Source organism: Amycolatopsis taiwanensis DSM 45107 (assembly GCF_000519205.1).
GTDB classification, from domain to species: domain Bacteria; phylum Actinomycetota; class Actinomycetes; order Mycobacteriales; family Pseudonocardiaceae; genus Amycolatopsis_E; species Amycolatopsis_E taiwanensis.
On record NZ_JAFB01000013.1, the window covers coordinates 54,605 to 269,716 of the forward strand.

The following is a 215,112-nucleotide window of genomic DNA, read 5'->3' on the forward strand; positions in this document are numbered from 1 at the left end:
ACCACTTCATCGACAGTCCACATTGGCCTCCGAGCGGGCCGTAGCCGAACTGGTGGTGCGCGGCTTACGGCTGCGCACCACCAGGAGCGCTTGATGCGGTCAACGGTAGTCGTCTGGATTGGCGTCTTTCTTGTCGCCGAAGTAGGCGTCGGCGAAGAAGGCGCTGCATTGTGGCCGGCTGCCGTCGATATCGGTGAATCCGTAGTGTTTGGCCAGTTGCCCGGAGGACAGCGATTGCCCGGCCCAGCGGCGTACGTCGGGATCGGCGGCCAGAGCGACGACGGCGCGGCCGATGTAGCGGGGCGTCTCGGAGATGGCGAACCACGGGTCGTCGGCGACCGCGTCGCGCCAGTTCTCCTCGGTGACGCCGCGGCCCTCCAACATCGCCTCGGACCGCAGGTACCCGGGGGTCAGCGAGACCGAACTGACGCCGTGCGGTGACAGTTCTTCGTCGAGCGTTTTGCCCAGGCGTGTGATGGCGACTTTGACGATGTCGAAGAACATGGAGCCGCGGTAGCGGGCGTTGAACATGTCGTCGCCGTCGGTGATCTCGCAGACCAGGCCGCGGCCGCGGCGGACGAGCAGCGGCAGGATGGTGTGCAGGGTGATCAGGTGTGTCTCCAGGCCGTTGCGCAACGCGCGGAGGCCGTTGTCGAGGTCGTGTTCCCAGAGCGGTTTGGCCCACTCGATCCACTGGTCGGCGCCCCAGGTGTCGTTGACGAGGACGTCCAGCCGGCCATCCTGCTCCGCGGTGATGCGTGCGGCGAGCTTGGCCACGTCGCCGGGATCGGTGTGGTCACAGCGCACCGCGATGCCCCGGCCGCCGGCCTTGGTGACCAGTTCCGCGGTGTCCTCGATCGTCTCGGCGCGTCCGATGGGACTGCGCGAGTCCCGGGTGGTACGCCCGGTGACGTAGACGGTGGCCCCGGCGGCGCCGAGTTCGACGGCCATGCCACGGCCCGCGCCGCGGGTCGCGCCGGTCACCAGCGCCACAGCGCCACTTAGCTGGTTGTCCACAGTGCTCATTAGTGCTCCTTGGGGTCAAGCGGATGTTCTGGGCGGGCCCAGCCCGCCAGTACGGCATCGAGGTCGGCGAGCAGTCGGGCACGCAGGCCCCCGACAGGGGCAGCCGACCACCGCAGGGTGGTTCCGTTCACCAGCGCGGCCAGGACGCGGGCGGCGACCGGAGCGGGCGGAGCACCGGGCAACTCGCCGGTGTCCACGGCGCGAATCAGCAGCGATTCGAGGCGTGCCTCGACCGCTGCGTGCAACTCGGCCAGCCGGGCCCGCAGGGTCTCGTCGGCCAAGTCGGCTCCGAGCTGGGCGAGGTTGTTGGCGGCTGCTTCCGGATCGTCCAGTGGCGCGGCCTGGTTGACCGTCTCGTTCCGGATCGCCGCCACCGGGTCAGCGGCCTCCCCGGCCGCGGCCGGCGAGCGTGCCGCCTCGATGGCCGCATCGAACAGCGCGACCAGGAGCCCATGCTTCGAGCCGAAGCGATGGACCACCGAGCCGGCGCTTACCCCGGCCCGCGCGGCCACATCGGCCAGCGTGAACCGGGGGCCGAGCTGGGCGATGGCCGCCCCTGCTGCGGCCAGCAACTGCTCGTCAGTGATCTTCCTCGGTCGAGCCACGCGGGTTATTAAACCATCATTCAATAATGACGAACACGGCGCCGCCGAGTCAGGCTTGTATCTCCCCCGATGGGAGATGTGAGGGTGGTGGCATGGATGGCGATCCCTGGTTCTCGATCGGCGAGCTGGCCCGGCGGACCGGGCTGACGGTCAAGGCCGTCCGGTTCTACTCCGACCGCGGCATCGTGACCCCGTCTCGCCGCACCTCGTCCGGTCACCGTCGTTACGGCATCGACGCGCTCGCGCGCCTGGATCTCGTCCGTACCCTGCGCGAGCTGGGACTGGACCTGGCCACGATCCGGAGGGTCGTCGACAGCGAAGCCGCGCTGTCCGACGTCGCCGAGACGCACGCCGCGGCGTTGGAGGTGCAGATCCGCGTGCTGCGGCTGCGTCATGCGGTGCTGACGGCGGTGGCCAGACGCGGATCCACTCCCGAGGAGATGACTGTCATGCACCAGTTGGCCACCCTGACCCGGGACGAACGCCACCGCCTGATCGGTGACTTCCTCGCCGCCACCTTCCACGGGCTCGATCACCCCGCATACGCCGGGATCGCCCGCACGATGACGCCCGAACTGCCCGACAATCCCGCCGCCGGCCAGATCGAGGCCTGGGTGGAGCTGGCCGAGTTGGCTCAGGATCCGGATTTCCGCGCCGTGATGCGGCGCATCGCCGAGGAACACGACGCCGCGCGGGCCGACACTGGCCTGCACCGCGACCTGGTCGCGGACATCCGCGACACGGTCGCGCCCGCCCTGAACTCCGGTATCGACCCGAGCTCGCCGGAGGCCGCGCCCTTCGTGGCTTCCCTCACGTCCCGGCACGGCTCCGAGCAGCTGCTGACCTGGCTGGACATCGTCGACGACGCCCGCCGGGAGCGGTACTTCGAGCTGCTCGCCGTGATCAACGGCTGGGCGGCCCCGGAACCTTCGGCCCCGGCACTGAACTGGCTTGCCCAAGCCCTGCGGGCTTCGGAGCAGCGCTGCATGCCCTGATCATCACACAGTGATCCTTGCGCCAGTAGGAGATCTTGACCTGCGCCTGACGGTGGGCTCTACTGATCAGACCGGCGTTCTGGGGTTGGAGTGGCATGAAGATCCGAGGTCACGCCGCTGCGCTGGCAGCGCTGCTGGCGGCGCTGCTCGTCCCGGCATGTTCGGCGGGTTCCACCGCCTCCGTGAGCCAGGGCCCGGACACGCTCGCCGTGGGTTTCTCCGCCGAGCCGGCGAACCTCGACTTCACCCGCACCGACGGCGCGGCCATCCCGCAGGCCTTGCTGTACAACGTTTACGAGGGCCTGGTCAAGCTCGACGCCAACGGTCGGATCGTGCCGTTGCTGGCCGAGTCGTGGACCGTCACCGACGGGGTGAGCTACGACTTCCGGCTCCGGCCGGGCGTGAAGTTCAGCAACGGCGCGCCGTTCACCTCCGCCGACGTCAAGTTCTCCATCGAGCGGGTCGCCACGGACTGGACCATCTCGCTGAAGTCCAAAATGGACGTCGTGGACCACGTCGAGGTGGTCGACCCGCTGCGGGTGCGGGTAGTGCTCAAGCGGCCCAGCAACGGGTGGCTGTTCGACATGACTTCCCGCGTTGGCGCGATGTTCAGCCCGACCGGCGTTGCCGATCTCGCCAACACGGCCATCGGCACCGGGCCGTACCTTGTCGCGCAGCGGCGGCCCGGCGATTCCCTCGTGCTGCGACGGAATCCGGGCTACTGGGGAAGCCCGCCCGCCTACGCCACCGTGGTGCTGAAGTACATCAAGGACTCGACCGCGCTCAACAACGCCTTGCTGAGCAACGGGATCGACGTGATCTCGCAGATCGCCGCGCCCGACTCGGTGCCGCAGTTCGAAAACGACAACCGGTTCAACGTCCTGGAGGGCACCACGAACAGCGAAGTCGTGTTGTCGTTCAACGGCGCCAAGGCTCCCTTCGACGACGTGCGTGTGCGCCAGGCGCTGACGCTGGCGATCGACCGGCGGGCCGTGCTCGCCACCGCGTGGGCGAACCGCGGCACGCTGATCGGCAGCATGGTCCCGCCAACCGACCCGTGGTACGAGGACCTTTCGAACTTCTATCCCTACGATCCGGCGCGGGCCAGGGCCTTACTCGACCAGACGGGGCAACGGAACCTGTCGCTCCGGCTGAGGATCCCGAACCTGTCGTACGCGGTTTCCGCCGCGCAGGTGGTCCAATCGGACCTGGCGGACATCGGCGTGCAGGTGACCATCGAGCCGCTGGACTTCCCCGCGGTCTGGCTCAAGCAGGTGTTCACCGAACACGATTTCGATCTGTCCATCGTCGCGCACGTCGAGGCGCGGGACATCACGACGTTCGGAAATCCGCGCTACTACTGGGGTTATGACAACCCGAGCGTGCGGCAACTGCTGTCCGCCGCCGATTCGGGCACGCCGCAGGAGCAGATCACCGACATGCAAGCGGTGGCCCGGACGATCACCGCGGAGGCCGCGGCGGACTGGTTGTTCCTGGCGCCCAACATCGTGATCGCGAAGAAGAAGGTGACCGGCCTGGCACCCAACCAGGTCAGCGAGTCCTTCGACCTCACCGGTCTCGGCCGGGCGGGCGGGTCCTGATGATCGGCGTGGTTTTCCCGATTCTGCGCCGGGCCGCGATTCTCGTGGCCGGCCTGTTCGTCGCGTCGATCGTGGTGTTCGCGTTCATGACCGTGCTGCCCGGCGACCCGGCGCAGGTAGCGCTCGGTATCAACGCCACGCCCGAACTGCTGGCCGAGACCAGGCACGCCTTCGGGCTCGACCGGCCACTGCCCACCCAGTACCTGAGCTGGCTGGGTGGCGTCCTGCACGGCGACTTCGGCCAGTCCTACGTGACCGGTCAGGCGATCGGCCCGCAGTTGGTCGACCGGCTGGGCGTGACGCTGTGGCTGGTCGGCGCCGGCATGGTGGTGGCGCTCGTGGTCGCCGTGCCGTTCGGCACGCTGGCCGCGGCGTGGCACCGCCGTGCCGGTGGCGCGGTGATCTCCGGCCTGTCCCAGCTGGGGATCGCGGTGCCGGCGTTTCTGGCCGGAGTCCTGCTGGTGCAGGTGTTCGCGGTCCAGTTGCGCTGGTTGCCCTCCGGCGGCTGGACACCGCCCGATGTGGATGCGGGCGAGTTCCTGCGCGGTCTGGTTCTGCCGGCGCTTTCGCTGGGCCTGGTGCAGGGGGCGGTGCTCACCCGGTTCGTCCGGTCGGCCGTGCTGGACACGCTCGGCCAGGACTACCTGCGCACCGCCCGGTCGAAGGGCCTGCGTCCGTTTCCGGCGCTGGTGCGGCACGGGCTGCGCAACGCGTCCGTGCCCGTGGTCACCGTGCTCGGCCTGCAGTTGACCACGTTGCTGATCGGCGCCGTAGTGGTGGAGCGGGTGTTCGTACTGCCGGGGCTGGGCAGCATGCTGCTGGACGCCGTCTCGTCGCGTGACCTGTCGACCGTGCAGGACATCGTGCTGGTGCTGGTGGTCGCCGTGCTGCTGGTGAACTTCCTGGTGGACGTGCTCTACGTCGTCATCGACCCGCGGTTGCGGGCGGAGCGGAGGGCGCGCGGATGAAAAACCTCAGGATCGGCGCCGTGCTGGTCGGACTCGTCGTGCTCGTCGCACTGGTCTCGTTCGTGTGGACCCCGCACGACCCGCTGAAGGTCAACGCCGCGGTGCGGCTGCTCGGGCCGACGCGCGAGTACTGGCTGGGCACCGACAAGTTCGGCCGGGATGTGTTGAGCCAGATCATGGTCGGCGCGCGGACCACGCTCTACGTCGGCGTGATCGCGGTCGGCATCGCGGCGGTGATCGGCACGCCGCTGGGCATCCTGGCCGGCATGACGAAGAAATGGGTCGGCGAACTCGTCATGCGGGTGAACGACCTGGCGCTGGCGTTTCCCGCGCTGCTGCTGGCGATCATGTTCGGTGCGGTGTACGGCGCGAGCACGGTGACCGCGATGATCGCGATCGGCATCGCGACCATTCCGTCGTTCGCCCGGATCGCCCGGTCGGCCACGCTGCAGGTGATGAGCACCGAGTACGTGCTCGCCGCCCGCGCGGCCGGCCGGTCGCGCCGCTACACCGCGCGCCGGCACGTGGTGCCCAACATCGCGGGGCTGGTGATCGTGCAGAGTTCGGTGTCCTTCGCGATCGCCGTGCTCGCCGAGGCCGCGCTGTCCTTCCTCGGTTTCGGCACTCGCCCGCCGACCCCGTCGTGGGGGCGGATGTTGCAGGAATCGCAGGAACTGCTGACGGTGCAGCCACGGCTGGCCCTCGTGCCGGGGCTGGCCATCGCCGTCGCCGTGCTGGGCTTCAACCTGCTCGGCGACGGGCTTCGCGACGTCTTCGATCCGCGACTGGAGGGCCGATGACACCCCTTGTGTCAACCCGCGGCAATCAAGGTGATCACCACGCGCGCCCCGTCGACACGATCGCGGTCGCGCGCAAAGCCGCGAAGGAACAGCGATGACGGTCCTGGTGGAAGAGCTTTCCGTTTTCGCGGGTGATCGGCCGCTGGTGCGGGAGGTGTCCTTCGAGGTCGGCGAGGGGGAGCGGGTCGGGCTGATCGGCGAGTCCGGTTCCGGCAAGTCGCTGACCGCGCTGGCGGTCATGGGACTGCTTCCGGAGGAGCTGACGGCGACCGGCTCGGTGCGCCTGCACGGCAACGAGCTGCTCGGCGCGTCCGAGCGCGTGCTGTCCGGATTGCGTGGTGACCGGATGTCGATGGTGTTCCAGGAGCCGATGACCGCGCTGAACCCGTTGATGCGCGTGGGTCGTCAAGTCGCCGAATCGATAAAGCTGCATACCCGCATTTCCTGGCGCGCGGCCCGGGACAGGGCGGTTGAGCTGCTCGAATCGGTCCAGCTGTCCGGCGTTGCCCGCGCCTACCCGCATCAGCTCTCCGGCGGGCAACGCCAGCGGGTACTGCTCGCGATGGCGCTGGCCAACGATCCGGGGTTCCTGATCTGCGACGAGCCGACCACGGCGCTCGACGTGACCGTGCAGGCACAGGTGCTGGAACTCATCGTGGCCGGCATCGCCCGCCGCTCGGCCGGGTTGCTGTTCATCACGCACGATCTCGCCGTCGTGGCCCGGGTCTGCGAACGCCTGCTGGTGATGCACGACGGCCGGATCGTCGAGCAGGGCACGACCCGTGAGGTGCTCACCGAGCCGCGGCACGAGTACACCCGTGGGCTACTGGCCGCCTCGGACCTGGAGGCTGCATGATCGATAATCGCGAAGCCCTGATCATGCGAGCCGACCGGGTTGGGCCCCCGCTGTGGCACGCTTTTCCGCCACAACAGGAAAGGGTGTCCCGCAAGACACTGGAGGCCGCGTGAAAGGCGTGAACAGCGTGATCGGGGTGCACGAAGTGCACCGGCGCTACCCGCGGGTTCATGCGCTGCGTGGAATCTCGTTCGAGGTGCACGCGGGGCAGCGCTTCGGCATCGTCGGCGAGTCCGGCTCCGGAAAGTCCACAATGGTCAGATTGCTGGCGGCGCTGGACCGCCCGAGCGCGGGCGAGATCTTCTTTCAGGGCAAGCGGATCGACGACCTGCCGGAGCGGCGGCTGGACTTCCTGCGGGCCGAGCTCCAGGTCGTGTTCCAGGATCCGATGGGTTCGCTGGATCCGCGGATGCGGGTGCGCGACATCGTCAGTGAACCGCTCGGGCGCACGGATTTCGCTCGGGCCGAAGAGTTGCTGGCGGCGGTCGGCCTGCCGCCGGAGGCCGGCGAGCGCTACCCGCACCAGTTCTCCGGCGGGCAACGGCAGCGCATCTCGATCGCCCGGGCGCTCGCGCCGCGACCCAGCGTGCTGGTGGCCGACGAACCGGTCAGCGCGCTGGATGTCTCGGTGCGCAAGCAGATTTTGGACCTGCTCGCCGAACTGGTCGAACGGTTCGAGCTGACCCTCGTTTTCGTGTCGCACGATCTCGCCGTGGTGCGCAGGATCTGTGACACGGTCGCCGTCATGCGCCGCGGGGAACTGGTGGAACTGGGCCCGGTGGAGAAGGTCTATCGCGAACCCGAGCACCCCTACACCCGGGAGTTGATCGCGGCGGCACCGAACCTGCGTGCGGAAATCGCTCGCCTGAAGGGACGGACCTGACTTGATCGCCGGTGCAGCGCCCCGTCGACACGATCGCGGTCGCGCGCGAACTCGCGGCAGAAAGGGAGCACGATGAGCGGGAAGCCGGAGGAACGAGCATGAACTACGAGAAGATGTTCCGGCTGGACGGCCGGCGCGCGGTGGTGCTCGGCGCGGGCAGCGGCATCGGCCGGGTGGCGGCCAAGGCGCTTGCCGCGCAGGGCGCCGAGGTCGTCTGCGCGGATCGGGACCTCGCCGCCGCCGAGGAGACCGCGGCCGGCTCCGCCTACCGGATCGACCTGCTCGAACCGGGCGCGGCCGAACGCGCGGCGAGCGAACTCGGCGAGGTGGACGTCGTGGTGCTCACCGCGGGCATGAACGTGCGCAAGCGGCTGCTCGACTACCGCCGGGAAGAGTTCGACCAGGTGATCGCGCTGAACCTCGGTGCGGCGTTCGACGTGGTGCGGGCGTTCGGCGCGGGTATGGTCGAACGAGGCAGGGGCAGCATCATCGGCTTCTCGTCGATTCGCGGGAGCACGACCGAACCCGGTCAGGGGCCGTACGCGGCGACGAAGGCGGGGCTGATCCAGCTGCTGCGCACGGCCGCCGCGGAGTTCGGCCCGGCGGGTGTGCGGGTGAACGCGATCGCGCCCGGTGTGGTGGAAACCCCGCTCACCGAGCAGATCAAGAAGGTCCCGGAGTGGTACGCGGCGTACGCGGCCAAAAGCGCGCTCGGGCGGTGGGCCCGCGCCGACGAGCTCGCCGGCGCCGTGGTCTACCTCGCGTCGGACGCCGCGAGCTTCGTGACCGGCGCGGTACTCGCCGTGGACGGCGGGTGGACGGCCGTGGACGGCAGGTACCTGCCACCCGAATGACGGCTCGGGAGTTGAGCACGCGGACACGGAAGGGAGTCGATGGTGTTCCGCTTGAGCGCCAAGGACCTGCTGGCGGAGTACCGGAAGGCAACGCTGTCGCCGGTGGAGGTGACCGAGGCGGTGCTCGCCCGTATCGACGCGCTCGAGCCGGACCTGCATGCGCTCTACGCCTTTGACCCGGAGCAGGCGCGTTCGGCGGCGAAGGCGTCGGAGCAGCGGTGGCGGTCCGGCACGGCCGGCGCGCTGGAGGGAATCCCGCTGACGCTGAAGGAGAACATCGCGACCCGGGGTGTTCCGGTCCCGCTCGGCACGGCCGCGACCGAACTCCAGCCGGCGCCGGTGGACGCGCCCGCCGCCGCGCGGGCACGTGAGGCGGGTGCGGTCCTGCTGGCCAAGACGACCATGCCCGACTACGGCATGCTCACGTCGGGTCTGTCCAGTTTCCACACGGCGACCCGCAATCCCTGGGACACCGCCCGCACGCCGGGCGGGTCGAGCGCGGGCGCCGCCGCGGCGGCCGCCGCCGGGTACGGGCCGTTGCACGTCGGTACCGACATCGGCGGTTCGATCCGGTTGCCCGCGGGCTGGTGCGGCCTGGTCGGGCTCAAACCGAGTTTCGGCCGCGTGCCGGTGGATCCGCCGTACCCCGGCCGCGTGGTCGGTCCCTTGACCAGGACGGTGGCGGACGCGGCGTTGCTGATGACCGTGCTGTCCGCGCCCGACGAGCGGGATCACCTGAGCCTGCCGCCGGCCCGGATTCCGTGGTCGGAACTGGATATCGACCCAAGCGGCCTGCGTATCGGCCTTCACCTGGAGTCCGGGGTGGGCCTGGACGTCGAGCCGGACATCCGGGCCGCCGTCGTCGAGGCGGCCGGACTGTTCGAGGCGGCCGGGGCGAGCGTCGAGGAGGTCCGACCGTTTCTGACCCGCGAGATGCTGGACGGGCTGGACACCTTCTGGCGCGTGCGGTTCTGGACCGAGATCTCGGCCATGCCGGCCCAGCGGCGGGCGAAGATCCTGCCCTACATCGCGGAATGGGCCGAAGGCGGCGCCACCGCCACCGGCGCCGAGACCTACCGCGGCTTCGCGCAGATGGATGCGATGAGCACGGCCGCGCTGCGGGCCGGTAGCCCCTTCGACTTCGTGATCTCCCCGGTCTGCCCGGTGTCCGCGCCGCCGGCCGGCTGGGCGTCGCCGACCAACGACCCGCGGCGGCCGTTCGAGCACATCGGGTTCACCGTGCCCTACAACATGTCCGGTCAACCCGCCGTTTCGGTCAATTGTGGTTACACACGCGACGGTCAGCCAATCGGCCTCCAGATCGCCGGGCGGCGTTTCGAGGATCTGCAAGTGCTGCGTCTTGCTGCGGCTTTCGAAGAAATTCGCCCGGCGCAACGCGCTCTTCGACTGTGATCATCTCCCCGTTGGTGAGACCATCGGGGCATGCGCATGGTCTACACCGGAGCGGATGAAGAGGACTTCCTCGACGCTCGAGGACGACTGCTCATCGAACTGGACGCGTGGTCGCAGATGCGTCAGCGCCTGGTCGATCCGGTGGTCGTCGGAGCCATGCTCGACTACCGGTTCGAGCGTGACGGCCTACTCGGGCGGTGGACCCGCGAGGTGCTGCGGGGCGCGCTGCTGACCTGGTTCCCGCGAAAGGTCGTGCTGCTGCATCCGGACACCAAGTCGGTGGTCGACGCCGTCGAGGCGCTGCTGGACTTCTTCGAGGACGCCGACCTTCTGGACGACCGCACCGAGCCACTGCCGCTGCTGCGGTCCTACCTGGCGGAGATCGCGGGCGAGTTCGACGCGGCGATGCGCGAGCCGGCCAACTTCGGCCTGGCCAAGTTCTGGGCGGTCGCGATGGCCGAGCACGGCGTCGACCCGCTTGACGAACTGGCCGCCCAGCGGTTCGTCGAGCGGGTGCAGCGCGGTGAACTGGCGGTCGACAAGACCCTGCTCCACGAGATCGCCTACCGCCACTACGAGGGCGACCCCGGCGCCGAGCCGGTCGAGACCACGCCGGTCTTCGTGCTGGCCCCCGACGACCGGCTCGCGGCCGACGCGGAGAGCACCCTGGTGGTCCGGCGGTTGCGGCGGTTCGTCGACTGGCTCGGCCAGGGACGGACGCTGGCCGAGGTGCGGAACCTGCCCGATCTGGTGGGGGCCGCGAAGAAGGCGGGCGTGGTGCGCGTCTTCCGGGGAATGCTGGTGCCGGTCAAACGGGGCGCACCGCTGCTCGCGGACCCGTTGGCCTTGTGGCGGGCCGCCCTGTCGTACCTGCTGGACGACCCGTGGGCGTTCGAGGTGGCCGACGAGCTGGTGACCGAGCCGGGGAGCATCCCGATGCTGGTCGAGTTGCTGGGCGGGGGCAGCGAGGCCATCCTGCGGACCGTGCGGCGGTTGATCGATTTCGGGCTCGTCGAGATGTTCCCCGCCCGCGAGGAGCACTACCAGGACCTGCTCGACTTCGCCGGGGTCGACTCGGTGGAAGAGGTGCCGGAGGAGGAGCGGCAGGTGGTGCGGCTGCGTCCGCTGGGCGTCCGTGCCATGTACGACGCGCGGGTCTTCAACGGCGGCGAGGCGCTGACCCTGGATGATCTCGCGGTCGAGACCGCCGAGGTGCTGTTGTGCCGGCTCGCGCCGCTGCCGAGCGAGGTCTTCGACGAGGGCGCACGGCTTTGGCTGCGGGAGCGCGAACCCGGGCAGGCGATTGCCGAACTGTCCGAACTCGCGCGGCGCACCGACGACTTCGAGCACCGCATGCTGGCCTTCGAGCTGCTCGCCGAAGGCGGCGACACGGGTATCGCGGCCATCAGGGACCTGCGCGACCACTCGGCCGCGGGTCCCGCGGCGCTGGCCTGGCTGCTGGACGCGGGCCTGATCGAGCCGAGCGAGGTCACCGGCCGCGAGCGGACCTACAGCATGGTCGACGTGCTGGCGGCGGGCATCCGGTCGGCGGGCCGGAAAAGGGCACTTGAGGAGTTCGCCGCGCAGCCGCGCCCGGCGCAGCTGCTCTTCCTCGCGGACGCGACCATCTGCGGTAACCCGCGCACGCGCGAGGTACTGGAGTGCATGGTCGTCGCCCACCCGGATCGCATGGTGTCGAACGCGGCCCGCAAGGCGCTCGACTGGCTCCAGGGTCCAGACCGGTAGAGACTGCGTGGCGGTGCGGGTTGGGCAGCAGCGAAGCGGGGATCTGAGACGGTCGGGAATTTCTGGTCCTGGAACGGGTTACCTGCTCACCGGAGAGCCCGCGAACTCGGCGTTGGCCGCACTTTGCCATTCTTCGCCGGGAAACGATCATTCTGCCTTACCCTGTCGGGCATGAGCCCGCGGACGCTGATCGCAATGGTCTCGATGTTACTGGTGGCCGCGCTGTCCGGCTGCTCGTCGGGCCCGACCCCGGCCTGGCCCGGGTCCGCACCGGCCTCGGAGGCGGCTCCCGGAATGCTGGTGGTTTCTCTTCGAGACGACGTCACGGCGGCGCAGCGGCAGTCAGTCGAGGCCAAGCTGCGGACGCTGCCAGGAGTCCGCGCCATCGCCTTTGAATCGCGTGATGCGGCCTATGAGAGGTTACGGAAGGAACTCCCGGACTGGGATGGTCGCCCGGCCGACGTGCACGCCTCGTACCAGGTCGCCCTTACCGACGGGCGGGCCGCCGACAGCGTCCGCGGCGAGGTGGTGGGGATGCCGGGTGTCGACTCGGTGACCGCACGGCCATCACCGTCCCCCACGCGCTGAGGCCGCCGGCGACGCGGCCAGCCGCTAGCCGAGCGTCTCGGCCAGGGACAGGATTCGCCGGGCACCCTCGACGTGCAGGTTTTCGATCATCCGGCCGTCGACGGTGGCCACGCCCTTCCCGGCGGCCTTGGCCTCGTCGAACGCGGCGATGATCCGGCGTGCCTGCTCGATCTCCTCCGGCGACGGCGAGAACAGCCGGTTGCACGGCTCGATCTGCGCGGGGTGGATGAGGGTCTTGCCGTCGAACCCGAATTCGCGGCCCTGCCGGCATTCCGCCTCGAATCCGGCGAGGTCCTGCACGTCGTTGTAGACGCCGTCCAGGATCGCCTTGCCGGTCGCGCGAGCGGCGAGCAGGCACAAGGACAGCCCACCGAGCAGCGGAGCGCGGCCGGGCACGAACTCCGCGTGCAATTCCTTGGCCAGGTCATTGGTTCCCATGACGAGCACGGTCAGCCGTTCGCTCGCGTCCGCGATCTCTTCGGCATGCAACATCGCGATCGGGGTCTCGACCATCGCCCAGATCTTGGTTTTCCCGGGTGCGCCGCCCAGTTCCAGCGCGCGCTCGATGCTGCGCACCTCGGCCGCCGAGTTCACCTTCGGCACCAGAACCGCGTCGGGCCCGGCCTGCGCGGCGGCGCGAAGGTCGGCGTCGTGCCATTCGGTGTCGAGACCGTTGACGCGGATGGCGACCTCGCGCGAGCCGTAGGTCCCGGCCGCGGCGCACACGCGGTCCCGTGCCGCCACCTTCGCGTCGGGGGCGACGGCGTCCTCCAGATCGAGGATCAGCGCGTCGGCCGGCAGGGTCTTGGCCTTCTCCAGCGCGCGTTCGTTCGCGCCGGGCATGTACAGGACCGAGCGTCGAGGAATCAAGACGTCTCCTTAACCGCGTCATAAGCCTTGGCCAGTTCAGGGTCACGGGCGGCCAGCGCGTCGGCGAGTTCGGCGACCACCTTGCACTGCTTCACGGAAGCGTCGTCCTGCATCTTCCCGTCGATCATCACGGCGCCGGTGCCGTCGCCCATTTCGCGGATCACGCGCCGCGCCCACGCGACGTCCTCGGGCGAGGGGGAGAAGACCTTCCTGGCGATCTCGATCTGCACCGGGTGGAGGGTCCACGCCCCCACACAGCCGAGCAGGAACGCGTTGCGGAACTGGTCCTCGCAGGCCACCACGTCGCGGATATCGCCGAACGGGCCGTAGTAGGGCAGGATGCCGTTCGCTGCGCAGGCGTCGACCATGCGCGCGACCGTGTAGTGCCACAGGTCCTGCTGATAGGTGGTGCGGCCGGCATGCAGATCGTCGCCGGCCGGGTCGCTTCGCACCAGGTAACCGGGGTGCCCGCCGCCGACCCGCGTGGTCTTCATCCGGCGGCTCGCCGCCAGGTCGGCCGGGCCGAGCGAGATCCCCTGCATCCGCGGGCTCGCCCCGGCGATCTCCTCGACGTTCGCCACCCCGCTCGCGGTCTCCAGGATCGCGTGCACGAGCAGGGGGCGCCGCAGTCCGGCACGCGCCTCCAGTTGTGCGAGCAGCCGGTCGACGTAATGGATGTCCTGCGCGCCGTCCACCTTGGGCACCATGATCACGTCGAGCCGGTCGCCGACCTCGGTGACCAGGGTGATCAGGTCGTCGAGCGCCCACGGCGAGTCGAGGCTGTTGATCCGCGTCCACAGCTGGGCGGCGCCGAAGTCGGTGTTCTTGGCCAGCGCCACCAGCCCCTGCCGGGCGGCGACCTTGCGGTCGGCACGCACCGCGTCTTCGAGGTTGCCGAGCAGCACGTCGGCCTTGGACGCCAGGTCGGGCAGCTTGGCGGTCATCTTCTCGTTGCCGGGATCAAAGAAGTGGATCATCCGGGAGGGCCGCACCGGAATCTCCCGCACCGGATCCGGTGCGCCGACCGCGAGTGGCGCGAAGAAGTCCTTCGGCGAGCGCATGGATACCTCCTCTCTCATCCAGAACGTGTTCGGGCAGCCAGGCCGTGACTTTGGTCGTCGGCTGCCGGTTTACCACGATGGCGACCTGCCTCCCCGCCCACGTGCAGCGTTGTGCTGTGTCACCAAGCGTGCTCATCTCGCGTTTCGAATAGCTCTTCTCACTATCCGTGTGGCAGGTCCCGGGCCCGGGCCGTGAACCCTAACTCGCAACCTACGGGAACCGCTGCGGTGAAGCTCACCTCCCAAAAGCGTGGAGTTGGCGGGTTTTACCGAAATCAAGCCTCTGGGTGAGGGCGGCTTCGGCCGGGTGGTGCTGGCGCGGCATGACGCGTCGGGCACCCCGGTCGCGATCAAATACCTGTTTCAGCAGCACCTGGCGGACCCGGCGCGGCTGGCCGAGTTCCGCCGGGAAGCACAGGTGCTGCAACGGGTCGCGAGCGCGCACATCAGCCGTCTGTACGAGTTCGTGGAAACTCCGGAGGGCGCGGCGATCGTGATGGAGGCCGTACGCGGCATCTCGCTCCGCGAGGTGCTCCGGGTCGACGGCAGGCTCGCCCCGGAGTCAGCGTTGGCCGTGCTGAAGGGTTCTCTGCTCGGGCTCGCCGATGCGCACCGGGTCGGCATCGTCCACCGCGACTACAAGCCGGACAACGTGCTCGTCGGTCCGGACCGGGAGAGCAAGCTGGTGGACTTCGGCATCGCCGTGCTGGCCGGGGAGGCCGGCACGCCGGTCGGCACGCCCGCCTTCATGGCGCCGGAACAGTGGCAGGGCGGCCCCGCCACCGCCGCGACGGACGTCTATGCGGCCACCTGCGTGTTCTTCCTCAGCGTCACCGGCGCCCGGCCGTATGGCGGTGACGTCCCAACGCTGCGCGAGTGCCACGAACACGCTCCGGTCCCCGTCGAGCAGGTACCCGAGCCGGTACGGGCCCTCGTGGCGCGCGGGATGGCGAAGAACCCGGCCGGACGGCCGCCGGGCGCGGCGGAGTTCGTCGATGAACTGGAGGCCGCGGCGGTCCATGCTTACGGCGACGACTGGGAGGACCGCGGGCTACGGACGCTGGCCCAGCGCGCCAGCGTGCTGCTCGCCCTCACCCCGCTCGCCTTGCTGGGCGCGGGAACCGCCCTCGCGCCCGGCATCTCGGCCGGGCTGGGCGCGTCGGTCGGCACCGGTGCTTCGGTGGGTGCGTCCGTTGGCACGGGGGCGTCGGCGGGTGCGTCCGTTGGTACGGGGGCATCAGTGGGCGCGTCAGTCGGGACGGGTGCTTCGGTTGGTGCGTCGGTCAGCACTGGGGCGTCGGTTGGTGCGTCGGTCGGCACCGGCGTCGCCGTCGGTACCGGCACCGTCGGCGCGGGTGCTTCGGTCGCAACGGGCGCCACCGTCGGCGCGACGCTCGGTGCCAAGGTCGCGACGATCATCGTGGCGGCCATCGTCGCCGCAGGCGTGATCGCCGTGGTGGTGACCAACAGCGGCCCGGACGACCCGCCGCCGTTCGCCGCGCCGACCACCACGCCGCGGACCAACGCACCGGCGAGTCCAATGGCCGTGAACATCGGGACCCGGACCCAGAGTTCCGCGAGCCCCGGCTTCGACGTCAACGCCCAGTACGCCTACGTGTCCGGCCTCAGCGACCCCGCAGTACAGCAACGGGTGAACGCCGCGTTGATGGCGCCGCTCGACGACTGGATCTCATACGTGCGCGACGGCGTGACCGGCCCCGAGCCTGGCGGCGGAATTCCGGTTGTGCACAACGAAGTCCGGATCGACCGCCAGGACGCGAAGGTGCTGTCCGTGCGTTACTTGCTCACCGTCGATTCCGTCCAGTTCGGCAACCATGGCGCTGCCACGATCAAGACGGTCAATGTCGACCTCGCGAAGGGCATCGAGGCGACCGCCGGCGACGTGTTCGCCCTGCGCGACCAGTCGGCCATGACCAGGCTGGAACAGCGGATCCTGGCGCACGCGCCGGACGGATACTGTGACGGGAGCCCGCCGATCGACGCCCAGCGCTCCCTCGAACCGGACGACCTCCAGCCGTATACGCCCGGTGGTTCGCCGGTGCTGCAGATCGAATTCACCGCAGACGGCGTGGAATTCGGTATCGTCGCGTCCGCCCTGGGGTATCCGATGGCCTGCGATTACCGGGAGTTCACCGTCCCTTACCGGGAAGTGTCCGACCTGATGACACCCGAGGGCCGGGAGCTGCTGCCGGGGTAAGTCTGTCCATTGTGGACACCGGAGGGATGACTACTCCGTTCGGTGGTTGGGAAACCCTGTGTGCAGAGCCGCTCAGCTTGCCCTCACCCGTTCGGCGGCGGGGTCGGGCTGAAGTCCGGTGACCGCTTATCGACCGGTCACCGACCGTTGGGCGCCGCCGATCGCAGGCCCGCGGCATACCCGGCGACCTGGCTGGCCGCCCCTGGTAATCAGTTCATGTGCCTCTTTTCACGAGGTGCGACGCAGGGGTAGGTAGGGCGCGAACAAGGAGGCGGACTCGTGGCGGCAACCCCAGGGCAAACCGGCGACGCGGTGGTGACGCGTCGTTCCTTCCCGACTCGTGTGGTGCCGCCCGTCGAACTCCCGGCGAGCACCTCGTTCCTGGCCGGCGAGGCGGCCACGCGACTCGGCTGGAACGGCGTGGTGCTGCCCGAGGTGACCATGCTGGGCCGGAAGGTGTGCGTGGTCGCGAAGCTCCGTACCGACGTGCACGCCGAGCGGATCGCGGTGGGCTTCGGCCCGGTGACCGACCGCGCCACCGTCGCGACCTGGACCTGGCCCGAGTTCGCGGTGCTGGCTCCGGAGCCGGCCGCGGAGATCGTCGGTGTGCTCGCGGTCGCGCGACACTGGCGCACCGCGATGGCTTCCGCCGTGCCCTTCGCCCGTTATGGCGATGCCGCGCTGGTGTTGCCCGCCTCGGCCGTGATGAGCCGTGACTACGTGGACAACTGCCTGCCCCGCGCGCGCGACTGCGGGATCGCCATCGTCTCGGCCGACGAGGACGCGGTGGTCACGCGGGATCTCGAAGGCGAGTCCGAGCGGCTCACGCTGCCGGAGGACGCGGTGTCCCGGTGGATGAACGAGATGGTGTACGAGCAACTGCTCGCGTCCTACGACCTGCCGGTGGCCTGATCACGCCGATCAGGCGGTGTTTCAAAGCGCACGCGAGGCCTCCGGCGCGCGTGCCCGTGGTCACCCCGGGCGGAAACAGGGACTTACCAGGCACGCTCTAACCCGTGGTGACCGGGCCGAGAACCCGGTCCACATAGGGGTTTGTGAAAACGCCCGCCGGATCGACCTCGGCGCGCACCCGCCGGAAGTCGTCGAAGCGCGGGTAGAGCTTGGCCAGTGCGGCGGCGTCCAGGTCGTGCATCTTGCCCCAGTGCGGCCGGCCGCCCACCTCGGCGACGATCGCGGCGAAGGAGGCGAAGTACTCGCGGTAGGGCATTCCGACGAACTGGTGGATGGCCAGGTACGCCGAGTCCCGGCCGTGCGCGGTGGACAGCCAGATGTCGTCGGCCGCGGCGACCCGCACCTCCACCGGGAAGGCCACCGGGTTCTCCAGCCGCGGCACCAACGCGCGCAGTTCGCGGAACACATGGGGCAGCGTCTCGCGCGGGATCGCGTACTCGGATTCGACGAAGCGGACTCCGCGATGCGTCACGAAAACCCGGTGGGACAGGTCGCTGTACTCCCGGGCCGAAAGCACGGCCGAGGCGAACCGGCCGAGCGGCTGGACCAAACGCGGCACGGCGCGACCCAGCCGGCACAGGGCGCCGAACGCGACGTTCTCCATGATCTCGTATTCGAAGAACTGCTTGGCCCGGCTCAACGGCCGGCGCGTGGTTCCGGCCGGTTCCCGGTTGTTTCGTTTGACCAGCGCGTTTTTGCCGTACGGGAACCAGTAGAACTCGAAATGATCGTTCTGTGCGGCGGACTCGTCGAACCCTTCCAGCACCTGTTCCAGCGGCTCCGGCCGTTCCTGGGCCGACACCACGAACGACGGTTCACACCGCAGCGTCACGTGTGAGATGACGCCGAGTGCGCCGAGGCCGACGCGGGCCGCCTGGAACAGGTCGGGCCGGACCTCCGCCGAGCAGGTGACCGTGGAGCCGTCGGCGAGCACGAGTTCGAGCCGTTCGATCTGCGTCGAGAGGCCGCCGAAGCGGGCCCCGGTGCCGTGTGTGCCGGTCGAGACCGCGCCCGCAATCGTTTGCGCGTCGATGTCGCCGAGGTTGGTCATGGCCAGGCCGAGCGCGTCGAGTTCGGCGTTGAGCCGGTGGAGGGGGGTGCCCGAGCGCACCGTGACCAGGTTGGCGTCGATGTCCACCGATTCGATGCCGGTCCAGTGGGTGAGGTCGAGCGCGTCCGAGTCGGCGACCGCGATCGGCGTGAACGAGTGGCCGCTGCCCCGGGCCCGCACCCGGCGGCCCGCCTTGGCCGCGCCGGCCACCACTTCGGCCAGTTCGGCGACGCTGCGGGGCGTGTGCACCCGCCGCGGGTCGGCGCTCGCCGTGCCCGCCCAGTTGGTCCATCCGCTCATGGTTCGTTCGCACCCCGTCGACGTAGGAGGGCTGTTTCAAAACGCGACCAGCACAGTAAGTGAATGATATTCGCGTTTGCTCGGGCCTTGCCGTACCGTACCCCGTATGACCACGTCAAACGCCTACGATCTGGCGACGAAGGATCTTGATCCGCCGCTCGCCGTGATCGACCTGGCGGCGTTTGACGCCAACGCCGAGGACCTCCTGCGGCGGGCGGCAGGCCGGCCGATCCGCGTGGCCAGCAAGTCCGTGCGGTGCCGTCACCTGCTGGAACGGGTGCTCGCCCTACCCGGTTTCCGTGGGTTGATGTGCTATTCGCTGCCCGAGGCGCTGTGGCACGCCGAACTCGGCACCAGCGACGACATCCTGGTGGCCTATCCGAGCGTGGACTACGGCGCGCTGCGCGCTCTGGCGGCCGACGAGCGGGCTCGCGAGTCGATCACCATCATGATCGATTCGACCGATCATCTGGACGCCGTGGACGCCGCGGCCGGCCACGACCACCCCGAGATCCGCGTCTGCCTGGAAGTCGACGCCTCCTGGCGGCCGATGCGGGCGCTGCACGTCGGCACCCGGCGGTCTCCGGTGTTCACCGCGCGACAGGCCGCCGACCTGACCCGGAAAGTCATGGCGCGCAAGGGTTTCCGGCTGGTCGGCCTGATGGCCTACGAGGGGCAGATCGCCGGGGTTCCGGACCGCACCGGCCGGTTCACCGATCGCGCCGTGCGCTGGATGCAGCAACGTTCGGCCGCCGAACTGGCGCAGCGCCGGGCCGAGGCGGTGCGCCGGGTGCGGGCGATCGCCGACCTGGAGTTCGTCAACGGCGGAGGCTCGGGCAGCGTCGAGATCACCCGGGCCGAGTCCGCGGTGACCGAGATCGCCGCCGGTTCCGCGTTGATCGGATCCACGCTCTTCGACGGCTACACGCGGTTCCGGCCGCAGCCCGCCGCGTTCTTCGCGCTGCCGGTTGTCCACAAGCCCACCCGCGACATCGCCACCCTGTTCGCCGGCGGCTACCTCGCCTCTGGGCCGCCGTCGGCGTCCCGGCTGCCGTCCCCCTGCCTGCCGGCGGGACTGCGGCTGGTCAACCTCGAGGGAGCCGGTGAGGTACAAACCCCGGTCACCGGAAAACCAGCCCGTGACCTGCGGATCGGCGATCGGGTGTGGTTCCGTCACGCGAAGGCGGGGGAACTGGCCGAGCGGTTCGACGACTACCACATCGTGGTCGACAACCGGGTCGAACGGACGGTCCCGACCTACCGCGGCGAGGCACGCAACTTCGGCTGACCGCGCGGTATTCGCACGCCGCGCACCTGACGCTGCGCGGCGCGCGAACTATCGGCGCGTGAGCCAGACCGACTCTCCATCACCCGCCGGCATCGCGCGGGAATGGCCGCGTCCTGCTCATAGCGCGCGCATGGTCGCTCCGGGCCTTACCGGATCGTCACAGATTGGCGCGCAGAGCCGCCGCGAACTGTCGTCCCGGCTCCGGGTCGACGTCGAAGCGCTCGGCGTAACCTTCGTGGATTTCCTCCCACTGCTTGTGTGCTTCTTCTTCGGAGAGGTCCTCGCCCGCGAGAAGAGAGTCGAGCCGGAAGAGGTAGGTCTGCCAACCGGTCGCAGTCTGGGCCGAGAGCCGGCGGTCGTCGATGACGTGGGTAAAGACCAACCGGCAGCCGCCTTCGTGCTCGGACAGCTCGAAGCGTTGCAGTTGGCCGGCGTAGGTCCAAGCGAGGAGATGCGGCGGATCGACCTCGGTCACCTCGAGGGTCGCGCCGCCGGCCTCGAAGGTCTCACCCGTCGCCGGTGTCCAGTCGACGACTGCCGGAAACCAGCGGGCAAGTTCTGCCGGCTCGCTGACCGCCCGCCACACGCGCTCGACCGGGAAAGCAAGAGTGCGTTCGAAGCGCAGTGCCAGGCGACCGTCGATCGTTTCCAGGGTTCCGTCGAGCACGGGTTCTCCTTCGGGTGTCGTTTCCGGGGTTGGGTCGATCATGGGTTCTCCTTCAAATGTTGTTCGAGGGCGTCGAGGTGTCTCGACCAGAACACGCGGTAGGGCGCCAGCCACTGGTCGACCTCGGCGAGCGGTCCCGGGCGCAGCGCGTACAGACGCTGCCTGCCGTCCGCGCGAACCACGACCAGTCCGGCCTCGCGCAACACCTTGAGGTGCTTGGACACGCCGGGCTGGCTGAGCTCGAGGCGACTCACCAGCTCTCCGGCGGGCGATTCGCCCGCACGCAGCAGATCGAGAATCTGTCTGCGGTGCGGCTCGGCCAAGGCGGCGTAAGTGCTCACCAGGCCACCATCCCTTCTCTTGGCTTGTGCACTCCGGAATTTATATTACCAAGTGGAAATATGACAACCATGACCAACAACCACGGCGGCGATGGCAGCCGGCCGCAGTTATCGGAGTTCTGGGCGGATCACTCGCCGAGCCGGTTGGCCAGGTAACCCTTGACCAGGGATTTGGTCTCGACGACGACCTCCGGGTCGCCCTGGGGGTCGCGGGCGAAGGCGAACTTCAGCAAGGCGTCCGCGGCCTCGATCGCCACGGCCATCACCAGCGACAGGCGGTCGCCCGGGTTTGCCACGTAGTGGCGCACCAGTTCCGCCAGCGAGTCGGCGATGACGCGGTTGTTGTCGCGGCTCTCGTCGAGGAGCTGCCGGTCGACGACGTCACCGAAGTGCACCCTGGAAAAACCCGGCACCGACCGGTGCATGTGGAGATAGATGTCGAGCACGGAATCGACCACGTCCCACCAGTGCCCAGGATCTTCCCTCGCGAGCCGCTCACCGACCTCGGTCAGAAATCGGTCGACGTTACGCTGCGTGAGCGCTCGCACGACCGCGCGCTTGTCCGGAAAGAACTGATAAAGGGACCCGACGGCGACTCCCGCCCGCTTGGCGATCAGGGTCGTGGTCAACGCGTCATAGCCGATTTCGTCGATCAGTTGGGCGCTCGCGTCCAGCATCAACTCGACCCGTTTGGCGCTGCGCTGCTGCACGGGCTGTCGCCGTAGCGGGGTAGTCGCCTGAGGATCGGACACGCAGGTCTCCTTCGAGTGCTCTGATCTGCGACTTTAGCGCGCCGAAACGCTTCCGTACGGGTGAGGCAACGAGCTATTGTATGAGAAATTTTCACGTTTTTGCTGGAAGGAGATCGGCCAGCAGTGACGAATTCGATCTTTCCGCCGGAGTTCCTCTGGGGCGTGGCGACCTCGGCGTTCCAGATCGAGGGTGCCATCCGGGAGGACGGCCGGGGCTCCTCCATCTGGGACACGTTCGGGACATCCGCGGAAATCGCCTGCGATCATTACCATCGGTATCACGAGGACGTCACCCTGATGGCGGAACTGGGCGTCGGGGCGTACCGGATGTCGGTGGCCTGGCCGAGAATCCAGCCGGACGGACGCGGGGCGCCCAACCCTCGGGGAATTGCCTTTTATGACCGGTTGCTCGACGCGGTGTGCGCCGCCGGAATCGCTCCGGTCGTCACGGTCTACCACTGGGATACGCCGCAGGCGCTCGAAGATGCCGGCGGCTGGCTGGCCCGGGACACCGCGGAGCGCTTCGCCGAGTACGCCGCGATCCTCGGCGCGCATTTCGCGGACCGGGTGAAAATGTGGATTCCGATCAACGAGCCGATGGTCACCACCATTTACGGTTACGCGATCGGCGAATACGCTCCGGGCAAGACGCTGCTGCTCGATGCCATACCCACCGCACATCACCAGAATCTCGCGCACGGCCTGGCCGTGCAGGCGCTGCGCGCGGCGGGCGCCCGCAGCATCGGCACGGCCAACCACCATGCGCCGATCTGGCCTGCCAGCGACAGCGCCGCCGATCGCGCCGCCGGGGTGTGGCTCGACGCCCTGCTGAACCGGCTTTTCGCGGATCCCGTTCTGCTCGGCGAATACCCGCGAGAAATCGCCCCGCACCTGCCCGAGGGCCACGCAGAAGATTTGCCGGTCATCGCCCAGCCGCTCGATTTCTACGGTGTCAATTTCTACGAACCGCAGGGCGCCGCCGCGCCGGGGCCGGGTAACCCGCTGCCCTTCGAACTCCGCGAGATCGACGGATTTCCCAAGACCACCAACGGTTCCGTAATCGTGCCGGATGCCATGCGCGAGTTGCTCGTCGGTTTCCGGGAGCGTTACCGGGAAAAGTTGCCGCCGATCTACATCACCGAAAACGGTTGCAGCTTCGACGGCATAAACGACGCCGAACGGATCGATTTCCTCGATCGGCACCTGCATGCGATGCGCTCGGCGATGGACGCGGGAGTGGACGTGCGCGGCTATTTCGTCTGGTCGCTGCTGGACAATTTCGAATGGTCCCAGGGCTATCGTCCGCGTTTCGGGCTGGTGCACGTCGACTACGCGACCCAGCGGCGCACGCCCAAGGATTCCTTCACCTGGTATCAGAAACTGGTCAAACCATGAGGGGCGCGCGCAAGGCCGCGAGGGAACAGCAGTGAAGCCGGCGGCGCTTCCGGAGGCGCTGGCCGAACCGACCGTACGGGTCCGCCCCGGTTGGACGTCCCTGCTGTTCTTCGCGAACATCGGCCTGTGGCTGGCGATCTACGCGCCGATCCAGGTGCTGCTGCCCGAGCAGGCCGAACTGCTCGACGCGGCGCACAAGGAGGTGGTGTTCGGCCTGGTCACCGGCGTCGGCGCGGTGGTGTCGCTGGTGGTGAACCCACTGGTCGGGCTCGCCTCGGACCGGACCCGGTCCCGGTTCGGCCGCCGCCACCCGTGGACGCTCGCCGGTGCGATCATCGGCGCGGCCGGACTGGCGGTGCTGGCGATGGCCGGCAACGTCGCGGTGATGACCGCCGGCTGGTGCCTGGTCCAGGCCGGGCTCAACGGCATGCTCGCCACGCTGACCTCGACGGTTCCCGACCGGGTTCCGGTGGCCCAGCGCGCGTGGATCGGTGGGCTGGTCGGGATCAGCCAGATGCTCGGCACGGTGGTGGGCGCGGTGCTGGTGACCGTGCTGATCACCGAACTGCCCGGAGGTTATCTGGCCTGCGCGGTCGTCGTCGTGGTGGGCGCCGTCCTGTTCGTGCTGCGCACGCCGGACCTGCCGCTGCCGCGGGACTGGCCGGTCGAGCGGTGGCGGGCGGCGCTGGCCCAGTTGTGGATCTCGCCGCGCCGGCAGCCGGACTTCGCCTGGGCCTGGGGCTGCCACTTCATGATTAATCTGGGCAACGCGCTGGGCACGTTCTACCTGCTGTTCTTCCTCAAGGACGCGGTGCACTATCCCGATCCGGACACCGGTCTGTTGATCATGATGGGCCTGTACGGGGCAGCATTGGTGGTCGGCGGCCTCGGCGTCGGGTACCTGTCGGATTCTTCCGGGCGCCGCAAGCCGTTCGTGCTGCTCTCCGTGGCCGTGATGGCGCTGGCCGCGCTGCTGTTGACACTGTGGCAGACCTGGCCCGCCGCACTCGCCGCGTCCCCGCTGCTCGGGCTGGGTTTCGGGGCCTACTGGGCGGTCGCGCTGGCGATCCTCACCCAGGTGCTGCCGACGGCCGCGGACCGGGCGAAGGACCTTGGCGTGGTCAACATCGCGAACCTGTTGCCGCAGGTCATCGCGCCGCTGCTGGCCACGGTGATCCTCGCCGACCTGGGCGGCTACCCGGCGCTCTTCGGCGCGTCGGCGATCGCCACGCTGGCCGCGGGCGGCTTGATCCTGGGTGTGCGCAAAGTCCGCTGAGCGCGCGGAAGCGAGCGAGTGGGGAGATCTCGACTTCTTGGGCCCGCGGGCCGATGCCGGTCGGGGGAGGGGAGTGCAACGGCACCGGCCCGCGGAGATCGGGGGCCGCCGGGCGGGGGTGCCCGCAAGGTGCCATCGGCGACTTCGCGGGCGGCGCTGCGATCAAGCTAACGGATGGATTGTGGGGTTCGCCAGGAAGTTCGGTGCCTCGTAAGCGATTAATCGCCGAACGGTCGCTAGCGTGCGCCCTGCGGCACCAGCGCGTGACGGCCGGTCGTCTCGGAAGCCGTCTTGGTGCTGCGCGACTGGCTCGGCACCGACGAGTTCTTCCGGCGCCACGGCCGGCGCAGCGGCTGCTGCGGGGCGAGACCGCCGGCCACCAGATGCTCGTGCGCCACCTGCCACACCGAGCAGGGCGCCTTGCAGCGGTGCCACCGGGTCGAGCAGGTCGGGCAGTCGCCGCGCTCGTCCGGTTCGTGGGCCGACAACATCGCCCGCCAGCCCTCGGTGAGCCGGGGCAGCTCGGAACGGGCTACCGAAACCAGCGACTGGGCGTCGGCGCGGTCGGCCAGGTCGGCGAGCATGTCAAGGCGTTCCCATACCGCATTGCGGAGGACCTGCCCAAGGATCTGATCCACGAGAAACTCACCTTTCCGTCAGTTTCGCAGCTTCATTGAGCGCCGCCCGCAGCTGGCCGAGCTGGCCGGCCGTCAGACGCGCTGTTTCCCCGGGCGGCCCCACCAGTACCACCTGGTTGTCCTGGACTAGGACGGTCACGCAGCGTTCCCGGTTGATCATGTCGCCGCACTGCACGCGCCAGACCAGTTGGCCGCTCTCGTAGCGGCGCACCTGCGCGGCGCGGGGATCGGTGATCGCCGGCATCGAGCTCCGGGCCGCTGAGCGGGCCATCGCCTCACGCCCCGGCACCGGCCGCAGGTGTCCGGTGCGGGTCACCGGAATCGAGTCCACGAACTCCACCGCGTTCAACTCCGCTCTAGTTCGGTTCGGGCTTGCCGTCGTGTCCGTTGGTTGCTCTGTGTAGTCGCGGGCTGTGCTCGCTCGCTCACGGAGAACTCCAGAACCAGATTGCGATGAACCAAGCGGGAAGAGAAGAAGAACGGGCCCCACAGCGCCGACCGGCGCGGGTTCCACGGTAAACGGTCGAGGAATTTCGGCTCGGCCGATCAGGCTCGGCAAAACGATGGTTAGCGCGGTTCAATAGTCATGCCTACGCTGCGAATCAACCACCGACGGGACGGTGAAGGGGCGCAAATGGACGCCAACAATGCTGTGGATGCTCGCCAGGGTCACCCGGTCAACCAGGAAGTCTGGGAAAAACGGGAGATGCGGGAAGCCCTGGCCGCGCGGGAGATCAGTGCGGTCTACCGCAACCTCCGCAAGGAGGGCATCTCACAGCGGCAGATAGCCGCGATGACCGGACAGTCCCAGTCGGAGGTGTCGGAGATCCTCAAGGGCCGGCAGGTCATGGCCTATGACGTGCTGGCGAGGATCGCCGATGGTCTCGGCGTGCCGCGGGGCTACATGGGTCTCGCCTACGACGAGGTCACCGAGATCCAGGTCGTCGGCGCCGCCGACGAGCAGCAGGCTGAGGAGGACGAGTCCGTGAAGCGGCGGAACTTCCTCGCGCATGCCGCCCAGGTGACGATGGGGGCGGCGGTCTTCGGATCGTCCCCGCAGTCCTGGTCGGCGAGCCCCGCGAGGACGCCGGCACCGGGCCACATCGGGATGACCGACGTGCGCCAGGTGGAGGCCGCGACCAGGGCGTTGCGCGCGCTCGACTACCAGTACGGCGGCGGATTCTGCCGCGACGCCGTGGTGGCCCAGTTGTCCTGGGGGCAGCAGATGCTGGATTCCTCGGCCACCTCACCGGTCAGATCGCGACTGTTCGTCGCGCTGGCGGACCTGCACAGCCTCGCCGGCTGGACGTCCTTCGACACGGGCCTGATGGACTCCGCGCGCGGGCATTTCGCGAACGCGCTGGAGTTGGCCAAACAGGGCGACAACAACCCGCTCGTGGCCAACATCCTGTACCGGATGGGCCGGGTGTACCTGCACCAGGAAGCGCCGAACGACGCGTTGAAGCTGTTCCAGCTGGGGCAGATCGCCGCGCAGGAGTCCGGTTCGGAACTGGCGATCGCGGTGCTCGCGGCCAACCAGGCGTGGGCCTACGCGATGATGGAGAACGAGGACCAGGCGCTCAAGCTGCTGGGCCTGGCCAAGGACGAGTTCGCCCGGGCGAACGTGGCCGAGGCCGAGGACTGGGTCAAGTTCTTCAACGAGACCGACGTCTACGCCATGATCGGCACGGTGCACACGGTGCTGGCGCGCCGGGTGGACTCGAACCATACGAAGTACGCGATTCCGGCGCTGAGCAGGGCGATCGACTCCTATGGCGACGACATGCAGCGCAGCAAGACGTTCATGTTGAGCGAGCTGGCGACGAACCACCTGCTCGACGGGGACATCGACCACGGCGCGCGGATCGGCCGTGCCGCGCTGGAGTCCTCCGAGGGGCTCAAGTCGGCGCGGATCAAGGACCGCATGCGCCCGCTGCGGGAGGAAGCCGACCGGCGGAAGAACAACCCGGACGCTCGTGAACTGAGCGAACGGCTGAACGCGTTCTTCGCCGCATAAGCGAGTCGAACACCGAGGTTCCAGCCTATGACCGTTGCCACGCCCAAACGGCCCGATGGCCGGTTCACCAGGGAAAAACTGGATTGGGTCATGGCCTCCACGGCGGCGTTGCTTGGCCTCGACCACCGGGGCGCGCGCCTGCTGCGGTTCACCAACAACGCGGTGTATGCGCTGGCCAGCGCCCCGGTCGTACTGCGGATCGTCGGGTCGTACGCGCTGCGGCACCGGGTCGCGAAGGTGGTCGCGGTGGCCCGGCATTTCGAACGGCACCGGGTTCCGGCGATCCGCCTGTTACCCGGTGTCGACCAACCCATCCAGGTGGGCGAGCACGTGGTCACCGCCTGGTTGCGCGTCGAGGGCGAGGGCCGGCGGCCCACCGCGCAGGATCTCGGGCGCCTGCTCCGGCGGGTGCACGCCCTGCCGGCGCCGGAGGGCGTCGGCGAGTGGGCGCCGCTGGCCGACGTGCGGGCCAGGGTGGCCGACGCCGAGGAGATCGATCCCCGTGACCGGCGGTTCCTGCTCCGGCGATGTGCCGAGGTCGAGGCCGCTCTCGGCGAGTTGACGTTTCCGCTGAGGCGCACGCTGGTCCATGGCGACGCGCATCCGGGCAACCTGATCGGCTCGGCGCGCGGCCCGGTGCTGTGCGACTTCGACTCGGCGTGCCTCGGTCCGCCGGAGTGGGATCTGACGCCCCTGGCCGTCGGCCGTGATCGCTTCGGCGACCCGGCCGGCCGCTACCGGATGCTGGCCGACACCTACGGCTTCGACGTGACCACGTGGGAGGGCTTCCCCGTGCTCAGGGCGGCGCGGGAGCTCAAGCTGACCACGAGCGTGCTGCCCATCCTGCGCAGCCACCCGCAGGTTCGCGCCGAGCTTCGCCGCAGGCTGGAAGACCTGCGCGTGGGCCGGATGCTGGTCCCCTGGTCGCGTTACAGCTAGCCGGCAATTGTCATGAAGCCGTGACGTTCGCCGACCAGTCGTGACCGCTCGTCGCTTCGCGTGCACGTGCATGCGTAGGGAATTCGGCGGAGGTGATGGCTCCGGTTGGCCTAACCTTGACCCATTCAGCCCGGCCTCACACAGCGTCAGGTGACCGGGGAGCGGGTCAGCACGACGGCCAATCCGAACGCCAGGCCCATCGTGACGAGTTCCAGGGTCGCCCAGGACGCCAGCGCCGTCCGCTCGTGCCGGACGATCCGGGGCATCAGCCGCCAGCGCAGGTTGGCGCCGAGCACGGCGATCGCTCCCAGACAGGCCACCTTCAGCAGCACCAACCACCCGTACCGCGTGGTGAACAGGCCGGCCCGGAAGCCGATGGTCGGGTCGAGCAGGATCTCGACGCACGCGTTGAACAGGCCGGTCACGCCGGCCAGCACCAGGCACAACGTGGCCAGCTTCGAGAACCTGGGCATCGCGTGGGCGAGCAGTGTCCGGTTGGCGGCGAGCAGCACGGCCATCGCGCCGAGGCCGCCGGTCCAGGCCACCGCGCTCATCACGTGGAGCTCGATCGAGACCATCGTGTAGTCGTGGTAGCTCGAGTCCGCCGCATGCCCGGTGACCGGCAGGGGAAGGAGGGTGAGCAGGCCGAGCCCGGCCCGCACCTCGGCCGGCACCTTCTCGCCGTGTCGCAGCGCCATGATCCCGAGAACGGCAAGCACCAGCGCGAGCACCGCGACGATCACCAGCGCCTTGCCCGCGCCGACCTGGACCACGTACGCCCAGACATCGGCCAGGCCGATCCGGTCCGCCTGTGGCCGGAACTCGGCGGTCTGCAGCACCAGGCTGACCAGCGCCGTTACCGACCACAGCACGGCGCACGCCACGGCGGCGGGCCGCGTTCTGGCCAGCACCGGTTCGGTGAGCTTCGGCCGGTCGAAGCCGACCAGCACCGGGAGCAGGGCGAGCCCGATCGTGGCCACCGCCGAGAGGTCGAGCAGCACCCGGACGAGTGGGATGGCGACCGAGACCACCTCGCCGGGCTCGGCTACGCCCGGCACCGGCGCGGTCGCGGTGAGCGCCACGCCGATCAGGACACCGGCTATCGCCGCGGTGACCGCGGCGACGACCGTCGAGTAGCCGACGCGCGAGGTGGTCTCGGCCCGGGTCACGGGGTCCGCCCCCGGCCCATCCGCAGTGCCACGGTCAACCCGATCGCCAGCAGGACGACCGCGCCCATGACCCACGCCCACACCGGCACCCCGCCCGAACCGCTGGACGAGGCCGCGCCGGTGGGGGCGCCGGCGGCGCCGCCGGTGGCGGCCGGCGTGCCGTTGCCGGCCTTGGTGAGGGTGAAGGTGTACTGGCCCTGCACCGGATGCCCGTCAGCGGAGAGGATCCGGTAGCCGACCGTGTACACCCCGGCCGGGCCGAGCGGGCGCACGGGAGCGCTGACCATGTTCCCGTCGATCGACACGCTTCCTTCGGCCCACTGCGTGCCGTTCGGCCCGGTGACCGCGATCTGGTTGAGGTCACCGCCCTGCACCGGCGCGTTGAAGGTGAGCGTGATCTTCGCCGGCCCGGTCTCCATCGACGCGTCTTTCACCGGGTCGGTGGAGAGGAGCACGTCGTGCGCCAATGCCGGGGTGGCCAAGCCGAGCATGGCCAGTGCGGCGAGCGCCACCGTCACGAGGATCTTGCGTAACATTCTGATTCCTGCCTTCCCGCGCAGTGCGGCGATCAGCCGCACTGCCGCGGTTTGGAGTTCTACGCGTTCACTTTGCCGCTTTACGGCCACGGACCAGCGCGCCCGCGCCGAACCCGACACCGAGTGCGCCGACGAGCAGGCCGGCTCCGCCGAGCCAGCGGGCGGTGTCGTCGGTCGCCGGACCCGGCTCGCCTCCCTCGGCTGCTGCGGGCGTGCTGGCGTCGTGCGCGGAGCTGTCGTGCGCGGCGCCCGCGGTCGAGGCCGCGGCGAGACGGATCGTCGGCGCGGGGTTCTCCGGCTCGGCACCACCCGGCGTGCTCGACTGGTTCCAGTTCACCACCTTGTCGTTGTCGTAGGTCTGGATCGCGGGCAGCTCCAGGGTGTCTACATTGGCCGGCAGGTTGCTGGCGGTGATCTCGAACTCCTGGAACTGCTGGGTACCCTTGGCGAGCCCGCCACCGGGTTGCGCGGTCCAGACGATCTTGGTGACGGGGTCGGTGATCTCGAGGTTCTTACCGTCGCGCACCGGCGTGGGCAGGTGCGTCTTGGTCACCTCGGCGGTCCAGCCCGGTACCGGCCGGTACCGCACCGAGTTGATCCCGTATTCCGGCTTGAAGTCGACCTCGACCTTCACGGTTCCGGCGTCGGCCTCCTCGTTGGGCACACGCAGGACGATGGTCCCGGAACCGCCCTGCTGGGGCTGGTTCCCGTAGCTGTTGGCGGTGACATGGGCCGAGGCGACACCGGTACCCAGTAGCCCGGTGACGCCGATCGCGCCGATCAGCACGGACGCGCGCAGAATGCTCTTCTTGGACATGTTTCGGTTGCTCCTGAAAATGAGTCGGGGCCCGGTGCGTCTGACCGGGTGTGGGTGAGGGGGCCTTTCAGGAGCGCGCGGGCGGGCCGCGCCGGCCGTGCACCCGGCGCAGCAGCACGGACAGCAGCGGGGTGTCGCCAGGGGAGCGGACGGGCACGCCGGCCGCCCCGGGCGGCACCGGCGCCGGGCGCCACACCACCGGCAGGATGAGAAGCAGGCCCGCCGCCGCGGCGAGCAGCATCGATTCGGCGTGGGCCAGCAGGAACGCCGTCACCGAGGTGGCCGCGGCGTGGGTGAGGATCATGCCGGCCGAAGGCGTCAGGTGGTCCATCAGCCCGCCCAGCACGAGATGCATCCCGAGTTGAGCGGTGGCGAGGACGGTGAGGACGCCGAGCGGCCCCTTCGTCTTTTCCGCGAGCGCGGCGCCGATCCAGCCGAGGAGTCCGGTCAGGACGAGCGTGAGGGAAGTGTCCGGCAGACCGCCGCCGGCGAGTGTGTGCGCGGTTATCGCCAAACCTGCATTACTGAAAGTGAGCAGAACGCCACGCATACGGTGCAATGCGTGGCGCTGTTTCTGGCGTCTGCTCACGTCCGACAGCTTAGTGAGCGTGCCTGATCACAGCGTTACTGTGTCATACCAAACATTGAACAGATTTTGTAAGAACGGTTATCTTCCCTGGTCAGAGTGGGTTTGACGGTCGTTTTTGGTCACGTTGATCGTAGGTGAGTGCTTGCTCAAACGCCCGGTTTGCGAAACGGTGTCCGGACAGTAACGAAAACTTGCCGGGAAGTCGGGGACGGCAGATGAACCTGTTCGAGTACGTTGCCGATCGCTGGAGTCGGCTCTCGCTGCAGGCGTGGTTGCACGTCAGCGAGGTCGTCCAGGCCACGATTGTGGCCGCGGTGATCGGTGTGGTGATCGGGGTCGCGGTGTATCGGAGCCCGTTCGGCTCCGCCGTGGCCACCGCGCTGGCCAGCACGATTCTGACCATTCCGTCGTTCGCGCTGATCGGGCTGCTGATCCCGCTGGTCGGGCTCGGTGTGGCGCCGTCGGTGATCCCACTCGTGCTCTACGCGCTGTTGCCGATCGTGCGCAACACCATCGTGGGGTTGAACGGCGTCGATCCGGCCGTGACCGACGCCGCGAGAGGTATCGGGATGAGCCGGTTCGCCGTGCTCAGCCGGGTCGAGTTGCGGCTGGCCTGGCCCGCCATCCTGACCGGGATGCGGGTGGCCACCCAGATGCTGATGGGCATCGCCGTGATCGCGGCCTACGCCAAGGGACCTGGCCTCGGTTCCGAGGTGTTCTCCGGGTTGACCAGAGCGGGTAGTGCCAACTCCATCGAGCAGGCGCTGACCGGCACGCTCGGCGTGGTCATCCTGGCGTTGATCCTCGACGCCATCTATGTCCTCATCGCCCGATTCACCAGCCCGAGGGGTGCGCGTGTCTGAAACGATCGAAACCAGTGTCAGCGCTGAGACCAGCGACGCCGTATCGGGTGCGGAGATCCAGCTGGAGCACGTGACCAAGCGCTATCCAGGGTCGCGGGAAGCCGCGGTGGACGACGTCACGATGACGATCCCCGCCGGCAAGATCGTGATCCTGGTCGGCCCGTCCGGCTGCGGCAAGACCACCACGATGCGGATGATCAACCGGCTGATCGAGCCCACGTCCGGCCGGATCACCATCGACGGCGAGGACACCCGCCGGCTCAACTCCGACCTGCTGCGGCGCAAGATCGGCTACTCGATCCAGCAGGCCGGGCTGTTCCCGCACTTCACGGTCGCGCAGAACATCGCGGTGGTGCCCGGGCTGCTGGGCTGGGACCACAAGCGCATCGACGAGCGGGTCGAGGAGATGCTGGACCTGGTCGGCCTCGACCCGAAGCTCTTCCACGACCGCTATCCCCGCCAGCTCTCCGGCGGGCAGCAGCAACGCGTCGGGGTCGCGCGGGCGCTCGCCGCCGACCCGCCGGTCCTGCTGATGGACGAGCCGTTCGGCGCGGTCGACCCGATCACCCGCGGAAACCTGCAGGATGAGTTGCTGCGCCTGCAAAGCGAGCTGCACAAGACGATCGTGTTCGTCACGCACGACTTCGACGAGGCGGTCAAGCTCGGCGACAAGATCGCGGTGCTCGGCGACAAGTCGTCGATCCTCCAGTACGACACGCCCGAGTCGATCCTGGCCAATCCCGCCGACGACACGGTGGCCGGCTTCGTGGGCGCCGGCGCGTCGCTCAAGCAGCTCACGCTGCTGCGGGTGCGGGACGTCGAACTCAGGACCGACGCGGTGACCGCGCACCTCGGGGAATCGCCCGCCGAGGTCAGCCAGCGGCTGAGCGAGGCGCGGGGAAACTACGCGCTGGTGCTCGACCACCGCAACCGTCCCCTCCGCTGGGTCCACCAGCGCAACCTCCGCACCGCGACCTCGCTCGAAACGGCGGGTAAGCCGCTCGGCGACCTGGTCAGCCTGCAGTCGACCCTGCAGGACGCGCTCGAGGCGATGCTCGTGGAGGGCGGAGCCGTGCCGGTGACCGGGCCGCGCGGCGAGTACGCCGGCATGATCGAGTTGGACACCGTGATGGCGACGGTGCAGCGGTTGCGCGAGGAGCACGCCTGATGAGCACCGCTGCAGAGCAGAGCGCGATCGCGCCCGGCCTCTCCACCGGATCCGGCCAGCGCCGCGCCGACCGGGCCAGGTTGCTCGGCCAGCCGGTGGCCGTGGTCATCCTCGTCGGCGGCGTGCTGACCTGGGCCTTGACCAGGGCAAATGACGCGACCGAGGCAGAGACCCTGAACTGGCCGACGCTGCTGGCCAGCACCTGGGAACACGTGGTGATCACCATCGCGGTGGCCGCGATCGTGGTCGCCGTCGCCGTGCCGCTCGGGATGATGCTCACCCGGCGCTGGGCCCGGCCGGCCGCGCCGGTGTTCCTGATCATCGCGAACATCGGCCAGGCCGCGCCCGCGCTCGGCATGATCGTGCTGTTCTTCCTGTGGACCGAATGGTCGGGCCTCTGGTGCGCGGTGCTGCCGATCGCCTTCTATTCGCTGCTACCGGTGTTGCGGAACACGATCGTCGGCATCAACGCGGTCGACCCGGCGCTCATCGACGCCGGCCGCGGGATCGGGATGTCGTCGACCGGCGTGCTGTTCCGCGTCGAGCTGCCGTTGGCCGTGCCGATGATCCTGGCCGGGCTGCGCACGTCGCTCGTGCTGGCGGTGGGGACCGCGACGCTGGCGTTCTTCGTCGACGGCGGCGGGCTCGGCTCGCTCATCGACACTGGTTACAAGCTCAACCGGGTGCCCGTGCTGGTGACCGGCGCCGTGCTCGCGGTCGGGCTCGCGCTGCTGATCGACTGGGTGGGGGCGCTGCTGGAGAAGGTCTTCGGGCCGAGGGGACTGCGATGAGGAAACTTCTGGTGACGGTCATGGCGGCGGTGCTGGGCACCTCCCTGACCGCGTGCGGGCTGAACGTCAACGCCGCGCTGCCCTACGACGTGAAGCCGGGTTCGATCCGTCCGGTGCCGAGCCTGGAAGGGGTGCCCGTGACGGTGGGGTCGAAGGACTTCACCGAGAACATCATCCTCGGCTACATGGCCGAGTTGGCGCTTTCCGCGGCGGGCGCGAAGGTCACGGACCTGACCAACATCAACGGGTCGAACAGCGCGCGGCAGGCGCTGGTGGCCGGGCAGACGGACGTCAGCTGGGACTACACCGGCACCGCCTGGCTTTCGTATTTCGGCCACGACAAGCCGATTCCGGAAGAACATGCGCAGTTCGACGCCGTCCGGAACGAGGACCTCAAGGAGAACGGGGTCGACTGGCTCGACTACTCGCCGGTCAACGACACCTACGCCTTCGCGACCACGCAAGCGTATGCACAGGCCCACAACCTGCGGTCCAATTCGGACATGACCAACTTCCTGAAGCAGCACCCGGAGGAAGCGGTGTTCTGCCTGGAGACGGAGTTCTCCTCCCGGCAGGACGGCTTCCCCGGGGTGCAGAAGGAATACGGCTTCCCGGCCACGACGGTGAAGACGTTCGGCACCGGCGCGATCTACGCGGCCGTCGCGAACGGCACGTGCAACTTCGGCGAGGTCTTCACCACCGACGGCCGGATCGGCGGCCTGCACCTGCGCGTGCTGAACGACGACAAGCAGTTCTTCCCGCAGTACAACGCCTCGGTGATGGTCAAGAAGGCGTTCCTGGACCAGCATCCGGCGCTGGCCGACGTGCTGGTGCCGGTGGGCAAGGCGCTGGACAACGACCAGATGGTCGAGCTGTGCAAGCAGGTCGACGTCGACGGCAAGGACGCCGGAGAAGTGGCCCGCGACTGGATGATCTCCAAGGGGTTCATTTCCTGAAGTGGCTTGGGTAGCGGTGCAAGTGGACGGCCCACCGCAAGCGGCTGACGCCGCTTATAAAGAGACGCTTCTGGCGGGCGGGATGCGCTAGAGGCCCAGGCGGCGCAGGACCTGGTTTTCGAGGCGTTCGAGTTCCGCGCCGACCGCCTGGTGCGCGGCCCGGCGGCGGGAGGCGGGCATCCGTTCGGCCGCGTGCACGGCCGCGGTCAGCTGCTCCAGCGTGGCCTGCGACTCCGTCGCGAACTCGGTGTCTTCCCTGGTCGCCTTCGTGGACTTCTGCAACTCCGCGAGCGCCGCGGAAATGCCGGCGATGCGCGCCAGCAGGCCGGCGCCGCGGCCGGTGAACTCGGGCAGCGCCTCGACCGGAACACCGAGCCGGCGCGCCTGGTAGCGGTCGTAGGCCTCGCGCACCGCGCCCGCCGCCTTGACCGCCAACGGTGCCACCGCGGGAGCCACGGCCGGGATCACGATCTTGGCCACCGCGACGGCGTTGCGGGCCTTCTTCGGCGTCAGCCCCTTTTCGTCCGCCTTCTTCCTCGCCATGAGTAGAACTTACTGGGCCGGGTGACCGCGAGCACGCCGACGGGTCTGGGACACAGCTGCGGACTTTCCGTCAGAGGGTGCTTCTAAAGTATGAGCATGGACCCAGAGGTGCTGCTTGACGCGGGCGCGGTGAGCCGTTGCCGCCGTCGGGTGCATCTCGATCACGATCCGGAGATGCGCGAGACGGCGCTCGCGCCCCCCGACCCGGCCGCGGAGCTGCGGATCGCCGACGCCGCGGCCCATCGCGAGACGATCCGGCAACGGCTGGCCGGCGCGTTGTCGGATGCGACCGGGGACGGCCCGGGCTGGGTCAACGTCCCCGCCGACCTGCCGCCCGCCGACCGGGCCCGGCTCACCGAACAGGCGCTGGCGGACGGTGCCTCCCACGTCTGGGGCGGCGTGCTGCCGGTGGACCACGCCGGGCACCGGCGCGGTGGCGCCGAACTGCTGGTCCGCACGGAGCACGGCTACCTGCCGGTGCTCGTGGTGCGGCACCGGATCACCGATCCGGGCACGGGCGCGCTCACCACGGACCCGCTGGACCTCGACCCGGCGCACGCGGTCGTCGACCAGACCCGCAAGGTCCGCTCGCACGCGCGTGACCAGTTCCGGCTGGCCCACGTGTACCGGATGCTGCAGCCGCTGGGCCTGGCCGCCCCGGCGGCCATGGGCGGCGTGATCGGGCTGGACGCGGACGTGGTGCTCTGGTACGACCTGGCAGCGCCGAACTGGCCGGGCGGCCGCACCGCACTGGACGAGTACGACGCGCGGTTCGAAGACCGGCTGGCCGTCGCGCACTCCGCCGCGACCGGCGGGCCCGCGCTCGCCGAGCCGTCGCGGGTCCTGGAGTGCCGTTACTGCCCGTGGTGGCCGACCTGCGAGGCGGAGCTGACCGCGTCGCGGGACGTGAGCCTGGTGATCCGCGGTGACGACGCGGTCGAACTGCGCCGCGCCGGAATATCCACTGTGGACAAGCTGGCCGCGCTCGATCCGGCCGACGCGCCGCCGATCCCGTGGCAGCCGGGCGTGTTCCTCGACGCGGTCGCGCTGGCCCGCGCGTGGCAGGCGAACCTGTCCGTGGTGCGCAAGGTGCCCGACGTGGGAGTGCCGCGCGCCGACGTCGAGGTAGACGTGGACATGGAAAGTTTCGGCGAGTCCGGCGCGTATCTGTGGGGTTGCCTGCTGTCGGGCGCGGATATCGGGATGGAGCGGGGCTACCGCTCGTTCGTCACCTGGGATCCCCTGCCCACCGCGGACGAGGCGCGCTCGTTCGCCGAGTTCTGGGCCTGGTTGAGCGAAGTTCGCGCCCGCGCCGCCGCAGCCGGGCTGACCTTCCGCGCCTACTGCTACAACGCGATGGCGGAGAACCGCTGGCTGTTCGGCTCCGCCGCACGGTTCGCCGATCTCGTGGGCGTGCCCAGCCGCGCGGAGATCCGGTCCTTTGTGGACTCCGAGCAGTGGGTGGATCTCTTCCGCAGCGTCTCCGACCAGTTCCTGTGCACCCGCGGCAAGGGCCTGAAGGTGGTCGCGCCGGTCGCCGGGTTCACCTGGCGTGATCCGGAAGCCGGTGGCGAGGCGTCGATGCGCTGGTACCGCGCGGCGGTCGGCCTGGACGGTCAGGTGCCGGAGGTGGCCCAGCGTGAGCGCCTCCTCCGCTACAACGAGGACGACGTGCGCGCTACCCGTGCCCTGCGGGTGTGGATGTCCGGCCCGGCCAACGCCATCCCGTACCTTGGCGACCTCTGAGCAACTGCCTCAGCGATAGATCTCGCGCCGGTGGACGACCGCGACGACGAGCACGACCAGCACCCGGTCGCGGATCTCGTAGACGACGCGGTAATCACCGGTGCGCACCCGCCATTCGCCCTCGCCGCCGGCGAGCTTCTTCGCTCCGGCGGGGCGAGGATCATCGGCCAGTAGTTCGATCGCCGCGCAACCAGCGGGAACGTCCCGCTGCGTCAGCGAGGGGCCATGCGGAGTGCGCCGTCGAGGCGGATGACCTCGCCGTTGAGGTAGTCGTGCTCGACGATGTCGACGGCGAGCTGGGCGTACTCGTCCGGGCGGCCCAGCCGCTTCGGGAACGGAACGCCCGCCGCGAGCCCGGCCCGGAACTCCTCGCTGATCGTGGCCAGCATCGGGGTGTCGATGATCCCGGGCGCGATGGTGACCACCCGGATGCCCTGCGAGGCGAGATCCCGTGCGGCCGGCAGGGTCAGCCCGACCACGCCGCCCTTGGACGCTGAGTAGGCCACCTGTCCGATCTGCCCGTCGAAGGCCGCCACCGAGGCAGTGTTGATCACCACGCCGCGGGCGTCGTCGGCCAGTGGATCGGTCTTCGCGATCGCCTCCGCGGCCAGCGTGAGCACGTTGAAGGTGCCGACCAGGTTGATCTCGACGACCTTGCGGAACAGGTCGAGGTCGTGGCGGCCCCGCTTGGACAGGATCCGCGCGGACGGTCCGATGCCCGCGCAGTTCACCACGACGCGCAGCGGCACGCCCGTGCTGGCGGCCTGGTCGACGGCCGAGGCCACCTGTTCAGGGTCGGTCACGTCGGCTTCGACGTAGGTCACGCCGGATACCTGCGGAGCCTTCCCGATGGCCGCCGCGAGGTCGACAGCGAACACCCGCGCACCCTTCGCGGCGAGCGCTTGTGCCGTCGCTGCGCCCAATCCCGAGGCGCCACCGGTGACGATCGCCGCAGTGTCCGTGATCCGCATTCCGACCCCTTCTCCGCAGTGTTACTTCAGAACGTGTGCGGGTAGCCAGGCCGTGGCATCCATTGTCGGCTGCCGGTAGACGGCGATGGCGGTCTGCCGCTCGAACCACAGGTTAACGCTCGTTCGCATGTTCGCCGGGTGTGCCCCATCACTGCTCAGGATCGCGGGTCGGGCAGGAAGTTGGCGGCCACGACGATGCCCGCGACCGTCACCGCCTGCACGCCGGTGACCAGCACGAGGGCGTACTCCACGTCGCCGCCGGCGGACAGCGTGGTGAACAGCGTGCCGAGAACCGCGACGCCGAGCGCCAGGCAGGTCTGCTGGGTGGTGGTCAGCACTCCACTGCCGACACCCGCGCTTTCGCTCGGCACCCGCGAAAGAACGACCCGGAAGATCGTCGGGCCGGTCAGGCCCTGGCCAAGCCCGGCCACCAGGGTGCCTGGCACGAGGTCGAGAACGTCCAGCCGGGGCCAGGCCGCCAGTACCGTGATGATCAGCACCAGCAGGCCGAGCAACTGCACGGCCGAGCCGAGGACCACGACCCGGTGACCGATCCGCGCGACCAGCCGGCTGCTGGCCAGCGAGGTCACCAGGAAGCCCAGCGCCAGCGGCGTGAGCGCGAACCCCGAGGAGAACGGGTCGAGGTGCAGCCCGTCCTGCAGGGTGAGCGCGTAGACGAACATGAAACCGCCGAAGCCGGTGAAGAAGGTGGCCCCGATGCTTAGGCCACGGCGCATGCTCGGCAGGCGCAGCACGGACATCGGCAGCAACGGCACACCGCCGTCGGCCTCCATCCGCCGTTCCACGGCGACGAACGCGGCCGCCGCGAAGGGGAACAGGCCCAGCAGCACCCAGCACCAGGCCGGCCAGCCCAGCGCCCGGCCTTCCAACAACGGGATCAGCAGGGTGAGCAGGGTGACGCCGAGCAGCGCGGTGCCCCGGCGGTCCACGCCCAGCGGGTGGTCGGAACTCGTCTCGGGCAGCGTTCGGCGCGCCAGAGCCCACCCGAGCACCCCGAGCGGCACGTTGACCAGGAAAATCGGCCGCCAGCCGCTGCCGGCGATGTCGGCGGACACCAGCACGCCGCCGAGCAACTGACCGATCACCATGGCAAGGCCGGCGGTCGCGCCGTAGTAGCCGAGGGTCCGCGAGCGATGTTCGCCGGAGGTGGTGGCCTGGATGATCGACAGCACCTGGGGCACGATCAGCGCGGCGGCCGCGCCCTGGGCGACCCGCGCGAGCACCAGTACGGTCACGTTCGGGGCCAGTCCGCAGATCAGCGAGGTCAGGGTGAACGCGGCGAGCCCGGTGCTGAACAGCCGCCGCCGGCCGAACGCGTCGCCCAGCCGTCCGCCCACGACCAGGAGCAGGGCGAAGGCGATGCCGTAACCGGCGACGACCCATTCGAGGGCGGCGGTCGAGGCGTGCAGGTCCGCGTTGATGGTGGGGAGCGCGACGTTGACGATGAACAGGTCGATGGGGGCCAGCGCGGCGCCGAGCAGCAAGGTCGCCAGACCGGCCGGTCTCAGCGTCGGCGGCACGGTCTCCAGTTCGGTGGTGATCGCCATGGACACCAAGATCCGCCGGTGCGGAAACTGGTACCAGGAGTCTGCTTATCGGGGTATCAGCACTACCTGGTAACAGGTTGGGGCCCGTGCGACAGTGGGCGAATGACTGCCGCCGCGTCGAAGCCGAAGGACGCCATTCGCCGACGGGAGCTGGCCGCGTTCCTGCGCAGCCGCCGCGAGCGCATCACACCCGAGCAGGTCGGCCTGCCCAGCGGCGGGCGGCGGCGGACGCCGGGCCTGCGCCGGGAGGAGGTCGCGCAGCTGGCCGGGGTAGGGGTCACCTGGTACACGTGGCTGGAGCAGGGGCGTGACATCAACGCCTCCGCACAGGTGCTCGAGGCGGTCTCGGCCACGCTGCGGCTCGACCCGCACGAGCGCGCGCATCTGTTCACCCTCGCCGGGGTGCTCAAGCCCAAGGCGGAACAGGAGGGCACGGCGGTCTCGCCCGGCCTCAGGTCGATCCTCACCAAGCTGGAGCCCTACCCGGCGGCCGTGCACAACGCCCGCACCGACATCCTCGCCTACAACCGCGTCTACGACTGGTTGTTCGACGTCAGCCGCCTTCCCTTCGAAGAGCGCAATGCGCTGCTGCAGTGCTTCACCAATCCGGAGTGGCAGGCACGCATCCAGAACTGGACGGACGGGGTCCCCCGGTCGGTGGCGCAGTTCCGTGCCTCAATGGCCGAGCACATCGGAGAGCCGAGCTGGAAGTCGCTGGTCAAGCGGCTGCGCCAGGAATCACCGGCGTTCGAGGTGCTGTGGCGTCGCCACGATGTGCAGCCGTTGAACAACCACACCAAGCGGTTCCTGCACCCCGAGGCCGGCCGGCTCTGCTTCGACTACACGCAACTGTGGCTCGGCCGGCGCTCAGACGTGCGGCTGACCACTTATACGCCGGCCGACGCCGAGACCGAGGCCAAGTTACTGGCCCGGTGGGGCCGCGGATGACGCGACCGGTGCGGACACGGTGTCCGGCCGCATGGCTTTGAGGAAGGCCTCGACAAGGGCGTCGGCGTATTCCGGAGTGAGCGGGCCGGAGCGGAACAGCCAGCGCTGGTAGAGGGGTGCGTACAGCAGTTCCAGTGCCAGGTCGAGGTCGGCGTCCGCAGCGAGTTGCCCGGCCTGTTGCGCGCTGCGCAGCCGGGCCTTCTTGGCCGCGTCCACCGGACCCTTCAGCTTCTCGTGATACTGGGCGGCCAGGGTGGGGTCGTTGATGATCTCGGTGTTGAGCGCGCGGATCGGTCCCTCGAAAGCGGGGTCTGCGAACTCGGCCACCGTCGCCCGCATCACCACCTTGAGATCGGCCTCCAGGTCGCCGGTGTCGGGCAGCACCATGCTCTGCTCCGGCCCGGACTCGCTCAGCGCCAGGAAGGCGTCGAAGATCACCGCGCCCTTGGAGGGCCACCAGCGGTAAATGGTCTGCTTTCCAACACCGGCCCGGGCCGCGATGGCCTCGATGGTGAGCTTGGCGTACCCGATCTCGGAGACCAGTTCGCGGGCGGCGGTGAGGATGGCCTGCCGGGAGCGCTCGCTGCGGCGGGCGGGGTTGGGCTGCTTGGCCATGTCGCGGATCATACCACCATAAGAGACGAGACGTTCCGTCTTGACTAGCGTCGATGCGAGACGTAACGTCTTGTCTCGTTAGGGAGAACTCAAGCAGCAGGAGGTGGAGCCCATGAGCCGGGTGTGGTTCATTACGGGCGCATCGCGCGGTCTGGGCCGGGCGTTCGCGGAGGCGGCGCTGCAGGCGGGCGACCGGGTCGTCGGGGCCGCGCGGAACGTCGAGCCGCTCGCCGACCTCGCCGGGAAGCACCCCGGCCGGCTGGTACGGCTACCGCTCGACGTCAGCGACCGCGCGGCCGTGTTCGCGACCGTGGACCGGGCAGCGGCGGCCTTCGGCAGGCTCGACATCGTGCTCAACAACGCCGGCGGCCTGCTGTTGGGCATGGTGGAGGAGGCGACGGAAGAACAGATCAGGGCCCACTTCGACGTCAACTTCTTCGGCGCGATCTGGGTCACCCAGGCCGTGCTCCCGCACCTGCGCACCCAGGGCGGCGGCCGCATCCTGCAGGTCACGACGATGGGCACCGGCGGCGGTTTTCCGATGGTCGGCCTGTACGCGGCCGGCAAGTCGGCGCTGGATTCGCTTTCCGAAGCCGTGGCGATGGAGGCCGAGCAGTTCGGCGTCAAGCTCACCATCGTCCAGATGGGCGGCTACGACACCGGCCTGTTCACCACGGGCACCACGGCGACGACGCCCGACCCGCACTACCAGGAACTGCGCGACAAGCTGATCGAAATGTGGGGCGAGGACGCCGGTCCCGCCCCGAGCACGGCCGCGCCCGTGCTCATGGAGCTGGTCGACCTGCCGGAGCCGCCCCGGCGCCTCATCGTCGGCGGCGCGTCCTACGACATCGTGCAGCAGGCCCTCCAGGACCGTACGGCGGAATATCGCGCCTGGGAGCACCTCAGCCGCAAGGCACCCGGATAACGCTCACGCAGGACCAGCGTCGCGGCGCCCAGGATCACCGCCGTGGTCCTGAGGACGTGGTACGCATCCCGGCCAGGACCGCGACTTCGTCCCTGCCGTAAAGGACGCCCATACCTGCGGATACGGTGACGGGCGTAACGCAACTGTCGTTTCTCGACCGACGCGTGTGACGCGGGCCTGTCGTACTTTGCAGGTGTGTGGCGGTTTCTGAGCGTTCGGGACGTGGTGATGGCGTTCGTGCCGATGGTGTTCGTGCTGGCCTCGACCACTACCGCCGAGCACTTCCAGGCCTGGAAACAGCCGCTCGACCCGCTGGGCTATCTCTGGCTCGTGGCCGCGGCGGCGCCCCTGGTGCTGTCCCGGAGATTCCCACTCTCCGTGTTCGGCGTTGTCACGGCGCTCACCTGGGCCTATTACTGGTCGCCCTATCCAGGCGGTCCGGCGGTGCTGCTGCCGACCATCGCGCTGTTCCAGGTGACCCGGCTGCGCGGCCCGTTACTGGCGGCGCTCGCCGGCAGCGGGGCGCTGCTGGCCGTGGTGATCGTCTACCTGGTCCGTGGCCACATGGTGTTCGACACGCGCGTCGCGCTCTCCGTGGTGTGGCTGACGGCCGTGATCGGCATCGGTACGGCGGTGCGCAACCGGGGCTCGGCCATCCGCGCCGCCCGTGAGCAGGCCGCCGAACGGCAGCACCGGCTCGCCGAGCGGGAACGGTTGCGGATCGCTCGCGAGGTGCACGACGTGGTGGCGCACAGCCTGGCCATGATCAACGTGCAGGCCGGAGTGGCCGCACACGTCGCCGACCGGCGACCCGAGCAGGCCGTCGAGGCGCTGCGCGCGATCAAGGAAGCCAGCGCCGCCGCGCTCGCCGACCTGCGCGCGACCGTGGCCGTGCTGCGCGCCGGCCAGGGGCTCGGGCCCGCGCCGAGCCTGCGCCAGCTCGACGAGTTGCTGGAGCACACGAAGGCGACCGGCCTGCAGGTCCTGGTGCACGGCTCACCCGGCGAACTGCCCGCTCCGGTGGACGGGGCGGCCTACCGCATCCTGCAGGAGTCCCTGACCAATGTGGTGCGGCATGCGAACCAGGCGACGACGGTGAACGTCTATTTCGAACGAACCGGAGCGGACCTGGAGCTCGTGGTGCGAGACGACGGGCGCGGGGCCATCGAGCCGAAGCCCGGGCACGGCCTGCGCGGCATGGGCGAGCGGGCGGCGGCCCTCGGCGGCCGGCTCGACGCCCGGGTCGTCGACGGTGGTTTCGAGATCCGCACCCGGCTGCCGGTCTCCCCGGACGGGGAAGCATCGCTGGCCGCGGGGGCGATCGGTCCAGCATGACCAGCCCCATGTCAAGTCGCGGCTCCCAGGTCGATCAGAGAGCGCGCCGCCGCCAGGCCCTGTCTTGCGGGGGTTCGACTCCCGCACCCCAACTGGGGGCAAGCCCCCAGACCCCCTCACTATCGGGGCGGCAGAACGCCATTATCGAGGACGTGACCCGAGTTTGTGAGGAGCGCCCTGTCGAGACGATCGCGGTCACGCGCAGACTCGCGGAGAAACAAGCATGAGCAGTGAACGAGTGGGCGTGAGCAGCGAATCGGCGGAAAGGGAAAATGCAGCGGTGAATATCAGGGTGGTGCTCGCCGACGACCAGACCCTGGTGCGGGGCGGCTTCCGGGTGCTGCTGGAGACCGAGGACGGCTTCGAGGTGTGCGGCGAGGCGTCCGACGGCGCGGAGGCGGTGCGGTTGGCCCGCGACAGCAGGCCGGACGTGGTGGTGATGGACATCCGGATGCCCGGCATGGACGGGTTGGAGGCCACCCGGCGGATCACCGCGGACCCCGACCTGACCGACGTGCGCGTGCTGGTGCTGACCACCTTCGACATCGACGAGTACGTCTACGAAGCGTTACGGGCGGGGGCCAGCGGGTTCCTGCTCAAGGACATCGAGCCGGTCGAGCTGCTGCGAGCGCTGCGCGTGGTCGCTGACGGCGAGGCGCTGCTGGCACCCACGGTGACCCGGCGGCTGATCACCGAGTTCGTCGGACGCCCGGAGAACCGGCGCGTGGACGCCGGGGCGATCCAGCAGATCACCGACCGGGAGCGCGAGGTGCTGGCCCTGGTAGCGGGCGGGCTGTCGAACGACGAGATCGCCGCGCATCTGGTCATCTCCACGGCCACGGCGCGCACGCACGTCAGCCGCATCATGACGAAGGTCGGCGCGCGCGACCGCGCCCAACTCGTCGTCCTCGCCTACGAGTCCGGTCTGGTCAGTCCGGGTTCAGCGGGAGCGTAGCCGGGCGATCAGCCGCACGACGAACACGCCCGCACACACGGTGACGATGGAGATCTGCAGCCACATCGTGGCCTCCCTTCGCGCGGATCTCCCCATACTCCAACGCTTGCTCAAGACCCAAGATGGGCACTCACGGTAAACCGGAATCAATTCGTAGGGCGTGTGACCGGCGGAGTAGGTTGGCCGCCCCGCCCGATCTCACCCGTTCGGTGTGACCCGGCGGCTGCGCCGCGGCGCGTCCAGGCGGCCGCTGAGCTGGCCACCGAGCTGACCACTGAGCGTCCCGCTGGCCCCGCCGGTTCCATTGGTCCCGCCAGTTCCGCCGGTCCCGCCGGTCCCGTTGGGCGCGCGGTGCCGGCCCACCGCGCGGGTGACGATCGTCTGATCGGGGTCGGCGGCCCGGCCGCGCGGCGTTCTGGGCAGCTCCGCGGTTTCCGCCTCGGTCACCGGCACCGGCTTCGGAGCCGGCCTCGGGTTCGGCCTGGGCTCCAGACGCTGAGCGCCAGGGCGGGGAGCCGGCTCCCGACTCGGCTTGGCAGTTGGCGGCGGAGCCAGCTTCGGGTCGGGCTTGGGAACGGGGCCAGGGGCTCGATCGCGATGGGGATGGGACAGCCGCCGGGCGAGCGCGTGGCTGGGCCGTTCCACGAACCGGTAGCTCAACTCGACCACGCCGAACACCACGGCGATCGCGATGATGGCCGCGATGGGGAACGGCATGATCGGGCGCAGCAGCTGGAGCACCACGAACGACACCAGCATGTGCAGCAAATAGAGCGAGTAGCTGCGTTCCGACATCGCGGTCCAGAACGGCCACTGCCGCAGCTTCGGCTCGGCGAAGTAGCCCATCATGAAGAACAGCACCGCGACCGCTAGCGACAGGTTGTAGGAGGTGTCGATCCGCCCGAGGCCGACGATGTCCGCCAGCACGTACAGCGACCAGGCCACCCCGGCGAACACGCCGCCTGTCCACAGTGGAATCTTCTGCTTGGTGGTGGCCCAGATGATCTGGCCGATGATCATCGCGGGCAGGTACGACACGTTGACCGCGAACAGCGAGTACGAGGCGCCGAGCTGGCCGCGGCTCATCATCACCACGAAGATGAAGGTCAGCTCCAGCGCGATGGCGAGCCAGACCCACCGGCGCAGCACCGGCAGTATCGCGAGCAGCAGCAGGTAGAAGATGACCTCGACGATCATCGTCCAGGCCACCGGCACCAGCACCACCTGCGGGAAGACCAGATAGTTGACCAGTGCGGTGTTGGTGAACAGGGTCAGCGGGTTCAGTTCCTGGGACTGCCCGGTCGACGGCGGATGCAGGTTCGTCACCAGCATCAGCGCGGTCAGCAGCACCACGAACAACATCGGCGCGTACACCCGGATACCGCGGTTGATGGCGAACCGGAGCCCTTGTTTGAGCGCGATCGGCGTCACCACGTATCCGCTGACCAGGAAGAAGAACGGGACCGCGATCTGGCCGATGCCCTGCTTGGACATGTGCATCGGATCAGTGGTGAGCGCCTCGATGAAGTCGAGGTACGGTGCGTTCTCGCCCTTGGCGATCACCCAGGGATGCACGATGTGGCTGTAGAAGACCAGTAACGCGCCCAGCCCGCGGCCGATATCAATGAAGGAGATGCGGTTCTTCTCCGGCGATTTCGGGCGCGAACCCGATTTCGTTGTCAGGGCTCGACTTCGGGGCCTACCGGCCGGAGCCTTGTCGCGATCGGGCTGGCTTCGGCCTCGTGAGGGTTGAGTGGTTGGTTTGGCCGCGGCCATGACATCGCGTGATTTTTTCGCAGCAGAAGGTGACGGCTCAACCAGCGTGATCAACCCCCCTCCAACCGCGAAGCGCCCTGTGCAGCGTAGCGTTTATCGGTTTGCGGCCTCTACGTGATGGGCTTGGTAGTGGGGGAGCACCGCTGGATCCGTACCTTACGTCCCGCTTTGCCCGCGATCCTGCTGTGCCACGGGCTCCAGGCGATCACGATCGGCGTGCTCGCGCTGATGGCGCCATATGTCCAGAACACCGCCGAGTCCTTCCTCGGCTGACCTTAGCTTGAACGTGCTGGTGGGAGCGGGAGGTTCAGTCCCGCCCCCGCTCGGTGCAGATACCGGCTTAGTTGCCGTCCGGGCCGGCCAGCACGACGAAGGCCGGGGCTTGATCCGCCACTCGCGTCAGGCTTCTTCGGGTGAGAGCCAGAGGGTGAGGAAGCCCTTCTCGTCGCGGCGGGCGTCGGCGATCAAGTCCTGGTCGTCCCGATCGGCCGGGGAAACCGAGCCGTCGTCGGCCACCGCGGCCGGCTGGTAGCCCAGCTTGCGGTAGCCGGCGAGCACGTCGAACGGGTCGTCGCCGAGCTCCTCGATCGCGTCCGGGCAGAACTCGCACACCACGTGCGGGTGGTCCCGCTGCAGGATCTCGATGAGCCCGGCCAGGGCACGGTGATCACGCCCCTGCAGATCCACCTTGACCAGCGTGACCGGCTGTGCGGACACCTCGGGCAACTCGTCGAGCCGGACCGCGGGAACCGCGATTCCCGGACCGCCGGCGCTCACCCGGTTGTCGCCGCTGTTGTCCGGCGACGCGTGGGCCAGGCGCACCTCACCCGGCGCGTCCCACGCCGCCGCTTCGATCACCGTGGTCAGGCGCAAAGCCTCGGCCGGCAGGTTCACCGCCAGGTTCCGGCGCAGGAACTCGGCGTTGACCGGATCGGCCTCGACCGCCACCACCCGGGTCAGCTCCGGGCAGGACCGCAGCAGCCGCAGCGAGTGATAGCCCACGTGGGCGCCGATGTCGAGGAAGGCACCGGGCTTGCGGCCGGCGAGCTCCGCCATCAGCCGGGCCTCGCTGTCCTCCCACGAGCGGTGGTAGGCGATCCACGGCAACATCACCTCGTCGACCGGCATCAAGAGCGCGCCGACGTCGCAGGGCACCACGTCCGCATCCTTGGGCACGGGCACGTGCGCGAGCCGGGCCGCCTGACGGAAAGCGCTTACTTCCCGGGCCACCTGCTGGATGGCCTCCTCGTCGGAGTCCAGCCGCTGGTCCCGTGACGCGAACATCTCGTGCATCTCGCGCATCGACGTCGTGGTCGAATCGAGCCCGGTCTCCAGCCGGCGGGAGAACTCGAGCCCGGCCTCCAGCCCGCGGGACAACCTGGCCACGTCGGCTTCCAGGTTTCGCAGCGCAAGTTCCGTGCCGGGAGCGGAGTGCCGCAACTCGTCGACGGTCGCCTTCAGCGCATCCAACTGGTCCGCGAACCGCCGGCTCTGCTCGGCCGCGCGGTGTGCCTCGGTGGCACCCGCTTCCAGTGCTTCGATCCGGGACAGCAGGCGCCCGACCGTGTCCTCGACCCCACCGAACAGCGCGCCCATCACCCGGCGTTGGTGCACGTCGTAGTGGTCGATGGTGCGCAGCACGATCTTGCGCATCGCCGGCGCGAGCGGGAGACGCGCCGGAGCGCCGGCCTCCGGACGCCAGTGCAACGCCTGGCCGGCCCGGTGCATCGGGGCCAGCGGGTGCTCCGGCGAGGCCGCCGCGGCCGGGTCGGCCTGTCGCGTCTGCCAGGTCCGGTGCGCGGCTTCCAGTTCCCGGCGCAGCCACGCCGCAGTGGCCTCCATCGACCGCGTGCGCAGGATGTGCTTGCGGGCGGCCTGCCCGCGCCGCGCCGCCTCCGCTGGGTCGTCGGCCACCTGGCGCATCGCCTCGGCCGCCGCGTCGAGATCCGGGTCCGCCCAGACCGCGTCTGCGTCGTAGGGCCCACAGCCCTTGCCCACCGGGACCATGGAGTACGGGATCGGCCAGCCGGTGGAGGCATCGAGAAACTCGGCCGTACCCGAATATCCGGTGGAGATCACCGGCATCGCCCGCGCCATCGCCTCGGCCACGGTCAGTCCGAAACCTTCACTGCGGTGCAACGACACGTAGCAGGCGCTGCGCTCGTAGAGATCATGCAGCTCGCCCACGGACAGGTAGCGCTCGATCAGCTCGATCCGGTCGTCCGCGGCGACGGCCGCGCGCAGCCGTTCCGCCGACACCGGATGCGCCTTCGCGTTGATCGTCTTGATGGTCAGCCGGACGTCGTCGCGCCCGGGGAAGGCACGCTGGAAGGCGGTGACCGTGCCCCATGGGTTCTTGCGCTCGGCAACGCTGTTGAAGTCGAAGGCGAACAGGAACCGGATCGGCCCACCGCGTTCCCGCGCCGACGCCGATGGCTCGCCGGGATCGCGGACCGGCACCGGGACGGTCTTGACCGGAACCGGCGAATGGGCGGCGAAGGCGGTGCGGCAGAAGTCGCTCACCGTCCACACCTCGTCCAGCATGCCGAAGGCTTCGTGCTGCCACTCCGGGAAGTCCTCCAGTTCCCAAGCCCACAGACCGATGCGATAGCGCTGGTGGCCTACCTCCGGGTGGTTGGTCAGGATCGTCCTGGTCTGGTCCGCGTTCACCACGAGCAAGCTGATCGGATAGCGCGGCGAGCCGACCGTGTCCGGGCGGTCCAGGCCGGTGCGGTTGGTCACCGCCTTCTCTTCCAGCACCGACGTGACCGGCACCCCACCGGCCTGGATCGCGTCGTGCACGATCCGGCCCATCTCGCCGACACCGAGCTCCGCCGTGAGGTACCCGAGCAGGTTCACGCCGAACTCGTCACTCGGTGGCTCCAGCGCGGCCGGCTCCGTCGGCAGCGCCCATTCCGACAACCCGGCCTCGGCCACCCCTGATCGGGCACACCAGCTCCGGAAGCTCTCCGCGTCCTCCCTCGACGGGTGCGGGAACGCCATCCGCAGGTCGACCCGGGATTCCCAGAGCGACATGGTCAGCCGGTTGAGCCCGGCGGCGGCCTGGGCCTGGTCCGCGGGCGAAGCAAGCCACTCGCGCAGGGCCTTGCCCCCGTCGGCGCCGTAGGCGTGCGGCGGCGGTTCGGTGTTCTCGCGGTCGGCCTTGATCCAGCTGTCCCGGAAGATCCGGCGGGCCGACTCCGGAATCGGGCTGCCGTCGGCGAATTTCGCGAAACCGTAGGGAATGGCATCCAGTGTCTGGGCATACCCGGCGTCGCGCAGTGCCGCACCGTATTCGTCGCAGAGCGCGCGCAATTCCGGATTATCGGACAGGCGCACCCGCGGTTTGCGCGCGTAATGGGTGCTCAGCAGCCAGGGCTGCTCGGGACGGTAACCGCTGAAATGGAAGAACCGAAGCCGCGCGCCGCCCGCGGTGAGCACGCCGTTCTCGTCGCGCTCGATGGTCCGTTCGTGCAGGTTCCAGTACGCGACGTTGAACCCGGGATCGGTCATGACGTGATGCCGGAACAGTGCCGGAACCTGGTCGACCCAGCGCTGGTCGGTGAACAGTTGCCGCTCCGGCGCGACGATCGCGCCGTGCCTCAGCCGCTGTGCCCAGAAATCGAGGAAGCCCTCGGAACCGGGACCGACGCCGATGAAGCCGAGGTTGAAGATCCCGGCGCCCATGATGACCGCGTCGTCGGGTTCCATCCCGTCCTCGGGCAACGGCGAAAGTACGTGCGGGGTCAGCACGATCCCGTGCGCGGCGGCCAGTTCCGCGATTTCTGGCATCGGTGCGAAGACTCGGATGTCCGGGTCGAGATAGATGGTCACCTCGTGGTCGGCGCGCAGCTCGCGCAGCAGGTACGGCTTGACCGAGGTGGCCAGTTCGGTCACCGAGTAGGCGGTGGCCATCCGCAGGTAGTCGTCTTCGGAAATACCGAACGCCGCCGGCCCGATGACTTTGCAGCCCGCTCGCTCGAGGCCTTCGTCGGTGGCGTCCTCGACCTGGTCCCACGGCGCGTCGATCACCGCGATCACGAAGCTGTGATCGGGGTGGTGGGCCAGGTACGAAGTGGCGAGGACCTTCGCGGCGGGAACGTAGTTGCGCGCCACGATGGTGCACGCGATGACTTGCTTGGGGTCAGCCATTGGCGGGGAGCACCTTGAGTTGAGCGGAGAGGATGGTCGAAAAGTCCGTTTCGCTGGCCTGCAGGTTCTTCCCGGTGACCTCGATGCGCACGACCTTGTTGTCGTGCGCGTAGTGGCCGCGGACCTGCGCCAGCTGGCCGTCCCCGGAGTCGAACGCGCTCGCGTGGACACCGTTCGGGACGTCGCCGAAGCGGCGGGCACCGTTGGTGACCTGGATGTCCAACAGGTCGCTGGCGGCGTTCTTCGCGGCCGCCGGGCTGTTCGCCTGGACGACCAGGACGATGACCCGGTTGCCGTCGGCGAGATTCTTGACGACGATCTTGACCGGGCCGGCGCCCGCGTTGGAATAGGTCGACAACTCCTCGGCGGTCAGGAAGTTCAACGCCGGAATGTCGTTGAACGTCGTGATGTTCCGCAGGTCTTCCGTCTGGCCGGGGAAGTCGGCGATGGCCAGCGGGTCGGGCGCCTTCTGGCCGGTCGACTGCTGGCTGGTGTCCGACGCGACCGGTGGTTGGCCACCGCCGTCGCCCCCGCTGCCGCGACCCCACAACAGGAACGCGCCGACCGCGACGCCGACGAGCACCACCACGGCCCCGACGATGGCCGCGATCTTCGCGCCGTTCCCCTTGCTCGGCTTCTCGTCGAACGATTCCGGCCCCTGCTGGACCCAGCCCGGCTCCCCGCTCGACGGGCCCAGCGGCGGAAGCTCGCCGCCACCCCACGGCGGCGCCTGATCGGGCATGTTCCACCCCGGCTGGAAGCCGCCGGCCTGTGGGAATCCGCCCGCCGGCGAGGGCGGGTACTGCGGCTGCACGTACTGGGTTCTGTCGCCGCCAGGCGGCTGCGACTGCCAGGAGGGCGGCACGGCCTGGGTGCGGTCGGCGTCCGGCTGCTGCTGCGGCATGCCCTGCGGCGGGCTGACCGGCATGCCCTGCGGCGGGCTGACCGGCATGCCCTGCGGTGGGCTGATCGGCGGGATGACCTGCGTCGCGTCCGGGGCCGCGCCCGTGCCCGCGTTCTCGGTCTCGGGAGTCTGCGCATCGGGCTGCCCGACGGCGGACGACAGCACCTGATCGCGCCGTACCCGGTAGTCATCCGCGGAGAGTCGGCCGGACGCGAGTTCTTCGTCCAGCTGGCGCAGCTCCTCCTGCCAAGACACCAGACGCCCCCTTATCTTTTGGCTTGGCGGCGTGCGACATGCCACCGCGACTCGAGGTCAGTAGCGACTCGCACATTGTGCACGGCATCGGCGCTTCGCGGGTGTGCGGGTCGAATTGTTGCCCACGCGTTCCTTCATCGTGGTCAGCTCGGCGGCAGCGCCGCCGCGACCGAGTCACGGACCTGCACCAACCGCGTGTGCAAGCTGGCCGGCTTGCCGCCCGGCGGCTGGGACACCCCGATCCCGATCGCGAGCGCGCCGGAGGAGTACCACAGCGCGGTCACCCGGCCGGCCGCGTTGCTGCCGGTATAAGCGGTACCCGCATCGCCCGGGCCGATCGGGTCCGCCTTGAATCCGGCACCGGTGAGCCCTTCGCGCAGCTCCTGGACGAGTTTGGTCGCATCGTTCGCGGACGCGGTCGGGATGGCCAACATCAGGTAGCCGTCGTTGACGTTCACGGTGTCCGAGGACGCCCGGTAGACGATCTCCTGAGCGCCACTGGCCCGGATCTTCGACGCGTCCGCGTCGCTGATGATCTGCAACTGCACGGCCTTGTCGATCGGCATCGTCGAGTTGTTGGGGTTCGCGGTGCCCGGCAACGCCGGCAGCTTGCCTTCCACGTCGAGCTGCGGTTTGACCGGGCTGGTCGGAGCCGCCGCATTGGTGTTCGTGCCGGTGCTGCGTGCGCTGAAGAACCAGGTCGCACCGGCCATCAGGCTCAGTACCACGAACACGCCGACGCCGAGGGACAGCCAGGTGCGGCCGCGTCCCCGGGGCCCGGCGGAGATGGGCGCGCTGGGCTGGCGCTCCACGCCGGAGTAATGCCGTGGCACGGACGGGGTGAGGCTGGGCAGGTTCGTGGGCAGGACCGCCCGGGTGATCACCGTCGGCGCTTCCGACAGGTGGGGATAGACCATCGAGTCGGTCGGTTTCTCGTCGGCCGGGCTCGGCGCGCTGGTCGGGCGGTCGGAGGTGAGCAGGTCCGCCGAGATCCGGGTCGTCGTCTCCGCCGGCGTCTCGGCTTGCGCCGGGGTTTCCGGTGGTGGCCCGGGTTGCGACTGCCGGCTTTGCCCGGTCGGGGATTCGACCGGGTGGACACCTTGCCCGGTCGGGGACCCGCCCGGGTCGGCAGCCTGCTCGGCCGGGTTGGCGGTTTGCTCGGCCGGGGGTTGGACCGGGTTGGCGGTTTGCTCGGCTGGGTTCGCGTTGTGCTCGGCCGGGTTGGCAGCCTGCTCGGCCGGGTCGGCGGGTCGCTCGGCTGGGGGTTGGATCGGGTTGGCGCTTTGCCAGTGGGGTTGGGTAGCGGTGGGAACGAGCGGCGCGGCCAGCGGGGACGTGATACCGCCGCCGGAGGCGGCCGCCAGCAACTCGTCGCGCTGCTTGCGGTGCTCGTGTCGGGTGATCGTGCCGCTGGCCAGCTCGGCGTCGAGGCGGCGCAACTCCTCCTGCCAACTCATCCGGGCTCCTCGGGTCGTTCACGTAGCGTCGGCCAAGGTACCGGCGCCGGCCCACGGTTACCGTATCGCTAACAGTTCGCCCTTGTGGGCGGACGTACAGTGGAAACATGAGGAAGGTCGAGCAGGTCAGTCCCGAGCAGGCATTGCCTGGCCGTGCGGAGCCCCTGCCGGTCCCGGAACGGCATGCCGTGTTCACCGATCGCCGGATTCAGCCGCCGTTCCCGGCCGGTCTGCAGACCGCGGTGTTCGGCCTCGGCTGCTTCTGGGGCGCGGAGCGGCTGTTCTGGCAGACGCCCGGCGTCTACTCCACGGCGGTCGGTTACGCGGGCGGCTACACGCCGAATCCGACCTATGAGGAGGTGTGCACTGGCCGCACCGGTCACGCCGAGGCCGTGCTCGTCGTGTTCGACCCGGCGCAGGTGTCCTACGCGACGCTGCTCAAGGTCTTCTGGGAGGGCCACGACCCGACGCAGGGCATGCGCCAGGGCAACGACGTGGGCACCCAGTACCGGTCGGCGATCTACTACTCGGACGACGCGCAGCGAGCCGAGGCCGAGGCGTCCCGGACATCGTTCGCGACGGCACTCGCCTCCGCCGGCTACGGCGCCGTCACCACGGAAATCGCGCCGCTGCGGGACTTCTACTACGCCGAGGACTACCACCAGCAGTACCTGCACAAGGTCCCGAACGGCTACTGCGGACTCGGCGGTACCGGCGTAAGCTGCCCCGTCGGCCTCGGCGTCCACGAATAACCCCGGCGTGTCCCCGCTCCAGGCCCCCGACTTCCCGCTCCAGGCCCACGAGTTCCGGGTTCAGGGGCCTGAATTCCGGGTTCGAGCAGCTGAGTTCCCGGTTCAGTCGCGCGAGTTCCGGCTTTAGTGGCCCGAGTTGCGGGTTTGAGCCGCTGAGTTCCCGGTTCGTTCGCGCGAGTTCCGGGTTTAGCCCGCGCTGAGTTGTTGGTTCAGTGACGTGAGTTCAGCATTCGCGCCACCTGGCAACGCGCTAGTCCTCGTCCGTGGGGTGAGAAGCCCACGTTTTGTACAACTTGTTGCATTGCGGAACTGCCCGTTGGGGATGCCTGATCGTTGGAAGCCCGCGGACGACGGGCTTTCGCCAACATCGTTGCGGTACCTGGCGAATTGACTTGATCGTCGCTCGCCGCAGCGTCACAGTGGTCGGCATGCTGCTCCGCGCCGCCAGACCAGACGAGGCGACCGTCCTAAGTGAACTCGCGCTGCGGTCCAAGGCCCACTGGGGCTACGACGATGCCTTCCTGGAGGCATGCCGGGCTGAATTGACCCTGCGGCCGGCTGATCTGGCCGAGCAGAGAGCGACTGTGGCGCAAGTCGGCGACCGGGTGGTCGGCTTCTACACCCTGGCCGGCCAGGCGCCCGAGGGTGAACTTGCCTGCCTCTTCGTCGAGCCAGGCCACATCGGCACCGGTGTTGGCCGCCGGTTGTGGCAGCACGCCGTGGACACCGCCCGTGCTCTCGACTTCGAGCGGTTCACCCTCGACGCCGATCCGTTCGCCGAGACCTTCTACCGAAAGATGGGCGCAGTCCGGATCGGCGTCACACCCTCCGATTCCATCCCTGGCCGGCTGCTTCCGCAGATGGCCTACCACCTCGCCTGAGCGATATCGCCTCACCGGGCCTTGCCCGCGACACGCGAAAGACACGGTCAACGTATTGACCCCAGACCGGTTTCAGGCGGCGAGTTCGTGCTGTGCCGGTCTCCAGCCGTTCGATCGCGGTGATCAGGCGTCGGGCGTTCTCGGGACTGCCCAGCAGGTAGACCGTTTCCTTGAGCGGCCGGTAGTCGTCCAGCGACACGACGCGGTCGCCGCGTTTGGCGGCCATGTCAGTCTTCGGTGGGAGCAGGTACGGGGCCCAAAAATCCGTGACGAACTGGGCCTGGTCGTCCCCAGCCAGCACGTCCACCCAGGGGAACTGCTCGATCAGCGTTTGTGCTGCCACCTCCGGCGAGAGGTGGACCAACACGTTTCTCAAGGCCCGCGCAGCCGACATGGAACCTTCCGAAGCGGACTGCATCCGGTCCTCTCGCGTCAACAGCAGCGCCGCACCGTCCCGTCGCTGGACGCGCACGTCGCCCTCGTCGGCAAGGGCCCCGCAGATTGCCCTGCATGGTTATCGACCTTGGGCAGGGAGAGAAGTAGACAGTCTATTAGCTATTTGCCAGAGACTTGGTCAAGGCGCTGGCCAACGAAAAGCGTTTGATGATCTTGGAGTGGTTGCGTGACCCCGAGCGGCACTTCCCACCGCAGCGCGACGGCGATCTGGTCCGTGACGGAGTCTGCTCGCTGTACATCGCCGACAAGCTCGGGGTGAGTCAACCGACCTGCGGCGAGCACATGAAGATCCTCGGCCAGGTTGGCCTGGTCCACGGCAAGAAGGTCAAGCAATGGGTGTTCTACCAGCGTGATGAGGACCGCGTCGCGGAGGCCAAGGAGTTGTTGAGCGGTGACTGGTGATCCACAGATCAAGGGTGTGGCGCCGGCGCTTGACCGCTATGAGCGCCTGGTGGCGGATCTGGAGGCGGCCGGGGCGCGCTACCGGCTGATCGACCACGCGCCAGAGGGGCGCACCGACCTGGTCAGTGCGCTGCGCGGGCATGATGTCGCGCTGGCCGCCAAGTGCCTGATCGTCATGGTCAAGGCCGGCAAGAAGCAAACCCGATATGTGCTCGCGGTGGTGCGTGGTGACGCGCGGGTGGATGTGCAGGCGGTCCGGGCGCTGGTGGGCGGGACCTACGTGGCCTTCGCGGGCAAGGACAAGGCCGAGGAATTGGCCGGCAGCGTGAGCGGGACTGTGCTGCCGTTCAGCTACCACCCCCGTCTGGAGCTCATCGCGGATCCGGCGCTACTCCAGACGCCGGAGCTGTTTTTCAACGCCGCGCGACTGGACCGCTCGATCGCATTGGCCACCGACGACTACGCCCGGCTGGCTGCGCCTCGGGTAGCACCCATCACCGCCATACCCTGACCACCCCATGATCGAGAAAGCTGGACTCGTCGCCACTGGCGACTGACCGCGTCCACGTCGACAACCGACCCGACAGCCACGGCAAATCAGGAGAACAGTTGTGAAGGACTCACTACAGCCAGGACTGAGCGCGCGGCTGGAGTACGTCGTGCCAGCCGAACGCACGGTGCCGTACCTGCTGCCCGAATCGGACGAGTTCGCCGCCCTGCCCGCCGTATTGGCCACCGGCTTCCTCGTCGGCATCGTGGAATGGACCTGCATACGAGCTTTGGCGGGCCACCTGGACGAGGGCAAGCAGACCCTCGGAGTTCACGTCGACCTCAGCCATGAGGCGCCCACGCCCGTCGGGAGCCAGCTGACCGTTGAGGCCGAGCTGAGCAACGTAGAAGGCAGGCAGCTCACTTTCACCGTGCACGCGTTCGACGATGCCGCCACCATTTGCCAAGGCATCCACCGTCGTGCGGTCATTGACACCGAACGCTTCCTCGCACGGCTGCGCAGACGGGCCACAAGGTGACTCCCGCCACCAGAACCCGCTACCGGGGTCATCGGCTGTGCGCACGAGGACACCGCCGCCGTGCAGGCCACTCCCGACATCGACAATTCCTGCAGTCGGATCACGTCGAATCTGTAACGGCTGCCGTGTACGCGCCAACGTCACCTGTCAGGATTCCGTGATATCGGCGCGACAGTTGAATTCGAACAGCGCACTCCCTCGGGCCTTTGCCATCTCAGGGTGAACGCCGGGATCATTTGCCGTAGTGATAACGGCAGGCGGCGATCCGGATCTCGTCCTCGGCGATCTTGTAGACCAAGCGGTGCTCGTCGGTGATACGGCGGGACCAGTAGCCCTGGAACCCGTGCTCGAGGGGTTCGGGCTTGCCGATCCCTTCGTTTCCGTTGGGCCCGATGTCCCGAATCAGCTCGTTGATGCGCTTGAGGACTTTCCGGTCCTGGGCCTGCCACCAGCTGTAGTCGGCCCAAGCAAGCTCGTCCCAGACGGGTTTCATTCGGCGAGTTCGTGCGGTGTCACGCTGCCGGTCTCCAGCCGTTCGATCGCGGTGATCAGGCGCCGGGCGTTCTCGGGACTGCCCAGCAGGTAGACCGTCTCCTTGAGCGACTGGTAGTCGTCCAGCGACACGATTACAACCGGTTCGTGCCCGGTGTGCGTGATGACGACCTCCTCCCGGTCGTTGACCACCGAATCCAGGGTCTCGGCGTACTTCGCACTAGACTCCGAGTAGCTCATCGTCTTCATTGCCACCTCCCACCTCTTGTACGGAATTTTGTACGTCTTGCCCGTGGGGTTAACAAGGTGGGTTGCTCAGCTCACGATTGGTAGGCGGTGGCTTGGAGGGTGAACAGGTCGGCGTAGTGGCCGTCCAGTGCCATCAGTTCCTCGTGGGTGCCCTGCTCGGCGAGCTTTCCCTGGTCGAGGAACAGGATCTTCTGGGCCTGGCGGACGGTGGAAAACCGGTGCGAGATGTACAGCGTGGTGCGCCCGTGGGCCAGTGCCCGGAGCCGGCTGAACAGGTCGTGCTCGGCCTGAGCGTCCAGGGCCGAGGTCGGCTCGTCGAGGATCAGGATGGGCGCGTCGCGGAGGAAGGCGCGGGCCAGTGCGATCTTCTGCCATTCCCCGCCGGACAGGCTGACGCCCTGGTCGAACCAGCGGCCGAGCGGGCTGTCGTAGCCCTTCGGCAGCTGTGCGATGCGCTCGGCGGCGCCCGCCCGGTCCGCGGCGTCGGAGATCCGCGCCCGGTCCTCGAGATGTTCGAGCTGGCCGAGACCGATGTTCTCCGCCGCCGTTCCCTGATAGGTGACGTAGTCCTGGAACATCGCGCTGATCCGGGCTCGCAGCTCGCCGGGGTCGAACTCGCGGATGTCCACGCCGTCGAGCAGGATGCGGCCGGCGGTCGGGTCGTACAGCCGGCACAGCAGCTTGATCAGGGTCGACTTGCCGGCGCCATTGCGGCCCACCACGGCCACCGTCTCGCCCGGCCGGATCTCGAAGCTGACACCGTCCAGGGCGCTTTCGTCGGAGCCGGGATAGCCGAACGAGACATCCTGGAACTCGACGTGCCCGCGCAGGGGTTGCGGTAGTGCCCGGGGTTCGGGCGGAGCCGTGATCCGTGGTTTCGTGCCCAGGAACTGGTAGAGCGTGTCGAGGTAGAGGTTGTTCTCGTACATTCCCGAGAATCCGGTGAACAGCCCGGTGACCGATGACTGCACGGCCGTCGCCGCGCTCGTGTACAGGGCGAGGTCGCCGATGGTGAGCCGGCCGGCCACCGCTTCCAGCGCGATGTAGAGCGCGATGCCGGAGCCGGCGAGCGTGGACAGCAGGCTCCAGGCCGTGCCGACCAGGTTCCGCGTCATGGTCAGCCGGCGTTCCCGCGCGTAATAGGTCTGGCCCAGCCTGCGGAACCGGTCGACCAGGTAGGGGCCGAGGCCGAAGAGCTTGGTCTCCTTCGCGTAGGTGTCGACGGTGACCAGTTGCGACAGGTAGTCCATCCGCCGCCGGATCGGCGAGACGAACAGCGTCAGCATGAAGGCGCGCGAGGAGTACCGCGACTGGGAGATGAACGCGGGAACCGGCGCCAGCAGGGCGATCACGGCCAGCAGGGGGCTGATCGACACCAGCAGCCCGACCATGCTGGCGAAGGTGATGCCCGTCCGGGCGAGGCCGAGCGCCGAGGTCAGCATGGACACCGGGCGCGCCGGTGCTTCCTGCGACGCCTGGCGGAGCAGATCGTAGGACTTGGAGTCCTCGAAGAACGACAGGTCCATCCGGCTCGCATGCGACATCACCTGATGCCGGATGGTCAGCGTCATTCGCTCCTGCAGCATCTGCTGGGCGAGGTTGGTCAGCGCGGTGCTGATCGCGGTGAAGGTGAAGACACCGAGCTGGCAGGCGGTGATCTTGACGATCTGCTCGACCGAGCCGTGGCCCTGCACGGCCGCCACGACCGCGTCGAGCAACAGTTTGGCGAGGTAGGCGGTGAGGGTCGGCATCAGTCCACTGACCACAGTGGACAGTACGACGACGATCGTCATCGGTGGGCTGGCCTGCCAGGTCAGGCGGGCCACCCTGGGCAGTCCGCGCACGGTGCCGACGATGGCGGTGCGCAGCCGGTGCAGCCGCGCGCGGAGGTCCTTCGGTTCGTCGGACGGTTTCGGGTCGGGGATCTCGATCGGTCCGGTGAGTCCGCTGTCCGGCACCGTGCTGGCCGCCTGCTTGAGCCGTCTCCGCAGCCCGGGCGGCGGGCCGCCGTGCATCATTTGGCGACCACCGCGCCGTTGAGGAACACATCGACCAGTTCCGGGACCGCCGGCGCGTGCTGGTTGTCCCGGGTTCGGCTGAACAGCAGGGAAAGGAAGACCGCGCCGAGTTGTTCGGGGGGCAGGCGCAGGCGGTCGCGTTCGGGTTCGAAGAGTGCGGCGATGGCCTCGGCCATGGTCTGGAACGACTGCTGCCGGCCGCTGTTGCCGGGCTGGTGCTCGGCGCGCCGGCCCAACTGGCGGCCGGAGGCTTGCAGGGCTGCCGCGATCGCGCCGATCCGCGCCAGGTGGGCGGACAGTGCTTCCGCGGCCTCGGTCAGCCGATCGGCGAGTGGCTGGTCGAGCGGGATCTCCGCGATCATCGCAAGGGCGTTGTCGGGACGCAGCACCTCGGCCAGACAGGCGTCGATCAGCTCGTTCTTGTCCTTGAACGCGCGGAAGATCGTGCCCTCACCGATGCCGGCGGTGCGTGCGATCTGTGCGGTGGTCACCGCGGCGCCGTGCTCGACGACGAGCGGCAGGACGGCTCGGGTGATCATCTTGCGGCGCTCGTCCGGGCTCATACCGGGGGCCCGCCGCTTCGGCTGGGAATCAGTCACTTGCTCAGTGTGCGGAGTGAGCGCTCACTCCGTCAAGTGGGTAACGAGAGGAAGGGGCGTTTACTACGGATGTTCCGTAGTAAACGCCCCTTCCTCGTTATTCAGGAACGTGCGCGGGTAGACAGGCCGTGGCATCCGTTGTCGGCGTTCGGCCGATCACGGGGGCGGCTTGGCTCGCCCGCCCCCGTGCAGTGTCGCTGTCCGTCGCCACGGGTTCCTATCGCACGTTGTGCATGGCGTTCCGTACAACTTGTCAGTAGGTGAGCGCCAGTCCCGGGTCGGCCAGGAGCGCGCCGACGTCGGCGAGGAACTCCGAGCCCTGCTGGCCGTCCACCAGGCGGTGGTCGAAGCTCAACGCGAGCTGCAGCACCTTCCGGACCTGGATCTGGCCGTCCACCACCCACGGGGTGTCGCGGATCGTGCCGAACGCGAGGATCGCCGACTCGCCGGGGTTGATGATCGGCGTGCCGGTGTCCACGCCGAACACGCCGACGTTGGTGATCGTGATCGTTCCGTTCAGCATGTCCGCCGGCGGGGTCTTACCCTCGCGAGCGGTCGTGGTCAGCTGGTCCAGGGCGCGGGCCAGCTCCAGCAGGGACATCGCGTCGGCGTCGCGGATCTTCGGCACCACGAGCCCGCGCGGGGTCGCCGCGGCGATCCCGAGGTGCACGTAGTCCTTGAAGACGATCTCGCCGGCGTCGGCGTCCCAGGTGGCGTTCACCTCGGGAGTTCGTTTCACCGCAAGGCACAACGCCTTGGCCGCGAAAGCGAGCGGGGTCAGCTTGACCCCCGCGAAGTCCGGGTGACGCTTGAGCTTCTCCCGCAACTCCATCATCGGCGTCACGTCCACGGTGAGGAACTCCGTGACGTGGGGTGCGGTGAACGCGCTTTGCGTGACCGCCTGAGCCGTCGCCTTCCGCACGCTCTTGATCGGCACCCGGCGTTCCCGGCCTCCGGCCGGCGCCGCGGCCACCGGTGCGGCCGCCCGCTCCACGTCCGCCCGGGTGATCACGCCGCCTTCGGCCGACCCGGCCACCGTGCGCAGGTCGACCCCGAGTTCCTTAGCGAGCTTGCGCACCGGCGGCTTGGCCAGTGGCACGTAACCGCCCGCGGGTTCCTCGACCGGTTTGCGCACCGGCGGCTTGTCCACCGGCACGTGGTGACCGGCCGCGGGTTCCTCGACGGGAGCGCGGGGCGTGGGGGCGGTCGTCGCCAGGCCGTTCAGGCGCTCGCTTCCGGCCGTGGTCTCCACCGCGTTCCGGCGCGGCCGCCGGCGGGTCGAAACCGCCTTCGAGCCGTAGCCGACGAGGGGCTTCATCTCCTCCTCGGCCGGCGGCTCGGCGTCAGCGGAGGAAGCCGCGCCGGTGGGGTTGACGTCGATGGTGAGGATCGGGGCGCCCACCTCGACGGTCTCCCCGGGCTCGGCCAGCAACTCGGTGACCACGCCCGCCCACGGGATGGGCAGTTCGACCGCGGCCTTCGCCGTCTCCACCTCGACGACGATCTGGTTCACCTGAACCTCGTCGCCGGGCTGCACACGCCAGTCGAGGATCTCGGCCTCGGTCAGGCCTTCCGCCGTGTCGGCGAGCAGGAATCGCTTGAGTTCGGGCACGCTCACCACCCCAGCGCGCGGTCGACGGTGTAGAGCACCCGGTCCAGGTCGGGCAGGTAGTGATGCTCCACTTTGGTCGGTGGGTAGGGCGTGTCGAACCCGGTCACCCGCAGCACCGGTGCTTCCAGCGAGTAGAAGCATTCCTGCTGCACCCGTGCCGCGATCTCGGACGCCAGCGAGGACGTCCGCGGCGCTTCGCTGACCATGACGAGCCGCCCGGTGCGGCGCACCGACTCGAACACCGGCGCCAGGTCCAGCGGGGCGAGCGAGCGCAGGTCGATCACCTCGAGCGAGCGACCCTCCTCCTCGGCCGCGGCCGCCGCGTCCAGGCAGACCTTGACCGAGGGCCCGTAGGACACCAGCGTGGCGTGCGTACCGGAGCGCAGGACACGCGAAGCGAACAGCGGGCCCGGCGCCTTCTCGGTGTCCACTTCGGACTTCGCGTGCGCGGAGTGGTACAGCCGCTTCGGTTCGAAGAACAGCACCGGGTCGTCGCAGGCGATGGCCTGCTGGATCATCCAGTACGCGTCGCCCGGGTTGGCGCAGGACACCACCTTGAGCCCGGGGATGTGCGTGAACAGCGACTCGGGCGATTCCGAGTGGTGCTCGACCGCGCCGATGCCCCCGCCGAAGGGCACCCGCACCACCACCGGCACCTTGATCCGGCCCTGCGACCGGTAGTGCAGCTTGGCCAGTTGGCTGTTGATCTGGTCGAAGCCCGGGAAGACGAACCCGTCGAACTGGATCTCGCACACCGGCCGGAATCCGCGTACGGCCAGGCCGACGGCGGTGCCGATGATGCCGGACTCGGCCAGCGGCGTGTCCAGCACGCGCTGTTCACCGAAGTCCTTCTGCAGTCCGTCGGTGATCCGGAAGACGCCACCGAGCTTGCCCACGTCCTCACCGAGGATGATGACCTTGGGGTCGGCCTCCATGGCCGCCCGCAGCCCGAGGTTGAGCGCCTTGCCGATCGTCATGGCCTGCACGGCCGATCGCGGGTCCACTGTGGATTTCACCGGAGCGGCCATCAGCGCTCACCCGCCGTGGCAAAGCCGTCCAGGTAGGCCAGGTACTCCTCGCGCTGCGCGTCCAGTTCCGGCGACGGCTCCGCGTAGACCTGGGAGAAGACCCGTTCGGGCGGAGGTTCCGGCATGTTGAAGCAGAAGTCGCGCAGTTGGGCGGCGAACTCGTCGGCCTCGGCCTGGATCTGCTCGAAGAACGACCCCTCGGCGAAGCCGTTTCGGGCCAGGTGTGCGCGGACGCGCTCGATCGGGTCCTTCAGCTTCCACGCCTCCAACTCGTCGGAGAGCCGGTAGCGGGTCGGGTCGTCGGTGGTGGTGTGCGCGTCCATGCGGTAGGTGAACGCCTCGATCAGCACGGGGCCGTTGCCGTGCCGGCATTCCTCCAGTGCCCAACGCGTGACCGCGAGGCAGGCCAGCACATCGTTGCCGTCCACCCGGATGCCCGGGAAGCCGTAACCCCGGGCGCGTTGGTACAGAGGCAGGCGTGACTGGCGCTCCGTCGGTTCGGAGATCGCCCACTGGTTGTTCTGGCAGAAGAACACGAGCGGCGCGTCGTAAACCGCGGCCCAGACGAAGCCCTCGTGTACGTCGCCCTGGCTCGTGGCGCCGTCGCCGAAGTAGACGATCGTGGCCTCGTCGTGCTCCGCCGGCCTGCCGTCGGTGTCGGTGTTGCCCACCTTGCCCTCGAACCGCTGGCCCATGGCGTAGCCGGCGGCGTTGAGCACCTGGTTGCCGATCACGATGGTGTACGGGTGGAAGCCGTGGGCTCGGAAGTCCCAGCCGCTGTGGTCGGTGCAGCGGAAGATGCCGAGCAGCTCACGGAAGTCGACGCCCCGGGTGAACGCCACCCCGTGCTCGCGGTAGCTCGGGAAGGCCATGTCCTGCGGCTTCAGCGCCCGGCCCGAGCCGATCTGTGCCGCCTCCTGGCCCAGCAGCGGCACCCAGATGCCGAGCTGGCCCTGGCGCTGCATCGCGTTGCACTCGCGGTCGGCGCGCCGGACGAGCACCATGTCACGGTAGAGCCCGCGAAGCGCTTCGGCGTCGATGTCCTCGACATAACGGTCGAACCGCGGCGAGCCGACTCGCTCGCCTTCGGGGGTGAGCAGCTGAGTCAGCTCAGCGCCACCTTCGGTCGTAGCTCGCAAACCGGCGATCACCTGCTCCCGGGACGGCTGGGCGGCCTGCGCGGCTGGTCCTTCTCCGGGATCCGGGTGCGTCCACTGTTCTGGGGACGACATGCGCGTGCTCTCCTTGGTGTCCGTGCCGCTGGGCTGCTTGTGGCGGCCAGCGGCGGTTCGTCCGGCGGCCACCCCCGCGTCGGGTCTCCAAGCGCGCGGGTTGCCATCGGCCTTGACGGCTCTTACGCCGCCATCCTGACATGAACCCATGGGCGAAGGTCAGTATCCGAGGCGGATTCGTTGTCCGAAAAGCAGGCATGAGCTGGGCAAATGCTAGGACGACCGAGTGTGGGCCCACCGAAAGTCGGGATTGCCGACCCTGGGTGACCAGCCGCTGAGCGGCCGCGCGGAACTGTGACTGGTGGGTCAGCTGTGACAAGTGATGTCGGTCACATGATCGTTTGTGGTGGGGCGCACCCAGGGTGGCAGGATGGGCTGGTGGAGCAGATAAGCGTGCACGAAACCGTCTCCCGGCTCTGGCGCGAGGAAGTCCTGCCGAGCCTGTCCGACCTGGTGCGGATCCCCGCACTGTCCCAGGCATTCGATGCCCAGTGGGCCACCAACGGCCACCTGGACGCGGCGGTGGAACACGTCCGCGGCTGGATCGCCGGACGGAACCTGCCCGGCGCCACCCTGGACGTGGTGCGGCTCGACGGGCTCAGCCCGGTGCTGCTGGTCGACGTCCCCGCGAGCCCCGGCGCAGAGGACGCCGACACCGTGCTGCTCTACGGCCACCTCGACAAGCAGCCGCCGGTCGGCGGCTGGTCGGAAGGCCTGGGCCCGTGGACGCCCGTCATCCGCGACGGGCGGCTCTACGGCCGTGGCTCGGCCGACGACGGGTACTCCGGTTACGCGGCGGTGACGGCGCTGGAGGCGGTCCACGCGGCCGGCGGGCAGCACGCCCGGGCGGTGATCCTGCTGGAGACCGGCGAGGAGTCGGGGAGCCCGGACCTGCCCCGTTACCTCGAGCATCTCGAGGAACGGCTCGGGCGGGTGTCGTTCGTGGTCTGCCTGGACTCCGGTGGCAACGACTACGAGCGGCTCTGGCAGACCACCAGCCTGCGTGGTCTGGTCCAGGTGCACGTCACGGTGCGCGTGCTCGAATCGGCGCAGCATTCCGGCCTGGCGAGCGGGATCGTGCCCAGCTCGTTCCGCATCCTGCGCCGGTTGCTGGACCGCATCGAGGACGCCGAAACCGGTCAGATCACGCTTGCCGAGATGAACGTGGACATCCCGGCCAACCGGCGGGCGGAGGTCGAGGCCGCGGTGCGCTCGGCCCCGGGCGCGATCGCCTCGACCTTCCCGCTGGTGGCGGGCATGCGACCGGTCACGGAGGACGAGGAGGAGCTGCTGCTCAACAACGGCTGGCGGCCGACCCTGTCGGTGATCGGCGCCGCCGGCCTGCCCGAGCCCGCGAACGCCGGCAACGTGCTGCGCGACGCCACGACACTCGCGTTGAGCTTCCGGCTTCCGCCCACCGCCGACTCCGCGGCCGCGCTCGCCGCCGTGGAGAAGGCGCTCACCACTGACGTCCCGTACTCGGCGCAGGTGACCTTGTCGGGCGTGGAGCACGCGGACGGCTGGAACGCCCCGGAGTCCGCGCCGTGGCTGTCGGCCGCGCTGGAAAAGGTGAGCGACGAGATCTTCGCCGCGCCTTCCGGCAGCATCGGCCTTGGCGGTTCGATCCCGTTCATGGTGCAACTGGCCAGGAAGTACCCCGAGGCGCAGTTCCTGGTCACCGGCGCGCTCGGGCCGGACTCGAACGCGCACGTGCCGGACGAGTGGCTGCACCTCGACCACGCCGGGCGGGTCACCGAGGCCGTCGCGCACATCCTGGACGCGCACGCACGCCGATAGGTTTACCAGCGGCGTGGGCTGCTTGCTGAGAGGCACGCAGCTTGCGCCGCTACTCGCACCGTTACGGAAGCCGCTTCGAAACTCCTCGCCAACGCCCGAAAAATCCATAGTGGACGCCTGTGTGGCCGGCCTGACGATCATGCCGTAACCATGCTGTTACTGCCTTCAGGGGTATCCACCGGGCGTCCGGATGGCAATATGCGTGTTCTCGTACAGAACTACCCAACAGGGAGTGATGAACGTGGCCCGTGGAACACAGTTGAAAGCGCTTACTCTGCTTCCTGCCTTCGCACTCGCCGGGCTGACCATGGCCTGCGGTGCCGGTGGCAACGGTTCCGGTGGTGGGTCGACCGCCGCTCCCGCGGGCAGTAGTAGCGCCGCGCCCGTCTCGATTCCGGCACAGACCAAGGACGACAAGCTCGCCGCGATGGTTCCCGCGTCGGTGGCCGCGGACGGCAAGATAATCGTCGGCCAGGACCAGAGCTACCCGCCGAACGAGTTCGTCGACCCCAGCGGAAAGGCGGTCGGCTTCGACGTCGACCTGGGCAATGCGATCGGCCAGAAGCTGGGCCTGACCATGGAGTACCAGAACGCCGACTTCGGCGGCATCCTGGCGGGCCTGGCAGCGAGCAAGTACGAACTCGCGATGTCGTCCTTCACGATCAACTCGGAGCGCACGCAGACCGTGGACATGGTGTCCTACTACAGCGCGGGCACCTCCCTCGGTGTGCTGAAGGGCAACCCGAAGCACATCACCCTGGACACGTTGTGCGGCAAGAACCTGGCCGTACAGAAGGGCACCACCCAGGTCGACGACGCGACGAACCGGTCGGATGCCTGCAACAGCAACGGCCAGCCCTCCATCAACATCCAGCAGTTCCAGGCCCAGACCGACGTGAACCTGCAGCTGACCACCAACCGCAGCGACGCGATGCTCGCCGACTCGCCGGTGGTCGACTACGCCGTGACACAGACCGACGGTCAGGTGGAGGTAGTCGGCCAGCCTTACGACACCGCGCCGTACGGCATCGCGATCAAGAAGGGCGACGGCACCTTCGCGCAGGCGGTCCAGGCAGCGGTGCAGGCGCTGATCGACGACGGGACCTACGCCAAGATCATCGCCAAGTGGCACCTGAACCCAGGCGGCGCGGTCACGAAGTCGGAAATCAACCCGACCGTGGGCTGACCACATGAGCGCCACGGGCGAGGAGACCACGACAGAGCAGGTGGAGATCCGGGCGGTCCCGGTCCGGCACTACGGGCGGTGGATCGCGGGCGCGATCATCCTGGTGATCGCGGTGATCGTGGTGCGCAGCATCGCCACGAACGAAAACATGCAGTGGAACGTGGTCGGCGACTACCTGTTCAACGGCCGGATCCTGCACGGCCTGCAGAACACGCTGATCCTCACCGGGGTCTCGATGGTGATCGGGGTGATCGGCGGCATCCTGCTCGCGGTGATGCGGCTGTCGCCGAACCCCCTCACCTCGGGCACGGCGGGCATCTACATCTGGCTGTTCCGCGGCACGCCGCTGATCACCCAGCTGATCATCTGGAACTATCTGGCGCTGTTCTACCCGCGGCTGGGCATCGGGATCCCGTTCGGCCCGACCTTCGTGAGCGCGGACACCAACCACCTGATCACGCCGCTGGCCGCCGCACTGCTGGGGCTGGGCCTGAACGAGGCCGCGTACATGGCTGAAATCGTGCGCAGCGGCATCCTGTCGGTGGACGAGGGGCAACTCGAAGCGGCGAGCGCACTGGGCATGTCGCGTGGCAAGACGCTGCGGCGGATCATCCTGCCGCAGGCCATGCGGGTGATCATCCCGCCGACCGGCAACGAGACGATCTCCATGCTCAAGACCACCTCGCTGGTGGTCGTCATCGGCTACTTCGAGCTGATGCTCTCGGCGGAGGAGATCTACGCGCAGAACTACAAGATCGCGCCGCTGCTGATCGTGGCCGCGCTGTGGTACCTGTTCCTGACCTCGATCCTCACGCTGATCCAGCAACAGATCGAGAGACGGTTCTCGCGAGGGTCGTCGCGTTCGGTGCCTCAGAAAACCTGGGCCGCGCGCCTGCTCGGCTTCAGGTTCGGTTCGCGGTCGGAAGGGCAAGTGCGATGACACCCTTGGTCCAGGGCCAGGGAATCCACAAGCGGTTCGGCCGTCTGGAGGTGCTCAAAGGCATCGACTTCGAGGTCATGCCGCAGGAGGTCGCCTGCGTCATCGGGCCGTCCGGCTCGGGCAAGTCGACGTTGCTGCGGTGCATCAACCACCTGGAAAAGATCGACGCCGGGCGGCTGTTCGTGGATGGCCAGCTCATCGGGTACCGGCAGCGCGGAGAGAAGCTCTACGAGTTGCGCGAGCGGGAGATCGCCGGCCAGCGCCGGGACATCGGCATGGTGTTCCAGCGGTTCAACCTGTTCCCGCACATGACGGCGCTGGAAAACGTGATGGAGGCGCCGGTCCAGGTGCGGCGGGAGAACCGGGACTCGGTCCGGCAACGGTCTCGCGAACTGCTCGACCGGGTCGGCTTGGCGGACAAGGAAAAGGCCTATCCCGCGCAGCTTTCCGGCGGCCAGCAGCAGCGGGTGGCGATCGCGCGGGCGCTGGCGATGCAACCGAAGCTGATGCTTTTTGACGAGCCGACCTCGGCGCTGGACCCCGAACTGGTCGGTGACGTGCTCGGCGTGATGCGCCAGCTCGCGCAGGACGGCATGACCATGATCGTGGTGACGCACGAGATGCAGTTCGCCCGTGAAGTCGCCGACAAGGTGCTGTTCATGGACGGCGGCGTCGTGGTCGAGGAGGGGACGCCGGAACAGGTCGTCGGGAACCCGAGCCACGAGCGCACCCGTTCCTTCCTCGCCCGCGTGCTCAACCCGAACGCCTGAGAGTCCACATTGGACGCGGGCTCAGGTGACGGCTCGGTAGTAGTAGAACATCGGCTCGGTCGCCCCGGGCTCGGTGTTGGTGAAGCCGTGCGATTCGTAGAAGCGACGCGTGTCGATGTCGTCGCCGTCGACGTTGATTTCGAGTTCCTCCGCACCGCGTTCGCGCGCCAGGCGGCACGCGGCTTCGAGCAGGAAATGTCCGAACCTTTGTCCGCGCCGGTCAGGCCGCACATAGAGCTCGTCCAGCAGCGCCGACGGCCCCTTGTGCCAGACGTTCGGCCGGAAGGAGAGCACCGCGACCCCGACCGCCGGCTCACCGGCGAGCAGCACGACGACCTGGTCACCTGGGATGAGTTCCCGCAGCCGTTCGGTGAGCGCAGCCGTCCCCGGTGTCGGCGAATCGAATTCGCGATTGAAGGCGTCCAGCAACTCGGCCGCGACGGCGGCATCGGACGCCACCGCCTGCCGTACCGGGCGTTCGTGTCCGGTTACCACCATGTCGCCAGCTTTCCCGCCCGACCGGCGGCTCGCAATGCAATTCGGTCGCGGCATTGGAGGCTCAGGCAGGCCCGGGCTGTTTCAGGTCGTAGGTCGAGGGCGCGACCCGGACCAGCCGGTCGTTCGCGTTGAGGGCGTTTCGCAGGCCCTCGCGGGTGATCGGCTTGTCCAGCCGGGCCCGGATCTCGTCCAGGTGCAATGGCCCGCCCTGGGCCTCGATCAGCCGGGCAGCCTGGTTCGCACTCGATCGGGGCGGCCCCGGGTAAGGCTCGATGTCCCAGCTGGCCAGCGCGAACGTGCTGGGCGCGGCCCGGATGAACCGGCCGTCGGCGTTGAGCCGGTTGTACAGCGGTCCCCGGCTGAACCTCCGGGACAGCCGGGGCAGGATCTCGTCGAGGTGCAGCGGCGCACCCTGACGTTCCAGCAGGTCGGCCACCAGATCGGTCGCGCTGGGGCCGCGCGAACTCCGTTTTGCCGGCGAGATGCGGTCCTTCACCCGGTGCAGGGTGTGCCGGGGCTGACGCAGTTCGACCGGGGAAACCCGGTAACCGCAGCGGCCGAGCCAGGCGACGAGTTCGGTGTCGGTCATGGTGAAACCGGCGGCCGCGAGCACTCCCGCCGGGGTGCGGCCGCCCAGTTCCTGCACGGCCGACCTGGTGGCGGTCACGGCGGAGGGCAGATCCGGTACCGCGACCCAGCCGTCGGCGACTTCGAAAATACCGCCGAAGTGCGCGAGCACCCGCCAGGCGGCGACATTCGGCGTGATCACCGGATAATCCAGCTCGGGATGGTCGGCGAGCAGACGATCGAACGGGACAACGGGCACTATTTCCGCGCGCAGCCGATCGCACCAGGCCCGTAGCGGTCCGTCCCGGGCGATCGCCCGGCGCACCCGGCCGGAGAATGCGGCTTCGATTTCCTGTCGTTGTTCCGCAGTGGCGGGTAAGTACTGACCGGACCAGCGGTAGGCGGCGCCTTCGTCCGCCCACAATCGGCGCCGCAGGGTGGCCAGTTCGCCGTAAGTCACCGCACCGGTGACCGCTTTCAACTCCGCGAGGGCCTCCACGTCATCGACGATAGCGCGATAGTTATTGAGAACGTGAGGAAGAGCACGTTTGGTGACACAGCACAACGGTGCCTTGTGGGGCTTGCCCGCACGCCCCCGACTGGGGCAAGCCCCACAGACCGCTCTGTCTTTGGTGGCTCCGCCCCACGCCCCTGACTGGGGGCAAGCCCCAGACGCTCTGTCTTGTGATGGCTCCGCCCCCACACCCCCGACTGGGGGCAAGCCCCCAGACCCCCTGCACGTGAGCGGGGAGGCAGGCCGCTGTCGTGGTCGACCGGCAGCCGACGAGGCGAAGTCACGGCCTGTCTGCCCGAACACGTTCCGAACAACGCTGCGCGGCAGGCAATGGAACTTCTCGCCTTTACGAACCGTCCCAGTAAAGTCGGCACGCTATTCGAGCCGTAAGCGGAGGAGAGACGCCAATGGCAGTGGACGAAGCGGGGCCGGCCAGGCGTGCGCTGCCGTTGGATCCGTTCTCCGGAATACCGCACACGCGATATCACCTGGCCGCGGCGGAGCTGCTGAAACCGTTCCTGGAACAGGAGACCGGGGTACTGCAGCGCTGGCGGAACAGGCAGGTCACCAACGCGCCGATCGTCGAGGTGGAAAACGCCTACATCACCGGCCGGCTCGATCTGCGGGGCGCGGATCTGGATTACCTGTTCCGGTTCGAGAACTGCCGGTTCGAGTTCCCGCCCGACGTGCGTGAGGCGAAGCTGCTGGGGTTGGTGTTCCGGCGTTGCTGGCTGCCCGGGCTGAAGGCGCGGAACCTGCGCAGCCGCAATGACGTGCGGTTGATCGGATGCACGGTCGAGGTGCCGGAGATCGCCGACGGTGAGACCGCGGTGCAGCGGGCCAGCCGCCGGGATCGGGGTCTGCCGGACGCGGCGATCAACCTCACCGACGCCGTGGTGGAGGGGTCGGTGGTGCTGACCCGCACCGAGGTCAACCACCCGAAGGGCAGGGCGATCCAGGCCGACCGGCTGCTGATCACCGGTGCGCTGCTGGCCTATCGCCTGCGAGCACTCGGCGAGGTGCGCCTGCCGGGCATGCGGGTCGGCGGTAACGTCAACTTTTCCGGCGCCCGGCTGGAGAATCCCGCGCGGTTCGCGCTGGACGGTACCGGGGCTCAGATCGGCGGCAGCCTGCTGTGCGAGGTGGACACCTTCGGCAGCACCGATCGGCATCAGCCGTTCGTCGCCCGCGGGGAGTTGCACCTGCCGAGCGCGCGGGTGGAGGGCGACATCGTGTTCCGCGGTGCGAACCTGCGCGGACCCAAACGTGGGCAGACCGACCTGGACGGCGACCCGTACCTGGACCCGTGGGCGGCGTTGGTGGCGGACCGGCTGCGCGTGGACGGCAACCTCGAACTGTCCGACGGCCTGGCGGTGACCGGGACCCTGCGCATGATCAACACACGGGTCGGTGGCACGCTGCGCCTGGCGCGGGCCTGGGTGAACGTGCCCCGCGGCAAGGGGCAGCCGTTCTACGACCGGGCCCTGCACCTGGACGGCAGCGAGATCAATGGCGACATCGAGGCTACGTACCTGCGGGTGCCGTCCGGGCAGTTGCGGATGAAGGACGTGACTGTCGGCGGCAACGTGCTCGCGAACCGGGTGCAGTTGCTGCACGCGGGGCGGGACGTGCTGTCCGCTCGGAGGATGAAGGTGGCCGGGAACTTCGATCTGACCGAGTCCGTGGTCAAGGGCACGTTGCGGCTACAGGGGATCGAGGTCGGCGGCAGCATCGAACTCGACGGCGCCGAGGTCACCAAGCCCACCGAGCGCGAGCACACGAGCTTCTCCGTCGATCTGCGTTCGGCCAGGGTGGGACGGGACATCAGCCTCAAACAGTCACCGGCTCGCGCCTTCCACGTCGACGGCGGGGTGAACATGGACGGCGCCGTCGCGGCCCGGCGAGTCGATCTGGCCGGTGCGGAGCTGGAATCGCTTGCGCAGCACCGGGTCGCGCTCGACGCGAGTGATGTCCGGGCGGACGAGTTCCTGTTGACACCGGGAAAGGAACCGGTCGGGCAGGTCGTGCTGCGTCACGCGCATTGCCAGATGCTCGACGACAACTCGCTGCTGTGGTCGGCGAATGGCGGTCTGGACCTGGAAGACTTCCGTTACGACGTGTTCAAGCGGCCCATCGCCATCTCCGACGACCGGGCCGTGCTGGAGCGCATCACCTTGCTCCGCAAGGCCATGCGCCGCTACCGCCCCGGGCCCTACGACCAGCTCGCGGCGATGCTGCGCCGTAGCGGCAACGAAGAACACGCGGCCACGGTTCTGTTCAAGAAGCAGCAGTACCGCTACGAGGCGCTGGCCAGTGGGCGGCTGGCGCTCGCCCCGGGCGTGCGCGTGTGGAGTTGGCTGCAGCGCGCGATGGTCGGGTACGGCTACCGTCCGGTGCGGGCGCTGGGCTGGCTGGTCGGCCTGCTCGTGGTCGGCAGCCTCTGGTTCGGTCTCGGCACCGACGACTGCACCACCTCCGGCGAGCCGGGTTATTACATGGTGCATGGTCCGCGGTGCACCATCGACCAGCAGGACAGCGGCCTGGAATGGAGTCCGGTGCTGTACACGGCGGATCTGCTGGTTCCGATCGTCGATTTCGGGAACAAGGGCCGCTGGTACATGCACGGCGCGGACAAATGGGTCAGCGGCGCCTTCGTCGCCGCCGGCTGGGTCCTCGCCACCACCGTCGCCGCCGGCGCCGGCCGCCTGATCCGCCGCAACGGCGTCTCCTGACCCCCACCCAACGTCCGGGCGTTACCGGGCCAGCGGGCGCCGGCGGGTCGCCTTCTACGACACCCACCGCCCTTCCCAATGCCCGAGCACGATGCGCGAAGCGCGAGCCCCCCGCAGCACAGCAACTTGCCCACAAATCGAAAGCCGAGCATGGACCCACAACCCGCGAGCACAGGACGGCAACTCGCCCAACACAACGGGATACGAACAAAAATCGCGGGGGGTCCAGGGGGCTTGCCCCCTGGCCGGGGTCTGGGGCTGGGCCCCCAGTGTGATGTCGAGGAGCCACCCGCGAAGCGCAGAATGCGCGAGCAGCGTGCGCCAGCTCCGAGAGCGGACGACGGGATTCGAACCCGCGACCCTCACCTTGGCAAGGTGATGCGCTACCAGCTGCGCTACGTCCGCCTGGCTCCAGTGAACCGGAGCGAAAGAGAGTCTATACCCATCGCGTTCGGTGGCTTGCGGCCACCCACTAGGAGGGAACTGTGTCACTCCGGAAGTACAGGGGGTGACGACGGGCTCTCGGCTCCGTATGGTGGCCACATTCAACCGAACGGGGGGAGGAGGTCCGGCCCGGATGACGGAGGAACCTGCGGTGCCGCAACAACGTGCGGCTTCGGCCGACGATCAGGCACTGTTGGCACGTCTCCGAGCCGGTGAGGACAAGGCGTTCAGCGAGCTTTTCGAGCTGCACGCGGCGGGCGTCCGGCGTCTTGCCCGCGGGCTCGCGGCCGAGGAGTCCGAGGCCGAGGACATCACCGCGGAAACGTTTTTTCGGGTGTTGCAGGCCTTGCGCCGGGGCTCGGGGCCCAAGGACCACATTCGCGCGTACCTGTTGACCGTTGCCCGCCGGGTTTCGTGGGAATGGCGTGGCGCCCGCCGGGATGTGCCGGTCACCGATGACGAGTTGACCAGCCGGGCGGGCGCGGGCGCGGACGCGCATGCGGGCACGGCGGAGCGGAACCTGATCGCGACCGCCTTCACCAGCCTGCCCGAGCGGTGGCGAGTCGTGCTGTGGCAGACCGAGGTCGAGGGCGAGCAGCCCGCCGTGGTGGCGCCGTACTTCGGGTTGAGCGCCAACGCGACCGCGGCACTGGCGCGGCGGGCCCGCCAGGGGTTGCGTGCCGCGTATCTGCAGGCACACCTGGCCATGAACCAGGCGTCCGATGTCGGCTGCCGGGGGGTGATCGACAAACTGGGCGGGTACACCGCCGGCAGCGTGACCGGGGCGGAGGCTCGCCGGATCCGCACCCATCTACGCGGCTGTGCTTCCTGCCGCGCCATGCATGCGGAACTGCGGGACGTTTGCTCGTCGCTGCGCTCGCACGCGGGTGCGCTGGCGATGCTGGTGCCGGCGACGGCCGCCGCCGCTGCCACTGCCGCGGCGAAGTCGGGTTCCGGCCTGTTCGCGGTGTTGAAGGGCATGCTCGTCTCGAAGCTCAAGGTGGGGATCGCGCTGGCCTCGACGGCCGCGGCGGGGGTGGTCGGGTTCACCGTGGGGCCCGCGCTGGTCAACTCGGCGTCGCATCCGGTCAGCCTGCCGGGCGGGGTGGAACTGAAGATCGCGGCCCCGTCGTCGTCGTTGTCCGGTGGCTCTCCGAGCGCGACCATGCCGCTCGTGCAGGCGGCGCCGGAGTCCACGGTATCGCCCGAGCGGACCGTCGATTCCAGTTCCACCAGCCGCCGGCCGCCTGTGAAGGCATCGCCGGCGCCCAAGATTTCCTCGCCGTCCTCGGCGGCGGATGTCCCGCCCAGGTCGCGCTCCACCCCGGCCGAGGGGAGCGAGGGCGAGTCGCGCATCGACATCAGCACCGGGTCGTCGGCCCCGTACTCCGCCTCGTCCGGCCGGTCCCACGCCCCGGGGCACACCCGGACGCACGTCGACCCCGGTTCCCGCGGCTGGCCGATCTGGCTGTGGCTGGGGCCGCCCGGGGACTGGCCGAACCACGGCGGCCCCATCCTGCGTTCCGGCGGCGATGGTCGAGGCTGGTGATCATCTGCCCCGCTGGATCTCGCGCGGCTGGCCTTCGTCGCGCTACCGTTGACCCCGGCTCATGAACGATCGAGCGGAAGGCTTTGGGCATGAACCGGGCGGTGCGCGGCGGCGACGAGCGTGAGTGGGTCATCCGGGCACAGATGGAGTGGCGCCGCCCGGCCACCGTGGAGGACTTCGAACACGATGTCGCGGGCAGTCCCGTGCCCGGGATCGCGATGCTCACGGTGACTCTGGTGCTCGTCCTCGTTTTGGTGCTCTGGCTGCCCGACGGGGTGGTCGTGCCGCCGTGGGTGATCTACGGCCTGCTGTTGATCATCGTGTTCTTCCCGTTGCGCTGGGTGCTGAACCGCCCGTGGAAGGTGGTCGCCGAGACGGAGGGCGATCTGGTGGGGGAGCAGCCGCCGGAGCGCTGGGTCGGGATCGTGTCGGGCATGTTCCGGGTGCGTCGCGAGGTCCAGGATGTCGCGAAGTCGATCCAGAAGCACTCGCTGCCCGACTTCGACGGTCCCCTGCATCCGGTGGAGTGATCGATGCCCGAGTTACCCGAGGTCGAAGCGCTCGCCCATCACCTGCGTGAACACGCGGTCGGGCGGACGGTGACACGCGTCGACGTGGCTTCGCCTTCGGTGCTCAAGACGTTCAGCCCGCAGTGGACGATCCTGCATGGCCAGGAGGTGGTCGGGGCGGGCCGCCATGGCAAGCACCTCGACCTCATGGTCGCGGACCCGGACGGCGCGGGTGCGGTGCACCTGGTGATCCATCTGGCGCGGGCCGGCTGGCTTCGCTGGTCGGATTCGCTGTCCCCGGTTCCGCCGAAACCGGGCCGTGGGCCGCTCGCCCTGCGGGTGCACCTCTCGGCATCCCGCGCGGGTGGCGACAAGAGCGACGCCGGCCCGGGCTTCGACCTCACCGAGGCCGGCACGAAGAAGGGCCTGGCGGTGTGGATCGTGCGCGATCCCCGGGAAGTGGCCGGCATCGCGCGGCTGGGCCCGGACGCGCTCGAAGTGGACCGCGAACGCCTCGGGAAGCTGTTCGCCGGGCGCACCGAGCGGCTCAAAACGGCGCTCACCGACCAGTCGTTGATCGCCGGCATCGGAAACGCCTACTCGGACGAAATCATGCACACCGCGAAGCTCTCGCCGTATGCCACGCCCGGAAAACTCCCGGGAGAGGCACTGGACCGGCTGGCGGCCGCGATGCACGACGTGCTGACCGCGGCGGTGGACCGTTCCGTCGGACAGGACGCGGCGCGGCTGAAGGGCGAGAAGCGTTCCGGCCTGCGGGTGCACGGGCGGGCCGGCCTGCCGTGCCCGGTTTGCGGTGATACCGTGCGCGAAATTTCCTTCGCCGACAAGTCTTTCCAGTACTGCCCGACCTGTCAGACCGGCGGCAAGCCGCTCGCCGACCGACGGCTTTCCCGCCTGTTGAAGTAGCCCGGAGCCCGGCGGGGCGGAGCACCACCTACCGCACGGTAAGCACGACTACACAGAAAGTGGGCCGGAAGGGTTGCACCCCACGCACCAAGCGCAGAGCATTGACGCCGTGGCCGGGTTGCCGATCGCGCAGATCATCCCTTGGACAGTCGTGGGCTTGCTGTTGATCGCCCTGATCGTCGTCCTCGCCCGCTCGCGAAAGCCCAGCAGCTTCGTGGACGACGCGGTGCTGGAAGCCGTCTACCACATGTCGAAGGCCACTCCGGACCTGCGGCGGGGCTTCGACCAGAGCTCCGCGGACCGGATCACCTCCCAACTGCTCGAACTGCTCAAGTGCGTCGCGATCGGCATCACGGACGCCGAAGGCACGCTGGTGTCCTGGGACGGCGAGGCCAACGACCACTACGTCGACCTGACCTCCGCGATCTATTTGGCCATCCGCAAACTCCGCCGCGAGGTCGTCGCGCACGACGACGTGCCGTGCGACCACCGCAGCACCTGCAAGATGCGGACCGCGGTGATCGTGCCGCTGATCGTGGACGGCGAGATCGAGGCGGTGCTCATCGTCGTGGGCCGCACCCGTGGCAAGCGGCTGATCCAGATGGCCGACGCGGTCGCCCAGTTCGTGTGCACCCAGTTCGAGCTGGCCCGGCTCGACGAGTCGAAGAGCCAGCTCCAGCAGGCCGAGATCAAGGCGTTGCGGGCGCAGATCTCGCCGCACTTCATCTACAACGCGCTCAACACGATCTCATCGCTGATCCGGACCGACCCGGAGGAGGCACGCGAGTTGCTGCAGGAGTTCGCGGACTTCACGCGGTACTCCTTCCGCACCTCCGGCATGTTCACGTCGCTGGCCGACGAACTGCGCAACATCGACCGCTACCTGACCATCGAGCGCGCCCGCTTCGGGGGCCGCCTGGAAGTCCGGCTCAAGATCGCGCCCGAGGTGCTGTCGGTGGTCGTGCCGTTCCTGATCATCCAGCCGCTGGTGGAAAACGCCGTCCAGCACGGCCTGGCGAACAAGCCCAGCGGCGGGATGGTCACCGTGACCGCGCAGGACTACGGCACCGAGGCGCTGATCAGCGTGGAGGACGACGGCATCGGCATGGACCCGGCCCGCCTGGCCGACCTACGCAACTCGCACCGCACCGGCGCGCACGTCGGGCTCGGCAACATCAACGCCCGGATGCGGCAGCTCTTCGGCGACGAGTACGCGCTGATGGTCGAGACCGCACCCGGTGCCGGGATGAAGGTGACCCTGCGGGTGCCGAAGTTCGCGCCCGGCGTGCGCACCGAGTTGCCCGACTACTCGGCCGCGGTGCCGCCGCAGAAGGCGCGCACCAACGGGTCGTCGCCCGCCCCCGCCCACCGCGCCGGCTAGCGACTGTTCGGTGGACGGCCCACAGCAAGCGGCTCCACTGCTTGGGAAACGCTGGCCGAGCCCGCCGGCCGTCACGTCTTCAGCGGGGCGGGCCTAACCTGGCGTCATGGACGTCAAGAGTGTCACCAGCAAGATTCCGCGGATCGGTGACCGGGGTGACCGCACGGACATCGTCTCGGTGGTCAAGTTACACGGCGTGATCACGCCGACGCCGTCGCCATTCACCCGGGGGGTGATCAACCTCGCCGCCGTCGAATCCGCCCTGACCAGGGCGTTTGGCCACGACCGGCTCAAAGCGGTGGCCCTGCTGGTCAACTCGCCGGGTGGCGCACCTACGCAGTCCGGGCTGGTCGCGGAACGGATCCGCCAGCTGGCCGCCAAGAAACCCGGCGTCGAAGTGCTCGCCTTCTGCGAGGACGTGGCGGCGTCCGGCGGGTACTGGCTCGCGTGCGCCGCCGACGAGATCTACGCGCACCGGACCTCCGTGGTCGGCTCGATCGGCGTGATCAGCGGGGGGTTCGGGTTCGCCGGACTGCTGGAGCGATTCGGCATCGAGCGGCGGCTGCACACCGCGGGTGAGAACAAGGCGCGGCTCGACCCGTTCACCCCGGAGAAGCCGGAAGACGTCGAGTGGCTCAAGAAGATGCACGCCCAACTGCACGAGCTGTTCGTGGACTGGGTGAAGGAGCGGCGCGGTGACCGGCTTGCCGGGACCGAGGAGCTGTTCACCGGCGACGTCTGGCTGGGCGGCCGGGCCATGGACCTCGGCCTGGTCGACGGCATTGGGAGCCTTCGCGAGGTGATCGCGCAGCGTTATCCGGACGCGCAGATCTCCGTTGCGGAGCCCAAGAAGCCGTTGCTGGCCAGGCTGGGGATCGGCGCGCCGGCGGCGGCCAGTGCGATGTTGGACGCGGTGACGCAGCGCGCCGCGTGGTCACGCTTCGGTCTGTGAGCGGGGCGCCAGACCCGTCGCCCGGCAGCGGTATGGACATCTTGCTAATTGGCGAGAAAGATGCGAACCACTGTGAGTGCGCACAACGACAACCGACGGCTCATCGTCCTGGCGGTCGACGATGAGCCACATGGTCTGAACCTGCTCGTTGACGGATTGCGGAACAACCCCCGCATCGCCAAGGTGTTCCGGGCGGTCGACGCGGCCGAAGCGCTGCGCCTGCTGGCCGCCGAGGACCCGGAACTGCGGCAGCGCAAGGAACTCGGGCTGCCGGTGATCGACGCGGTTTTCGCCGATCTCCAGATGCCCGGCCTGTCCGGCATGGAGATGGCGCGGGTGTTCTCCGCCCTGAACCCTGCGCCGGTCCTGGTGTTCGTCACCGGCCATGCGCACGAAGCGGTCAACGCCTTCGATCTCGGCGCGGTCGACTACCTGCTCAAGCCGTGCGACCAGAGCAGGCTGGACCGCGCCATCGACCGCGTGCTGGAGAAGCTGCGCTCGGCGCCGGCCCCGGCCGACGTGGCCGCCACGCCGGCCCAACCGGACGAGGACGAGGTGATCCCGGTCGAACTGGCCGGGACCACCAAGCTGGTGCCCCGCTCGACCGTCCGCTGGGTGGAGGCCCAGGGCGACTACGCCCGGCTGTTCACCGACGACGGCAACAGTCACCTCGTCCGCATCCCGCTCACCCAGCTCGAGGAGCGCTGGGCGAAGGCCGGGTTCGTGCGGATCCACCGGTCGTTCCTGGTCGCCCTGAACCTGATCACCGAGTTGCGCATGGGTCAGGGCGGTTACCAGGTGGTGATCGGCAACGGGGACAAGCTCCTTCCGGTCTCACGGCGCCATACCCGTGAGCTCAAGGACCGTCTCACCGGCCGATGAACGAGGACTTTCGCTTCGCCGGCGGGTTCGGAGAGCGGGACCCGGCGCTGCAGAAGAGCGGGCATGTGCCCGCGCCGGTGGAGTCGATCCCGCCCGCGCCGCCGGCGGAGCCTGCGTCGCAGCCCGCGAAGCCCCCGAAACGGCAGCGGGTGGTGCTGGCCGACCCACGCTCCCGGTCGCGGCCGGTCCTGCGCGCCCGGGTCGAGCTGGAGGAGCAGACCAGCTGGGGCGAGGCGCTGATCAAGGATCTGGTCAAGCGCCAGCTGCGCACCGCGGTGCTGCTGGGTCTGGTGATGCTGGTCCTGCTCGGTTCGCTGCCGCTGGCCTTCTACTTCTCGCCGACCTTCGCCCAGCTCAAGGTGATCGGGATACCGTTGGCCTGGCTGCTGCTCGGCGTCCTGCCGTTCCCGCTGCTGCTCGTGGCCGGTCTGGTCCACAACCGGCTCGCCGAGGCTCACGAGCGCGAGTTCGTCGACCTGATCGACAACTGATCGGCCCACTTGCCTGCCCTGAGACAATCACTCGGTGCAGTTGAACCCGTGGGCGTTGACCGCAGTCGTGCTGGTCGCTGTCCCGGCCTACTACCTGGGTAGCCGTGCGTCCCGGTTCGCCAGCTCCACACAGGACTTCCTGGTCGCACGACGAACGGTGCGCTCACGGCGCAACGCGGCCGCGATCTCCGGTGAGTTCCTCTCTGCCGCGTCGTTCCTCGGTGTCGCCGGGATCGTGTTGAAGGAGGGCGCCGACGGCCTGTGGTACCCGATCGGCTTCACCGCGGGCTACCTGGCGCTCATGCTGTTCGTCGCCGCGCCGTTGCGGCGCTCCGGCGCCTACACCGTGCCGGACTTTCTCCAGGCGCGGCTCGGGTCGGTGGTGTTGCGCCGGTTCGCGACCACGTTCATGGTCTGCATCGGCGTGCTCTATCTCGTGCCGCAGCTGCAGGGCGCCGGCCTGGTGGTGAGCACGGTGCTGCCCGTGCCGGTCTGGGTCGGCGCGGCGGGCATGACCGTGCTCGTGGCGGTCAACGTGATCGGCGGTGGCATGCGCGCGATCACGCTGGTGCAGGCATTTCAGTACTGGGTGAAGCTGTTCGCCATCGCGGTCCCGGCGTTCGCGCTGTGCGTGGTGTTCCTCAGCACCGGCCGGCCCGGTCCGGCCGGTGCGCTCGACTCCCCAGCACCTCCGGTGTTCGCCGAGGAGACCACGGTGGACCTGCAAACCGACGTGACGCTCAGGGTGACCACGCTGACCCCGGTCTGGGTGCAGGAGCCGGGCGCCAAGACCGAGCATCTGGAGGCATGGGCGGCCGGCACCACCACACACCTGCACCGCGGCGCCAGGCTGACCTTCTCGGCCGGCACCCCGGCTCCGGTGGCCGACGGGCCCGCGAACAACACCGACTGGCTGCGCCCCGGCTCGGGTGGTCTGCCGGACATGCTGCGGACCTACTCGCTGATCATGGCGCTGGTCTTCGGCACGATGGGCCTGCCGCACGTGCTCGTGCGCTATTACACGAACCCCGACGGTAAGGCGGCCCGGCGGACCACCGCGCACGTGCTGCTGTTGCTCGGCCTGTTCTACCTGTTCCCGATCGTGCTGGGCGCGATGGCCCGGATGTACGTGCCGAGATTGCTGGTCACCAACCAGACCGACGCCGCGCTGGTGTGGCTGCCGACCACCATGTTGCCCGGGCTGGCCGGCCAACTGGTGGGCGCGGTGATCATGGCGGGTGTGTTCTCCGCGCTCGTGTCGACCTCGTCGGGCCTGCTGGTGGGCATCGCCGGGTTGCTGTCCACGGAGGTGTTCCGGGGCCGGACCTCGCATTTCCGCACGGCCGCCGCCGTCGCGGCGCTGATGGCGGTGGCGATCGCGATGGTCCTGCGGCCGACCGACCTTGCCACCAGCGTCGGGATGTCCTTCGCGCTGGCCGCCTCGACCTTCTCGCCGCTGCTGGTGCTCGGGGTGTGGTGGCGCGGGCTCACCTGGCCGGGCGCGCTGGCCGGCATGGTCATCGGCGGCGGGCTGGTGATCGTCGCGTTGTGCAGCTACGCCCTCAACGGTTACGGGGGACGCCACCTGTCCTGGTTCACCGTCCAGCCGGCGCTGATCACCGTGCCGATCGCGTTCGTGGTCACCATCCTGATGAGCCTGGCCACCCGCGGGGGCCGGCCGGCGGATGTGAACGCGTTCATGCTGCGCCTGCACGCGCCCGACCCGCTCGGGTTCACGCGTGATCGCACCCCGGCCCGGTTCGGGCAGGTGGCCGGGCGTCCGCGCGCCGGTCGCGGTCGGCACCGAAAGTAGTCGCGCCGTTATTCTCCGCCCATACACCCATTCGGCGGTATTGACTGGGTGACTTTATAACATCTTGAGAAAGTTCGGATTGAGAACCGGCTAAATATAGCTGACTCAGAGCAAAACAGACACCGAACGATGGGCCGGTCGTGGACTTATTCACTCGAATGGACGAGCAACTTCCAGAGCGTTTAACGGCAAGATCTACGCGCATCCCCGAGACGGTAATGAGGGAGGGCTATTCAAAGTCCGGGTTCGTGCTTCGGCGAGTGGAAGACGCGCCGCCGGAGGCTTCGCGAACGCGGCTGCGGGCCGCCGGAGGTGGTTGGCCGAGTGTGCGTCGCCAAGTCGCGGTCCGTAGACGCGTTCGTCGATCGCACGTTTTGAATCACACAGAGGAGAGATCATGCATTTGGAGGTTGTCCGGTGAACGGTGCCGACCACGACGTCGCACCAGGGTCGAGTCCTGAAAGCGACGACGGCGCGACGGAGGAGACTCCGGCGACCGGCGGGGCCGCGACAGAGACGACTCCGGGTACCGATTGGGAGCAAATTCAGGGGAGCGCAGACTTCGCCGACTTGCGGCGGAGGCTCCGGGTCTTCGTCTTCCCGATGACTGTCCTCTTTCTCGTGTGGTACCTGCTGTACGTCCTGCTTGCGGACTACGCCCACGGCTTCATGTCCACGAAGCTCTTCGGCAACATCAATGTCGGGCTGATCTTCGGCCTGCTGCAGTTCGTGTCAACGTTCTTGATCACCTGGCTCTATGTCCGGTACGCAAGCCGGAAGCTCGACCCGGTGTCCGACAAGATCCGTGGTGAGATCGAGGGGGAGTCCGAGTGATCAACCTGGCCGCGGGCGTCGAGGGCAGTAACCCGACGCTCAACATCGCCATCTTCGCGATCTTCGTGGCGATCACGCTGGTGATCGTCTTCTGGGCGAGCCGCAATACCAAGACCGCTTCGGACTACTACGCGGCCGGCCGCGCTTTCACCGGCCCGCAGAACGGCATCGCCATTTCCGGCGACTATCTGTCCGCGGCGTCGTTCCTCGGCATCGCGGGCGCGATCGCGGTCAACGGCTACGACGGGTTCCTTTACTCGATCGGGTTCCTCGTCGCCTGGCTGGTCGCCCTGCTGCTGGTCGCGGAGCTGCTCCGCAACACCGGCAAGTTCACCATGGGCGACGTGCTCGCGTTCCGGATGAAGCAGCGTCCGATCCGGGCCGCGGCCGCCATCTCCACCCTGGTGGTCTCGTTCTTCTACCTGCTCGCCCAGATGACGGGCGCCGGTGGTCTGGTCAACCTGCTGCTCGGTGTCAGCGGCGACGTCGGCCAGGACATCGTCATCGCGGTCGTCGGCGTGATCATGGTGCTGTACGTCCTGATCGGTGGGATGAAGGGCACCACCTGGGTGCAGATCATCAAGGCCGCGCTGCTCATCGTCGGCGCGCTGGCGATGACGCTGTGGGTGCTCGGCAAGCACGGCTTCAACTTCTCCAGCCTTCTGCAGCACGCGGTCGACAACGGCGGCAAGAACGGTGAGTCGCTGCTCGGACCGGGCAAGCAGTACGGCAAGAGCGGCACGAGCAAGCTCGACTTCCTGTCGCTGGGCATTGCGCTGGTGCTGGGCACCGCGGGCCTGCCGCACGTGCTGATGCGCTTCTACACGGTGCCGACTGCGCGCGACGCCCGGCGATCCGTGGTGTGGGCCATCGTGCTGATCGGTGTGTTCTACCTGTTCACCCTGGTGCTCGGGTTCGGCGCCGGCGCGCTGGTCGGCCCGGACAAGATCAACAAGGCGCCGGGCACCGTCAACTCCGCGGCCCCGTTGCTCGCGCTGGAGCTCGGTGGCCCGGTGCTGCTCGGGTTCATCGCGGCGGTCGCGTTCGCCACCATCCTGGCCGTGGTCGCCGGCCTGACGATCACGGCGTCGGCGTCGTTCGCGCACGACGTGTACGCCAACGTGATCAAGAAGGGCGCGGTCGACAGCAAGAACGCCGAGGTGCGGGTCGCCCGGATCACCGCGCTGGTCATCGGCGCGGTCGCGATCGTCGGTGGCATCCTGGCCAAGAGCCAGAACGTGGCCTTCCTGGTGGCGCTGGCGTTCGCGGTCGCGGCCTCGGCGAACCTGCCGACCATCCTGTACTCGCTGTTCTGGAAGCGGTTCAACACCCGGGGCGCGCTGTTCAGCATCTACGGTGGCCTGATCGTCACCATCGTGCTGATCGTGTTCTCGCCCGCGGTGTCCGGTGACAAGACGTCGATGATCAAGGGCGTCGACTTCCACTGGTTCCCGCTGTCGAACCCGGGCCTGATCTCCATTCCGGTTTCGTTCTTCCTCGGCTGGCTGGGCACGGTCATGTCTAAGGAGCGCACCGCGAAGTACGCGGAGATGGAGGTGCGCGCCCTCACCGGCGCCCACGCCGAAAAGGCAAGCGCGCACTAAAGCGATGCCGTTCGGCCCTCGTCGCGAGGCCACCTCGGCCGGCAGCCCCTGCCGGAGGAGGTGGCCTCGCAGTGTTATTCGGAACATGTTCGGGTAGCCAGGCCGTGACATGGGTTGTCGGCTGCCGGTCGTTCACGCAGGCGGCCTGCCTCCCCGCCCATGTGCAGCGTCGTTGTTCGTCGCCACAGGCGCCGATCTCGCGTTTGCATGGTGGTCCCGCCTTTATGGGCGTTGAATGCGGCCAAGTGCGAGGATGTAGGCGTGAATCCGGGAGAACTGCCTACCGCGTCCGTGTCCGAACTGCCGACCGAGGGCCTCACTCTGCTCGATGTGCGGGAACAAGACGAGTGGGCCGCGGGCCACGCCCCCGGGGCCATCCACATCCCGCTCGGCGAGCTGCCCGCCCGGGTCGGCGAGCTCGGCGAACTGCCCGACGACAAGCCCGTCTACGTCGTCTGCCGGTCGGGCGGCCGCTCGGCCAGGGCCGCCGCGTGGCTGAACTCGAGCGGCTGGGAGGCGGTCAACGTGGCCGGTGGGATGAAGTCGTGGCACTCCGAAGGCCGCCCCGTCGTCGGTGAACACCCCGGCATCGCCCCGGCGATCATCTGAGGGCTTCGGCACGAACATGGCTGGTCATGGTCCGCGACGGTCGCTTCCGCGTATGCGCTGGGTGGCCTCACCGCCTCCCGGCGCGTATCGGCCCCACCGGCGACGGCAGCCGGAGCGGTACCTGGGCCCGCCCGCGTACCCGGCCCCGCCCCGCTGGGGTTTTCCGAACCTGACCTGGCGGGAGCCGACGAACGTGCCCGGCACCGCGTCCAGCTTTCCGACGCCGCTCGAGCGCGCGCGGTTGCTCGCCCGGAACGCGATCACCGTGCTGTGGTTTCTCGCCGGCCTGGCGACGGTCGCTTCCGCCGCGGAGTTCTGGCGGTACGCGCTGCTGGTGATCAGCCGGGACACCGCGCTCAGCAGCGGTGTCGTGGGCATGTCCGACACCCTGGAGATGACCTCCTCGCTGCTCACCGCCGTGTTCGGGTTGATGGCGCTGGGCTCGGTGTTGTGGTGGCTGCTCGTGATCCGGTACGCCGCGGCGGAGGAGAACGGCCACGTGCCACCGCGGTCCTCCCGGGAGGTGGTCATCGGCGCCCTGGTGCCCGGGATCAACCTGGTGCTGGCCGGTTCGATCCTCGCCGAGCTCGAACACGTGGTGCTGCGCCGTCCCCCGGACCGGCGCCCCCGGCCCTCGCGCCTGGTGCTGGCCTGGTGGGCCGCGTGGCTGGTGAACGGGCTGGCCATGGTGCTGGTCATCGGGGCGCGGTTTTTCGACAGCATCCAAGCGCAGGCCAACGCCGTGCTGCTCACCGGTGTCCTGAGCGCCTCCGCCGCGCTACTGGCCGGGCTGACCGCTGTGGTCGTGCACCGGCTGACGAGCCTGATCGCCCCGGTTCCGCTGCGCCGCCTGCGCCGGCGCAGGGTCGTTTCGGTCCGCGGCGCCCCGCTGCCCCAGCTCCGGCCGGACCGGCCCGCCGGCGCCGCACGCTGAATCTTCGGCGAACTGCGCGCCGGACCTTCGGCCGGGTTTTCGGCGGCGGCAGCGCGTGCCGCCGAGTCTGCTGCTCCGCAGTTCCGCTGACACCGGCCCGCCGGGCCTCAGGCCGACACCGGCAGGGTGCGCAGGCCGCGGATCACGAACTCGGGGCGCCGCTGCGGCTCGCCGGCCAGGCAGAGCCTGGGCAGTTGGGCGAGCAGAGCACGCAGTGCCGCGGCGATTTCGACGCGGGCCAGTGGCGCCCCGACGCAGTAATGGATTCCCCCGCCGAACCCGAGGTGGGGGTTGGGTGAACGCCCGACGTCGAGCGTTTCGGGCGCGTCGAACACCGCCGGGTCGTGGGCCGCGGCGCCGAGCAGGGCGGCGATCTTCTCGCCCCGCGCCACGCGGAAACCGGCGATCTCCACGTCCTCGGTCGCGGTCCGCTCGAACAGTTGCAGCGGCGAGTCGTACCGGATCAGCTCCTCGACCGCGGTCTCCACCAGTCCCGGATCGTCACGCAGCCGCTGCCACTGACCGGGATTTCGCAGCAGCGCCCACACGCCGTTGCCGATCACGTTCACCGTCGCTTCGTGCCCGGCCATGAGTAGCAACACGGCCGTCGCCACCACCTCGTCCGCGGACAGGCCGTCCTCCGTGCCGCTCGCGGCCACCAGGTCGGTCACCATGTCATCGCCCGGATTCCGGCGCCTGTCGTCGGCCAGCTCGCGCAGGTAGGCCACGAACTCGGCGGCGGCGCGCTCGGCGGCGTCCTGTTGCGCGGCGGGCAGGCCGTACTCGTACATCTTCACGATCGTGTTGCTCCACGGGACCAGCTTCGGCCGGTCGGCCTCGGGGACCCCGAGCAGTTCGGCGATCACTGCCACCGGCAACGGCTGCGCGAGGTGTTCGAGCAGGTCCGCGGGTCGACCGTCGGCGATCACTGCGGCGATTTCGGCGACCATCGTCTCGGCAAGCCGTTCGACCGTCGGTCGCAACCGCGCCACGTGGCCGCGCGCGAACGCCGCCGAGATCGTCCGTCGGAGCCGGGTGTGCGCGGGCGGTTCGCTCTCCAGCAGGGAGTTGCGGTGCAGCAAGTTGAATGAGACGAACCGCTCGGCCGGGGTCGCGTCGGTCCAGATCCGGCCGAGCCCGCGATGCCGCAACACCGCCGAAGCCGCGTTGTGCGAGACGGCGATCGGCAGGCCCAGCCCATCGTGCTGGTGCACCTCACCCGCCACGCGCAGCCGAGCGAACTCCGGGTACGGGTCGGCGAGGAAATCCGGATCACGTGGATCGAACATGCGCCAGACGATAACCGGAAGAGCCCCATCCGTGGAGTGCGCGAGGAGAAGTCACGGCCTGGCTGCCCGCGCACGTTCGGTATCGGAGGGGACGCTGTTCAAAACGCGAGATGACCGCTCAAGGCAACGCCCAGCGATGCTGCACGTGGGCGGGGAGGCAGGCCGCCCATCGTGGTCGACCGGCAGCCGACGAGGAGAAGTCACGGCCTGGCTGCCCGCGCACGTTCCCAATGACACTGAGTATTCTCCAGCCATGGGAAAGGCCGCGCGCAAGAAGAACAAGGCGCCGAAGGTCCGGGACGTGTTCGTGGCACAGCCGTTCGAAGGGCTCGCCGCCGAGCCCGAGCTGATCGCGATGCGCGAGTTCGTCCCGTCGGCGACCGCGAGACTGTCCATCGCGGACAGCCCGGATCTCCTCGTCACGCTGGGCACGGTGCTGCCGATGGCCGCGGCCGCGTTCGTCCGCTCCGACGGTGAGATCTTCCTCGGGCTGCAGGTCCAGACCCGCTCCTCCGACGTCAGCCGCGACCTCGGCCGGTCGCTGCGCTGGGCGTTGCAGGCCAAGGAGGGCGACGTGCTCTCCGTTCCCGACACCACCAGCCCGCCCGCCGAGGGCGGCGGCGAGCGGCTGCAGGACCTGCTGGTTCCCGACGCCGAACTCGACGTGAACCTGCACCGGGACTTCTCCTGGTGGCTGCCCGAGGACACCGAACCAACGGGCGAGGTCAAGCTCTCGCTGGACCGCGCGAACGAGGCGATCATGCCCACCGAACGGCTGGGACCCGGCTCGTACTGGGTGCTGGCCGGCGAGAAGGCGCACCTGCGCTGGGTTCGTTCCGAGCCGGAGAACCGGCTGCTGCAGGCTTTGGCCCGCCTGTCCGCGGCGGGCGAGCTCGGACTCGGCGAGGGCTCCCGTTACGCCGGTTCGTTCCGGGCACACGGGTTGCTGGTGCCGGTGTGGGACCTCGACCCGGACGCGCACGCGCGCGAGTGGGCCGAGCCGGCCAAGCAGCTCGGCGTGCGCCTGGACGCCGCGCTGGCGTCGCTGGACGACGAGCCGTTGAACGCGACCGAGCGCCGGGCGCGTGACGGCCTGATCGGGCGGCAGCTCACGCTTCGATGATCCTGCACATCTGTTCCGCCACTGAGTGGACGGGCCAGGAGTATCGCGCGCCTTCGCTGGAAACCGACGGGTTCATTCACTGTTCCGATCCCGGCACTGTGCACCTGCCAGCCAACTCGCTGTACGCCGGCCGGATCGATCTTGTGCTGCTGGAGATCGATCCGGCCAGGCTGGACGTGCCGATGCGCTGGGAGCCCGGGGTTCCGCCACACCCCGCCGGTATCTGGTTTCCGCACGTCTACGGCCCGATCAACGCGGACGCCGTGGTGGCCGTGCACGATTTCCTGCCCGCGTCCGACGGTGCCTTCCGGCCACCGGACAGTGTCGCGAGACCGTAACGGAGTGCACGATTTCGTAACGGGTCGTGGACGGTCGGTAACTCGAACGATCCCGCTGCCGACTTACTGACACCGGGCATGGTCGCTGGCGGCGCGGGGCGAATTCGCCAGTGAAGGCAACCGGAGGGGGCCGGCATGCGTGATTTCGGTGAGGGAGAAGTACATACGGCGGAGGGAGACCTCGCGGTGACGACCACCGTGCGCGCCACCGCGACCCGGCCGCCGCCGACCACGTCGGCCGAACTCGCCGATTTCGGCGAGTTCGTGCAGGCCAGCTTGCCCGGCCTCCTGCGCTACGGGCACGCGCTCACCGGCAACCCGCACGATGCGGCGGACCTGGTGCAGGGCGTGCTCGAGAAGATCGGTGCGCGCTGGTCACGGGTGCGGCGCAAGACCGGCGACCCGCTGGCCTATGTCCGCAGGTCGATGGCGAACGCGCACATCTCGCGGTGGCGTCGGACCCGCCGCGAGAGCCTGGTCGCCGACCTCCCCGACGCCGCCATCGTGGTGGACGACGACCCGTTCGAGCACGAGCCGTTGTGGCAGGCACTGCGGGACCTCCCGCCGAAACAGCGCGCCGTGATCGTGCTGCGTTACTACGAAGGACTGTCGGAAATGGAGATAGCGCAGACGCTCGGGGTCAGCCAGGGCACGGTGAAGAGCCAGGCCAGCAAGGCGATCGCGAGTCTGCGCAGAAAGATGGGCGAAGGCAGGGGTGAGAGTTGACCGCCGACGACGAAGAACTGGGCCGCGAACTGCGACGGTTGTTCGATGACGCGCGGCTCGACGTGCTTCCCCGCGAAGGCGCGGAGGAGGCCCTGGTGGCCGGGGCGCGGCGGGTTCGCCGTCGCCGGGCCGCGCTGACCACGGCCGGTGGCGCCCTGAGCGCGGTCGTGCTCGTGGTGGGCAGCCTGCTGGCCGGCAGCCTGCGGCCGGATTCCACGCAGACCGCGTCTCCCGCCGGCCCGGGGCCCGAACCGAGTACGACGAGCTCGGTGGAGCCCCCGGTCCCGTCGGCCCCGCCGATGCCGAACGTGACCAGGTCGCCGGTCGCGCAGCGCACTTCTACGACGCCTGATCCGCCGCAAGGGTCGTTGTCGGCAACCACGGTCCCCGGGCGCGACACGTCGCGGCCCGGCCAGGTTTCGGCGTTGCCGGGTTCCGTGCTCGGACCCACCGGGTACGGTCTTCTTCAGCTCGGCATGTCTTTCCAGACCGCGAAAGCGACCGGGATGCTCGCCGGCGCGAGCACGCCACCGACGACTTGCACCACGTACACGCTCAAAGAAGGTTCGTACGCGGTCTCCACCGTGTACATCTCGCCGGCGGACGGGATCGTGCGGTTCACCGCAGGCGGGGCGCATACCCCGCAGGGCATCGAGGTCGGCTCGACGATGGCGCAACTGCAGGTCGCCTACCCCGGACTTTCGAAGAGCTCGGTGGCATACGAAGCATCGACCGGGTCGGGCGGGAGCTACGTGTTCTACGTCGACGGCCACGGACTGGTGACGTCCATGGAACTCATCGGCCCCGCCCTCACCTGCTGAGCGGTTACAGCGCCCCGCCCGCGACCGGCGGCATGGTGGGGTCGCCGGCGGGAGCGGGGGCGGCCTGGCGGGCCAGGAAGTTCTCCACGTCGAACAGGTTGCCGCTGGCCCGCCGGACGACGTTCAGCAGCGTGGACATCGCGGAGACCTCCTCGACCTGCTCCTTGAGGAACCACTGCATGAACTGCTCGCCCTGGTAGTCCTCCTCGGCGCGGGCGGTCTTGGCCAGGGCCTTGATGTCCGCGGTGACCGTCTTCTCCTGTTCCACCGCCAGTTCGACGAGTTCGGAAGCCTCGGCGAAGTCGTTGCGGATCTCGCCGCTGCTCGGAATCTCCACGCGGTGGTCGGTGTCGATCAGGTAGCGCACGAGCGCGAGCGCATGATTGCGTTCCTCGACCGCCTGCTGGTAGAAGCGCTTGGCAAGTTCCGGCAGGTCCTCGCTGTCGAACCAGACCGCCAGCGCCAGGTACTGCTGCGAAGCGGTGAACTCGTTCTGCACCTGCTGTTGCAGCAGTTCGTGGAACTTGGACCGCGGTTCCTTCGTCCTGGTCGCCATGAGGGTCACGATAGGCGCCCACCCAAGGCTTTTCCACTTGTGCGCGGGCCGCCCAGATCGACTTGACCAGGGCTTTTGCTTGAAAGCGGGGGGTATCTTCAGCCGAGCGGGTCACGCACGATCGGGCAGGACATGCATCGCGGCCCGCCCCGCCCGGAACCGAGTTCGGAGCCCGCGATCGGCAGCACCTCGATTCCCGCGTCGGCCAGCCGCGCGTTGGTTTCCAGGTTGCGCTCGTAGCCCACGACGACCCCGGGTGCGAGTGCGAGCGTGTTGTTACCGTCGTCCCACTGCTCGCGCTCGGCGGTCACCGGATCGAGGCCGGTGTCGATCACGCGTAGCTTCTCGATGCCCATCGCTTCCGCGGCCGCCTGCAGGAACGGCTCCGGGCCGTCGACGCGCAGCGACCCGTCGTCGTTGGGCCGCAGCGGGTAGGCCACCAGGGAATCGCGCGCGAGGGGATACATCACGACCGCGTCCCGGTCGACCATCGTGCACACCGTGTCCAGGTGCATGGTGGCGCGTGTCTGCGCGATCGGCACCGCGAGCACGGTGTGGGCGAGACCGTCGGCGAACACCGAACGGGCGAGCGACTCCGCGCCGGCCGGGGTGGTGCGCTCGCCGACGCCCACGGCCAGCACGCCGGGAGCCAGCAGCATGACGTCGCCGCCTTCGACCGGCGCCGAGTGGGCGCCGTAGGCGCGAGCGGCATGCCGGAATCGCGGGTGGTAGGCGTAGATCAGGTCCAGCAGCGCGGTTTCGCGGCGGCGGGCGGGCATGGCCAGCGACGAGATCGCCACGCGGTCGCCGATCCACACCGAGGAATCGCGGGTGAACAGCAGGTTCGGCAGCGGGTCGACGGCGAAGTCGTGCGGGTGGTGCATCCTGCGCACCAACGAGGCACCCGCGTTCAGTTCGGGCAGCTCCTCGAAGGTGACCCCGGACATGAGTGCCTCGGTCAGCGTCGCCGCGTCCACAGTGGACAGATGGATGCGCAGGGCGTCGGCGAGGGCCTCGCCGAGCCGCTTGGCGTCGAGGGCGGCCTGCACACCCGCCGCATGTGCCCGCGTGTCGGCAAGTGTCTCGCGCAGCACGTCGACCAGCAGCAACACCTCCACACCCCGGGCGCGCAGCACCTCGGCGAACGCGTCGTGCTCCTCCTGAGCCCGGTCCACCCACGGGATCGAGTCGAACAGGAGCTGGTCGTTGTTGCGCGGGGTGAGGCGTTTGAGCTCGTTACCGGGCCGGTGCAGCAGCACCGAACGCAGTCGTCCGACCTCGCTGTCTACTCGGGGAGTCACGTGTCCCATCTAAGACGCGCGATCGCGAACGTGTCTACGGCAGCCAGGAGACGTGCCCACGCAGCAGCGAGTAGCCGACGAAGGAGACCACGTCGAGCAGCGTGTGCGCGACGATCAGCGGCCAGAGCCGGTTCGTCCGCTGCCAGACGCGGCCGAACACCAGACCCATGATCAGGTTGCCGACGAACCCGCCGAACCCCTGGTAGAGGTGGTACGAGCCGCGCAGCACGGCGGCGCCGAGCAGGCCCGTGTTCTCCCGCATGCCGAGTTGCCGCAGCCTGGTCAGCAGGTAGCCGATGACCAGCACCTCCTCGGCGAAGGCGTTGCCGGCCGCGGAGACGACGAGCGCCACCGGTCGCCACCAGGTGTCGGTCAAGGTGGATGGTTGGACGGCGAGGCTGAAGCCGAGCTTCCAGCTGGCGAAGTACAGCGCCAGGCCGGGAATGCCGATCAGCGCGGCCAGCCCGGCGCCCCACAAGACGTCCCGGGCCGGGCGCGTGCGGTCCAGGCCGACCGCAGACAGCCGGATACCGCCGCGCACCAGCAGGTACGCGCCCAGCGCGCCCCAGGCGAACAACTGCACCGCCGACAGCAACTGCGCGAGCAGATCGAGCAGGCTGGTCACCGCCTGCGGAACGTTCAGCGCGACGTGCTGGGAGTTCAACGGCTCTGGCTGGAGGAGCGAGTTGATCAGGGAGAGCAGGCTGCGCGCACCGGAGAGGCCCAGCGTGACCGAGAAGACGATCCACAACTCGATCTTGAGCGCCCGGCGCTCGGGTTCGCTGGTGACCGGTTCGGGCACCGCGGGGCGCTCGGGTCGCAGCCATTCACGGGCCAGTGACGTCACTCTCGCACGCTACCGTTTCGAGCCATGAACATCGCTACCGCCGACCGCGTCGACCGCGGACGTCTGCTCGACTTCCTCCGCACCCGTCACCGGACGATCCTGCTCACCACCCGCGCGGACGGTACCCCCCAGCTTTCCCCGGTCACCAGCGGCCTCGACACCGAGGGCCGGCTCGTGGTGTCCACCTACCCGCAGCGGGCGAAGGTTCGTAATGTGCGGCGCAGTCCCGCCGTGTCGGCCTGCGTGCTCTCCGACGATTGGAACGGGCCGTGGGTGCAGATCGACGGGCAGGCCGAGGTCCTCGACCTGCCGGAGGCGGTGGAGCCGTTGGTGGAGTACTACCGGTGCATCTCGGGTGAGCATCCGGACTGGGACGAATACCGGGACGCGATGCGGCGCCAGGGCAAGAGCCTGATCCGGGTCACCATCACCCGCTGGGGCCCCATCGCGACCGGCGGGTTCCCGCCCGAGCTGGCCGCCGATTCCTGACCACGGGAATTCGCCGTGATCCCGGGGCGAATCCGGCCAACCGGCGCAAGGGTCAGGTGTACGAGGAACGAACAGATTTGTCCGTTTGTCGTACGCTACTAGCGTGTCCTCTGTGTCAAGCGCTGTGGAACTCACGCCACCCGGCCCCCGCGGAATTCCTCCCCTGTTCGCACGGCTCGTAGACGACTCGGCTCTGTTCCCTCCTGGGGACGTTGCCATGCCGGAAGCGTTACGCGCCCACTTCGCAGCCAGAGCCGGGGAGCACTCGGGACTGCTCGGCGTGTTTCTCTGCCAGGCGTCGCGGCTGCCCGAACTGATCACCGAGTTGATCAAGGTGAAGCCCAGGGAGCCGCTCCCGCTGTCGCTGATCATCGACACCGGGCTGGGCGGGGTACCCAAGGCGATCTCGATCGTGGAGTCGCGCAGCGAGCTGCTGTCGCTGCGCATGGTCGAGATGCCGGCACCTTCCGACGTAGACGAGGTGTGGCTGGAGCGGGTGTCGGAATTCGTGCCCGAGGACGTGATCCGGGTGGTCGAGCCGCGGCGGGGGGTCGGCTGGCTCGACGGCGTGCGCAAGGTGATCGAGCACGGCAGCTGGCCCAAGATCCGGTGCGGTGGGCTCTCCAGCGAGAACTTCCCCAGTGTGGACGAGCTGGCGGACTTCCTGGCCGTGGTCAGCGGTTCCCCCGGTGCCTCCTTCAAGGCGACGAACAGCCTGCACCGGGCCGTGCGGCACCAGGAGGACAAGACCGGCTTCGTGCATCACGGCTTCCTCAACCTGCTGGTGGCGGCGGCTCGGAGCCTGTCGGGCGGGGAAGTGCGAGAAGCGCTGTCGTCGACCGATGCGCAGGCGCTGGCGGACGAGGCGCGCGGGTTCTCCGAACAGGCCGCCAAGGCGGTCCGGTCCTTGTTCGCCTCCTACGCGTCGGCCGACTTCGCCGCCCCGGTCGCCGACCTGAAGGAGCTCGACCTGCTGTGACCGGGTCGCGGTCGGACGCGGCACCATGACCACCGAAGGGTCGCTGACGCTGGAGCGCGGCCTCGCGCTCCTGCAGGCCGTGGCCGACGCGGGCGGCGAAGCGGCGACCATTTCGGAGCTGGCGGAGAAGATCGGTGCCAGCCGGGCGGCCGTCTACCGGCTGCTGGGCCCGCTCGCCGCGCGCGGGCTGGTGCGGCGGGACGGCAGCAAGGTCCGGCTGGGGGCCGGGGTGCTGCGGCTGGCCGAGCGCGTGCTGCCGCAGGTTCGGGAGGTGGCGCGTCCCGTGCTGCGTGAACTCGCCGAACAGGTCGGCGCGACCGCGCACCTGTCCGTCGCCGCGGGCGACGAGCTGGAGTCGATCGCCGTGGCGGAGCCGTCGTCGACCGACGCCCACGTGGCCTACCGGGTCGGTTCGCGGCATCCGGTCTCCTCGGGCGCGGCGGGGATGGCCCTGCGGTTGCGGCCGGGCGGCCGGGGCTGGGTCGTGGCGCGCGGCGAGGTGCAGCGGGGGACCATCGGCCTGGCGGCGCCGGTGCGTGGCGTGCCCGAGTTACGGGCCAGCATCGGCGTGATCGCGCTGGGTCCGCTCGACGAGGAGAAGGTCGGTCCGCGAGTGCTCGAGGCCGCTACCAGACTCGCCGAGTTGTTGCGCTGAACGTGAGCATGAGTGACCCGTTACTGTCGAAAAACGGTACGAACGGGCCACTCATGGCAAGTTTCAGCCTCCGGCGATGGCCTGCCACACCGCGAACGCGGTGAACCCGGCGAAGGTGAACCCGGCGATCCGCTGCACCAGCTTCGGGCGGATCCGGCTGCGCACCTTGCGGCCGATGACCACGGCCACCGCGCCGACCGCGATCAGCGCGAGGAAGGCGCCGACGCCGACGGCCACGGGGTGACCGTAGCGGGCGGTGAGCCCGGCCGTGGCCAGTTGGGAGGCGTCGCCCCACTCGGCGGCGAAGAGCACCCCGAAAGAGGTAGCCGCCGAGCGGAGGAATGACACCGGGGTGGGGCCGGTGCGAGCCGCGTCCTCCCCGGTTTCGTCCGGCGCCGAGAACCCCTCGCGCAGGAGCATGAACGCACCGACGCCGAACAGGACCGCCACGAATGCGGCGACCAGGTTTTGCGGCAGGAGGGTCAGCGCGTGTCCGGCCAGTACGGCGATCACGCACTGCACCGCGAACGCGATGGTGACGCCGGCGAACACCGGCCAGGCCCGGTACCGGGTGGTCAGCACGAGCGTGGCGACCAGCGTCTTGTCCGGCAGCTCAACGGCCAGGACCAGGACGAATGCGCTGGCCAACGCCAGTAGTGCGGTCGACATGAGCGGCAAATCCCCTTTCGTGACAACGATAAGGGATCGCTGCTCCAACAGCCAGGTGATGGGAATTGCGAATTGTTTTGTTCGGTGTATTACGACAATTTCTTCGGCGTGGCTTAATTTGCTTTCCGGGTAGCCTGCGTAGTGCTAGTCGAGCAGTTCCTTCAGCATTGTCGCACCCTTGCGGGCAAGCCAGGTTTCGAAGGTCATCAGGCCGGGGTGTAGCCGGCGGAGTTCTTCGATATCGAAGCCGGGAAGTTCGACGCCCGCGTTTATGATCTCGTAGCCCCGGGCGAAGCGTTCGTTGATCGCACGGAGTTCCTCGATCGGCCGCTGCAGGTAGGGGACGTTGCGCCCGGTCGCCTTGCTGATCGCCGCGGCGGCTTGCGGCGGAGTGAGGACGTCGCCCACGAGGTCGAGCGTTTTTCCGCGGTAGGTTTGCGGGTCGGCGAGGGCCAGTGCGGTGAACGCGGCGATGTCGTCCAATGCGATGAACTGCTGCTTGACGTGGGGAGCCGCGGCGGTCCGTAGTGCGCCGTGGGAGACGCCGACCGTGTCCGACTGGCTGTGGTAGTTCTCCATGAACGAGCTCGGTCGCAGGATCGTCGCCGATATTCCCAGGCGGTGAATGTGCTGTTCGACCTCCCATTTCTGGGGTTGCATACCGTCGGCTCCGATCGCCGAGCTGTAAACCAGGTGTGTGACGCCGTGCTCGCGGACAGCGTCGGCGATCTCCTTCCCCGCACTGGCCTCGTCCTGACCGGGGCTGAGCGGTCCGGGGTGGACGCTGAACACCCCGTAGGTGCCGCGGACGGAACGGTCGATCGTGTCCTTGTCGGCGAGGGTTCCTTCGATCACCTCCGCTCCCGCGGCGGCGAGTGCGCGAGCTTTTTCGCCGGTGGCGTCGCGCGTGAGGATCCGGATCCGCCAGCCGTCGGCGAGCAGCCGGGCAGCGACCGCGCCGCCCTGCTGGCCGGTCGCGCCGGCGACGAGCACAAGCCTGTCCATACGAATTCCCTTCGACTCAAGCGGAACGACCGCTCCGATTTCGGCGACGATACGGAACGATCGCCCCGGTTGTCAACGGTGGTCCGGCGGGACCAAGGTCCCGTCAAGATCAGGACCACGGGACCTGACGCCTGGACTCGCGCGAAGGGAGTCTGGTGGCGTGGATGTGCTCCAGTTGGCGCGGTGGCAGTTCGGAATCACCACCGTCTACCACTTCCTGATGGTTCCGCTGACGATCGGGCTGTCCGTGCTGGTCGCGGGCATGCAGACCGCCTGGGTACGGACCGGCAACGATCGCTACTACAAGATGACGAAGTTCTGGGGAAAACTCCTGCTGGTCAACTTCGCGATGGGCGTGGTGACCGGAATCGTGCAGGAGTTCCAGTTCGGGATGAACTGGAACTCCTATTCCCGGTTCGTCGGGGACGTCTTCGGGGCGCCACTGGCGATGGAGGGCCTGGTCGCGTTCTTCGTCGAGTCGACCTTCCTGGGGTTGTGGATATTCGGCTGGGACCGCTTGTCGAAGAAGGCACATCTGGCGTGTGCGTGGGCGTTTTCGCTGGCCACGATGGCCTCGGCGTATTTCATCCTGGCGGCCAACTCATGGATGCAACATCCGGTCGGGGTCGAGTTGGTGGACGGCCGCCCGACCATGAAGTCGATCTGGGCGGTGCTGACGAACAGCACCGCGCTCGCCGCCATCCCGCACACCATCGCCGGCGCCTTCTCGGTGGCCGCGGCGTTCCTGGTGGGCATCGGCGGATGGCACCTGTGGCGCAGGCGCGACGAGCACCGGGGCGTGTGGCGGGCATCGCTGCGCCTCGGCGGGTGGACCGGCGTGGTGGCGTTCGTCGTGCTCCTCGTCACCGGCGACATGCAGGGCAAGCTGATGTTCGAGCAGCAGCCGATGAAAATGGCGGCGGCCGAAGCACTGTGCCACACCGAGCAACCCGCCAGTTTCTCGATCATCGCGATCGGCGACGTGGGCTCGCAGAACTGCGAAGACGTCAAAACGTTCAACGTTCCGGCGCTGCTTTCCTTCCTGGCGCACAATGACTTTTCCACGCAGGTGCAGGGCGTGGAGGATCTGATCACGCAATACCAGGAGAAATACGGCACCAACTATCCGGACGACCCGGCACTGGGCGAGTTGGCCGGCAAGCCGATCGACTACACGCCGAGCCTTCCGGTGACCTACTGGGGCTTCCGGCTCATGATCGGTCTCGGCGCGATTTCGGCGGGAATCGGGGTGCTGGCGCTCTGGCTGACCAGGCGTGACCGGATTCCGGACTCGAAGTGGTTCCCGCGCATGGTGCTGCTGGGGATGGCCACCCCGTTCCTCGCCAACAGCGCGGGCTGGATCTTCACCGAAATGGGCCGCCAGCCGTTCGTGGTGGTGCCCAACCCGACCGGGGTGGACGGCGTGTGGATGTTCACCGCGGAAGCCGTCTCGCGAATCAGCGCGGGCGAGGTGTGGGTCTCGCTGATCACGTTGACCACCGTCTACGCCGCCCTCGCCATCGTCGAGGTGTTCCTGATGAACAAGTACGTGCGCGGCGGTATCGCCGGGGTGCTTCCCCCGGAGAAACCCAAGCAGGACGCCGAGTCCGGCGAGACCTCGGACGACGACGCGCTCACCTTCGCCTACTAGGAATCGTGATGACCGAATCGACCCCAGCCCCCCACCCTCCCGGGGGGCGACCCCTCGGCCAGTCTACCGGCGGGGACGGGTTTGCCGGGCTGTGCACAGAAATCTGTGGACAACTTGGACCACTGTGGACAACTCGACGTGGGAACGTCGTCGAGGGTAATGAACGTCAGGGGTACGTGCTATGAGCCTGGAGATTCTCTGGTTCTGCATTGTCGCGCTGTTCTTCACGGGGTATCTGTTCCTGGAAGGCTTCGACTTCGGCGTCGGCATGCTGCTGCCGGTCCTTGGCCGCAACGACACCGAACGTCGCGTCCTGATCAACACGATCGGGCCGGTGTGGGACGGCAACGAGGTGTGGTTGATCGTCGGCGGCGGCGCGATGTTCGCGGCCTTCCCCGGCTGGTACGCCTCCCTGTTCTCCGGCGCATACGTGCCGCTGCTGGTCCTGCTGGTGGCGCTCATCGGGCGCGGAGTCGCATTCGAATACCGCGGCAAGGTCGACTCGCCACGCTGGCGCCGCACCTGGGACCGGGTGATCATCATCGGGTCCTGGGTCGCCACGCTGGGCGTCGGGATGGTCATCGCCACCACGGTCCTCGGGCTTCCGCTCGACGCGCACGGAAACCGGGTCGGGTCGCCGTTCGAGGCCTTCCGCTGGGACACCATGCTCGGCTCGCTGGGTGTCGCCGGATTCGCGCTGGTGCACGGAGCTGCCTTCCTCAGCCTCAAGACGGCCGGTGAACTCCGGGAACGCGCGCGGCTGCTCGCCATCCGCATCATGCCCGTCGCGATGCTGCCGATAGTTGCCCTGCTCCTCCTCGTCCAGCTGCGCGAGGGTTCACTGTGGACACTGGTGATGCTGGCGGTGACCGCCGTCGCGGCCGTGGTCGCCTGGCTCAAGCTGCTCGCGAACCGGGACGGGCAGGCGTTCGCCGCACTCGCCCTCGTGGTTGTGGGCGCCGTGGTGGTGCTGTTCGGTTCGCTCTACCCCAACGTCCTTCCATCTACTTTGGACGCGGCGAACTCGTTGACCGTCGAAGGCGTCTCGTCCAGCCCGTACACCCTCAAGGTGATGACCTGGGTGGCCGCCTTCGGGGCGCCGGCCGTGCTGGTCTACCAGAGCTGGACGTACTGGGTCTTCCGTAAGCGGATCAGCGTGCGGAACATCCCGCCGGTGCACACACCATGAGCCTTCCCGGACGCTCCACCCCTCCCGCAGAAGTGTCCACAACGGACACGTTGCGTCCGGGAAAGGGTCCGCTCGGCGCGCTGCCCGCCCTCTCCTCGGCGGCGCGCCGGGCGCTCGCCCTGGCCGGCGCGCTCGCGCTGGTCAACGCGGCGGCACTGGTGGCGCAGGCGTTCCTGCTCGCGTCGGCCTGCGCCATGGTCGTCGATCGGCAAGGCCTTCCCGCCGCCCAGCTCGCCGCACTGCTCGGCGTGGTGCTCGGCCGAGCCCTCGTCGCGTGGGCGACGCGGGTGGTCGCCGCGCGCGCGGCGGCCGGCGCCAAGGAAGAGCTGCGCGCCAAGGCCGTCGACCACGCGTTGCGGGTCGGTCCCGAATGGATCGCAGTGCGCGGTCCCGGTGAGTTGACCGCGTTGACCACCAAGGGCCTCGACGCCCTCGACGCCTACTTCACCAACTACCTTCCGGCACTGGTGACCGCCGCGGTGGTCCCGCTCGGCGCGGGCGCGGCCGTGCTGTTCACCGACTGGCCGTCCGCCGTGATCATCGCGCTGACCGTCCCGCTGCTACCGGTGTTCGCGATCCTGGTCGGCAAGTACACCGCCGACCGGTCCGCTGCCGCGGCCGACGCCGTGCACAAGCTGTCCGGCCAATTGCTCGAACTGGTCCGTGCGCTCCCGGTACTCGCCGCGTTCCGCCGTGCGGAGGCCCAGGCCGAGACGGTGCGCCGGGTGTCGGACCGGCACCGGCACGCGACGATGAAGACCCTGCGCGTCGCGTTCTCTTCGGCGTTCGTGCTGGAACTGGTGGCGATGCTCTCCGTCGCCCTCATCGCGGTGGTGATCGGGGTTCGGCTGGTGTCGGGCGAGCTTCCGCTGGCGATCGGCCTCGGCGTGCTGATCCTGGCGCCCGAGTGCTACCAGCCGCTGCGCTCGGTCGGCGCGGCGTTCCACGCCAGCGAGGACGGGGTGGAGGCGGTTCGCCGCGTCACCGAGGTACTGGCGGAGCCGGTCATGGCCGGGGGCTCGATGGTGGCGGACCGCGGCGAGGTGCGCGTGCGTGACCTGCGCGTCGCGCGGCGCGGTGGGTTCGCCCCGGACGGCGAATCGTTCTCGGTGCGTCCCGGCGAACTGGCCTGGCTGGCCTCGCCCAGTGGTGCGGGCAAATCGACCACCCTGGCCGTCCTGCTCGGTTTCGTGCGGCCGGCGTCGGGCGTGGTCACGGTGAACGGAACCCCGCTGGATCACCTCGACATGTCGACTTGGCGTCAAAATGTCGCGTGGGTTCCGCAGTCACCGGCGTTCGCCGGCGGCACCATCCGGGCCGAACTCGAACTCGCCCTCGCCGACCGTGCGGCGGGCCCGCTGCCCGGCGAGATCGAAGACGTCCTGGCCTCGGTGAACCTCGCGGGCCTGGAATGCGCGCGGGTGGATCGCCTGTCGCTGGGACAGCGCCAGCGCGTCGCGGTGGCCAGGGCCCTGCTACGGGTGCGACACGGCGCCTGGCTCCTGCTGCTCGACGAGCCGACCGCGCACCTCGACGCCGCCAACGCCGAACTGGTCATGTCCGCCGTGACCGCGGCCTGCGAAAGCGGCGCCGCGGTGGCCATCGCCGCGCACGAGCGCGCCGGCGGGCGGGTGGACGGTTTCCCGCCCCTCAGCGTCGAGCGCAATGACGGTGAGGAAACCGAGGAAGCATCGAGGACCGCGCACCACGCGTGGAAGCTGGTCGACCGGCGGTTGGTCCTGGGGTCGCTCGTGGGGGCGGCGGCATTGCTGTCCGGGTTGGCGCTGACCGCGACGTCCGGGTGGCTGATCGCGAAGGCATCGCAGCAGCCGCCGATCCTCACGCTCACGGTCGCGATCGTCGGCGTGCGGGCGTTCGGCCTCTCCCGCGCCGGACTTCGCTACGCCGAGCGGTTGATGACCCACGACGCTGCCTTCCGGATCGCCGGACGGCTGCGGGTCGCACTGTGGCGGGCACTGGTGCGGTTGGGCCCGGCGCGGGCCGCGAGCCTGAGCCGGGGCGAGGGACAGCGACGGTTGGTCGCCGACGTCGACACCGTGCGCGACCTGCTGCCCCGGGTGCTCACCCCGCCCATCCTGGCGGGCGTGGTGCTGCTCGGCGCGGTCGTCGTGCAGACGGTCCTGCTGCCCTCGGCCGGGCTCGTGCTCGCCGCCGCGGTCATGCTCGCCGCGCTCGGCGGACCGTGGCTCGCGTTGCGGGTGGAGCGGCGCGCCACCTCGGTGCTGACCACGGGGCAGCGGGAAGTAGCCGCGAAGGTGCTCGGGCTCTTCACCGCGGCGGGCGAGCTGATCGCCTTCGGCGCACACCGTCACCGCCGTGCGGAACTCACCGCGGCCGACGCCCGGCTTGCCCGGCAGGCACGGCGGCAGGCGCTCGGCTCCGGTGCCGCCGACGCACTGATCACGCTGTGCACCGGCGTCGCCGCCGTGATCAGCACCTGGCTGGCGGCGTCGAACGGCCAGCTCGACCCGATCCTCACCCCCGTCCTCGCACTGGTGCCGCTCGCGCTCGCCGAGGTGCTCGCGCTGCTGCCTCCGGTCGCTCAACACTGGGACACGCTCCGCCTCGCCCGGAACCGGCTCGCCGAACTCACCCGGACGCCGGGCAAGCCGGCCGAAGTCGCTCGGCCCCGCACACCGCTTCCGACGATCGAGTTGAAGGGCGACATCGGCTGGCCCGGCGGGAAAACCGTGCTGCACGGGGTGGATCTGCACATCCCGAGGGGTCGCTGGGTCGCCGTGGTCGGAGCGTCGGGGGCAGGGAAATCGACGCTGCTCGCGGCGTTGCTGGGTTTCGTCGACGCGCGCGGCGATCGCGCCGGAAGGATCGCCTGGGCACCGCAGGACCCGCACCTGGTGTCGACGACGGTCGCCGAGAACCTGCGGCTCGCCGACCCGCGCGCGAGCGAGGAGCAACTGGCCGAGGCGCTGCGGATGGCCTGCCTCCCGGACCTCGCTCTCGACACCGTCCTCGGCAGTGGCGGCAGCGGACTGTCCGGTGGGCAGGCGCAGCGCCTGGCGCTGGCCCGCGCGTTGATCGCCGCGCCACAAGCCGAACTGGTCCTGCTCGACGAGTCGACGGCGCATCTCGACGAGCCCACCGCCGACAAGCTCAGGGCCAACCTCCGGACGGCGCTCACCGGCCGCACGGTCGTGCATGTCACGCACCAGGCAAGGGAAGCCGACGACGCCGACCTGGTCGTGGAGGTGGGCGACGGACGCGTTCGCGTACGGGAAGGCGTCTACTCTTGATACTGCTCATGGAACCGACCCTCGCCGCGCAGGCGCTTTCCGCCGCCACCGACATCACGACCGCCGCGCTCTCGGGTGACGAGCCCGACGCGGTGCTGACGACGGTCGTGCGGAAGGCCGCCGAGCTCGCCAGGGCCGACCTCGGCCTGGTGATGGTGCGAGCCGACGACGGATGTGTCTCGGTGGAGGCGGCCCACGGCGCCTACGAGGGCGACCTGCGTGGCCTGACCCTGCCCGCCGAGTCGTCCGCCGGGCGCGTGGCGCGGGGCGGGGAGACGGTGGTCGCGGACGATTTCACCGCCGACCCGCGCACCGCCCCGTACGTGCCCGACGAGTTGAGCGGGTTCGGTCCGTTCGCCGCCGCGCCGTTCGGTGCCGGTGGTCGGGTGCTCGGCTCGCTCGCCGTCTACCGGGTCTGGGCGGCCGAGCCGTTCTCGCCCGCGACGGTGGAGGTGCTGACCGCCTTCGCCGCGCAGGTCGGCGTGGTACTGGCCCTGGCCGAGGGCGCGACCGCGCGCCACCGCGTCACCCTGTACCAGGAGCGGGAGCGGATCGCACGCGAGCTGCACGACGTCATCGTGCAGCGGTTGTACGCGGCGGGTATGCAGCTCGACCGGGTACGCCGGCGGATGCGCAAACGGTTCGCCGGAACCGACGCCGCCCGGCTCGGCGAGGCGATCGACCAACTCGACCAGACCATCGACGAGATCCGGGCCACCGTGCGCGAGCTGCGCTCCCCGGAGCCCGAGCCCGAGCCCGAGTTCACGCCGCACACGGACCTCGCCGAGTCCGCGCGCGGCGAGGTGCGGATCGCCGGGGAACTGCTGGGATTCCCGCCCACGCTCGAGCTGTCCGGCGAGTTCGCCGACGTGGCCACCGAATGCGCGGACCACATCCGCGCCGCGTTGCGGGAAGCACTGTCCAATGTGGTCAGGCATTCCGGGGCCAGCGAGGTGCGAGTGAGCCTGCAGCGCGAAGGCGGGCAGGTGCGGTTACGCGTACGGGACAACGGTTCCGGGGTGCCACAGGGCGTGGCCACCCGCGGTTTGCGGCATCTTGCCGAACGGGCCGAGAGCGCCGGTGGGAAGTTCTATCTGAACTCCTCGCCGAGCCTGGGCACGCTGGTCGCGTTCGACCTGCCGGTGGATGACGGCCCCCCTGGCGCCCCGTGCCACGAGGCTGATTCCTTCGGCGAGACGAAGGTCGACGGTGGCCCCTGAACGTCCGTGGACGGTTGTGGACGCCACGCTCGATGAGAGCAGGACAGTTCTGCCGCTCGACGAGTCAACCCGCTCGGGCCTGCTTCACGCGCTCGCGCACCTGTCCCCGAACCAGGCCCAGTTGGCCGGCCCGGACGGTTCGGTTGACTTGCCCGAACCGGTGTACCACGTCCTGCGGAAGATCGTTGAGGACCTGGCCCACGGACGAGCGCTGGTCGCACACACGGTTGACCCGCAGCTCACCACCGGGCAGGCCGCCGACCTGCTGGGCGTAACCCGCGTAACCCTCGTCAAGATGCTCCGAGGACGGGGAGATCCCGCACACGCGCGCTGGCCGTCACCGCCGTGTGCAACTCGCCGACGTTGTGGCCTACAAGAAACGGGTGCGCCACGAACGGGAGACGGCAATCGATGTCGTCGTGTTCGAGTCGGCGTACGACGGCACAGCCGACGTGCCGCGAACTCTCCCCGCTGGCGACGAGTGAGCGGTTGGCGCGGTCCAGTCCACCACCGGGAGTCGGTACGGGCGGCGCAATCCTCGCGAGCGACGGCTAGGGACTTCCTGGTCGAAGCGCCTTGGCTGCGCGGCAGAAAAGGCCACCTCACATAAGCACGTCTCCGCACCAAGGGCGAGCCGCCCTCGCCGAGTGAGACGCAAGGGTGATGGCGCGGCGGGCGCCTCGAGAGTGCGATCGCCTCGGCGAGTGTGACCGGGGAGACTTTGACTTGCTAGTAATTTCAGTCGAGACTGAAATTACTAGCAAAGACTCGCATGGAAGGTGGCGGCGATGACTCCGCGTCCCGAGCAGGTGATGTTCAACAGCCTTGGCACCAGGTGCGCCGGTGATCTGTACCTACCCGAGGCGGACGGCCCCGTTCCCGGCCTGGTGCTGGGGCACAGCGGGGTGATGGTCAAGGAGGCGCTGGCCGTGTTCGCGCCGTACTTCGTGCGCGCCGGGTTCGCCGTGCTGGCGATCGACTACCGCACGGTCGGTGGCAGCGAGGGTGAACCTCGGGGCCAGGACTACCCGCAGCGGCAGGTGGAGGACTTCCGCAGCGGGATCTCCTACCTGCAGAGCCGGCCGGAGGTGGACGCGGCCCGGATCGGGCTGTGGGGGGTCAGCGTCGGGGGCTCGGTCGCGGTTCAGGCCGCCGTGCTCGACCGGCGCGCGAAGTGTGTCGTGGTGCAGAGCCCGAGCGTGTGGAACGGGTGGCGCTACCTGGAGCGGTTGGTTGGCCGCTCCGGTGTGCATGCGATGCGGGAAAGCCTGGACGAGGACTGGCAACGCCGCTACGAGGGTGAGGCCAGCGCCCGGGTCCCGCACCTGACGCTGGAGGGGGAGAACGTGGCGGAAGCGCCGGACCTGGCCGCCGAGATGTTTCCCAGCTATCGCAACGAGAAGACGCACGACTCCACCGAGCACCTGCTCACTTTCGCGCCCGAGGACCTCATCCACCGACTGGCCCCGACCCCGCTGTTGATGATCGCCAACGGTGGCTGGGACCCGTACCACATGCTCGAGGAGGCGCAGAGCGCGTTCGCCAAGGCCGGTGAGCCGAAACGGCTGGAGGTGCTGCCCTACGACGTCCTCGGCCTCTACACCGGTCCGGGTCTGGAGGAGGCGATGGCGCTGGCGGTGGGCTGGTTCGACCGCTATCTGCGCAGGACCCGGCTGGCCACCGCCACCCCGACGCCCACCCTTGAGTCGGTGGCTGCCATGACACAGTGACAGCCCGGACCAGTCAGCCGAGGAGGAAGCGTGATGTCCAGTCAGGACAACCAGGATGAGGTGCTGCGGTGGATCGAGCGAGTGGCCACGTTCTGTGTGGAGGAGTGGGCGCTCTCGCCGATCACCGGGCGGATCCTCGGCCTGCTGATGATCTGTGACCCACCCGAGCGCTCCGCCGGCCAGATCGCCGAGACGATCCAGGCCAGCCGCGCCTCGCTCACCTCGAACATGCGCTTCCTCACCACCATCGGGCTTATCCGCAAGGTCCGGGTGCCGGGTGACCGCACCACGTACTACCGCATCGAGGACGACGCCTGGCACAAGGTCATCCAGCGCAAACTCGACAGCCTCGGCGCCTTCGGGGACGTCGCCGACGAGGGCATGCAACTCGCCGGCGGCGAAGGCCCCCGCACCGAACGAATCCGTGCCGCGCAGCAGGCGCTGACCTGGCTGCGCGACATCGCCGCGCGCAATCCCCTGAAAACGTAAGGACTTTTCGTGCAACGCCTGCGACTCGACCTGGACCCGCTCCGGGAAACCCTGCTGCTGACCCTCTACGCCAGGGCCCTGGACGCCAAGCTCGGGCACCCGATCCTCGGCGACACCCACTCCGCGGAGATCGCCGACGCGATCGACTACGACTTCGCCAAGCTCAAAATCAAGCCCAGCCTCATTTGTGGCACCGCCCTACGCGCCAAGAAACTCGACGACACGGTCCGGGCGTTCGTTGCAGACCACCCCGACGCCGTTGTGCTCGATCTCGGATGCGGACTCGACACGCGCATGCTTCGCTGTGACCCACCCGCCGGCGTCGACTGGTACGACGTCGACTTCCCCGACATCGTCGACTTACGGCCCCAGTTCCTCCCGGACCGGTCGCTGCGCATAGGCGCCGACCTGACCGAACCGGGCTGGCTCGACCCGCTGCCCCGCGACCGGCCAGCCATGATCGTCGCGGAGGGCCTGCTGCCCTTCCTGCCCGGCGACACCTTCCAGCGGATGACCCGGCAACTGACCACGCATTTCGACACCGGCGAACTCGCTCTCAACGGCTACACCCGGTTCGCCGCCTGGTCGATGAAATACCACCCGACGATCAAAGCCATCGGTATCACGGCCGCCCAGGGCTTCGACGACGCACACGAGCCCGAGACGTGGGGCGCCGCCCTCACCCTGGCCGAGGAGAAATTACTCGTCCGTGCCCCGGAAGTGGCCGACTTTCCCCAGCCACTGCGCGCGGCCACCCGGCTCATGAGCCGCAGCACCGCCATGTCCCGGCAAGGTACCCGCATACTCCGCTACCGGTTCTGAATCCGGGTAGCACCACCGAAAAGGCCGGGTCATCGCCCTTCGCTTGCGGCACGACGACCGTGCACGGAATTCTTGACCTCGTCCTATGTAGAGGTTCCAGACTGGTCGGCATGAGTGATATCGAGGAGATCAAGCAGATCATTGCTGATGTCGAGCGCGGGTTCAATACCAACGATGCTGCGTTGATGAACAAGCACCTGGCGCCTGACGCCGCCGTCGTCAACGTCGTGGGGGCTCGGCTGGCCGGGTTGGCGGAGATCATGGCGTCCAGCGAGCAGGGGTTGGCGGGACCGTTGCGGGACCAGTATGCGCGATACGTCGTGCGGGATGTGCGCTTCGTGCGGCCGGACGTGGCGTTGGCGTACAAGGAGGCGTATGCGATCACCGCGGACGGCGGGCCCATCGACTCCGACCACACGATGTGTGCGCTGTACGTGCTGGTCAAGGACGACGGCCGCTGGTTGATCACGGCAAGGCAGAACACGTTGGTGCCCAGATAGGACATCCTCGGCGGGGTGGTCAAACGGTTCCGGAAAGGCGGGCCAGTTGGTCCCGTGCTGCGCCGGCGATGTCCGCGGGCACACCGAGTTCGCCGAGCATGGCCGCCGCCGCGGCCATCTCGTGCGTGCGGCGAACCGCGTGGCGGTAGGTTCCCGTCGTCAGCCGGTCCACAGTGGATTCGGCTGCCGCGGTCAATTCGGCCACGATCACCCCGCGCAACCAGCCCTCGCAGCCCGCCGCCCGTGCGGCCGTCAGCGCCTCGACCACGGCCGACGACATGCCCTTGAAGAACACGCTGCGGAGCAGCTTGCGTTCGGCGGCAAGCCCGGCGTCGCCGCCCATCACCTCGACGGACGCGCCGAGCGGGCCGAGCAGGTCCGCGGTGGCGGCGGCCGCGACCCCGCTGGCCAGCATCGGCACCTTGAGCCCACGCCCGGGAACCGGTGCCATGATCGCGATATCGGTGAAGGGCACGTCGTGCCCGGCGGCGATCTCGGCAAGCTTCCGTTTCATGCCGGGTGAGGCGGTGTTCAGGTCGGCCCACACGGCCCCCGCGCGCAGTCCGGCGAGCCCGGCACGCAGGGCGTCTTCCGCGGCCGACGCGCTGTTCACGCTGAGCACGAGGTCCGCGCCGGTTGCCGCGTCCGCCTCGGACGAACAGTCACCGGGCAGTTCCGGGTCGTAGCCGCGCACCGTGGCACCTGCCGCGCGGAGGTCGTGTGCCAGCGCGCCGCCGGCCTCACCGAGCCCGAGTACGGCTATAGTGACGGTCTTTCCGGGCATGAGTGACCCTCCTGACGCGGTCGGCCTACAATCGAGTAGACGATGTTAGCGACAAAATTGTCAACAATGAGGCGGGCGGGAGCGGTGTTGACGGAGGATTCGGCCGAGCGGGCCGGCACGGGAGCGCCGGTGGTGGCCGCCATCAGGGCCGCGATCATCCACGGTGACTTCGCGCCCAACCAGCGGCTGGTCGAGGCCGATCTTTCCGCGCAGTTCTCGGCGAGCCGGGCGAGCGTGCGCGCGGCGCTGATCGAACTCGCGAACGAGGGCCTGGTCGAGCGGGTGCAGAACCGGGGCGCCCGGGTACGGTCGATCTCGATCGAGGAGGCCGTGGAGATCTCCGAAGTCCGCATGGTGCTGGAGTCGCTGTGCGCGCGGAAGGCGGCCGAACGGATCACCGCCCAGCAGGTGCGCGACCTCAAGGCGATCGGCCGGGCGATGCGCCGGGCGGTCGGCAGCTCGGACGTGGTCGGTTACTCGGAACTCAACGAACAGCTGCACCGCCGGATCCGCGAGATCGGCGGGCAGCACACCGCCGCGCAGGTGCTGGAGCGGCTGCGGGCACAAAGCGTGCGGCACCAGTTCCGGCTCGCCATGCGCCCGGGTCGGCCCGCGGTGTCCCTGCCGCAGCACCTGGCGATCATCGACGCGATCTCCGCGCACGAGCCCGAGCTCGCCGAACAAGCCACGCGTGCGCACTTGGCCAGCGTGATCGAGGCGCTCGTCGAATCGGCCGAGACAAAACAGCGGGGGTAGCGCACTTACTTTCCGCGCCGGGCGACCCACGCGGCCACCTGTGTTCTCCGCTGCATCCCCAGTTTGGCGAGCACCGAGGTCACGTAGTTCTTCACGGTTTTCTCGGCGAGGAACAGCTGTTCGGCGATCTCCCGGTTGGACAGTCCGTCACCGATCAGTTGCAGTACGCTGCGTTCCCGCTCGGTGAGGTGGGCCAGCGCGTCGTCGTGCGGGTGGCGGAACTTGTCGAGTATTCGCGCGGTGGTGAGCGGGTCCAGCAGGGACCGGCCGGCGGCCACCTCCCGCACCGCGTTGACCACGTCCTGGCCACGCACCTGCTTCAGCAGGTAGCCGGAGGCACCCGCCATGATCGCGCCGACCATGGCCTCCTCGTCGTCGAAGGCGGTGAGCACGAGGCATTTCGGCGCGTTCGGCTTCGACCGCAGCTCGCGGCACAGCGTCACACCGTCCCCCTCGCCGAGACGCACGTCCACCACGGCCACGTCCGGCTCGACGTGCATCGCCACCGCCAGTGCCTCGTCCGCGCTGCTCGCCTCGGCGACGACCTCGATATCGGGTTCGTCGCTGAGGAGTTCCCGAAGTCCCCGGCGCACGACTTCGTGGTCGTCAACGAGCAGCACCTGAATAGCCATACCCCGAGGTTACGTGGCGGTTGTCCGCCGGTTCGCAGCCTCTGCCCGGACGAATCCTCCGGGCCGGCTGCCGTTCCGCCGACAGCGCCTTGGCCTCGGCCGGCGCCGGGCCGCCGAACCGAACAACCCGGTGACCTGGCGGCCGGCGGTGCCGTCGTTTCCGCGATCTGGAAACCGGACAGAATCCCGGTGGCAAATGTCCGGAATGGGGCAAGCAGCCGAATCGGAAAACGCTTTCAGCGGACAGTGGCGGCGCGGTTACCCGCGGCTGTCGGAAGTCACAAAGCCCGGATGCTCCATAAGGTGCCGTTGATGTCATGCGGTATCACTGTTGCCATGTCGCCGATCCCCGAGCTACAGCAACGGCAGATCGATCGCTGGTGCGAGCGGCGCGTCCCAGCGAGTAAACGCGGGGAGCTCACGGTGATGTCCCGCTGGCGCGGGCGCATGGTGACGTTGGTCGAAAAGCGCGCGGAGCCCCCCGACGGCGGAGGGCCCGCACAGGTCACCGAACATGCTTTCGCGCAGTTGCGTTACGGCACGGACGGGTTGTGGACCCTTTACTACTGGGTGGACGGCCTCGCGCGCTGGCGCCAGTATCCGGCGAGCCTGCCGGAGAATTCCCCGGTGCCGCTGCTGCAGGACATCGACCGCAGCACCGACGACGGCTACTTCCACACCTGGCTCAGCGCGCGGTAAGAACGCCAGGGGCTGCACCCCCGGAGGGGGCAGCGGGGTAGCACCCCCAGCGGACACCGGTGTCGGTGGGCGGTGCCACTATGAGCGCCATGACCGAACTGTCCCAGTCGGGATCGACGGAGGAGATCGCGCCGGAGAGCATGACCGGCCTGCTCGAAGAGGTCCTGCGAGAGTTCGCCGAGCCGGCCCCGGACGCCGATCCGCTGCACGTCGAGCTCCTCACCTCCGAGATCCTGGGCGAGTGGTGGGATGCCGGTGACGACCTCGCCGACGAGCTCGTCGCGTACGCCACCGCCGCGCCCGAACCGGACCTCCTGGCCGCGCCGCTGGCCGCGCTGCGGGCGCTGGCCACCACCACCGAGCAGCGGGAAGCCGCGGGGCTGGCGCTGGAGAAGCTGGGGCTCACCGAGCCGGCCTGGGCGGCGGGCCTTGGCCAGGTGACCGTGGGCGAATGCTGGCAGACGGCCGACGTCTACGGCGACGAAAGCTCGGTGCTGTGCGTGTTCGGCACCGGCGAGTCGGAGCACGGCCTGCTGGTTTCCATCAGCTACGCGAGGTTCGGCGGCTGGGCGGACGAAGCCGCGATCATCTCATCGCCCGCCGAAGTCGTCTCCGAGCTGCGCACGCAGGCCGCCGACAGCGAGGACCTGGTCACCTTCGAACGGATCACGCCGGCCCGCGCGCACCGGCTGCTCGAGGACGCCTTCGCCGGCACCGAGCGGCAGGACGAGCCGGAGATCACCGACGACTACGTCCGCTTCCGTGCGCTCGCGCTGGCCCGTACGCGGGCCCTGCCCGAGCCCGAGCCGGCGGAGGCGCCGAGCGGCCTGTCGCCGGAAGCGGGAGCCGCGGTCATCGACGAGTTCTTCCGCGACACCGATGCCGAGGACACCGAGGCCGCCCGGGCATGCGTCCTGCGGCTCATCGAGTTCGGCGTCGCACACGACCCGCGGCGCCCGCTGCGGGTCGGTCCGGCCAAGTTGGTGTCCTTTGTGGACGCCGTCGACGACGGCGAGATCGAGCTGACCGACGAGCAGGACGAGGCCATCGCGGACGTCCTGCCGGCCTGGGCGCGGTGGGGCGCGAGCCGCGATGGCCTGCCGGAGCAGGCCGTCGAACTGCTGCTCGAAGCTGTCGATGAGCGGTTGTACGAGCGGACTCTGGACGGCGAGTCCTCCGTCTACCTCGCCGACGTCGAGGACCTTGACGAGGCCAATCTCCCGGACCTGCTGGCCCGCCGCCAGTTCGCCGTTCCGTCGGTGTACACCGAGATCGGCGACGAGGAGGTCGAACTCGACCCGAGCGACCCCGTGCAGCGCCGCCTGCTCGTCATCGGTGAGTACCCCGAGTTCCAGGATTCGCTCGCCGAGGACGGTTCGGACGACGACGCCTTCCGGGTGATCACTGCCTACGCCACCGTCGTGGACCAGCTCTGGGACAACGAGCCGCCGGAGGTCTGGCAGGCCGCGCAGCGGCTGGCGGACCAGGGGCTGGAGCGGCACGAGGTGCTGGACACGCTGGCCGGGGTGCTCGAAGAGCTGCTCGAGCCGAGCGAGGGCGAGGACGAGGACCTGGAATTCGACGTCGACGAATACTTGAACGCGGTCGACGACCTGGGCCAGAATGCGTGAATCGATCTTGGGTTCGAAACTTTAGTGGCTGACCGGCTGGTCCGGTATCACGTCGTGGTGCCGGCCCCGCCGCTCGTTGAGCACGTCGTTGAAATCGAGGACGAAGGCGCCGAACGCCATCGCCAGCAGTACCGCGATGCCCAGCACCGCCCCGATCCACGTGATGATGATCTCGAACATCGGCGTGCCTCCTTCCCTGGTGAGGATGAACTTTCCAATCACAAGGGTGAGCGCTGCGCGCGTGTGACGGTATCGGCCAACCGGTTACAGCGGAGCGCCCCGGCATCAGCCATTCGGCCGACCGCTGAACCTGCGGTGTTATTCAGAATGTGTATGCGTAGTCGGACCGTGACTTCGGGTGCCGTCCGCGTTTTCTAGAGCTTGCGTAGGCGGACGCGGTTGATGGCGTGGTCGGCGTCCTTGCGCAGGACGAGGGTGGCACGCGGACGCGTCGGCTTGATGTTCTCCACCAGGTTCGGTTCGTTGATCGTGCGCCACAGGTGCCGGGCCTCGGCGCGCGCCTCGTCGTCGGGCAGTCCGGCGAAGTGGTGGAAGTGCGAGGCCGGGTCGGCGAACGCGGTCTGCCGCAGCTCGAGAAACCGTTCGATGTACCAGCGTTCGATGTCCGCGGTGTGCGCGTCGACGTAGATCGAGAAGTCGAACAGATCGGAAACGGTCAGCCGCGGGCCGGGCTGCAGGACGTTCAGACCCTCGATGATCAGGATGTCCGGCCGCCGGACCACCTGCTCCTCGCCCGGCACGATGTCGTAGGCCAGATGCGAGTAGACCGGGGCGCTGACCTCTTCCGCGCCGGACTTCACCTCGGTGACGAACCGCAACAGCGCCCGGCGGTCGTAGCTTTCCGGGAAGCCCTTCCGGTGCATGATGCCGCGCCGGACGAGCTCGTCCCGGGGGTAGAGGAACCCGTCGGTGGTCACCAGATCTACTCGCGGATGATCCGGCCACCGGGCGAGCAGGGTCCGCAGCAGCCGCGCGGTGGTCGACTTGCCGACCGCGACGCTGCCGGCGATGCCGATGACGAACGGGACCTTCGTGCCCCGGGCATCCTCGCCGAGGAACGTCGTGGTCGCCTCGTAGAGCCGCTGGCGGGCCGCGACCTGCAGGTTGATCAACCGCGACAGCGGCAGGTACACATCCGCCACCTCGGCCAGATCGACCTTTTCGCCGAGCCCGCGAAGCCGCAGCAGTTCGGCCGCGGTGAGCGGCAGGGGCGTGTTGCGCCGGAGTTCCCGCCATTGCTCTCGATCCAGCTCGACGTAGGGACTGACCTGGAGAACCCGTGGCATTCCCACTCTCCTCGCCCTTCGCTGGGTCGACGTCTACATGGTGAGATAACGCTCCTCTAACCGTAGGGCTTGTGGGACCACACGAACACGGCCTGTGAGTTACTGCACTGGGACTGTTTCGACACGCGTTGCGTGACGGTACGGGCAGCGGAACCAGCCGCGCCCTAGGCGCCGCCGAAGACCTCGGTCCAGGCGGCGGCGACCTGGCGCGCGCAGGTTTGCGGGGACACCCCGCCGACGCCGGTGCCGAGACCGGGCATCGCGATGGTGGCCACCTCGCGACGAATTTCGACGCCGTGTTCCAGCCGCCCGTCCCGCCACAGCCGGAACACCGCCCGGGCCGCGAGGTACGGGTGGACCGTGTCGGCCGGCAGGCGCTCCCCGGCTTCACGCATGGTCGGCGCGCTGATCAGCCACGCCGGCGTGGGCTCGCCGGTCGGCACCACGAGCGCCTGTCCGATCGGCAATTCGCCGCCGTGATAGGCGAGCACAGCGCTGCGTACGTTCTGCTCGACACCCGGAAACGCAAGCGCGTACACGGAGTCGATGCCGCCGCGCATCCAGCCGTAGGAGTTCGCCGGGCTTACCACCGCGTCGGCGGACACGTCGAGCACCGAGCCGTGGTGCACGCGCAGGCTGCCGTGCACGGCGTCCGCCACGGACTGCCAGGCCATGGCCAGCGGCTCGTCGACCGCGCACAGCACCAGGGTGGGGCAGGGGGGCACGACCTGGCCGCCGGTCCCGTGGTGGGTGGCGTACGTGTCCGAGTCGGCCGTCACGGCTACAACCATGCCAAAAAACGGTATCGGACGTAACCGTGGTATCCACGTAATGCCTGAACAGAGCAGCGTGTCGCCTGCCCCGAACGAGTACGGGCCTGCACAGTTACGCTGGTCACGTGTCGAAGATCGCATACTTCGGTCCTGAAGGGACGTTCACCGAACAGGCGGCGCGGCTGCTGGCAGGCGATGCCGAGCTGATTCCCGTTGAGACGATCCCGCTCGCCCTTTCGGCCGTGCGTAAGGGAGAAGTCGACGCCGCCTGCGTGCCGGTGGAGAACTCGGTGGAGGGCGCGGTGCCCGCGACGCTCGACGGGCTTGCCGAGCAGGAGCCGTTGGTCGCGTCCGCGGAGGCCTTGCTGCCGGTGCGGTTCAGCGTGCTGACCCGGCCGGACGCCGGTGAGATCCAGACCGTGGCCAGCCACCCGCATGCCCTCGCGCAGGTCCGGCTCTGGCTGGAGGCCAACCTGCCGGGCGCGCGCCCGGTGGCCGCCTCGTCGACGGCGGCGGCCGCGGTGGCCGTGCTGGCCGGCGAGTTCGACGCGGCGGTGACTGCGCCGGTAGCGGCAGAGCACTACCCGCTGCGGGTCATGGCCACCGAGGTGGCCGACGTGCAGGACGCGCGCACGCGATTCCTGCTGGTTCGCCAGCCGCAGCACCCGCTGCCCGAGCCGACCGGCGCCGACCGCACGTCGATCGTCGCGGCCGCGGCCAACCGCACCGGAGCGCTCGCGGAGTTGCTGAGCGAGCTGGCCAGCCGGGGCATCAACCTGACCCGGCTGGACGCGCGCCCGGCGCGGTCCAACTTCGGCGAGTACCGGTTCTTCATCGACTTCGAGGGCCACATCGCCGAGCCGAGGATCGGCGACGCGCTGGCCGCTCTGCGCCGCCGGTGCCGGAACGTGCGCTTCCTCGGCTCGCACCCGCGGGCGGACGGCGTGCGGTCGACGATCGAGCCCGCCGCCGGCAACGACGACTTCGTGGAAGCCACGGACTGGGTCGCTGCTGTGCGTGCCGGAAAAACGGCCTAGCCGGCGCGCAAGAGCCCGTACTCTCAATGCGCACACCGACGGAAAGACCAGGGGAGCGCGGGTGAAGCTGTATCTGATCCGGCACGCCGAGAGCGAGGCCAACGTCCGCCGTGTTCTGGACACCGCCCTGCCCGGGCCGCCGCTGACCGAGCGCGGCCGGCAGCAGGCGCAGGCGCTCGCGGACCGGCTCCGCGACGAGCCGCTGGCCGCGGTGTACGCCTCATACGCCACTCGCGCCCAGCAGACCGCCGAACCGCTGGCGGAGGCCTTTGCGCTGGAGGTGCAGTCCATCGAAGGAGTGCACGAGGTCGGTGTGGGCGCCCTCGAGGGACTTGGTGACCCGGATTCGAACCGGACCTATACGAACATCACGCGCGCCTGGACCCGGGGTGATCTCAACCTCGCGATGCCGGGCGGTGGCGAGAGCGGCGAGCGGCTGCGGGCGCGGTTCACCACGGCCGTCGCCGAGTTGCGGGCCAAGCACGAGGCGGCCGGCGAGGACGCCGTCGTGGCGCTGGTCAGCCACGGCGGCGCGATCCGGTTGAACGCGGAATGGCTGTCCGACAACGTGCGACCGGAGGTCGCCGACCAGGGGCTGCTCCCGAACACCGGGATCGTCGTGCTGGAGAGCCTGCCGCGGGGTGGCTGGACCTGCCTGAGCTGGGCCGGCGCACCCATGTAGCGTCCGGCCGAGGTCAGCCGAACGGCGACCGCTCGCCGGTCACGTCGTACTCCATCACGTGGCCGGCGCGGATGGCGATTCCCGTATCCGGAGCGGCAGCGACTTTTCGCCATGCGTCAAGGTGTGCCTTGGACTCCCACCGCTCGAAGTTGTTCACCCGCGCGGGGTCGAGCGGATCGGCAGAGATGGCCAGGTCGAGGCAGCCGGGTGCGTCGCGTCCCCGGCGCAGCAGATCCTGATGGGCGGCGACGAAGGTATCGCGAGCCTTGGGGTCGACTTCCAGGTAACCGGCGATGATCAACATCGACGGAACTCCTTCCTCCACTGGTTGGCGATGTCTGCTCGTGGAGACCGCCGGCGCCCGGAAAACTTATCTGTGAATGGCGCCAGACAGAAGTTCACCGCTTCTGGTCCAGAATTGAAAGTTCATCCCAAGCTGGGCAACCGAGGGTACGGATGGACGTCTCCCGGGTAGTGCTCAACCAGCACAGGGAGGCGAGAATGGTGCAGAACAGGATTTCCCGGATCGGCCTGGCGGTGGCCGCGGCCGCGGTGGCCGCCGTGGCGTCGGCGTGCAACCAGGGCACGAACAATGCTCAAGCCCCGGCGAGCGAGACCCCGGCCACGAACGTGACCGCTCCGAGCAGCTCGGCTACGGACTCGCCCACTCCGTCCGCGATGCCCGGCGCGTCCGGTGGTGACGCCGCGGCGAACCCCGCGCCGGATGCCAACGGTTTCTGCAAGTCGGCCGACCTGAGGCTGTCCCTCGGGCGTGGCGAGGGGGCCGCGGGGACCGCGTACCGTCCGCTGGTCTTCACCAACGTGAGCGACCACCAGTGCGTCATCCAGGGCTTCCCCGGTGTCTCCTACGTCGGTGGTGACGACGGTCATCAGGTCGGCGCCGCCGCCGAGCGGCAGGGCACCAAGGGCGCGCCGATCACCCTCCACAAGGGCGAGTCCGCCTTCGCCACCGTCGGGTTCGTCACCATCGAGAACTTCGACCCGGCGGCCTGCCAGCCGCAGCCCGTGCGAGGCCTACGCGTGTACCCGCCGCAGGAGACCGCGTCGATGTACCTCGACCTGCCGACCACCGGTTGCGCCAGTGACAAGATTCCGGGCCACCAGCTCAGCGTGAAGACGATCGAGAAGGGCACCGGGGAGAACTGAGCTCGCCGACCTCAATGAGAGCGCTCGGCTCCGCGGTGTTGATCGTGCGCCGGTTCCGCCGAGAGCGAGAACCGGCGCAACGCCGGCACGGCGAACCCGGCCAGCGCGATCTGGAGGAACCCGGATACCGCGAAGGTCGCGCCGGCGCTGCCGAGCAACCGGGTGAGCCCACCGCCGAGCAGCGCGCCGACCGGGATCGCACCCCACACGACGGTCCGCCACGCGCCGAGCACGCGGCCGAGCAGTTCACCGGGCACCAGCGCATGACGGGCGGTTGCGAGGACCACGTTCACCGCCACCACCGACCCCGCGAACACCCCGAACAGCACGGCGGCCACCACCGGCTGCCGGAACAGGCCCATCCCGGCGAAGGCCAGGCCACAGACCCCGATTCCGCCGATGAGTACCGGCTTGCGGCCGGTGAGCGTGACCAGCCGGGGCGCGAGCGCGGCCCCGGCCAGGCCGCCGATCCCGCCGACGAAGGCGAACAGGCCGAAGGTCGCGTTGCTCAGCTGCAGGTCGTCCAGGGCGTAGAGGACGAGTTGCGCCTGGGCGAGTTCGCCGGTCAGCGCCGTCAGCCCGCCGATGATCACGAGCCGTCGCAGCAACGGGGCACGGGCCAGCCAGTTGAGGCCGTCGACGAGATCGGCGCGCAGCTTCGTCGGTGCGGCGCCCTCGTTCGGCCGGTAACGGCCGGTCAGGCCGAGCAACAGCACGGCGGCGACCACGAAGCCGGCCGAGTTCAGCAGGAACGGGAAGGCCGCGAACAGCGCGAAGGTCGCGCTGCCGACCGGGCCGCCGAGGAAGACCTGGCCCAGTATCTCGGCGGCCTGGAACTTGCTGTTCGCGCTCTCCAGGCGGTCCTGCCCGGCGACCGCGGGAATCAGCGCGTTTCCGGCGCTTTCCGCGATCGTCTCCGCGGTGCCGAGCAGCATGGCCGCCACGTACACCAGCCAGATCGAGATACTGCCGGTCCACACCCCGATCGTGGTCAGGCCGATCACCACGCTGCGCCCGACGTTGGCCAGCAGCATCGCCCGCCGCCGGTCGACCCGGTCCACCAGCGCCCCGGCGAGCAAACCGAAGAGCAGCCAGGGGGCGAACTGCGTGGCCGACAGCGCCCCGATCTGCACCGGATCGTGCGTCAGCGTGGTCGCCAGGAGCGGAAAGGCCACCTTTCCGATGCCGTCGGCGAGATTGCCGATCGCGCTGGAGGACAACAACCACTCGAGCCGCCGGTCACGGGGGGAACTCGTCCGAACGGCCATCGTCGCGCCACCCCTCAGGTCGTGCTCCTCGGACCCGGACCGGGCCGCGAAAACGCTGCTGCCCGTACGCGATCGTGGCATAACGACAAGTGACAGCGTTAGCAACTATTGGCGTAAAGTGCCGAACGGATCACCGAGTGCTACTCCAGCTGGAGGGCGTTCAAGCGTCCGTGTTCGTGCTCCGGTGTCCGGTGAGCGGAAGACGCGCCGCCGGAGGCTCGCGAACGCGGCCGCGGGCCGCTGGAGGAGGTTTCACCGCCAGGTGCGTCAGCCCCAGCCGAGTTCATGAAGGCGCGCGTCGTCGATACCGAAATGGTGTGCGATCTCGTGCACCACGGTGATCAGCACCTCTTCGACGACCTGGTCCTCGCTGTCGCACATCTGGAGAATGGGCCGCCGGTAGATGGAGATCCGGTCGGGCAGCACCCCGCCGTAATCGGAGGTCCGCTCGGTCAGCGCGATGCCGTGGTACAGACCGAGAATGTCGGGTGCCTCGTCGTTGTGGTCCTCCACCAGGACGACCACGTTGTCCATCGCCTGGCTGAACTCGGCGGGCACCTCGTCGAGTGCGTCGGCCACCAGCTCCTCGAAACGTGCCGCGGACATCTCCACGGGCATGGTCAACCGCCCGGCTGCGCCGGTGGCTGGCCCCCATCCGGCGGCTGGCCTCCCTCCGGCGGGGCATCCTGGGCGTTTTGGCGGATGCTTCCGGTGATCGCCTGCAGCCCGCTGTTGTCCTCCAGCTTCGCGCCGACCTTGCAGTTGACCTGCGTGGAGCCGGCATCCCAGCTTTCCTGCTGCACCGTGTCCCAGGCCAGGATCAGCTTCTGCTTGCCGAGATCGACGCCGCCGGCGTAGGACTGGACATCCTTGTTGCACTCGGTGTCCAGCCACGTCGACTGGTCATTGCGGTTCGGGAAGCCGCCGTTGAAGTGGTCTTTCAGGTCGACCGTCGCGACGATCTCGTACGCGTGCGCCTGGGCGCAGTCGATCGGGTTGCCGACCGTCTTGCCGGCGAGCGCGAGGCAGGTGCCCGGCTCCCAGACCGCGGACTGCGATACGTCGGCCGCCTTGCCCGTGGTCGGCTGCAGCTCGCCGCCGGGCGCGGCCCACTCGAGCACACAGCGCATTTCCCGGTCGCCGTCGGACCACTGGTCATTGGTGGGGCGCAGCGCGCTGACCGCGAACTTGCCGAACGGGTCGAGTGGCTTGCCCAGATACTTCTGCGCGTCGTCCGTGCACTTCTCGAGCGCGAGATCGCGCCACTGGTCCACGGTCGGCGACGGGGTGCCCGGCCCGTACCGATCTGCGATGTTGACCACACCCGTTACCTCGTACAGATGCGGTTGGTCGCACGAGACAAGGTGGATGTCCGAAGCGTCCGGCTGGGCCCAGAACAGGCAACTGCCGGGTGCGGAGTTGAACGCCGCCTTGGCTTCCGGGGACTCGTCGACGTGCCCGCCGCCGGTCACGGTCCCGCCCCAGGAGAACGCCACGTTCAACGAAAGCGCTGCGACCGCGCCAACGAAAACACCCACCATAACCAGCCGGGTGCGCAGCGTGTTCCGTTCGACTTTGTCCGCAGGCATCGGTGTCAATAATGCATGCGTTGTGACCCCTTGGCACCTCTTGGGTGGCTAATGTAGGCAGCGATGAGCGAAGAACACCCGCCGACGCCACCGCCGGCGCAGCCACCAGAGGAGCCGGAGCAGCCCAAGACCGGCTCGATGCGGTTCCAGGACGCCGAGTCCACCCGGCCTCGCAAGCCGACGGTGGCCGAGGCGCGGGCGCGGCGCGAGCGCGAAGCCGAACTCGAACGGCAGAAGGCCGCTCGCGCGGAGGCCGAACAGAAGGCGGCCACCCGCCGGAAGGTCCTCATCGGCAGCGGGGTCACCGTCGGGCTCGTCGGCGTGGTCGCCACCTGGTACCTGGCCACACCCAGCCAGGTCGAGGCGGTGTGCACGGACGAATCCGGCACCATTGTCCAGGACAACTACTGCGACGAGAGCTACATCACCAGCCAGCACGGCTACTACAACCCCACCACCGGGTTGTGGGTCGTGCCGCTGGTCACCGGAGGCTTTGGCCAGTACCGCTACAACTACGGCGGCACGGGATCGGTCGGCTCGCACGTGCTGGGCGGCAGCTACACCGCGCCGTCGGGCAACACCACGGTCAAGACCAAGTCGGGCGCGACCGTGCAGCGCGGCGGGTTCGGGATCAGTGGCGAAAGCGGAAGCGGAGGCTCGTAGGTGCGACGGGGACGGCACGCCCCCAGGCGGAACTGGCAGCAGATAGTCGAAGAACAGGGCCTGGTGTACGGCGAGCCCGCTCGGGACGCATCGGGGCAAGCACGGCCGTACTGGGACGAGTCTGTGCACTACGTGCTCGAGATGGACGAGGTCCTCGCGCTGGAGGCCGACGTCGAACTGCTGCACTCGATGTGCCTGGAAGCGGTGGACAACGTCGTGCTGACCGAGCGCTACGCGGATTTCGGCATCCCGGAATGGGTGTGGCCGCACATCGCCGAGTCGTGGAAGCGGCGTGACCCGCATCTCTACGGCCGCTTCGACCTTCGCTACGACGGCAACGGCCCGGCCAAGCTGCTCGAATACAACGCGGACACGCCGACCTCCCTGCTGGAGGCGTCGGTGTTGCAGTGGCACTGGAAGACCGACGTGTTCGAAGAGGACGATCAGTGGAACTCGATTCACGAGCGGCTGGTCGAGCGCTGGCAGGAGATCCGCGGCCAGCTGCCCTCCGCCGAACTGCACTTCTCCTGGTCCGGCGCCGAACCCACCGGTGAGGACCACATCACCACGTCGTACCTGCAGGAGACCGCCGCGGAGGCGGGCCTGGACACCGTCGGCCTGGCGATCGAGGAGATCGGCTGGGATCCGCTGCTGACCCGGTTCGTGGACCTTGAAGAGGCGCCGCTGCGCACGCTGGTCAAGCTCTACCCGTGGGAGTGGGTGGTGACCGACGAGTTCGGCCGCCACGCCGCCGAGTCGCTCCCGGAGACGCTGTGGATCGAGCCGCTGTGGAAGATGCTGCTGTCCAACAAGACGCTGCTGGCGGTCCTGTGGGAGAACTATCCGGGACATCCGAACCTGCTGCCCGCCTTCACCGACGAGCCGAGCATCCTGACCGAGTACGTGCGGAAGCCGAAGCTGGGCCGTGAGGGTGCGAACGTGCAGATCGTGGCGCCCGGGTACGAAACCGAGACGCCCGGGGTGTACGGCGCCGAGGGCTTCGTCTACCAGGCGTTCGACCCGCTGCCGGAGTTCGACGGGTTCCGTCCGGCGCTGGGCGCGTGGATCGTCGGCGACAACGCGGCGGGCCTGGGCATCCGGGAGACGGCCGGATTGGTCACCGACGACGGCGCGGCCTTCGTCCCCCACCGCATCCCCCAGCCCTGACCCCGCGCGACCTTTCCGCGCCGCCACCCGCGTCCCCGCCCCAGACACGCGAGTCCCCGCTTCAGCCGGGCGTGTCCCCGCCCCAGACACGCGAGTTCCGGCTTCAGGCACGTGAGTTCCGGCTTCGGGCTCGCGAGTTCCTGTTTCGGGCTCGCGAGTTCCTGTTTCGGGCTCGCGAGTTCCCGTTTCAGCTCGTCTTTTGGCGGTCGCGGGGACGCTGAGTCGGAATCAGCGTCGGCCGGCGTACGGGAATCGTGTTCGCCGGTCTCGTGGCTCTTGTGCGGTTTCGCCGGTGGGCCGAGCATTTCGGCGGATTCGGCGTCCAGTCCACCGCTGAAGCGGATACTGCAGTCTTGGCGGCGGATGATGTCCAGCCGCAGTGGGCCGACCTATCGGTCCGCAGCTTTTGCTTACACACCACGACAAACGCGGTCACGCTGCAGCGGGAACCTGCCACAACCGCGAAGCGGGAGCCTACTCGCGACATGCCATCATTTGATCATTTTTAGCCGTACGTTCAACAATAATTCTGGTGAATCTGGAGCTCGTAGCCGGTCAGAAGGGCGCTGTCCGCGAGTGGGGCAGCACTTCCCGAAAACCGCGTGTTGGTCGAATCGCGGCCTCGCGTTCGATCCGCGGGCCGAGTTCGACGAGGTTCCGTCCGGCCGGCGACAACGTGGCGGTGGCAACCGTGACGATGTCTTCACCCGGACTCGCGTCTGTTCCTTGCGATGGGCAGTACGCTCTCGGTTCGCAGATCGATTGCTCACTAGTCACGGGGAGAAAACACGTGAACACACTTGCGCTGTCCGAGACCTTCGGCAGTGACCTGGTCAGAGGGATCGGTGCGATCCTGCTCTACGGGGTCGTCGGGCTTTTCCTGATGTTCATCGGCTTCTACGCGATCGACCTGACCACGCCTGGCAAGCTGTCCCAACTCGTGCACCGCGGACTGCCCAACGCGGTGCTCGTGACCGCGTCGGGGCTGCTGTCCATGGCCTTCATCATCGTGGTCGCGATCTTCAACTCGGCCAGCGATCTCACCGGGGGCCTGATCACGTCGCTCGTCTACGGCCTGCTCGGCATCATCGTGCAGGTGGTGGCGGTGCGCCTGTTGGAGTGGGCGACCCGGATCGACGTCGGGCGCACCATCGAGCAGGAGAGTTTCCAGCCGGTCAGCGTCGTGGTCGCCGCCGCGCACCTGGCGCTGGGGCTCGTCGTGGCAGTCGCGATCTCCTAGCGCCACGCGGGCGTGGCCCGGTCAGGAGTTCAGGTAGGCCAGGACCGCCAGCACGCGCCGGTTGTCGCTTGTGGACAGTTGTAGGTCGAGCTTGGCGAAGATGTTGTTGGTGTGCTTGGCAACCGCCTTCTCCGTGACGAACAACTTCGTGGCGATGGCCGCGTTGGAACGGCCTTCCGCCATCAGGCCGAGCACCTCGCGCTCCCGTGGCGTCAGCCGACGCATCGGCGCGTTGCGGGCGTTGCTGGCCAGCAGTTGTGAGACGACCTCGGGATCCATCGCGGTCCCACCCTCGGCCACCTGCCGCACCGCGTTTACGAACCGCGTCACGTCGGACACGCGGTCCTTGAGCAGGTAGCCGACCGCGCCGTTGCCGTCGGACACCAGTTCCCGCGCGTAGAGCTGCTCGACGTACTGCGACAGCACGAGCACCGGCAGCCCGGGCACCTGCCGCCGCGCCTCGATGGCGGCGCGCAGGCCCTCGTCGGTGAACGTCGGCGGAAGCCGGACGTCGACCACGGCCACGTCCGGCTTGTGCTCCACCATCGCCCGCAACAGCTCCGGCCCGTTGTCGACCGCCTCGATGACGTCGAACCCGTTGGCCGTGAGCAGCCGGATCAGGCCATCTCGGAGGAGGGCGAGGTCTTCGCCAAGGACAACACGCACGGCAGCTCCATCGTCACGATCGTCGGCCCGCCGACGGGGCTCGCCAGCACCAAGGTCCCGTCGAATGCTGCCAGTCGCCGTTCCACGCCGTGCAGCCCACCGCCGGGGTTCTGCGTGGCACCGCCGCGGCCGTCGTCGCCGACCATCGCGCCCAGCCGGCCGTCGGTGTAGGTCAGGCGGACCCAGGCCGAGCTCGCGGCGCTGTGCTTCGCGGCATTGGTCAGAGCCTCGGCGACGGCGAAATACACCGCGGACTCGACTGGAGCCGGCGCGCGGCCGGGCAGGTCGACGCTGACCTCGACCGGCAGCGGGCTGGCCAACGCCAACGCCCGCACGGCCCCGTCCAGGCCACGATCCGCCAGCACCGGCGGGTGGATGCCGCGCACGAGATCGCGCAGCTCGGACAGCGCCAGGCCGGTGGCTTTCCGGGCCTCGGCGAGCAGTTCTCCGGCGGCGTCCGGGTTGGACGCCAGCAACGTCTCGGCCATGCCCAGGCTCATGCCCAGCGACACGAGCCGCGCCTGGGCGCCGTCGTGCAGGTCACGCTCGATGCGACGCAACTCGACCGCCTGCGCGTCGACGGTCTCGGCGCGCGACTCGGTGAGCTGCGCGACCCGCAGCGCCAACCGCTGCTTCTCGTCCGGCGCGAGGAACGTCCTGGTCAGCCGGGTGTAAGCACGCATGAGGGCCGGCGTGGTCCACCAGAACAGGCCGAACCAGACGGGCGCGAGCAGGCACATCGCAAACGATCCGGCGAAGTCCACCGTGAACCATGGTCCAAACGGCGTGCGGAACACATCCGGCGGCGTGAGGGTGAACAGCAGCGGGTAGCTGAGGTAGAACACGCTCGCCGCCAGCATGGTGAACGGCAGGATGGACAGCGTCAGCCCGGCGGTCGAGTTGACCAGCGCCCACTGCAGGTCACGGTAGGTCGCGCGGTCCTTCGCGACGGTCGCGAACCGGGTTGCCAGGCTGCCCTCCGGTATCGGCCGGTAGGGGCGTTCGATCTCCACGCCCATCTTCTCGGCCGACCACTGCCGGTGCCAGTTGGCCAGGCCGCGCAGCCAGCCCACGGTGATCAGCGTCAATGGCACACCGACGAATACCGTGACCAGCGAACCGGCAGCGACCACGCAAATCCACACCCCGATGCCGACTATCGACATCACGAACAACAACGCGCCCCACCCGGTCAGCCGAATACGGCCACGCAACCCATCCATGACAACCTCTCTCGCCTATCGGTGTTTCGATTGTGGCCGGTCCGGTGCGGTCGTGTCGGTGGTACTGGTACCACTATCGATTCGGGTTCTGGCCCCCGTGATTCGCGCGCGCCGACGGAACACAGTAGCCCCATGACGACTTTTGTTCCGTTGGACGAGAAGCCGGCGACCGAGGTCCGGTGGCACCGGTTGCTGATGCTGTTCACGATCGCGATGGCGGTACTGGCCGTGGTGTCGGTCGGCGGGTTGCTGTGGGACCACCGGATTCTGGACGGGGTGCCGATCTGGTTGAAACCGTTCAAGTTCGCGGTGTCGTTCGCGCTCTACGGCTACACGCTGGCGTGGCTGCTGACGATGGTCAGCCGCGGCAGACGCATCGCGTCGGCCACGGGCTCGGTGATCGCGATCTCCGGGTTCCTGGAGTTCGCGTTGATCGTGCTGCAGGTGGTGCGCGGCCAGGCCAGCCATTTCAACATCAGCACATCGTTCAACGCGATGGTCTACAACGCCATGGGGGCGCTCGCGGACATCGTGTTCGTGGCGACGTTCGTCCTGGCCTGCCTGCTGGCCTTCAAACACACGGACGACCGGGCGCGCCGCTGGTCGCTGCGGTTCGGATTGGTGACCTCGCTGGTCGGCATGGGACTGGCGACGCTGATGCTGACGAACGATTCCGGGACGCCGGCGATGGTGGGCGGACATAGCGTGGGCGTGGCCGACGGCGGTCGCGCGATGCCGATCACCGGGTGGAATCTGGACGGCGGGGACCTGCGGATTCCGCATTTCGTGGGGCTGCATGGGTTGCAGGCGCTGCCGTTGCTGGCACTGCTGTTGACGTGGCTGGCACGGCGGTATCCGGTGCTGCGGGACGAGGGTGTGCGGGTGCGGTTGCTAGTGGTCGGCACGGTCGCGTATGCGGGGCTGATTGCATTGGTGCTGTGGCAGGCGTTGCGGGGACAGTCGATCGCGCACCCAGACCAGCAAACGCTGGCGACGTTCGGCCTGATCGTGGTGTGGTCGGTGGTCGGGGCGGGCACAGTAGTGCATCGGGCGAAGACCCGGTACGAATTGGCTGGACGACAGGGGCAGCGCCCGGGCGACGGTGCGGTTTGTCCGGCCGCAGGAATCGAGAGCTTGCCCGGCCAAGGTTAATTTTCGAACCTAGGGTCGATACATAGCTAATTTTATGTGGCAGGACCGACACAAACAGTCACAAGGCGCTGCCCCGCTGGTGGGCAGCGCCTCTGGCGGGTAGCTCCACCGGCCTCTTCTGCCGTCTCAGTTCAGACCTGAAGTTCATCGGCCAGAGGGTTCGCGCCGCTAGGCCCGGGCCCGGGTGTGCTCTAGGCTCGAGGGCGTGCGCCTGCTGAGGACACCCGAAGACCGGTTCGTCGACCTGCCCGACTTCGACTTCCCGACGCACTACGCGGACCTCGACGACCCGAGATGCGGCATCGTCCGGATCGCCTACGTCGAGGCCGGTCCGCCGGACGGGCCGGTGGTGCTGCTTCTGCACGGCGAGCCGAGCTGGTCGTACCTCTACCGCAAGCTGCTCGGCGTGCTCGCCGCGGCCGGGCTCCGCGCGATCGCGCCGGATCTGGTGGGCTTCGGCCGGTCGGACAAGCCGGCCGAGGTCGCCGACCACACCTACGCCCGCCACGTCGAGTGGATGCGCGCGCTCGCCTTCGACGCGCTTGACCTGCGCGAGGTGACCCTCCTCGGCCAGGACTGGGGCGGGCTGATCGGGTTGCGGATGGTCGCCGAGAACCCGGACCGGTTCGCCCGCGTGGTCGCGGCGAACACCGGGCTCCCCACGGGTGACGAGGAGATGCCCGCGTCGTGGTGGGCGTTTCACGACGCGGTGCAAAAGGCGCCGGTGCTCGACATCGCCCGGTTCGTGCAGTCTGGCTGCCGGACGCGGCTGCCGGACGAGGTCCGCGCCGCCTACGACGCGCCGTTCCCCAACGAGATGTACAAGGCGGGTCCACGGGCCATGCCGGGTCTGGTCCCGGTCACCCCGGACGGGCCGGGCAGTGAGGACAACCGTCGTGCCTGGGCCGTGCTGTCCGAACTGGACATTCCGGTGCTGTGTGCGTTCTCCGACGGCGACCCGATCACCGGGCCGATGGCACCGGTGCTGCAGCGCCGGCTGCCGGGCGCGGCCGGCCTGGACCACCCCACCATTCGCGGGGCGGGCCACTTCCTGCAGGAGGACGCGGGAGAGGAGTTGGCTCGCGTCGTCGCCGGCTTCGTCCGCGGTGGCTAGGCAGGCGTGCCGGCCACGAGACCGTCGATCTGGCCCATCGCCAGGCGCATGCCTTCCTCCATGCCCATCTTCACCAGCCGTTCGAGATCTTCCGCGCTGTCGAACTCGGACACCGTGGTCATCCGTGTGCCCGCGCCTGCCGCCTCGAGGGTCACGACGCAGCGAGTGGTCGGCATCGTGGTGGCCGGCTCGTCGTTTTCATCGGCGAAGCCGTCCTCGAACTCCAGCCGGTGCGGCGCGTCGATGGCGGTGATCCGCCACCATCCGCGGGCCTTCTCGCCCTCCGGCCCGGTCATGTAGTACCGGCAGTGGCCGCTCACCTCGAAGTCGTGCCGTTCGAAGGTGGCCGGCCAGGCCGGTGGTCCCCACCAGCGCTCCAGCTGGCGCGGGTCCTGCCACACCTGCCAGATGCGCTCGACCGGTGCGTCGAATTCCGCGACGAAGGTCAGGGTGAGTGTGGACGGGTCCTTGTGGACACTGATCACTGGCATTTTTCCTCCTCCGACAGGATTTCCTCGATACTTGATACCCGGTGACGCCAGATCTGCTCGTACGCATCGAGCAAGCGGGCGGCCTTGCGGAGTACCTCCGGATTGCCGTGCACGACCTGCTCCCTTCCGCGTCGCTCCTTCACCACGAGCGTGGCCCGTTCGAGCACCGCGACGTGCTTCTGCACTGCCGCGAAGCTCATGTCGTACCGGCGTGCGAGCGACGAAACCGACTGCTCCTGTCGCATCACCTGCACGACGATGTCCCGGCGGGTCGCGTCCGCAAGGCTGTGGAAGATGCGGTCCGCCTCGGCGTCACTGAGCTGACTTACAACCATTTGGTTGTAGGTTAGCCGCGAGGGCGGCCCAACGCAAACGGCACCGCACCCGAAGGTGCGGTGCCGTTTCGGAGAGTCGGGGCTAGCTGGTGCTGCCGTCCGGGTTGATGACGGAGAAGCCCGTGTAGGGCGTCAGCACCTCGGGAATCCGGATCGACCCGTCGGCCTGCTGGTTGTTCTCCACGATCGCGACCAGGGTGCGGCCGATCGGAAGGCCGGAGGCGTTCAGCGAAGCGACCGCGGCGCGTTTGCCGTCCTTGCCCTTGGCGCGGATGCCGGCGCGCCGTGTCTGGAACGTGCCGGTGTCCGAGGCGCTGGAGATCTCCCGGTAGGTCCCCTGGCTCGGCAGCCACACCTCGACGTCATAGGTGATCTGGGCGGCGAACCCGATGTCCCCGGCCGCGAGCTTCACCACCCGGTAGGGCAACCCGAGCCTGCGCATCGGCTCCTCCGCGTGGCTCACGATCTCTTCCAGCGCCTCGCGCGACTTCCCGGCGTCCACGAACTGGACCAGTTCGACCTTCGAGAACTCGTGCTGGCGGATCAGGCCGCGGGTGTCGCGGCCGTAGGAACCGGCCTCGGAGCGGAAACACGGCGTGTGCGCGGTGTAGCGCAAGGGCAGCTCATCCAGGTCGAGGATCTCGCCCGCATGCAGGTTGACCAGCGGGACCTCGGCGGTCGGGATGAGGAACAGCTCGCGGTCGGCGACGCCCGTGCGGAACAGGTCCTCCTCGAACTTCGGCAGCTGGCCGGTGCCGGTCATCGTCTGGCGGGTCACCAGCGACGGCAGGGAGAACTCGGTGTAGCCGTGCTCGCGGGTGTGGACGTCGAGGAAGAACTGGGCCAGCGCGCGCTGCAGCCGCGCGCCCGCGCCCTTGAACACCGCGAAGCGCGGGCCCGACAGCTTGGTGGCACGGGTCAGGTCGAGGAAGCCGGCCCGCTCGCCAAGGTCGACGTGGTCGGCCGGCTCGAAGTCGAACTCGGGCGGGGTGCCCCAGGAGCGGACCAGTTCGGCGAACTCCTCGGTGGCGCCGTCGGGCAACTCGTCGAGCGGCAGGTTCGGCACGCTCAGCAGGAAGTCGTTGAGCTCGGCCTCGACCTGGCGCTGCTCCTCCTCCAACTCGCCGATCCGCGTCTTGAGCTCGCGCGCCTGCTCGCGCATCGGCGCGATGTCCTCCCCGCGCCGGGCGGCGGCCTGCACCTCGGCGGCGGTCTTCTTGGCCTGCGCGCGTGCCTGGTCGCCCTCGCTGATCACCTCGGATCGCCTGCTGACCAGCTTGCCGAGTCGGTCGGTGTCCAGAATGTACCCACGACGACGCAGCTTCGCGGCGGCGTCGAGTTCCGGGTCGAGCAACAGGCGAGGGTCATGCATGGATCGAGCGTAGCCACCTGCTCGATTGGTTTTCCGGGCGCCCGCCCCCTTCCGGTGACACCCACCCGTCGCCCACCACCCGTGCGTGGCGGCTACGTTTCGGGGTGGCTGACCCGGACTCTGGTGGAGTGGTGTGCGTGAAGGGCCGATTTCTCGTGCCGCTGGTGGCTCTCCTGCTCGGTGGTTGCACCGTCGCCGTGACCGGCACCCCGCTGTCGGCAACCTCGACCGACCCGTGCTCGCTGCTCACCGACACCGAGGCGGCGAGCCTCGGGCTGCGTGGCCCGGGCAACCCCAACCCGGCGCAACCGCAGCTGGCCACCCCGCCGAGCTGCACGTGGTCGTCGGCGAACCCCGACGCCACCTACGACGGCACCCTGCAGGCGTTCTACAGCACCGACATATCGATCGAGAAGCACTACCTGACCGCTCCGGCCGGCGTCGAGCGGCTCGGCGGGGTGGCCTGGAACCGGTACCTCAGCCCCGTCGGTGACTTCATCTGCGACCTCGCGGTGAAAATTTCGGACACCTCGTTCGTCGCGCTGTCGAGTCAGAGCCTGGCGAACCCCGCGAAGGCATGTGACCTCGCCGAACAGGCCGCGCCGGTGGTGGCCGGGCACCTCCCCCTACCGCGCGGGGAGCGTTAGCCGGCGCGACCACCGGCCGGGTCCGGTAAGGCCGGGGGCCGGGATTCACCCAGCCAGGATCGGTGGTCGAGGTGCGGGACCTGCGGGCCTGGCTGCCCGGATGTCCTACAACGTGCTGAAGTCGGCGCGAGTCCTATGCCGGACCCTGGCTGCCGGAACCGCTGCTGACCGCCGCGGGGGTGGTTCAGGACGTGGTGACCAGGTCGGACACGTGCTTCGCGATCTCCAGCGCGCAGGTCGCGGCGGGCGATGGCGCATTGAGGACGTGGACCTGGCCGGGCGCGGTCTCGATGAGGAAGTCGCTCACCAGGGAACCGTCGGCGAACAGCGCCTGCGCCCGCACGCCCGAGCCGTGCCGGACGATGTCGCCGGGGCCGATGGCGGGCACCAGGCGGGCGAGGCTCGCCGCGAACCTGCGCCGGGACAGCGACCGCAGCACCTCGTCGAGCCCGGTCGGGAAGGCGTACCGGCGGGCCAGCCGCCACGTGCCGGGGAACCGCGCCACGGCCACCAGGTCGGCAGGGGAGATGTCGCGCCACCGGTAGCCCTCGCGGCGAAGGGCGAGGACCGCGTTCGGGCCGGCATGCACGCTGCCGTCGAGCATCCGGGTCAGGTGCACGCCGAGGAACGGCAGGGACGCGTCGGGCACCGGGTAGATCAGCCCACGCACCAGGTGCCGGCGGTCGGGCCGCAGCTGGTAGTACTCGCCGCGGAACGGCACGATCCGCGCCCGCGGGGTGATCCCGGCGAGCTCGGCGATGCGGTCGGCGTGCAGGCCGGCGCAGTTCACCAGCGCGTCGGCGCGCAGCACCTCGCTGCCGGTCGCGATTTCCACGCCCCGGCCGGCGCGAATACCCAGAGCCGGGGTGTTCAGGCGGAGGTCCGCACCGGCCTCGGTGAGCAGGCGGACGAGGGCACGGCACACGCCGGGAAAGTCGATGATCCCGGTCGACTCCACCCGCAGAGCCCGCACGCAGGACACCTCTGGCTCGTAGTCCAGCGCCTCCTCGCGGCTGATCAGCTTCGCCGGGACGCCGTTGGCCTCGGCCCGCTGCGCGAGCACGCCGAGCGCGGGCAGTTCGCCTTCGCCGGTCGCCACCACGAGCTTGCCGCAGACCTCCACCCCGACCCCGTGCGCGCGGGCGAAGTCCACAATGGACCGATTGCCGGCGACGGACATGCGGGCCTTCGCCGAACCCGGTGCGTAGTACAGGCCCGCGTGTACGACGTTGGAATTGTGCCCGGTCTGGTGCGCGGCCCAGCGATCTTCCTTCTCCAGCACGGTGACCGCCACGCCGCGCCCGGTCAGTTCCCAGGCGACGGCGAGCCCCAGGATCCCGCCCCCGACCACGACGATCCGTTTCACGGGGGAACTGTGCCACAAATCCACCGGAAATGCGTGGGCGGCCGCGGCCAGGGTACTGTTCGCTCAACAGAGTGACGAAGGTCTCACGTAGGCTGCGGGTCCATGCGGTTCGCGGTCGTCAGCGGCTCCTTCCCGCCGCGGCCCGACGGCCGCGCGCGCCGGGCGGCCGCGCTCGCGGGCGGGTACACCACGGCTGGGCACGAGGTGCTGGTGTTGACGGCCGAGTGTTCGGGTGCGCCGGCCGAGGAATGCCCGGGCGGCTACCGCGTCGTCCGGCTGCCCGCGGTGAACGCGCCCGGTCCGTGCATCGGGTTCACCGCCGTGCGCGCGTCCGGCAGGCGCCGGATTTTCCGGGCGCTGCACGAGTTCCGGCCGGATGCGCTGCACCTGCACGGCCAGTTCTTCGACCTGTCAGTGGCAGCGGGTTCCTACGCCCGGCGCCACGGCGTGCCGCTGCTGCTGACGATTCATCCGCGGCCGCCGAACCCGGGCTTCCTTCCTTCGGCCGTTCTCCGGTTGCTGGACGCGATGCTGGTGAAGTCGGTATTGAGCCGGACCGAACCGCGTTACGTGGTTTCCGACAAGGCAGGAAGGGACTATTGCGTTCGCCGTTATCTGGCGGATGAGCGGGCCGTCGAATGCTTTCCGGCATTCGACGGCGGGTGGTTCGACTTCGCGCCGGCCCGTAACATCCGGGCCGAGCAGGCGCTTGGCGACGGGCCGCTGATCGTGTCAATGGGCCACGTGAGCCGCCGACGCGACCTGTTGCCGTTGGTGGAGGCGCTGCCGGCCATCCTGGCGGCGTATCCGCAAACGAGGGTGCTGGTCGCGGGGAAGGTCTATCACGACGCTTTCGCCCGCCGGGCCGAAGAACTCGGCGTGCGACGGGCCGTCGCGGTCCAGGGAGTGGTGCCGCGACAGGATGTCCCGGCGTATTTCGCGGCCGCCGACATCGTCGCGCACGACCTGAACGGCGGCTGCGGCACGGCGTCGCTGGAGGCGATGCTTTCCGGCACCCCGACCATCATTTCCGTTCCCGCGGACAACTATCCCGGCGTCGAACTGCGCAACGGCGTGAATGCGCTGCTGGTGCCGCCGGACGATTCCGGCGCCGTGGCCGCCACGGTGATCGGCCTGCTGGACGACCTGGCCCGCGCGAAGCGGATCGCGTGGCGGCAGCGCGAGCTCATCCGGCGCGATTTCACCATGGCGGCGGTGGCGGCGAAACACCTGCGTGTGCTGGAAAAACTGGTGGCAGACAACACTGTTCGCCGAGGCTGAGACAGGGCCGCGGACGTACGATCATCAGCGACCGCCGCAACGACGAGGAGGCCCGTCATGTCCGAGTTGAAGGTGGATGTCGACCCGCGGGAACTGGGGTTCGATCCGGACCGGTTGCGCAGGATCGACCGCCACTACGACCGCTACCTGGAACGCGACCTGCTGACCAGTTGGGCCGCGGTCGTCGCGCGGGATGGCCAGATCGTGCACGCGACGGTGCACGGGCAGCGCGACCGTGAGGCCGGATTGCCGGCGGACTGGAACACCCGGTGGCGCATCTACTCGATGACCAAACCGATCACCTCGGTCGCGGCCATGATGTTGTTCGAAGAAGGCGCGTTCAGCCTCCTCGATGAGATCCGCCGTTTTCTGCCGGAGTTTTCCCAGCCCCGGGTCTATCTTCGCGGAGGAGCGACCAACCCGTCGACCGCGCCGGCCGCCGAGCCCATCCGGGTCTGGCACCTGCTGACCCACACCTCGGGCCTGACCTACGGGTTCCACCACGGTCATCCGGTCGACGAGATTTACCGCAGGAGCGGCTACGAGTGGGGGGTCCCCTCGGGGGTGGACCTGGCAGGCGCCTGCGCGTTCTGGGCGAACACGCCGCTGCTGTTCGAGCCCGGCACGGAGTGGAACTACGGGGTGTCGACCGACGTGCTCGGCCGGCTGGTCGAGGTCGTCTCCGGAATGCCGCTCGACGAGTTCTTCCGCACCCGGATCTTCGAGCCCCTCGGCATGAGCGACACCGCGTTCTGGGCGGAGGAAGGCGAAGCGCTGGACAACCTCGCGGCGCTCTACATCCCGCGGCCGGACAACAAACGCGCGATTCGTAACGAGGCGCTGGGCGCGACCGGACGCAGCCGGCCGGCCTTCCTCTCCGGCGGGGGCGGGCTGGTCTCCACCGCGGCCGACTACCACCGGTTCACGCAGTTCCTGTTGCGGCGCGGCGAACTCGACGGCGTCCGCCTGCTCAGCCCCCGCACCTTCGAGCGGATGACGCAAAACCACCTGCCCGGCGGTTTCGACCTGGAGCGGATCGGCCGCCCGCTGTTCGCCGAGACGCGGTACGACGGCGTCGGGTTCGGCCTCGGCTTTTCCGTCCTGCTCGACCCGGTCAAGGCCAAAACCACGGGCAGCGTGGGCGAGTTCGCCTGGGGCGGCGCGGCGAGCACGGGGTTCTGGGTCGATCCGCAGCAGTCGATCACCGCGATGTTCTTCACCCAGCTGCTGCCTTCGAGCACTCACCCGGTCCGGCCCGAGCTGACCCAGCTGGTTTATCAGGCGCTGATGGACGACAAATAGCGCGAGTCCCGCCTTCCCGTCGTGTGAGTCCCACATTCCGTCTACGGGAGTGTGGGACTCGCGCTACGGGAGTGTGGGACTCGTGGGCCGTCGCTACGCGCCGAGCGCCTCCCTGACCTCGGCGATCACGGTGTCCACATCGGACTGCGTGAGCGCCGGGTGGACCGGCAGGGACAGCGCCTGGTCGGTCAGCGCGGTGGCGACCGGGAAATCGGCCGGTGAGGCCGTGAGCACCTGCGGATGCCCGCGGAAGCAGCCGTGGTCGAAGACCAGCTTCGGGTAGCAGGTCCCGGTACAGATGCCGCGGCCGGCAAGCTCCGCCGCGAGTTCGTCCCGCGACAGCATCGCGTTGGCGCCGACCAGCACCGTGTAGTGGCTCCACACGTGGCCCCGGCCGGGCAGCACGCGCGGAACGGTCAGGCCGGGTGTGCCGGCCAGCCCCAGCGTGAGGCGCCGGGCGTTGCGGCGGCGCGCGGCGATCAGCTCGTCCAGCTTCGTCAACTGCGAAATGCCGACCGCCGCGTGCAGTTCGGACATCCGGTAGTGCTGCCCCGGCAGTTCGTGTTCGGACACCGACCGCCGACCCTCGTTGCGGAGCAGGCGCAGCCGGTCGGCCAACTCGTCGTCCTGACAGGTGATCATGCCGCCCTCGCCGGTGGTGAGGCCCTGCGCGGCGTACAGCGAGAAACAACCAACCCCGAACGAACCCGCCGGCTTGCCGTGGCAGGACGCACCGAGCGCGTGCGCCGCCTCCTCCACCAGGTACAGGCCGTGCTCGGCGGCCAGCGGGGCGAGCTTGCCCAGATCGGCGGTCTGACCGAACAGGTGCACCGGCATGAGCACTCTCGTGCGCGGGCCGATCGCGGCCGCGGCCGCATCCGGGTCGACGGCGAAGTCGTCGCGCGAGATGTCCGCGAACCGCACGCTCGCCCCGGCCTGCAGGATCGCGTTCAACGTCGGGGCCGAGGTGAACGGCGAGGTGACCACCTCGTCGCCCGGGCGCAGGTCGAGCGCCTGGAGGGCGGCCACGAGCGCGCTGGTACCGCTGTTCATGGCGACCGCGTGCGCCGTTCCGGTGATCGCGGCGAAGGCCGTTTCGAAACGGGAGACCATCGGTCCTCGGGTGAGCGAGCCCGAGCGCAGTACCTCGGTCACTAACGGCTCTGCGTCTCGAACATCGACGGCGGTGATCGGAATCATGTGGTTGCGCTCTTTCTGTGTTGTTCGAAACGCGTGGGCGCGGGCAGGGCACGCACCCGACAGCGGGCACTGGCGCGTTTCGCGTAATCAGCTTTTCCGGCCGTGGCAAAGGGGATGCCGATATCGTGCAAGAACGGAAGAGCTGGGTAAAATCGGTCCACCCGACCGTGGTAACCGAATCCGGGTTCCCGGCGCGGGCTTTTCCTGCGTGAACGTGGGTCAGGCGGCACGCTCGGGCTGGCCTCGGGTGTCTGGCGGGACACGCGCACCCGATCGGCGGCCGGGCACCGGCGCGCATGGACGCACCCGGCAGTTCCACCCAATGGGCTGATGGACCGCCCGCGCCCGACGGGCTCTACTTTGGTGGAGGACTTTCCACAACCAGACGGGTTCGTGGTGGTTTTCGACGATACACCGGAGGCCCCCGTGTGACCTCCGACATTGTGGTGAACACGGAGGTCGCCGGTACGCTCGGCCGTTGCGGCATCCAGGTGGGCGTGGTGGCTCCGAGGATGATCGAGACCGGGCAGTCGCTCGGGATGGACGGGAGTTTCCTGCTATGAAGCTGCTCGGCGAAGGCGCCCGGCTGATCGACGCGATCACCGGCCGGGCACTCGAAGGCACCGAGCTGACCGGCGAGATCGCCCGCGAAGCGGACGCACTCGCCGCGCTGCCACCGGGCGCGGTATTCCTGCGCGCCGGCCTGGACCTGCCGAGCGTGCTGCGTTACCTCGGCGCGTTCTCCTCCGGCCGCGCGGTCGCCCTGCTCGACTCGGCGCTCGGCGCCGAAACGCTGACCCGCCTGCTCGACCGGTTCCGCCCCGCCGCCCTCCTCTGCGCCCCTGGTGAGGAACCTCCGTTCGGCTACGTCGTGAAGGACGACCACTGGGTGCGCACCGACGACGACACCGCCGCGCCGGTCCATCCCGACCTGGCCGTGCTCCTGTTCACCAGCGGTTCCACCGGAACCCCGCGGCTGGTCCGGCTTTCCCGGACGGCGATGCTGAGCAACGCGCGGGCCATCGCCGACGCGCTGTGCCTCGGTCGGGACGACGTGGCGCCGACCAGCCTGCCGTTGCACTACAGCTACGGCCTGTCGGTGCTCAACTCGCATCTGATCCGGGGCGCGACCGTGGTGGTCGAGCCCTCCGGCCTGCTCGGGCGCGGGTTCTGGGACGCCGTCGACGAGTACGGGTGCACCAGCCTCGCCGCGGTTCCTCACCACTACGAGCTGTTGCGCGGACTGAACTTCGAGCCCGCCCGCTACCCGCGCCTGCGCACCCTGACGCAGGCTGGGGGCAAGCTGCGCGCCGAGCTGATCACCGAGTTCACCCGGAAGATGCACGGCGTGGGCGGCCGGCTCTACGTCATGTACGGGCAGACCGAGGCGTCACCGCGGATGTCCACGATGCCCGCCGAACGGCTCGCCGAGAAACCCGACTCGGTCGGGCCGGCGCTGCCCGGGGGCAAGTTCAGCATCCGGCACAACGACGGGTCGGAGACCACCCACCCGAAGATCACCGGCGAGGTCGTCTACCGCGGGCCGAACGTGATGATGGGCTACGCCGAGCACGGAGCCCAGCTGGCGCTCGGGGACGAGGCCGGCGGCGTGCTGTCCACCGGCGATCTCGGCTACCTCGACGAGGAGGGGTTCCTGTTCGTCGCGGGGCGGCTCAACCGGATGGGCAGCGTGTTCGGCAACCGGATGAGCCTGGACGACCTGGAGCAGGCGGTCCGCGCGACCGGCCTCGGCATCGACGTCGTCGCCGCGGTCCCGGCCGACGACAAGGTGGTGCTGTTCGCCGAGGGCGCGGCCAAGGGCGTGTGCAAGCTGGCCTCGAATGCGCTGGCCGACCGGCTGCACCTGCATTCCTCCGGCTTCGACGTCCGGCCCATCGCCTCGATTCCGTTGCTGACCAGCGGAAAGATCGACTACCAGCAGCTCACCGAACAGGTCTGAGGCCGGGGTCAGAACCAGCGCTCGAGGACCTGGGCGACGCCGTCCTCGGCGTTCGGGGCGGTGATCTCGTCGGCGACGGCCAGGACCTGGGGGTGCGCGTTCGCCATCGCCACGCCGTGCCCGGCCCAGCGGAGCATCTCCACGTCGTTGGGCATGTCGCCGAAGGCGATGGTGCGCTCGGCGGATGCCCCGAGCCGCTCGACCACCTGCGCCAGCCCGCTGGCCTTGGTGATGCCGCGCGCGGCGATCTCGATCAGCCCGTAACCGGCGGAGAAGGTGACGTCCACCGACGAGTCGAGGACCGCACCGGCCGCCTCGGCCATCTCGTCCGAGCGCATACCCGGATGGCTGACCAGCAACTTGATCGCCGGCCGCCCGATCACCTCGGCCCGGGGCGTCTCGAATCCCTCGCCGTCGCCCCAGGGGTTGCGATAGCCCGGCTCGATGACCAGGTTCCGCACCTGCGGGTCGATCGCCCGGCCGCCGATCCGCTCGGCGGCGAAGCCACAGCCGGGCAGCGCCCGGTCCAGTTCCGCCACGACCCCGGCCAGCAGCATCGGCTGCAGCAGTCCCTGCACGTCGACGACCCGGTCCGCGCCGACGTCGTAGAGCACCGCGCCGTTCGCGCACACCGCGTACCCGGTGATACCGGCGGCCGCCGCCACCGACGGGATCCATCGCGGTGGGCGGCCGGTGGCCAGCACGACCGGCACCCCGTCCTCCCGCACGCGGCGCAGCACGGCCACGGTGCGCGGCGTCATCCGCTCGAAGGGATCGAGCAGCGTTCCGTCCACATCCGAGGCGATCAACAGCGGTTTCTCCACGTCACCATTGTCCACGAGCCATGGGGTGGGCCCGCGGCGCCAACGTTGCGGGGACGTTCGAGGAGTAGCGTGGCGGGATGCGCGTTGGCATCGTGATCCTGCCGGAGCACCGCTGGTGGGCGGCCGAGCCCAAGTGGCGGGCCGCGGAGGAATACGGCTTCGACCACGCCTGGACCTACGATCATCTCGGCTTTCGGTCGCTGGTCGACGGGCCCTGGTTCAGCTCGGTGCCCACGCTCACCGCCGCCGCCATGGTCACCTCGACGATCGGTCTCGGCACGTTCGTGGCCTCCCCGAACTTCCGGCATCCGGTCCCGTTCACCCGCGAACTGATCACCCTGGACGACATCGCCGACGGCCGCCTCGTCCTCGGTCTCGGCTCCGGTGTCGGCGCGCCCGAGTACGACGCGGTGGTGCTGGGCGAACCCGAGTTGACCGCCCGGCAGCGGGCCGACCGGTTCGTCGAGTTCACCGAGGCCCTGGACGGCCTGCTCACCACCGACCGGTTCGACTTCCAGGGCGCCCACTACACGGCGCGGGGCGCCCGCAACCTGCCCGGTCCGGTGCAACGCCCGCGGATGCCGTTCGTGATCGCCGCCAACGGTCCCCGAAGCATGCGGCTGGCGGCCCGGCTCGGTGACGGCTGGGTGACCACCGGGCGGCACCGCGACGACGCCGAGTCGTGGTGGAAGTCGCTCGCCGAACTGTCCGCGACCTTCGAGGAGACGCTCGACGCACTCGGGCGCGACCGCGGATCCGTGCGCCGGTACCTGATGCTGGACGCGGGCCCGGTGTTCTCGCTGTCCAGCGTGAACGCCTTCACCGACAACGCCGGCCGGGCCGCCGAACTCGGCTTCACCGACATCATCGCGCACTGGCCCCGCGCGGGAGATCCCTACGCCGGCCACGAGTCGGTGCTCGAGCGGGTCGCGACCGATGTCCTGCCCGGTCTGACCGGGCGAAACCCCCGGCCGGATGACTTCCCCGGCGGGGGGTGAGGTTGCGCTCGGTAGCGTAGGTACGCTCGCCGGCGTGAGTAGCTCTTTGTCAAGTCGCGGCAATCAACGTCACCACCACGCGCGCGCTTCTGCCCCGCTATCGGGGCGGCGGGGCGCCCTTGCCGAGGACGTGACTAGCGCCTGGATGGAGCGCCCCGTCGACAAGATCGCGGTCGCGCGCAAACTCGCGGAGGAACTGGCGTGAGGCAGCACACGACGCAGACAGATTTCACTGAATCCGACTTCGCCGGGTTTGACCTGATCGTGGTCGGTTCCGGGTTCTTCGGGCTGACCGTGGCCGAGCGTGCCGCCACCCAACTCGGCAAGCGGGTACTGGTGCTGGAGCGGCGCGGCCACATCGGCGGCAACGCCTACTCCGAACGCGAGCCGGAGACGGGCATCGAGGTGCACCGCTACGGAGCGCACCTGTTCCACACCTCCAACAAGCGCGTGTGGGACTACGTGAACCAGTTCACCGAGTTCACCGGCTACCAGCACCGAGTGTTCGGCAAGTACCAGAACCAGGTCTACCCGCTGCCGATGAACCTGGCGATGATCAACCAGTTCTTCGGGAAGTCGCACAGTCCGGACGAGGCGCGTGCGCTGATCGCCGAGCAGGCCAGTGAGTTCGACACCAAGGATGCGCGGAACCTGGAGGAGAAGGCGATCTCCCTGATCGGGCGCCCGCTCTACGAGGCGTTCATCCGCGGGTACACGGCCAAGCAGTGGCAGACCCACCCGTCGGAGCTGTCGCCGGCGATCATCACCCGGCTGCCGGTGCGCTACACCTTCGACAACCGGTACTTCAACGACACCTACGAGGGCCTGCCGGTCGACGGTTACACGGCGTGGCTGGAGAAGATGGCCGACCAGCCGGGCATCGAGGTGCGTGTCAACATCGACTATTTCGATGTGCGCGACCTGATTCCGGCCGGCACGCCGACGGTCTACACCGGTCCCCTCGACCGCTACTTCGACTACTCGGCCGGACGGCTGGGCTGGCGCACCCTGGACTTCGAGCAGGAAGTCGTTCCGACGGGTGATTTCCAGGGCACCTCGGTCATGAACTACAACGACGAGGACGTCCCGTTCACCCGGATCCTCGAGTTCCGCCACTTCTACCCAGAGCGCGACAACTACCCGAAGGACAAGACCGTCATCGTCCGGGAGTTCTCGCGGTTCGCCAAGGAAGACGACGAGCCGTACTACCCCATCAACACTCCCGACAACCGGGAGAAGCTGGAACGTTACCGGGAGTTGGCCAAGCAGGAGGCTGCCGAACGTAACGTGCTGTTCGGGGGGCGGCTCGGCACCTACAAATACCTCGACATGCATATGGCGATCGGTTCCGCGCTGTCCGTCTTCGACAACAAGATCGCGCCGCACCTCACCGAGGGTGCGCCGCTCGATGGGAGTCTCGATGCTTGAGAAGGCCACCGGCAAGCCCAGTGGCGAGGTGAAGGTGCTCGCCACGGCCCAGCGGCTGCTCAAGCGCCCCGGCGCGGTGAAGGCCGCGCGCGGCCTGTCGCATTTCGGCGAGCACAGCATCGGCTGGTTCGCGGCCGGGCTGGTCGGTGCCGCGGTGGACCGGCGGCACCGCAAGGACTGGCTGGTCGCGGCGGCCGGTGTGGTCGGCGCGCATGCCGCCTCGATCGCGGTGAAACGCGTCGTCCGCCGGCCGCGCCCGGACCACGAGAGCGTCGAGGTTCTGGTCGGCACGCCGAGCCGGCTGAGCTTCCCGTCTTCGCACGCCACGTCCACTACCGCGGCGGCGGTGCTCTACTCCGGTTTGACGGGGCGTAACCTGGTCCCCGCTCTCGTCCCGCCGATGCTGGCCTCCCGGCTCGTACTCGGCGTGCACTACCCGACGGACGTGTTGGCGGGGGCGGCGCTCGGCGGCGTTGTCGGTGGTCTGCTGCGCCGGAGGTTGGCAAGGCGGCCGGAATCCAAGAACTGAGATTGGCGAAGAGGGAAGCCGCTCGTGACCAAATCAATCAACGAGGAAGCCACGGAAGGTCCCGAGCCCGTGGGGACGGCTGAGCCTGCCGAAGGGGCCGCGGTCGAGACCGTCAAACGCGGTCCCGTCCGTATGGTGCTCGGCGTGGTCAAGACCGCACGGCCGCGCCAGTGGGCGAAGAACGTGCTGGTCTTCGTCGCGCCGTTCACGGCCGCGAAGATCCTGGACGGCCCGGTGCTGGTGGACGCGCTGATCGCGTTCGCCACCTTCTCGCTGGTCGCTTCGTCGGTGTATCTGGTCAACGACGCGGTCGACGTCGAAGCCGACCGCGCCCACCCGACCAAGCGCAGGCGGCCGATCGCGGCCGGGATCGTGCCGGTGCCGGTGGCCTACGCGGCCGCCGCGGTGTTCTTCGCGGTCGGGCTCGGTGTGTCGTTCTTGGCCAACCCACAGCTGGCCATCGTGCTCGCCGTGTACGAGGCCGTGCAGCTGGGTTACTGCTTCGGTCTCAAGCACCAGCCGGTGGTCGATCTGGCCATCGTCGGCTCGGGCTTCCTGATGCGCGCGATCGCCGGTGGTGTCGCCGCGAACATCGCGCTGTCCCAGTGGTTCCTGCTGGTCACCGCGTTCGGCTCGGTGTTCATGGTGGCGGGCAAGCGGTACGCCGAGATCATGCTGTTCGAGCGCACCGGCGCCAAGATCCGGTCCTCGCTGAAGAAGTACACCGCGAGCTACCTGCGGTTCGTCTGGGCCACCGCGGCCGCGATCCTGATCATGTCGTACGCGCTGTGGGCGTTCGACCTGCGCCGCGGCGCGGCCGGCTCGATCTGGCCGGTGATCTCCATGGTGCCGTTCGTGATCGCGGTCCTGCGGTACGCGGTGGACGTCGACGGCGGCACGGCCGGCGAGCCCGAGGAGATCGTGCTCAAGGACCGCGTCCTGCAGGTCCTCGGCGTGCTGTGGGTCGCGTCCCTCGGGATCACCTTCTACCTGTGACCCGCACACTCGAATCCTCGGCGCCGACCGAGAGCGTTCCCCCACAACCGCCCTCCACCCCAGCACCGCCGCTCACCCGGCTCAGCGGCGGCCGCGCCTTCGCCGAGCTCGGGATCGGGCTCGTTTTCGCGGTGCTGTTCAGCCTCGCGCTGCAGTTCGCGGCGAGCCGGCTGCGCATCGACCCGGGCACCAACGTCCCGACCGCGCTGGCGGTACTGGCCGCGCTCGCGATCTTCACGGTGCTGTTCGTCGTGATCGGCTTCGGCCTGGCGCGACGGTGGCCGATGTGGGTGAAGCTCGGCGGCGTCTGGGCGGCGCTGACCGCGCTGACCACCCTGCTCCTCGCGGTGCCGCTACAGGCCAGCCGGTTCTTCCTGGAAGGGTCCAGCGTCGACAACACCTTCCGCCTGCAGTACCTGGAGCGGATGGCCTCGACGGGCTCGCTGGCCGACATGAACTACTCCGGCCTCGCCCCCTACTACCCGGGTGGCTGGTTCTGGCTGGGCGGGCGGTTCGCGAACCTGCTCGGCTGGGACGGCTGGGCCGCCTACAAGCCCTACGCGATCACCTGGATCGCGCTCACCCCGGTGGTCGGGTTCGTGCTGTGGAGCCTGGTGGTCAGCCGCCGGCTCGCCGTGCTGGCCACCCTGCCGGCGGTGCTCGCCGGGTTCATCTCGGTCGCGGTGGACGAGCCCTACGCGTGGCCGTCCTCGGTCTGGCTCCCGCCGATCGCCGTGCTGGCCTGGCAGGTCTTCCAACGGCGCGAGCGCGTTCCGGCGTGGACGATCGTGCTGATCGGCGGGTATCTCGGCTTCTGCGGCATCACCTACACCCTGCACCTGGTGTTCGGGGTGCTGCTCGTGGTGATCCTGGCCGTGCTGGCCGGGGTGCTCGACGTGCGGCGCGGCGCCGCTGCCGGGCCGACGGTGCGGCGCCTGCTGCTCCGGCTGGTGGGAGTCGGTGCGCTCACCGGTGTGCTCTCGTTGCTCACCTGGGGGCCGTTCATCCTGGCCGGCGGCCTGGGCAAGCCGAACGTCGCCGCCCACTTCCTGCCCGAGAGCAGCGTCAACTTCCCGACGCCGTTCGTGCCGGACAGCATGTTCGGCGTGCTGTGCCTGGGCGGGCTGGTCTGGGCCGTGGTGCGGTCCCGGCGCAACCCGGTCGCGCTCGTGCTGCTGGTCACCACGATCCTGGTGTACCTGTGGTTCGCGGCGTCGTCGCTCGCCCTCCTGATGCGGACGACGTTGCTCGCGTTCCGGTTCGTCGCCACCATCGACATCGCGCTGGCGGTGGCGGGCGTGTTCGGTGCGGTGGAACTGATCCGGGCGGTGGGCCGGCACGTGCGGCCGGTCGCCGCGGCCGGTTTCGCGCTGGCGCTCGCCGGCGCGCTTTCCCTGGCACAGACCGGCCTCGCGTCGATGAAGGACACGATCAGCACCGCCGAATCCGACTACTACGCGGATGGCTTCAATGCCAAGGGCCAGCACGACCCGAGCGAGGACGGCGCCTGGACCGGCGAGCTGATCAGCACCATCAACTCCCTGTCCGGCCGCCCACCGACCGCCAACATCGTGCTGTCGTCCTACGACCGGCTGCTTTCCTTCCAGCCCTACTGGGGATTCCAGCAGACCACCCCGCAGTACGCGAACCCGCTGGCCGGTTACGTCGAGCGCAACGAGGAGATCAGGCACTGGGCGGAGTCGGCGGATCCGGACGAACTGCTCGCGCGCCTGGCCGCCAACCCCCACGAGGCGCCGAACGTCTTCGTGCTCCGCACCGACGGTGACGAGCTGGTGATGCCGATCGCCTCGGACATCTTCCCGCAGGCCGTCCCGGTGCACGTCGACGATGTGCGGTTCGACCCGAAACTGTTCGGTTCACCACGCTTCACGCGCGAGGATGTCGGGCCGTTCGCGGTTATCGTCAAACGGTGAATGCTCCCTGGCTACCCGCACACGTTCTGGGTAAGACTGGGTAGACATCGCGCGGCGCTTTGGCGTGGGAAGGGCTGGTGGTGAGACGGTCCTGGTGGTTTCCCGTGACGGCTGCCCTGCTGTCCGGGCTTACTTTCCTCCTGGTCAAGGACAGTCTCACGGATGATGCCTACATCACCTTGGCGTACGCGAAAAATCTCGCGCTGCGCGGGGAATGGGCGCTCATTCCCGGGCACCCGGCCAACACCGCGACGTCACCGCTCAACGTCGGCCTGATCGGCCTGGTCGCCTTCCTGACCAGGGTCTCCGGCTCCGCGCATCCGGTGCTGGCGCTGGGCGTGGTGAACATGGTCGCCGCGGCCGTGTTCGGCTGGGGCTGGGCGCGGCTGCGCCTGCCCGCCGTGGGCTTGGCGCTGGTGCTGCTGAACCCGCTCCTGCTGTCCGCGGTCGGCCTGGAAGTCCTGCTGGTTCCGGCCGTGCTGGTCCTGCTCGTGGTGTTCGCGACCGAGCATCGGCCGTACGCGTTCGGGCTCGCGGCGGGCCTGACCATTCTGACCCGGCTCGACCTGATCGTCTTCGTCGTGCTCATCGGCGCCACCCTCCACCGCGGCTGGTTCAAGGCCGTGGGTCCGACCCTGCTGGTCGCCTTGCCGTGGCACGTGTTCAGCTGGTTCGTGTTCGGCTCCGCGGTGCCGGACACCCTGGTGATCAAGCAGTTGCAGCGCAGCTTCGGCGGCGCAGGCTACTTCAAGACCGGCCTCCAGGCGATGTGGGGCCAGGATCCGAAGACGGTGCTCACCTTCCTGCCCGCCGAACTGGGTGTGCTCGCGCTCCTCGGCTGGCTGGCCTCGGGCCGGTTCGGCCCGTTCGGTGCCCTCGGCGTGGGCGGGATCGCTTACTACGCCGTGTATTCGGTGCTCGGCGTCCCGCCGTACCACTGGTATTACGTGCCGCCGCTGGTGGCTCTGACCATGGCGGGGACGGCGATTGTCACGCGCCTGCTCGAAGGTGCGAAAAAGCCTCGCGCGAGAGTGCCTGCCCTGGTGCTCGTCCCGCTGCTTGTGGCCGGCTATCTGCCCGCGTTCCTCGGGCGCGGAATCCCGTGGGCGTACCCGCCGTACTTCGGAAACTGGGCCAGCGCCACCGACTATGCCCGGGTCGGCCGCGAACTCGCCGCACGGGTCGGCACCGGCGCGGTCGGCGGGCCGGGCGAAATCGGCACGCTCGCCTACTTCTGCGACTGCACCATCGTCGACGGTTTTTCCGACCGGGGCCTGCTTCCTGCGCAGATCGACCAGCGCATCGAGGGAGCGGGCCCGGTGTTCGCCACCCTGCTGAAGGTCAACTATGCCCGGTTCGACCGATCTCTGCGGCCCATCAAGCTCACCTACCAGCTCAGCTTCACCACCGAACCCGGCGACTGGACCGTCTACTCGGCGGCCAAAGGCGTGCAGCATCTCACGCTGACCAGAGCCGGGTGAGCCGGGACGAGCACGTTCCGGAAGAAGCTGACACGATCATGTGACGCACAATTGCGGAACCGTCGAATCATGGGTCAAAATGAGCCGCCATGATTTACCCCCTGTACCGCCGTGGCACGTTCGCCGTGCTGGCCGGCGATTCTTATCCGGTTTCCTACACCGCGGATGCGGATTACGTGCGGTTCGCCGATGGCGGCACGAAACCGGTGGATCTGTGCGAGCGGGTTTTCTCGGTTCAGGTCTACGCGACCTACCGGGACCACACGGTGCTCGTGGACGGCGTGGACGAGGCCGGCCTGGCCCGGGTGATGGAAGCCGAATGGGACGGCGACTGGGCCACCGAGAACGGTTTCGTCCACGAGAACGCCTACGAATACTTCAAGACGGTGGACCTGCGCGATCTGCGCGACTACTACGAGAAACAGAGCGATCTGCTGTTCACCCGGTGGCGCGCGATCCATTTCGCCCGCCCGGTCGACGGACTCCGGCTGCGGGAGAACTGGACCGGCGACCTGGCCGTCGGCGGGCGCCCCCGGTCCGGGGTGCTGGCCGGGGAGGACGGCCGCGTGGCCGCGGTGACCACGCGTGCCGAGTACCTGGGGCACCCCTGCGAGGTGGCCGGGATCGCCGAAGACGGCTCGGTCCACATCCACTCGCTGAGCCTGGCGGGCTCCCGTGCGGAAGCCAACGGTTTCGTGCTCGGCGACAACGGCCGGTGGGCCAAGACCGTGCACATCTACGACCTGGCCCGTTACCACGAGCACCACGCGGACCTGCTGTTCGACCGATGGCGCGAGTCGACCTCGAGCTGACCCCGGGCTGACCTTGGGAAAAGGTCAGATCGGGAGCTTGCGGAAGATCGGCCGGGGGACGTGTCGCAGGATCGACATGACCATGCGGAACTGGGCCGGGGCCCACACGAGGTCCTTGCCCTTGCGCGCGGCGTCCACCGCGATCTCGGCCACCTGCTCGGCCGTCTGCTCCAGCGGCGCCTTGCCAAGGCCCTCGGTCATCTTGGTGCGAACCTGACCCGGCCGCACCACGGTCACCCGGACCCCGTGCGGACGCAGCGCCTCACCCAGGCCCAGGTAGAACCCGTCGAACCCGGCCTTCGTCGAGCCGTAAAGGAAGTTCGACCGGCGTACCCGCTCCCCGGCCACCGACGACAGCGCGATCACCCTGCCGTGGCCCTGCTTCTTGAGCCTCTCCGCCAGGGCAACGCCGACCGAGACCGCGGCGGTGTAGTTCACCGTCGCCAGCTCGACCGCCTTCGCGTGGTCCTGCCACACCTCTTCGGCGTCCCCGAGCAGCCCGAACGCGACCACCGTGACGTCGATGTCGCCGTTCTCGAAAGCCTTGTCGAGCACCGCCGGATGCGCGCCGGTGTCCCCCGCGTCGAAGTCCACTTCGGACACCTCGGCGCCGTTACCGCGAAGCCGTTCCGCCGCCAGCTTCCGCCGCTCCGACGGCCGGGCGGCCAGCACGACCTTCAGCGGGCGCTCGGCCAGGTACTTCTCGGCGATCGCCAGCGCGATGTCCGAGGTGCCGCCGAGCAGCAGCAGCGACTGGGGATTTCCTACCGCGTCGATCACAGCTCAAGCCTCCGGCTCATGTCTGAAGCGAAAACCCCTTCGGGGTCAACGGAATGACGGATCTTGCGCCACTCGTCCAGGCGCGGGTACATCTTTCGGAACAGCTCGGGGTCGGTGCGCGAATCCTTGGCCGTGTACAAGCGGCCGCCGATTGCGATCACTTCGTCGTCGAGCTCTTGGCAGAACTGGCTGAGCCCCTGCTTGATCGGGAAATCAAGGCACACCATCCAGCCGGGGTGCGGGAAGGACAACGGCGCCCGGTTTCCTTCGCCCATCTGCTTGAACACATTGAGGAACGAGTAATGGCCGGAATTGGCGATCTTGACCAGGATCCGGCGCAGATCCTCGTGCGCGTTCAACGGCGTGCTGAACTGGTATTGGAGAAAACCCTTGGAGCCGTAAGCGCGGTTCCACTCGCCGAACATGTCGAGCGGGTGGTAGAAGGCGGTCAGGTTCTCGACGTGACCGCGCTTCTGCTTCGGTGATTTGCGATACCACGCCTCACCGAGCGCGCTGAACGTCAGCTTGTTCGCCAGGCCGTTCGGGAAGACGTCCGGCAGTGTGGCCAGCTTCGGCGCGTCGAACTTCAGCGGGTCGGCCCGCAGTTTCGGCGGCAGGTCATCGAGCTTGGCAAGTGATCCGCGGCTGAACGCCGCTCGCCCGAGCTTGGACCCCTTGGAAATCGAGTCGAACCAACCGGAGGAGTACGTGTAGTTGTCCTCCGAGCCGTTGCTGACCAGTTCGAGGGTCTCGTCGAGGTTGTCCGTCCGGTCGAGGTCGGCGATGAAGTACGCGGTCTCGGTCTTCGTCATCGCGATCGTCGCGCGCACGATGATGCCGGTCAGGCCGATGCCGCCGACCGTGGCCCAGAACAGGTCCGATTCCGGCCCCTCGGGAGTGAGGGTGCGGATGCTGCCGTCCGCGGTGATCAGATCCATCGACACCACGTGGTTGCCGAAACTGCCGGCGCTGTGGTGGTTCTTGCCGTGGATGTCGTTCGCGATCGCTCCGCCGATGGTGACCTGGCGCGTCCCGGGCAGGACCGGTACCCACAGTCCGTGCGGCAGCGCCGCCTTCATCAGCTGGTCGAGGCTGACGCCCCCGTCGACCACGACGTGCCCGCTGTCCGGGTCGATCGAGTGGATCCGGTTCAGCGGCGTCATGTCGATCACCAGGCCGCCGGCGTTCTGCGCCGGGTCACCGTAGGACCGGCCGAGCCCGCGGGCGATCACCCCGCGCTCACCCGCCTGCGTCACCGCCCGGGCGATGGCTTCCACGTCGGGGGTGCTCAGCACGTCTGCGACTGTCGGGGCGGTTCGGCCCCAACCGGCCAGTGTCCGGCGCTCGATATGCGGTGTGGGGTTCACCTGGACCAGAGTAACGATCGGGTTGCCGGGTGCCGCGCGGGCCCGTGACAGCGTCTCTTCTACACTTTCCGGGGTCCGCGAATTCCCAGCCGGCGAGGTAGTTCAAGTGGTGTCCACGGAACCGCAGGAGTCGACGCAGGCTGCCAATGCCGCGCCCGGCTTGATCGGCCAGTTGTTGCGATTCGCGCTGATTGGGGGCTTTTGCGCACTCCTCGATTACGGCACGTATGCGGGCGAGCGGGCGCTCGGCATGGACTCCTCGCCCTGGGTGAACATCGCCCGCGCGATCAGTTTCATCGTCGGCACTACCACCGCGTATTTTCTTAACCGCAAGTTCACATTCTCTGCGGGCCGTCGTGAGGGTAAGGGGCAGGTCGGCGGTTTTGTGCTGCTCTACGCTGTGACGTTCTTCGTCGCGGTCGGCATGAACGCGCTGATGTTGACGGTGCTGCCCGAATCGCGCTGGCAGGCCACGGTAGCGTGGGTCATCTCGCAGGGCACCGCGACCGCGATCAACTTCGTGATGTTGAAATGGGTCGTGTTCCGTGAGCCGAAGTTGGAGGAGAAGGCACCATAATGGCCGGACGGGCAACTACCAGGGCGAAGACCGCTGCCGCGACGAAGGAGCAGACCACGTTCTCCGAGCACACTCCGCACGGCAGACTGACCGCCCAACGGGGCCTGTTCTCCGGTCCGTCTCCGGTGGTGCCCAAGGACCTCTACGCCGAAGTGCGCAGCGGGCTGGCCGCCCGTAGCCGGGACAGCGTCGTGCTGGAACCGGCGACCACGGTGTCCGGCAACACCTACTTCGGCCGCTTCCCGGCCAGCTACTGGCAGCGGTGGACCACCGCGCGTGAGGTCCGGGTCGAGGCGGTCGTGACCGGCGCCGGCCTGCTCGCCGTGCGGGCCTCCGACATCGAGGGCGAGCCCCGCACGGTCGCCGCGCAGGAGATCAGTGACGCCGAACTGACCGTGGTCGCGTTCGACCTGAAGATCGACAAGTTCTTCGACGGCGGCGCGCTGTGGCTCGACCTGGAGACCGAGGCGGGGCAGCGGCTGACCGTCGAGCGGGTCCGGTGGACCGTCGAGCCGCCGGAGCGGATCCGGCCCACCGCGGTGACCATCTGCACGATGAACCGCGCCGACGACTGCCTGAGCAACCTGCGCGCGCTGGCCGACGACCTGGCTTCGCTGGACACCCTGGACGCGATCTACGTCGCCGACCAGGGCACCGACCGGGTGGACTCGCGCGACGGCTTCGCGCAGGTAGCGAAGGACCTCGGGGACAAGCTGCGCTACCTCAACCAGCCGAACCTCGGCGGCGCCGGCGGGTTCACCCGCGGCCTGTACGAGGTGGCCGGGCACACCGAGACCGAGCACGCGAACGTGCTGTTCATGGACGACGACGTGCTGCTCGAACCGGACCTGATCATCCGGATGACCGCGTTCTCGAACCGGACCGCCAACCCGATCATCGTCGGCGGCCAGATGCTCAACCTGCTGCACCCGCACCAGTTGCACGTCGGAGCGGAGTACGCGCGCCTGAACACCCTGGAGCCCGGGCTTCCGGTGGAGCACAGCCTCACCACCGCGGACCTGCTCGGCGTCGACGAGGAGACGGGCAAGCCCAACCGCCAGGAGCGGCGCCTGGACGCCGGGTACAACGGCTGGTGGTCCTGCCTGATCCCGTACGAGGTCGTCAAGGCGGTCGGTTACCCGCTGCCGTTCTTCTTCCAGTGGGACGACGCCGAGTACAGCTACCGCGCCCGCGCCCACGGCTTCCCCACGGTCACGCTGCCCGGCGCCGGCGTGTGGCACGCCGACTTCTTCTGGAAGGACTGGGACGAGTGGCACCGCTACTTCAACCTGCGTAACTCGATCATCACCGCCGCCCTGCACAGCGACTTCAACCTCAACTTGCTGTGCCGCGTGCTGACCGCGCAGCTGGTGCGGTACCTGCTCGGCATGCAGTACGGCCTGTCGCACACCCTGATCAAGGCGATCGAGGACTTCCTCCAGGGCCCGGAGATCCTGCGGGACGGGGGCGTCTCGGCGATGAAGGAGATCCGCGAGCTTCGCGCCCGCTACCCGGAGACCATCCGGCACGACGCCACCAACGTGCCCGGTATCGCCTCCAACGACATCGGCATCATCAACACCGCGCCGCGCCCGACCCTGCAGCGCCTCACACTGGTCAAGCGCGTAATCGACCGGCTGCGCGGCCGGTCCAAGTTCTCGCTCGGCGCGATCCCGCTCGACGAGGCGCACTGGTGGCACGTGGGACTCTTCGAGACCGCGGTGATCACCGACGCGTCGCAGGAGGGCGTGCGGGTCCGCAAGTACGACCGGGACCGCATGTTCAAGCTGGGCAAGCACGGGCTGTCCGTGATCAACCGGCTGCGCAAGGAAGGCCGGGCCGTCCAGGACCAGTACCGTCGCGCCGTGCCCGAGCTCACCAGCCGCGAGAACTGGAAGCGCCTCTACGAGCTCTAACCCCTAGCGAGTCCCCCACTCCCGTCACGCGAGTCCCACGTTCAGGACACGCGAGTCCCACGTTCGCGGTGCGCGAGTTCCGCGTTCGGGACGCGCGAGTTCCGCGTTCGCAGTGTGTGAGTTCCGCACTCCCGTAACGTCGGACTCCGCGCTAGTCTCACCCTCCGTGATGAAGAGGGGACGGGCGGTCACGGCTGTCGTGGCCGCCCTCATGATTCCACTGTCGGCTTGCACCCACTCGATTCCGGGGGGACGCCCATGGTGCGGGCGTGAACGTCAGAACACCGAGGGGAGCGACACCAGAGGGAGCGCTCGGCGAGCAGATCGGCGCGTGGACCCCGACGACTTATGCCGGTCTCGCTACCTTCGACGCGTGCGCGATCCTGAGCCTGGCGGAACTCGAAAAGGCCGAATTCGAAGCCGATCCCAATAACGAGTACCACGACCAGCATTTCACCGCGAACGCGATCGAGCCGCAGGCCGAGCACTATGGCCTCATGGACGGCGCCGGCACCTGTCAGGCATACATGAAAGGCCAGAACCTTCTCGATCTGAACATTTCCAGGTTCCGCTGCAGAGCGCGGACAACCGAGATCGGGATTTACGCTACGCGCGGCAGTCGCAGGTATAGGAGGAGACCAGGAACGGCATCCAGGTCATTACCTCCAAACCTGGCGGGTCGGATGCAACTCTGTTGACTTTCTTCGGCACCGACCACTGGGCCAGGCTCAACCTCACGCTCAAGGGCACCGATACGACGAAATCGCCCGATGAGATCGTGAATTATCCGACCGAGCTGGTGTCGGCCAAGCTTGCCGGCGGTCCGGCCGCGGCCGGGCAGGCGACGCGCAACTACGGCGCGCCATACGACTTCGCCCACCGGCATGCTCGATCTTCCAAGCAGCCGATTTCGCCAATACGTTCAACGAGCCCGAACTGGGCCGGGTCGCGGAGGTCTACGATTTCGGCGAGCGGCAGCAGTTACTCAGCGTGCGAACAGTAGCGTGGTCGGCCCCATTCGAACGCGGCGGCCTCACTTGCGAGGTCGAGACCTCTCGCGAGGCCGAGTTATCCCTGGAGGGCTTGCTCATTGGACTGGAACTCGTCGTGGAGATCCGGGGATTCTAGAGCGTATCCGCGATGTTCGCTCAAGCCTGCTGGATGCCGTGATAGGTCACGACGCTGGCAGCTTCGGCTCGACAAAGCCATCGGTTTTCTCGACGATCGTGCACATCTCCTCGGTCGTCGCACCCCTGAGGGTCCTGGCCTCGATGTCGACCCGGCCGGAACCGACCGCGACAGCGGCTATGCACGAGATTCCGGATCCGCTGTTTGTGAGCAGCACTACTTGGCGACCTGCGTTTGACGTCGTCTTCGTGGTCTGCCCGCCGTTGGGGTTGACGTCCTCGAGCCCTTGTGCGGGACGCACCGTGATGCTGAACGCTACCCCGCCAGCGCCGTTCGTCACTGACTTGTTCCACTGACAGTTGCTGGTTCCTGTGCCTCCAAGCTCGCCTTGATCGATAGGCGGGTTAACGCCAGGTACGACTTGCTTCGCTTCATCGTCGGTGAGGAGGGAGCAGGCGTTGAGCCCGGCCAGGCCATTCGCGGCGCCGGATGACGGGGATGAACTTGCACCTGATCCGGCGCTTTGGCCACTAGATGGCGACGGTTGGCCGGGCTGCTTGCTTGTACATGCAGCTGCCGCTAGTGCGGCGGCGGCGATGACTGTGGTGAGGGCTGCTGTGCGCACCCATATCCTCCGCGTCGGACCTGTTACTCAGCGTGCGTACGGTAATGCGCTCAATCGTCTGCTTCGGCCGGAGGATGCGGCATAGCGGCGCACGGCGTAGTGGTGGCCCGTGGCGGAGCTATCCCCGGCGGGCTTGCTTGTTGGACTGGACGTCCGACTCCTCACGAGTGCCTGGGGATTCCCGAGCTGATCCGCGATGTTGGTTCAAGCCTGCTGGATGGCGGGATGGGTCACGACGATGGCAACCTTGGTTCGATGTAGTCGGACAGCTTGCTGTCCACTTCGAAGGCAGCGTCAGTCGTGCCAGGAACGACCTCGGTATCGATGTCGACCCGACCTGATCCGGCCTCGATGCTAACTTGGCAGGACCCCTGTCCTTGACTGTTCCTTAGAACAACTACCCGGCGACCGCCTGTCGTCGTTGTGTTGGATACCGTTGAATCGGGGCGGTTTGGGTTCGGCTTGACCTCCGTGATGCTTTGCGCGGGCCGCACCGTCACGCCGAAAACAACGCTGCCTTGACTGCTCGCCGCAGGCGTCACCCACCGGCAGTTGCTGGTACCAGGACCGCCGATCTCGCCCTGATCTGTGTGGGCTCCGGCCCCGGGGACCACTTGTTGCGCTTCGGCGTCGGTGAGCAGGGTGCATGCGTTGAGGCCGGCGAGCCGATTCGTTGCTGTGTCGGTCGAGGAAGCTCCCGCGCTCGGTGCGGCTGACTGCTCGCTGGTGGGCGAAGCTTGCCCGGTTTGGGTGCTGGTGCAGGCCGTGACGACCAGCGCAGCAGCCGCGATGAGTGTAGTGAGGGTTGCTGTCGAGCGCACCCGTGTCCTCCGTGTCGGCGTGGTTACTTGAGCGCTCCGGCGTTGCCGTGCTCGGTGTCCTGGTAGTTCTGCTTGGCCTTGTTGAGGGCGTCCCGGATGTTATCGAGCACGGCACCAAGCTGGTCGACCACCGCGTCGGCAGAGTTGGTCAGTCCGCTTCCGCCCTGCTGAACGTGGGCAGAGACCGTCTCCGCGTACGGACCTGTACCAAGCTGGGGCGGATCTGTGACTACCTGCAAGTTGTATCGGAGGGTTGCTAGTTCGGTGTAGCCGGCGTTGACGGCGTTCATGAGGTCGTCGAAGCCGCCTTCTTCGATGCGCAGTTGTCCAGAGTTGGCGGCGTCCTTCAGGCCCTGGGATGCTTGCTTGGCCTGGTCAATTGCCTGGGCGCTCATACCTGCGGAGACGGCCGCGCGCACGCCGTTCATGATGGCGCTGCCGAGCGGGGCACCGGCCGTACCGGCTGCGGCTGCCGCACCGGGGGCTGGGTCGATGATCGCCATGACTTCCCTCCGACTGTCGTGTTCGAGTTGAAAGTAGCAGCGGTGGACGCGGCTGTGCGCCGGTTCGTCGCGATTGACCGCGGTCTCGACCATGTTTCTGGTCGAAAGCGGTCACGTGAGGGCAGCGGGATCGCTACCCTACTTACGGGCCAAGTTTTCCCGCGAGGGGTAAGGGGACGAGGAGAATGACTGCTCCGCAGGCGCCGAAGACCTACGGTGACGAGCACAAGACCGTGGACGAAATTGCGGCAATGTCCGACGGCGAGCGGCAGCAGTACCTTGACCAGCGTATATCGCCGCAGGAGCGCGATGCGTACCTCCACGACAGCGAAAACGCCAAATACGCGGACATGCCATGGTTCGGGCGCATAATCGCAGACGCGAAGGCGGGGGAAGAGTCCAAGAAGTACAGCCAGCAGAGCGCACAGCAGGCGACTAGCGCGGACACCCAGTACGTCACCGGCCTCTCCCCGTCGAACACCAACTACAAGGCCATCGACCACGCAGAACTGCAAGGTTACGTCGACAACGGCTTGAATGCAGGCCAGATCGGCACGATGTCCAACGGCTATCATGACATGGCCGGCGCGTTCGACCGTATTGCCAACGCTTTCAACGATGCTGTGAACAAGTCGCAATCCAAGTGGGAAGGCGATGCGGCGGATTCTGCGCGCGGTTTCTTCACCAGCATGCAGCAGTGGGCCGACGGGAACGCGCAGAACGCGCGACTGGCGTCGGAGGTCACCTACCAGCAGTCCACGGCGGCGCAGACGGCGAAGAACAGCATGCCGGCGCCGGTCCCGTTCAGCTGGGCCGACGAGATGAAGAGCTGGGCGTCCAACCCCAACCCCTTCACCATCGTCGACCAGATCCAGCAGTCGCAGCAGAAGGCCCAGCAGAGCGCGCAGGCGCATGACCAGGCCGCCCAGGTGATGTCCACCTACGACAACAGCCTCTACTCGGCCGCCTCGAAGCAGCCGGTGTTCGCCGAACCGCCGAAGTTCGCGCCGCCCGGGTCTGTCGGCACTGGTGAGCTCTCCGGCAATATCGGCACCACACAGCCTTCCGGGTACAACGATCCGTCGGGCCGAGGCGGTGGCGACAGAAGCGGCTTCTCGGTGCCTGGTGGTGGCAGCAGCGCAGGGTCGGTCACCGGCGCGCTGGGCGGCGCCGGGGGGTCGCCGTTGGGCACTGGGGCCATGACCGGGTCGACCCGTATCCCGCGCAACGACACGAGGGCCCAGGGCTACCAGCCGTCGAACAATTTCAACCCGCTGTCCCCGACATCGGCCAACAACGGGCCCAACCCGCTGACCACGGGCGGCATGCCGCCGATGATGCCGCCGATGATGGGTGGCGGCGGCATGGGCGACGACAGCTACTCGGGTTCGGGCAAGGGTCTCGGACGTGGCGGCGGGTTGGGACCGGGCGGGGGCTCGGGAACCGGCTCCGCGGCCGGCAGCGGCAGTGCGGCGGGCGAGGGCGCGCGCACGGGGATCCGGGCCGGCGGGGCCGGGGCGGCCGAAGCAGCCGGTGCGGCCGGCGCCGGCTCTCGCGGCGGCGCCGCGGGTGGCCGTGGCGCCTCCGGTATGGGCGGCATGGGCCGTGGCCGCGGCGAAGGCGGCGAGGACGAGGAACACCAGCGTCCGTCCTGGCTGGTCGAGGCCGACCCGGACGAGGTCTTCGGCACCAGCGAGCGCACCGCCCCACCCGTCATCGGCGAGTAACGGTCACCGCAGGCCGAACACCTTGCCCCGGCGTTGCAGGTCGTCCACGTAGGCGGCCGCCACGTGCGCGAAGTTGACCACGACCTTGGTGTTCTCCTTGGTCTGGACGGCTTCGACGGAGCCGTGTTCGAGCAGCAGGTGTAGTTTGCTGGACAGCTCTTCCGCGTCCTTGACGTTGAGGGCGAAGACCAGGGGTTCGCCGCCGGTGGCAAGGTGCAGGATGAGCGCGGGTTTCGTATCGGCCATGGGTCCAGAACAGCAGTTCACGATCTCGCGCGGCAAGCGGGTTCGCTCAAAGCAGAGGAGGGGGAGGAGCCGTGAGTAACTCGTTCTCGTTGTCACTGGCGGCGATGGACATCCTGGTGGAGCGGCAGCAACTGGGCCGCGCGCCGATGCCGTTCGAGGTGCCGCACCTGGGCACGACGTTCGAGGACCGGGCGCGGATCCGCGAGGCGGTGTTTCGGGACCTGGAGTCCCGTGGCCTGTTCAGCCGTGGCCGGGTGGACCCCGACGTCGAACTCGCGCTCCGGACCATCGTGCAGGGTCCGATCGCGATCATCGCCGTGGCGCAACTGGACGAGGGCAAGCAGCTGTTCGCCAGGGTGGCCTCGGACGGGCAGTACGCGGTCCTCGTCCGGCAGGACGGGAACATGCTGGTCTTCACCGAGGTCCGGCCCCCATCGATCGTCCCGAGCATCGTCGATCTGCTTCCGGCGACGCCTCCGGCGGGTGGCCAGTCGGTGACGGTGGCCAAGCCCGAGCCGAAGCAGCGGGCCCGCCACTCCCTCGACGACGACGGCGGTTACGACCCGTTCGCGAACGTCTCGCGACCCCGGACGCAGTCGACGGCGCCGGCCCAGCTGCGCGCGGTGGAGCGGATCTTCCAGAAGCCGAAGCTACGCATGGGCCAGTTCACCGCGTTCACGAACGGTGGAGCGTCACTGACCCCGACCGTCTGGATCGACACCCCGGACGGCCGGTACTTCATCACCTCACGGGACGCCGAAGACGGTCAGAGCTGGCTCACCTACGCCCCCGCGGACAGCGCGCGGATCGCGCACCACCTGCACGGCCAACTCCAGGGCCGCGCGTAGCGCGCATGAGTGAGGAGTTCATGCCGAATTTCGTCAGTAACGGGTCACTCATGCCGCGAGGATATTGACGTGCGTCGGGCGGCGGGTTAGTAGCGGAAGAAGCGCTCCCGTTGGCCCTGGCGCACCAGGCGCAGCCACCGCAGGAACGCCTTCGGGTCGCGCTTGACGCCCAGGAAGTACAGCCCGAAGCGGATCACTTCCAGCGCGCCGATCTTGCGCATGCCCGGCTGTGACACCAGGTAGCCGCGGTTGCGGTAGGTGTAGTACCGCTTGACCTCGTTCTCCGGGTCCTGCGCGTGGAACCGGCCGCCGAGCATGGGCTTGAACTCGTCCGAGCCGTCCGGGTGCAGGTAGGCGACCTTCAGCGAGGTGCCGAACGGCAGGCCGGAGCGCACCAGGCGGCGGTGCACCTCGACCTCGTCACCGCGGACGAACAGCCGCAGGTCCGGCACGCCCACCACGTCCAGGGTGGAGGCACGGAACAGCGCCCCGTTGAACAGGGACGCGATCCCGGGCAGGAAGTCGGTGCCCAGCTCGGCCGCGGAGCGTTTCCAGGTCAGGCCGCGGCGCAGCGGGAACGCGAGCCGCTCGGGGTTGTCGATGTTCGTCACCATGGGCGAAACCTCAGCCAGCCCGCGCTTCTCGGCCTCTTCGAGCAGGACGGCGAGCACGCTGTCGTCCGCGGGCCGCCCGTCGTCGTCGGCGAGCCACACCCACTCCGCGCCCAGGGCCAGCGCATGCAGCATGCCCAGGGCGAACCCGCCCGCGCCACCGAGGTTGCGGTGCGAGGGCAGGTAGGTGTGCGGCAGCGGGAACGACTCGACGACGTCCCGCACGGGCTGGTCCGGCCCGTTGTCCACGACCACGAGGTGGTCGACCGCGCGGGACTGGGCGGCGATGACCTTGAGCGAGTCCGCGAGCAGGTCACGGCGGTGCCGGGTGACCACCACCGCCACCACCGCACCCGGACCCAGTGGTGCCTGCTCCCGAACCGTCGTCATCTCACTCTCCGTTGACCGTCACGGGTTCGACCCCGAGCCGTTCGGCCATTTCCGGGCTGATGTTCTCGAACGGGTCCCTACCCTTGTACGCGGTGAGCACCTCGCGCAACGACCCGTGCATACGCATCCGGCCCTCGTCCATCCAGATGGCCGTGGTGCACAACTCCATGAGCAGGTCGTCGGCGTGCGAGGCGAAGACCAGCAGGCCGGAGCGGCGCACCAGGTCGACCAGGCGGTCCCGGGCCTTGTTCAAAAACGCCGCGTCCACCGCACCGATGCCTTCGTCCAGGATGAGGATCTCCGGGTCGATGGTGGTCACCACGCCGAGCGCCAGCCGCACCCGCATACCGGTGGAGTACGTGCGCAGTGGCATCGCCAGGTAGTCGCCGAGCTCGGTGAACTCGGCGATGTCGTCGACCCGCTTCTCCATCTGCCTGCGGGTCATGCCGAGGAACAGGCCACGGATCATGATGTTCTCGTAGCCGGAGATCTCCGGGTCCATGCCGATGCCGAGGTCGAACACCGGTGCCACCTTGCCCATGACACGCGCCGAGCCACGGGTCGGTTCATAGATTCCGGACAGCAGCCGGAGCAGCGTCGACTTGCCGGCCCCGTTGTGGCCGACCAGGCCGACCCGGTCGCCGTCGGTGAGCGAAAGCGAGACGTCCTGGAGCGCCTCGATGATCGGCACCTTGCTCTCGGTGCCGATCTTGCCGCCGACCTTGCCGAGCACCCGCTTCTTCAGGGAACGCGTCTTCGCGTCGAAGATCGGGAAATCGACATAAGCGTTACGCACGTCAATGCTGACCATTACTCATCACACCCAGTAGGAGACGCGGGCTCGGTAGTTGCGCATCGCGACCAGCGCGAGTAGCCAGCCGACGATCGTTATTCCGCCGACCACGACCCAGCTCCAGATGTTGACCGCCTGCCCGATCAGCGGCGCGCGAAGGATCTGCACGAAGTGATAGAAGGGGTTGAGGTGCACCAGTGGCACGACCCAGGTCGCCAGGTCGCTGCGGGCGCCGTGACCGTAGAGCTGGTCGATCGGCCACACGATCGGCGTCATGTAGAACAGCAGCTGGATCAGTGAGTTGATCAGCTGCGGGAGGTCCCGGTAGCGGGTGGAGATGATGCCGAGCAGCATCGTCACCCAGCATGCGTTGACCGCCAGCAGGACGAACGCGGGAATGGCGCTCAGGCTCCACCAGCCGATGCCCGGGTGACAGATCACCGTATCCGGTGTGCAGGTGGTGTTGACGAGGTCATAGGAACTGCTGAGGTGCGTGAAGAAGATGGCCGCGATGATGACCACGACGATGATGTTGTGCGCGAACATCAGCGTTTGCCGCCAAACCGTGCGCAGCACGTACACCGTCAACGGGGCCCGGATCTGCTTGATCAGCCCCTCGTTGGTGATGAACGTTTCCATCCCCTCGGACAGGCAGCCGCTGATGAAACCCCAGACGATGAAGCCGGTCGCGATGTAGGGCAGGAACGTCGACACGCTCAGGTGCCACAGCGTGGAATACAGGATGCCCAGGCCCAGTGAGATGACGGCCTGGCTGATGGTGATCCAGAACGGGCCGATCACCGATCGCCGGTACCGCTGCTTTATGTCCTGCCAGCCCAGGTGGCCCCAAAGCTCCTGCTGACGAAATCCTTCCCTGATGTCTCCGAAGGCGCGTGCAAAGGTGCGACTGTCCGACGACGGAGGGTTCGGCATTGAATCGCGTACGAGGTCGGCGGTCTCATCGACCGTGCTGGTGGCTTGCACCCGCTCAGGGTAGCCAGTGTGAGCCGCGTCCGATGCTGAGGGCATCGATCAGGTCACCCCAATCGCGCGGTTGGTCGGTCAACTCGCGATACCGTAACGAAGCCGCGTTGCGCGGTTTGTCCGAGGTGACGGCCTTGGGGCACACTCCTGGTCGTGCGGTGAAGCCGGGCAGGCAGGCAACGTCGCCGACGGGTCCGGCGTCTTAGCGGCAAGGGAAATGACGTCCTGCAATGGGTTTGCCGGACCTTCGGGTCCCGGCGCCCGGTCTGTGCGTACATACTGCCGGCCGGCTACCTACCGTGCCCGGTTAAACTCCCCGCAGTTCACGGGGCGATGATCTGTTCGAGGTACAAGATCCGGGGTGGCTGGTCGCAATGGGTGAGAAACGGCACGGTTCCGGCGAGGGAATGCTCGCACAGCGGACCTTCTTCACGGCACAGTCTTTTTTGGCGCCGGATGGCATGTATGCGCTGGCCAAGGTGGGTTCGGCGGTCCAGGAACGTGAGCGCGTAATCGTCGAACCGCACGCATTCGTCACCACGAACACGTATTTTGGGCGTTTTCCGGCCAGTTACTGGCAGCGCTGGACCGAGATTGCTCAGGTCAACATCGAGGCCGTGGTCAGCGGATCCGGAAAACTGCTCATCGTCGCTACGGACAGTCTCGGCAACGACCGCGTGGTGGCCAGGGAAACCGTTTCCGGCGCCTCCGGGCAGACCCTGCGCTTCACCGCCGCCATCGACCGGTTCGTCGACGGCGGAGCGCTCTGGCTGGACATCGAGACCGGCGAGCACCGGCTGACCGTCGAAGGCGTGCGCTGGCTGGTGAACGCGCCGCGCGAGCGCAGACCCGTCTCGGTGGTCATCTGCACGCACAACCGCGCCGACTACTGCATCGACACGCTGGGTGAGCTGGCTGGGGACCCGGTGGCGCTGGCGCACGTGACGGCGGTGCATGTGACCGACCAGGGCGACGACACGGTCGAGTCGCGGGAGAAGTTCGCCGAGATCAAGCAGGCGATCGGCGACAAGCTGCACTACCGCCGGCAGGCCAACCTCGGCGGCGCCGGCGGGTTCACCCGCGGCATGTACGAGGTCATCGAGGGTGACGGCGGCGAGCGGGCGCACGTGCTGCTGATGGACGATGACATCAAACTCGAGTCGGACACCGTCGTCCGGCTGAGCGCGCTCGCGAACTGCACCGTGGAGCCCACCATCGTCGGTGGCCAGAACCTGTGCGAGTTGCATCCCGGGCAGCTGTTCGTCGACTCCGACATCGCCAACCTGCCGAAGCTGCGCGCCGGTATCGACCGCACCGAGGAGTCGCTGTCCGGCCAGAGCATGTTGGAGGAGAACCAGGACCGCCGGGTGGACGCCACCCACAACGCCTGGTGGTGCTGCCTCATCCCGGCCGAGGTCGTGGCCAGGATCGGGTACCCGCTGCCGATCTTCTTCCAGTGGGACGACGTCGAGTACGGCCTGCGCGCGCGGGCGGCGGGGTTCTTCACGGTGACCCTGCCCGGCGCCGGGGTGTGGCACCAGGACCTGCACTGGAAGGGCTGGGACGACTGGGCCCGCTACTTCCACTACCGCAACGGGCTCATCACGGCCGCGCTGCGCGGTCAGCTCGACCCGAAGGCCATGACCGAGTTCCTCGCCTTCGATTTCGCCGAGACGCTCGCCTCGATGCAGTACGGCATGGCGGCCACGATGATCAGGGCGATCGAGGACTTCATGCGCGGGCCCGAGGTGCTCGCCGACGGCGGGGCCGAGGTGGTGCCCGCGATCCGCAAGCTGCGCGCCGAGTACCCGGAGACGCACATCGTGCCGGCGGCCACCGCGGGTGTGCCGGCCGATCAGGTCCCGATCACCGTCCCGGCCGCGACCCCGTCCATGCCACGGCTGGTGCTCATCAAGCGGCTGCTCAACCAGTTCCGCAACAGCCCGGGCGGCGGCGCCGCGATCCGGGCCGGCAGCGAGCACTGGTGGCACGTGTCGCGGTTCCGGACCGCGATGATCACCGACCCGTCACAGACCGGCGTGCGGGTGCGCAAGCTGGACCGCGACCTGCTGCTCCGCCTGGGCAAGGAAGGCATGCGGCTGCTCTGGCGCCTGCGCCGGGAAGGCGATGATCTGGTGCGCCGCTGGCAGGCCGCGGAGGCACAGCTGACCAGCAAGGAGAACTGGGAAAGGCTGTTCGGCACCCGGTGAGTCCCCGGCCGGCCGTGGCGACTCGCCACGGCCGTCGCCGCAATGCCAGAGGATCCCTGCCTGGATGGTCGGGTAGTGCCGGGTAACCGGGAGGAACCGCCTGCCCCTTGGGCAGGCGAGGAGGTCAGAGGTACTGCCCGGTGCCGCTGATGCCCGGACCGTGGTGCTCCCCAGGCTGCCCCGCCGAGGTGCCCGGCGGCAGCCCGCGGCGCATCTGCTCCAGCTGGACCCGGGCGGCCATCTGCTGGGCGAACAGCGCGGTCTGGATCCCGTGGAAGAGGCCTTCCAGCCAGCCGACGAGCTGGGCCTGCGCGATCCGCAGCTCCGCGTCGGAAGGCGTGGAGTCGACGGTGAACGGCCGGACCAGGCGCTCCAGTTCGTCCTGGAGCTCGGGCGCCAGCGCCTTCTCCAGTTCCCTGACCGAGGTCTGGTGGATCTCGCGCAGCCGCTGGCGGCTGGCGTCGTCCAGCGGTGCGGCGCGAACCTCCTCGAGCAACTGCTTGATCATCGTGCCGATCCGCATGACCTTCGCCGGCTCCTCGACGAGGTCGCCGACCGACGACTCCTCCTCGCTTGGCGCGATGCGCGCGGTGCCCAGGGGGGATCCATCCGGGCCGACCACCATCACGTGCTTGGCCTGCTCGTCGGTATTGGCGCTCGTGTTGTTGGGCTCGGTCATGGCGACCAGCCTAGAGGGGGTCTGGGGGCTTGCCCGTAGCTGGGGGCGTGGGGCGGAGCCCCCGCAGGGCCGAGGTTCGCGCCCGGTCTGGGGCGTGAGGTGTGGCCCCCGCAGGGCAGGCCCGACGGCGCTGCTGGTAACCCCGAGCGCATCGCGAAACATCCGCTCCGTACCGTTGTCGCATGGCGTTCGACGTCGCTCGAATCCGGGGGTTGTTTCCTGCGCTGGGGGACGGCTGGATCCACTTCGACGGCCCTGCCGGAATGCTGGTGCCCGAGCAGGTGGCCTCGGCCGTTTCGACGGCGATGCGCGCGCCGGTCTCCGGACCGGGCGGCGCGTTCCCGGCGTCCCAGAGAGCCGAGAGCATAGTGGCCGCCGCCCGGCGCGCGGTGGCCGACCTTGCCGGTGTCGACCCGGCGGGCGTGGTGCTCGGCCCGAGTGCCACCGTGCTGCTGCAACGGCTGGCCGACGCGATGGCCGAGCGCTGGACGTTGGGCGACGAGATCGTCGTGTCGCGGCTCGACGAGCAGGCGAACCTCGCGCCGTGGCAGCGCGCGGCCAAGCGGGTCGGCGCGGTGCTGCGCTGGGGCGAGATCGACATCGAGACCTGTGAGCTGCCGGCCTGGCAGTACGAGAACCTGGTGACGCCGCACACCAAGGTGGTCGCGGTGACCGCGGCGTCGGGATCGGTCGGCACCCGGCCGGACGTGCCGACGATCGTCGAGTTCGCCAAGCGGGTCGGCGCGACCGTGGTGGTGGATGCCAGTTACGCGGCCCCCTTCGTGCCACTGGATCTGCGGGAACTCGGCGCGGACGTGATCGTCGTTTCGGCGCAGGCGTGGGGAGGACCGCCGGTCGGCGCGCTGGCGTTCCGGGATCCGGAGATGCTGGAGCGGTTGCCCTCGGCATCGCTGGAACCGGGCGTGCGCGGGCCCGCCCGCCTGGAACTGGGGCCGCACGCCTACCCGTTGCTGGCCGGGCTCGTCGCGTCGATCGATTACCTGGCCGGTCTGGACGATGCGGCGACCGGTTCCCGGCGCGAGCGCCTGGTCACGTCCCTGGGCTCGGCGAAGTCCTACCACGCCGGGCTGATGGCGCAGCTGACCACCGATCTCCGTTCGCTGCGCCACGTCATGGTGATCGGCGACGCGATGCGGCGGATACCCGCGCTGGCCTTCACCCTGACGCACAAGAAGGCGGCCGAAGTCGCGGAACACCTTGCCTCGCAAGGGCTTTGCGCGTTCGCCGACGAGGGCACCGCCGGGGTGTTCGCGGCACTGGGCGTCGGTGAGTTCGGCGGGGCGGTGCGCATCGGTCTCGCCCACTACTCGAACGTCTTCGAAGCCAACCAGCTGATCAGGGTCTTGGAAGAGATCCAGTAGCCGCCGGCGCGTGCGTCAGGAGCCGACGGTCAGGAGGATCTTGCCGAAGACGCCGCCTTCCTCCATCGCGCGGTGGGCGTTGGACGCCTCCGCGAGCGGGACGACCTGGCCGACCACCGGGCGCACCGAACCGTGGTCCACCAGCGGCCACAGGTGCTCGCGGACGTCTGCGACGATGCGCCCCTTGTCCGGCACGGGGCGGGCGCGCAGCGTGGTCGCGGCGATGCGGCCCCGCTTGCCGACCAGCTTGCCGATGTTCAGCTCGGCCTTGGTCCCGCCCTGCATGCCGATGATCGCCAGCCGCCCGCCGGTGGCCAGCGCGTCGATGTTTCGGTCCAAATAGGACGCACCCATGTTGTCCAGGATGACGTCCGCCCCACCGGTCTGGTTCTTCAGCTCGGCGACGAAATCCTGTTCGCGGTAGTTGATCGTGATGTCCGCGCCGAGCTGGCGGCAGCGCTCCAGCCGATCGGCCGAGCCCGCGGTGACGGCGACCGTCGCGCCCAGCGCCTTGCCGACCTGGATGGCATGCGTACCGATGCCACCCGCCCCGCCGTGCACCAGGAACACCTCGCCCTCGTGCAGGCCGGCGTCCATGACCACGTTCGACCAGACCGTGCAGGCCACCTCGGGCAGCGCGGCGGAGCCGACCAGCCCGACCTCGCCGGGCACCGGCAGCAGCTGCACCGCGGGCACGACGACCTTCTCCGCGTAGCCGCCGCCGGCGAGCAACGCGCACACCTCGTCGCCGACCTGCCAGCCTTCGACGCCCTCGCCGAGCTCGGCGATCGTGCCCGAGCACTCCAGGCCGAGGATCTCGCTCGCCCCGCGCGGCGGCGGGTAGTGGCCCTGGCGTTGTAGCAGATCGGCCCGGTTCACCCCGCTGGCAGTGGTTTCCACGAGCACCTCGCCCGGCCCCGGGCGAGGGTCGGGAACCTCACGCCATGCCAGTACTTCCGGGCCACCGGGCTGGTTGATCGTGATCGCATGCATGGGCCGACTTTACGGCGCTTGGCCGGAGGGTCATGCAAAGGTCCGTGTTCGTGCTTCGGCGAGTGGAAGACGCGCCGCCGAAGGCCTCGCGAACGCGGCTGCGGGCCGCTGGAGGAGGCTGGCCGAGTGTGCGAGGCCAGGTCACGGCCCGTAGACGCGTTCGTCGATCGCGCGTTTTGAATAACACAGCCGCCTCTGGTTACCGTCACCCGAGGTTGCGGGCACCGAAGGTGTCGCAGCGTGCCGGATCGCCCGTCGAATAGCCCGTGGTGAACCACTTCTCGCGCTGCGCCGACGTGCCGTGCGTGAACTGTGAGGTGTCCACCCGTCCGTTGCCGAGGTTGCGCTGGATGTAGTCGTCACCGATGCGGGAAGCGGTGTCCAGGGCGCGCTTGACGTCGTCGTTCGTCACGTCGGTGATCAACGGTTTGCCCGAGGACGACGGTGTCGTGGTGGCGTGGTTTCCCCAAGCGCCGGCGTAGCAGTCGGCCTGCAGCTCCAGGCGCACCGACCCGGAGGTCGGGCCGGATCCGCTGCCCACCCGGGAGGAGGTGCCGAGCAGGTTCTGCACGTGGTGGCCGTACTCGTGGGCGAGGACGTACGCCTCGGCGAACGCGCCGCCCTGCGCACCGAAGCGGGTACGCAGCTCGGAGAAGAACGACAGGTCGATGTAGACCTGAGAGTCGGCAGGGCAGTAGAACGGGCCGGTATCGGAGGTGGCGCCGCCACAGCCGGTGCGCACATTGCCGTTGAAGAAGTTCGTGGTCGCCTTGCGGTAGGTCTTGCCGGACCGGGCGAACTGGTCGGTCCAGTAGTCCTGGATGGAGTTGATCATCGCGACCACCGCGCAGTCGTGGTTGCGGTTGGCGTCGGCTCCGGTGCGGCATTCCTGCGCGAGGGAGCTGTTGTTCACCTGGTGGCCGGAGCCGAGCCCGGTCAGGCCCGAGCCGCTGCTGCTGGGGCTGACCCCGCCGAACTGGCTGAGCAGCAGGTAGATGACTACACCGACCACCCCGAGGCCGCCACCTCCGAGCGCGACCCGCCCGCCGATCCCGCCACCGCCACCGCCGCCGCGGAGGTCGGACACCTCCGATGTGTCCAGCCCAGCGTCATCGTCAAACCGCACAACGATCCCCTCAGTGCAAGTCCCGCGGACACGAGCCTGGGTGCGGCCGGTTGGCCGCACCCAGGATTACCGAGGTTGTCATTGTAGTGGCGGTTGGCTGCCTCTCGGGCCGGTGACCTCACGCCACCGATGCGTTACGCACCGGACTTGTCACCGTGGTGCGCGAGAGGTTGTCGAGTGTAAGTAGTCGACACTCCTGGCTGCTCACAAGCCGCAGCCGGACTGCGCTTGCCGCACCCGGCCGTAGGGACACAGCCGACAGTCAACCGCGGGGTACCACTGCCATTCAACCACCTGCCCTTTCCCCGGCGGGAACACCGCTTCGGCCCCCCGCCGATGACCCCAGCATGCGCCTTTCGCGCTGCACCCACAACCAATTCGTTATCCCTCTTCTGGGGATATTCGCCCAGCGTGGATAGGGTGCGCATATGCCCGGAGTGCGGTGGCTCAGTGAGTCGGAGATGCGCGCGTGGCGTCCCTACGTGGTTGCCTCGCTAAGGCTGCGTCAGCGTCTTCACCGGGAGCTGACCGAAGCGCACGACGTGTCGCTGACCGACTACGAAGTGTTGGTGTGCCTGGATCTCCAGGACGACAACCGGATGCGGATGTCCGACCTCGCCACCATGCTCGGCTCGACCAAGAGCCGGCTCTCGCACCAGGTGGGCCGGATGGAGTGCGAGGGCCTGCTGTGCCGCATCCCCGATCCCGAGGACAAGCGCGGCGTGATCGCCGAAATCACCCCCGCCGGCACCGAACTGCTCATCAAAGCCGCGCCGACCCACGTCGAAGGGGTGCGGGCCCACCTGATCAACCTGCTCTCCCCCGAGGAGCAGAAGGTGCTGGCGGTGGCCTTCTCCCGGGTCTTGGAGCATCTCAACGAGCTGGGCGAGTAGCCTGAGGGCCACTGGGAAGCGTGGCAGAGCGGCCGAATGCACTCGCCTTGAAAGCGAGCGTCGGGTCAAACCGACCGGGGGTTCAAATCCCTCCGCTTCCGCGGCATGACCAAGGCATATGGGTCGATCTCGAGTAGTTGTCGGAACTGGCTCATACGCCCTGGTCTCATTTGCTGTCGGTTGGCGCGTCTTCCCCCTGGTCGCGTGCCACTTCTTCCCTAGCGGGCCCGCTTCGCAGCCACCCAGGTCTCGACGCCGTCCAGGAACCGGTCTACCCCGAAGCTGAGTGCACCGGGCAGCGCTTCCCCGTCTCCCGAGGAGCCGTCCACGGCTTCGGCTTCGTAGACCGCGGCCAGTGCGGGGTAGTCGCGCGGGTTGATGAGTTCGACGAGCGCCTGCGCCACTTCGCTTTCGCTGCGGGGAACACCTTCCTCCGTCTTGTGCGCACTGGTCATGTCCGCGCTGATCTGCGCCACGCCGCGCACGACCGCCGTCAGGTGCAGGGCTGCCGCCCGCGCCTCGGCACCCACCAGGCCGGCCTTGAGTAGCGGCCGCAGCAGCTGGTCGAGCCACGCGAGTTGCCGCGGCCCGATGGGTGCGTGATCCAGCGAAACGCGCAGCATCCAGGGGCGCTTCTGGAAACCGGCCCAGAGCGCGGCGACCCAATGCCGGACCGCGTGCCGGAAGTCGTCCGTGTCGTCGAGTTCCGGTGGCTTCCCGGCCGCGACGTCGGCCACGACCTCCAGCAGCAGGTCCTTGCTGGGGATGTGGTTGTAGATGGACATCGTCGAGTAGCCGAGCTCGGCGGCGATCCGATGCATCGACAGCGCTTCCAGCCCGTCGGCGTCCGCGATCCTGACCGCAGCCTGCGCGATCCGCTCGACGGTGAGCTGGGGCCGGGGACCGCGCCGGCCCTTGGCACGTCCTGACCACAGCAGCGTGAGGCTCCGCTGGAGGTCCGGCTCCTTGCTGTCGTTCGTCACCGTGCCATTCTAAAAACTATGTACGAGGTACGTAACCCTGTATGCTATATATAGTTTTATGACCTCGACGACGAACCTGCCCCGCACGCCCACGCCCCGACGGGAGGAAACCTGGTGGCGCCGGCCCTGGATGGCGCCGCTGGCGCTCGTGGTCGTGGCGTTCCTCGGTTTCTCCGTGCCGCCCTACCTGTCCTTCGACCCGTCCCAATCCCGCCTGGCACCACCGCCCGGCAACGGCCTCTACTACCCATTGCTCGTCGCGCACGTCCTCTTCGGCACCATCGCCATGACGACGGCTTGCTTCCAGATCTGGCCGGCGTTCCGCGCCAGACATCGGCGCGGGCACCGCATCACCGGCCGGATCTACGTCTTCGCCGGCGCCCTGCCCGCGGGCGTGCTCGGGTTGTACATCGGCTGGTATACCGCGGGAGGCCCATCGGTGCGCGTGGCCAACCTCGTGGGCTCGGCGCTCTGGCTCTTCGTCACGATCACGGGCCTGCGCATGGCACAACAACGCCGCTACCGCGACCACCGCAAGTGGATGTCGCGCAGCTTCGCGCTCGCCATGTCGATCGTGCTGAGCCGGGTCATCAACGTGGTGGCCACCATCGTGCTCATGCCACAGCTGGACACCACCTTCCAGGGCAGCAAGGAACTGATGACCTATAGCTCCGCGAGCATCGGAGTGTGGCTCAGTCCGTTTGCGCTGTGGGTGCTCGCCGACTGGCTGTTGGAACGCCCCAGACGCCCCAGGCGCCCAGCCGCTCAGGCCTCCGGTTCGTAGTCCAGGTTCGGCCCGCAGCAACTTCTCCACCTCCGTGACCGACGTGCCGCGTCGCGGGGCGTAGTCCTTGAATCAGGGAGACGCCGGGGCATCCCGGCGTCTCGTTTCTCACCGATGTCCCGCGTCACCGGCTCGTGGATCCGCGCGCCATCTCCATGGGTGGCCCACAGACGAGCCAGGGTCTTCGCGACGCCCTTGTACTCGGCGAGCGGGTCGTCGCCGCCTTCAAGATCCGAGCGCGACGATGGTGGTCCACCTCGTCGAGTTCCGGGTACGGTGCGCGGTCTCGAGAATGGCGTGGATTTCGTCCTTTGTAGTGGTCGTGGTGTACGTCGAATGGTCGCAAGTGCCGACCTTCCCCTTCCGTGAGCGGTGATTTTCCCGATGGGACGGAAGTCTGACCACATCCCGTCCTGGCGGAGGGCAAACCATGAGCCACCAGTTCCACCCGAACAAGCCCGGCCGCACGCCGTCCCGACGGCGTTTCCTCCTCGGCAGCGCGGCCGCACTGGCCGGCGCGCCGGCACTCAACGCGGTCACCGGCGGGTTCGCCCACGCCAGCACAGGCGCGATCGCCGAAGAAGGCGACCCGGGCCCAGCCACACCGCGGGAAGCGTTGCGGTTGCTGGAAGAGGGCAACGAGCGATGGGTGCGTGGCCGACTGGTCCATCCCCACCAGACGGTGGCCCGGCGAATAGCCGTGGCGCCAGAGCAACATCCGTTCGCCACTGTTTTCTCCTGCATCGACTCACGCGTGCCGCCGGAGATCGTCTTCGACCGGGGCGTCGGTGATCTGTTCGTCATCCGCACGGCGGCGCAGACCTTGGACGGACTCGTCCAAGGCGCCGTGGAGTACGGCGAGGAAGAGGCCACGACGCCGCTGGTCGTGGTGATGGGTCATCAGCGTTGCGGTGCGGTGACGCTCGCCGTGCAGGTACTGAACACCGGGGAGCCGGTTCCAGACCATCTTGTGGACGTCGTGAGGGCGTTGACGCCCGCCTACGAGGCAGCCAAGCCACTGCCCGGCGATCAGATCGACAACACCATCCGTGCGCAGATCCGCTTGACGGTGAGGCAACTGCGGGGAGACCCGATTGTCGACGCCGTTCACAGCAACGTGATCGGCGCCTACTACTCCCTCGACACCGGCTGTGTGGATTTCACCGTCGTGCCCTGAGGCCGGCCCTCCGTCGATTTGGGCGGGCGGACCATCGATCGTCGGTCACGCTTTCTCGAGAGAGCGGAACTGGAGAATGTACGGCCCCATCCAGCCCGCGCGAACCAACTGCGGCTCTCCGGCGCAGTTCGGCAACGGGTAGAAGTAGTAGGAGTAGTTCCGGGCGTTGTATACCGCTTGGAAACCGGGATCCTCCGGCGGCAGCGTGTGGCAGACGCCGAACTCGCTGTTGCCGTCGTTGGGCGCGGGAAGATCGAACCGCGCCGAGTGGCCCGGCACGCCGCGATATGCGCAGAGTCTGGTCGGTTCGCAGGGGAGTCCGTGCGTGACCTCGGGCCCGACGGAAATCAGTTCGACACTGGTGATCGGCCGACGACCAGGCTTCGCGAACAATGTGTCCCTGAAGATCAGCACGGCAATCGCGAGCATCAACAGACCACCGGTGGTCGGCAACAGCCACGACTTCCAGCGGGCCTCGGCCTTTGCGGGCTCGTTGACGGTCACCTGCCCGATGTAGCCGCTTTGCACGACGTTCTGGGACCAGCCGTTGTGACTGTTTCGAACCGATCCGAGTCCGGTCGAATCGTGGTCGGCAACCATGCATCCCCCCGGAGCACTGTGCGTCTCTGCTGAGCGGTACCGGAAGCCCTGCCATCCGGGCCGGCCTGCAAAGCCGGTCTCGACAGCCTTCCGGCCTGTGGAGCATCGTCATGGAAGGTTATCAATAAATCACTTATTGTGTTCACTCCAGTCCGTCGGGTCGCCACGCGAGGCCCCGAGCCGGACCCGGTGCGGACCGGTCAACCGACGCACGCCGGACCGGGAACAGCCTGCGAAATGGATATCCTCGCGCAGGTTGCGGTTTGCCGGTGGCCAGGCGTGCGTCGGCTTTGAAGGCAGCTTCGGCAAGGCTGCTTGGGTGTGGAACCGGTTCCTAGTGCTGCGTCGACTTGTCGACGACCGGGGCGATGTGCAGCGGTCCGACGTCGAACGTTATCCCAAGCAAGCCGACAGCAAGGAGCACAACCAGGAGCACGGCAGCGATCAGAGCGATCGCGCGTCCGGTATTGGCCGAACTAGTCACGATTCGACTGGCGAAAGCCAACACATCCTGCCGCTCGTCGTGCCGCTCATCTTGCAGCCGCAGGCCCCTTCGGCTGCGTTGAGTGTGGCCGGCGATCACTTTGGGTAGTGAACGGGCGGTTTTGCGCCGCCCGCCGTATTGCGAGGACTCATCGTCGTCTCGTGCTGGAACGGGCTCCCGATCAGGCCTTATCGTCATAACTGTTCCTCCGGTGGTTCGCGACGGCTACAACCGAACAGCGAGTGACCTTGCTGAACTTCGGCTGTAGTGAGGTGAAACCAGGCCGGAGGGCGGGCCGGTGCTCCATAGCGTTCGCTTGGATCAGCCGGTCGATGGGCATGAGAGCGTTGGCGCGCTCCGTGTGCCCGACGGGCGGCCCCCGTTGTCGGGGCCGCCCGTCCCGTCCGACGGCCTGGTCTCCCCGCAGAATATTGCCCCGACCAGCCTGGGAGCAGAGGTCGACGATCGCCTAGCGACAACCGGCGGGTGCGCCACGGTAAAAGGGTGCGGGAGTTCGGTCTAACCGATCGCGCCTGCCAATTCGGTGGTTCGGGCCGGCCCCGGAGAGCCCATCTCGCCGACCTCTACCACCGCTCGCCGCCGCCGTGCAACGACTAGCGGACCGTATCGCGATCGATCGCGGGGGATGACTGTCGACCGCCATAGCGCCGGGGAGGGCTCTTAGTAAGGTGGTCACCAGCGGTAGGTCCGGCCGGGAGTGTTTCGCCGGATCGGGGGAGGGGGTTGTGTCTCGATTACTGCTGGTAGAGGACGACATCGCGTTGTCGGAGGCCTTGTCACTCGCGCTCAAGGGGCTGGGGCACGAGGTTACGGCGGCCGGCACGGGTGAGGCGGCACTGGCGGCGTTGGGCGGTGACGGCGCCGGGATTGATCTGGTGCTGATGGACGTGATGTTGCCCGGGATCGACGGGTTCGAGGTATGCCGCAGGATCCGGGCCGGCAGCACGGTGCCGGTGATCCTGCTGACCGCACGTGGCGACCCGGTGGACATGGTCGTCGGGCTGGAGGGCGGCGCCGACGATTACGTGGTGAAGCCGGTCGAGCCCAGGGTGATCGACGCCCGGATCAAGGCGATCCTGCGCCGGACGGCCGCGACGTCGCGCGACTCCGCGGTCCGGATCGGGCACCTGTCCGTCGACCCCGACGCGATGACCGTGATCGCCGACGGTGAGGAACTGCACCTCACCGCCACTGAAATGCGCCTCCTGCTGGAATTCCTCGACCACCCGGGGTACGTGCTGACCAGGCAGGTGCTGCTCAAACGCGTGTGGGGCTACGGCCATGTCGGGGACTCGAGGCTCGTGGACGCCGCGGTGGCCAGGCTGCGCGCGAAAATCGAGAGAGACCCCGCCAACCCGTCCTTGCTGCTCACCGTCAGGGGGCTCGGCTACCGCCTGGTCAAGCCGTGAGAGGGTGGATGCCCTTACCCTACTTCGGCCTGCGGGCCCGGATCTCCCTCGCCGTGATGCTCGCGACGCTGCTCGCGACCGTGTCGATGGCCTTCGCCGCCTATCGGCTACAGGCCGACGAAACGCGAAACCGCTTCGAGTTGGCGGCGCGCACGAGCTTCGAATCGGACCTCAAGCAGGCGTTGTACCAGATCCAGTATGGGCCGGTGACCGATCCGGCCACCGCGTTGACCGCCTACATGACGCGTGAACAGGGCATCTCGTGGGCCCTGCTGGATTTCACCTCCGGCGGCCGGCCACCCGACCTGTGGGAAGGCGGGTACCGAGTCGATGCCGTCGTCCGGAGGGACGACACACCGCCGGTGACCCTGCCCGAGGAACTGGTGGACTATGCGCGGAGGAGCTATCCGGAACCGGTCGGCAAGCTGGATGTCGACGGCTACCTGGTCTACTTCGGAGCGGCGACCGATTCCCTGGTCCTCGTCGAGTTCTACAACATGGGCGGCCTGAACGCCGAGCTGGCGAAACTCCGGTGGAGCCTGGCGGCGATCGCGCTCGTGGTCTCGACGGCCGGGGTGGCGACCGCGCTGTTCGCCGCGAAACGGATCCAGCGTCCGGTGCACGCGGTGGCGACGGCGGCGCGGCTGCTGGGCGAGGGCGAGCTCAGCACGCGGGTGCCGGTCCGGGGACGGGACGAGCTGGCGGATCTCGCCGTGTCGTTCAACGCCATGGCCGGTCAGGTCGGCCACTCGATCTCCGAGCTGCAGGCCAAGGACCGGCAGCAACGACGTTTCATCGACGACGTGGCGCACGACCTGCGTACCCCGATCGCGGCCATGGTCGCCGTCGTGGACAGTCTCGACACCGCCGACGCCGAGGTGCGGTCCCGGTCGGCGCGGCTGCTCACGGCCCAGACCCGCCGGCTGGCCAGGCTGGTCGAAGATCTCCTGGAGATGTCCCGATTCGACGCGGGCGTCGCCGATTTCCGGACCGAGCCGGTGGATCTGGCCGCTCTGGTGACCGACGCGCTCGAGCTCAGCGCCCCGAGCGCGGACGTCGAGTTGCGGGTTCACGGTGATGTCACGCTGACCGGCGATCCACGCCGGCTGCACACCGTTGCCCGCAACCTGCTGATCAATGCGATCGGCCACGGCGCGGAGCCGATCACCGTGACCATCGACGGGTCCCGGCCGGAATCGGTGACCTTGCGCGTCGCCGATTCCGGGCCGGGGATTCCCGACGAACTGCTGCCCTTGCTGTTCGACCGTTTCGTGCGCGGTGACCGTGCGCGGCAGGCGACCGAGGGCAGCGGGCTCGGGCTGGCCATCGCTGACCAGAACGCTCGCCTGCACGGAGCCAAGATCGTCGCGGCCAACGACGGCGGGGCCGTTTTCACGGTCACGGTGCCGCGCGGTGTCACGACGACTGGTTGATGTTCGTCTGGCCGGGCCGCAGGGTGTCCCCGCAGTGCCTTCTCGGCCAGGTGTCCAGCCGGTGTTCCATGTCCCGCACGGTCGCGTCGGCGTAGGACCTGGCCGCCTGGAGCTTCTCCAGGCTGGCTACCGCGTCCTTGCGTACCCAGTCGCCGTCGCCGACCGGTGAGCCGTCGTCGACGTAGCGGAATATCGGGGTGTAGTCCGTGGCCAGCCGGGAATCCCGGGCAATCCCGTTGCCCGGCCCCCACGGGCCCCGGGAATGGATGAACGTGGGTTTGACGTCGTTGAAGACGTAGTCCCGCAAGCCGGCCATGTCGTGGTCGTGGTAGAAGTCCGCGATCTTCGCGTCCACCAGACCGGCCATGTCCACAATGTTCAGCCTGCTGGTCATGGACGATCCACCGAGATCGGGTTCGAGCAGCGAGGCCTGGTCCAGTCCGAGGATATCCGCGTACTGGTTGAAGACTCGTCCGAACCGGTCGGCGATGTAGCACATCGGAATGGTCGGCTTGGCACGGAAATCCCGGACCGTGCCGGCGAACACGGCCAGGGACGGGATCATCGCGACCACCAGCGCCAGCGGCACCAGGACGCGGACCCGGCCACGGGTACGGCGCACGACTTCCGCGGTGGCCAGCCCGCCGATGAGGGTGGCCAGCACCCAGACCGGGGTGGCGAACCGGTACTGCCCCATCCAGTCGCGCTCCAGCACGGCGTAGGCGACGACGCCAAGGCCCAGCGGCACCATCAGCGTGATCAAGCCCGCACGCAGCGCCGACGCCCGGGCCAGCGCTATCCCGACGATCAGCACCAGGACGAGCACGGCGAGCGCTCCGGCATAACCCACGAGATCCCCGGTACGGGCAAGGGTCGACACCCCGGGGAAATGCTGGCCCTTCGCGACCGCGGTGTTCGGCACCAGGCGATCGAATTCGAAAAAGCGCCACGTGAGGTAGGAACCGTACGGGACGGCGAAACCGACCAGCGACAGCGCCGCGTACCCGACGCTCGACTTCAGCGTGGATCGACGGAGCTGGCAGAGCACCACCAGGGCATACGTGGCGGCATAGATCGCGCCGTCCGGCCTGGTCAGCGCGGCGACCGCGGCCAGCACCCCGGCGAGCAACGCCACCCTGGCCGAGTGCAGCCGGCCGTCCATCACGGCGCGGAACAGCAGCGCGGCAAGGCAGGTCACGGCGAACGCGAAAAGGGAGTTCTCCAGGCCGGAGAAACACCAGATCACAAAGGACGGAATCGCGGCGAGAACCGCGCCGATGCCCAGCGTCACCAGCCACGGGCGGCGAGTCGTCTTACGTACCGCCAGGTAGCAGGCGGTGAGGATACCGGCGCAGAAAAGCAGGCCGAGCAGCTTGGGAAAGAGGACGTAGTCCGGAATACCGAACAGCGTGCCGCGGTCGAACAGGCCGAGGAGGCGGCCGATGGCCAGCAGCATTGTCCAGGTGGGGTTCGAGAACCCCTCGACCGGTTCGGCACCTGGTTGCACCACCGGGCCGAGCCCCTCGGAAATGCTGCGCGCGTAGGAGAACGTGATCGCGGAGTCGTCGACCATCCAGCTGCCATACGCCCAGGCATGCGCGCCGATCAGGGCGGTGCCGCCGATCACCGCGGCCGGTCCGGAGAAGCCTCCCCGTCTCCGGCGATTCGGCGTTTCAACCGAACCGAGGGCAGGTTCCGTCGTTACAGTCGCTGTCATAACCCCATCACTTGCCAGAAGCGGGACCCCAGGGCCGAGACCCCTCGGCCCCAGCCCGCCAAGCCAACCGGGGTTATGTGACGGTTATGTGACGGTTTCTCCCTTGTCTCGTGACAAAACGGGCGCTGCCCTTGATTCCGACCCGTCCTGGGCCCGACGGCGCTGCTCGGGGTGCTGTCCGGAGCCCTACCGGTGGTCCCAGTCCCGTGGTGACCGCCAGCGGAGCAGGACGCCGTGGCCGGGCAGCAGCCACGATCGCACGTCGAGGTCGGGCAGGTCCTTGGCCTTGACCCACCGTGCCATGGCGGTGTTCGAGCGGAAGGTGAACGAGTCGATGTAGAACTCGAACTCGTTCGTTCCGCCCATGCCGAGTTCGGCCACGTCGAACGTGATCCGATCGACGTAGCAAGGATACGGCGCCTGCCAGTAGCAGCCGCCGTCGTCGATGCGCTGGAGCGCGGTCACCCGCGTCGCGAGCTGCTCGATCGCCCGCACCGTGTGGTGATCGTCGGCGATGTCGTTCAGGTCGCACTCGAACATTCGCAGGTCAGCGAGGTGATCGTGGGCGTTCAGCTTGGCCAGCGGCCCGATGTCCTCCCGGAAGAAGGACAGGTACTCGGCCCAGCGGTGCGATTTAACCTCGCGCAGCACGAGCTTGTGCGAGGGCGCGCGGTGCCGGTGGCCGCCGTGGTCGAGGTACTCGATCCCGAGCCGGACCGAGGTCGCCATGTCGTCGACGGAGTCCTGGAAGAGCGAGCCGTCCGGAACGAACCACAGTTCGAACAGCGGCAGCCGGCAGCCGGCCACGATCGAGTCGCGCAGTAGCGCGTTGCACGTGGCGAAGACGATGAACCGGTCGGCCCGCACGTGCTCCTTGAAGCGGTAGGCCACCGACGTGGTGAGGTGGTAGAGCTTGTGGTCCACCGCGCTCAGTTCCAGGTTCACCTCGGTCCGGGTGCTGATCGTCAGGTCCCCGCCGAGCGGCACGATCCCTTCGCCGCCGAGCACGCCGGTCGCGACGTCCCGGTTCGCCTCGTTCTCGCCGTAGATCGAGTCCAAAAAGGTCCTCATGACCTGCTGGGGGAGCTGCGCGGCCTGGATGCGCGGTCCGGACAACCGGGCCAGTTCGGCGGTCAGCCAGTGGCGGACGAAGAATTCGTAGCCGCCGAGCACCACGCCGGTCAACAGCGGGACCGGGAAGGCCAGCTCCAACAGGCGGTGCAGGGTTGCCTGCCAGCCAGGGGCGGGCTGCCAGAACGCGACGGCGAGCAGCGCGCCGGTACCGAGCGCGAACAGGGCCAGCACGCCCTGCCGGACGCGACGCCGCGATTTCGGATGGGGTGATTGGCCATCAGGCTGCCCGCGTTGCCCCAGCATCAGCTGCCTCCCCGACTTGACTGCCCATGATCTATGGAGGGGAGGAGCAACTGGTAGGTCCGTTTGGCTTAAATCAGCGCTGCACCCAGTCCGGTTCCAAATCGGACAGATAGGTCGCCAGGTCGGCCCGGGACTCCGCGGGCGTGCCGACCTGGGCTGCCATGTCGTTGTACAGGCCCAGCAGATGTGTCGTCATCACGTCGCGTGCGCCACCCTCGTCGCGCCGCTTGAGAAACCGCGCCACCTGGCTGTGTTCAGTGGCCGAGCGGTTGTGCACCTCGGCGCTGCCGTAGCTGTTGCGCCGGAACGGGCGCAACCGCATCACCAGCGACCGGTGCAGTTGGTCAAGCAGTTGGTTGTGGCTGGCCTTGATGACGGCGGCGTGAAACGCCTCGTCGCTGCGCAGCAACTCGTCCTTGTCGTCGATCGGGACGTGCTGGTGCGCCTTGGCGAGCTTGGCGATGTCGTCGAGTTCGCCGGACGTGGCACGCACCGCGGCCATACTCGCCGCGGTGCCCTCCAGCGCGATCCGCACTTCCATCAGGTCGAGATCGCTGATGCCCTGGTCGAAGATCAGCGCATCCTCACGCCCGGAGACGTTCGTCGAGCGGACGTACCAGCCGCGGCCCCGCAGGACCTCGACGATTCCCTGGAGTTGGAGCCGTTGGAGCGCGGTGCGCAGTGAACTGCGGGCCACCGCCAGCCTCTGGGCGAGTTCGGGCTCGGTGGGCAGTCGGTCGCCGGCCTTGAACCGCCCGCTCGCGATGAGTGACCGAAGCTTCTCCTCGATCAGCTCTGGCAGCGGCTTGCGGGTGTCCGGAGAGAGCGCCCAGCTCTCGTCATCCATTCTTCGCCTCATCGAGTGCTCGCTTTAGCGGTGTCTGAGCATCACCAGATTCTAGGCAGCACAGAGACTCAGGTGCAAGTTGTCTGTCAGCAGCTTGATACTTGACAGACAACCTACAAGTACGGGACCCTGAGGTTGCCGAGGTGGAGCCGAGGGGGTACCCGCCTTTCCGGCCATCTCGCTGCTGTGAAGGAGGTGTGCGTTGAACTCGCAAAACCTGCTGATCGTCGTCTCCGGTGTGGCTCTCGCGATCACCATCATCGGATGGCGGAAGGTTCTCGTCTGGGTGCTGTCCGGGTTGGTGACACTGGCCATTCTGGGGCTGGTTCAAGTCGTCATGCTCGTCACGGCGACTGTTTGACGAGCCGGCTGCGATCTGTTGTCAGTCAGGTTCAACCTCCCTTTTGGCGACTCCCATCCGCGCGCATTCGGAGACGGTGTGTGAGGTACGTTTGCGCGGTCCGAAGATTGCCTCTGGCATCCTCAGGGGAGCCGCGCAGGATGAACCACAGACCCGTCTGGCCGGACGCCACGGCCGTCCACGCGGCGCTCGCTCCCACGGACGCCCTGCTGGCCGAACGTCGTGCCCTGTACCAGATGGGCGCCGAACTTTTCGTTCCCGGCCAGGAAAAACCAGTCGGCGAGCGGCTGGACAACCCGCTGTTCCGGTTCCGCGTCGGTGAAGCGCTGGCCGGCCGGGCGAGTTTCGACCCGACCGTCGAGGACGATCTCGACGATGTCGTGACGGACCTGTGGTCGGGGCCGCTGCGACTGCGGGTGGCGACCGATGCGAAGGCTCGTGATCTGCTCGGCGAGGCACTTCGGATCATCCACGCGCTCAGCGTTTCCCAGGGGCCACCGCCGCGTCCGCTGACCGAGGCCGACGGCGCGCCCTTCGACGAGGCGCTGCTCATGGTCACGGCCGGGCTGATGACCGCACACCGGGTGAGCCCGCGCCTGGCCGCCGACCTGCTCCCGCACACCGGCCTGCTGGTCGTGCTCGACCCGGCCACCTCCGGTGGCCTGATCTCCGCCTCTTCGCGGTTCTTTCCCGGGCTCATCCTGATCGATGCGCCGAAGAACCCGTTCGACGTGGCCGAGGCGTTGATCCACGAGGGCGCACACCAGAAGTTCTTCGATCTCGCGATCACACATGATTTCCTCGGCGCCGACATCGCCGAGGACCGGCGGTTCAGTCCGTCGTGGTCGGGGGCCGACTGGCCACTCGACCAGGCCATCGCGGCCTTCCATGCCTACGCTTGTCTAGCGCAGTTCGCCGAGGACGTCGCACGGGTGGGGGAAACCGGGTCACTGGGCCCGAACTCGCTGCTGCCCTCGGCACGTGAACGCGAGGCCGAGATCGGCGCGTGGCTGCTCGACGTCGAGGAGACGCTCGAAGCAGACGCGCGCTGGTTTCTTCGGACCTTCCTACAGGAAGACACCGATCTACCCGAGCCGGAAAGCGCCACCGCGCCCGAAGGCCGCTACGCCCTGGATCCGTTGCTGCGGGTGACGAGAATGGCGAGCACCGGACGGATCCTGCTGGCCCGGCCCGGTTCCCCGCCGGAACTGCACTGGCTCGCCAGTGGCGCGACCGACGTGGTCGACCGCCTGACGGCCGCGCCGGTTTCGGCCGCGGAACTGGAACCCGCGCAGGTCGCGGCGCTGGCCGCCCTGGTGGACCGGTCGCTGGCTTATCCGGTGCCGGGCAGCGCCCCGGACGGGCTACAAGCCGACGTCGACGCCTGACGGACGAGTACCGTCCTAATCGGACGCATCCAGGGAGAACGCTATTCCAAAGACACGCTTGGTAAACCAGGTTTCTAATTACAGAGAGGGAATCCGATGACATCCCAGTGGGACACCCGCCGGGCCGGCGCAAGTCCGTCCGGCGTGCCGATGGTGCCGCAACCGCCGATCGGCATCGGCTCGGCCGAGCGTGACCTCGGGTCGCAGCCGCAGGGCCGTCCGGTCGCACGCGTGGACTTCTTCCGCCGCATGCCGACGGGCGGCAGCACCGCCTATGTGAAGCCCACCCAGGACTGAGAGTCACTCAAAGTCCGTGTTCGTGCTTCGGCGAGTGGCAGACGCGCCGCCGAAGGCCTCGCGAACGCGGCTGCGGGCCGCCGGCCTGGTCGGGCCGGATGTGCGTTGCCAGGTCACGGTCCGTAGACAGACGCGTTCGTCGATCGCGCGTTTTGAAACACAGACTGAATGCACGTCGCGCGCGGCAACTGTCGCCGACATGTTGCCGCTGCGCCCTATAGCGCACCCGAGGCCATCGCCTCGCAGCTGCGTAGCACCACCGCGGCCGCACGCCGCTGATCCGAGCCCAGCCCCGGACTCTCCGCGAACTCCCGCCAGCGCGCGATCGATTCGGACAGATCGACTTCGGCCAGCCGCTCGGCCGGCCCCACGCCATGCCCGCCGACCAGTTGCACGGCTTCCTGCTGGAAATCCCGCGGCAGTGAGACCCGGCCGGTGCGGATCGCGGCCAGCAGCCGGAGTTCGGTGAAATCGTGTGCGCTCGCCAGCGTCCGTTCCAGCTCCGCCCCGATCGCGGCCGCGGCCGGCCGCGGCTCCATGCGCAGCACGACTTCCAGGCCGAGCAGCGCCGACCGGGCCTTGAGCACCTCGCGCCGTTGGGCGAAGTTCCCGTCGATCGACTCCAGGAGTTCCGACAGGCCGCTGCGGGGCAACAATTCGGCGGACAGTTCGGTCAGGCTTCGCGCCTCCTGCCGCAACAGCGATATCGCCACCCGGATGCCGAACAGCCCGAACCGTTCCAGCAACGTGGCATGGCCCGGTGAGATCGTGGAGAACCGGTCCGCCGAAAGCAGGTAGGGCTCCAGTTTCGCGCGCTCGATCCGGGCCAGTTCGGCGAGTGCGTCGTATTCGGGCTGGCTCAGGTTGCGGCCCGCGCGGGCGAGCAGCCCGGCGACCGCGACGACGTCCTGGCAGAGCCCGCGCAGCTCGGGCTCGCACCGGTACCGGCGCGCCAGCCGCCGGGCCGAGATCAGCGCCTCCAGCCGGCCGCCGCCCAGTTCGTCGGCGCGGGACAGCACGACGATGGCGTTGACCGCGGCGGCGCGGGCGATCGGATGGTCCTGCAGCGTGTACAGGAAGTCCAGGTCCGCGCCGTGCGGATGCCGTACCAGGTACAGCACGGCGTCGGCTTCCAGACAGATGTTTTCGATCGTGTCGGGCGCCGGGGGCGGTGCGTCGATCAGCGTGAGTTCACCCGGGATCTCGCCGATCGCCTGGACCAGCGTGGATTTGCCGGAGCGCGGTGGCCCGACCACCGCCAGCCGGAGCGGCTCGTCGAACCGCTCGAGCTGCCGCCCCAGCCAGTTCGCCGCCCGTGGGCTGTCCTGGTACGCCCCGAGCGCCTGGGTCAGCAGACCGCGGGCACGAGAAGCCACATTCACGCGTGCTCCTCCGCGATTTCGCGCGCGACTTGACCGAGGACTGTTCACGCGTGCTCCTCCGCGAGTTCGCCACGAGTCGACCGGGTGCTTCTCAAGCGATGAGTCCCCGCGGTCGCATCGCGACGAGCGTCTGCGCGGCCTGCCGGAGCCGGACCAGCTCCTCCATGCTGCTCCGGATCTCCTGGGCACGCGTCGCGCGACGAGTCGTGTCGTCGTCGATGAACTGCTTGACCGCCTTCGCCGTCTCGGTGATGTCGGACCGAAGCTCGTCCGTGACCGCGGACAGCCGGTCGCGCAGCGCACGGTGGATCTGGCGCGCGGTGTCCTTGCTGTGCTTGCCGTAAGTCAGGAAGAAGTCGTCGACATAGCGGTGGGCGGCGTTCTTCGCGACGGCCTGGCGCCGCTTGAGCCGGTTGCCACGCTCCTCGAGAATGCTCTTCGCGCCGAAGGCGGCGCCCGCGCCGAGCGAGATCGGGTTGATCAGGGGCAAGCCGGCGATCGTGGTCGCGAGGCCGAACATGAGCAGACCACTGTAGGACCCGCGCATGCCGACGAACAGCTTCTGCCCGACGCCGAACCGCTCCACCCGGGGCAGCTTCAGGTCACCGACCGCGTCGGCGGGAACGTCGCGGGGCAGCGAGTCCGGCAGCGCGTCCGCCCGGTGCGGCGCGACCTGGCGCCCGATCTTGCGGGCGATCCACTCGAAACGGTCGAGCAGCCATTCGGAATTGGTCTCCGCCACCGTGGTCAGGTTCTCGCGCAGCCATTCCGTGAACTCGGGCCAGGACCGCGCCGGGTCCGCGATCTCGAAGTACTCGTCGACCTCCGCCAGGATCTGGCGGGTGCGGTCACGCAGATCGAACTCGACGTCCGAGATCAGGTCCGACACCTCGTCGGAGAGCATGGTCTGCCAGCGTGCGGCCTCCCGCTGCAGCCTCTCCAGCCGCCGGCTTTCGGCCTCCCAGCGGGCCACCGCCGGGCGGGTACCGGGCTGCTGGGTCTCGGTGAATTCCTCCTGCAACGGTTCGAGCAACATCTCCACGACCGTCGTGCTCAGCGCGGCCACCGAGCGCCGCGCATGCAGGTCGGGCTGGCTCAGCAGGTCGTTGTGCAGCCAGGCGAGCAGCTCGCCGAACCCCGATTCCTTGTTGAGCGCCTTGTCCCCGGTCTTCGCCGCGGCTAGGCGCAGCGTCGCGGAGACCGGGATGACGGTGGCGAAGCCCTGGCCCAGCTGGGCGCGGTTGCGTTCGGCGACCGACCGCCACCCGGGCACCAGGTCGATCTTGGTGAGGACCAGCACGATCGTCGGGCACAACCGGGCGACCTCCCGCAGCAGGCGCAGCTCGCCGGCCGACAGCTCGCTCGTCGCGTCGGTGGCCATCAACACGGCGTCGGCGGAGTCGACCATCTCGACCGACCGCGGCGGCGAGTCGACCAGCGCGAGCCCGCCGGCCAGCAGGGCACGCGGAAGGCCGATTTCCGCGCGGACCGCGGTCGGTTCGGTATTGGCCCGCGCGGTCACCGACTCGATCGGCACGGGTTCGCGCGACGGCCCTTCGATGGCGAGCGGCCCGGCGGTGATCATGCTCGCGGTGGGTGTTTCCGCGTGTTCGATGATGGCCGGCACGGCCGTGGTGTGATCGTCTCCGACGGCGCAGACGTTCGCGTTCAGCAACGCGTTGATCAGCTGGCTCTTGCCCTGACCGGTTTCGCCGATGACCACCACGCGCAGCTTCGGGTCCAGGAGTCTTTTTCTGCGCGCATGCAGACGTTGGACCAGGTCGTCACGGTCGTGGACGGAGCAGGCCCGGGTGGTGGAGTCCAGTACGTCGATCCAGGACGGTGCCATCACCCGAAGGAGTGTGCCACGCATGGCAAGCGGCCGGTCTCCCGTCGCCCCTCGGGACGGGAAGCCGGCCGCTTGCCGAGGAGGTCAGTGCCCGAGCGGAAGGTCGTTGATCAGGCCGCCGACGTCCGGCAGTGCCGCCGTGTGGTCCAGCGCAGAGGTCACGTCGCCCAGCGGGCTGTGCGAAACGATGTCGGTGACCGGCTCCGTGACGTGCTCGATGGTGGGCAGCGGGTTGGCCACCGGCAGGTTCGGCAGCGAGTGCGTCACGTCCGTGGCGATGTTCAGCGGCAGGTGCGCCGGCGCCTGGGCGGGAAGGTCGGCCACCGCCGGCAGCGCGTCAGCCGAGGGCACCGCGGGCAGCGCCGGGATGGACGGGTGCGCGATCTCGGCCGACGCGACCTCGGAGCCCTGGGCGACGTGCTGGCTCAGCTCCTCGCCACCCGCGGTCACCGCGGCACCGGCCTGAGCGCCGGCGTTGGTGAGGTAACCGCCGAGGGTGTTGGCGCCGGATTCGATGCCGCCCGCCAGCAGGTCGCCACCGCTGGACACGAAGCTCGCCACGGCGCCCGCGGCCGGGGCGACCTTGCCGAGAACCTCCGAGTCCAGCGTGCCGGCCAGGTCACCGGCCGAGGCGGGGGTGCCGTCGGTGGACACGGTGTACTGGCCGAGCACCGAGTCGGTGGACAGGGTGCCGTCGATGCCATCGGGGCCGGCCATGACGGCGCCTCCGAACATGCCCAGCGGGGTGGCCACGGCACCGGCCAGGTCGACACCGTCGGCGCTGACCGACCCTGCCGCGGCCGCCTGGACATCCTCGCCGTCGTAGGCGATGAAACCGTCTGCCCCGTCGGCCGACCCGGATCCTTCGACCTCGACGGCGCCCAGGTCCGGGGCGGAGAGGGGCAGGTCGGTCAGGTCCGGGGTGGCCAGCGACCCGAGGTCGGGGGTCGCCAGTGGCAGCGCGCCGAGGGCGGGGGCCTCCATCGGAAGTCCGCCCAGCTCGGCGGTCTCCATCGGAAGCCCGCCGAGGTCGGGGGTCGCGACCGGCAGCGCGCCGAGGTCCGGGGTGGCCAGTGGCAGTGCGCCGAGGTCCGGGGTGGCCAGCGGGAGCCCGCCGAGGTCCGGGGTGGCCAGCGGGAGCGAGCCGAGGTCCGGCGTCGCGAGCGGGAGGGCGCTCAGGTCGGGCGCGTATTCGGCGACCAGCGGGGCGACTTCCTGGATGTCCTGCGGGGTCACGTCGCTCAGGCCGGCGTCCGCCAGCGCGGCGGCCGGGTCGGCCGCGAAGGCGGACCGGGCGGCCTCGTCGGTCAACAGGTTGAGCACGAAGTCGTGCAGGTTCTGGGCTGGGAGAGACAACGAATGCTCCGCGAGGTCGGTTGAGTGGGTCGCGTCACAATCTAGGGAACTCGGACGGTACGGACATCGGGGATCGCGCCGGGTTGGTCATCACGAGTAGCCGGGATCGGCGTTAGGGGATTAGGGGATGTGACCGCGGTTCAGTGACGCTGGTACGAATGAAGCCCTATGCGTTACGTGCTCGGCATTGACATCGGGAGCACCCGGATCGCGGCCGCGATTTGCCGCCGGGCCGGGCAATCCTGGGCCGAGCCGCAAGTCGTGCGGGTCTTCGAGTCCGTCCTGTATGTGGCGCCCGACGAGACCGTGCAGGTCGGTTTGGACAATTTGGTCGCCGGTGTCGAAAGCTCGCGGATGGCGCGGCGCTTCCTGCGCCGGATCGGGGACGAGGTGCCCATCCAGCTGGGTAACCAGCTGTACAGTCCCCAGGCGCTCACGGCCGCCGCGGCCGGCTGGGTGACCGACCTGGTCACCGAGGTGGAGGGCGTGCCACCCGAGCGGGTGGCGCTGACCCATCCGCCGGGCTGGGGCGCCTACCGCCGTGGTCTGCTCCGCGACGCGTTGACCGACGCCGGCCTGCCCGGGACGTTGCTGCTGCCCGGCCCGATCGCGGCCGCCGAGAGCCACCTGGTCCGCGAACGCGTCGAGGTGGGGACCACGATGGTGGTGTGCCGGCTGGGTGGCGAGCACGTGGACCTCGCGGTCCTGCGGCGTAACCCGGGCACCTTCGAGGTGATCGGGCACGGTGAGTCGCCCTGCCCGCAGGCCGGGGCCGCGATCGACGATCTGCTCGCCGAGCACGTCGGTGCGGAAGACCGAGGCTCCTGCCTCAGGGCGAAGGAGATGCTGTCCATGGCACCCGAGGTCACGATTCCGGTGCCCGGTGATCTGGTGCGCGTTACCCGGCCGGAGTTCGAACGGCTGATCCGGCCGCTGCTGTCCGCTTGCCTGGCCCCGCTCAGCCGCTACGCTTCGGTCTCCACCGTCCTGCTGGCCGGTGGCACCGCCCGGATTCCGCTGGTTGCCGCGCTCGCGGCGGAGACGCTGGAGGCCCGTGTGATGGTCGATCCCGACCCCGGGACGGCCGTCTGCCGTGGTGCGGCGCTGGTGGCCCGGCCGCCGGTCGAGGCGTTGCCGGGATCCACGGCGCTGGTGCCGCGCGTGCCGAGCCTGCCCGACCACGATGTGGACGACGGGTTCGACGCCGAACCCGTCCCGCCCCGCCCGCCCGTCGTGGTGACTCCGCTGGAACCGCCGAAACGCCGGTTCGTCAAGGGAGGCCGGTCGTGATCCTGCTGGACGAGCCCACGGAAAAGGTGTGCGCGGCGATCTCCTCCGGCACACCGGTCCGGCTCGCGATGGTGGCGCCCGGCGGTTACGGCAAGACCGCCGTGCTCGAACGCCTCGCCGGGGCGAATGCGCGGTTGGTGGATGACGCCCACCTGCTCGGCGACGCGGAACTCGCCGAATTGGCGCGGTTGCTCGATGACGGGGCCAGCGTGGTGATCGCCGCGCGCCCGTACCCGCGGCCTGCCGCGCTGAACCAGGTTCTCGCGCGGCTACGGGGACAATTGGTGCTGCGCCCGTTCGACCGGACCAGGACGGCGGATTTCCTGCGCAGGACGGGCAAAGATCTTTCGCCTGACTCCGTCCAGGCGGAGACCGGCGGGGTGCCGGGCTTCGTGCGCATGCTGGCCGAAGGCGGAGACCTGACCGGGTTCCGCCGTGAACTGGACCTGTTGCCCGAAGACGTGCTGCGGTTCCTGCTCACGCTCGACCCCCGCGCCGACTTTCCCGTCGAAACCAGGGAAACCGCGCGTGCGGCGGGTTTCCTCGGTGCGGACGGAACGGTGCTGCCGATCGTCGCGCGGGCGCTGCGGGAGCTGATGCCGGATCGCGCGGTCGGCCCGCGCTGGGCCGAGGCGGCGGCCAGAGCCGGTGACTTCGACGCGGCGCTCCGGCTGGCCGATCAGATGATCGTTGCCGAGCATGCGCCGGACCGGGCCGAGGGCGCGCGGATCGCGGGTACCGCGCTGGCCCACCGGGGTCAGCTCGCCCGCAGCGCGGAACTGTTCCGATGGTCGGACACCGGCCCGTCGGCCTGTTTCGCGGCGATCGGCATGGTCGGCACCGGCCGGCCCGCCGAGGCCGAGAAGCTGCTCGAACAGTCCACGATGGACGGTCCGCCGACGTTGCTGTCCGGTGCGGTGTCTTCGGCCGCGCAGGGTGTGCTGGAGTCGCTCGGCGGGCAGCCGGCCGTCGCGCTGTCCACTTTGGTCAGGTCCGCGGAGATGCTGGAGCCGGTGTCGGCGGGCATGCTGTTGCCGGACAGCCCGGCCGCGCTCGGCGCGCTGGTGGCCCTCAACTGCGGTGAGGCCGCGATCGCCGAACCCTTGCTGGAGCGGGCGATCGAGTCCGGTTCGCTCGTCGCGCGGCACACCCTGTTGCTGGCGTGGACGGCCATGCTGCGCGGTGACCGGGAGGTGGCCGCCGCACGGCTGCAGTCCGCCGGGGACGGGCTGGCGCAACGGGACTGGCTGTTCGCGGTGGGGCTGCGGGTCGGGCTGGCGCGCCGGGCCGCCGATCTGGCCGGGCTGCGCCGGATCTGGGGCCAGGCGCGGGAGGCGGTCATCCGGCAGCCGGTGGATCTGTTCACGTTCCTGCCCTTCGGCGAGTTCGAGGTCGCGGCGGCGCGGCTGGGGGAACGTGACCGGCTCGCGCCGCATCTGCGGCAGGCGCGGGAACTGCTGGCCGCGCTGGGCGATCCGCCGCTGTGGGCGACCGCGCTGCACTGGAGCGGGTTGCATGCCGCGATCCTGGCCGAGCAGCCCGACGAGGCCGCGGAGCACGCGTCGGCGTTGTGTGCCGGCGCGGGTGCCGGCCCGTATTTCGCCGTGATGGCCGAAGCGGCCCGATGCTGGCTGAAGGTGCTCCGCGGAGACGTCGACCCGATCGCGGTGGAGAGCGCCGCGCGTGGTCTGCACGGCGCCGGCCTGTGCTGGGACGGCGCGCGACTCGCGGGACAGGCGGCCATCCGCACCGCGGACCGCAAGGCGATGGTGACCCTGCTCGACTGCGCCCGGGTGTTGCAGGGTCGCGAGCCGGACCCGTCTGAAGCCCCCGCCCGGTTGAGCGAGCGGGAACGCCAGGTCGCCGAACTGGTGCTCGCCGGGCTGACCTACAAGCAGGTCGGCGACCAGCTGTTCATCTCGGCCAAGACCGTCGAGCACCACATGGCCCGGATGCGCCAGCGTCTGGGCGCGTCGAGCCGTTCGGAGCTACTCAGCGAGTTGCGCGCCGAACTCGCCCCAACCACCAAAGGCATGTCGTAACCGGACAGCTGTTCGTCGTGCTCGGGTGCGCGGCGCCTCGCGGTAAGCGGCGGCCGCCGGCTCGCCCGGTCAGTGCAGTGCGCACGACCCCAAGGGCCTGCGTCGAAGTCGGTTGGGGTGGTCGGGCTGGATCTTGGCGTTCCTACCCGAACCCGGAACTCGCCCTCCCGAACCCAGAACTCGCCCTCCCGAGCCCGGAACTCGCCCTCCTGAGCCCGGAACTCGCCCTCCCGAACCCAGAACTCGCCCTCCCCAGCCGGGGACACGCCAGCACCTGGCGTGTCCCCGGTCCAGGCACGTGAGTTCCCGGCTCGGGCGGGCGTGTCCCCGGCTCAGGCACGTGAGTTCCGGGTCCAGGCACCCGAGTTCCTGGTCCAGGCACCCGAGTTCCGGGTTGGGAACATAGACACCGAAGGCAGGACTACTCCGGCAACGTTGCCAGGCACGCCTCCAGAGCCTGGAACGAGAACACAGCACCGTCGCCACCCGCTACGAAGCCACCATCCGCCCCGCCGCCCTCAACCATCCGCCCCGCCGCATCAACGAATGGTTCTGATCCACGTTGATACAGACCCTGGAAGCAGTCCTGGCGGCGAATGATCACGGCAGGATCTGGACCGCCTGGCCGATCTGCAGGGTGTTGAAGAACTTCAGCGAAGCGGTGCTGGAGAGGTGGATGCAGCCGTGGGACGGCGTCGACAGGCTTCCGGTGTGGAACGCGTCCCCGGGGTAGAAGAAGACGGAGTTCGGCATGGGCGCGTTGTCGAACTCCCGGCTGAGGTGCATCTTCTCCTTGGAGAGCACGCGGAACATGCCGGTCGGGGTCGCGTTGCCCTTGCGCCCGCCGAGGGCCGGTACCGGTCCGTAGATCACCTTGCCGTCCTGCACCAGCCACGCCTTCTTCGCCGAAAGGCTCACGCAGGCGCCGCTGCTGATCGAGCACGGCACACCCGGAGCGGCGGTGGTGGGCTTCGGCTTCGGCGTCGTCTTCGAGGTCGAAGAGGAGGACTTCGTGGAGGTGGCCGGCGGTGGCGTGCTGCTCGACGTGCTCGCCGGCGGCGTGGTGGTCGTCGGCGCGGCCGAGCTGGTCTGCTCGACGCTGCTCGCCGCCGCCGCGGGCTGGATGGCCGCGTTGTCGGTGGCTGGAGACGAGCAAGCGGCCAGCACCACCGCCGTGGCCAGGCCGCCCACTGCCGCCAGGATCTTCTTCACCATCGAGCCACCATTCCCGTTCGGATCATCACTCTGGTTGTCAAAACGCGCGATCGACGAACGCGTCTACGGACCGTGACCTCGCAAGGCACATCCGGTCGACCTCCGCTCGCGGCCCGCAGCCGCGTTCGCGAGGCCTTCGGCGGGCGCGGTTTCTACTCGCCGAAGCACGAACACGGACTTTGGGATCACCGTCGTCGATTAGACGTGGACGATATGCCCGCGTTGACTCCGGCGTGGTCACGTTTTTGTTGCGGAGGGCGATCGCGCAGGATGGGGTCATGCGATACGTCATCATCGGAGCCGGTGCGATCGGCTCGACCGTGGCCGCGCAGCTGCAGCTGGCCGGAATTCCGGTCGTCCTCCTCGCACGCGGCGAGCACGGCGCCGCCATTCGCGAAAACGGCCTGCGCTACCTCCGTCCCAGCGGTACGCGACAGGTCCGGGTGCCGGTCGCCGAGCATCCCGGGGAGGTCACGCTGACCGGTGACGACGTGCTTGTTCTGGCCACGAAGAGCCAGCAGACGGAGCAGGCGTTGCAGGAGTGGGCGTGGCGTCCCGCGGGCGAAGGCGTCGCGGCCGATCTGCCGGTGCTGAGCCTGCAGAACGGGTTGGAGAACGAGCGTGCCGCGCTGCGCCGGTTCGGCACGGTTTTCGGCGCGTCGGTCTGGCTGCCGTGCACCTACCTCACACCGGGCGAGGTCAGCGCCGAAGGTGCCGAGAAGCCGGGCATCCTTTGGCTGGGCGGCTATCCCGCGGGTGCGGACGATCCGCGTTTGCACGCGATCGCGGAGGATCTGGGCACGGCGGATTTCGCCGTTCAGCTCGTGCCGGACCTGATCCGCTGGAAGGCGGGCAAACTGTTGGGCAACGTCGGCAACGCGGTCGACGCACTCTACGGCGAGCGGGCCGGCTGGGTGATGGACGAACTGCGCGCCGAGGCGCGGCGGGTGTTCGCCGCGGCCGGCATCGCCGTCGCCGACCTGGTCCGAGAGTCCGAAGTGGACGTTTCGGTCGCGACGATCGCGGAAATCCCTGGCCGGTCGCGGGGCGGCAGCTCGACGTGGCAGAGCCTGGCGCGCGGCACCGGTTCGGCCGAAGGCGACTTCCTCAACGGGGAGATCGTGCTGCTGGGCCGGTTGCATGGCGTACCGACGCCGCTGAACGAGGCGCTGCAACGCAGGATCGCGCTGGCCGCCGAGCACGGAGCCGCGCCCGGTTCCGCGGATCTTGCCGAGCTCCGGACCCCCGGTCGAACCCCGGTGCTCGTCAGCGCCGGCGAACTCGCCCGGGAACTCGAGTCGGCCGAGCCGCCGATCTTGCTCGACGTGCGCTGGGTGCTCGGCGATCCACACGGTCACCAGGACTATCTCGACGGGCACATTCCCGGCGCGGTGTACGTCGATCTCCACACCGAACTCGCCGCCCCGCCCACTCTGGCCGAGGGACGGCACCCGCTGCCGGAGCCGGCCGACCTGCAGGCGGCGGCCCGGCGCTGGGGCGTACGGGAAGGGTCCCGGGTCGTGGCCTACGACAGCAACGGAAACCTCGCCGCCGCGCGTGCCTGGTGGTTGCTGCGGTGGGCCGGGGTCGCCGACGTGCGGCTTCTCGACGGTGGTCTCGACGCGTGGCAGGGACCGCTGGAGACCGGGTTCGGTCGCACTCCGGAGCCCGGAGATGTCGTGCTGAAGCCGGGAAACCTGCCCGTGCTGACCATCGACGAGGCCGCGGCCCTGCCGTCCGCCGGCGTGCTGCTCGACGCCCGGGCGGGCGAGCGGTACCGCGGCGAGCAGGAGCCGATCGACCCGCGGGCCGGCCACATTCCCGGCGCGCTCAGCGCCCCGACCGGGGAGAACCTGGGGCCCGACCGGCGGTTCCGCCCGGCCGCGGAACTGGCCGAGCGCTTTCGCGCCCTGGGCGCCGGGGACGGGCCGGTCGGCGTCTACTGCGGTTCCGGGGTCACTGCCGCCCACCAGATCGCGGCGCTGGCCATCGCAGGCATCGACGCCGCGCTCTACCCCGGCTCGTGGTCCCAGTGGTCCAACCAGCCCGACCGCCCAGTAGAACGCTCAGTGGAAACCTAGCCCGCATGTTCCGTCTGGCATGAGTGAGAAGTTTGTGCCGCTTTTCGTCAGTAACGGGTCACTCATGAAAACTGTGGCCTGACAACTGCCGAACCCAGTGCTGAGGGGTCTCGCTGATTGTCGGACAGGTACCCTCTGCTCGCCAGCTGCGATGGCGAGCAGAGGGTTTGACACTCGCCGCGTGGCGGCTCTCACAACGGCCGGCGGCCTGTGCCATGTGGGCTACCTCACCATCAGTTCGCTACGAGCGCTAGCCCGATCGGAGATCGCCGTCTTTCGTGTCGTCCCTTGACGATTCACCCTTGACCCGGTTCCCCCTCAGGGTCGCTGCCTACAGCACCGTCGACCCACCTCCGGTCGATCGGAGTTGCCGCGGTGACCCTCCGGAGCAGGGCGTAGACCAGCGCCGAGGCGACGAGTCCGACGTAGTAGGCGAGATCGGCGCCGTGCAGGGCCGAGGCGACCGGCCCGGTGAAGACGGTGGTGTTCATGAACGGCACGGCGGCCGCACAGCCGAGCAGGAAGGCCACCAGCGCGGGCCAGCCGGGCTGTGGCCGGGCGAGGTCTGCCAGCACGTCGAAGCTGCGACGGTGCCTTCGCCGGTGCCACCAGTCGATCACCACGACCCCGACGAACGGCGGGATCCAGTAGCCGATCAGCAGCAGCACGTCCTGGAACTTCGACGCCAGATCACCGCTGTGCATCCACAGGATGAGCGCGAACGCGATCACGGTGACGACCACCGCGGACACCGGTCGCCGCACCCGGAACCCGATCGTCTGCAGGGCAAGCGAACCGCTGTAGTCGTTCATCGCGTTGGACGACACCGCGGTCAGGGTGATCACCAGCAGCGCCACCGCACCCAGCACCCCGCCGCCGAGGAGGGTCCGGATACCCGCGGTCGTCTGGTCGGTCAGCGCTTGCCCCGCGGCCAACCCGAGCGTTTCGCCCCAGCCGAAGGAAAGCGTCAGGCCCAGCAAGGTGTAGATGAACGCACGCGGGCGTGAGGTCTTCGACGGAAGGTAGCGGCTGAAGTCGGAGGCGTAGCTGGCCCACGAGATCGCCAGGCTCAACGCGATGGTGCTGAACAGGATGAACGCTCCGGCCAGCTCGGCACCCGAGACCGTGTCGGCCACCACGATGCTTTGCCCGGAAAGCAGCCGGATGGTCAGCACCACGAAGAAGACCGCGGTCACCACGGTCATCACCGCCTGCACTCGGTGGATCACCTCGTAGCCGAGCACACCCACCGCGCATTGCAGCAGCAGCACGATCGCCACGGCCAGCCAGAACGGCAGGCCGGTCAGTTGCGCCAGCGCGTCGCCGCCGAACAACCCGACCAGCGCGTCCCAGGCGATCGAGTTGACCCACTGCACCACGCCGGGGAGCACAACGGCACGGCGGAACGGCAGCCGCGCGAACGGGAGCTGCGCGGTGCCGGTGAGTGGGCCCCAGGTGACCAGGTAGGCGACGGGAATGGAGCCGAGCACGGTGCCGACGATGAGGGCGACCAGCCCGGTGCCGAAGCCGAGTCCGAGCCCGGCGGCCAGCGTGCCGGAGAACACCGCGGTCATGGTCAGGTTCGGTGCGAAGAACACGGTGAGCAGGCGCACGGGGCGGCCGAAGCGGTTGGCCGCCGGGATGGGAGCGATTCCGTGCGATTCGACCGCGAGATCACCGGCGCGGGTCGGCATCCGCCCGCCGAACGCATCGGCGGTCAACGCAGTCGGCGCGTCGTCGTTCATGGGAGCACACTTTCACACGGCCAAACCCGCTGGTAGGTGTGGAGATATGGATCTCAGGCCGAGCACTTCGCATTGGGGAGCCTTCTCCGCCGGGCTTGACCCGTCCGGGCGGTTGCGGGTGGCGGCGCACCCCGAGGACCCGTCGCCGTCGCCGTTGCTGGGCAACCTGCCCGCCTCGCTCCGGCACGCGACCCGGGTCGCCACGCCCGCGGTCCGCCGTGGCTGGCTGGAGCGTGGCCCCGGTCCGGACCCGGCCCGTGGTCACGACGACTTCGTGGCACTCGGCTGGGACGAGGCGCTCGACCTGCTCGCCGCCGAGCTGCGCAGGGTCCGCGAAGAGCACGGCAACCAGGCCATCTTCGGGGGTTCCTACGGGTGGGCCAGCGCCGGGCGGTTCCACCACGCGCAAAGCCAGCTGCACCGGTTTCTCAACGCCTTCGGCGGTTTCACCGCGGGGCGCAACACCTACAGCCACGGGACGAGCGCCGTGGTGCTGCCGCACATCGTCGGCAGTGCGCACGAGGTGTTCTTCCGCGGCACCAGTTGGCCGACGATCCTGGCGCACACCGAACTGCTGGTCGCCTTCGGCGGGATGCCGGAGAAGAACGTCTCCGTGATCCCGGGCGGGGTCGCCCGGCACCACACGCCGGACTTCTTCGCACAGCTCGGGCGAGGAGGCACCGAGGTGGCGCTGATCAGCCCGATCCGGGATGACCTGCCGACCGGCCTGAACGCCCGGTGGTACCCGATCCGTCCCGCCGCCGACACCGCCCTGCTGCTGGCACTCGCGCACACCGTGGCCGCGGAAGGCTTGCACGACAAGGAGTTCCTGCGCGATTACTGCGTCGGTTACGAGGACTTCGAGCGGTACCTGTTCGGCGCCGAGGACGGTGTGCCCAAGGACGCGGAATGGGCCAGTGCCCGCACGGATCTGCCCGCCGCGGACATCGTGGCGCTGGCCCGGCGGATGGCCGCGGCCCGGACCCTGGTCACGGTCACCTGGTCGTTGCAACGCATCGAGCACGGTGAGCAGCCGGTGTGGGCCGCGATCGCGCTGGCCGCCATGCTCGGCCAGATCGGCCTGCCCGGCGGTGGTTTCGGCCATGGCTACGGCTCGATGGGCGACGTCGGCGGCATCGGTGGAGAATTCCGGGTCCCGCACCTGCCGCAGGGCGTCAATCCCGTACGGGAGTTCATTCCGGTCGCCCGGATCGCCGACCTGCTGCTCAATCCGGGTGAGCGCTACGACTACGACGGCACGGTGCGTGCCTATCCCGACATCCGGTTGGTCTACTGGGCCGGCGGCAACCCGTTCCACCACCATCAGGACCTCAACCGGTTGCGGACCGCGTTCTCCCGGCCGGACACGGTGGTCGTGAACGAGCCGTTCTGGACCGCCACCGCTCGCCATGCCGATTTCGTCCTGCCGGCCACGGTCCCGCTGGAGCGGGAGGATTTCGGCGCCGGGCGGCGCGACACGTCGTTGATCGCGATGCACCGGGTGGCCGAGCCGTTCGCGCAGGCCCGGGACGACTACACCATTCTCGGCGGGCTGGCGGACCGGCTGGGGATCGCCGCGGAGTTCACCGAGGGCCGTTCGGCGCGCGCCTGGCTGGAACATCTTTACGAGTCCTGGCGAACGGATCTTCGGGCCGGAGGCCTGGCCATACCGTCCTTTGTGGATTTCTGGGCCGCGGGCGAATACCGGTTGCCCGAGGCGGGCCCCGAACGCACGCTGTTCGCCGAGTTCCGGCGTGACCCGGTGGCGCACCCGCTGCGCACGCCGAGCGGGAAGATCGAGATCACCTCCCGGCGGGTCCGGTCGTTCTCCTACGCCGACTGTCCCGGCCACCCGGCCTGGCTCGAGCCCACCGAATGGCTCGGTGGGCCGCGCGCCGCCCGGTTTCCGCTGCACCTGATCGCCAACCAGCCGTCGACTCGCCTGCACAGCCAGCTCGACGGCGGCGAGGTCAGCCAGGCGGCCAAGGTCGCGGGGCGCGAGGCGATCTGGCTGCATCCGGCGGACGCGGCGGCCCGGGGAATCGCCGAGGGAGAAGTGGTCCGGGTGTTCAACGACCGCGGCGCCTGCCTGGTCGGCGCGGTGCTGACCGAGGGCCTGCGCCCCGGTGTCGTGCGGCTGCCCACCGGGGCGTGGTTCGACCCGGACGGATCCCTTTGCGTGCACGGGAATCCGAACGTGCTGACCGCGGACCTGCCGTCCTCGCGGCTGTCGCAGGGCGCCACCGGAGGGCATGTGCTGGTCGAGATCGAGCGTTATGACGGCACGCCTGGACAGTTGACGGTGAATGCGCCGCCGCCGATCAGGCACTTGAGGTGAGAACGCGTCAAAACGCAAGATCAGCACCCATAGCGACAGACCCGGAGCCGGAAAAGCGGAAGCTATCACCCAATCGAGTCAATTTGGCGGGTGAAGAGGGAAATATGAGACATTATCAGGTTACTTGACGTGCCATGCTGGTAGCTTCGGCCGAGCCTCGGTTCGCTGGGGGTACGGCCAGGCGGCCCGGAATTGGCAGCGAGGTAACGGGGCCTTGGTCATGCGGTGCCGATGGAGGACTGTTTGATGGTGCGCACCATCCTGCGCAGCGGGTCCGGCGACCTCGTGGCGGACGTGCGGCTTACCGATCGCACCGGAATCGTCGCGGCGAGCACGCCCCCGCCCGCGGACCCGCCATCGCCGGAACTCGGCGAGCCGGAATCCGGCGAGCTCCGGCCCGTGGCGCCGGCCGGAGGAGGATCGATCGGCGGCGTGCTGCGCCGAGTCCGCCGGCAGGCGTCGTTCGCCTGCGCGGCGGTCGGACTGGTCGCCCTCGGGTGGATCGGTGGCGGCATCTTCGCGCACGAGGACGTCGCGCAGGTGCCGGCGATCGCCACGGGCAACACCGGCGTCCTGGTGAACGAGGACCAGTCGAGCGTGCCGGCTCCGCCGCCGCCGGAGGTGACTCCGCTGGTACCGGCGACCGCCGGCTCGCCGTCCCCGACGCCGGCCGCCAAGACGAAGCCGGGTGCCGGCAGTAGGAAGGCAACCGACGACACGGCCCGGCATTCGCGGTCCGAGCCGGCCGGTACGCCGACCAGTCCGGCCGGACTGCCGCGCGCGGACGCCATGCTGGACGAGGCGACCCGGATGATGGACTCTCTCACCAGCCGGTTCGCGCAGCTCCAGTGGTTCATCGACGCCTACAACCAAGCCGACGGCGCACTCGCGGGTAGACAGTTTTGAAGCGGTTTGCGTGGCGGTGCAAGCTGACGGCCCACTGCAAGCGGGTCCGCCGCTCATTCTGATGCACCAAGGGTTTTGGATCGGTCATTGGTTCAGACATTGGTGATTTCGGCGATGAAGGCGTCGATGTCGAACCGCTCGCTTTCCATGCCGAAGGGGACGACCTCGGCGGATGCCTGGATGAACCGCTCGATGTCCTCGCGTTCGATTTCCACCAGGGCATAGCCGTCCGGTGACTCGATCTCCAGCAGCACGATGTTCTCGTCCGCCGCCAGGTCCGGCCGCACGCGCACGTCGCCGATGCCGGCCGGCTGGGACAACCCGGTCACGAGCAGGTCACGGGCAAACGTCCATTCAACCCACTGGCCCCGGTCGGTGCGGAAGGCGATGTTCACCGAGAACGGCTCGCTGGCCACATAGGACAGTCGGGACAGAACGGGTGCGGTCGAGCCATTCAACGAAACGAACTGGCTTCGGGTAACGGTATCGCAGCTCATGTGCCCTCCTCGCGGTCAAGGTTCGCCGGCGCGAACGAGATGGACAGCCAGGAGAGGGCGGTAGGCGGTAGATCATGATGCGTGCCGCGAAACTTTCACGCGATCCGGTGTAAAAGCATTAAACGCGTAACATCTGCGCGGACGTCTGTCAGCCGCCATCAAGGGGAATGGTCAGCCCGGCCTTGATCCGGTCCAGCACCACGCTGGTGGTGAAGTGCCGGACCTCGCAGTTGTCGAAGAACATCCGGTTCGTGAAGGCATCGAACTCGCTCAGGTCGCGGCAGTTGACCACGAGCACGAAATCGGTCCTCCCGGTCACGTGGTAGCACTGCTGGACGGCGGCGTCGGCGAGGGCCTGCTTGCGGAACGCGTCGAGCACGTCGCGTTGCCCGTGCTCCATCTCCACGGCCACGATGAAGGTCATCCCGACGCCGACGGCCTCGGGATCGAGCACGGCGACTTCACGGGCGATCACCCCGTTGGCCCGCAGCCGCTTGATCCGGCGCTGCACGGCCGCGGCCGACAGGCCGACCCGCGCCCCGATCGTCTCGGCGATCGTCCGGGAGTCCTCCTGAAGCATCCGTAGAATCGCGTGATCGAGATGGTCGAGGTCAGCGGCACGCACCTACGCATAGTAGCCAAAAACCGGTTGCCCAACTTTCCGTAGCCGGGCGTCGTGCGCCGCCGCCGGACGGAAAACCGCAGGAGGCCGACCCGCCTGGCGCCGGAGCGTCCTTTGTGGATAGCCGCGCTACGGTCCGGTCGCCGGCGCCGGGGTGGCGCACCGGCCGGTGATCCGTCCGGCACCGCGACCCGCCAGCCGGGTGGCCGTATGTGTGACCTGAAACACAACCCGCCGGTCTACCCAGGGGTAGCCCATAAACATGTCCCATGACGATGGGGACGTCTGCGGTTCTCGCCGGGCTCGGTGCCTGGCTGCCGCAACGAGTGGTGGACAACGACGAACTCGCGCGGAGGCTGGAAACCTCGGACGAATGGATCCGGACCCGGACCGGGATCCGGACCAGGCACATCGCCGACCCCGACATCTCCACTGTGGACATGGCGGTCCACGCCGGGAGCGCCGCGCTGCGCAGCGCGGGGTCGGACGTGGTCGATGCGCTGGTGCTGGCCACCACGACGCCGGACTACCTCTGCCCGGCCAGCGCGCCGCAGGTCGCGTCCGAGCTGGGCCTGAGCGGGATCGCCGCGATGGACGTCAACGCCGTCTGCAGTGGCTTCGTCTACGCGCTGGCCACCGCGGCCGGGCTGATCGCCGGCGGGATCGCCGGGCGGGTGCTGGTCATCGGCGCCGACGCGTTCAGCCGGCTGTGCGACCCCGATGACCGCACCACCGCGCCCATCTTCGGCGACGGCGCGGGCGCGGTCGTGCTGCGCGCCGGGACCCGCGACGAGCCGGGTGCGCTCGGCCCCTTCGACCTGCACAGCGAGGGCGAGCACGCCGGACTCTTGATCGTCCCGGCCGGCGGGGCGAAGCAACGCAGGTCGGACGACCCGCGCGAGCACTTCGTCTCCATGCAGGGCACCGCGGTGTTCCGGCACGCGTGCGCCCGGATGACCGAGTCCACCCGCGCGTTGCTCGATCGCGCGCACCTGTCCGTGGACGACGTGGACCGGTTCGTCGGCCACCAGGCCAACATCCGGATCCTTCAGGCGACGGCCAAGCATCTCGGACTGCCCGAGGAACGGCTCGTGGTCAACATCGGGCACACCGGCAACACCAGCGCCGCGTCGATCCCGCTGGCCCTGGCCGATGCCTGTGAGGACGGCAGCCTTCGCCCCGGCCACCGGGTCCTGATGACCGCCTTCGGCGCCGGACTGACCTGGGGGTCCACCCTGCTGACCTGGCCCGACGTCAAACCCGGCTCCGCCAGGTAGGCCCGCGCCTGACCGCCCGGCGGACCCGGCGGTCAGGAGGCTCTGGCGATCAGGAAGCGGGGCGGTGCGCTTCGGCGGTCTCGCGGACGGCCTTTTCCAGGTCGGCGCGCGACATCTTCGAACGGCCCTTGACATCGAGTTCACGGGCCATCCGCTCCAGCTCGGTCTTGCTGAGCTCGGACACGTCGGGAGCGGCCGGGCGCCGCCGGGACCTGCTGGCCTCGACGCTGCGGGCGAGCGTCTCGAACAGATCCACCACCTTGGTCGGTTCGGCGGGCGCCTCCTCGACGGTCACCGTCCGGCCCGCCTTCTTGTCCTCGACCAGCTTGTGCACTCGCTCGGTGTAGGTGTCGTGGAACTCCTCCGGGTGCCAGTCCTCGGTCATCGAGTCGATCAGGCTGATCGCCATGTCGAGCTCGCGGCCGCGGGCGTCGGCCGCCTTGGGCAGTTTCTTGAGCTCCCGCGCGGGGTCGCGAATATCCTCGGCGAACAGCAGCGTGTCGAGCACGAGCATGCCCTCCGAGGCGCGGACCGCGGCGATGTGCTGCTTGCCGCGCACCACGAACCGCGCGATGCCCGCCTTGTTCGTGCGCTCCAGGGCCTGCACCAGCAGCCCGTACGCACGCGCGAACTCCTCCTTCTCCGGCGCCAGCCAGTAGCTGCGCTCGAAGAAGACCGGGTCGATCTTCTTCAGGTCCACGAACGCCTCGATGTCGATCGCCCGCGACCGGCCCGGCGCGATCTCGTCCAGTTCCTCCTGCTCGACCAGGACGTATTCCCCGTCGCCGAGCTCGTAACCCTTGACGATGTCCGAGAAGTCGACCTCCTTACCGGTGCGCTCGTTGACCCGCCGATACCGGATCCGGTCGGACGTGCCCCGCTCGAACTGGCGGAAGTGCACGCTGTGGTCCTCCGTCGCGGAGTACAGCTCGACGGGCACGGTGACCAGACCGAAGCTGACCGCGCCGCGCCAGATCGCTCGCGCCGCCATGACCTTCCTCCCTCAAACCGAACTGTCCATAGCGGAGGCGTCAGATGTGGATGACCATGAAGTTACCCGGCAGGTGCCCAGGTCAAACCGGCCGCGCCAGCGCGGTGTTCAAAGCGGCGGAGCCGCTTGCGGTGGGCTGTCAGCTTGCACCACCTCAGGTTCCGCTACCGGCACCGCCACGCAAGCCACTTCAAACCAGCTCACTCGTCGTGTTGCTCGGTGAGTCCTTCGCGGAGGTGCTCCAGGGTGCGGGCCAGCAGGCGGGAGACGTGCATCTGGGACACCCCGATCCGTTCGGCGATCTGGGTCTGGGTCATGTTGTGCACGAAACGCAACCCGAGAATCCGCCGTTCGCGTTCGGGGAGTTCCCGGATCAGCGGCAGCAGTGCCTCGTGGTTTTCGACGCCCTCCAGCCCGGAGTCCTCCTCGCCGAGCGTGTCGCCGAGCGCCAGGTTCTCGGTGTCGCCGGAGAGCACCTCGTCCAGCGACATCGAGTGGTAGGCATTTCCGGCCTCCAGGCCCTCGTACACGTCCTCCTGGCTGATCGACAGGTGCGCGGCGATCTCGCTCGGGGTCGGGGCGCGGCCGAGGCGCTGCGCCAGCGCCGTGCTGGCGGCGGAGATCGACAGGTGCAGTTCCTTGAGCCGTCGTGGAACCCGGACCAGCCAGCCGCTGTCGCGGAAGTGCCGGCGGACCTCGCCCATCACGGTGGGCACCGCGAAGGACAGGAAGTCCGCGCCGCGGGCGGCGTCGAACCGGTCGACCGCGTTGATCAATCCGACGGTGGCGACCTGTACCAGGTCCTCCTTGGCCACGCCCCGGCCCGAGAACCGTTGCGCGATGTGCTCGGCCAGCGGGAGGTGCCCGGTCACGAGCTTGTCGCGGATCTCCGAGCGGCGCGGGTCGTCCGCGGGCAGCGCCGCCAACTCGTCGAACAGGGGGGCAAGTTGCTGGTACTCGTTCGACGATGTCGGGTGTGCTGCCTGGGGTCGAGAAGTCCTCACGCGCGCGCCCCTGGCACCTCCACCGACACCCGGCGCTTCGCGAGCTCGATGTTCAGGCGGTGGTGTTGTCCGTTCGACGAGACTCGGCTGTCCACCATGTCCGTCAAGGTAGTCAGGACGCGCCAGCCGAACGACCTGGTACTCGGCTCGGTACCGGTCGCCGAGTCGACCGTGCCCACGAAGCACAGCTCGTCGTCGGAGACGGTGAACCGGCAGTTCATGGCGGTTCCCGGCACGGCCCTGGTGATCAGGGTCGAGCATGCCTCGTCGACGGCGAGCTTGAGGTCCGCGATGGCGTCGAGGTCGAAGTCGGCCCGGGTGGCGATGGTCGCCACCACCGAGCGCACGATGGGCAGATTCATCAGGTCAGCGGTCAGCCGTAGTTCGATATCTCCTGGCCTCAAGCCGTCGGGCGCCGGCAGGCCGGGAGGTTCCCAGTCGGTCACGTTCACCTCATCTGTCGGATGCAACCTGCGGACCATGATGCCTCTACCGGACTACCTTCGCTGTGTTTCACCTGTGACGTCGTTTCTGTGCGGACAACTCACCCGATACTGGCGGCATACCCCACCGTCAGCGGAGCGAAACGTGGGGTTGCGTGACCGGCGGGCCCGCCGCGGTGGTCAGCGGGGCCCGCCGCGTGGTCAGCGCGGGAAGGTCGCGGCGGCCATGAGGAACTGATCGTTCTCGTCGGGCGAGCTCACCGTGACACGGACGCCGTCGCCCTGGAACGCGCGGACGACGATCTTGTTGGCCAACATGTGGTCGAAGAACTCGAGGGCACGCTCGCCCAGCGGCAGCCAGACGAAGTTGGCCTGTGACTCCGGGATCTCGTAGCCCAGGTCGCACAGTTGGGCGCGCACCCGCTCGCGCTCGGCCGCGGTCTGCGTACATCGCGCGAGAAGCTCGTCCTCGGCGTCGAGGCAGGCCAACGCCGCGGTCTGGGCCAGCGCGTTCACACTGAAGGGCACGTAGACCTTCTTCACCGCGGACGTGATCTCCTCCGGCCCGACGAGGTAACCGACGCGGAGCCCGGCCAGCCCGTACGCCTTCGAGAAGGTCCGCAGCACCGCCACGTTCCCCCGCTCGCGGACGAACTCCAGGCCGTCCGGCACGCCGGGGTCGGTCACGTACTCGCGATACGCCTCGTCCAGCGCCACCAGCACGTTGGACGGCACGGCGTCCAGGAACCGCGCCAGCGCGTCCCGGCGCACGGCGGTGCCCGTGGGGTTGTTCGGGTTGCACACGAACAACAGCCGGGTGCGCGGGGTGATCGCGGCGAGCATGGCGTCCAGGTCGTGCGAGAGCGTCGCGTCGAGCGGCACGCGGACCTGCGCAGCCGCCGCTACCTGCGTGACCGTCGGGTACGCCTCGAACGACCGCCAGGCGAACACCACCTCTTCGCCCGGCGCGCACATCGCCTGAACGAGTTGCTGGCAAAGGGAGACCGAGCCGCAGCCCACGGCGATCTGCTCCACCGGCAGCCGCACCTTGTCCGCCAGGCGCTGGGAAAGCTGGGTCACCGCGTTGTCCGGGTACCGGTTCACGTCGGATGCCGCGGCGGCGATCGCCTTGGCGACGCTGGGCAGTGGGCCGCCCGGCGACTCGTTGCTGGACAACTTGATCGCGTCGGGAACGGTACGGCCCGCGACATAGGAGGGCAGGGTGTCGAGATCGACGCGGGGCTGGACGGACATCGCGTGCTCCTTGTTGGCAGGTAGCGGTTGCTGTCACCGTAGCTCGTGACCACCCTGCGCAGGTGAACGGCGCGAATTGAACCTGAATCGGGTCCGGCCGGACATCGGTGGAGTTGCGTCGCCTTTTCGGGGAAGTCACGCCCGATTTTGCGGGCTAGAGTCATCGGGTGAGCAACGACGCGCAAACTCCAGAAGTGCTGTGGCGCCCCTCGGCCGAAGAGATCGCCGGCAGTCGCATCCAGGGCTTTCGCGATTGGCTGAAGACCGAGCGGGACGTACAAACCTCCGATTACGACGAGTTGTGGCGGTTTTCCGTTGACGAGCCGGACCGGTTCTGGGGCGCGCTCGCCGAGTTTCTCGGCGTGCGCTGGCACGACCAGCCGGCCGAAGTGCTCGCGGACGCGCGCATGCCGGGCGCGCGCTGGTTTCCCGGCGGCACCCTGAACTACGCGGAACATGCGCTGACCGGTCCGGCCGACGACGACCTCGCGGTGATCTTCCAGCGGGAGGACGGGGCCGGTGGTGAGCTCACCTACGGCCGGCTGCGCGAGCAGGTCGCGGCGGCGCGGGCCGCGCTGGTCGAGTTCGGGGTCGGCAAGGGCGACCGGGTGGTCGCGCTGGCGCCGAACTGCCCGCAGACGCTCGTCGCGTTCCTCGCGACGGCGAGCCTCGGCGCGATCTGGTCGTCGTGCTCACCCGACTTCGGCGTGCGCGCGGCGGTCGACCGGTTCAACCAGATCGAGCCGAAGGTGCTCCTCGCCGTGAACGGCTACGTCTACAATGGACGATCGTTCGACGTGCGGCCAACGATCAACCAGTTACGCGACGAGATCCCATCACTGGCGGTGACCCTGCTCGTCGACTACCTCGGCGGCGGGACCCTCGACGGTGCGCTGGACTGGGACGCCACCCTGGCCCGGTACGAGGGCGCCAAGCCGGCGTTCGAACCGGTGCCGTTCGACCATCCGCTGTGGGTGCTCTACTCGTCGGGGACCACCGGACTGCCCAAGGGCATCGTGCACGGTCATGGCGGCATCGTCGTGGAACACCTCAAGGCGGCCGCGCTGCAGATGGACCTGCGGCCGGGGGACCGGTTCTTCTGGTTCACCACCACCGGCTGGATGATGTGGAACTTCCTGATCGGCGGCCTGCTGGTCGGTGCCACGATCGTGCTCTACGACGGCAGCCCCGGTCATCCGGACCTCAACGCGCTGTGGCGGCTGGCCGAACGGCACCGCATCACCTACTTCGGTACGTCCGCACCGTTCATCCAGAGCTGCCTGAAGGCCCACCTGCAACCGGCGAAGCACTACGACCTGTCCGCGCTGCGGGCGATCGGTTCGACCGGGGCGCCGCTGAGCGTGGAAGGGTTCCGCTGGATCGTCGACGAGATCGGCGCGGGCGTGCAGATTTGTTCCGTGTCCGGCGGCACGGACCTGTGCGCGGCGTTCGTCGCCGCCGCACCCGACGTGCCGGTGTGGCTGGGCGAACTGTCCTGCCGGGCGCTGGGCGCCGCGGTGTCCGCCTTCGACGAGGACGGAAAGGCCGTCGTCGAGGAGGTCGGGGAGCTGGTGGTCACGCAGCCCATGCCGTCGATGCCGGTGTTCTTCTGGAACGATCCGGACGGTTCGCGGCTGCGCGAGGCATACTTCGACCACTACCCGGGCGTGTGGCGGCACGGCGACTGGATCCGGATCACCCGGCGCGGCTCGGCGGTGATCTATGGGCGCAGTGACTCGACGCTCAACCGGGGCGGGGTCCGGATGGGGACCGCGGAGTTCTACCGGATCGTCGAGGGATTCGACGAGGTCGCCGATTCGCTCGTGATTGATACCTCCGGCGCGGGGAACACCGAGGGCGAACTGTTGTGTTTCGTGGTGATGGCGCGGGGCGCGTCCCTGTCCGAGGTCGAACCACGACTTCGGCGGGAACTGCGCGGGGCGCTGTCCCCGCGGCATGTGCCGGACCGGTTCGTCGAGGTGGGTGACGTGCCTCGCACCCTTAACGGTAAAAAGTGCGAGGTCCCGGTCAAGAAGATCCTGACCGGAACCGCGCCCGAGCGGGCGATCAGCAAAGAGGCACTGGCGAACCCGGCTGCGCTGCGGCCGTTCGTGGAGTTCGCCGGCTTGAGGTAAGGGGGACGACGGTTGGCCGGTCGCAGGCGGTTGGACACCGTGGGGGAGGAGCCGATCGCGGAGGGCAAGGGACGCGAGCAGAGCGACGCCGTCCCGGACGGGCCCTCTGCTGTCAACGGTTCGCGGAGCGCGGCGGCCGGTGAGGAACGCCGGCCGGCCGTCTGGCGGCTGACCGGCGCCGTGTCGGTGGTCGTGATCACCTGGGTGACCAGGCTGGTCGGCCTCCTCACGGTGCTCTCGGTCGTGCTGCCGCTGGGGCGGCGTGGGATGCGTGGGCACGTCGCCCAGTGGTTGACGCTGCCCCAGGAGGCCACCACCGCGGCCGCCGCCGTCGCGGTGGTCACCGGGGTGTTGTTGATGATGCTGGCGTCCGGGCTGCGGCGGCGCAAGCGGCGGGCGTGGCAACTGACTCTGGCCGCGAGCCTGCTGGTCGCGGTGTCGCACGTCGGCTTGCGGCATCTGTTCGGGGCTCCAGGGCTCGTGTCGGTGGCGCTCGCGGTGGCGCTGCTGGTGAACCGGCGGTACTTCATCGCGTTGCCCGATCCGGTGACCGGCAGGTGGCGCGCCGTCCGGGTGTTCGTGCAGCTGGTCGTCGCCGGGCTGCTGATCAACTTCACGCTGCTGACCGTCGCGCCGGCCCGGCTGCTCACCCCGTTGAACTTCCAGGACCGATTCACCGAATCAGCGCTCGCGCTGATCGGCGTCAGCGGACCTGCTGAGTTCCACGTGACCTGGCTCGATGACCTGGTCGCGAGCATCGGCCTGCTGTTCGGCCTTGGCGCCGTGCTGCTCGCGGCGTACTTCCTGCTCCGGTCGGCCGAGCCGGCGCCGCACCTGTCGGAAGCGGAGAAGGAACGCCTGCGGACCCTGCTGGCCCGGCACGGTGAGCGCGACTCGCTGGGCTACTTCGCGCTCCGGGACGACAAGTTCGTCGTCTTCTCGAAGACCGGGAAAGCGGCCGTGACCTATCGGGTGATCGCCGGCGCGGCGGTGGCCTCCGGTGACCCGCTGGGCGACAGCGAGGCGTGGCCAGGAGCGATCGAGGAGTTCCTGGACGTGTGCCGGCGGTACGGCTGGGTGCCGTCGGTGATGGGCTGCTCCGAACTGGGGGCGACGGTGTGGTCGCGATACGGCCTGGACGTGCTGGAAATCGGTGACGAAGCGATCGTGGACGTGGACACCTTCACCCTCGACGGGCGAGCGATGCGAGGCGTCCGGCAGGCGGTGTCGAGGACCAGGCGGGCCGGCTACGAGGTGCGGGTGCGGCAGGCCGACGAGATCGATGGCGAGGAACGGGCCCGGCTCGAAGCGCTGGCGGCCCACTGGCGCGGCAGCGACACGGAACGGGGCTTCTCGATGGCGCTGGGCCGCATGGGCGACCCCGGTGCGGTGATCGTCACCGCCGAACAGCAGGGACAGGTCCGCGGCCTACTGCAGTTCGTACCCTGGGGCCGGCACGGGCTGTCCCTCGACGTGATGCGCCGCGACCGCGCCGCCGACAACGGGGTCAACGAGCTGATGATCTCCGAACTCCTGCTCACCGCCCGCGAAGGGCACGTGAAACACGTCTCCCTCAACTTCGCCGCCTTCCGGAAACTGATGGAGCAGGGCCAGCGAATCGGCGCCGGCCCGGTCGCGCGCCTGTCGGCCAAGGTGCTGCACTGGGCGTCGCGCTGGGTCCAGATCGAGACGCTCTACCGGTTCAACGCGAAGTTCCAACCCCGCTGGCTGCCGCGATACCTTGTCTACCCCGGCGTCCGCGAACTGCCCCGCGTCGGCGTCGCCGTGTTCGAGGCCGAAGGCCTCGGCGGCCGTTCGCGCTGGTTGATGCGCATGCTGCGGAGATGAGGGGGTGCTTTGCCGGGGCCGCAACCGCATGTGTAGGCTATCGACGCAGTGGTCGTTGATCCGGGAGGCTTCGCCTAGTCTGGTCTATGGCGCCGCACTGCTAATGCGGTTGGGGGTGACCCCCCCTCCCGGGTTCAAATCCCGGAGCCTCCGCTCAGCACCGGCACGCCGCGTGCTAAGTTGATAACTGAACAAGCGCCCGTAGCTCAACGGATAGAGCATCTGACTACGGATCAGAAGGTTAGGGGTTCGAATCCCTTCGGGCGCACGTCTGGTTGAGACAGCAGAAACCCCCTCTTACCAGGGGGTTTCTTCTTTTTCAAGATCCGGCCGACTCTCGAGATGTTGATCTTCATCCACAGTCTCATCCACCAGGGTTGCTAGCGTCACATCCATGGGCAGTCCGAATGGTGCCGCTGGGGGTCGGAAGAGAGGGAGCATCCGACGTCTCGGGAACGTGCTTCAGGTCCGCGTGTCGGCGGGCAAGGACCCGGCGACTGGCGAGCGCTTGGTCTTGGTCGAGTCGGCGCGGATCGAGAAGCCTGGGAACGAGCGGTCCGAACGGGCCGCGCAGAAGGACGCCGAGAAGATCCTCACTCGGCTTCAGGGCGAGGCGGACTCGCTGAAGGTGGCCCGGACCAAGTCGACGTTCGGCGCGCTGCTCGACCGCTGGCTCATCCAGCACGAGCTGGACGCGACGACCCGCATGAACTACGAGTGGATCATCCGGGACCACATCCGCCCCGTCCTCGGCGACGTCCCCCTTCTCCTGCTCACACGGGACGCGTCCGAACGCCTGGAGCGGTTCTACGCCGATCTCCGGCGGTGCCGGGTCCGTTGCAACGGAAAGCCGTTCATTGAGCACCGCGTCGATGGTCCACATCAGTGCCGGACGGTGAAGCACCGCTACCCACCGGGCCGCCCGCCCGCCGGCGGCCACGGCGACCACGACTGCAAGGCGGCCGGCTGCACCGTGATCGAGTGCGGCCCGCACAAATGCAAGCCCTACTCGGCTTCCACAGTCCGTCAAGTCCACGCGATCATCAGCGGCGCTCTCAGCGCGGCCGTCCGTTGGGGCTGGATTGCGTACAACCCAGCGCCGTCCGTGCGTTTGCCCGCCAAGCGTCGGCCTCAGCCCAAGCCGCCCTCGGTCGAGGACATGGCCCGCATCATCGAGGCCGCGAACGAGGCGAGCACGGAGTGGGGCACCTACGTCTGGCTGTCCGCCGTGACCGGCGCCCGCCGCGGCGAGGTTGTTGCACTGCAATGGGAGGACGTCGACCTCAAGGCTGGCGTGGTCGTCTTGGACGAGAACTATGTGCGCGGACCGGACGGAATGTTTCTCAAGGACACCAAGACCCACCAAGGCCGTCGTGTGTCCCTCGATCCCGAGACCGTAACCCTGCTCCGGCAACACAAAGACGCCGCCGCGAAGCAGTTGCGGCTACTTGGCCTGGAGCTCACCGGCAAGACATGGCTGTTCTCGGCGCGGGCAGACCTCAGCGTGCCTCGCGACCCGAGTTCGTTGACGAGACGGTATAGCCGGTTGGTTGAGAAGCTCGACATTCAGACGCAGCTCAAGGAGCTTCGCCACTACTCCGCAACCGAGTTGCTCACCGCCGGCGTCGACCTCCGCACCGTGGCCGGCCGCCTGGGGCACGGCGACGGCACGACAACCCTTCGACACTACGCGGCTTGGGTCGGCGCGGCTGACAAGGCTGCCGCTGCCACAATCGCCAGCAGAATGCCGAAGCGGAGGCCCACAGAGTCAAGTCAACCCGTGGACCCGAATTAGAGTGCTGGTCACTGGTGTCTTGCGCTGGACGTCCTGCGGCCAATGCACATGAGCGACGAGAGACCGGACACTTGTCCCAGCGTCTCTGTGACTACTTGTACGACCACATGTCCGGGGCGGGGTTGTGAAGGCCTTGATCACATAGGGCGACGTCTGGACCCGCTGCGAAGACCTGCGACAGTTCGACGCAGCAGCCAGGAGGTTTTATGTACTCGCCCCGGGGCGTTCGCTGTGAGCAGCGAATCCGCGCTTGCGTCCGTCGCCGAAACTTCTTGGTCCGGGGTAGTCGCTCGCGCTGCTTTTCGCTGGCGAAGATCATGCGCTCACGACCTTGTTCGACCCCATCACGCACCATGCTCACGAGTTTGCCAGTAGCCGGGCGTATGACCGCTTTCTCGCCTACGAGGTTGTTGCTTAGAGCCACGACGCGATACGGACTGACCGGCCATACGACGTACGGTGCGTCCAGTAGGCTCGGGCTGATGTTGCGTCTGAACGGGACAAATACCGGCGCGTCGCAGGTCATGAATCGACCTTCCGGATCATGCCACACCTCTATTTGGCGAGTGGTAAGCACGTCGGCTGCGTCCCACATCGCCGAGAATAACAACTTGGTGTGAAAGCCCGCTGCTAAGTGCGGGTTTGCAGGGTCGTCCCACGACGCGACCCCACCCGGATCCTGGGCGACGTGCCATGCGTTGTACTGCTGGTGAAGCCGGCGCTCCTGCAAGGTGCGCATACGCTGGACCGCCATCGTGACCCCGAGTGCGATCAGGTCGTCAAACTGCAGCTCTTCGGGGTCTTCAAGTCGATTGAATAAGGTCTGCACCCGCCGAAGCTCGGTGTCTACGACGCCGAACAGCAGCTCCACCCGATTGTGGGCAGCGCCGTCCGGCCCGACGACCCGGTAGAAGTTCTCTTCCACGCAGACTTTCGTCAGACCAAGTGGCTTAACCACTCCCGTGACCGTGTCGAGGGCCCAAACTCGCTTACCGTCGAACGACCATTGGCGAAGGTATGCCTTCGGGACGTAGTGGTGCCGGCGACTGCGTGTGTCCGCGGCCTCCTGCAGGCTCAACAGTTCGTCCATGTACTTCCGGGCACGTCCGTGCAGCGACTTGCCCCCCGCGGTAACCGGCACCTGCCCCCACGGGTTCCGGATCTGCTGAACCAACTTCCAGTCATTGGCCTGGAAGCCTGAATCCGTCCACACACCGCTACCGTGGCCAGGGACACCGACAGGCGGGCGGTCAACGGGTCGATCCCCGCCCGGTCCCCGGCTTCCTCCATGAACACTGTGGTCGGCTCGAGTATTGGCGCGTTGGGCGGCCGGTCTCGGGCCACGCTTGTCGCAAGCCCGTCGTCTTTGGCCAGCGCGGCCGGTGAGCTGGCGGGCAATGTTCTACCCGGGTTCCGGGGGCTCCAAGGCGGACCCTCGAGGACCGGGTTTCCGTGGCCCCTCCGGTAGGCGTGGGATTTCTTCCGCTTCGCGGGTGAAGGTTTCTTCGTCCTGCGTGCGGTACTTGCGTAGGAGCCGGGCGAGTTTCGCGCCGTCACGGGGAGCCGCCGCGACCAGGGCAGCGAGGAGTTGGGCGCGGCTGGTGTTCTCTCCTGCCTGATTGGCGAGGTACAGCAGCAAGTCGAGGCGGTGGTCGACCTTCTCCGGCCAGTGAACGAGCGTGCTGCGCCGCCTTCCCCGGTGCAGTCTCATCTCGCCTCCGCCACGTACTTAACCTATAATAAACATATGATGGCTGCCGGGATGAACAGCAAGTTTGCTGCGGATGATGGAGCCCTAATGCTGACGTTCGCACCGGGCGAGACGACGGCCGAAGCCACGCCGATCAAGGTTGCGGGTCGTGTACTGAAACCGAGTCCGGTGTTCGATACCTACTGGCGGTTCGCGGCCGCCCGCCAAGAGGTGTACCTAGCGCGGGTGGAAGACCGCCCGGGCCCATGGACCCATGATCCGATCCTGCTGAGGCACCGCTTCACCAACTGCTATCGGGCAGCGGACCGAGTCAGCCAGTACTTAATCTCCGACGTGAGCTACGCCGGAGATCAGGCGTGGGACGAGGTGTTCTTCCGCACGATCGTCTTCAAACTGTTCAACCGGCTCTCCACGTGGCAGCTGCTGAGCGGAGCGCTCGGTGAGGTCCGGTGGGACGAGTATTCGTTCGACGTCTACAACGAGGTGTTGAGCTGCGCGTTCCAGGCCGGGGAGAAGTTGTACTCGGCTGCGTATGTCATGCCGGCGCCGCGGCTGTCCGAAGTGCGCAAGCACAGCAACCACTTGCGGTTGATCGAACTGATGATGCGCTCATCGACGCCGCAGCGGATCCAGGACGCGGCCACGATGCAGGACGCTTTCGCTGTGCTGCGGGACTTTCCGGGCATGGGTGATTTTCTGGCCTATCAGTACTTGATCGACCTCAACTACTCGGCCGGCCTGGACTTCGACGAGATGGAGTTCGTCGTCCCAGGGCCCGGGGCGCGGGACGGGATCAGAAAGTGTTTCGGTCCCGCGTCCGCAGGGATCGAGCACGACATCATCCGTTACATGGCTGATCAGCAAGAAGAACATTTCGACCGGCTCGGGTTGTCGTTCCCGGGCCTGTGGGGCAGACGACTCCAGCTGATCGACTGCCAGAATCTGTTCTGCGAGGTTGACAAGTACGCGCGCGTGGCCCACCCGGAGGTTGCGGGCTTGTCGGGGCGCACGCGGATCAAACAGACCTTCCGACGTGACTCCGCACCGGTCACAGCCTGGTTCCCGCCAAAATGGGGTATCAACGCCCGTATTGGTCAGTCCGCCCCGCGAATAGGGACCAAGACCGCTTGCCGCCGCGGGCAGATTACGCTGGAAGACCCGCTGCAACTGCAGCTGGGCTGAACGAGACCTCCGTCAGGCTGCGTGATGGTCGGCGATACGCCCTAACGTCTCGTCGAGGTCGGATAGTTGACCATCGACTTGGGCATAACCCGCCAGAACGGTTAGGTGACCGACCTCGAGTCCTGCTTGGTGGGCCACGTAATGGACAAGCTGTCCCAAGCCCAGATAGTTGCCGTAGGCGCGTTCGACAAGGTAGTGGCTGCGGTAGTGCGCGACGGCGTGAACACGGTTGTCCTCGCGTTGGAACGCGACGCTGCTTAGACAGGGGCCGCCGCGTCCGTGACGACCGCGAGTCGGATGGTGGATGAGGGTTCCGGGGTCGATGCTCTCCGACGGCCCGGCGGCGTCCTTGACGGTAGCCACGGCGGTCTCGTATTCAGCACCTATCACCCGTTTCTGACGCAGTGTTTTGATCACGGGCGCGAGCTGGTCAACGGGGGCTGGGTGTTTGTCACTACCGATGGGGTAGGCGACGAGCCGGCCGAAATAGGTCCCCCAGGAGTTCTTGCGGAACCGCCGGATCACGTCGTAGCTGTTTCGGTACTTCGTGACGAGTTCCTCGTGTGTACGGCATACCGCGGCCAAGCCGGCCGGCATGATCGTGTTGGCGACCGTGTCGACCGTCTGCAGGCCGCGGTTGGCGAGCAGCATGTCTATCTCGTGTCTCGTCCTCGCGTCCTCGGCGAGTGGGTCCTCGATGCTGACGATGAGGTGGAAGGTCTTGTGCCCGGCAGCGGCGCGGGTTGCGGTCACGGCCTTGTACCAGGCAGCGGACACCGTGTCGGCCTGAATCGGCTTGATCATTTTGTTTGCTCCTCCAGTGTGTTTGGGCCGTCGTTCTGGTGGCGTTCCAGCCAGGCCAGGTCGATCCCGTCGCGGACCGAGACCGGCTCGACGAGAACGGACCATCCTCCGGCGGCGGAGCCCGAGCCGAGTCTCGCGGGGGCGGTGAACTCTGCCGTGACTTGCCAGCACGCGATCCGGGGCTCATCGAGGAGGTCGAGCTGCCCTTCGGCCGGGTCGTCGAGCTCGACCTGTTCCCAACCGGCGCTATCGCCGCCCAGGGCCTTGAGTTCGGCGTGCACGGTTGGCGTGGCGATGAGCAGGTCTCCGGCGGCGGCATGGACCGTGGCGTCACGCATGCCGGTGTCGAGGACATGGACCTCGCCACCGGAGACCGGAGCGTAGGGACCTGCCAGGCTGGCTCGTACTCGTGCGCGGCCAGCCCGTGCCCAGGTGGATGCCGTGGTCGCTGACACCAGCTCGAGGTTGGCCAAGTGGCGGCACATACCCCGGAACGACGCGCCCAGCAGTGCCGCGAGCCGGTAGGCGTCGCGGGCGGACCGCGGCTTGTCCTTGCCCAGTAGTCGGAGGCCGCGCAGGACGGCCGGTCTGGGCATGAGGAACCACGCCGCGAAGGCTTCCGCCGACATCTCCGTGCCCGTCCATGCTCCAGGGGTCTGCGACTCCCACAGATCGAGGCCGAGATCGACCGAGTCGCCGTGGCGCAACTGGTGATGACCCAGCTCGTGCGCGGCGGTATGCCGGAGCGTCGGCATCGACAAACCCGAGTTGACCAAGATTCCTGGCCCATGGGTGGCAGGGGAGATGTAGGTACCGAAGTGACCGGGCATGTCTTGGAACATGAGAGGGATGTCAGCGCGCCGAATCGCGGCGACCACATCGACGTAGCTGTCCGGCGGCACATCGAGGTCTGCGCGGGCGTGCACCGCCGCGAGCTGAGCGACACGGTGAGCCTGGCGCCACGTCGCGATCAACGTTGACCCTCGTCGCTGGCCTTGTCCTGGGCGAGGAACTCCGCGAATGCCTGCACGGCCTTGCGATTCTCCTCGGTCAGGCTCGTCAAGTTGCGCATCAAGGCGGCGATCGCATGATCGCCAGCCGAGGACGCCCCCTCCTCGTCGAGGAAGTACCCGACCGGTTTCCGATACAACCCGGCGAGTTTCTTCAACTCCAGGCTGTCCACCTTGCGTTCACCGCGTTCGATGTCCGAGACCGCCGACCGCGGTATTCCCGTCCGGCCCGACACGTACTGCTGCGACAGGTTCAAGTACTCGCGTACTTCTTTGAGTTTCAGGCCGAGCTTGCCCCAACCACTCATTTCCGCATCTGCGGACACATCGTTCACATCGATCTCCTCAGGGGGTGGTGCCGCTGGTCGCTAGCGACAGGATCAATTCCGCGAATGTGGACACCGACCTCAAGGCCGGTGCAGCCGTGTCCGGTACACGAACCCCATATCGCCTCTCGAGCTCGACCACGAACTGCACCAGTACGATGGAGCTGTAGGGCATCTCCGCGCCCTCGGCGAGTAGCTCCTCACGAAGAAGCTCAGGGTCGGTCTCCAGTTCCTGCGCTAGCAGCTTCAAGATCAGATTCTCGACTTCGGCCTGCGTCGGTACCACGCGCACCCCCAACAATCGGTGTCTTGTTCTCCGACAAGCTCTGTCGTAGTATCCCACACTGTCGATGAATCCGACAAGTGTTGTCGGCAGGAGACACAAGGAGGGGTGCGGTGCAGCTGTCCGACTATCAAAAGGCAGCCGTTCGAACCGATCAGCGACCTGGCGCAGACCTGGAAGCAGTGACCATCGGCCTGCTCGGTCTCGCCGGCGAGGCCGGCTCGGTCGCCACGGAGTACAAGAAGCAACGGCGGGACGGCGCCGCCTACCGGGCGTTCAAGGTCCGGATGCGCGAAGAACTCGGTGACGTCCTCTGGTACGTCGCTGACCTGTGCGAGAAGTTCGACCTCGACATGGACGACGTAGCCGTCGCCAACCTGGACAAGGTTAAGGATCGATGGCGGCCCTCGCCCCACGTCGAACCCTTCGACCAAGCATTTCCCCAGCACGAGCAGTTGCCGCGGCATGCACGAATCGAATTCCAGCTGCGGGAGCTCGACGACGGGCGTACCGCCAGTGTGATGATCTGGAACGGTGCGACGCTCGGTGATCCGCTCACCGACGCCGCCAGGGTCGAGGACGGCTACCGGTTCCACGACGCCTTCCATCTGGCCCATGCCGCTGTACTCGGCTGGTCGCCGGTGATGCGCGCACTCATGCGCCGCAAGCGCAAGTCCGATCTCGCCACGGACGAAGCCGAGGACGGTGGCCGGGCGGTCGCCATCGAGGAAGGCATCTCAGCACTGGTGTTCGCCTACGCCTCCGCCCACGACTACCTCGACGGAATCAAGCACATCGACCAGCCGGTGCTCGATACCATCCGCTCCCTCGTCGGCGGCCTTGAAGTCTGTGTCCTCCGCTCCGCGGACTGGGAACGAGCGATACTCACGGGATTCGAGGTATGGCGGTCCCTCAACCGCACCCACGGCGGCACTGTGGAGCTGGACGCCGACGCTCGCACCCTTCGCTTGGTTTGACGTAGCCGATATGTAGGTGCTCGCGGTCGACTACAACAAATCTCCCGGTGAGCCGGTCCCGCGGCAGCGGTCCTGGCCCACATAGTGCAGCGTTAGCACGCTGTTCCAGTGACGAAGCACCGACGGTCCGAGTGCGTCTTCAAGTTGAGGTCAAGCGTGAGACGCTGTCGATCTTCATCCACATTCTCATCCACGAACTGGTGCCGAAGGATTCCAAAAGTGCCCAATTTCGCGACACTGAGGTGATCTCAGTGACTTTCACGTGATTTTGTCGTGCTCGAAATGGGTGAGTACGAGTGCGGCTTTGACGATATTGCCGATTTTGCGTGGGCTGGTGGTGATATGGCGTAGTGTTCGCCAGCGTCCGGTGAGCAGGGCAAAGCCGCGTTCGCCCAAGCATCGCAGGCCCCGCAGCAGGGCGTTGTAGGACCGGTTGTCGACATCGAGGACCTGGCCGCCGGCGGGTTGTCTGATCGGGGTGAGGATACCGATGCCGGCCCCGGTGTAGCCGCCGTCGGCCAGTGTGGGCAGATCCAGTTGGGAGGCTGCCCAGTACAAGGCGCCCAGCACGTGGTCCTGGGCGGTGGTCAGGTCGTGGGCCGAGCCGGGCTCGACGTCACTGACCCACAGCGGAAACCCGGTCGGCGCCGAGAGCGCTTGGATGTTGCCGCCGTGCTCGTGGGCCTTTCCCGAGTACCACGCGTCAATCTGTTCCCCTTTCACACTGGTGGTTTGCTCGCCGCAGCGGTCGGTGGAGAAGAGTTTTCCATCCAAGATCAGGTGGGTCATGCCATCGTCTTTGGCTTTCCGTAAGGCTTCGTGGAGGTCCGGTGCCTGATCGGCGAGGACGGTGATGACCTCGTCCAGATAGCGATAACCGGTCGCGCGAGAGATCCCGTGATCGCGGGCCAGCGAGGTGACATCGACGTCCTGGCGGAACCAACGCAGGCCCAGCACGGCCTGCCGGAAGCAGGTCAACGCCCGGGTGGTTTTGCGGGTGCCGCGTCGGCGGCGTTCGGCGTGTAGCAGTCTACCCAGGTACTGGGCCAGTTCGCGGGGCACGTCGAGTGTGGCACGATAGCTGATCACGGGGAGCTTCCTGGTTTCGGACTTGATCTTCGCAAATCCAGTCCTACCAGGGGCTCCCCGCCCGACTTCCCCCGAGCCCCGACCTGTGTCCCGGCGCCTGTCCACATGACTCGTGCGCGCTTCTTCGGCCTTCAACACCGCAATCTTGGTGAGATCACCTCA

The 215,112-nt window shown here is 68.6% G+C and carries 209 protein-coding genes and 4 tRNA genes (1 of these 213 running past the window's edge); 120 read left to right on the top strand and 93 right to left on the bottom strand.

All coding sequences use genetic code 11. The features are described 5' to 3' along the window. Window positions 1-44, top strand: the 3' end of a protein-coding gene (locus tag A3CU_RS0111080) for a cupin domain-containing protein (RefSeq protein ID WP_027942339.1). The gene continues 454 nt to the left of window position 1, outside the view; the window shows 44 of its 498 coding nt (coding positions 455-498); its start codon lies beyond the left edge, outside the window; it ends in the stop codon at window positions 42-44. A 55-nt stretch (window positions 45-99) separates the two neighbouring features. Here A3CU_RS0111080 and A3CU_RS0111085 read toward each other — a convergent pair whose 3' ends face one another. Beyond that, window positions 100-1,026: an SDR family oxidoreductase gene (locus A3CU_RS0111085; RefSeq protein WP_043840926.1), complete on the bottom strand. Its 927-nt coding sequence runs from the start codon at window positions 1,024-1,026 to the stop codon at window positions 100-102. After that, the gene (locus A3CU_RS0111090; RefSeq protein WP_027942341.1) at window positions 1,026-1,631 is read right to left on the bottom strand and encodes a TetR/AcrR family transcriptional regulator; all 606 of its coding nucleotides are present in this window, start codon (window positions 1,629-1,631) and stop codon (window positions 1,026-1,028) included. The genes A3CU_RS0111085 and A3CU_RS0111090 overlap by 1 nt, the downstream gene beginning before the upstream one ends. Window positions 1,632-1,723: 92 nt before the next feature. Here A3CU_RS0111090 and A3CU_RS0111095 point away from each other — a divergent pair, with 92 nt between their 5' ends. The 10 genes from A3CU_RS0111095 to A3CU_RS0111140 all read left to right on the top strand — a co-directional run bounded on the left by A3CU_RS0111095 (window position 1,724) and on the right by A3CU_RS0111140 (window position 12,335). After that, complete coding sequence (locus A3CU_RS0111095; protein WP_027942342.1) at window positions 1,724-2,626, top strand: MerR family transcriptional regulator; 903 nt, start codon at window positions 1,724-1,726, stop codon at window positions 2,624-2,626. Window positions 2,627-2,721: 95 nt separating this feature from the next. Further along, window positions 2,722-4,227 carry an ABC transporter substrate-binding protein gene (locus A3CU_RS0111100; protein ID WP_156960315.1) on the top strand — a complete coding sequence of 502 codons (1,506 nt, stop codon included), beginning with the start codon at window positions 2,722-2,724 and terminating at the stop codon, window positions 4,225-4,227. Between the two features lie 8 nt (window positions 4,228-4,235). Beyond that, on the top strand, window positions 4,236-5,195 hold the full coding sequence (locus A3CU_RS0111105) for an ABC transporter permease (RefSeq protein WP_169739616.1): 960 nt from the start codon (window positions 4,236-4,238) through the stop codon (window positions 5,193-5,195). Beyond that, complete coding sequence (locus tag A3CU_RS0111110) at window positions 5,192-5,995, top strand: ABC transporter permease (protein ID WP_027942345.1); 804 nt, start codon at window positions 5,192-5,194, stop codon at window positions 5,993-5,995. Before A3CU_RS0111105 ends, A3CU_RS0111110 begins: the two co-directional genes overlap by 4 nt. Before the next feature lie 94 nt (window positions 5,996-6,089). Continuing rightward, window positions 6,090-6,851, top strand: a complete 762-nt coding sequence (locus A3CU_RS0111115; protein WP_027942346.1) for an ATP-binding cassette domain-containing protein — start codon at window positions 6,090-6,092, stop codon at window positions 6,849-6,851. 109 nt (window positions 6,852-6,960) lie between these two features. Continuing rightward, window positions 6,961-7,734, top strand: a complete 774-nt coding sequence (locus tag A3CU_RS0111120; RefSeq protein ID WP_425388232.1) for an ABC transporter ATP-binding protein — start codon at window positions 6,961-6,963, stop codon at window positions 7,732-7,734. 98 nt (window positions 7,735-7,832) lie between these two features. Beyond that, window positions 7,833-8,588 (top strand): SDR family NAD(P)-dependent oxidoreductase, encoded by a 756-nt coding sequence (locus A3CU_RS0111125; protein WP_027942348.1) that lies wholly within the window; start codon window positions 7,833-7,835, stop codon window positions 8,586-8,588. Window positions 8,589-8,639: 51 nt separating this feature from the next. Further along, the gene (locus A3CU_RS0111130; protein ID WP_425388233.1) at window positions 8,640-10,001 is read left to right on the top strand and encodes an amidase; all 1,362 of its coding nucleotides are present in this window, start codon (window positions 8,640-8,642) and stop codon (window positions 9,999-10,001) included. Between the two features lie 30 nt (window positions 10,002-10,031). Next, window positions 10,032-11,747: a hypothetical protein gene (locus tag A3CU_RS0111135; protein ID WP_027942350.1), complete on the top strand. Its 1,716-nt coding sequence runs from the start codon at window positions 10,032-10,034 to the stop codon at window positions 11,745-11,747. A 171-nt stretch (window positions 11,748-11,918) separates the two neighbouring features. Then, complete coding sequence (locus tag A3CU_RS0111140) at window positions 11,919-12,335, top strand: permease-like cell division protein FtsX (protein ID WP_027942351.1); 417 nt, start codon at window positions 11,919-11,921, stop codon at window positions 12,333-12,335. Between the two features lie 24 nt (window positions 12,336-12,359). Here the strand turns inward: A3CU_RS0111140 and A3CU_RS0111145 are convergent, their stop codons facing one another. Then, window positions 12,360-13,205 carry an HpcH/HpaI aldolase/citrate lyase family protein gene (locus A3CU_RS0111145; RefSeq protein ID WP_027942352.1) on the bottom strand — a complete coding sequence of 282 codons (846 nt, stop codon included), beginning with the start codon at window positions 13,203-13,205 and terminating at the stop codon, window positions 12,360-12,362. Further along, window positions 13,202-14,266: an HpcH/HpaI aldolase/citrate lyase family protein gene (locus A3CU_RS0111150; protein WP_027942353.1), complete on the bottom strand. Its 1,065-nt coding sequence runs from the start codon at window positions 14,264-14,266 to the stop codon at window positions 13,202-13,204. Before A3CU_RS0111150 ends, A3CU_RS0111145 begins: the two co-directional genes overlap by 4 nt. 250 nt (window positions 14,267-14,516) lie before the next feature. Between A3CU_RS0111150 and A3CU_RS55105 the strand changes: the two genes are divergently transcribed. Both A3CU_RS55105 and A3CU_RS0111160 read left to right on the top strand, forming a co-directional pair. Continuing rightward, window positions 14,517-16,484: a serine/threonine-protein kinase gene (locus A3CU_RS55105; RefSeq protein ID WP_052371642.1), complete on the top strand. Its 1,968-nt coding sequence runs from the start codon at window positions 14,517-14,519 to the stop codon at window positions 16,482-16,484. 279 nt (window positions 16,485-16,763) lie between these two features. Then, window positions 16,764-17,396, top strand: a complete 633-nt coding sequence (locus tag A3CU_RS0111160; RefSeq protein ID WP_027942354.1) for a hypothetical protein — start codon at window positions 16,764-16,766, stop codon at window positions 17,394-17,396. Between the two features lie 97 nt (window positions 17,397-17,493). On the opposite strand, the gene A3CU_RS0111165 is transcribed toward A3CU_RS0111160, so the two are convergent. Next, window positions 17,494-18,807: a D-arabinono-1,4-lactone oxidase gene (locus A3CU_RS0111165; RefSeq protein WP_027942355.1), complete on the bottom strand. Its 1,314-nt coding sequence runs from the start codon at window positions 18,805-18,807 to the stop codon at window positions 17,494-17,496. 106 nt (window positions 18,808-18,913) lie between these two features. Here A3CU_RS0111165 and A3CU_RS0111170 point away from each other — a divergent pair, with 106 nt between their 5' ends. Further along, complete coding sequence (locus A3CU_RS0111170; RefSeq protein WP_027942356.1) at window positions 18,914-20,095, top strand: amino acid deaminase/aldolase; 1,182 nt, start codon at window positions 18,914-18,916, stop codon at window positions 20,093-20,095. Window positions 20,096-20,252: 157 nt separating this feature from the next. Here A3CU_RS0111170 and A3CU_RS0111175 read toward each other — a convergent pair whose 3' ends face one another. The 3 genes from A3CU_RS0111175 to A3CU_RS0111185 all read right to left on the bottom strand — a co-directional run bounded on the left by A3CU_RS0111175 (window position 20,253) and on the right by A3CU_RS0111185 (window position 21,855). Then, a complete protein-coding gene (locus A3CU_RS0111175) occupies window positions 20,253-20,804 on the bottom strand; it encodes an SRPBCC domain-containing protein (RefSeq protein WP_211246398.1) in 552 nt (183 codons plus the stop codon). After that, window positions 20,801-21,106: an ArsR/SmtB family transcription factor gene (locus A3CU_RS0111180; RefSeq protein WP_043840928.1), complete on the bottom strand. Its 306-nt coding sequence runs from the start codon at window positions 21,104-21,106 to the stop codon at window positions 20,801-20,803. The genes A3CU_RS0111175 and A3CU_RS0111180 overlap by 4 nt, the downstream gene beginning before the upstream one ends. 125 nt (window positions 21,107-21,231) lie before the next feature. Beyond that, entirely contained in the window at window positions 21,232-21,855 is a 624-nt protein-coding gene (locus A3CU_RS0111185) for a TetR/AcrR family transcriptional regulator (protein ID WP_027942359.1), read from the bottom strand. Window positions 21,856-21,978: 123 nt separating this feature from the next. On the opposite strand from A3CU_RS0111185, the gene A3CU_RS0111190 reads away from it, so the two are divergent. After that, window positions 21,979-23,250 (top strand): GH1 family beta-glucosidase, encoded by a 1,272-nt coding sequence (locus A3CU_RS0111190; protein WP_027942360.1) that lies wholly within the window; start codon window positions 21,979-21,981, stop codon window positions 23,248-23,250. Between the two features lie 31 nt (window positions 23,251-23,281). Beyond that, the gene (locus A3CU_RS0111195) at window positions 23,282-24,526 is read left to right on the top strand and encodes an MFS transporter (RefSeq protein WP_027942361.1); all 1,245 of its coding nucleotides are present in this window, start codon (window positions 23,282-23,284) and stop codon (window positions 24,524-24,526) included. A 236-nt stretch (window positions 24,527-24,762) separates the two neighbouring features. Here the strand turns inward: A3CU_RS0111195 and A3CU_RS0111200 are convergent, their stop codons facing one another. Continuing rightward, a complete protein-coding gene (locus tag A3CU_RS0111200) occupies window positions 24,763-25,164 on the bottom strand; it encodes a hypothetical protein (protein ID WP_027942362.1) in 402 nt (133 codons plus the stop codon). Between the two features lie 7 nt (window positions 25,165-25,171). After that, on the bottom strand, window positions 25,172-25,504 hold the full coding sequence (locus A3CU_RS0111205; RefSeq protein ID WP_027942363.1) for a hypothetical protein: 333 nt from the start codon (window positions 25,502-25,504) through the stop codon (window positions 25,172-25,174). Between the two features lie 294 nt (window positions 25,505-25,798). Here A3CU_RS0111205 and A3CU_RS0111210 point away from each other — a divergent pair, with 294 nt between their 5' ends. Further along, window positions 25,799-27,181, top strand: coding sequence for a helix-turn-helix transcriptional regulator (locus A3CU_RS0111210; protein WP_027942364.1), 1,383 nt, complete (start codon window positions 25,799-25,801; stop codon window positions 27,179-27,181). A 27-nt stretch (window positions 27,182-27,208) separates the two neighbouring features. Next, window positions 27,209-28,120 (top strand): phosphotransferase family protein, encoded by a 912-nt coding sequence (locus A3CU_RS0111215; RefSeq protein ID WP_027942365.1) that lies wholly within the window; start codon window positions 27,209-27,211, stop codon window positions 28,118-28,120. Between the two features lie 146 nt (window positions 28,121-28,266). On the opposite strand, the gene A3CU_RS0111220 is transcribed toward A3CU_RS0111215, so the two are convergent. From A3CU_RS0111220 to A3CU_RS0111235, 4 genes are all read right to left on the bottom strand, one after another. After that, on the bottom strand, window positions 28,267-29,289 hold the full coding sequence (locus tag A3CU_RS0111220) for a copper resistance D family protein (RefSeq protein ID WP_027942366.1): 1,023 nt from the start codon (window positions 29,287-29,289) through the stop codon (window positions 28,267-28,269). After that, entirely contained in the window at window positions 29,286-29,825 is a 540-nt protein-coding gene (locus tag A3CU_RS0111225) for a copper resistance CopC family protein (protein WP_043840929.1), read from the bottom strand. Before A3CU_RS0111225 ends, A3CU_RS0111220 begins: the two co-directional genes overlap by 4 nt. A gap of 67 nt (window positions 29,826-29,892) precedes the next feature. Further along, entirely contained in the window at window positions 29,893-30,642 is a 750-nt protein-coding gene (locus tag A3CU_RS0111230; protein ID WP_027942368.1) for a YcnI family copper-binding membrane protein, read from the bottom strand. 67 nt (window positions 30,643-30,709) lie between these two features. Then, window positions 30,710-31,231: a hypothetical protein gene (locus A3CU_RS0111235; RefSeq protein WP_342668905.1), complete on the bottom strand. Its 522-nt coding sequence runs from the start codon at window positions 31,229-31,231 to the stop codon at window positions 30,710-30,712. 215 nt (window positions 31,232-31,446) lie between these two features. On the opposite strand from A3CU_RS0111235, the gene A3CU_RS0111240 reads away from it, so the two are divergent. The 4 genes from A3CU_RS0111240 to A3CU_RS0111255 are packed head-to-tail and all read left to right on the top strand — an operon-like array spanning window position 31,447 to window position 35,009. After that, a complete protein-coding gene (locus A3CU_RS0111240; protein WP_027942370.1) occupies window positions 31,447-32,094 on the top strand; it encodes an ABC transporter permease in 648 nt (215 codons plus the stop codon). Then, complete coding sequence (locus A3CU_RS0111245) at window positions 32,087-33,262, top strand: ATP-binding cassette domain-containing protein (RefSeq protein WP_245617002.1); 1,176 nt, start codon at window positions 32,087-32,089, stop codon at window positions 33,260-33,262. Before A3CU_RS0111240 ends, A3CU_RS0111245 begins: the two co-directional genes overlap by 8 nt. Beyond that, a complete protein-coding gene (locus A3CU_RS0111250; RefSeq protein ID WP_027942372.1) occupies window positions 33,262-34,053 on the top strand; it encodes an ABC transporter permease in 792 nt (263 codons plus the stop codon). Before A3CU_RS0111245 ends, A3CU_RS0111250 begins: the two co-directional genes overlap by 1 nt. Continuing rightward, entirely contained in the window at window positions 34,050-35,009 is a 960-nt protein-coding gene (locus tag A3CU_RS0111255; protein ID WP_027942373.1) for a glycine betaine ABC transporter substrate-binding protein, read from the top strand. Before A3CU_RS0111250 ends, A3CU_RS0111255 begins: the two co-directional genes overlap by 4 nt. Before the next feature lie 87 nt (window positions 35,010-35,096). On the opposite strand, the gene A3CU_RS0111260 is transcribed toward A3CU_RS0111255, so the two are convergent. Continuing rightward, complete coding sequence (locus A3CU_RS0111260) at window positions 35,097-35,552, bottom strand: DUF6474 family protein (RefSeq protein ID WP_027942374.1); 456 nt, start codon at window positions 35,550-35,552, stop codon at window positions 35,097-35,099. A gap of 96 nt (window positions 35,553-35,648) precedes the next feature. Between A3CU_RS0111260 and A3CU_RS0111265 the strand changes: the two genes are divergently transcribed. After that, on the top strand, window positions 35,649-37,298 hold the full coding sequence (locus A3CU_RS0111265) for a TM0106 family RecB-like putative nuclease (RefSeq protein WP_027942375.1): 1,650 nt from the start codon (window positions 35,649-35,651) through the stop codon (window positions 37,296-37,298). Window positions 37,299-37,307: 9 nt separating this feature from the next. Here A3CU_RS0111265 and A3CU_RS0111270 read toward each other — a convergent pair whose 3' ends face one another. The 3 genes from A3CU_RS0111270 to A3CU_RS0111280 all read right to left on the bottom strand — a co-directional run bounded on the left by A3CU_RS0111270 (window position 37,308) and on the right by A3CU_RS0111280 (window position 39,837). Next, on the bottom strand, window positions 37,308-37,514 hold the full coding sequence (locus A3CU_RS0111270) for a type II toxin-antitoxin system RelE/ParE family toxin (RefSeq protein ID WP_027942376.1): 207 nt from the start codon (window positions 37,512-37,514) through the stop codon (window positions 37,308-37,310). Next, entirely contained in the window at window positions 37,511-38,269 is a 759-nt protein-coding gene (locus A3CU_RS0111275) for an SDR family NAD(P)-dependent oxidoreductase (protein ID WP_027942377.1), read from the bottom strand. The genes A3CU_RS0111270 and A3CU_RS0111275 overlap by 4 nt, the downstream gene beginning before the upstream one ends. A gap of 155 nt (window positions 38,270-38,424) precedes the next feature. After that, on the bottom strand, window positions 38,425-39,837 hold the full coding sequence (locus A3CU_RS0111280) for an MFS transporter (protein WP_027942378.1): 1,413 nt from the start codon (window positions 39,835-39,837) through the stop codon (window positions 38,425-38,427). 102 nt (window positions 39,838-39,939) lie between these two features. On the opposite strand from A3CU_RS0111280, the gene A3CU_RS0111285 reads away from it, so the two are divergent. Continuing rightward, a complete protein-coding gene (locus tag A3CU_RS0111285; protein WP_027942379.1) occupies window positions 39,940-40,785 on the top strand; it encodes a helix-turn-helix transcriptional regulator in 846 nt (281 codons plus the stop codon). Here A3CU_RS0111285 and A3CU_RS44390 read toward each other — a convergent pair. After that, on the bottom strand, window positions 40,759-41,400 hold the full coding sequence (locus A3CU_RS44390; RefSeq protein WP_052371657.1) for a TetR/AcrR family transcriptional regulator: 642 nt from the start codon (window positions 41,398-41,400) through the stop codon (window positions 40,759-40,761). The two genes, A3CU_RS0111285 and A3CU_RS44390, sit on opposite strands and share 27 nt — an antisense overlap. A gap of 112 nt (window positions 41,401-41,512) precedes the next feature. Between A3CU_RS44390 and A3CU_RS0111295 the strand changes: the two genes are divergently transcribed. From A3CU_RS0111295 to A3CU_RS0111305, 3 genes are all read left to right on the top strand, one after another. Continuing rightward, the gene (locus A3CU_RS0111295; protein ID WP_027942380.1) at window positions 41,513-42,328 is read left to right on the top strand and encodes an SDR family NAD(P)-dependent oxidoreductase; all 816 of its coding nucleotides are present in this window, start codon (window positions 41,513-41,515) and stop codon (window positions 42,326-42,328) included. Between the two features lie 228 nt (window positions 42,329-42,556). Then, window positions 42,557-43,663: a sensor histidine kinase gene (locus A3CU_RS0111300; protein WP_043840931.1), complete on the top strand. Its 1,107-nt coding sequence runs from the start codon at window positions 42,557-42,559 to the stop codon at window positions 43,661-43,663. Window positions 43,664-43,943: 280 nt separating this feature from the next. Next, window positions 43,944-44,618, top strand: a complete 675-nt coding sequence (locus tag A3CU_RS0111305; RefSeq protein WP_027942382.1) for a response regulator — start codon at window positions 43,944-43,946, stop codon at window positions 44,616-44,618. 198 nt (window positions 44,619-44,816) lie between these two features. Here A3CU_RS0111305 and A3CU_RS44395 read toward each other — a convergent pair whose 3' ends face one another. Further along, complete coding sequence (locus A3CU_RS44395) at window positions 44,817-46,193, bottom strand: acyltransferase family protein (RefSeq protein WP_245617004.1); 1,377 nt, start codon at window positions 46,191-46,193, stop codon at window positions 44,817-44,819. A 318-nt stretch (window positions 46,194-46,511) separates the two neighbouring features. On the opposite strand from A3CU_RS44395, the gene A3CU_RS52325 reads away from it, so the two are divergent. Beyond that, window positions 46,512-46,667: a hypothetical protein gene (locus A3CU_RS52325; RefSeq protein ID WP_156960316.1), complete on the top strand. Its 156-nt coding sequence runs from the start codon at window positions 46,512-46,514 to the stop codon at window positions 46,665-46,667. A 126-nt stretch (window positions 46,668-46,793) separates the two neighbouring features. Here A3CU_RS52325 and A3CU_RS0111325 read toward each other — a convergent pair whose 3' ends face one another. From A3CU_RS0111325 to A3CU_RS0111335, 3 genes are all read right to left on the bottom strand, one after another. Further along, window positions 46,794-50,546, bottom strand: coding sequence for an FkbM family methyltransferase (locus A3CU_RS0111325; protein ID WP_027942383.1), 3,753 nt, complete (start codon window positions 50,544-50,546; stop codon window positions 46,794-46,796). Next, window positions 50,539-51,705, bottom strand: coding sequence for a hypothetical protein (locus A3CU_RS0111330; RefSeq protein ID WP_027942384.1), 1,167 nt, complete (start codon window positions 51,703-51,705; stop codon window positions 50,539-50,541). Before A3CU_RS0111330 ends, A3CU_RS0111325 begins: the two co-directional genes overlap by 8 nt. A gap of 143 nt (window positions 51,706-51,848) precedes the next feature. After that, a complete protein-coding gene (locus tag A3CU_RS0111335) occupies window positions 51,849-53,162 on the bottom strand; it encodes a hypothetical protein (protein WP_027942385.1) in 1,314 nt (437 codons plus the stop codon). Between the two features lie 107 nt (window positions 53,163-53,269). Here A3CU_RS0111335 and msrA point away from each other — a divergent pair, with 107 nt between their 5' ends. Both msrA and A3CU_RS0111345 read left to right on the top strand, forming a co-directional pair. Then, complete coding sequence (msrA, locus tag A3CU_RS0111340) at window positions 53,270-53,914, top strand: peptide-methionine (S)-S-oxide reductase MsrA (RefSeq protein WP_027942386.1); 645 nt, start codon at window positions 53,270-53,272, stop codon at window positions 53,912-53,914. 428 nt (window positions 53,915-54,342) lie between these two features. Continuing rightward, the gene (locus tag A3CU_RS0111345) at window positions 54,343-54,795 is read left to right on the top strand and encodes a GNAT family N-acetyltransferase (protein WP_027942387.1); all 453 of its coding nucleotides are present in this window, start codon (window positions 54,343-54,345) and stop codon (window positions 54,793-54,795) included. On the opposite strand, the gene A3CU_RS53905 is transcribed toward A3CU_RS0111345, so the two are convergent. Continuing rightward, the gene (locus A3CU_RS53905) at window positions 54,734-55,267 is read right to left on the bottom strand and encodes a type II toxin-antitoxin system Phd/YefM family antitoxin (RefSeq protein ID WP_211246399.1); all 534 of its coding nucleotides are present in this window, start codon (window positions 55,265-55,267) and stop codon (window positions 54,734-54,736) included. The genes A3CU_RS0111345 and A3CU_RS53905 overlap by 62 nt on opposite strands. Before the next feature lie 131 nt (window positions 55,268-55,398). Between A3CU_RS53905 and A3CU_RS0111350 the strand changes: the two genes are divergently transcribed. From A3CU_RS0111350 to A3CU_RS0111360, 3 genes are all read left to right on the top strand, one after another. Beyond that, entirely contained in the window at window positions 55,399-55,653 is a 255-nt protein-coding gene (locus A3CU_RS0111350) for an ArsR/SmtB family transcription factor (protein ID WP_052371658.1), read from the top strand. Further along, window positions 55,643-56,164 carry a YbaK/EbsC family protein gene (locus tag A3CU_RS0111355; protein WP_084143206.1) on the top strand — a complete coding sequence of 174 codons (522 nt, stop codon included), beginning with the start codon at window positions 55,643-55,645 and terminating at the stop codon, window positions 56,162-56,164. The genes A3CU_RS0111350 and A3CU_RS0111355 overlap by 11 nt, the downstream gene beginning before the upstream one ends. A gap of 100 nt (window positions 56,165-56,264) precedes the next feature. Then, window positions 56,265-56,681 (top strand): thioesterase family protein, encoded by a 417-nt coding sequence (locus tag A3CU_RS0111360; RefSeq protein ID WP_027942390.1) that lies wholly within the window; start codon window positions 56,265-56,267, stop codon window positions 56,679-56,681. Window positions 56,682-56,913: 232 nt separating this feature from the next. Here the strand turns inward: A3CU_RS0111360 and A3CU_RS0111365 are convergent, their stop codons facing one another. The 7 genes from A3CU_RS0111365 to pdhA form a co-directional block, all read right to left on the bottom strand. Continuing rightward, entirely contained in the window at window positions 56,914-57,174 is a 261-nt protein-coding gene (locus A3CU_RS0111365) for a Txe/YoeB family addiction module toxin (RefSeq protein ID WP_027942391.1), read from the bottom strand. Further along, the gene (locus A3CU_RS0111370) at window positions 57,171-57,422 is read right to left on the bottom strand and encodes a type II toxin-antitoxin system prevent-host-death family antitoxin (RefSeq protein WP_027942392.1); all 252 of its coding nucleotides are present in this window, start codon (window positions 57,420-57,422) and stop codon (window positions 57,171-57,173) included. The genes A3CU_RS0111365 and A3CU_RS0111370 overlap by 4 nt, the downstream gene beginning before the upstream one ends. A 71-nt stretch (window positions 57,423-57,493) precedes the next feature. Further along, window positions 57,494-59,440, bottom strand: a complete 1,947-nt coding sequence (locus tag A3CU_RS0111375) for an ABC transporter ATP-binding protein (RefSeq protein ID WP_245617007.1) — start codon at window positions 59,438-59,440, stop codon at window positions 57,494-57,496. Continuing rightward, the gene (locus A3CU_RS0111380) at window positions 59,437-60,003 is read right to left on the bottom strand and encodes a TetR/AcrR family transcriptional regulator (RefSeq protein WP_027942394.1); all 567 of its coding nucleotides are present in this window, start codon (window positions 60,001-60,003) and stop codon (window positions 59,437-59,439) included. Before A3CU_RS0111380 ends, A3CU_RS0111375 begins: the two co-directional genes overlap by 4 nt. 289 nt (window positions 60,004-60,292) lie before the next feature. Next, a complete protein-coding gene (locus A3CU_RS0111385; RefSeq protein ID WP_027942395.1) occupies window positions 60,293-61,651 on the bottom strand; it encodes a dihydrolipoamide acetyltransferase family protein in 1,359 nt (452 codons plus the stop codon). 2 nt (window positions 61,652-61,653) lie between these two features. Beyond that, window positions 61,654-62,679 (bottom strand): alpha-ketoacid dehydrogenase subunit beta, encoded by a 1,026-nt coding sequence (locus A3CU_RS0111390; protein ID WP_027942396.1) that lies wholly within the window; start codon window positions 62,677-62,679, stop codon window positions 61,654-61,656. Beyond that, the gene (gene pdhA / locus A3CU_RS0111395) at window positions 62,679-63,911 is read right to left on the bottom strand and encodes a pyruvate dehydrogenase (acetyl-transferring) E1 component subunit alpha (protein ID WP_027942397.1); all 1,233 of its coding nucleotides are present in this window, start codon (window positions 63,909-63,911) and stop codon (window positions 62,679-62,681) included. The genes A3CU_RS0111390 and pdhA overlap by 1 nt, the downstream gene beginning before the upstream one ends. A gap of 333 nt (window positions 63,912-64,244) precedes the next feature. Here pdhA and A3CU_RS0111400 point away from each other — a divergent pair, with 333 nt between their 5' ends. The 4 genes from A3CU_RS0111400 (at window position 64,245) to A3CU_RS0111415 (ending at window position 68,604) form a co-directional block, all read left to right on the top strand. After that, window positions 64,245-65,708 (top strand): M20/M25/M40 family metallo-hydrolase, encoded by a 1,464-nt coding sequence (locus tag A3CU_RS0111400; protein ID WP_052371643.1) that lies wholly within the window; start codon window positions 64,245-64,247, stop codon window positions 65,706-65,708. Window positions 65,709-65,943: 235 nt separating this feature from the next. Next, window positions 65,944-66,894, top strand: coding sequence for an ABC transporter substrate-binding protein (locus A3CU_RS0111405; RefSeq protein ID WP_156960317.1), 951 nt, complete (start codon window positions 65,944-65,946; stop codon window positions 66,892-66,894). A 4-nt stretch (window positions 66,895-66,898) separates the two neighbouring features. Further along, window positions 66,899-67,834 (top strand): amino acid ABC transporter permease, encoded by a 936-nt coding sequence (locus A3CU_RS0111410; protein WP_027942400.1) that lies wholly within the window; start codon window positions 66,899-66,901, stop codon window positions 67,832-67,834. After that, window positions 67,831-68,604, top strand: a complete 774-nt coding sequence (locus A3CU_RS0111415; RefSeq protein WP_027942401.1) for an amino acid ABC transporter ATP-binding protein — start codon at window positions 67,831-67,833, stop codon at window positions 68,602-68,604. The genes A3CU_RS0111410 and A3CU_RS0111415 overlap by 4 nt, the downstream gene beginning before the upstream one ends. Window positions 68,605-68,625: 21 nt before the next feature. On the opposite strand, the gene A3CU_RS0111420 is transcribed toward A3CU_RS0111415, so the two are convergent. Together A3CU_RS0111420 and A3CU_RS0111425 are read right to left on the bottom strand one after the other, a co-directional pair. Beyond that, window positions 68,626-69,102: a GNAT family N-acetyltransferase gene (locus A3CU_RS0111420; protein WP_027942402.1), complete on the bottom strand. Its 477-nt coding sequence runs from the start codon at window positions 69,100-69,102 to the stop codon at window positions 68,626-68,628. A 61-nt stretch (window positions 69,103-69,163) separates the two neighbouring features. Beyond that, window positions 69,164-70,168, bottom strand: a complete 1,005-nt coding sequence (locus A3CU_RS0111425; RefSeq protein ID WP_027942403.1) for a hypothetical protein — start codon at window positions 70,166-70,168, stop codon at window positions 69,164-69,166. A 422-nt stretch (window positions 70,169-70,590) separates the two neighbouring features. Between A3CU_RS0111425 and A3CU_RS0111430 the strand changes: the two genes are divergently transcribed. Beyond that, window positions 70,591-72,915 carry an oxidoreductase gene (locus A3CU_RS0111430; RefSeq protein WP_027942404.1) on the top strand — a complete coding sequence of 775 codons (2,325 nt, stop codon included), beginning with the start codon at window positions 70,591-70,593 and terminating at the stop codon, window positions 72,913-72,915. 332 nt (window positions 72,916-73,247) lie between these two features. Here the strand turns inward: A3CU_RS0111430 and A3CU_RS0111435 are convergent. After that, window positions 73,248-73,320, bottom strand: a tRNA-Gly gene (locus A3CU_RS0111435). A gap of 172 nt (window positions 73,321-73,492) precedes the next feature. Between A3CU_RS0111435 and A3CU_RS44400 the strand changes: the two genes are divergently transcribed. The 12 genes from A3CU_RS44400 to A3CU_RS0111495 all read left to right on the top strand — a co-directional run bounded on the left by A3CU_RS44400 (window position 73,493) and on the right by A3CU_RS0111495 (window position 85,844). Beyond that, window positions 73,493-74,908 carry a sigma factor gene (locus A3CU_RS44400; RefSeq protein ID WP_084143208.1) on the top strand — a complete coding sequence of 472 codons (1,416 nt, stop codon included), beginning with the start codon at window positions 73,493-73,495 and terminating at the stop codon, window positions 74,906-74,908. 89 nt (window positions 74,909-74,997) lie between these two features. Further along, a complete protein-coding gene (locus A3CU_RS0111445) occupies window positions 74,998-75,438 on the top strand; it encodes a hypothetical protein (RefSeq protein WP_027942405.1) in 441 nt (146 codons plus the stop codon). A gap of 3 nt (window positions 75,439-75,441) precedes the next feature. After that, entirely contained in the window at window positions 75,442-76,344 is a 903-nt protein-coding gene (locus A3CU_RS0111450; protein ID WP_027942406.1) for an Fpg/Nei family DNA glycosylase, read from the top strand. Between the two features lie 100 nt (window positions 76,345-76,444). Next, entirely contained in the window at window positions 76,445-77,725 is a 1,281-nt protein-coding gene (locus A3CU_RS0111455) for a histidine kinase (protein ID WP_027942407.1), read from the top strand. 106 nt (window positions 77,726-77,831) lie between these two features. Further along, entirely contained in the window at window positions 77,832-78,677 is an 846-nt protein-coding gene (locus tag A3CU_RS0111460) for a S49 family peptidase (RefSeq protein WP_027942408.1), read from the top strand. 60 nt (window positions 78,678-78,737) lie between these two features. Next, complete coding sequence (locus A3CU_RS0111465) at window positions 78,738-79,559, top strand: LytR/AlgR family response regulator transcription factor (protein WP_043840932.1); 822 nt, start codon at window positions 78,738-78,740, stop codon at window positions 79,557-79,559. Further along, complete coding sequence (locus A3CU_RS0111470) at window positions 79,556-80,050, top strand: hypothetical protein (RefSeq protein ID WP_027942410.1); 495 nt, start codon at window positions 79,556-79,558, stop codon at window positions 80,048-80,050. Before A3CU_RS0111465 ends, A3CU_RS0111470 begins: the two co-directional genes overlap by 4 nt. 34 nt (window positions 80,051-80,084) lie before the next feature. Beyond that, the gene (locus A3CU_RS0111475) at window positions 80,085-81,863 is read left to right on the top strand and encodes a sodium/solute symporter (protein ID WP_027942411.1); all 1,779 of its coding nucleotides are present in this window, start codon (window positions 80,085-80,087) and stop codon (window positions 81,861-81,863) included. A gap of 543 nt (window positions 81,864-82,406) precedes the next feature. After that, complete coding sequence (locus A3CU_RS44405; protein ID WP_043840963.1) at window positions 82,407-82,697, top strand: DUF485 domain-containing protein; 291 nt, start codon at window positions 82,407-82,409, stop codon at window positions 82,695-82,697. Further along, the gene (locus tag A3CU_RS0111485) at window positions 82,694-84,301 is read left to right on the top strand and encodes a solute symporter family protein (RefSeq protein ID WP_027942412.1); all 1,608 of its coding nucleotides are present in this window, start codon (window positions 82,694-82,696) and stop codon (window positions 84,299-84,301) included. The genes A3CU_RS44405 and A3CU_RS0111485 overlap by 4 nt, the downstream gene beginning before the upstream one ends. A gap of 207 nt (window positions 84,302-84,508) precedes the next feature. Continuing rightward, the gene (locus tag A3CU_RS0111490; RefSeq protein WP_052371644.1) at window positions 84,509-84,910 is read left to right on the top strand and encodes a rhodanese-like domain-containing protein; all 402 of its coding nucleotides are present in this window, start codon (window positions 84,509-84,511) and stop codon (window positions 84,908-84,910) included. Window positions 84,911-84,962: 52 nt separating this feature from the next. Continuing rightward, window positions 84,963-85,844, top strand: coding sequence for a DUF4328 domain-containing protein (locus tag A3CU_RS0111495; protein ID WP_027942414.1), 882 nt, complete (start codon window positions 84,963-84,965; stop codon window positions 85,842-85,844). 107 nt (window positions 85,845-85,951) lie between these two features. Here the strand turns inward: A3CU_RS0111495 and A3CU_RS0111500 are convergent, their stop codons facing one another. Continuing rightward, window positions 85,952-87,133 carry a cytochrome P450 gene (locus A3CU_RS0111500; RefSeq protein WP_027942415.1) on the bottom strand — a complete coding sequence of 394 codons (1,182 nt, stop codon included), beginning with the start codon at window positions 87,131-87,133 and terminating at the stop codon, window positions 85,952-85,954. Between the two features lie 253 nt (window positions 87,134-87,386). Here A3CU_RS0111500 and A3CU_RS0111505 point away from each other — a divergent pair, with 253 nt between their 5' ends. The 4 genes from A3CU_RS0111505 to A3CU_RS0111520 all read left to right on the top strand — a co-directional run bounded on the left by A3CU_RS0111505 (window position 87,387) and on the right by A3CU_RS0111520 (window position 90,141). After that, a complete protein-coding gene (locus tag A3CU_RS0111505; protein WP_027942416.1) occupies window positions 87,387-88,256 on the top strand; it encodes a DUF5926 family protein in 870 nt (289 codons plus the stop codon). Next, a complete protein-coding gene (locus tag A3CU_RS0111510) occupies window positions 88,253-88,594 on the top strand; it encodes a DUF952 domain-containing protein (protein WP_027942417.1) in 342 nt (113 codons plus the stop codon). Before A3CU_RS0111505 ends, A3CU_RS0111510 begins: the two co-directional genes overlap by 4 nt. A 186-nt stretch (window positions 88,595-88,780) precedes the next feature. Beyond that, window positions 88,781-89,320 (top strand): SigE family RNA polymerase sigma factor, encoded by a 540-nt coding sequence (locus tag A3CU_RS0111515; protein ID WP_425388234.1) that lies wholly within the window; start codon window positions 88,781-88,783, stop codon window positions 89,318-89,320. Further along, window positions 89,317-90,141, top strand: a complete 825-nt coding sequence (locus tag A3CU_RS0111520; protein WP_027942419.1) for a hypothetical protein — start codon at window positions 89,317-89,319, stop codon at window positions 90,139-90,141. The genes A3CU_RS0111515 and A3CU_RS0111520 overlap by 4 nt, the downstream gene beginning before the upstream one ends. 4 nt (window positions 90,142-90,145) lie before the next feature. Here the strand turns inward: A3CU_RS0111520 and A3CU_RS0111525 are convergent, their stop codons facing one another. The 3 genes from A3CU_RS0111525 to A3CU_RS0111535 form a co-directional block, all read right to left on the bottom strand. Next, window positions 90,146-90,697, bottom strand: a complete 552-nt coding sequence (locus A3CU_RS0111525; protein ID WP_027942420.1) for a ferritin — start codon at window positions 90,695-90,697, stop codon at window positions 90,146-90,148. Window positions 90,698-90,795: 98 nt separating this feature from the next. After that, window positions 90,796-91,998 (bottom strand): arginine deiminase, encoded by a 1,203-nt coding sequence (gene arcA, locus A3CU_RS0111530; protein WP_425388235.1) that lies wholly within the window; start codon window positions 91,996-91,998, stop codon window positions 90,796-90,798. 34 nt (window positions 91,999-92,032) lie between these two features. Beyond that, entirely contained in the window at window positions 92,033-92,845 is an 813-nt protein-coding gene (locus A3CU_RS0111535; protein ID WP_027942422.1) for a CPBP family intramembrane glutamic endopeptidase, read from the bottom strand. 24 nt (window positions 92,846-92,869) lie between these two features. On the opposite strand from A3CU_RS0111535, the gene A3CU_RS0111540 reads away from it, so the two are divergent. From A3CU_RS0111540 to A3CU_RS0111550, 3 genes are all read left to right on the top strand, one after another. Then, window positions 92,870-93,334: a PPOX class F420-dependent oxidoreductase gene (locus tag A3CU_RS0111540; RefSeq protein ID WP_027942423.1), complete on the top strand. Its 465-nt coding sequence runs from the start codon at window positions 92,870-92,872 to the stop codon at window positions 93,332-93,334. A 124-nt stretch (window positions 93,335-93,458) separates the two neighbouring features. Beyond that, window positions 93,459-94,313 (top strand): hypothetical protein, encoded by an 855-nt coding sequence (locus A3CU_RS0111545; RefSeq protein ID WP_169739623.1) that lies wholly within the window; start codon window positions 93,459-93,461, stop codon window positions 94,311-94,313. A 25-nt stretch (window positions 94,314-94,338) separates the two neighbouring features. Then, on the top strand, window positions 94,339-94,968 hold the full coding sequence (locus A3CU_RS0111550; RefSeq protein ID WP_027942425.1) for an IclR family transcriptional regulator: 630 nt from the start codon (window positions 94,339-94,341) through the stop codon (window positions 94,966-94,968). Window positions 94,969-95,031: 63 nt separating this feature from the next. On the opposite strand, the gene A3CU_RS0111555 is transcribed toward A3CU_RS0111550, so the two are convergent. Continuing rightward, window positions 95,032-95,637, bottom strand: coding sequence for a TMEM165/GDT1 family protein (locus A3CU_RS0111555; protein WP_027942426.1), 606 nt, complete (start codon window positions 95,635-95,637; stop codon window positions 95,032-95,034). 144 nt (window positions 95,638-95,781) lie between these two features. Continuing rightward, complete coding sequence (locus A3CU_RS0111560; RefSeq protein ID WP_027942427.1) at window positions 95,782-96,642, bottom strand: NmrA family NAD(P)-binding protein; 861 nt, start codon at window positions 96,640-96,642, stop codon at window positions 95,782-95,784. Between the two features lie 160 nt (window positions 96,643-96,802). Between A3CU_RS0111560 and A3CU_RS0111565 the strand changes: the two genes are divergently transcribed. From A3CU_RS0111565 to A3CU_RS44410, 4 genes are all read left to right on the top strand, one after another. Beyond that, complete coding sequence (locus A3CU_RS0111565) at window positions 96,803-98,293, top strand: cytochrome ubiquinol oxidase subunit I (protein ID WP_027942428.1); 1,491 nt, start codon at window positions 96,803-96,805, stop codon at window positions 98,291-98,293. A 181-nt stretch (window positions 98,294-98,474) separates the two neighbouring features. Further along, complete coding sequence (gene cydB / locus A3CU_RS0111570; protein ID WP_027942429.1) at window positions 98,475-99,482, top strand: cytochrome d ubiquinol oxidase subunit II; 1,008 nt, start codon at window positions 98,475-98,477, stop codon at window positions 99,480-99,482. After that, window positions 99,479-102,754, top strand: a complete 3,276-nt coding sequence (cydD, locus tag A3CU_RS0111575; RefSeq protein ID WP_027942430.1) for a thiol reductant ABC exporter subunit CydD — start codon at window positions 99,479-99,481, stop codon at window positions 102,752-102,754. Before cydB ends, cydD begins: the two co-directional genes overlap by 4 nt. A gap of 8 nt (window positions 102,755-102,762) precedes the next feature. Then, complete coding sequence (locus A3CU_RS44410; protein ID WP_084143211.1) at window positions 102,763-103,974, top strand: GAF domain-containing sensor histidine kinase; 1,212 nt, start codon at window positions 102,763-102,765, stop codon at window positions 103,972-103,974. Window positions 103,975-104,038: 64 nt separating this feature from the next. On the opposite strand, the gene A3CU_RS52330 is transcribed toward A3CU_RS44410, so the two are convergent. After that, on the bottom strand, window positions 104,039-104,299 hold the full coding sequence (locus tag A3CU_RS52330) for a hypothetical protein (protein WP_027942431.1): 261 nt from the start codon (window positions 104,297-104,299) through the stop codon (window positions 104,039-104,041). Window positions 104,300-104,762: 463 nt separating this feature from the next. On the opposite strand from A3CU_RS52330, the gene A3CU_RS0111595 reads away from it, so the two are divergent. From A3CU_RS0111595 to A3CU_RS44415, 4 genes are all read left to right on the top strand, one after another. Continuing rightward, window positions 104,763-105,704, top strand: coding sequence for an alpha/beta hydrolase (locus tag A3CU_RS0111595; RefSeq protein WP_043840935.1), 942 nt, complete (start codon window positions 104,763-104,765; stop codon window positions 105,702-105,704). Between the two features lie 33 nt (window positions 105,705-105,737). Then, window positions 105,738-106,193, top strand: a complete 456-nt coding sequence (locus A3CU_RS0111600; protein WP_027942433.1) for a GbsR/MarR family transcriptional regulator — start codon at window positions 105,738-105,740, stop codon at window positions 106,191-106,193. A gap of 9 nt (window positions 106,194-106,202) precedes the next feature. Next, window positions 106,203-107,015 carry a class I SAM-dependent methyltransferase gene (locus A3CU_RS0111605; RefSeq protein ID WP_027942434.1) on the top strand — a complete coding sequence of 271 codons (813 nt, stop codon included), beginning with the start codon at window positions 106,203-106,205 and terminating at the stop codon, window positions 107,013-107,015. Window positions 107,016-107,125: 110 nt separating this feature from the next. Next, a complete protein-coding gene (locus tag A3CU_RS44415; RefSeq protein ID WP_043840936.1) occupies window positions 107,126-107,515 on the top strand; it encodes an SgcJ/EcaC family oxidoreductase in 390 nt (129 codons plus the stop codon). Window positions 107,516-107,534: 19 nt separating this feature from the next. Here A3CU_RS44415 and A3CU_RS0111615 read toward each other — a convergent pair whose 3' ends face one another. Beyond that, on the bottom strand, window positions 107,535-108,299 hold the full coding sequence (locus A3CU_RS0111615; RefSeq protein WP_027942435.1) for an NAD(P)-dependent oxidoreductase: 765 nt from the start codon (window positions 108,297-108,299) through the stop codon (window positions 107,535-107,537). Between the two features lie 87 nt (window positions 108,300-108,386). Between A3CU_RS0111615 and A3CU_RS0111620 the strand changes: the two genes are divergently transcribed. Further along, window positions 108,387-109,055, top strand: a complete 669-nt coding sequence (locus A3CU_RS0111620) for a GntR family transcriptional regulator (RefSeq protein ID WP_043840965.1) — start codon at window positions 108,387-108,389, stop codon at window positions 109,053-109,055. Between the two features lie 5 nt (window positions 109,056-109,060). On the opposite strand, the gene A3CU_RS0111625 is transcribed toward A3CU_RS0111620, so the two are convergent. Further along, window positions 109,061-109,687, bottom strand: a complete 627-nt coding sequence (locus A3CU_RS0111625; protein ID WP_027942437.1) for a response regulator — start codon at window positions 109,685-109,687, stop codon at window positions 109,061-109,063. Between the two features lie 336 nt (window positions 109,688-110,023). Here A3CU_RS0111625 and A3CU_RS0111630 point away from each other — a divergent pair, with 336 nt between their 5' ends. After that, the gene (locus tag A3CU_RS0111630; protein WP_027942438.1) at window positions 110,024-110,386 is read left to right on the top strand and encodes a DUF3024 domain-containing protein; all 363 of its coding nucleotides are present in this window, start codon (window positions 110,024-110,026) and stop codon (window positions 110,384-110,386) included. An 89-nt stretch (window positions 110,387-110,475) separates the two neighbouring features. Then, window positions 110,476-112,017, top strand: a complete 1,542-nt coding sequence (locus A3CU_RS0111635) for a hypothetical protein (protein ID WP_043840937.1) — start codon at window positions 110,476-110,478, stop codon at window positions 112,015-112,017. 21 nt (window positions 112,018-112,038) lie between these two features. Here the strand turns inward: A3CU_RS0111635 and A3CU_RS53445 are convergent, their stop codons facing one another. From A3CU_RS53445 to A3CU_RS0111650, 3 genes are all read right to left on the bottom strand, one after another. Continuing rightward, window positions 112,039-112,197: a hypothetical protein gene (locus A3CU_RS53445; protein WP_169739617.1), complete on the bottom strand. Its 159-nt coding sequence runs from the start codon at window positions 112,195-112,197 to the stop codon at window positions 112,039-112,041. Window positions 112,198-112,391: 194 nt separating this feature from the next. Continuing rightward, window positions 112,392-113,324 carry a type I pantothenate kinase gene (coaA, locus tag A3CU_RS0111645; protein ID WP_027942440.1) on the bottom strand — a complete coding sequence of 311 codons (933 nt, stop codon included), beginning with the start codon at window positions 113,322-113,324 and terminating at the stop codon, window positions 112,392-112,394. 164 nt (window positions 113,325-113,488) lie between these two features. Next, window positions 113,489-114,103, bottom strand: coding sequence for a macro domain-containing protein (locus A3CU_RS0111650; protein ID WP_027942441.1), 615 nt, complete (start codon window positions 114,101-114,103; stop codon window positions 113,489-113,491). Between the two features lie 119 nt (window positions 114,104-114,222). Between A3CU_RS0111650 and pheA the strand changes: the two genes are divergently transcribed. Further along, window positions 114,223-115,134, top strand: a complete 912-nt coding sequence (pheA, locus tag A3CU_RS0111655; RefSeq protein WP_027942442.1) for a prephenate dehydratase — start codon at window positions 114,223-114,225, stop codon at window positions 115,132-115,134. 61 nt (window positions 115,135-115,195) lie between these two features. After that, complete coding sequence (locus tag A3CU_RS0111660; RefSeq protein ID WP_027942443.1) at window positions 115,196-115,816, top strand: histidine phosphatase family protein; 621 nt, start codon at window positions 115,196-115,198, stop codon at window positions 115,814-115,816. Between the two features lie 13 nt (window positions 115,817-115,829). On the opposite strand, the gene A3CU_RS0111665 is transcribed toward A3CU_RS0111660, so the two are convergent. After that, entirely contained in the window at window positions 115,830-116,120 is a 291-nt protein-coding gene (locus A3CU_RS0111665) for a putative quinol monooxygenase (protein WP_043840938.1), read from the bottom strand. Window positions 116,121-116,317: 197 nt separating this feature from the next. On the opposite strand from A3CU_RS0111665, the gene A3CU_RS0111670 reads away from it, so the two are divergent. Beyond that, complete coding sequence (locus tag A3CU_RS0111670; RefSeq protein ID WP_027942445.1) at window positions 116,318-116,983, top strand: DUF4232 domain-containing protein; 666 nt, start codon at window positions 116,318-116,320, stop codon at window positions 116,981-116,983. A gap of 11 nt (window positions 116,984-116,994) precedes the next feature. Here the strand turns inward: A3CU_RS0111670 and A3CU_RS0111675 are convergent, their stop codons facing one another. From A3CU_RS0111675 to A3CU_RS44420, 3 genes are all read right to left on the bottom strand, one after another. After that, window positions 116,995-118,251, bottom strand: a complete 1,257-nt coding sequence (locus A3CU_RS0111675; protein WP_027942446.1) for an MFS transporter — start codon at window positions 118,249-118,251, stop codon at window positions 116,995-116,997. A gap of 267 nt (window positions 118,252-118,518) precedes the next feature. Further along, window positions 118,519-118,869 (bottom strand): metallopeptidase family protein, encoded by a 351-nt coding sequence (locus A3CU_RS0111680; protein ID WP_027942447.1) that lies wholly within the window; start codon window positions 118,867-118,869, stop codon window positions 118,519-118,521. 2 nt (window positions 118,870-118,871) lie between these two features. Then, window positions 118,872-119,840: a septum formation family protein gene (locus tag A3CU_RS44420; RefSeq protein WP_052371646.1), complete on the bottom strand. Its 969-nt coding sequence runs from the start codon at window positions 119,838-119,840 to the stop codon at window positions 118,872-118,874. Between the two features lie 63 nt (window positions 119,841-119,903). On the opposite strand from A3CU_RS44420, the gene A3CU_RS0111690 reads away from it, so the two are divergent. From A3CU_RS0111690 to A3CU_RS0111700, 3 genes are all read left to right on the top strand, one after another. Then, window positions 119,904-120,503, top strand: coding sequence for a hypothetical protein (locus A3CU_RS0111690; RefSeq protein WP_027942448.1), 600 nt, complete (start codon window positions 119,904-119,906; stop codon window positions 120,501-120,503). After that, window positions 120,504-121,670 (top strand): glutathionylspermidine synthase family protein, encoded by a 1,167-nt coding sequence (locus tag A3CU_RS0111695; RefSeq protein ID WP_027942449.1) that lies wholly within the window; start codon window positions 120,504-120,506, stop codon window positions 121,668-121,670. Between the two features lie 790 nt (window positions 121,671-122,460). Then, a complete protein-coding gene (locus A3CU_RS0111700; RefSeq protein ID WP_027942450.1) occupies window positions 122,461-122,910 on the top strand; it encodes a DUF350 domain-containing protein in 450 nt (149 codons plus the stop codon). A 21-nt stretch (window positions 122,911-122,931) separates the two neighbouring features. On the opposite strand, the gene A3CU_RS0111705 is transcribed toward A3CU_RS0111700, so the two are convergent. Both A3CU_RS0111705 and A3CU_RS0111710 read right to left on the bottom strand, forming a co-directional pair. Further along, window positions 122,932-123,576 (bottom strand): LuxR C-terminal-related transcriptional regulator, encoded by a 645-nt coding sequence (locus A3CU_RS0111705; protein WP_027942451.1) that lies wholly within the window; start codon window positions 123,574-123,576, stop codon window positions 122,932-122,934. After that, window positions 123,528-124,799, bottom strand: a complete 1,272-nt coding sequence (locus tag A3CU_RS0111710; RefSeq protein WP_043840939.1) for a sensor histidine kinase — start codon at window positions 124,797-124,799, stop codon at window positions 123,528-123,530. Before A3CU_RS0111710 ends, A3CU_RS0111705 begins: the two co-directional genes overlap by 49 nt. 132 nt (window positions 124,800-124,931) lie before the next feature. On the opposite strand from A3CU_RS0111710, the gene A3CU_RS44425 reads away from it, so the two are divergent. Then, window positions 124,932-125,951 (top strand): hypothetical protein, encoded by a 1,020-nt coding sequence (locus A3CU_RS44425; RefSeq protein WP_052371647.1) that lies wholly within the window; start codon window positions 124,932-124,934, stop codon window positions 125,949-125,951. Between the two features lie 205 nt (window positions 125,952-126,156). After that, window positions 126,157-127,065 (top strand): haloalkane dehalogenase, encoded by a 909-nt coding sequence (locus A3CU_RS0111720; protein ID WP_027942453.1) that lies wholly within the window; start codon window positions 126,157-126,159, stop codon window positions 127,063-127,065. On the opposite strand, the gene A3CU_RS0111725 is transcribed toward A3CU_RS0111720, so the two are convergent. The 3 genes from A3CU_RS0111725 to serS all read right to left on the bottom strand — a co-directional run bounded on the left by A3CU_RS0111725 (window position 127,062) and on the right by serS (window position 129,263). Further along, on the bottom strand, window positions 127,062-127,556 hold the full coding sequence (locus tag A3CU_RS0111725) for an SRPBCC family protein (protein ID WP_027942454.1): 495 nt from the start codon (window positions 127,554-127,556) through the stop codon (window positions 127,062-127,064). The genes A3CU_RS0111720 and A3CU_RS0111725 overlap by 4 nt on opposite strands. After that, window positions 127,547-127,891 carry an ArsR/SmtB family transcription factor gene (locus A3CU_RS0111730; RefSeq protein WP_027942455.1) on the bottom strand — a complete coding sequence of 115 codons (345 nt, stop codon included), beginning with the start codon at window positions 127,889-127,891 and terminating at the stop codon, window positions 127,547-127,549. Before A3CU_RS0111730 ends, A3CU_RS0111725 begins: the two co-directional genes overlap by 10 nt. Before the next feature lie 82 nt (window positions 127,892-127,973). Then, window positions 127,974-129,263: a serine--tRNA ligase gene (serS, locus tag A3CU_RS0111735; RefSeq protein ID WP_027942456.1), complete on the bottom strand. Its 1,290-nt coding sequence runs from the start codon at window positions 129,261-129,263 to the stop codon at window positions 127,974-127,976. A gap of 137 nt (window positions 129,264-129,400) precedes the next feature. Here serS and A3CU_RS0111740 point away from each other — a divergent pair, with 137 nt between their 5' ends. Then, window positions 129,401-129,910 carry a DUF3558 family protein gene (locus tag A3CU_RS0111740; protein ID WP_043840940.1) on the top strand — a complete coding sequence of 170 codons (510 nt, stop codon included), beginning with the start codon at window positions 129,401-129,403 and terminating at the stop codon, window positions 129,908-129,910. Between the two features lie 184 nt (window positions 129,911-130,094). On the opposite strand, the gene lhgO is transcribed toward A3CU_RS0111740, so the two are convergent. After that, entirely contained in the window at window positions 130,095-131,276 is a 1,182-nt protein-coding gene (lhgO, locus tag A3CU_RS0111745) for an L-2-hydroxyglutarate oxidase (protein ID WP_027942458.1), read from the bottom strand. 102 nt (window positions 131,277-131,378) lie between these two features. Here lhgO and A3CU_RS0111750 point away from each other — a divergent pair, with 102 nt between their 5' ends. After that, window positions 131,379-132,557, top strand: a complete 1,179-nt coding sequence (locus A3CU_RS0111750) for a glycosyltransferase family 4 protein (RefSeq protein WP_027942459.1) — start codon at window positions 131,379-131,381, stop codon at window positions 132,555-132,557. A gap of 57 nt (window positions 132,558-132,614) precedes the next feature. Further along, window positions 132,615-133,859: a serine hydrolase domain-containing protein gene (locus A3CU_RS0111755; protein ID WP_027942460.1), complete on the top strand. Its 1,245-nt coding sequence runs from the start codon at window positions 132,615-132,617 to the stop codon at window positions 133,857-133,859. A 93-nt stretch (window positions 133,860-133,952) separates the two neighbouring features. Here A3CU_RS0111755 and A3CU_RS0111760 read toward each other — a convergent pair whose 3' ends face one another. Continuing rightward, complete coding sequence (locus A3CU_RS0111760) at window positions 133,953-135,059, bottom strand: DegT/DnrJ/EryC1/StrS family aminotransferase (protein ID WP_027942461.1); 1,107 nt, start codon at window positions 135,057-135,059, stop codon at window positions 133,953-133,955. A 428-nt stretch (window positions 135,060-135,487) separates the two neighbouring features. On the opposite strand from A3CU_RS0111760, the gene A3CU_RS55110 reads away from it, so the two are divergent. Together A3CU_RS55110 and A3CU_RS0111770 are read left to right on the top strand one after the other, a co-directional pair. Next, window positions 135,488-135,622: a hypothetical protein gene (locus A3CU_RS55110; RefSeq protein ID WP_281174109.1), complete on the top strand. Its 135-nt coding sequence runs from the start codon at window positions 135,488-135,490 to the stop codon at window positions 135,620-135,622. Next, complete coding sequence (locus A3CU_RS0111770; protein WP_027942462.1) at window positions 135,619-137,019, top strand: AMP-binding protein; 1,401 nt, start codon at window positions 135,619-135,621, stop codon at window positions 137,017-137,019. The genes A3CU_RS55110 and A3CU_RS0111770 overlap by 4 nt, the downstream gene beginning before the upstream one ends. A gap of 8 nt (window positions 137,020-137,027) precedes the next feature. Here the strand turns inward: A3CU_RS0111770 and A3CU_RS0111775 are convergent, their stop codons facing one another. After that, on the bottom strand, window positions 137,028-137,843 hold the full coding sequence (locus A3CU_RS0111775) for an HAD family hydrolase (protein WP_027942463.1): 816 nt from the start codon (window positions 137,841-137,843) through the stop codon (window positions 137,028-137,030). 77 nt (window positions 137,844-137,920) lie between these two features. Between A3CU_RS0111775 and A3CU_RS0111780 the strand changes: the two genes are divergently transcribed. The 7 genes from A3CU_RS0111780 (at window position 137,921) to A3CU_RS0111810 (ending at window position 146,021) form a co-directional block, all read left to right on the top strand. Further along, a complete protein-coding gene (locus A3CU_RS0111780) occupies window positions 137,921-138,841 on the top strand; it encodes an LLM class flavin-dependent oxidoreductase (protein ID WP_027942464.1) in 921 nt (306 codons plus the stop codon). Between the two features lie 201 nt (window positions 138,842-139,042). Continuing rightward, window positions 139,043-140,269 carry a UDP-galactopyranose mutase gene (gene glf / locus A3CU_RS0111785; RefSeq protein WP_027942465.1) on the top strand — a complete coding sequence of 409 codons (1,227 nt, stop codon included), beginning with the start codon at window positions 139,043-139,045 and terminating at the stop codon, window positions 140,267-140,269. Further along, complete coding sequence (locus tag A3CU_RS0111790; protein WP_027942466.1) at window positions 140,262-140,798, top strand: phosphatase PAP2 family protein; 537 nt, start codon at window positions 140,262-140,264, stop codon at window positions 140,796-140,798. The genes glf and A3CU_RS0111790 overlap by 8 nt, the downstream gene beginning before the upstream one ends. Window positions 140,799-140,930: 132 nt before the next feature. Then, entirely contained in the window at window positions 140,931-141,794 is an 864-nt protein-coding gene (locus tag A3CU_RS0111795) for a decaprenyl-phosphate phosphoribosyltransferase (RefSeq protein WP_052371661.1), read from the top strand. Continuing rightward, window positions 141,791-143,728: an arabinofuranosyltransferase gene (locus A3CU_RS0111800; protein WP_027942468.1), complete on the top strand. Its 1,938-nt coding sequence runs from the start codon at window positions 141,791-141,793 to the stop codon at window positions 143,726-143,728. The genes A3CU_RS0111795 and A3CU_RS0111800 overlap by 4 nt, the downstream gene beginning before the upstream one ends. Window positions 143,729-143,832: 104 nt before the next feature. Beyond that, window positions 143,833-145,209 (top strand): hypothetical protein, encoded by a 1,377-nt coding sequence (locus tag A3CU_RS0111805; protein ID WP_084143212.1) that lies wholly within the window; start codon window positions 143,833-143,835, stop codon window positions 145,207-145,209. Between the two features lie 89 nt (window positions 145,210-145,298). Then, window positions 145,299-146,021 (top strand): hypothetical protein, encoded by a 723-nt coding sequence (locus A3CU_RS0111810; protein ID WP_027942470.1) that lies wholly within the window; start codon window positions 145,299-145,301, stop codon window positions 146,019-146,021. A gap of 24 nt (window positions 146,022-146,045) precedes the next feature. On the opposite strand, the gene dprE2 is transcribed toward A3CU_RS0111810, so the two are convergent. Together dprE2 and dprE1 are read right to left on the bottom strand one after the other, a co-directional pair. Further along, entirely contained in the window at window positions 146,046-146,801 is a 756-nt protein-coding gene (gene dprE2, locus A3CU_RS0111815; protein ID WP_027942471.1) for a decaprenylphospho-beta-D-erythro-pentofuranosid-2-ulose 2-reductase, read from the bottom strand. Then, a complete protein-coding gene (gene dprE1 / locus A3CU_RS0111820) occupies window positions 146,798-148,168 on the bottom strand; it encodes a decaprenylphosphoryl-beta-D-ribose oxidase (RefSeq protein WP_156960319.1) in 1,371 nt (456 codons plus the stop codon). The genes dprE2 and dprE1 overlap by 4 nt, the downstream gene beginning before the upstream one ends. A 106-nt stretch (window positions 148,169-148,274) precedes the next feature. On the opposite strand from dprE1, the gene A3CU_RS0111825 reads away from it, so the two are divergent. From A3CU_RS0111825 to A3CU_RS0111835, 4 genes are all read left to right on the top strand, one after another. After that, complete coding sequence (locus A3CU_RS0111825) at window positions 148,275-148,745, top strand: GtrA family protein (protein WP_027942473.1); 471 nt, start codon at window positions 148,275-148,277, stop codon at window positions 148,743-148,745. Next, window positions 148,745-150,661, top strand: a complete 1,917-nt coding sequence (locus A3CU_RS0111830) for a glycosyltransferase (protein WP_027942474.1) — start codon at window positions 148,745-148,747, stop codon at window positions 150,659-150,661. Before A3CU_RS0111825 ends, A3CU_RS0111830 begins: the two co-directional genes overlap by 1 nt. Before the next feature lie 269 nt (window positions 150,662-150,930). Then, window positions 150,931-151,359 (top strand): hypothetical protein, encoded by a 429-nt coding sequence (locus A3CU_RS52335; RefSeq protein WP_156960320.1) that lies wholly within the window; start codon window positions 150,931-150,933, stop codon window positions 151,357-151,359. Next, window positions 151,356-151,664 (top strand): hypothetical protein, encoded by a 309-nt coding sequence (locus A3CU_RS0111835; RefSeq protein WP_027942475.1) that lies wholly within the window; start codon window positions 151,356-151,358, stop codon window positions 151,662-151,664. Before A3CU_RS52335 ends, A3CU_RS0111835 begins: the two co-directional genes overlap by 4 nt. Window positions 151,665-151,835: 171 nt before the next feature. Here A3CU_RS0111835 and A3CU_RS51015 read toward each other — a convergent pair whose 3' ends face one another. The 3 genes from A3CU_RS51015 to A3CU_RS0111845 form a co-directional block, all read right to left on the bottom strand. Then, a complete protein-coding gene (locus tag A3CU_RS51015) occupies window positions 151,836-152,414 on the bottom strand; it encodes a DUF3558 family protein (protein WP_169739619.1) in 579 nt (192 codons plus the stop codon). Between the two features lie 230 nt (window positions 152,415-152,644). Continuing rightward, window positions 152,645-153,235: a DUF3558 family protein gene (locus A3CU_RS51020; RefSeq protein WP_084143214.1), complete on the bottom strand. Its 591-nt coding sequence runs from the start codon at window positions 153,233-153,235 to the stop codon at window positions 152,645-152,647. A 23-nt stretch (window positions 153,236-153,258) separates the two neighbouring features. Further along, window positions 153,259-153,831, bottom strand: a complete 573-nt coding sequence (locus A3CU_RS0111845) for a hypothetical protein (protein WP_027942477.1) — start codon at window positions 153,829-153,831, stop codon at window positions 153,259-153,261. Window positions 153,832-153,923: 92 nt separating this feature from the next. On the opposite strand from A3CU_RS0111845, the gene A3CU_RS0111850 reads away from it, so the two are divergent. Then, window positions 153,924-155,465: a hypothetical protein gene (locus A3CU_RS0111850; protein ID WP_052371648.1), complete on the top strand. Its 1,542-nt coding sequence runs from the start codon at window positions 153,924-153,926 to the stop codon at window positions 155,463-155,465. 3 nt (window positions 155,466-155,468) lie between these two features. Here the strand turns inward: A3CU_RS0111850 and A3CU_RS0111855 are convergent, their stop codons facing one another. Continuing rightward, the gene (locus A3CU_RS0111855) at window positions 155,469-155,711 is read right to left on the bottom strand and encodes a hypothetical protein (protein WP_027942479.1); all 243 of its coding nucleotides are present in this window, start codon (window positions 155,709-155,711) and stop codon (window positions 155,469-155,471) included. Between the two features lie 71 nt (window positions 155,712-155,782). On the opposite strand from A3CU_RS0111855, the gene A3CU_RS0111860 reads away from it, so the two are divergent. Next, complete coding sequence (locus A3CU_RS0111860) at window positions 155,783-156,559, top strand: ESX secretion-associated protein EspG (protein ID WP_027942480.1); 777 nt, start codon at window positions 155,783-155,785, stop codon at window positions 156,557-156,559. A gap of 86 nt (window positions 156,560-156,645) precedes the next feature. Here A3CU_RS0111860 and glfT1 read toward each other — a convergent pair whose 3' ends face one another. Genes glfT1 through wzm form a run of 3 tightly spaced genes read right to left on the bottom strand, consistent with a single transcriptional unit; the run spans window position 156,646 to window position 159,337 of the window. Next, window positions 156,646-157,560, bottom strand: a complete 915-nt coding sequence (glfT1, locus tag A3CU_RS0111865; RefSeq protein ID WP_027942481.1) for a galactofuranosyltransferase GlfT1 — start codon at window positions 157,558-157,560, stop codon at window positions 156,646-156,648. Window position 157,561: 1 nt separating this feature from the next. Further along, window positions 157,562-158,371, bottom strand: coding sequence for a galactan export ABC transporter ATP-binding subunit Wzt/RfbE (wzt, locus tag A3CU_RS0111870; protein WP_027942482.1), 810 nt, complete (start codon window positions 158,369-158,371; stop codon window positions 157,562-157,564). 6 nt (window positions 158,372-158,377) lie between these two features. Further along, on the bottom strand, window positions 158,378-159,337 hold the full coding sequence (gene wzm / locus A3CU_RS0111875; RefSeq protein WP_027942483.1) for a galactan export ABC transporter permease subunit Wzm/RfbD: 960 nt from the start codon (window positions 159,335-159,337) through the stop codon (window positions 158,378-158,380). 374 nt (window positions 159,338-159,711) lie between these two features. Here wzm and A3CU_RS44430 point away from each other — a divergent pair, with 374 nt between their 5' ends. Beyond that, window positions 159,712-161,547, top strand: a complete 1,836-nt coding sequence (locus A3CU_RS44430) for a glycosyltransferase (RefSeq protein WP_043840942.1) — start codon at window positions 159,712-159,714, stop codon at window positions 161,545-161,547. A gap of 124 nt (window positions 161,548-161,671) precedes the next feature. Here A3CU_RS44430 and A3CU_RS0111885 read toward each other — a convergent pair whose 3' ends face one another. Continuing rightward, window positions 161,672-162,226, bottom strand: coding sequence for a bacterial proteasome activator family protein (locus A3CU_RS0111885; RefSeq protein ID WP_027942484.1), 555 nt, complete (start codon window positions 162,224-162,226; stop codon window positions 161,672-161,674). Window positions 162,227-162,408: 182 nt separating this feature from the next. Here A3CU_RS0111885 and A3CU_RS0111890 point away from each other — a divergent pair, with 182 nt between their 5' ends. Beyond that, window positions 162,409-163,608 carry a cysteine desulfurase-like protein gene (locus tag A3CU_RS0111890; RefSeq protein WP_027942485.1) on the top strand — a complete coding sequence of 400 codons (1,200 nt, stop codon included), beginning with the start codon at window positions 162,409-162,411 and terminating at the stop codon, window positions 163,606-163,608. Between the two features lie 15 nt (window positions 163,609-163,623). Here the strand turns inward: A3CU_RS0111890 and A3CU_RS0111895 are convergent, their stop codons facing one another. Together A3CU_RS0111895 and ypfJ are read right to left on the bottom strand one after the other, a co-directional pair. Then, window positions 163,624-164,601: an NAD(P)H-quinone oxidoreductase gene (locus tag A3CU_RS0111895; RefSeq protein WP_027942486.1), complete on the bottom strand. Its 978-nt coding sequence runs from the start codon at window positions 164,599-164,601 to the stop codon at window positions 163,624-163,626. 205 nt (window positions 164,602-164,806) lie between these two features. Continuing rightward, the gene (ypfJ, locus tag A3CU_RS0111900) at window positions 164,807-165,727 is read right to left on the bottom strand and encodes a KPN_02809 family neutral zinc metallopeptidase (protein WP_027942487.1); all 921 of its coding nucleotides are present in this window, start codon (window positions 165,725-165,727) and stop codon (window positions 164,807-164,809) included. A 428-nt stretch (window positions 165,728-166,155) separates the two neighbouring features. Between ypfJ and A3CU_RS0111905 the strand changes: the two genes are divergently transcribed. Then, complete coding sequence (locus A3CU_RS0111905) at window positions 166,156-166,620, top strand: MarR family winged helix-turn-helix transcriptional regulator (protein ID WP_084143216.1); 465 nt, start codon at window positions 166,156-166,158, stop codon at window positions 166,618-166,620. Window positions 166,621-166,634: 14 nt separating this feature from the next. Next, window positions 166,635-166,721 (top strand) — tRNA-Ser (locus A3CU_RS0111910). Between the two features lie 117 nt (window positions 166,722-166,838). Here the strand turns inward: A3CU_RS0111910 and A3CU_RS0111915 are convergent. After that, window positions 166,839-167,603 carry a TetR/AcrR family transcriptional regulator gene (locus tag A3CU_RS0111915; RefSeq protein ID WP_027942489.1) on the bottom strand — a complete coding sequence of 255 codons (765 nt, stop codon included), beginning with the start codon at window positions 167,601-167,603 and terminating at the stop codon, window positions 166,839-166,841. A 58-nt stretch (window positions 167,604-167,661) separates the two neighbouring features. Here A3CU_RS0111915 and A3CU_RS0111920 point away from each other — a divergent pair, with 58 nt between their 5' ends. Then, window positions 167,662-168,387 carry a DUF2306 domain-containing protein gene (locus A3CU_RS0111920; RefSeq protein ID WP_027942490.1) on the top strand — a complete coding sequence of 242 codons (726 nt, stop codon included), beginning with the start codon at window positions 167,662-167,664 and terminating at the stop codon, window positions 168,385-168,387. A gap of 430 nt (window positions 168,388-168,817) precedes the next feature. Further along, window positions 168,818-169,564, top strand: a complete 747-nt coding sequence (locus A3CU_RS44435) for a carbonic anhydrase (protein WP_084143217.1) — start codon at window positions 168,818-168,820, stop codon at window positions 169,562-169,564. 45 nt (window positions 169,565-169,609) lie between these two features. Here A3CU_RS44435 and A3CU_RS0111935 read toward each other — a convergent pair whose 3' ends face one another. Continuing rightward, window positions 169,610-170,068, bottom strand: coding sequence for a hypothetical protein (locus tag A3CU_RS0111935; RefSeq protein ID WP_156960321.1), 459 nt, complete (start codon window positions 170,066-170,068; stop codon window positions 169,610-169,612). 352 nt (window positions 170,069-170,420) lie between these two features. Here A3CU_RS0111935 and A3CU_RS52340 point away from each other — a divergent pair, with 352 nt between their 5' ends. From A3CU_RS52340 to A3CU_RS0111950, 3 genes are all read left to right on the top strand, one after another. Next, window positions 170,421-170,756: a hypothetical protein gene (locus tag A3CU_RS52340; protein ID WP_156960322.1), complete on the top strand. Its 336-nt coding sequence runs from the start codon at window positions 170,421-170,423 to the stop codon at window positions 170,754-170,756. Between the two features lie 638 nt (window positions 170,757-171,394). Beyond that, on the top strand, window positions 171,395-172,078 hold the full coding sequence (locus A3CU_RS0111945) for a response regulator transcription factor (protein WP_027942492.1): 684 nt from the start codon (window positions 171,395-171,397) through the stop codon (window positions 172,076-172,078). An 8-nt stretch (window positions 172,079-172,086) separates the two neighbouring features. Beyond that, the gene (locus tag A3CU_RS0111950) at window positions 172,087-173,511 is read left to right on the top strand and encodes a sensor histidine kinase (RefSeq protein ID WP_027942493.1); all 1,425 of its coding nucleotides are present in this window, start codon (window positions 172,087-172,089) and stop codon (window positions 173,509-173,511) included. On the opposite strand, the gene A3CU_RS44445 is transcribed toward A3CU_RS0111950, so the two are convergent. The 3 genes from A3CU_RS44445 to A3CU_RS0111965 form a co-directional block, all read right to left on the bottom strand. Further along, entirely contained in the window at window positions 173,495-175,138 is a 1,644-nt protein-coding gene (locus tag A3CU_RS44445) for a hypothetical protein (protein WP_084143218.1), read from the bottom strand. The two genes, A3CU_RS0111950 and A3CU_RS44445, sit on opposite strands and share 17 nt — an antisense overlap. A 276-nt stretch (window positions 175,139-175,414) precedes the next feature. Further along, window positions 175,415-176,605: a hypothetical protein gene (locus A3CU_RS0111960; protein ID WP_245617009.1), complete on the bottom strand. Its 1,191-nt coding sequence runs from the start codon at window positions 176,603-176,605 to the stop codon at window positions 175,415-175,417. A gap of 73 nt (window positions 176,606-176,678) precedes the next feature. Further along, window positions 176,679-177,452: a FadR/GntR family transcriptional regulator gene (locus A3CU_RS0111965; RefSeq protein ID WP_027942495.1), complete on the bottom strand. Its 774-nt coding sequence runs from the start codon at window positions 177,450-177,452 to the stop codon at window positions 176,679-176,681. Window positions 177,453-177,654: 202 nt separating this feature from the next. On the opposite strand from A3CU_RS0111965, the gene A3CU_RS53450 reads away from it, so the two are divergent. The 3 genes from A3CU_RS53450 (at window position 177,655) to A3CU_RS0111980 (ending at window position 179,498) form a co-directional block, all read left to right on the top strand. Next, a complete protein-coding gene (locus A3CU_RS53450) occupies window positions 177,655-177,813 on the top strand; it encodes a hypothetical protein (protein WP_169739620.1) in 159 nt (52 codons plus the stop codon). A gap of 140 nt (window positions 177,814-177,953) precedes the next feature. Beyond that, on the top strand, window positions 177,954-179,201 hold the full coding sequence (locus A3CU_RS44450) for an HEXXH motif domain-containing protein (protein ID WP_052371649.1): 1,248 nt from the start codon (window positions 177,954-177,956) through the stop codon (window positions 179,199-179,201). 96 nt (window positions 179,202-179,297) lie between these two features. Next, window positions 179,298-179,498, top strand: a complete 201-nt coding sequence (locus A3CU_RS0111980; RefSeq protein ID WP_027942496.1) for a hypothetical protein — start codon at window positions 179,298-179,300, stop codon at window positions 179,496-179,498. Between the two features lie 215 nt (window positions 179,499-179,713). On the opposite strand, the gene A3CU_RS0111985 is transcribed toward A3CU_RS0111980, so the two are convergent. The 3 genes from A3CU_RS0111985 to A3CU_RS49725 form a co-directional block, all read right to left on the bottom strand. Then, complete coding sequence (locus tag A3CU_RS0111985) at window positions 179,714-180,880, bottom strand: P-loop NTPase family protein (RefSeq protein ID WP_027942497.1); 1,167 nt, start codon at window positions 180,878-180,880, stop codon at window positions 179,714-179,716. A 91-nt stretch (window positions 180,881-180,971) separates the two neighbouring features. Continuing rightward, window positions 180,972-182,732, bottom strand: coding sequence for a dynamin family protein (locus tag A3CU_RS0111990; RefSeq protein WP_027942498.1), 1,761 nt, complete (start codon window positions 182,730-182,732; stop codon window positions 180,972-180,974). Between the two features lie 81 nt (window positions 182,733-182,813). Then, window positions 182,814-184,085, bottom strand: a complete 1,272-nt coding sequence (locus tag A3CU_RS49725) for an IniB N-terminal domain-containing protein (RefSeq protein ID WP_052371650.1) — start codon at window positions 184,083-184,085, stop codon at window positions 182,814-182,816. Window positions 184,086-184,253: 168 nt separating this feature from the next. Here A3CU_RS49725 and A3CU_RS0112000 point away from each other — a divergent pair, with 168 nt between their 5' ends. Both A3CU_RS0112000 and A3CU_RS0112005 read left to right on the top strand, forming a co-directional pair. Next, window positions 184,254-185,375: an Hsp70 family protein gene (locus A3CU_RS0112000; protein WP_027942499.1), complete on the top strand. Its 1,122-nt coding sequence runs from the start codon at window positions 184,254-184,256 to the stop codon at window positions 185,373-185,375. After that, the gene (locus A3CU_RS0112005) at window positions 185,372-187,417 is read left to right on the top strand and encodes a helix-turn-helix domain-containing protein (RefSeq protein ID WP_027942500.1); all 2,046 of its coding nucleotides are present in this window, start codon (window positions 185,372-185,374) and stop codon (window positions 187,415-187,417) included. The genes A3CU_RS0112000 and A3CU_RS0112005 overlap by 4 nt, the downstream gene beginning before the upstream one ends. A 600-nt stretch (window positions 187,418-188,017) precedes the next feature. Here the strand turns inward: A3CU_RS0112005 and A3CU_RS55400 are convergent. After that, a complete protein-coding gene (locus A3CU_RS55400; protein ID WP_342668907.1) occupies window positions 188,018-188,305 on the bottom strand; it encodes a L,D-transpeptidase in 288 nt (95 codons plus the stop codon). Here A3CU_RS55400 and A3CU_RS55405 point away from each other — a divergent pair. Both A3CU_RS55405 and A3CU_RS55410 read left to right on the top strand, forming a co-directional pair. Beyond that, window positions 188,292-188,708, top strand: coding sequence for a hypothetical protein (locus A3CU_RS55405; RefSeq protein ID WP_342668908.1), 417 nt, complete (start codon window positions 188,292-188,294; stop codon window positions 188,706-188,708). The genes A3CU_RS55400 and A3CU_RS55405 overlap by 14 nt on opposite strands. 202 nt (window positions 188,709-188,910) lie before the next feature. Further along, window positions 188,911-190,713, top strand: coding sequence for a 2-dehydropantoate 2-reductase (locus A3CU_RS55410; protein WP_027942502.1), 1,803 nt, complete (start codon window positions 188,911-188,913; stop codon window positions 190,711-190,713). Window positions 190,714-191,009: 296 nt separating this feature from the next. Here the strand turns inward: A3CU_RS55410 and A3CU_RS44460 are convergent, their stop codons facing one another. After that, window positions 191,010-192,458: a purine-cytosine permease family protein gene (locus tag A3CU_RS44460; RefSeq protein WP_052371651.1), complete on the bottom strand. Its 1,449-nt coding sequence runs from the start codon at window positions 192,456-192,458 to the stop codon at window positions 191,010-191,012. Between the two features lie 46 nt (window positions 192,459-192,504). Here A3CU_RS44460 and A3CU_RS0112030 point away from each other — a divergent pair, with 46 nt between their 5' ends. Further along, entirely contained in the window at window positions 192,505-194,796 is a 2,292-nt protein-coding gene (locus A3CU_RS0112030) for a molybdopterin-dependent oxidoreductase (protein WP_027942503.1), read from the top strand. A 246-nt stretch (window positions 194,797-195,042) separates the two neighbouring features. Then, complete coding sequence (locus A3CU_RS49730; RefSeq protein ID WP_156960323.1) at window positions 195,043-195,702, top strand: hypothetical protein; 660 nt, start codon at window positions 195,043-195,045, stop codon at window positions 195,700-195,702. 92 nt (window positions 195,703-195,794) lie between these two features. On the opposite strand, the gene A3CU_RS0112040 is transcribed toward A3CU_RS49730, so the two are convergent. Beyond that, a complete protein-coding gene (locus tag A3CU_RS0112040; RefSeq protein ID WP_027942505.1) occupies window positions 195,795-196,199 on the bottom strand; it encodes an SsgA family sporulation/cell division regulator in 405 nt (134 codons plus the stop codon). Window positions 196,200-196,347: 148 nt separating this feature from the next. Continuing rightward, the gene (locus A3CU_RS0112045; RefSeq protein WP_027942506.1) at window positions 196,348-196,824 is read right to left on the bottom strand and encodes an Lrp/AsnC family transcriptional regulator; all 477 of its coding nucleotides are present in this window, start codon (window positions 196,822-196,824) and stop codon (window positions 196,348-196,350) included. A 266-nt stretch (window positions 196,825-197,090) separates the two neighbouring features. Between A3CU_RS0112045 and A3CU_RS0112050 the strand changes: the two genes are divergently transcribed. Further along, window positions 197,091-198,098 carry a beta-ketoacyl-ACP synthase III gene (locus A3CU_RS0112050; RefSeq protein WP_156960324.1) on the top strand — a complete coding sequence of 336 codons (1,008 nt, stop codon included), beginning with the start codon at window positions 197,091-197,093 and terminating at the stop codon, window positions 198,096-198,098. A gap of 49 nt (window positions 198,099-198,147) precedes the next feature. Here A3CU_RS0112050 and ku read toward each other — a convergent pair whose 3' ends face one another. The 4 genes from ku to hisC all read right to left on the bottom strand — a co-directional run bounded on the left by ku (window position 198,148) and on the right by hisC (window position 201,790). Then, entirely contained in the window at window positions 198,148-199,089 is a 942-nt protein-coding gene (gene ku, locus A3CU_RS0112055) for a non-homologous end joining protein Ku (RefSeq protein WP_027942508.1), read from the bottom strand. 200 nt (window positions 199,090-199,289) lie between these two features. Then, window positions 199,290-200,093 (bottom strand): SigB/SigF/SigG family RNA polymerase sigma factor, encoded by an 804-nt coding sequence (locus tag A3CU_RS0112060; RefSeq protein ID WP_027942509.1) that lies wholly within the window; start codon window positions 200,091-200,093, stop codon window positions 199,290-199,292. Further along, entirely contained in the window at window positions 200,090-200,539 is a 450-nt protein-coding gene (locus A3CU_RS0112065) for an ATP-binding protein (RefSeq protein ID WP_027942510.1), read from the bottom strand. The genes A3CU_RS0112060 and A3CU_RS0112065 overlap by 4 nt, the downstream gene beginning before the upstream one ends. 198 nt (window positions 200,540-200,737) lie before the next feature. Beyond that, complete coding sequence (gene hisC / locus A3CU_RS0112070) at window positions 200,738-201,790, bottom strand: histidinol-phosphate transaminase (protein ID WP_027942511.1); 1,053 nt, start codon at window positions 201,788-201,790, stop codon at window positions 200,738-200,740. Window positions 201,791-201,957: 167 nt separating this feature from the next. Here hisC and A3CU_RS0112075 point away from each other — a divergent pair, with 167 nt between their 5' ends. From A3CU_RS0112075 to A3CU_RS44470, 5 genes are all read left to right on the top strand, one after another. Continuing rightward, a complete protein-coding gene (locus A3CU_RS0112075; protein WP_027942512.1) occupies window positions 201,958-203,925 on the top strand; it encodes an acetoacetate--CoA ligase in 1,968 nt (655 codons plus the stop codon). Between the two features lie 168 nt (window positions 203,926-204,093). After that, window positions 204,094-205,773 (top strand): phosphatidylglycerol lysyltransferase domain-containing protein, encoded by a 1,680-nt coding sequence (locus A3CU_RS0112080; protein WP_027942513.1) that lies wholly within the window; start codon window positions 204,094-204,096, stop codon window positions 205,771-205,773. 63 nt (window positions 205,774-205,836) lie between these two features. Next, window positions 205,837-205,926 (top strand) — tRNA-Ser (locus A3CU_RS0112085). 42 nt (window positions 205,927-205,968) lie between these two features. Further along, window positions 205,969-206,041: transfer RNA gene (locus A3CU_RS0112090), tRNA-Arg, on the top strand. 189 nt (window positions 206,042-206,230) lie between these two features. Beyond that, window positions 206,231-207,568, top strand: a complete 1,338-nt coding sequence (locus tag A3CU_RS44470; protein ID WP_052371652.1) for a site-specific integrase — start codon at window positions 206,231-206,233, stop codon at window positions 207,566-207,568. Window positions 207,569-207,659: 91 nt separating this feature from the next. On the opposite strand, the gene A3CU_RS0112100 is transcribed toward A3CU_RS44470, so the two are convergent. After that, window positions 207,660-208,781, bottom strand: a complete 1,122-nt coding sequence (locus A3CU_RS0112100) for a DUF4238 domain-containing protein (RefSeq protein WP_027942514.1) — start codon at window positions 208,779-208,781, stop codon at window positions 207,660-207,662. A gap of 189 nt (window positions 208,782-208,970) precedes the next feature. Beyond that, on the bottom strand, window positions 208,971-209,279 hold the full coding sequence (locus A3CU_RS0112105) for a hypothetical protein (protein ID WP_027942515.1): 309 nt from the start codon (window positions 209,277-209,279) through the stop codon (window positions 208,971-208,973). 36 nt (window positions 209,280-209,315) lie between these two features. On the opposite strand from A3CU_RS0112105, the gene A3CU_RS44475 reads away from it, so the two are divergent. Beyond that, window positions 209,316-210,461, top strand: a complete 1,146-nt coding sequence (locus A3CU_RS44475; protein ID WP_169739621.1) for a nucleotide kinase domain-containing protein — start codon at window positions 209,316-209,318, stop codon at window positions 210,459-210,461. Window positions 210,462-210,473: 12 nt separating this feature from the next. Here A3CU_RS44475 and A3CU_RS44480 read toward each other — a convergent pair whose 3' ends face one another. From A3CU_RS44480 to A3CU_RS53455, 4 genes are read right to left on the bottom strand one after another with little or no spacing between them, the layout of a single operon-like run. Further along, window positions 210,474-211,265 (bottom strand): thymidylate synthase family protein, encoded by a 792-nt coding sequence (locus A3CU_RS44480; protein ID WP_052371653.1) that lies wholly within the window; start codon window positions 211,263-211,265, stop codon window positions 210,474-210,476. After that, window positions 211,262-212,239: an ImmA/IrrE family metallo-endopeptidase gene (locus A3CU_RS44485; RefSeq protein ID WP_052371654.1), complete on the bottom strand. Its 978-nt coding sequence runs from the start codon at window positions 212,237-212,239 to the stop codon at window positions 211,262-211,264. Before A3CU_RS44485 ends, A3CU_RS44480 begins: the two co-directional genes overlap by 4 nt. Then, window positions 212,236-212,610: a helix-turn-helix domain-containing protein gene (locus tag A3CU_RS0112125; RefSeq protein ID WP_211246400.1), complete on the bottom strand. Its 375-nt coding sequence runs from the start codon at window positions 212,608-212,610 to the stop codon at window positions 212,236-212,238. The genes A3CU_RS44485 and A3CU_RS0112125 overlap by 4 nt, the downstream gene beginning before the upstream one ends. Window positions 212,611-212,620: 10 nt before the next feature. Beyond that, complete coding sequence (locus A3CU_RS53455; protein WP_169739622.1) at window positions 212,621-212,851, bottom strand: acyl carrier protein; 231 nt, start codon at window positions 212,849-212,851, stop codon at window positions 212,621-212,623. 146 nt (window positions 212,852-212,997) lie between these two features. On the opposite strand from A3CU_RS53455, the gene A3CU_RS0112135 reads away from it, so the two are divergent. Then, entirely contained in the window at window positions 212,998-213,861 is an 864-nt protein-coding gene (locus A3CU_RS0112135; RefSeq protein WP_027942518.1) for a nucleoside triphosphate pyrophosphohydrolase family protein, read from the top strand. A gap of 258 nt (window positions 213,862-214,119) precedes the next feature. Here the strand turns inward: A3CU_RS0112135 and A3CU_RS0112145 are convergent, their stop codons facing one another. Continuing rightward, the gene (locus A3CU_RS0112145; RefSeq protein WP_027942519.1) at window positions 214,120-214,950 is read right to left on the bottom strand and encodes a transposase family protein; all 831 of its coding nucleotides are present in this window, start codon (window positions 214,948-214,950) and stop codon (window positions 214,120-214,122) included. Between the last annotated feature and the right edge of the window lie 162 nt (window positions 214,951-215,112).

What these genes read in the sequence shown, in the direction of transcription:
- A3CU_RS0111670 (WP_027942445.1), top strand. Translation starts at nt 116,318, where the DNA reads ATGGTGCAGAACAGGATTTCCCGGATCGGCCTGGCGGTGGCCGCGGCC.
- A3CU_RS0111300 (WP_043840931.1), top strand. Translation starts at nt 42,557, where the DNA reads ATGGCGTTCGTGCCGATGGTGTTCGTGCTGGCCTCGACCACTACCGCC.
- A3CU_RS0111920 (WP_027942490.1), top strand. Translation starts at nt 167,662, where the DNA reads ATGACCTCGACGACGAACCTGCCCCGCACGCCCACGCCCCGACGGGAG.
- A3CU_RS0111240 (WP_027942370.1), top strand. Translation starts at nt 31,447, where the DNA reads ATGAACCTGTTCGAGTACGTTGCCGATCGCTGGAGTCGGCTCTCGCTG.
- A3CU_RS0111110 (WP_027942345.1), top strand. Translation starts at nt 5,192, where the DNA reads ATGAAAAACCTCAGGATCGGCGCCGTGCTGGTCGGACTCGTCGTGCTC.
- A3CU_RS0111635 (WP_043840937.1), top strand. Translation starts at nt 110,476, where the DNA reads ATGACCGAACTGTCCCAGTCGGGATCGACGGAGGAGATCGCGCCGGAG.
- A3CU_RS55410 (WP_027942502.1), top strand. Translation starts at nt 188,911, where the DNA reads ATGCGATACGTCATCATCGGAGCCGGTGCGATCGGCTCGACCGTGGCC.
- A3CU_RS0111230 (WP_027942368.1), bottom strand. Translation starts at nt 30,642, where the DNA reads ATGTCCAAGAAGAGCATTCTGCGCGCGTCCGTGCTGATCGGCGCGATC.
- glfT1 (WP_027942481.1), bottom strand. Translation starts at nt 157,560, where the DNA reads ATGACGACGGTTCGGGAGCAGGCACCACTGGGTCCGGGTGCGGTGGTG.
- A3CU_RS0111450 (WP_027942406.1), top strand. Translation starts at nt 75,442, where the DNA reads ATGCCCGAGTTACCCGAGGTCGAAGCGCTCGCCCATCACCTGCGTGAA.
- A3CU_RS0111135 (WP_027942350.1), top strand. Translation starts at nt 10,032, where the DNA reads ATGCGCATGGTCTACACCGGAGCGGATGAAGAGGACTTCCTCGACGCT.
- A3CU_RS0111830 (WP_027942474.1), top strand. Translation starts at nt 148,745, where the DNA reads ATGGCCGGACGGGCAACTACCAGGGCGAAGACCGCTGCCGCGACGAAG.
- A3CU_RS0111810 (WP_027942470.1), top strand. Translation starts at nt 145,299, where the DNA reads ATGATTTACCCCCTGTACCGCCGTGGCACGTTCGCCGTGCTGGCCGGC.
- A3CU_RS44400 (WP_084143208.1), top strand. Translation starts at nt 73,493, where the DNA reads ATGACGGAGGAACCTGCGGTGCCGCAACAACGTGCGGCTTCGGCCGAC.
- A3CU_RS0111175 (WP_211246398.1), bottom strand. Translation starts at nt 20,804, where the DNA reads ATGATCGACCCAACCCCGGAAACGACACCCGAAGGAGAACCCGTGCTC.
- A3CU_RS44450 (WP_052371649.1), top strand. Translation starts at nt 177,954, where the DNA reads ATGAACCACAGACCCGTCTGGCCGGACGCCACGGCCGTCCACGCGGCG.
- A3CU_RS0111125 (WP_027942348.1), top strand. Translation starts at nt 7,833, where the DNA reads ATGAACTACGAGAAGATGTTCCGGCTGGACGGCCGGCGCGCGGTGGTG.
- A3CU_RS0111510 (WP_027942417.1), top strand. Translation starts at nt 88,253, where the DNA reads ATGATCCTGCACATCTGTTCCGCCACTGAGTGGACGGGCCAGGAGTAT.
- cydB (WP_027942429.1), top strand. Translation starts at nt 98,475, where the DNA reads ATGAGCCTGGAGATTCTCTGGTTCTGCATTGTCGCGCTGTTCTTCACG.
- A3CU_RS0111095 (WP_027942342.1), top strand. Translation starts at nt 1,724, where the DNA reads ATGGATGGCGATCCCTGGTTCTCGATCGGCGAGCTGGCCCGGCGGACC.
- A3CU_RS0111400 (WP_052371643.1), top strand. Translation starts at nt 64,245, where the DNA reads ATGATCGTTTGTGGTGGGGCGCACCCAGGGTGGCAGGATGGGCTGGTG.
- A3CU_RS49730 (WP_156960323.1), top strand. Translation starts at nt 195,043, where the DNA reads ATGGTGCGCACCATCCTGCGCAGCGGGTCCGGCGACCTCGTGGCGGAC.
- A3CU_RS0111470 (WP_027942410.1), top strand. Translation starts at nt 79,556, where the DNA reads ATGAACGAGGACTTTCGCTTCGCCGGCGGGTTCGGAGAGCGGGACCCG.
- A3CU_RS0111710 (WP_043840939.1), bottom strand. Translation starts at nt 124,799, where the DNA reads ATGGATGGGTTGCGTGGCCGTATTCGGCTGACCGGGTGGGGCGCGTTG.
- A3CU_RS44475 (WP_169739621.1), top strand. Translation starts at nt 209,316, where the DNA reads ATGATGGCTGCCGGGATGAACAGCAAGTTTGCTGCGGATGATGGAGCC.
- A3CU_RS0111210 (WP_027942364.1), top strand. Translation starts at nt 25,799, where the DNA reads ATGGACGCCAACAATGCTGTGGATGCTCGCCAGGGTCACCCGGTCAAC.
- A3CU_RS0112105 (WP_027942515.1), bottom strand. Translation starts at nt 209,279, where the DNA reads ATGAGACTGCACCGGGGAAGGCGGCGCAGCACGCTCGTTCACTGGCCG.
- A3CU_RS0111505 (WP_027942416.1), top strand. Translation starts at nt 87,387, where the DNA reads ATGGGAAAGGCCGCGCGCAAGAAGAACAAGGCGCCGAAGGTCCGGGAC.
- A3CU_RS0111725 (WP_027942454.1), bottom strand. Translation starts at nt 127,556, where the DNA reads ATGCCAGTGATCAGTGTCCACAAGGACCCGTCCACACTCACCCTGACC.
- A3CU_RS0111350 (WP_052371658.1), top strand. Translation starts at nt 55,399, where the DNA reads ATGATCTTGGAGTGGTTGCGTGACCCCGAGCGGCACTTCCCACCGCAG.
- A3CU_RS0111380 (WP_027942394.1), bottom strand. Translation starts at nt 60,003, where the DNA reads ATGAGCCCGGACGAGCGCCGCAAGATGATCACCCGAGCCGTCCTGCCG.
- A3CU_RS44480 (WP_052371653.1), bottom strand. Translation starts at nt 211,265, where the DNA reads ATGATCAAGCCGATTCAGGCCGACACGGTGTCCGCTGCCTGGTACAAG.
- A3CU_RS0111260 (WP_027942374.1), bottom strand. Translation starts at nt 35,552, where the DNA reads ATGGCGAGGAAGAAGGCGGACGAAAAGGGGCTGACGCCGAAGAAGGCC.
- A3CU_RS0111960 (WP_245617009.1), bottom strand. Translation starts at nt 176,605, where the DNA reads ATGCTGGGGCAACGCGGGCAGCCTGATGGCCAATCACCCCATCCGAAA.
- A3CU_RS0111550 (WP_027942425.1), top strand. Translation starts at nt 94,339, where the DNA reads ATGACCACCGAAGGGTCGCTGACGCTGGAGCGCGGCCTCGCGCTCCTG.
- A3CU_RS0112040 (WP_027942505.1), bottom strand. Translation starts at nt 196,199, where the DNA reads ATGAGCTGCGATACCGTTACCCGAAGCCAGTTCGTTTCGTTGAATGGC.
- A3CU_RS44390 (WP_052371657.1), bottom strand. Translation starts at nt 41,400, where the DNA reads ATGGCCAAGCAGCCCAACCCCGCCCGCCGCAGCGAGCGCTCCCGGCAG.
- A3CU_RS0111100 (WP_156960315.1), top strand. Translation starts at nt 2,722, where the DNA reads ATGAAGATCCGAGGTCACGCCGCTGCGCTGGCAGCGCTGCTGGCGGCG.
- A3CU_RS0111850 (WP_052371648.1), top strand. Translation starts at nt 153,924, where the DNA reads ATGACTGCTCCGCAGGCGCCGAAGACCTACGGTGACGAGCACAAGACC.
- A3CU_RS44460 (WP_052371651.1), bottom strand. Translation starts at nt 192,458, where the DNA reads ATGAACGACGACGCGCCGACTGCGTTGACCGCCGATGCGTTCGGCGGG.
- A3CU_RS0111140 (WP_027942351.1), top strand. Translation starts at nt 11,919, where the DNA reads ATGAGCCCGCGGACGCTGATCGCAATGGTCTCGATGTTACTGGTGGCC.
- cydD (WP_027942430.1), top strand. Translation starts at nt 99,479, where the DNA reads ATGAGCCTTCCCGGACGCTCCACCCCTCCCGCAGAAGTGTCCACAACG.
- pdhA (WP_027942397.1), bottom strand. Translation starts at nt 63,911, where the DNA reads ATGTCGTCCCCAGAACAGTGGACGCACCCGGATCCCGGAGAAGGACCA.
- A3CU_RS44430 (WP_043840942.1), top strand. Translation starts at nt 159,712, where the DNA reads ATGGGTGAGAAACGGCACGGTTCCGGCGAGGGAATGCTCGCACAGCGG.
- A3CU_RS0111170 (WP_027942356.1), top strand. Translation starts at nt 18,914, where the DNA reads ATGACCACGTCAAACGCCTACGATCTGGCGACGAAGGATCTTGATCCG.
- msrA (WP_027942386.1), top strand. Translation starts at nt 53,270, where the DNA reads ATGAGGAAGGTCGAGCAGGTCAGTCCCGAGCAGGCATTGCCTGGCCGT.
- A3CU_RS0111905 (WP_084143216.1), top strand. Translation starts at nt 166,156, where the DNA reads ATGCCCGGAGTGCGGTGGCTCAGTGAGTCGGAGATGCGCGCGTGGCGT.
- A3CU_RS0111795 (WP_052371661.1), top strand. Translation starts at nt 140,931, where the DNA reads ATGGTGCTCGGCGTGGTCAAGACCGCACGGCCGCGCCAGTGGGCGAAG.
- A3CU_RS0111770 (WP_027942462.1), top strand. Translation starts at nt 135,619, where the DNA reads ATGAAGCTGCTCGGCGAAGGCGCCCGGCTGATCGACGCGATCACCGGC.
- A3CU_RS0111845 (WP_027942477.1), bottom strand. Translation starts at nt 153,831, where the DNA reads ATGGTCGAGACCGCGGTCAATCGCGACGAACCGGCGCACAGCCGCGTC.
- A3CU_RS0111085 (WP_043840926.1), bottom strand. Translation starts at nt 1,026, where the DNA reads ATGAGCACTGTGGACAACCAGCTAAGTGGCGCTGTGGCGCTGGTGACC.
- A3CU_RS0111225 (WP_043840929.1), bottom strand. Translation starts at nt 29,825, where the DNA reads ATGTTACGCAAGATCCTCGTGACGGTGGCGCTCGCCGCACTGGCCATG.
- A3CU_RS0111780 (WP_027942464.1), top strand. Translation starts at nt 137,921, where the DNA reads ATGCGCGTTGGCATCGTGATCCTGCCGGAGCACCGCTGGTGGGCGGCC.
- A3CU_RS0111465 (WP_043840932.1), top strand. Translation starts at nt 78,738, where the DNA reads ATGCGAACCACTGTGAGTGCGCACAACGACAACCGACGGCTCATCGTC.
- A3CU_RS0111680 (WP_027942447.1), bottom strand. Translation starts at nt 118,869, where the DNA reads ATGCCCGTGGAGATGTCCGCGGCACGTTTCGAGGAGCTGGTGGCCGAC.
- coaA (WP_027942440.1), bottom strand. Translation starts at nt 113,324, where the DNA reads ATGCCACGGGTTCTCCAGGTCAGTCCCTACGTCGAGCTGGATCGAGAG.
- A3CU_RS0111370 (WP_027942392.1), bottom strand. Translation starts at nt 57,422, where the DNA reads ATGAAGACGATGAGCTACTCGGAGTCTAGTGCGAAGTACGCCGAGACC.
- A3CU_RS0111600 (WP_027942433.1), top strand. Translation starts at nt 105,738, where the DNA reads ATGTCCAGTCAGGACAACCAGGATGAGGTGCTGCGGTGGATCGAGCGA.
- A3CU_RS0111275 (WP_027942377.1), bottom strand. Translation starts at nt 38,269, where the DNA reads ATGCGGATCACGGACACTGCGGCGATCGTCACCGGTGGCGCCTCGGGA.
- hisC (WP_027942511.1), bottom strand. Translation starts at nt 201,790, where the DNA reads ATGTCCGTCCAGCCCCGCGTCGATCTCGACACCCTGCCCTCCTATGTC.
- A3CU_RS0111430 (WP_027942404.1), top strand. Translation starts at nt 70,591, where the DNA reads ATGGCAGTGGACGAAGCGGGGCCGGCCAGGCGTGCGCTGCCGTTGGAT.
- A3CU_RS0111540 (WP_027942423.1), top strand. Translation starts at nt 92,870, where the DNA reads ATGAACATCGCTACCGCCGACCGCGTCGACCGCGGACGTCTGCTCGAC.
- A3CU_RS0111255 (WP_027942373.1), top strand. Translation starts at nt 34,050, where the DNA reads ATGAGGAAACTTCTGGTGACGGTCATGGCGGCGGTGCTGGGCACCTCC.
- wzt (WP_027942482.1), bottom strand. Translation starts at nt 158,371, where the DNA reads ATGGTCAGCATTGACGTGCGTAACGCTTATGTCGATTTCCCGATCTTC.
- A3CU_RS0111410 (WP_027942400.1), top strand. Translation starts at nt 66,899, where the DNA reads ATGAGCGCCACGGGCGAGGAGACCACGACAGAGCAGGTGGAGATCCGG.
- A3CU_RS0111280 (WP_027942378.1), bottom strand. Translation starts at nt 39,837, where the DNA reads ATGGCGATCACCACCGAACTGGAGACCGTGCCGCCGACGCTGAGACCG.
- A3CU_RS0111690 (WP_027942448.1), top strand. Translation starts at nt 119,904, where the DNA reads ATGAGCGAAGAACACCCGCCGACGCCACCGCCGGCGCAGCCACCAGAG.
- A3CU_RS0111500 (WP_027942415.1), bottom strand. Translation starts at nt 87,133, where the DNA reads ATGTTCGATCCACGTGATCCGGATTTCCTCGCCGACCCGTACCCGGAG.
- A3CU_RS44415 (WP_043840936.1), top strand. Translation starts at nt 107,126, where the DNA reads ATGAGTGATATCGAGGAGATCAAGCAGATCATTGCTGATGTCGAGCGC.
- A3CU_RS0111390 (WP_027942396.1), bottom strand. Translation starts at nt 62,679, where the DNA reads ATGGCCGCTCCGGTGAAATCCACAGTGGACCCGCGATCGGCCGTGCAG.
- A3CU_RS0111420 (WP_027942402.1), bottom strand. Translation starts at nt 69,102, where the DNA reads ATGGTGGTAACCGGACACGAACGCCCGGTACGGCAGGCGGTGGCGTCC.
- A3CU_RS0111215 (WP_027942365.1), top strand. Translation starts at nt 27,209, where the DNA reads ATGACCGTTGCCACGCCCAAACGGCCCGATGGCCGGTTCACCAGGGAA.
- A3CU_RS0111345 (WP_027942387.1), top strand. Translation starts at nt 54,343, where the DNA reads ATGCTGCTCCGCGCCGCCAGACCAGACGAGGCGACCGTCCTAAGTGAA.
- A3CU_RS0112050 (WP_156960324.1), top strand. Translation starts at nt 197,091, where the DNA reads ATGACGATGGGGACGTCTGCGGTTCTCGCCGGGCTCGGTGCCTGGCTG.
- A3CU_RS0111525 (WP_027942420.1), bottom strand. Translation starts at nt 90,697, where the DNA reads ATGGCGACCAGGACGAAGGAACCGCGGTCCAAGTTCCACGAACTGCTG.
- A3CU_RS0111885 (WP_027942484.1), bottom strand. Translation starts at nt 162,226, where the DNA reads ATGACCGAGCCCAACAACACGAGCGCCAATACCGACGAGCAGGCCAAG.
- A3CU_RS0111950 (WP_027942493.1), top strand. Translation starts at nt 172,087, where the DNA reads ATGCCCTTACCCTACTTCGGCCTGCGGGCCCGGATCTCCCTCGCCGTG.
- A3CU_RS0111965 (WP_027942495.1), bottom strand. Translation starts at nt 177,452, where the DNA reads ATGGATGACGAGAGCTGGGCGCTCTCTCCGGACACCCGCAAGCCGCTG.
- A3CU_RS0111375 (WP_245617007.1), bottom strand. Translation starts at nt 59,440, where the DNA reads ATGATGCACGGCGGCCCGCCGCCCGGGCTGCGGAGACGGCTCAAGCAG.
- A3CU_RS52325 (WP_156960316.1), top strand. Translation starts at nt 46,512, where the DNA reads ATGGGCTTGGTAGTGGGGGAGCACCGCTGGATCCGTACCTTACGTCCC.
- A3CU_RS53445 (WP_169739617.1), bottom strand. Translation starts at nt 112,197, where the DNA reads ATGTTCGAGATCATCATCACGTGGATCGGGGCGGTGCTGGGCATCGCG.
- A3CU_RS0111115 (WP_027942346.1), top strand. Translation starts at nt 6,090, where the DNA reads ATGACGGTCCTGGTGGAAGAGCTTTCCGTTTTCGCGGGTGATCGGCCG.
- A3CU_RS0112000 (WP_027942499.1), top strand. Translation starts at nt 184,254, where the DNA reads ATGCGTTACGTGCTCGGCATTGACATCGGGAGCACCCGGATCGCGGCC.
- A3CU_RS44425 (WP_052371647.1), top strand. Translation starts at nt 124,932, where the DNA reads ATGACGACTTTTGTTCCGTTGGACGAGAAGCCGGCGACCGAGGTCCGG.
- A3CU_RS0111630 (WP_027942438.1), top strand. Translation starts at nt 110,024, where the DNA reads ATGTCGCCGATCCCCGAGCTACAGCAACGGCAGATCGATCGCTGGTGC.
- A3CU_RS0111495 (WP_027942414.1), top strand. Translation starts at nt 84,963, where the DNA reads ATGCGCTGGGTGGCCTCACCGCCTCCCGGCGCGTATCGGCCCCACCGG.
- A3CU_RS0111855 (WP_027942479.1), bottom strand. Translation starts at nt 155,711, where the DNA reads ATGGCCGATACGAAACCCGCGCTCATCCTGCACCTTGCCACCGGCGGC.
- A3CU_RS0111490 (WP_052371644.1), top strand. Translation starts at nt 84,509, where the DNA reads ATGGTGGTCCCGCCTTTATGGGCGTTGAATGCGGCCAAGTGCGAGGAT.
- A3CU_RS0111150 (WP_027942353.1), bottom strand. Translation starts at nt 14,266, where the DNA reads ATGCGCTCGCCGAAGGACTTCTTCGCGCCACTCGCGGTCGGCGCACCG.
- A3CU_RS0111295 (WP_027942380.1), top strand. Translation starts at nt 41,513, where the DNA reads ATGAGCCGGGTGTGGTTCATTACGGGCGCATCGCGCGGTCTGGGCCGG.
- A3CU_RS0111595 (WP_043840935.1), top strand. Translation starts at nt 104,763, where the DNA reads ATGACTCCGCGTCCCGAGCAGGTGATGTTCAACAGCCTTGGCACCAGG.
- A3CU_RS0111895 (WP_027942486.1), bottom strand. Translation starts at nt 164,601, where the DNA reads ATGCATGCGATCACGATCAACCAGCCCGGTGGCCCGGAAGTACTGGCA.
- A3CU_RS0111555 (WP_027942426.1), bottom strand. Translation starts at nt 95,637, where the DNA reads ATGTCGACCGCACTACTGGCGTTGGCCAGCGCATTCGTCCTGGTCCTG.
- A3CU_RS0111250 (WP_027942372.1), top strand. Translation starts at nt 33,262, where the DNA reads ATGAGCACCGCTGCAGAGCAGAGCGCGATCGCGCCCGGCCTCTCCACC.
- A3CU_RS0111755 (WP_027942460.1), top strand. Translation starts at nt 132,615, where the DNA reads ATGTCCGAGTTGAAGGTGGATGTCGACCCGCGGGAACTGGGGTTCGAT.
- A3CU_RS0111790 (WP_027942466.1), top strand. Translation starts at nt 140,262, where the DNA reads ATGCTTGAGAAGGCCACCGGCAAGCCCAGTGGCGAGGTGAAGGTGCTC.
- serS (WP_027942456.1), bottom strand. Translation starts at nt 129,263, where the DNA reads ATGCATGACCCTCGCCTGTTGCTCGACCCGGAACTCGACGCCGCCGCG.
- A3CU_RS44410 (WP_084143211.1), top strand. Translation starts at nt 102,763, where the DNA reads ATGGAACCGACCCTCGCCGCGCAGGCGCTTTCCGCCGCCACCGACATC.
- A3CU_RS0111760 (WP_027942461.1), bottom strand. Translation starts at nt 135,059, where the DNA reads ATGATTCCGATCACCGCCGTCGATGTTCGAGACGCAGAGCCGTTAGTG.
- A3CU_RS0111460 (WP_027942408.1), top strand. Translation starts at nt 77,832, where the DNA reads ATGGACGTCAAGAGTGTCACCAGCAAGATTCCGCGGATCGGTGACCGG.
- A3CU_RS0111365 (WP_027942391.1), bottom strand. Translation starts at nt 57,174, where the DNA reads ATGAAACCCGTCTGGGACGAGCTTGCTTGGGCCGACTACAGCTGGTGG.
- A3CU_RS0111980 (WP_027942496.1), top strand. Translation starts at nt 179,298, where the DNA reads ATGACATCCCAGTGGGACACCCGCCGGGCCGGCGCAAGTCCGTCCGGC.
- A3CU_RS44420 (WP_052371646.1), bottom strand. Translation starts at nt 119,840, where the DNA reads ATGCCTGCGGACAAAGTCGAACGGAACACGCTGCGCACCCGGCTGGTT.
- A3CU_RS0111335 (WP_027942385.1), bottom strand. Translation starts at nt 53,162, where the DNA reads ATGAGTTGGCAGGAGGAGTTGCGCCGCCTCGACGCCGAGCTGGCCAGC.
- A3CU_RS0111665 (WP_043840938.1), bottom strand. Translation starts at nt 116,120, where the DNA reads ATGTTGATCATCGCCGGTTACCTGGAAGTCGACCCCAAGGCTCGCGAT.
- ku (WP_027942508.1), bottom strand. Translation starts at nt 199,089, where the DNA reads ATGGCGGCGCGAGCGATCTGGCGCGGCGCGGTCAGCTTCGGTCTGGTC.
- A3CU_RS0111560 (WP_027942427.1), bottom strand. Translation starts at nt 96,642, where the DNA reads ATGGACAGGCTTGTGCTCGTCGCCGGCGCGACCGGCCAGCAGGGCGGC.
- A3CU_RS0111325 (WP_027942383.1), bottom strand. Translation starts at nt 50,546, where the DNA reads ATGGCTGACCCCAAGCAAGTCATCGCGTGCACCATCGTGGCGCGCAAC.
- A3CU_RS0111415 (WP_027942401.1), top strand. Translation starts at nt 67,831, where the DNA reads ATGACACCCTTGGTCCAGGGCCAGGGAATCCACAAGCGGTTCGGCCGT.
- A3CU_RS0111445 (WP_027942405.1), top strand. Translation starts at nt 74,998, where the DNA reads ATGAACCGGGCGGTGCGCGGCGGCGACGAGCGTGAGTGGGTCATCCGG.
- A3CU_RS0111615 (WP_027942435.1), bottom strand. Translation starts at nt 108,299, where the DNA reads ATGCCCGGAAAGACCGTCACTATAGCCGTACTCGGGCTCGGTGAGGCC.
- A3CU_RS0111165 (WP_027942355.1), bottom strand. Translation starts at nt 18,807, where the DNA reads ATGAGCGGATGGACCAACTGGGCGGGCACGGCGAGCGCCGACCCGCGG.
- A3CU_RS0111625 (WP_027942437.1), bottom strand. Translation starts at nt 109,687, where the DNA reads ATGGCTATTCAGGTGCTGCTCGTTGACGACCACGAAGTCGTGCGCCGG.
- A3CU_RS0111285 (WP_027942379.1), top strand. Translation starts at nt 39,940, where the DNA reads ATGACTGCCGCCGCGTCGAAGCCGAAGGACGCCATTCGCCGACGGGAG.
- A3CU_RS44435 (WP_084143217.1), top strand. Translation starts at nt 168,818, where the DNA reads ATGAGCCACCAGTTCCACCCGAACAAGCCCGGCCGCACGCCGTCCCGA.
- A3CU_RS0111265 (WP_027942375.1), top strand. Translation starts at nt 35,649, where the DNA reads ATGGACCCAGAGGTGCTGCTTGACGCGGGCGCGGTGAGCCGTTGCCGC.
- A3CU_RS0112030 (WP_027942503.1), top strand. Translation starts at nt 192,505, where the DNA reads ATGGATCTCAGGCCGAGCACTTCGCATTGGGGAGCCTTCTCCGCCGGG.
- A3CU_RS0111750 (WP_027942459.1), top strand. Translation starts at nt 131,379, where the DNA reads ATGCGGTTCGCGGTCGTCAGCGGCTCCTTCCCGCCGCGGCCCGACGGC.
- A3CU_RS0111675 (WP_027942446.1), bottom strand. Translation starts at nt 118,251, where the DNA reads ATGGCCGTTCGGACGAGTTCCCCCCGTGACCGGCGGCTCGAGTGGTTG.
- A3CU_RS0111890 (WP_027942485.1), top strand. Translation starts at nt 162,409, where the DNA reads ATGGCGTTCGACGTCGCTCGAATCCGGGGGTTGTTTCCTGCGCTGGGG.
- A3CU_RS0111730 (WP_027942455.1), bottom strand. Translation starts at nt 127,891, where the DNA reads ATGGTTGTAAGTCAGCTCAGTGACGCCGAGGCGGACCGCATCTTCCAC.
- A3CU_RS0111405 (WP_156960317.1), top strand. Translation starts at nt 65,944, where the DNA reads ATGAACGTGGCCCGTGGAACACAGTTGAAAGCGCTTACTCTGCTTCCT.